Origin of the sequence: Streptomyces sp. AJS327, from assembly GCF_013450295.1 — a bacterium.
Taxonomy (GTDB): Bacteria; Actinomycetota; Actinomycetes; order Streptomycetales; family Streptomycetaceae; genus Streptomyces.
Genome location: NZ_SKBR01000001.1, coordinates 2,295,001 through 2,525,686, shown reverse-complemented (window position 1 = coordinate 2,525,686; position 230,686 = coordinate 2,295,001). Strand labels below are relative to the sequence as shown.

General features: G+C 74.3%; 191 protein-coding genes, 2 rRNA genes, 2 pseudogenes and 2 riboswitches (2 of these 197 running past the window's edge). Of the genes and pseudogenes, 86 read left to right on the top strand and 109 right to left on the bottom strand.

Translation table 11 applies throughout. From position 1 onward, the window contains the following. Positions 1–334 carry the 5' end (the start) of an AMP-binding protein gene (locus tag E0L36_RS10075; protein ID WP_180928469.1) on the bottom strand. It extends 752 nt beyond the left edge of the window, so only the first 334 of its 1,086 coding nucleotides appear in the window; it begins with the start codon at positions 332–334; the stop codon falls past the left edge of the window. Between the two features lie 1,004 nt (positions 335–1,338). Here E0L36_RS10075 and E0L36_RS10070 point away from each other — a divergent pair. Next, positions 1,339–2,055: a class I SAM-dependent methyltransferase gene (locus E0L36_RS10070; protein ID WP_219636149.1), complete on the top strand. Its 717-nt coding sequence runs from the start codon at positions 1,339–1,341 to the stop codon at positions 2,053–2,055. A 110-nt stretch (positions 2,056–2,165) separates the two neighbouring features. Here the strand turns inward: E0L36_RS10070 and E0L36_RS10065 are convergent, their stop codons facing one another. After that, complete coding sequence (locus E0L36_RS10065; RefSeq protein ID WP_180928467.1) at positions 2,166–3,314, bottom strand: FAD-dependent monooxygenase; 1,149 nt, start codon at positions 3,312–3,314, stop codon at positions 2,166–2,168. Positions 3,315–3,799: 485 nt separating this feature from the next. On the opposite strand from E0L36_RS10065, the gene E0L36_RS10060 reads away from it, so the two are divergent. Continuing rightward, the gene (locus E0L36_RS10060; RefSeq protein ID WP_180928466.1) at positions 3,800–5,707 is read left to right on the top strand and encodes a helix-turn-helix domain-containing protein; all 1,908 of its coding nucleotides are present in this window, start codon (positions 3,800–3,802) and stop codon (positions 5,705–5,707) included. Between the two features lie 12 nt (positions 5,708–5,719). On the opposite strand, the gene E0L36_RS10055 is transcribed toward E0L36_RS10060, so the two are convergent. Further along, a complete protein-coding gene (locus E0L36_RS10055) occupies positions 5,720–6,871 on the bottom strand; it encodes a transposase (RefSeq protein WP_308416688.1) in 1,152 nt (383 codons plus the stop codon). Between the two features lie 561 nt (positions 6,872–7,432). Between E0L36_RS10055 and E0L36_RS10050 the strand changes: the two genes are divergently transcribed. Continuing rightward, complete coding sequence (locus tag E0L36_RS10050) at positions 7,433–8,299, top strand: alpha/beta fold hydrolase (protein WP_180928464.1); 867 nt, start codon at positions 7,433–7,435, stop codon at positions 8,297–8,299. Positions 8,300–8,342: 43 nt separating this feature from the next. On the opposite strand, the gene E0L36_RS10045 is transcribed toward E0L36_RS10050, so the two are convergent. The 3 genes from E0L36_RS10045 to E0L36_RS10035 form a co-directional block, all read right to left on the bottom strand. Continuing rightward, entirely contained in the window at positions 8,343–8,915 is a 573-nt protein-coding gene (locus E0L36_RS10045) for a transcriptional regulator (RefSeq protein WP_180928463.1), read from the bottom strand. Further along, on the bottom strand, positions 8,916–10,412 hold the full coding sequence (locus E0L36_RS10040) for a helix-turn-helix transcriptional regulator (RefSeq protein ID WP_180928462.1): 1,497 nt from the start codon (positions 10,410–10,412) through the stop codon (positions 8,916–8,918). A 213-nt stretch (positions 10,413–10,625) separates the two neighbouring features. Further along, positions 10,626–11,312, bottom strand: coding sequence for a GntR family transcriptional regulator (locus E0L36_RS10035; protein ID WP_180928461.1), 687 nt, complete (start codon positions 11,310–11,312; stop codon positions 10,626–10,628). Between the two features lie 146 nt (positions 11,313–11,458). Here E0L36_RS10035 and E0L36_RS28260 point away from each other — a divergent pair, with 146 nt between their 5' ends. The 5 genes from E0L36_RS28260 (at position 11,459) to E0L36_RS10010 (ending at position 19,790) form a co-directional block, all read left to right on the top strand. Then, the gene (locus E0L36_RS28260; protein WP_308416687.1) at positions 11,459–14,866 is read left to right on the top strand and encodes a molybdopterin-dependent oxidoreductase; all 3,408 of its coding nucleotides are present in this window, start codon (positions 11,459–11,461) and stop codon (positions 14,864–14,866) included. Positions 14,867–14,932: 66 nt separating this feature from the next. After that, the gene (locus E0L36_RS10025) at positions 14,933–15,862 is read left to right on the top strand and encodes an ornithine cyclodeaminase family protein (RefSeq protein WP_180928460.1); all 930 of its coding nucleotides are present in this window, start codon (positions 14,933–14,935) and stop codon (positions 15,860–15,862) included. Positions 15,863–15,881: 19 nt separating this feature from the next. Beyond that, positions 15,882–17,345 (top strand): short-chain fatty acid transporter, encoded by a 1,464-nt coding sequence (locus E0L36_RS10020; protein WP_180928459.1) that lies wholly within the window; start codon positions 15,882–15,884, stop codon positions 17,343–17,345. A gap of 219 nt (positions 17,346–17,564) precedes the next feature. Beyond that, entirely contained in the window at positions 17,565–18,104 is a 540-nt protein-coding gene (locus E0L36_RS10015; protein WP_180928458.1) for a Rid family detoxifying hydrolase, read from the top strand. A 252-nt stretch (positions 18,105–18,356) separates the two neighbouring features. After that, positions 18,357–19,790, top strand: a complete 1,434-nt coding sequence (locus tag E0L36_RS10010; protein WP_180928457.1) for an aminotransferase class V-fold PLP-dependent enzyme — start codon at positions 18,357–18,359, stop codon at positions 19,788–19,790. A 136-nt stretch (positions 19,791–19,926) separates the two neighbouring features. Here the strand turns inward: E0L36_RS10010 and E0L36_RS10005 are convergent, their stop codons facing one another. Genes E0L36_RS10005 through E0L36_RS09995 form a run of 3 tightly spaced genes read right to left on the bottom strand, consistent with a single transcriptional unit; the run spans position 19,927 to position 22,393 of the window. Next, the gene (locus tag E0L36_RS10005) at positions 19,927–20,187 is read right to left on the bottom strand and encodes a hypothetical protein (RefSeq protein ID WP_219636148.1); all 261 of its coding nucleotides are present in this window, start codon (positions 20,185–20,187) and stop codon (positions 19,927–19,929) included. Beyond that, positions 20,184–20,849 carry an RNA polymerase sigma factor gene (locus E0L36_RS10000; protein ID WP_180928456.1) on the bottom strand — a complete coding sequence of 222 codons (666 nt, stop codon included), beginning with the start codon at positions 20,847–20,849 and terminating at the stop codon, positions 20,184–20,186. Before E0L36_RS10000 ends, E0L36_RS10005 begins: the two co-directional genes overlap by 4 nt. Next, positions 20,846–22,393 carry a sodium:solute symporter gene (locus E0L36_RS09995; RefSeq protein ID WP_180928455.1) on the bottom strand — a complete coding sequence of 516 codons (1,548 nt, stop codon included), beginning with the start codon at positions 22,391–22,393 and terminating at the stop codon, positions 20,846–20,848. Before E0L36_RS09995 ends, E0L36_RS10000 begins: the two co-directional genes overlap by 4 nt. A 391-nt stretch (positions 22,394–22,784) precedes the next feature. Between E0L36_RS09995 and E0L36_RS09990 the strand changes: the two genes are divergently transcribed. The 3 genes from E0L36_RS09990 (at position 22,785) to E0L36_RS09980 (ending at position 25,570) form a co-directional block, all read left to right on the top strand. Continuing rightward, positions 22,785–23,033 carry a DUF3311 domain-containing protein gene (locus E0L36_RS09990; RefSeq protein WP_180928454.1) on the top strand — a complete coding sequence of 83 codons (249 nt, stop codon included), beginning with the start codon at positions 22,785–22,787 and terminating at the stop codon, positions 23,031–23,033. A 93-nt stretch (positions 23,034–23,126) separates the two neighbouring features. Then, positions 23,127–25,367 (top strand): carbon starvation CstA family protein, encoded by a 2,241-nt coding sequence (locus E0L36_RS09985; protein ID WP_374705515.1) that lies wholly within the window; start codon positions 23,127–23,129, stop codon positions 25,365–25,367. After that, the gene (locus tag E0L36_RS09980; RefSeq protein ID WP_180928453.1) at positions 25,364–25,570 is read left to right on the top strand and encodes a YbdD/YjiX family protein; all 207 of its coding nucleotides are present in this window, start codon (positions 25,364–25,366) and stop codon (positions 25,568–25,570) included. The genes E0L36_RS09985 and E0L36_RS09980 overlap by 4 nt, the downstream gene beginning before the upstream one ends. Positions 25,571–25,699: 129 nt before the next feature. On the opposite strand, the gene E0L36_RS09975 is transcribed toward E0L36_RS09980, so the two are convergent. The 15 genes from E0L36_RS09975 to E0L36_RS09905 form a co-directional block, all read right to left on the bottom strand. After that, positions 25,700–26,686, bottom strand: coding sequence for an oligopeptide/dipeptide ABC transporter ATP-binding protein (locus E0L36_RS09975; RefSeq protein WP_180928713.1), 987 nt, complete (start codon positions 26,684–26,686; stop codon positions 25,700–25,702). Between the two features lie 62 nt (positions 26,687–26,748). Then, positions 26,749–27,939 carry an ABC transporter ATP-binding protein gene (locus tag E0L36_RS09970; RefSeq protein WP_219636147.1) on the bottom strand — a complete coding sequence of 397 codons (1,191 nt, stop codon included), beginning with the start codon at positions 27,937–27,939 and terminating at the stop codon, positions 26,749–26,751. A 169-nt stretch (positions 27,940–28,108) separates the two neighbouring features. Then, complete coding sequence (locus E0L36_RS09965) at positions 28,109–29,080, bottom strand: ABC transporter permease (protein ID WP_219636146.1); 972 nt, start codon at positions 29,078–29,080, stop codon at positions 28,109–28,111. Continuing rightward, the gene (locus E0L36_RS09960; RefSeq protein ID WP_180928452.1) at positions 29,077–30,003 is read right to left on the bottom strand and encodes an ABC transporter permease; all 927 of its coding nucleotides are present in this window, start codon (positions 30,001–30,003) and stop codon (positions 29,077–29,079) included. The genes E0L36_RS09965 and E0L36_RS09960 overlap by 4 nt, the downstream gene beginning before the upstream one ends. Continuing rightward, on the bottom strand, positions 30,000–31,058 hold the full coding sequence (locus E0L36_RS09955) for a LacI family DNA-binding transcriptional regulator (RefSeq protein WP_180928451.1): 1,059 nt from the start codon (positions 31,056–31,058) through the stop codon (positions 30,000–30,002). The genes E0L36_RS09960 and E0L36_RS09955 overlap by 4 nt, the downstream gene beginning before the upstream one ends. A 72-nt stretch (positions 31,059–31,130) precedes the next feature. Next, positions 31,131–32,672 carry an ABC transporter substrate-binding protein gene (locus E0L36_RS09950; RefSeq protein WP_180928450.1) on the bottom strand — a complete coding sequence of 514 codons (1,542 nt, stop codon included), beginning with the start codon at positions 32,670–32,672 and terminating at the stop codon, positions 31,131–31,133. A gap of 16 nt (positions 32,673–32,688) precedes the next feature. Then, complete coding sequence (locus E0L36_RS09945) at positions 32,689–33,054, bottom strand: hypothetical protein (RefSeq protein ID WP_180928449.1); 366 nt, start codon at positions 33,052–33,054, stop codon at positions 32,689–32,691. 5 nt (positions 33,055–33,059) lie between these two features. After that, a complete protein-coding gene (locus tag E0L36_RS09940) occupies positions 33,060–34,001 on the bottom strand; it encodes a DUF6772 family protein (protein WP_180928448.1) in 942 nt (313 codons plus the stop codon). Beyond that, a complete protein-coding gene (locus E0L36_RS09935; RefSeq protein WP_180928447.1) occupies positions 33,998–35,101 on the bottom strand; it encodes an endonuclease/exonuclease/phosphatase family protein in 1,104 nt (367 codons plus the stop codon). Before E0L36_RS09935 ends, E0L36_RS09940 begins: the two co-directional genes overlap by 4 nt. 702 nt (positions 35,102–35,803) lie before the next feature. Then, the gene (locus tag E0L36_RS09930; RefSeq protein WP_180928446.1) at positions 35,804–36,733 is read right to left on the bottom strand and encodes an aminoglycoside phosphotransferase family protein; all 930 of its coding nucleotides are present in this window, start codon (positions 36,731–36,733) and stop codon (positions 35,804–35,806) included. A 182-nt stretch (positions 36,734–36,915) separates the two neighbouring features. Then, positions 36,916–38,202, bottom strand: coding sequence for an MFS transporter (locus E0L36_RS09925; RefSeq protein WP_258015945.1), 1,287 nt, complete (start codon positions 38,200–38,202; stop codon positions 36,916–36,918). An 80-nt stretch (positions 38,203–38,282) separates the two neighbouring features. Further along, positions 38,283–39,647 (bottom strand): hypothetical protein, encoded by a 1,365-nt coding sequence (locus E0L36_RS09920; RefSeq protein ID WP_180928444.1) that lies wholly within the window; start codon positions 39,645–39,647, stop codon positions 38,283–38,285. Between the two features lie 407 nt (positions 39,648–40,054). Beyond that, positions 40,055–42,790, bottom strand: coding sequence for an amino acid adenylation domain-containing protein (locus E0L36_RS28255; protein ID WP_180928443.1), 2,736 nt, complete (start codon positions 42,788–42,790; stop codon positions 40,055–40,057). After that, the gene (locus E0L36_RS09910) at positions 42,787–43,200 is read right to left on the bottom strand and encodes a phosphopantetheine-binding protein (protein WP_219636145.1); all 414 of its coding nucleotides are present in this window, start codon (positions 43,198–43,200) and stop codon (positions 42,787–42,789) included. The genes E0L36_RS28255 and E0L36_RS09910 overlap by 4 nt, the downstream gene beginning before the upstream one ends. A gap of 239 nt (positions 43,201–43,439) precedes the next feature. Beyond that, positions 43,440–44,348: a class I SAM-dependent methyltransferase gene (locus tag E0L36_RS09905; RefSeq protein ID WP_180928442.1), complete on the bottom strand. Its 909-nt coding sequence runs from the start codon at positions 44,346–44,348 to the stop codon at positions 43,440–43,442. Positions 44,349–44,772: 424 nt separating this feature from the next. Here E0L36_RS09905 and E0L36_RS09900 point away from each other — a divergent pair, with 424 nt between their 5' ends. Genes E0L36_RS09900 through E0L36_RS09865 form a run of 8 tightly spaced genes read left to right on the top strand, consistent with a single transcriptional unit; the run spans position 44,773 to position 59,270 of the window. After that, positions 44,773–46,671, top strand: coding sequence for a prolyl oligopeptidase family serine peptidase (locus E0L36_RS09900; protein WP_258015944.1), 1,899 nt, complete (start codon positions 44,773–44,775; stop codon positions 46,669–46,671). A gap of 49 nt (positions 46,672–46,720) precedes the next feature. Beyond that, the gene (locus tag E0L36_RS09895; RefSeq protein ID WP_180928441.1) at positions 46,721–48,322 is read left to right on the top strand and encodes an MBL fold metallo-hydrolase; all 1,602 of its coding nucleotides are present in this window, start codon (positions 46,721–46,723) and stop codon (positions 48,320–48,322) included. Beyond that, the gene (locus E0L36_RS09890) at positions 48,319–49,602 is read left to right on the top strand and encodes an acetyl-CoA carboxylase biotin carboxylase subunit family protein (protein ID WP_180928440.1); all 1,284 of its coding nucleotides are present in this window, start codon (positions 48,319–48,321) and stop codon (positions 49,600–49,602) included. The genes E0L36_RS09895 and E0L36_RS09890 overlap by 4 nt, the downstream gene beginning before the upstream one ends. A 5-nt stretch (positions 49,603–49,607) precedes the next feature. Continuing rightward, positions 49,608–52,808 carry a non-ribosomal peptide synthetase gene (locus E0L36_RS09885; RefSeq protein WP_180928439.1) on the top strand — a complete coding sequence of 1,067 codons (3,201 nt, stop codon included), beginning with the start codon at positions 49,608–49,610 and terminating at the stop codon, positions 52,806–52,808. Further along, positions 52,805–55,792, top strand: a complete 2,988-nt coding sequence (locus E0L36_RS09880; RefSeq protein WP_180928438.1) for a type I polyketide synthase — start codon at positions 52,805–52,807, stop codon at positions 55,790–55,792. Before E0L36_RS09885 ends, E0L36_RS09880 begins: the two co-directional genes overlap by 4 nt. Beyond that, a complete protein-coding gene (locus E0L36_RS09875; RefSeq protein WP_180928437.1) occupies positions 55,789–57,591 on the top strand; it encodes a non-ribosomal peptide synthetase in 1,803 nt (600 codons plus the stop codon). The genes E0L36_RS09880 and E0L36_RS09875 overlap by 4 nt, the downstream gene beginning before the upstream one ends. After that, a complete protein-coding gene (locus E0L36_RS09870) occupies positions 57,591–58,346 on the top strand; it encodes a thioesterase II family protein (RefSeq protein ID WP_180928436.1) in 756 nt (251 codons plus the stop codon). Before E0L36_RS09875 ends, E0L36_RS09870 begins: the two co-directional genes overlap by 1 nt. Before the next feature lie 21 nt (positions 58,347–58,367). Further along, entirely contained in the window at positions 58,368–59,270 is a 903-nt protein-coding gene (locus E0L36_RS09865; protein ID WP_180928435.1) for an aminoglycoside phosphotransferase family protein, read from the top strand. A 64-nt stretch (positions 59,271–59,334) separates the two neighbouring features. On the opposite strand, the gene E0L36_RS09860 is transcribed toward E0L36_RS09865, so the two are convergent. After that, the gene (locus tag E0L36_RS09860; protein ID WP_180928434.1) at positions 59,335–60,468 is read right to left on the bottom strand and encodes a MalY/PatB family protein; all 1,134 of its coding nucleotides are present in this window, start codon (positions 60,466–60,468) and stop codon (positions 59,335–59,337) included. A 401-nt stretch (positions 60,469–60,869) separates the two neighbouring features. Next, on the bottom strand, positions 60,870–62,213 hold the full coding sequence (locus E0L36_RS09855; RefSeq protein WP_258015943.1) for a condensation domain-containing protein: 1,344 nt from the start codon (positions 62,211–62,213) through the stop codon (positions 60,870–60,872). A gap of 769 nt (positions 62,214–62,982) precedes the next feature. Between E0L36_RS09855 and E0L36_RS09850 the strand changes: the two genes are divergently transcribed. Genes E0L36_RS09850 through E0L36_RS09840 form a run of 3 tightly spaced genes read left to right on the top strand, consistent with a single transcriptional unit; the run spans position 62,983 to position 66,578 of the window. Then, complete coding sequence (locus E0L36_RS09850; protein ID WP_180928433.1) at positions 62,983–64,287, top strand: aspartate aminotransferase family protein; 1,305 nt, start codon at positions 62,983–62,985, stop codon at positions 64,285–64,287. 1 nt (position 64,288) lies between these two features. After that, a complete protein-coding gene (locus E0L36_RS09845; protein ID WP_180928432.1) occupies positions 64,289–65,656 on the top strand; it encodes a thymidine phosphorylase in 1,368 nt (455 codons plus the stop codon). Between the two features lie 31 nt (positions 65,657–65,687). Next, positions 65,688–66,578, top strand: coding sequence for a TauD/TfdA family dioxygenase (locus tag E0L36_RS09840; RefSeq protein WP_180928431.1), 891 nt, complete (start codon positions 65,688–65,690; stop codon positions 66,576–66,578). 118 nt (positions 66,579–66,696) lie between these two features. Here E0L36_RS09840 and E0L36_RS09835 read toward each other — a convergent pair whose 3' ends face one another. Then, positions 66,697–67,503, bottom strand: coding sequence for an inositol monophosphatase family protein (locus E0L36_RS09835; RefSeq protein ID WP_219636144.1), 807 nt, complete (start codon positions 67,501–67,503; stop codon positions 66,697–66,699). A 177-nt stretch (positions 67,504–67,680) separates the two neighbouring features. Here E0L36_RS09835 and E0L36_RS09830 point away from each other — a divergent pair, with 177 nt between their 5' ends. Together E0L36_RS09830 and E0L36_RS09825 are read left to right on the top strand one after the other, a co-directional pair. After that, positions 67,681–68,430 (top strand): VWA domain-containing protein, encoded by a 750-nt coding sequence (locus E0L36_RS09830; RefSeq protein ID WP_180928430.1) that lies wholly within the window; start codon positions 67,681–67,683, stop codon positions 68,428–68,430. Between the two features lie 177 nt (positions 68,431–68,607). Next, positions 68,608–69,438, top strand: coding sequence for a M55 family metallopeptidase (locus E0L36_RS09825; RefSeq protein ID WP_180928707.1), 831 nt, complete (start codon positions 68,608–68,610; stop codon positions 69,436–69,438). Positions 69,439–69,471: 33 nt separating this feature from the next. Here the strand turns inward: E0L36_RS09825 and E0L36_RS09820 are convergent, their stop codons facing one another. From E0L36_RS09820 to E0L36_RS09805, 4 genes are all read right to left on the bottom strand, one after another. Further along, complete coding sequence (locus E0L36_RS09820) at positions 69,472–70,374, bottom strand: aminoglycoside phosphotransferase family protein (protein WP_180928429.1); 903 nt, start codon at positions 70,372–70,374, stop codon at positions 69,472–69,474. 105 nt (positions 70,375–70,479) lie between these two features. After that, positions 70,480–71,136 (bottom strand): PaaI family thioesterase, encoded by a 657-nt coding sequence (locus E0L36_RS09815; RefSeq protein ID WP_180928428.1) that lies wholly within the window; start codon positions 71,134–71,136, stop codon positions 70,480–70,482. Between the two features lie 161 nt (positions 71,137–71,297). Continuing rightward, a complete protein-coding gene (locus E0L36_RS09810; RefSeq protein ID WP_180928427.1) occupies positions 71,298–72,104 on the bottom strand; it encodes an SGNH/GDSL hydrolase family protein in 807 nt (268 codons plus the stop codon). Beyond that, positions 72,094–72,660, bottom strand: coding sequence for a PadR family transcriptional regulator (locus E0L36_RS09805; RefSeq protein WP_180928426.1), 567 nt, complete (start codon positions 72,658–72,660; stop codon positions 72,094–72,096). The genes E0L36_RS09810 and E0L36_RS09805 overlap by 11 nt, the downstream gene beginning before the upstream one ends. A gap of 83 nt (positions 72,661–72,743) precedes the next feature. On the opposite strand from E0L36_RS09805, the gene E0L36_RS09800 reads away from it, so the two are divergent. Then, on the top strand, positions 72,744–73,214 hold the full coding sequence (locus tag E0L36_RS09800) for a nuclear transport factor 2 family protein (RefSeq protein ID WP_180928425.1): 471 nt from the start codon (positions 72,744–72,746) through the stop codon (positions 73,212–73,214). Between the two features lie 63 nt (positions 73,215–73,277). Here E0L36_RS09800 and E0L36_RS09795 read toward each other — a convergent pair whose 3' ends face one another. Continuing rightward, positions 73,278–73,748, bottom strand: coding sequence for a VOC family protein (locus E0L36_RS09795; protein ID WP_180928424.1), 471 nt, complete (start codon positions 73,746–73,748; stop codon positions 73,278–73,280). A 277-nt stretch (positions 73,749–74,025) separates the two neighbouring features. On the opposite strand from E0L36_RS09795, the gene E0L36_RS09790 reads away from it, so the two are divergent. Beyond that, on the top strand, positions 74,026–74,265 hold the full coding sequence (locus E0L36_RS09790; RefSeq protein ID WP_180928423.1) for a hypothetical protein: 240 nt from the start codon (positions 74,026–74,028) through the stop codon (positions 74,263–74,265). A 318-nt stretch (positions 74,266–74,583) separates the two neighbouring features. Here the strand turns inward: E0L36_RS09790 and E0L36_RS09785 are convergent, their stop codons facing one another. Next, positions 74,584–74,964 carry an RNA-binding S4 domain-containing protein gene (locus E0L36_RS09785; protein ID WP_180928422.1) on the bottom strand — a complete coding sequence of 127 codons (381 nt, stop codon included), beginning with the start codon at positions 74,962–74,964 and terminating at the stop codon, positions 74,584–74,586. A gap of 218 nt (positions 74,965–75,182) precedes the next feature. Between E0L36_RS09785 and E0L36_RS09780 the strand changes: the two genes are divergently transcribed. Beyond that, entirely contained in the window at positions 75,183–75,392 is a 210-nt protein-coding gene (locus E0L36_RS09780; RefSeq protein ID WP_180928421.1) for a hypothetical protein, read from the top strand. A gap of 81 nt (positions 75,393–75,473) precedes the next feature. Here E0L36_RS09780 and E0L36_RS09775 read toward each other — a convergent pair whose 3' ends face one another. Continuing rightward, positions 75,474–76,706 (bottom strand): acyl-CoA dehydrogenase family protein, encoded by a 1,233-nt coding sequence (locus E0L36_RS09775; RefSeq protein ID WP_180928420.1) that lies wholly within the window; start codon positions 76,704–76,706, stop codon positions 75,474–75,476. Positions 76,707–76,877: 171 nt separating this feature from the next. Between E0L36_RS09775 and E0L36_RS09770 the strand changes: the two genes are divergently transcribed. After that, on the top strand, positions 76,878–77,519 hold the full coding sequence (locus tag E0L36_RS09770) for a TetR family transcriptional regulator (RefSeq protein ID WP_180928419.1): 642 nt from the start codon (positions 76,878–76,880) through the stop codon (positions 77,517–77,519). A 93-nt stretch (positions 77,520–77,612) separates the two neighbouring features. Here the strand turns inward: E0L36_RS09770 and def are convergent, their stop codons facing one another. Continuing rightward, the gene (def, locus tag E0L36_RS09765) at positions 77,613–78,164 is read right to left on the bottom strand and encodes a peptide deformylase (RefSeq protein WP_180928418.1); all 552 of its coding nucleotides are present in this window, start codon (positions 78,162–78,164) and stop codon (positions 77,613–77,615) included. 107 nt (positions 78,165–78,271) lie between these two features. On the opposite strand from def, the gene E0L36_RS09760 reads away from it, so the two are divergent. From E0L36_RS09760 to E0L36_RS09730, 7 genes are all read left to right on the top strand, one after another. Then, the gene (locus E0L36_RS09760) at positions 78,272–79,510 is read left to right on the top strand and encodes a MurT ligase domain-containing protein (protein ID WP_180928417.1); all 1,239 of its coding nucleotides are present in this window, start codon (positions 78,272–78,274) and stop codon (positions 79,508–79,510) included. 30 nt (positions 79,511–79,540) lie between these two features. Continuing rightward, on the top strand, positions 79,541–80,269 hold the full coding sequence (locus tag E0L36_RS09755) for a type 1 glutamine amidotransferase (RefSeq protein WP_180928416.1): 729 nt from the start codon (positions 79,541–79,543) through the stop codon (positions 80,267–80,269). A gap of 136 nt (positions 80,270–80,405) precedes the next feature. Continuing rightward, positions 80,406–81,362 carry a cytochrome c oxidase assembly protein gene (locus tag E0L36_RS09750; RefSeq protein ID WP_180928706.1) on the top strand — a complete coding sequence of 319 codons (957 nt, stop codon included), beginning with the start codon at positions 80,406–80,408 and terminating at the stop codon, positions 81,360–81,362. Between the two features lie 238 nt (positions 81,363–81,600). Further along, positions 81,601–81,759 carry a hypothetical protein gene (locus E0L36_RS09745; RefSeq protein WP_180928415.1) on the top strand — a complete coding sequence of 53 codons (159 nt, stop codon included), beginning with the start codon at positions 81,601–81,603 and terminating at the stop codon, positions 81,757–81,759. A gap of 118 nt (positions 81,760–81,877) precedes the next feature. Next, a complete protein-coding gene (locus tag E0L36_RS09740) occupies positions 81,878–82,576 on the top strand; it encodes a 1-acyl-sn-glycerol-3-phosphate acyltransferase (protein WP_180928414.1) in 699 nt (232 codons plus the stop codon). Positions 82,577–82,816: 240 nt separating this feature from the next. Next, entirely contained in the window at positions 82,817–83,872 is a 1,056-nt protein-coding gene (locus E0L36_RS09735; RefSeq protein ID WP_180928413.1) for an NAD(P)-dependent oxidoreductase, read from the top strand. 416 nt (positions 83,873–84,288) lie between these two features. Further along, positions 84,289–85,245, top strand: a complete 957-nt coding sequence (locus tag E0L36_RS09730) for a M28 family metallopeptidase (RefSeq protein ID WP_308416684.1) — start codon at positions 84,289–84,291, stop codon at positions 85,243–85,245. Positions 85,246–85,341: 96 nt separating this feature from the next. Here the strand turns inward: E0L36_RS09730 and E0L36_RS09725 are convergent, their stop codons facing one another. Next, entirely contained in the window at positions 85,342–85,644 is a 303-nt protein-coding gene (locus E0L36_RS09725) for a type II toxin-antitoxin system Phd/YefM family antitoxin (RefSeq protein ID WP_180928412.1), read from the bottom strand. 94 nt (positions 85,645–85,738) lie between these two features. Between E0L36_RS09725 and E0L36_RS09720 the strand changes: the two genes are divergently transcribed. Next, the gene (locus E0L36_RS09720; RefSeq protein WP_180928411.1) at positions 85,739–86,377 is read left to right on the top strand and encodes an ATP-dependent Clp protease proteolytic subunit; all 639 of its coding nucleotides are present in this window, start codon (positions 85,739–85,741) and stop codon (positions 86,375–86,377) included. Positions 86,378–86,383: 6 nt separating this feature from the next. Then, a complete protein-coding gene (locus E0L36_RS09715; RefSeq protein WP_180928410.1) occupies positions 86,384–86,692 on the top strand; it encodes a hypothetical protein in 309 nt (102 codons plus the stop codon). Positions 86,693–86,741: 49 nt separating this feature from the next. On the opposite strand, the gene E0L36_RS09710 is transcribed toward E0L36_RS09715, so the two are convergent. Together E0L36_RS09710 and E0L36_RS09705 are read right to left on the bottom strand one after the other, a co-directional pair. Next, positions 86,742–87,641: a universal stress protein gene (locus E0L36_RS09710; RefSeq protein ID WP_180928409.1), complete on the bottom strand. Its 900-nt coding sequence runs from the start codon at positions 87,639–87,641 to the stop codon at positions 86,742–86,744. Between the two features lie 212 nt (positions 87,642–87,853). Next, a complete protein-coding gene (locus E0L36_RS09705; RefSeq protein ID WP_180928408.1) occupies positions 87,854–89,002 on the bottom strand; it encodes an 8-amino-7-oxononanoate synthase in 1,149 nt (382 codons plus the stop codon). Between the two features lie 208 nt (positions 89,003–89,210). Here E0L36_RS09705 and bioB point away from each other — a divergent pair, with 208 nt between their 5' ends. The 4 genes from bioB (at position 89,211) to E0L36_RS09685 (ending at position 93,495) form a co-directional block, all read left to right on the top strand. Further along, on the top strand, positions 89,211–90,374 hold the full coding sequence (gene bioB / locus E0L36_RS09700; protein ID WP_180928407.1) for a biotin synthase BioB: 1,164 nt from the start codon (positions 89,211–89,213) through the stop codon (positions 90,372–90,374). After that, entirely contained in the window at positions 90,367–91,749 is a 1,383-nt protein-coding gene (locus E0L36_RS09695; protein WP_180928406.1) for an adenosylmethionine--8-amino-7-oxononanoate transaminase, read from the top strand. The genes bioB and E0L36_RS09695 overlap by 8 nt, the downstream gene beginning before the upstream one ends. Positions 91,750–91,761: 12 nt before the next feature. Beyond that, positions 91,762–92,499 carry a dethiobiotin synthase gene (gene bioD / locus E0L36_RS09690; protein ID WP_180928704.1) on the top strand — a complete coding sequence of 246 codons (738 nt, stop codon included), beginning with the start codon at positions 91,762–91,764 and terminating at the stop codon, positions 92,497–92,499. 327 nt (positions 92,500–92,826) lie between these two features. Beyond that, the gene (locus tag E0L36_RS09685) at positions 92,827–93,495 is read left to right on the top strand and encodes a class I SAM-dependent methyltransferase (RefSeq protein WP_180928405.1); all 669 of its coding nucleotides are present in this window, start codon (positions 92,827–92,829) and stop codon (positions 93,493–93,495) included. Between the two features lie 27 nt (positions 93,496–93,522). Here E0L36_RS09685 and E0L36_RS09680 read toward each other — a convergent pair whose 3' ends face one another. Continuing rightward, complete coding sequence (locus E0L36_RS09680) at positions 93,523–93,894, bottom strand: fic family toxin-antitoxin system, toxin component (protein ID WP_180928404.1); 372 nt, start codon at positions 93,892–93,894, stop codon at positions 93,523–93,525. Continuing rightward, positions 93,891–94,124: an antitoxin gene (locus E0L36_RS09675; protein ID WP_180928403.1), complete on the bottom strand. Its 234-nt coding sequence runs from the start codon at positions 94,122–94,124 to the stop codon at positions 93,891–93,893. The genes E0L36_RS09680 and E0L36_RS09675 overlap by 4 nt, the downstream gene beginning before the upstream one ends. A 470-nt stretch (positions 94,125–94,594) precedes the next feature. Here E0L36_RS09675 and E0L36_RS09670 point away from each other — a divergent pair, with 470 nt between their 5' ends. The 6 genes from E0L36_RS09670 (at position 94,595) to E0L36_RS09645 (ending at position 101,154) form a co-directional block, all read left to right on the top strand. Further along, positions 94,595–95,941 (top strand): hemolysin family protein, encoded by a 1,347-nt coding sequence (locus E0L36_RS09670; protein WP_180928402.1) that lies wholly within the window; start codon positions 94,595–94,597, stop codon positions 95,939–95,941. Beyond that, positions 95,938–96,957 carry a hemolysin family protein gene (locus E0L36_RS09665; protein ID WP_180928703.1) on the top strand — a complete coding sequence of 340 codons (1,020 nt, stop codon included), beginning with the start codon at positions 95,938–95,940 and terminating at the stop codon, positions 96,955–96,957. Before E0L36_RS09670 ends, E0L36_RS09665 begins: the two co-directional genes overlap by 4 nt. Before the next feature lie 101 nt (positions 96,958–97,058). After that, a complete protein-coding gene (locus E0L36_RS09660; RefSeq protein ID WP_308416712.1) occupies positions 97,059–97,823 on the top strand; it encodes an SGNH/GDSL hydrolase family protein in 765 nt (254 codons plus the stop codon). Positions 97,824–97,834: 11 nt separating this feature from the next. After that, positions 97,835–99,265: an adenylosuccinate lyase gene (gene purB / locus E0L36_RS09655; protein ID WP_180928401.1), complete on the top strand. Its 1,431-nt coding sequence runs from the start codon at positions 97,835–97,837 to the stop codon at positions 99,263–99,265. A 56-nt stretch (positions 99,266–99,321) separates the two neighbouring features. Then, positions 99,322–99,813: a G/U mismatch-specific DNA glycosylase gene (mug, locus tag E0L36_RS09650; protein ID WP_308416683.1), complete on the top strand. Its 492-nt coding sequence runs from the start codon at positions 99,322–99,324 to the stop codon at positions 99,811–99,813. Positions 99,814–99,993: 180 nt separating this feature from the next. After that, positions 99,994–101,154 carry an ROK family protein gene (locus E0L36_RS09645; protein WP_180928700.1) on the top strand — a complete coding sequence of 387 codons (1,161 nt, stop codon included), beginning with the start codon at positions 99,994–99,996 and terminating at the stop codon, positions 101,152–101,154. Positions 101,155–101,172: 18 nt separating this feature from the next. Here the strand turns inward: E0L36_RS09645 and E0L36_RS09640 are convergent, their stop codons facing one another. After that, on the bottom strand, positions 101,173–101,922 hold the full coding sequence (locus E0L36_RS09640; RefSeq protein WP_180928400.1) for a GntR family transcriptional regulator: 750 nt from the start codon (positions 101,920–101,922) through the stop codon (positions 101,173–101,175). A gap of 226 nt (positions 101,923–102,148) precedes the next feature. Between E0L36_RS09640 and E0L36_RS09635 the strand changes: the two genes are divergently transcribed. Further along, positions 102,149–102,949 (top strand): SDR family oxidoreductase, encoded by an 801-nt coding sequence (locus E0L36_RS09635; RefSeq protein WP_180928399.1) that lies wholly within the window; start codon positions 102,149–102,151, stop codon positions 102,947–102,949. Between the two features lie 50 nt (positions 102,950–102,999). Here E0L36_RS09635 and E0L36_RS09630 read toward each other — a convergent pair whose 3' ends face one another. Further along, complete coding sequence (locus E0L36_RS09630) at positions 103,000–104,016, bottom strand: RNA polymerase sigma-70 factor (RefSeq protein WP_180928398.1); 1,017 nt, start codon at positions 104,014–104,016, stop codon at positions 103,000–103,002. A 118-nt stretch (positions 104,017–104,134) separates the two neighbouring features. On the opposite strand from E0L36_RS09630, the gene E0L36_RS09625 reads away from it, so the two are divergent. The 4 genes from E0L36_RS09625 (at position 104,135) to E0L36_RS09610 (ending at position 109,344) form a co-directional block, all read left to right on the top strand. Further along, positions 104,135–105,007 carry an alpha/beta fold hydrolase gene (locus tag E0L36_RS09625; RefSeq protein ID WP_374705514.1) on the top strand — a complete coding sequence of 291 codons (873 nt, stop codon included), beginning with the start codon at positions 104,135–104,137 and terminating at the stop codon, positions 105,005–105,007. Positions 105,008–105,289: 282 nt separating this feature from the next. After that, positions 105,290–106,873, top strand: a complete 1,584-nt coding sequence (locus E0L36_RS09620) for an alkaline phosphatase (protein WP_180928396.1) — start codon at positions 105,290–105,292, stop codon at positions 106,871–106,873. Between the two features lie 24 nt (positions 106,874–106,897). Continuing rightward, complete coding sequence (locus E0L36_RS09615) at positions 106,898–107,467, top strand: DUF1990 family protein (RefSeq protein ID WP_180928395.1); 570 nt, start codon at positions 106,898–106,900, stop codon at positions 107,465–107,467. 167 nt (positions 107,468–107,634) lie between these two features. Then, on the top strand, positions 107,635–109,344 hold the full coding sequence (locus tag E0L36_RS09610) for a DUF885 domain-containing protein (protein ID WP_180928394.1): 1,710 nt from the start codon (positions 107,635–107,637) through the stop codon (positions 109,342–109,344). Between the two features lie 73 nt (positions 109,345–109,417). Here the strand turns inward: E0L36_RS09610 and E0L36_RS09605 are convergent, their stop codons facing one another. The 3 genes from E0L36_RS09605 to E0L36_RS09595 form a co-directional block, all read right to left on the bottom strand. After that, positions 109,418–112,579: an AAA family ATPase gene (locus tag E0L36_RS09605; protein WP_180928393.1), complete on the bottom strand. Its 3,162-nt coding sequence runs from the start codon at positions 112,577–112,579 to the stop codon at positions 109,418–109,420. Then, positions 112,576–113,754 (bottom strand): exonuclease SbcCD subunit D, encoded by a 1,179-nt coding sequence (locus E0L36_RS09600; protein WP_180928392.1) that lies wholly within the window; start codon positions 113,752–113,754, stop codon positions 112,576–112,578. The genes E0L36_RS09605 and E0L36_RS09600 overlap by 4 nt, the downstream gene beginning before the upstream one ends. 180 nt (positions 113,755–113,934) lie before the next feature. Next, the gene (locus E0L36_RS09595; protein ID WP_180928391.1) at positions 113,935–114,570 is read right to left on the bottom strand and encodes a YigZ family protein; all 636 of its coding nucleotides are present in this window, start codon (positions 114,568–114,570) and stop codon (positions 113,935–113,937) included. Between the two features lie 285 nt (positions 114,571–114,855). Between E0L36_RS09595 and E0L36_RS09590 the strand changes: the two genes are divergently transcribed. Both E0L36_RS09590 and E0L36_RS09585 read left to right on the top strand, forming a co-directional pair. Next, positions 114,856–115,323 carry a YbaK/EbsC family protein gene (locus E0L36_RS09590; RefSeq protein WP_374705497.1) on the top strand — a complete coding sequence of 156 codons (468 nt, stop codon included), beginning with the start codon at positions 114,856–114,858 and terminating at the stop codon, positions 115,321–115,323. Positions 115,324–115,378: 55 nt separating this feature from the next. Then, on the top strand, positions 115,379–115,855 hold the full coding sequence (locus E0L36_RS09585) for a CoA-binding protein (protein WP_180928390.1): 477 nt from the start codon (positions 115,379–115,381) through the stop codon (positions 115,853–115,855). A 48-nt stretch (positions 115,856–115,903) separates the two neighbouring features. On the opposite strand, the gene E0L36_RS09580 is transcribed toward E0L36_RS09585, so the two are convergent. Next, entirely contained in the window at positions 115,904–116,476 is a 573-nt protein-coding gene (locus E0L36_RS09580) for a helix-turn-helix domain-containing protein (protein WP_180928698.1), read from the bottom strand. Positions 116,477–116,587: 111 nt separating this feature from the next. Between E0L36_RS09580 and E0L36_RS09575 the strand changes: the two genes are divergently transcribed. Continuing rightward, positions 116,588–117,460, top strand: a complete 873-nt coding sequence (locus E0L36_RS09575) for a DMT family transporter (RefSeq protein ID WP_180928389.1) — start codon at positions 116,588–116,590, stop codon at positions 117,458–117,460. Between the two features lie 84 nt (positions 117,461–117,544). On the opposite strand, the gene E0L36_RS09570 is transcribed toward E0L36_RS09575, so the two are convergent. Continuing rightward, positions 117,545–118,342 carry an acyltransferase gene (locus tag E0L36_RS09570; protein ID WP_180928388.1) on the bottom strand — a complete coding sequence of 266 codons (798 nt, stop codon included), beginning with the start codon at positions 118,340–118,342 and terminating at the stop codon, positions 117,545–117,547. Between the two features lie 45 nt (positions 118,343–118,387). Here E0L36_RS09570 and E0L36_RS09565 point away from each other — a divergent pair, with 45 nt between their 5' ends. After that, positions 118,388–118,987 (top strand): gamma carbonic anhydrase family protein, encoded by a 600-nt coding sequence (locus E0L36_RS09565; protein ID WP_180928387.1) that lies wholly within the window; start codon positions 118,388–118,390, stop codon positions 118,985–118,987. An 85-nt stretch (positions 118,988–119,072) separates the two neighbouring features. On the opposite strand, the gene E0L36_RS09560 is transcribed toward E0L36_RS09565, so the two are convergent. Then, the gene (locus E0L36_RS09560; RefSeq protein WP_180928386.1) at positions 119,073–119,528 is read right to left on the bottom strand and encodes a DUF4442 domain-containing protein; all 456 of its coding nucleotides are present in this window, start codon (positions 119,526–119,528) and stop codon (positions 119,073–119,075) included. A 159-nt stretch (positions 119,529–119,687) separates the two neighbouring features. Between E0L36_RS09560 and E0L36_RS09555 the strand changes: the two genes are divergently transcribed. Continuing rightward, positions 119,688–120,728 carry a hypothetical protein gene (locus tag E0L36_RS09555; RefSeq protein WP_180928385.1) on the top strand — a complete coding sequence of 347 codons (1,041 nt, stop codon included), beginning with the start codon at positions 119,688–119,690 and terminating at the stop codon, positions 120,726–120,728. Positions 120,729–120,848: 120 nt separating this feature from the next. Here E0L36_RS09555 and E0L36_RS09550 read toward each other — a convergent pair whose 3' ends face one another. Beyond that, complete coding sequence (locus E0L36_RS09550; RefSeq protein WP_180928384.1) at positions 120,849–121,697, bottom strand: spermidine synthase; 849 nt, start codon at positions 121,695–121,697, stop codon at positions 120,849–120,851. 230 nt (positions 121,698–121,927) lie between these two features. On the opposite strand from E0L36_RS09550, the gene E0L36_RS09545 reads away from it, so the two are divergent. After that, the gene (locus E0L36_RS09545; protein ID WP_180928383.1) at positions 121,928–122,761 is read left to right on the top strand and encodes a TVP38/TMEM64 family protein; all 834 of its coding nucleotides are present in this window, start codon (positions 121,928–121,930) and stop codon (positions 122,759–122,761) included. A 41-nt stretch (positions 122,762–122,802) separates the two neighbouring features. Beyond that, a complete protein-coding gene (locus E0L36_RS09540) occupies positions 122,803–123,705 on the top strand; it encodes an undecaprenyl-diphosphate phosphatase (RefSeq protein ID WP_180928382.1) in 903 nt (300 codons plus the stop codon). An 84-nt stretch (positions 123,706–123,789) separates the two neighbouring features. Here the strand turns inward: E0L36_RS09540 and E0L36_RS09535 are convergent, their stop codons facing one another. Then, positions 123,790–124,818: a M23 family metallopeptidase gene (locus E0L36_RS09535; protein ID WP_180928381.1), complete on the bottom strand. Its 1,029-nt coding sequence runs from the start codon at positions 124,816–124,818 to the stop codon at positions 123,790–123,792. A 452-nt stretch (positions 124,819–125,270) separates the two neighbouring features. On the opposite strand from E0L36_RS09535, the gene E0L36_RS09530 reads away from it, so the two are divergent. Beyond that, positions 125,271–126,368 (top strand): DMT family transporter, encoded by a 1,098-nt coding sequence (locus tag E0L36_RS09530; protein ID WP_180928380.1) that lies wholly within the window; start codon positions 125,271–125,273, stop codon positions 126,366–126,368. An 87-nt stretch (positions 126,369–126,455) separates the two neighbouring features. Here E0L36_RS09530 and E0L36_RS09525 read toward each other — a convergent pair whose 3' ends face one another. The 3 genes from E0L36_RS09525 to E0L36_RS09515 all read right to left on the bottom strand — a co-directional run bounded on the left by E0L36_RS09525 (position 126,456) and on the right by E0L36_RS09515 (position 128,584). Beyond that, positions 126,456–127,076, bottom strand: a complete 621-nt coding sequence (locus tag E0L36_RS09525) for a flavin reductase family protein (protein ID WP_180928379.1) — start codon at positions 127,074–127,076, stop codon at positions 126,456–126,458. A gap of 123 nt (positions 127,077–127,199) precedes the next feature. Further along, on the bottom strand, positions 127,200–127,361 hold the full coding sequence (locus E0L36_RS09520) for a hypothetical protein (protein ID WP_180928378.1): 162 nt from the start codon (positions 127,359–127,361) through the stop codon (positions 127,200–127,202). Further along, positions 127,358–128,584: an MFS transporter gene (locus E0L36_RS09515; RefSeq protein WP_180928377.1), complete on the bottom strand. Its 1,227-nt coding sequence runs from the start codon at positions 128,582–128,584 to the stop codon at positions 127,358–127,360. The genes E0L36_RS09520 and E0L36_RS09515 overlap by 4 nt, the downstream gene beginning before the upstream one ends. Positions 128,585–128,708: 124 nt before the next feature. Here E0L36_RS09515 and E0L36_RS09510 point away from each other — a divergent pair, with 124 nt between their 5' ends. Then, positions 128,709–129,296 (top strand): TetR family transcriptional regulator, encoded by a 588-nt coding sequence (locus tag E0L36_RS09510; protein WP_180928376.1) that lies wholly within the window; start codon positions 128,709–128,711, stop codon positions 129,294–129,296. Positions 129,297–129,995: 699 nt separating this feature from the next. Here the strand turns inward: E0L36_RS09510 and E0L36_RS09505 are convergent. Together E0L36_RS09505 and E0L36_RS09500 are read right to left on the bottom strand one after the other, a co-directional pair. Next, positions 129,996–130,949, bottom strand: a complete 954-nt coding sequence (locus tag E0L36_RS09505; protein ID WP_180928697.1) for a sigma-70 family RNA polymerase sigma factor — start codon at positions 130,947–130,949, stop codon at positions 129,996–129,998. Positions 130,950–130,959: 10 nt separating this feature from the next. Then, positions 130,960–132,159, bottom strand: a complete 1,200-nt coding sequence (locus E0L36_RS09500) for an NAD(P)/FAD-dependent oxidoreductase (RefSeq protein WP_180928375.1) — start codon at positions 132,157–132,159, stop codon at positions 130,960–130,962. A 270-nt stretch (positions 132,160–132,429) separates the two neighbouring features. Here E0L36_RS09500 and E0L36_RS09495 point away from each other — a divergent pair, with 270 nt between their 5' ends. The 6 genes from E0L36_RS09495 (at position 132,430) to E0L36_RS09470 (ending at position 138,996) form a co-directional block, all read left to right on the top strand. Further along, positions 132,430–132,831, top strand: coding sequence for a hypothetical protein (locus tag E0L36_RS09495; protein ID WP_180928374.1), 402 nt, complete (start codon positions 132,430–132,432; stop codon positions 132,829–132,831). Between the two features lie 423 nt (positions 132,832–133,254). Continuing rightward, positions 133,255–134,286, top strand: coding sequence for a hypothetical protein (locus tag E0L36_RS09490; protein WP_180928696.1), 1,032 nt, complete (start codon positions 133,255–133,257; stop codon positions 134,284–134,286). Between the two features lie 79 nt (positions 134,287–134,365). Next, the gene (locus E0L36_RS09485; protein ID WP_180928373.1) at positions 134,366–135,637 is read left to right on the top strand and encodes an FAD-dependent monooxygenase; all 1,272 of its coding nucleotides are present in this window, start codon (positions 134,366–134,368) and stop codon (positions 135,635–135,637) included. Between the two features lie 135 nt (positions 135,638–135,772). Beyond that, a complete protein-coding gene (locus tag E0L36_RS28250) occupies positions 135,773–137,173 on the top strand; it encodes an alpha/beta fold hydrolase (protein ID WP_308416681.1) in 1,401 nt (466 codons plus the stop codon). Between the two features lie 96 nt (positions 137,174–137,269). Further along, on the top strand, positions 137,270–138,355 hold the full coding sequence (locus E0L36_RS09475; RefSeq protein WP_180928372.1) for an S-(hydroxymethyl)mycothiol dehydrogenase: 1,086 nt from the start codon (positions 137,270–137,272) through the stop codon (positions 138,353–138,355). Then, on the top strand, positions 138,352–138,996 hold the full coding sequence (locus E0L36_RS09470; protein WP_180928371.1) for an MBL fold metallo-hydrolase: 645 nt from the start codon (positions 138,352–138,354) through the stop codon (positions 138,994–138,996). Before E0L36_RS09475 ends, E0L36_RS09470 begins: the two co-directional genes overlap by 4 nt. 177 nt (positions 138,997–139,173) lie before the next feature. Here the strand turns inward: E0L36_RS09470 and rocD are convergent, their stop codons facing one another. Beyond that, positions 139,174–140,406: an ornithine--oxo-acid transaminase gene (gene rocD / locus E0L36_RS09465; protein WP_180928370.1), complete on the bottom strand. Its 1,233-nt coding sequence runs from the start codon at positions 140,404–140,406 to the stop codon at positions 139,174–139,176. Between the two features lie 314 nt (positions 140,407–140,720). Between rocD and E0L36_RS09460 the strand changes: the two genes are divergently transcribed. Next, positions 140,721–141,578 carry a MurR/RpiR family transcriptional regulator gene (locus E0L36_RS09460; protein ID WP_180928369.1) on the top strand — a complete coding sequence of 286 codons (858 nt, stop codon included), beginning with the start codon at positions 140,721–140,723 and terminating at the stop codon, positions 141,576–141,578. Positions 141,579–141,625: 47 nt separating this feature from the next. Here E0L36_RS09460 and E0L36_RS09455 read toward each other — a convergent pair whose 3' ends face one another. From E0L36_RS09455 to mftD, 3 genes are all read right to left on the bottom strand, one after another. Then, positions 141,626–142,930, bottom strand: a complete 1,305-nt coding sequence (locus E0L36_RS09455) for an aspartate aminotransferase family protein (RefSeq protein ID WP_180928368.1) — start codon at positions 142,928–142,930, stop codon at positions 141,626–141,628. 31 nt (positions 142,931–142,961) lie between these two features. Next, positions 142,962–144,452 (bottom strand): GMC family oxidoreductase, encoded by a 1,491-nt coding sequence (locus E0L36_RS09450; protein WP_180928367.1) that lies wholly within the window; start codon positions 144,450–144,452, stop codon positions 142,962–142,964. Positions 144,453–144,514: 62 nt separating this feature from the next. Further along, positions 144,515–145,696 carry a pre-mycofactocin synthase MftD gene (gene mftD, locus E0L36_RS09445; protein WP_180928366.1) on the bottom strand — a complete coding sequence of 394 codons (1,182 nt, stop codon included), beginning with the start codon at positions 145,694–145,696 and terminating at the stop codon, positions 144,515–144,517. 344 nt (positions 145,697–146,040) lie between these two features. Between mftD and E0L36_RS09440 the strand changes: the two genes are divergently transcribed. The 5 genes from E0L36_RS09440 to E0L36_RS09420 all read left to right on the top strand — a co-directional run bounded on the left by E0L36_RS09440 (position 146,041) and on the right by E0L36_RS09420 (position 152,612). Next, positions 146,041–147,336, top strand: coding sequence for a glutamine synthetase family protein (locus tag E0L36_RS09440; protein WP_180928365.1), 1,296 nt, complete (start codon positions 146,041–146,043; stop codon positions 147,334–147,336). Beyond that, positions 147,326–148,468 (top strand): amidohydrolase family protein, encoded by a 1,143-nt coding sequence (locus E0L36_RS09435; protein WP_180928364.1) that lies wholly within the window; start codon positions 147,326–147,328, stop codon positions 148,466–148,468. Before E0L36_RS09440 ends, E0L36_RS09435 begins: the two co-directional genes overlap by 11 nt. Beyond that, complete coding sequence (locus E0L36_RS09430; protein ID WP_308416680.1) at positions 148,461–149,639, top strand: M20 family metallopeptidase; 1,179 nt, start codon at positions 148,461–148,463, stop codon at positions 149,637–149,639. The genes E0L36_RS09435 and E0L36_RS09430 overlap by 8 nt, the downstream gene beginning before the upstream one ends. Before the next feature lie 207 nt (positions 149,640–149,846). Next, on the top strand, positions 149,847–150,977 hold the full coding sequence (locus E0L36_RS09425) for a Glu/Leu/Phe/Val dehydrogenase (protein WP_258016119.1): 1,131 nt from the start codon (positions 149,847–149,849) through the stop codon (positions 150,975–150,977). Between the two features lie 222 nt (positions 150,978–151,199). Then, the gene (locus E0L36_RS09420; RefSeq protein WP_180928362.1) at positions 151,200–152,612 is read left to right on the top strand and encodes a 2-oxoadipate dioxygenase/decarboxylase family protein; all 1,413 of its coding nucleotides are present in this window, start codon (positions 151,200–151,202) and stop codon (positions 152,610–152,612) included. A gap of 16 nt (positions 152,613–152,628) precedes the next feature. Here the strand turns inward: E0L36_RS09420 and E0L36_RS09415 are convergent, their stop codons facing one another. Continuing rightward, positions 152,629–153,552, bottom strand: a complete 924-nt coding sequence (locus E0L36_RS09415; RefSeq protein WP_180928361.1) for a LysR family transcriptional regulator — start codon at positions 153,550–153,552, stop codon at positions 152,629–152,631. Between the two features lie 278 nt (positions 153,553–153,830). On the opposite strand from E0L36_RS09415, the gene E0L36_RS09410 reads away from it, so the two are divergent. Then, positions 153,831–156,662, top strand: coding sequence for an FAD-binding and (Fe-S)-binding domain-containing protein (locus E0L36_RS09410; protein WP_180928360.1), 2,832 nt, complete (start codon positions 153,831–153,833; stop codon positions 156,660–156,662). A gap of 321 nt (positions 156,663–156,983) precedes the next feature. On the opposite strand, the gene cpt is transcribed toward E0L36_RS09410, so the two are convergent. The 3 genes from cpt to E0L36_RS09395 all read right to left on the bottom strand — a co-directional run bounded on the left by cpt (position 156,984) and on the right by E0L36_RS09395 (position 159,881). After that, positions 156,984–157,517: a chloramphenicol phosphotransferase CPT gene (cpt, locus tag E0L36_RS09405; RefSeq protein ID WP_180928359.1), complete on the bottom strand. Its 534-nt coding sequence runs from the start codon at positions 157,515–157,517 to the stop codon at positions 156,984–156,986. Positions 157,518–157,713: 196 nt separating this feature from the next. Continuing rightward, a complete protein-coding gene (locus E0L36_RS09400; protein WP_180928358.1) occupies positions 157,714–159,069 on the bottom strand; it encodes an MFS transporter in 1,356 nt (451 codons plus the stop codon). Between the two features lie 170 nt (positions 159,070–159,239). Continuing rightward, positions 159,240–159,881 carry a GntR family transcriptional regulator gene (locus E0L36_RS09395; protein WP_180928357.1) on the bottom strand — a complete coding sequence of 214 codons (642 nt, stop codon included), beginning with the start codon at positions 159,879–159,881 and terminating at the stop codon, positions 159,240–159,242. Between the two features lie 187 nt (positions 159,882–160,068). Between E0L36_RS09395 and E0L36_RS09390 the strand changes: the two genes are divergently transcribed. Both E0L36_RS09390 and E0L36_RS09385 read left to right on the top strand, forming a co-directional pair. After that, positions 160,069–162,165 (top strand): hydantoinase/oxoprolinase family protein, encoded by a 2,097-nt coding sequence (locus E0L36_RS09390; protein WP_180928356.1) that lies wholly within the window; start codon positions 160,069–160,071, stop codon positions 162,163–162,165. Continuing rightward, a complete protein-coding gene (locus tag E0L36_RS09385) occupies positions 162,162–163,922 on the top strand; it encodes a hydantoinase B/oxoprolinase family protein (protein WP_180928355.1) in 1,761 nt (586 codons plus the stop codon). Before E0L36_RS09390 ends, E0L36_RS09385 begins: the two co-directional genes overlap by 4 nt. A gap of 55 nt (positions 163,923–163,977) precedes the next feature. On the opposite strand, the gene E0L36_RS09380 is transcribed toward E0L36_RS09385, so the two are convergent. From E0L36_RS09380 to E0L36_RS09370, 3 genes are all read right to left on the bottom strand, one after another. Then, positions 163,978–166,041 carry an ATP-binding protein gene (locus E0L36_RS09380; RefSeq protein ID WP_180928354.1) on the bottom strand — a complete coding sequence of 688 codons (2,064 nt, stop codon included), beginning with the start codon at positions 166,039–166,041 and terminating at the stop codon, positions 163,978–163,980. Next, a complete protein-coding gene (locus E0L36_RS09375) occupies positions 166,038–166,739 on the bottom strand; it encodes a DUF4255 domain-containing protein (RefSeq protein ID WP_180928353.1) in 702 nt (233 codons plus the stop codon). Before E0L36_RS09375 ends, E0L36_RS09380 begins: the two co-directional genes overlap by 4 nt. A gap of 151 nt (positions 166,740–166,890) precedes the next feature. Next, entirely contained in the window at positions 166,891–167,529 is a 639-nt protein-coding gene (locus tag E0L36_RS09370) for a response regulator transcription factor (RefSeq protein ID WP_180928352.1), read from the bottom strand. A gap of 195 nt (positions 167,530–167,724) precedes the next feature. Between E0L36_RS09370 and E0L36_RS09365 the strand changes: the two are divergent. Next, positions 167,725–170,493 (top strand): annotated as a pseudogene (locus tag E0L36_RS09365) (LuxR C-terminal-related transcriptional regulator); the annotation flags it as partial. Between the two features lie 60 nt (positions 170,494–170,553). On the opposite strand, the gene E0L36_RS28245 reads toward E0L36_RS09365, so the two are convergent. The 12 genes from E0L36_RS28245 to E0L36_RS09310 form a co-directional block, all read right to left on the bottom strand. Then, entirely contained in the window at positions 170,554–171,918 is a 1,365-nt protein-coding gene (locus tag E0L36_RS28245) for a zinc ribbon domain-containing protein (RefSeq protein WP_308416679.1), read from the bottom strand. Beyond that, positions 171,915–172,433, bottom strand: a complete 519-nt coding sequence (locus E0L36_RS09360) for a phage tail protein (protein WP_180928694.1) — start codon at positions 172,431–172,433, stop codon at positions 171,915–171,917. Before E0L36_RS09360 ends, E0L36_RS28245 begins: the two co-directional genes overlap by 4 nt. Before the next feature lie 53 nt (positions 172,434–172,486). After that, positions 172,487–174,454 (bottom strand): putative baseplate assembly protein, encoded by a 1,968-nt coding sequence (locus tag E0L36_RS09355; protein WP_180928350.1) that lies wholly within the window; start codon positions 174,452–174,454, stop codon positions 172,487–172,489. Further along, the gene (locus E0L36_RS09350) at positions 174,454–174,930 is read right to left on the bottom strand and encodes a GPW/gp25 family protein (RefSeq protein ID WP_180928349.1); all 477 of its coding nucleotides are present in this window, start codon (positions 174,928–174,930) and stop codon (positions 174,454–174,456) included. Before E0L36_RS09350 ends, E0L36_RS09355 begins: the two co-directional genes overlap by 1 nt. Then, positions 174,930–176,819, bottom strand: a complete 1,890-nt coding sequence (locus E0L36_RS09345) for a VgrG-related protein (protein WP_180928348.1) — start codon at positions 176,817–176,819, stop codon at positions 174,930–174,932. Before E0L36_RS09345 ends, E0L36_RS09350 begins: the two co-directional genes overlap by 1 nt. Then, positions 176,816–177,544, bottom strand: coding sequence for a LysM peptidoglycan-binding domain-containing protein (locus E0L36_RS09340; RefSeq protein ID WP_180928347.1), 729 nt, complete (start codon positions 177,542–177,544; stop codon positions 176,816–176,818). The genes E0L36_RS09345 and E0L36_RS09340 overlap by 4 nt, the downstream gene beginning before the upstream one ends. Next, complete coding sequence (locus tag E0L36_RS09335; RefSeq protein WP_180928346.1) at positions 177,545–177,982, bottom strand: phage tail protein; 438 nt, start codon at positions 177,980–177,982, stop codon at positions 177,545–177,547. Between the two features lie 109 nt (positions 177,983–178,091). Then, positions 178,092–178,466 carry a hypothetical protein gene (locus tag E0L36_RS09330; RefSeq protein WP_180928345.1) on the bottom strand — a complete coding sequence of 125 codons (375 nt, stop codon included), beginning with the start codon at positions 178,464–178,466 and terminating at the stop codon, positions 178,092–178,094. Positions 178,467–181,495: 3,029 nt separating this feature from the next. Continuing rightward, positions 181,496–181,654, bottom strand: coding sequence for a DUF6760 family protein (locus E0L36_RS09325; RefSeq protein WP_180928344.1), 159 nt, complete (start codon positions 181,652–181,654; stop codon positions 181,496–181,498). Then, on the bottom strand, positions 181,651–182,136 hold the full coding sequence (locus tag E0L36_RS09320; protein WP_180928343.1) for a hypothetical protein: 486 nt from the start codon (positions 182,134–182,136) through the stop codon (positions 181,651–181,653). Before E0L36_RS09320 ends, E0L36_RS09325 begins: the two co-directional genes overlap by 4 nt. Then, positions 182,136–182,579 carry a phage tail protein gene (locus tag E0L36_RS09315; protein ID WP_180928342.1) on the bottom strand — a complete coding sequence of 148 codons (444 nt, stop codon included), beginning with the start codon at positions 182,577–182,579 and terminating at the stop codon, positions 182,136–182,138. The genes E0L36_RS09320 and E0L36_RS09315 overlap by 1 nt, the downstream gene beginning before the upstream one ends. Before the next feature lie 97 nt (positions 182,580–182,676). Further along, positions 182,677–184,266: a phage tail sheath family protein gene (locus E0L36_RS09310; protein WP_180928341.1), complete on the bottom strand. Its 1,590-nt coding sequence runs from the start codon at positions 184,264–184,266 to the stop codon at positions 182,677–182,679. Between the two features lie 375 nt (positions 184,267–184,641). Here E0L36_RS09310 and E0L36_RS09305 point away from each other — a divergent pair, with 375 nt between their 5' ends. After that, the gene (locus E0L36_RS09305) at positions 184,642–186,048 is read left to right on the top strand and encodes an RICIN domain-containing protein (protein WP_180928340.1); all 1,407 of its coding nucleotides are present in this window, start codon (positions 184,642–184,644) and stop codon (positions 186,046–186,048) included. 257 nt (positions 186,049–186,305) lie between these two features. Beyond that, a complete protein-coding gene (gene lnt / locus E0L36_RS09300) occupies positions 186,306–187,856 on the top strand; it encodes an apolipoprotein N-acyltransferase (RefSeq protein ID WP_180928339.1) in 1,551 nt (516 codons plus the stop codon). A gap of 146 nt (positions 187,857–188,002) precedes the next feature. On the opposite strand, the gene E0L36_RS09295 is transcribed toward lnt, so the two are convergent. The 8 genes from E0L36_RS09295 to E0L36_RS09260 form a co-directional block, all read right to left on the bottom strand. Then, the gene (locus E0L36_RS09295) at positions 188,003–188,536 is read right to left on the bottom strand and encodes a hypothetical protein (protein WP_308416678.1); all 534 of its coding nucleotides are present in this window, start codon (positions 188,534–188,536) and stop codon (positions 188,003–188,005) included. A 129-nt stretch (positions 188,537–188,665) separates the two neighbouring features. Further along, entirely contained in the window at positions 188,666–189,334 is a 669-nt protein-coding gene (ung, locus tag E0L36_RS09290) for a uracil-DNA glycosylase (RefSeq protein WP_180928338.1), read from the bottom strand. A gap of 120 nt (positions 189,335–189,454) precedes the next feature. Then, positions 189,455–191,041, bottom strand: coding sequence for an ABC transporter substrate-binding protein (locus E0L36_RS09285; RefSeq protein WP_180928337.1), 1,587 nt, complete (start codon positions 191,039–191,041; stop codon positions 189,455–189,457). A gap of 436 nt (positions 191,042–191,477) precedes the next feature. Continuing rightward, complete coding sequence (locus E0L36_RS09280) at positions 191,478–192,236, bottom strand: SDR family oxidoreductase (protein ID WP_180928336.1); 759 nt, start codon at positions 192,234–192,236, stop codon at positions 191,478–191,480. 17 nt (positions 192,237–192,253) lie between these two features. Further along, entirely contained in the window at positions 192,254–193,015 is a 762-nt protein-coding gene (fabG, locus tag E0L36_RS09275) for a 3-oxoacyl-ACP reductase FabG (protein ID WP_180928335.1), read from the bottom strand. 144 nt (positions 193,016–193,159) lie between these two features. Then, on the bottom strand, positions 193,160–193,549 hold the full coding sequence (locus E0L36_RS09270; RefSeq protein ID WP_180928334.1) for a DUF3037 domain-containing protein: 390 nt from the start codon (positions 193,547–193,549) through the stop codon (positions 193,160–193,162). Next, positions 193,546–194,376, bottom strand: a complete 831-nt coding sequence (locus E0L36_RS09265; protein ID WP_180928333.1) for a HipA family kinase — start codon at positions 194,374–194,376, stop codon at positions 193,546–193,548. The genes E0L36_RS09270 and E0L36_RS09265 overlap by 4 nt, the downstream gene beginning before the upstream one ends. A 133-nt stretch (positions 194,377–194,509) precedes the next feature. Beyond that, on the bottom strand, positions 194,510–194,872 hold the full coding sequence (locus tag E0L36_RS09260) for an SH3 domain-containing protein (RefSeq protein ID WP_180928332.1): 363 nt from the start codon (positions 194,870–194,872) through the stop codon (positions 194,510–194,512). A gap of 334 nt (positions 194,873–195,206) precedes the next feature. Next, a riboswitch (cobalamin riboswitch) is annotated at positions 195,207–195,415 on the top strand. A 157-nt stretch (positions 195,416–195,572) separates the two neighbouring features. Here E0L36_RS09260 and metE point away from each other — a divergent pair. Both metE and E0L36_RS09250 read left to right on the top strand, forming a co-directional pair. Continuing rightward, positions 195,573–197,897: a 5-methyltetrahydropteroyltriglutamate--homocysteine S-methyltransferase gene (gene metE / locus E0L36_RS09255; RefSeq protein ID WP_180928331.1), complete on the top strand. Its 2,325-nt coding sequence runs from the start codon at positions 195,573–195,575 to the stop codon at positions 197,895–197,897. Positions 197,898–198,013: 116 nt separating this feature from the next. Then, positions 198,014–198,565, top strand: a complete 552-nt coding sequence (locus tag E0L36_RS09250; protein ID WP_180928330.1) for a GNAT family N-acetyltransferase — start codon at positions 198,014–198,016, stop codon at positions 198,563–198,565. Between the two features lie 36 nt (positions 198,566–198,601). Here E0L36_RS09250 and E0L36_RS09245 read toward each other — a convergent pair whose 3' ends face one another. From E0L36_RS09245 to E0L36_RS09215, 8 genes are all read right to left on the bottom strand, one after another. Continuing rightward, positions 198,602–199,516 carry a LysR family transcriptional regulator gene (locus tag E0L36_RS09245; protein ID WP_180928329.1) on the bottom strand — a complete coding sequence of 305 codons (915 nt, stop codon included), beginning with the start codon at positions 199,514–199,516 and terminating at the stop codon, positions 198,602–198,604. Positions 199,517–199,682: 166 nt separating this feature from the next. Further along, a complete protein-coding gene (locus E0L36_RS27530) occupies positions 199,683–199,808 on the bottom strand; it encodes a hypothetical protein (protein WP_258015942.1) in 126 nt (41 codons plus the stop codon). Between the two features lie 47 nt (positions 199,809–199,855). Further along, a complete protein-coding gene (locus E0L36_RS09240) occupies positions 199,856–200,995 on the bottom strand; it encodes a hybrid-cluster NAD(P)-dependent oxidoreductase (protein WP_180928328.1) in 1,140 nt (379 codons plus the stop codon). Next, entirely contained in the window at positions 200,992–202,254 is a 1,263-nt protein-coding gene (locus E0L36_RS09235) for an aromatic ring-hydroxylating dioxygenase subunit alpha (RefSeq protein WP_180928327.1), read from the bottom strand. Before E0L36_RS09235 ends, E0L36_RS09240 begins: the two co-directional genes overlap by 4 nt. 263 nt (positions 202,255–202,517) lie before the next feature. Further along, the gene (locus E0L36_RS09230) at positions 202,518–204,557 is read right to left on the bottom strand and encodes an NADH:flavin oxidoreductase (protein ID WP_180928326.1); all 2,040 of its coding nucleotides are present in this window, start codon (positions 204,555–204,557) and stop codon (positions 202,518–202,520) included. 633 nt (positions 204,558–205,190) lie between these two features. Continuing rightward, positions 205,191–206,606 (bottom strand): APC family permease, encoded by a 1,416-nt coding sequence (locus E0L36_RS09225; protein ID WP_180928325.1) that lies wholly within the window; start codon positions 206,604–206,606, stop codon positions 205,191–205,193. A 571-nt stretch (positions 206,607–207,177) separates the two neighbouring features. Further along, complete coding sequence (locus E0L36_RS09220; RefSeq protein ID WP_180928324.1) at positions 207,178–208,242, bottom strand: DMT family transporter; 1,065 nt, start codon at positions 208,240–208,242, stop codon at positions 207,178–207,180. Positions 208,243–208,254: 12 nt separating this feature from the next. After that, a complete protein-coding gene (locus tag E0L36_RS09215) occupies positions 208,255–208,725 on the bottom strand; it encodes a Clp protease N-terminal domain-containing protein (RefSeq protein WP_180928692.1) in 471 nt (156 codons plus the stop codon). Between the two features lie 467 nt (positions 208,726–209,192). Between E0L36_RS09215 and E0L36_RS09210 the strand changes: the two genes are divergently transcribed. Then, complete coding sequence (locus E0L36_RS09210; protein ID WP_180928691.1) at positions 209,193–209,405, top strand: hypothetical protein; 213 nt, start codon at positions 209,193–209,195, stop codon at positions 209,403–209,405. A gap of 28 nt (positions 209,406–209,433) precedes the next feature. On the opposite strand, the gene E0L36_RS09205 is transcribed toward E0L36_RS09210, so the two are convergent. Next, the gene (locus E0L36_RS09205; protein WP_180928690.1) at positions 209,434–210,210 is read right to left on the bottom strand and encodes a CPBP family intramembrane glutamic endopeptidase; all 777 of its coding nucleotides are present in this window, start codon (positions 210,208–210,210) and stop codon (positions 209,434–209,436) included. A gap of 294 nt (positions 210,211–210,504) precedes the next feature. Between E0L36_RS09205 and E0L36_RS09200 the strand changes: the two are divergent. Further along, a pseudogene (locus E0L36_RS09200) lies at positions 210,505–212,310 on the top strand (substrate-binding domain-containing protein). A gap of 30 nt (positions 212,311–212,340) precedes the next feature. Here the strand turns inward: E0L36_RS09200 and E0L36_RS09195 are convergent. Beyond that, complete coding sequence (locus E0L36_RS09195) at positions 212,341–213,828, bottom strand: glutamate--cysteine ligase (protein WP_180928323.1); 1,488 nt, start codon at positions 213,826–213,828, stop codon at positions 212,341–212,343. Positions 213,829–214,326: 498 nt separating this feature from the next. On the opposite strand from E0L36_RS09195, the gene E0L36_RS09190 reads away from it, so the two are divergent. Both E0L36_RS09190 and E0L36_RS09185 read left to right on the top strand, forming a co-directional pair. Beyond that, entirely contained in the window at positions 214,327–214,938 is a 612-nt protein-coding gene (locus tag E0L36_RS09190) for a hypothetical protein (RefSeq protein ID WP_180928322.1), read from the top strand. Positions 214,939–215,181: 243 nt separating this feature from the next. Further along, complete coding sequence (locus E0L36_RS09185; protein ID WP_180928689.1) at positions 215,182–215,373, top strand: DUF5999 family protein; 192 nt, start codon at positions 215,182–215,184, stop codon at positions 215,371–215,373. A gap of 105 nt (positions 215,374–215,478) precedes the next feature. Here the strand turns inward: E0L36_RS09185 and gcvP are convergent, their stop codons facing one another. Continuing rightward, on the bottom strand, positions 215,479–218,373 hold the full coding sequence (gene gcvP / locus E0L36_RS09180; protein WP_180928321.1) for an aminomethyl-transferring glycine dehydrogenase: 2,895 nt from the start codon (positions 218,371–218,373) through the stop codon (positions 215,479–215,481). Positions 218,374–218,551: 178 nt separating this feature from the next. Next, a riboswitch (glycine riboswitch) is annotated at positions 218,552–218,652 on the bottom strand. Between the two features lie 180 nt (positions 218,653–218,832). Between gcvP and E0L36_RS09175 the strand changes: the two genes are divergently transcribed. Next, a complete protein-coding gene (locus E0L36_RS09175) occupies positions 218,833–219,165 on the top strand; it encodes a PRC-barrel domain-containing protein (protein ID WP_219636490.1) in 333 nt (110 codons plus the stop codon). Here E0L36_RS09175 and E0L36_RS09170 read toward each other — a convergent pair. The 12 genes from E0L36_RS09170 to E0L36_RS09115 all read right to left on the bottom strand — a co-directional run. Beyond that, complete coding sequence (locus E0L36_RS09170) at positions 219,129–220,529, bottom strand: DNA polymerase IV (protein ID WP_180928319.1); 1,401 nt, start codon at positions 220,527–220,529, stop codon at positions 219,129–219,131. The genes E0L36_RS09175 and E0L36_RS09170 overlap by 37 nt on opposite strands. Before the next feature lie 105 nt (positions 220,530–220,634). Then, positions 220,635–221,237, bottom strand: a complete 603-nt coding sequence (locus E0L36_RS09165; protein ID WP_180928318.1) for a MerR family transcriptional regulator — start codon at positions 221,235–221,237, stop codon at positions 220,635–220,637. Positions 221,238–221,448: 211 nt separating this feature from the next. Continuing rightward, positions 221,449–221,922: a bifunctional nuclease family protein gene (locus E0L36_RS09160; protein WP_180928317.1), complete on the bottom strand. Its 474-nt coding sequence runs from the start codon at positions 221,920–221,922 to the stop codon at positions 221,449–221,451. A 9-nt stretch (positions 221,923–221,931) separates the two neighbouring features. Continuing rightward, the gene (locus tag E0L36_RS09155) at positions 221,932–222,735 is read right to left on the bottom strand and encodes a MerR family transcriptional regulator (protein WP_258015940.1); all 804 of its coding nucleotides are present in this window, start codon (positions 222,733–222,735) and stop codon (positions 221,932–221,934) included. Positions 222,736–222,759: 24 nt separating this feature from the next. Further along, positions 222,760–223,281 (bottom strand): FHA domain-containing protein, encoded by a 522-nt coding sequence (locus E0L36_RS28240; protein WP_308416676.1) that lies wholly within the window; start codon positions 223,279–223,281, stop codon positions 222,760–222,762. Between the two features lie 432 nt (positions 223,282–223,713). Further along, positions 223,714–224,601: a DUF881 domain-containing protein gene (locus E0L36_RS09145; protein ID WP_180928315.1), complete on the bottom strand. Its 888-nt coding sequence runs from the start codon at positions 224,599–224,601 to the stop codon at positions 223,714–223,716. 5 nt (positions 224,602–224,606) lie between these two features. Beyond that, entirely contained in the window at positions 224,607–224,939 is a 333-nt protein-coding gene (locus E0L36_RS09140) for a small basic family protein (protein WP_180928314.1), read from the bottom strand. Next, a complete protein-coding gene (locus E0L36_RS09135; protein ID WP_180928313.1) occupies positions 224,936–225,844 on the bottom strand; it encodes a DUF881 domain-containing protein in 909 nt (302 codons plus the stop codon). The genes E0L36_RS09140 and E0L36_RS09135 overlap by 4 nt, the downstream gene beginning before the upstream one ends. A 93-nt stretch (positions 225,845–225,937) precedes the next feature. Next, complete coding sequence (locus E0L36_RS09130) at positions 225,938–228,433, bottom strand: mannose-1-phosphate guanyltransferase (RefSeq protein WP_180928312.1); 2,496 nt, start codon at positions 228,431–228,433, stop codon at positions 225,938–225,940. A gap of 110 nt (positions 228,434–228,543) precedes the next feature. Then, positions 228,544–229,152, bottom strand: coding sequence for a CDP-alcohol phosphatidyltransferase family protein (locus E0L36_RS09125; protein ID WP_180928311.1), 609 nt, complete (start codon positions 229,150–229,152; stop codon positions 228,544–228,546). Positions 229,153–229,389: 237 nt separating this feature from the next. Then, positions 229,390–229,506 (bottom strand): 5S ribosomal RNA (gene rrf, locus E0L36_RS09120). Positions 229,507–229,645: 139 nt separating this feature from the next. Then, a 23S ribosomal RNA gene (locus tag E0L36_RS09115) occupies positions 229,646–230,686 on the bottom strand; it runs 2,086 nt beyond the window's last position.

Here is a 230,686-nt window from a genome sequence, read left to right as displayed (position 1 = left end):
CGTTCCGGGTGCGCGCGGAGCTGTCGATCACCCGCTTGGGAGCGCCGACCGTGCCGCCCGACTCGAAGACGTCGAAGCTGCCGCCCGCGCCGCCCCGCGGGATCAGGTCCTCGACGGGGACGGTGCGCAGCTCGTCGCTGATGTCGGGGAACCGGCGCAGGTCCTCGACGCCGGAGACGGCGGTGAGCGGATCGAAGCCCAGGTCCGGGGCCTTCCGCAGCCAGAACGGGGAACCGGTGTCGGGGTCGAAGTGCCAGCGCAGGATGGCGCGCAGGTGCTCTGGCTCCGTCATCGGGGGGTCGGCGGGCGCGGTGTGGTTCGCCACGTCAGTCATGGGTGTCCTGTCCGTTCGGTGTCACCGGGCACGGGAATGCGGAACCCGGGACGGAACGGCACCGGGTTCGGAAGGCTGAGCGGTCCGCGGATGGTTCGTCCGGCGCACCGGCGGCACGTGCCGCGGGAACGGGGCCGGGGGCGTGGTTCCGCACTCACTCTGGGTCGTGCGTCTGCGTCATCCGCGCCACGGCCGTACGAACGGCCGGGGGCGTGGCGGGCCCGCCGGATACGGGTCGAGGCCAGGCCGGGCGCGGGGAGGAGCACGCGCCGGGCGGACGACGTCCGCGTGCCGGGGCGCGCTGGAGACAGCTCGGGAACCGCTCCCCCATGGCCTGGAGGCTGGCGCCCGTGCCTCTTGCTCAGGCGGCGGTCACGACTCGCCCCGCTCCCGCGGGACATGGCCGTGTACCACCGACAGGCACGGTGACAGTGGACCTGACACCGCCCTGAGGGTTCACCGACGCCGGATGGCGTGTAAAGCCCGGTGCGGAGAATATGTCAGGTCCGGCCATCACCACCCGCCGCCCGTCACCCCGGGTCGCGCGGGGCGAGCGTGGTCACCGCTCCTCCCGCTCGCACGGGACGCGGCCATGTACCACTGGCTGGCGCGGTGGCAGTGGGCCTGGCACCACTGCGAGCTTCACCGACACCGCCGAGGGTGTAAAGCCCGGCGCGGAGAATATGTCAGGTCCGGCCGTCACCACCGCCCCGCCCGGCCCGCGCGGGGCGGGGTGTCCGGCGCCCGGTCGGTCTCGGGGTCGGAGTCGACGGGTGGGCGATCCGAACTCCGCGGCGCGGGGGTCCGGTGGGAAACGCGGCCGAACCGCCGGGGGAAAAGGCGGCGACATGACACATTCCCACGGTTCCGCTTTACACATCGACCGGCGCTGGCGAACGATCCAACCGTAATCCCGTCATCCGCATCGGCACCGTGCGGAATTCCGGTGGCCGCGCACCGTGACGGCGAAGAACACCAGCACCACCGACGAGAGGGATGTGTGCATGAGCCGATTCGAGGCAATGTGGGACCGTTTCTGGACCGACCTCAGCGATACCCCGGGAACATCTCCGTGGGACGTGGATCCCACCTATGTGGCCCAGGCCCACCTGCACTTGTTCGGCAGCGTCCTCGACCCGTCCCTGCCGGTGGTCGACGTGGGTTGCGGCGACGGCGCCCAGACCGCGGCGATCGCCCAGCGCTTCGACCGGGTGCTGGGGGTCGACGTCTCCCCGCAGGCGCTGGAACGCGCCCGTGAGCAGCACTCCGGCCCCGGCGTCCAGTACGAGCGACTCGATCTGCTGCACCCCGAGCAGGCCGCCGCGCTGCACGATCGCATCGGGGACGCGGGGCTGTACGTGCGCACCGTGCTGCACGCCTTCACTCCTGACGAACTGAAGCTCGCGGTGGCCTCGCTCGCGCATCTCGCGGGCGACACCGGTGGCGCTTTCTTCTACGAACTCGCCCCGGAAAGCGGGGATTTCATCCGTGGTCAGCTGGAAAACAACGGGGTGCCGGCGGAGAAGTTCGGTTTCGTCTTCGAGCGCGTTCCCCTTCCCCAGTCCCGGCCGGAGGGAACCCTTCAGCGGGAACTCGCCGCCGCCGGATTCGACATTGTCTCGACGGCCCCCATCGACTATCAGGGAACCGTGTCGGACGGCGGCCGTGCGGTGAATGTCCCCGCGTTCTTCGTCGTCGCGCGTGCCAAGGGGGCCAGCTGATCGGCGGCGGGACACGGTGGGTCGGCGGCCCGTGACGAGCGGGCGCGTGGGGCGCGGCCGCCGTCCGCCCTCCGGCCCGGTGTGGGGCGCGCCCACCGGCCGAACGCCCCTCAGTAGCGGGCCGCGCGGAGGCGGGGACCGTAGGGCGCCGTGTCCAGCCACTTTCCGGCGTACGGCCAGAGGAGGGAGGCGCCGGCCGCCGACCACTGGAGGCAGCGCCGCCCCCACCGGGCCGCCAGCAGGTGGTCGAGGGCCTGGCCCGCGGCCCGCGCGTTGACCTCGGCGGCTGCCCGCCGTGTCCGGGCGTACTCCGCGACGGTGTCCTCCCGGACGGCGTGGGCGGCCGCCACGGCGTCCTGGATACCGGAGTTCATCCCGCGCGCGCCGAAGGGCGGTAGCAGGTGGGCCGCCTCTCCGGCGAGGAGGACGCGCCGGTGGGTGTCGGTGAAGCTGCTGGCGAGACGCCGCTGGAAGCGGTAGACGGAGGACCAGCTGATCCGTGCGTCCGGGTCGTGGGGGAACACGGCGGGCAGCCACCGGGACGCGCTCGCGCGCAGGTCGGCCGCGTCGTCTCCGGGGCGGCACTGGACGTCGACGCGCCAGCCTCCACGGAAGGGGACGAGCAGCACGTTGCGGCCGTCCGCGCCCGGGTGACGGTAGTGGAAGACGCGCTCGGGCCGGGCGGGCCGGGGACCGTCGGCGACGTCGACGACCACGAACTCGTTGTCCGAGGCGGCGCCTTCCAGGTGGATGCCGGACCGGTCCCGCACCCGGGAGCGCGCTCCGTCGGCCGCGATGACGTGTCCGGCAGGGTGCTCCCGGCCGCTCTCGGTGACGAGCCGCACGCCACCGGGGTCACCGCGCAGCTCGCTCACGGCGTCGCCCCAGACCGACGTGATGCCCGCCGCGTCGCAGGCCCGCCGCAGCTCGTCCTCGACGGCGGTCTGCGGCAGGCTGACGAAGGGGGCGGGCCGTCCCGGCCGGACGTCGTAGGTCCGGGAGTGGACCTGACGGCCGGCCCACAGCGTGCGTTTGGTGTCCCACACCAGCCCCTGCCCGGCGATTCTCCCGCCGAGGCCGGGACTGATCCCGTCGAGGAGGGCGAGCGTGGCACGGTGCACGAAGATGGCGCGGCTGCCCGCTCGGGGAGAGGTACGCGGCCGCGCCTCCAGGAGCGTCGTGTCCAGGCCGAGGGAGTGGGCCGCGAGCGCGGCGGCCAGGCCCACCGGTCCGGCCCCCACCACGGCGACGGCGCTCACGAGGCCCGCCCGGCGGGCCGGTTCGGGGAGCGGACGGGGAGTCGCTGCTGTCCGGACATGGAAGGGACCTCTCCGGCCGGGACGCGCGAGGGCCGCGCCGTACCCGCCTCTCAGACGGTCGTCGGGTGCCTCGCGGCCGTTATACCCGCGCCGGGCGTTCCGGTCGCCCCGGACGGGGACGGTATGTCATGTCGTTCCTCAACCCGACGGTTCCGGGGGCGGGTTGGGGCGTGGGGAGGCACGGCCCCGCACGCGGCGATCTCCTCCGGCGCCGGCTGTCCCCCGCCGGACGCCCGCCGCGGCGCGTCCCGAACGGCGCGGGCGGACGGCGGTGAGAACCGTTCCGAATTCCCGCATATCCGCCTCTGAAACGCCTCTGAACTGCCTGCTCACAATTCTTCACCGATACGTAGCGGCGGGATACACGCCATGCGATCATGTGGCAACCCAAGCTGATCACGTCTATGGCGAGACGAGGGGGAAGCATGACCGGAGCCTCAGCGAGTGATCACGTCCTCGACATTCTGGAACTGCTCGCCGCGGAGGCACCACCGAGCGCCGTGGACAATCTGGTGGAGACGGCGCGCGGCGCTGAAATGTCGTCCGGCGACGTGAAACGGCTGGAGCGGGCCAGGGAACTCGCTCTCGCCCTGCACACCCGGAACAGCAGACAGCAGCAGCGTGAGGCGGGGATGGTCCGACTCGTCGACGCGCTCCGGGATTTAGCCGCGGCACCGGACCTCGACGAACTCACCCAGGACATCGTCCGGCAGGCGCGTCTGCTCCTCAACCTCGACACCGCGTACCTCGGCTTCCGGGATTCCTCGACAGGCCGCTTACACATCCGGGTTGTCGACGGGCATGTCACCAGGACGCCGATGGGACTGGAAATACCCGCCACCGAGGCGGGACCGCCGCCGAACGCGGCGGGCGCCCCGTTCTGGACACCCGACTATCTCGCGGACCAGCGCGTCGGGCACGTGGAGAACCTGGACCGGATGGTCCGCGCGGAGGGCTTGCGCGCCCTGATCAGCGTGGCGCTGCGCGACGGCAGCGAGATGATCGGGGCGCTGTTCCTGGGGGCCCGGACGGTGCGGTACTTCACGCACGACGAGGTGTCCCTGGCGAGTTCCTTCGCGACGTTGGCGGCCGTCTCCATCCGCAGGACGCGGCTCTCCGGTCACGCCCGCACGCGGATCGCCGGTCTCAAGGCGGGGTTGAGAGAGGCGGAGAACCACGTCACCCTGCTGCGCCGGAGCAACGACGCCCAGAGCAAGCTCATGGAACTCGCCTTACACGGCAGTGGTGTGCGGGCCGTGCTCGCCGAGGCCGCCGACGCGCTCGGCGGCCCGCTCCTGTTGCGCGGCACCGACGGTGAAGTGATCGCGTCCACGGGTGAGATGCCGGTGACGGGTGACCGGGAACTGACGCGAGTGATCTTCGAGGCGCACGCCGCGCGGTCCGCGCTCACCCTCGGCAACGGCTTCTGGATCGCTCCGGTCATCGCGGGCCGGGAGGGGCTCGGCACGCTGATACTGCACTCCACGGAGACCGTGGACGAGTGCTGCGTCCGGCTCCTGCGGCTCACGGCCCAGCTCTGCGCCCTGCTGCTGCTCATGCCACGGAGCCTGGCCGTCACGGAGGTCCAGCTCCGGGACGAGTTCTTCGACGACCTGCTCATCGCGCCACCCTGGTCGTTACGGCAGCTGACGGAGCGGTCGCACCGGCTGGCCGTCGATCTGTCCGCCCCCCACGTCCTGGTGACGGCGCGCGTTGACGACGGGCTGCTGAGCCGGGCGGGCGTCTGGGCCACCTCGTACGCCAACCGGCTGAACGGGCTGAAGAGCGTGCGCGACGACTGCCTCGTCTTCCTGCTGCCGGGCACGGACGCCAGCCAGGCCGCGCGGTCCGTCCACGCGGAACTGTCCGCGCTGCTCGACCGTCCCGTGACGGTGAGCGCCGCCGGACCGGGCTCCGACCCCGCGGCGGTCGCCGATCTCCACCAGGAGGCCCGGCACTGCCTGGAGGCACTGACCGCGCTCGGCGGTACCGGCAGCAGTGCCTCCGCGCAGGACCTCGGCTTCCTGGGCGTGCTGTTGTCCAGGGACTACGACATCGGCGGGTTCATCTCCACCACGCTCGGACCGGTCCTGGAGTACGACCGGGAGCGCCGCACCGACCTGACACGGACGCTGTACGCCTACTTCGACGCCGGTCAACGGCCGAAGTACGCCGCCGAACTGCTGCACGTCCACGTCAACACCGTCTCCCGCCGTCTGGAGCGCCTCACCGAACTCCTCGGAGCCGACTGGCAGGAGCCGGGCCGGGCCCTGGAGATCCAGCTGGCCGCACGGGTGCATCGCATCCAGCACACCCTGACCGCCCGCCAGTGACCTGAGGTCCGCTCAGACGGGACCGGCGGGCGACGGCCCGCCCCGCGCGCCGAGGCAGTCACCCCGCAGGGACGCGTAGGCCACGGACGCCAGGGTCATATGCCGGTGCCATCCGGGAAACGACCGTCCCTCGAAGTCGTACAGCCCCACCCGGTTCCCCTTGTCCACGAGGTCCCGCGCGGCCCGGCGGCCGAACTTGGACAGCGCCAGCAGGGCCTCCGGGGCGGCCTCCGTCATGTCCGTGAGCCACATCCGCACCGGCGGCCTTCCGGGGTCGCTCCACTCCCCCACCAGCAACAGCGCGCCGGGCCCGCCCGCCACCTGCGGGGAGGAGACGGTGCCGGGCGGCTGGACCCGAACGGCGGCCACCAGCGAGGTCCTTGAGACACCTCCCGCGGCCGGGTCCGCCCACACGGCGGTGCGGCGGAGCCCCCGGACGGAGGCGAGGATCCGCTGGGCCGGGAGCCGCCCGCCGCCGAACCCGGGCATCGCGGGGTCGGCCACCTCCAGGCGCGCCGTGTCGCCGACCCGGCTGATGAGCGGGACGTTGGCCGACCTGACCCGGCGGAAGACGGACCCGAGGTCGTGCAGTTCGGTGTCCAGCAGGATCGGCCGGGGGGTGAGCCCCCACCGCCGGGCGGTGTCGAGGGCGACAGCGGTGGCGCACTCCTCCGCGCGCTCCTCCACCACGTCCGCGGGGATCGCCGCCCGGCGGCGCCGTACGGGGTCGCGCGCCCAGGAAGGGGGCAGGCACAGGCGCCAGTTGACGGGGGCGCTGACGCTCGCGCCGGTCATCCACACCCCGTAGGCCGACTGCCCGCTCATCGTCTGCCCGGCGCCCGGCCCGACGTGCTGCTCGACACCGACCGAATGGCGGCCGGTTTTCGGTATGAATAAGGACCTCACCACCCAGACCGTGGAGGGGCAGCACTCCTCCAGACCGCACGCCAGCTTCCGGCGTATGGGAGTCCAGTCCCAGGTGGAATCGCTGATGAAATGGTGCATGCTCTGCTCGGCGGCCGGTGTGCCAACTCGGGCCGCTATGTTGCGCATTGATTTGCGGCCCGAGGCATGGAGTAAGCCGTCGAGGTATTGCCTGGCCTTCAACCGCTGGTCGGTTCTGCGTAAGGAAGTGAACAGCGCGGAACTCAGTTCAGCGGCCACGTCCGTGACGGCTTGACACCGCGCATCTGCTCGGTTAACAGATTCACAGTCCTTGCGCAAGGAGATGAGCGTCCCGTTCACGTTTCTCCTCCAGGTGCTTCGGCCCACAGTTCCCGCTCGACGGTAAACCGCCACGAAATACGGGAGGAGGTGGGCCGATCACCCGCTTCGCCAGACCCCGGGTTTTCCTTTCATCTCGCCACGTCCCCGGACGTCACCCCTCGTGCCACGAGAGGCCCCTTCGTCACTGCGCGTTGCGGCAACGCCGTTACCCCCGACGGGAAGGTGTATCGATCACCTGTCAGGGCGGGAACACGATTGCCCGCCCACCTCGCACCGCGAAATGTGACGGCGGAGCCCGGCGGGAGCGAACACCACGTCCCCGGAGACACCACCTCTCCGGAACAGCGCGGGCTCAGCTGAGCCTGCCGCCTCCCGATCGGGCCCGGCACCGCACCTCGCGTAGCGGCGCCCCGCCGGTACGCGGAGAACACCGCCACCGAAGAACAACGGAGAACATTCGTTCAAGCCGCCGGGTCGCACGCCAAGGAGGATGGGTCCATGACTCCACGCGACAGCGATCCACGGCCGAACGACGACACCCGCGTCACCGGGGAGGCGGTCCGCCTCCCCCTGGAGCGCGGCGACCTCCACGTCCGCCAGGACGGCCCGCGCGACGCCCCGGCACTGCTGCTCATCCACGGGTCGGCCACCTCAGGTCGCTCGTGGGACGCGCTGGTTCCGCTGCTGACCGACGCCCACCGCGTCATCCGGGTCGACCTGCCCGGGCACGGCCACTCGGCCGAACCCGCCGACGGCGACTACGACATCACCGAGCAGGCGCGCACCCTCGCGGCCGCCCTGGACCGGCTCGACGTCCCCCGTGTCGTGGCCGTCGGCCACTCCAGCGGCGGCTACACCGTCACCGCGCTCGCGGAGGAACGGCCCGACCTGGTGAGCGCGCTCGCGCTCGTCAACTCCGGCCCGTCCATGGACGCCTTCATCGCGACGGGGACCCTCGAACTCGACCCCGCCCGGTGGCCACCGGGTGACGAGCGGATCCGCGAGTTCGCCAGCGTCGGATTCCGCCAGGGTTACCAGGTACCGCAGGAACTCGTCGACGAACTGCGCGGGATGACGTACCACGCGGTGACCGCGGCCGCGGGGGCGGCGGTCGCCTACCTGAACCAGCGGGCGCTCCCGGACCGGCTGCGATCCGTCGGCAGGCCGCTACAGGTGATCTTCGGCGACCAGGACCGGCGGTGGCGCCCCTCCTCCGCGGCCGACTACCGCGCCGTTCCGGGCGCGCGCGTCACGATGCTGCCCGGCGCCGGGCACACGCCCATCCTGGAGGAGCCCGCACGAACCGCCCAACTCCTCCTGGACTTCGTCGAGTCGCGGTCCGCGGAGGCCACCGGAGCCAGCTGACCGGCCCCGTCCCCTCCCCACCCGGACCCGGGTGGGGACCGGGTCAGGCGGCGAAGCCGACGGAGGTGACCCACTCGTACTTGCCCCAGTCGCTTCCCAGGTCCTGGAGTTCGGTGTCCCAGGCGTCGGCCAGCGCCTCCTCGTCCTCGGCCTGCCAGGCGCTGACGATGTCGTCCCAGCGACGGATCCGCAGACGGCGGAAGGGCAGGGAGCGGCGGCGCGGGTCGGGGACGGTGGTCTGGTCGAGGGGGTGGATCTCCACGCGGGTACCGCCACGCGCGTTGAGGCGGGTGAGGAGGTGGCGGGCGACGTTGCGGCGCCGGTGGGCGCGGTACGCGGCGTCCAGACGCTGGAGGTTGGCCGGGTTGGGGCGCTGCTCGCCGCGCGTCCATCGGGCGAGGGTGCGGGGGGTGACGGTGATGCCCGCCTCGCGCATGGCCTGCCGCCCGGGGGCGGAGTCGAGATAGCGCAGCCGAGCGCGGAGGCCCCGCCGCTGGGTGACCGGGGTGATGATGCCGCCCTCCAGGGCGAGACGGTCCAGCACCCGGGCGGCGGCCTGGGAACCCTTCTCGCCCCGCGCGCCGTAGAGCCCGAACTGGCGTGTGCGGTCCGGCACTTACCCCTCCCCTGCCGCGACGCCGACGGTGTAGGCGTCCTTGACCTTGACCTGGTGGACGTCCCGTCCCTCGGTGAAGACGGACCGCCAGTCCCCGGTGAGGTGGAGTTCGTCGGTGCCCATGACGCGCAGGACGCGCAGCCCGGCGCGGTGGGCCCGCTCGGCCTTGTGCCACAGGTTGGCGAACGCCTGGGAGCGGATGGCGTGCACCCAGTCGGGGCGGTAGATCTCCCGGTTGTAGTTCGACTCCCCGGCCGTGGAGACGAACTTGCTGTACATCGCCTTGAGGTACTCGACCGTCACCTCGTCGCCCGCCTCCAGCGCGGCACGGCGCGCGTGGACCATGCCGTCCCGCATCTTCTCCAGCAGACCCTCGCTGGCACCCGAGGTGAAGGACTCGTGGATCAGCGGCGGGGCGCACCAGCCCTTGTCCGCCGCCCGCAGGAGGAGGCGGAGGGTGGGTTCGGTGATCCAGAGGGGTCCGGGCTCCTCCCGGTTGCCCAGCGGGCTGGGCATGTGCGGGTGCGGCCAGGTGGGCGGGGTGACACGGTGGATGCCGGAGCGGCGCCTGTCCCAGGCGGGGCCGCCCTCGTCCGGGCCGAGGTGGTGTTCGAGGGCGCCGATGGGCAGGTGTGTCTTGAGAGCCGAGAGATAGGCGCCGTTCATGTCGAGGGCGGTCACCGCGTACTCCCCGGGCGGGAGAACGGCCGCGTCGACCGACCACTTCGGGCGGGCTTCCCAGACGTCGTCCGCGTCGCGGCCGGGGCGCCGGTGGAGCAGGTCGGGCAGGGCGGGATGGCAGCTGAAGTCGTACCGCCCGCCCGCGCGGCAGATCTCCAGCAACTCCATGACGTCGGGGATGGCCTTGCGGACCAGGGCCGCGGTCGCCGCCTCGGTGTCGCCGCCGTGCTCGGCGAGCGCTGCCCGCACACGGCCGGTGATGAACTCCACCGCCTCCGGGGTCTTCTGCTGGGACGGCAGTTGCCGACGCGCGCCGTGGTGTCCACGGGACGCCGAACGGGCCCGGGTGGAGGGCGGGTTGGCTGGCGGCCGGGCCGGGCCGGGCGGGTTCGCCGAGTGGGGGGCGGCGGCTGACGCACGGTCCACGGGTGGCTGTTGGGGCGCCGCCGGGGCGGCCGCGCTGACGGAGTTGGCCGGGCTGGCCACACCGGCTGGGGAGTGCTCGCCGTTCGCCCCGGCACCGGCCGCGTCCCCGGGGACCATGGGAGCGGCGGGCGGGGGGAAGCGTTCGGCCAGCGCCTGGAGCAGTTGGAGGTAGGCCGTGCGGCGCGGCGGGCGGGGTTCGCGTTCGCCGTTCTCCCACTCGGCGACGGTCTCGCGCCGCTTCAGCCCCAGTTCCCTGGCGATCTGAGCCTGGGTCAGTCCGGCCGCCCTGCGCAGCCGGGCCCGTTCGGCGGGGGGTGGGAGTTCGGCCCCCGCGGCCTGCGCCAGCAGGGCCTCCACCCCGGCGAACACGTCATGCTCCTTGTCGCACATGGCCCTGGACCCTAACAGCTCACGCGGTGCGGGAACGTACGTGAAACGTACGGAGCGGCCCGTCAGCGTCCGCCGGGCGGACCCACGACTCCGGCCCCACGCGCCGCGATCCCGGTGGCGCCACCGGGAGGTGAACGCCCGCGCGCGGAGCCGAGGTTCGGGCGGCGGCGGGGCGGGCCCCGGGGTGGGCCAGTGGGTGGTGGCGGCCGCGACTCAGGCGGGGCCGGCGGGCTCCTGTCGCGCGGGGGTGGCGTCGGGGGGTTCGGCCGCCCACTCGCCCCGGACGTGTTCCAGGTGCCGGGCCATGACCCGCTCGACCCTGCTGGCGTCCCGGGCGAGCAGGGCGTCCAGCACCTCGAAGTGCTCGGGCGCGGTCTGTTGCAGGGTGCCCTGCTCGGCGAGGGCGCTGACGCCGTACAGCCTGGTCTGGTCGCGGAGTTGGGCGATCGTCTCCACCAGCCGGGTGTTCCCGCCGAGTTCGAGCAGGCCGAGGTGGAAGCGGCGGTCCGCCTCCAGGAAGACGGGGATGTCGCCGGAGCTGGCGGCCGTCTCGATCTCGGCGGCTATGGGGCGGAGGGACTCGATGTCCTGGTCGCTGGCGCGCTCGATCAGGGCGAGGACCCCGGGGATCTCCAGCATCCGGCGCATCTCCCCGATCTCGTCGAGATCATGCTCGCTGATGGGCACGATGCGGAAGCCACGGTTGCGGACGGGCTCCAGGATGCCCTGGTTGACGAGGGTGAGCATGGCCTCGCGGACGGGGCTGTTCGACACTCCCAGCCGGGTGGCGAGGGCGGAGGCCGAGTAGATCTCGTTCGGTCCGATCTCCCCCGAGACGATGGCCTGCCGCACGATCACCAGCGCCTGTTCCCGCAGGCTGACGCGCTTCAGTCGTTCCACCGACGCCTCCCTCTCGCTTCCCCCGCGCACCTTGACACCAGGATTCGGCGGTTCGCATACTACAGCGCATCGCTTGTCGGTAATCGATTACCGTCCACATCGGTTCCGGTCCGGGCACCGCCGCCCCCGCACGTGAGGATCCGCTCGTGTCAGCAGCAGAGAAGAAGCGTGGGTACTGCACGCTGTGCCGGTCCCGCTGCGGCGCGGTCTACACCGTCGAGGGCGGCCGGATGACGCGGGCGGAACCGGACCCGGCCCATCCCACGGGCACCGCCCTGTGCCCCAAGGGCCGCGCGGCCCCGGAGATCGCGCACAGCACCCGCAGGCTGACGAGCCCCCTGCGCCGCACCCGGCCCAAGGGCGCGGCGGACCCCGGCTGGGAGGAGATCAGCTGGGAGGAGGCGCTGGACACCGTCGCGGGGCGGCTCGACGCGATCCGCGCGGAGAGCGGGGCGGAGTCGATCGCCTTCGCCGTCACCTCCCCGAGCGGGACGCCCATGTCGGACTCGATCGACTGGGTAGAGCGCCTCATCCGGCTGCTCGGCGCCTCCAACACCTGCTACGCCACCGAGATCTGCAACTGGCACAAGGACGTCGCGCACACCTTCACCTTCGGTAGCGGACTGCCCACGGCGGACTACGCCTCGACCGATCTGGCGGTGCTGTGGGGCCACAACCCCGCCAAGACCTGGCTGGCCCAGGCGGTCGCGGTGCGGGAGGGGCGCGACCGGGGTGCCCGGCTCGCGGTGGTCGACCCCCGGCGCTCCACCAGCGCCCGGGACGCGGACCACTGGCTGCGGATCCGGCCGGGCGCGGACGCCGCCCTCGCGCTGGGCGTCGCCCGGTACCTGCTGCGCGGCGAACGGTACGACGCGGACTTCGTCCGCTCGTGGACCAACGGCCCGCTGCTGATCCGTGACGACACCGGGCAGCCGCTCCGCGCCACCGCCCTCGACCCGGAGGCGGGAGACGCCTTCGTCGTCTGGGATCTCGCGGCGGGCGGCCCCCGTCCCTACGACACCCGCGGCCCGGCCGAGCGGCCGGAGGACTTCGCGCTGCGCGGGGAGTACACCGTCACTCCGCCCGGCTCGGACCCGGTGGTGGTCCGCCCGGCCCTCGACCGGTACGCGGCGGCCTGCGAACCGTGGACCCCGGCGCGGACCGCCCGGCACACCTGGATCCCGGAGGCGGAGATCCGCGCCTTCGCCGAGGAGTTCGCCGCGGCCCGGAGCGTGGCGTACCACTCCTGGACGGGGGTGGGCCAGCACGGCAACGCCACCCAGACCGAGCGGGCCATCGCCACGCTCTACGCCCTCAAGGGCTGCTACGACGCGCCGGGCGGCAACGTCGTCCTGCCCCGGGTGCCGGTCAACGCGGTCACCGCGACCGACCAGATGGCGCCGGAACAGCGGGCCAAGACACTCGGGCTGCGGGAACGCCCGCTGGGGCCCCCGGCCACCGGCTGGGTCACCAGCGGCGACCTGTACGACGCCATGCTGGACCACGTCCCGTACCGGGTGCGGGCGCTCCTGGGGTTCGGCGCCAACCTGCTGGTCTCGCAGCCGGAGCCGGAGCGCGGCCGGGAGGCCCTGCGCGCGCTGGACTTCCACGTGCACTGCGATCTGTTCATGAACCCCACCGCCGAGCAGGCGGACATCGTGCTCCCGGTGAACAGCCCCTGGGAGCGGGAGGCCCTGAAGATCGGCTTCGAGATCAGCGAGAGCGCCCAGGAGCTGGTGCAGCTGCGCCAGCGCATGGTCGAGCCGGTCGGCGCCTCCCGCTCGGACACGGAGATCGTCTTCGAGCTGGCCCAACGACTCGGCCTGGGCGCCGAGTTCTTCGACGGGGACATCGAGGCGGCCTGGAACCACGTGCTGCGCCCGAGCGGCCTGACCACCGGGGAGCTGCGCGCGGCGCCCGGCGGCGTCCGGTTCCCGCTGCGGACGCGCTACCGGAAGTACGCGGAGCGGGACGCCGGGGGCCGCGTGACCGGGTTCGCCACCCCGAGCCGCCGGGTGGAGCTGTACTCGGCGCGGCTGGCCGGGGCGGGACAGCCGGGGGTGCCCGAGGCCGGGGAACCCGAGGCGGGGGCGGAGGCCGCGCCCGGGTCCGGGGCGCGGGCCCGGGATCCGCTGCCGTACACGCTGACCAGCGCGAAGAACGGCTACTACTGCCACAGCCAGCACCGCTCCCTGGCCTCGCTGCGGCGCCGCCACCCGGAGCCCACCGTCGACGTGGCCCCGGAGCTGGCGCGGCGGCGCGGCTTCGGGGACGGGGACCTGGTGCGGGTGACGACTGGGCGGGGCGCGTTCCGGATGCGGGCGGTGCTGGCCCCGGACCTCGACCCCCGGGTGGTGGTGGCGGAGTACGGCTGGTGGGAGGAGTCGCCCGAGCTGGGACTGCCCGGGGCGGATCCGGTGCGGGGCGGGGCCAACTTCAACGCGGCCGTCTCGGGCAGGCCCGCCGACCCGGTGAGCGGTTCCCTCCAACTGCGCGGGGTCCCCTGCGACGTGCGGGCGGACGGCGCGGCGCCCGGCCGGGATCCGGGCCGTCCACGGGCGTTCACCGTGCGGGAGATGACCCCGCGGGGGCGGGAGGTGACCGAGCTGCGCCTGCGTCCGGCCGACGGCGGCCCGGTGCTCAGCCACCGGCCCGGGCAGTACGTCGAGGTGACGCTCACCGGGACGCCGGAGGCCGGGCGGGTGGTCCGGCCGTACTCGCTGACCAGCGCGCCGGGCGAGGACCATCGGGTGGCCGTGCGGCTGCTGCCGGGTGGTGCCGCGTCCACGCACGTCCACACCGGCCTGCGCGAGGGGGACACCGTCTTCCTCGGTCCGCCGACGGGCGGGTTCACCCTGCCCGTGGACCCCCCGTTCCCGCTGGTGGTCCTGGCGGCCGGGGTGGGGATCACCCCGTTCGTCGGGCAGCTCGCGGAGATCGCGCGGCGGAGCCCCCGGGGGCGCCGCGTCACCGTCCACCAGGGCGACCGGAACGGCGGCGACGCCTGTTTCCGTGACCGGCTGGCGCGCCTCGCGGAGGAGGTACCGCGGCTGCGTCTCGTCCGGCATCTGAGCCGTCCGGAGCCGGGGGACCTGGACACCGGCGGCGATGTGCGCGAGGGGCGGGTGTCCGCCGGGGCCGTGTCGCAGCGGGACGTGGACGAGCGGGCCCGCTTCTACCTCTGCGGCCCGGACGCCATGATCCGGGAGGTGACGGAGGGGCTGGTGGCCCGCGGGGTACCGCGCTTCGAGATCTTCTCGGAGCGTTTCGCGCCGCCACCGCTGGCGCTTCCCGAGGGCGACGCGCGGCACACCGTCACCTTCCGCACCTCGGGCACCACGCTCACCTGGCGTCCCCAGGACGGTCCACTGCTGGACCTCGCGCAGCGCAACGGGCTGCGGCTGCCCAGCGGTTGCCGCGTCGGCCAGTGCGAGAGCTGCGCGGTGCGGGTGCTGTCCGGTTCCGTCACCCACCTCACCGATCCGCCCGACGCGCAGGACGCCTGTCTCACCTGTCAGGCGGTCCCCACCACGGACGTCGTCCTCGACGCCTGATCCACCGCTGTCTCACTCCCGCCCCACCGGCGGTCCCGTCCGACGAGCCCCAGGAGAACCCGACCCGTGCACTACTTCGACGCCGCCCAGACCGCCGGCCGGCTGGACTACGCGACCCTCATACCCGCGCTCCGGGCCGGCCTGGCCACCGAGGCCACCGTGCCGCCGCGGCAGCACTACTCCCTGGACGCCGAGGGGCAGTCGACCCTGCTGGTCATGCCCGCCTGGAACCGGGAGTTCCTCGGCGTCAAGCTGGTGGACGTCTTCCCGCGCAACGCGGAGCGGGGGCAGCCCGCGCTGTCCTCGGCCTACGTGCTGGCGGACGGCGAGACCGGGCGACACCTCGCGCTCGTCGACGGGGGTGAGCTCACCCGCCGGCGTACCGTCGGGACGGCCGCCCTGGGAGCGTCCCTGCTCGCGCCCCGGGACGCCCGCGTCCACCTGATCGTCGGCACCGGGCACATCGGCAGCGCGGTGTACGACGCCTACGCCACCGTCCGGGAGGGGATCACGACCACCCTGGTCGCCGACCCCCACAACCCGGCGGCCGCGCGGGCGCTCGCGGAGGACCTGAACCAGCGTGGGGCGCACGCCGTTCCGGTCGAGGACCTGCCGACGGCCGTCGGGCAGGCCGACATCATCACCACGGCCACCCTCGCCCGGGAGCCCGTCATCCGTGACGCGTGGGTCACCCCGGGCACGCACCTGGACCTGATCGGCAGTTTCCGCCCGGAGATGCACGAGGTGGAGTCGTCCCTGCTGGGCCGCTCCACGGTCTTCGTCGACTCCGACGTCGCGCGCACCGAGTCCGGGGAGATCGCCACCGCCCTCGCCACGGGCGTCCTGTCCGGTGACGACATCGCCGCGACCCTCCCCGAGCTGTGCGCGCGCCCGGCCGACCGCGTCCGTCAGGACGGGGAGATCACCGTGTTCAAGACGGTCGGCACCGGCCTGACCGATCTCATCGCCGCCGTGACCGTCTACGCGGGCACATGAACCCACCCAGGAGTGACTGATGCAGGCAGACCGAGCCACCCGGGGCTCCCCAGAGGACCGGGACACGGCGCCGGAGGAGTCCGGGGCGCTGTCCCGGCTGGCCGTCCGGATGGCCACGTTCTCCGAGAAGTGGTTTCCCGAGGCGTTCATCTTCGCCCTGATAGCACTGATCGTGGTGGCGGGGAGCGCGCTGGCCATCGGCGCCTCCCCCGCCTCGGTGACCCGCGAGTTCGGCAACGGGTTCTGGGATCTGATCCCCTTCACCATGCAGATGGCCTTCGTGGCCATCGGCGGGTACGTGGTCGCCACCGCTCCGGTGGCGCGGCGGCTGATCGTCCGGATCGCCTCGATTCCGACCAGCGGGCCCCGGGCGGTCGCGCTGATCACCATCGTCAGCACGGTGAGCGCGCTGTTCAACTGGGGCTTCAGCCTGATCTTCGCGGGGCTGCTGGCCCGGGAGGTGGCCCGCAGGGAAGAGCTGCGGGTCGACTACCGGGCGGCGGGGGCCGCGGCGTTCATGGGGATGGGCAGCGTCTGGGCGCTGGGCATCAGCTCCTCCGCGGCCCAGTTGCAGGCGAACGCCGACAGCATCCCCAGCAACCTGATGCCGATCACCGGGGTCATCCCGTTCCGGGACACCATCTTCCTCTGGCAGTCCCTGCTCGTCGCCGCGGTACTGATCGTCGTCGTGGTCAGCGTCGCGTACTTCTCCGCTCCGCGGGGGAAACAGGTGCGCAGCGCGGCGGACCTCGGTGTCGACCTCGACTCGGACGAGGACGAGAAGCTGCCGCCCCGCTCGCGTCCCGGGGAGTGGCTGGAGTACAGCCCGCTGCTCACCGTGCTGGTCGTGGCGCTGGGCGTGGGCTGGGCGATCCAGACGTTCGCGGGTGAGGATCCGCTGGTGGCCATCTCCGGCCTCAACACCTACAACCTGCTGTTCCTGCTGCTCGGCATGTTGCTGCACTGGCGGCCGCGCAGCTTCCTCACCGCCGTGGCGAAGGGGGTGCCCGCCACCAGCGGTGTGCTGATCCAGTTCCCGATCTACGCGGCGATCGCGGCCGTGCTGACCCGTCCGACGAACGGCGCCGGGAACTCGGTGGCCGACTACGTGACGCAGGCGTTCACCTCTCTCTCCTCGGCCGCGCCCTTCCCGCTGGTCGTGGCCGTCTACTCGGCCGTGCTCGGCTTCTTCATCCCGTCCGGAGGTGGCAAGTGGCTGATCGAGGCGCCGTACGTGATGGACGCGGCGAACGAGCTGGAGGCCAACCTCGGCTGGACGGTGCAGGTGTACAACGTCGCCGAGACGCTGCCCAACCTGATCAACCCGTTCTGGATGCTGCCGCTGCTCGGCATCCTCCAGCTACGGGCGCGGCACGTGGTGGGCTTCACCTTCCTCCAGCTGCTGTTCCTCGCGCCGGTCGCGCTGACGCTGCTCACGGTGCTCTCCTACTCCCTCGGTTACGCTCCACCCGCTATCCCCTGAGGCCGCGACGGCCCCTGGTGACACGGCACTTCGGGCCGGGCCCGCCCGCGGGGTGGGCCCGGCCCGAGCGCGTCCGCGACCCCACTCCGCGGGCCACCGCGATCCCGGCGGAAGAATTCGGCCACGGGGTAAACCTCCGGCCGTCCTCGCGCAACCAACCAGCATGCGACGCCCGAACGTCTGGGCGTATTCACGCGACCGTGTGCGGGAGGACAGCGAATGCAGTTCCTGAAGAGACCATCCCGGATGACGAACCGGCGCGGCCGGACCCTCGGAGCGCTCACCGCGGCCGCCGTGCTGGCGGCCGGACTGGGCGGGGCGTCCGCCGTCGCCCACCAGGGGGGCGACGACGAGGGCGGGAAGCCGCACAGCGGCAAACACCGGCCCATCACCACACCCGACGCCCCCGAGGCCATCGGCCCCTACTCGCAGGGCATCTCCGCGGGGAACATGACGTTCGTCTCGGGGCAGTTGCCCATCGACCCGAAGACGGGTGAGATCCCGGCCGACTCGTCCATCGAGGAGCAGACGCGGCTGGCCCTGCGCAACGTCAGGGCCATCCTCCGCGCCGACGGCCTGTCCCTGAAGCACGTCGTCTCCACCACCGTCTACGTCGCCGACCTCGACGACTTCGACCGTTTCAACACGGCCTACGCGAAGTTCTTCGGCTCCTCCGCGCCACCCTCGCGCTCCACCGTCGAGGCCGCGCGAGTGCCCAAGGACGCCAAGGTCGAGGTCGCCGCCATCGCCGTGCGCTGAGCGGCCATCACCGCGCGGCCCGTCGGTGGCTCCGACCGCTGACCGGCCTTCTCTCCCCCCATCTCCCCCATCCCCGACCGGCCGTACACCGGCCGTACCTCCCCTTCCGCTGCCCGCGCGCAGCGATTCCTCCCTGTTCGTCAACATTCATCAAGGTTCGTTCAGATTCATCGAGTTCGCTCGGGTTGATCCGGACTCACTGGTTCTCACTCATCCATGTCACCTCGCGGTGACGCCGAAGGAGCACACGACATGGCAGTAACGAGATCGCAGACCGCCCCCACCCGCTCCGGCTTCTCCCGCCGAGGTTTCGTCGGGATGCTCGGGGCCGGGGCCGCCACCGCCGGGGTCGGCTCCCTCGCCGGGGCGCCGTTCGCCAGCGCGGCCTCCGGGCAGGGCGCCGGGCCGACGGCGGCCGCGCTGCCCTCGCCCACCTCCTCGGGGTACTGGGAGGCGGTGCGGCGTCTGTTCAGCATCGACAAGGACCTGCTGTTCATGAACGTCGGCACGGTCGGCGCCCCGCCGCGTGAGGTCGTCGCGGCGGTGGACCGGGCGCACCGCGAGCTGGCGGCCGAACCGGAGGCCGCCTACAGCGACTTCGCGGACGTACGGGCGGTCGCCGCGCGCGGCTACGGATGCGACACCGACGAGATGGTGATCACCCACAACACGAGTGACGGAATGTCGAAGATCCTCGCCGGCCTCAACCTGAAGAAGGGCGACGAGATCCTCACGACCAACCACGAGCACTCCGGTGGCAACGTGCCGATGGCGCTCGCGCGCGACCGGTACGGCGTGGTGATCAAACGGGTGGAGCTGCCGGTCGGCAACGACCAGCGGGCCGAGGACTACGTGCGGCTCTTCCGGAAGGCCATCACCTCACGCACCAAGGTGCTGCTCTTCTCCGCCCCGCTCTACAAGACCGGCACCATGCTGCCGATCCGCATGCTGGCGGAACTCGCCCAGCGGCACGGGCTGATCAGCGTGGTGGACGGGGCGCACATACCCGGGATGATGGCCTACGACTTCCACCAGCTCGGCGTGGACTTCCTGGCCGGGGCGGGCGCCAAGTGGCAGTGCGGCCCGGGCGGTACCGGGGTCCTGTACATCCGCAACAAGGTGCTCTCCCAGCACAACCCCAACCCGCTGCCCGAGTTCTGGCCGGTCGTCTCCAGCGGCTACCCGGACGAGGGCGGGGTGCCGCCCCGCGCGGACGGGTCGAAGGAGAGCTACGACATCGGCGCGTACCTCCAGGAGGTCGGGAACAGCAGCATGGCGGTCATGGAGGGGGTGCGCCGGGCCTGCCAGGTCTGGGACCGCATCGGCCGGGAGCGCGTCCAGGACCGCGTGCTGGACCTCTCGGCCCACCTCAAGGAACTGATCGCCGAGCGGTGGGGGGTCAAGGCGCTGTACTCGCCGAAGGACGACCCCCGGCTGGTCTGCGCGCTGACCTCCTTCGCGCCGTTCCGGGACGCGGGGGACGTCTTCGACGCGGAGAAGACGGCCAAGCTGGTGGACCGGCTCAAGGCGGAGCACGGGATCGTCATCCGCACGAGCGACTTCCCGGTGATCGGCTCCGCCAAGCCGCATCACGTGGTCCGGGTCTCGACGCACCTCTTCCACCAGAAGAAGGACGTGGAGCGGGCCGTCAAGGCCCTGTGGAAGATCTCCCGCCAGCTGAGCTGAGCCGGTGCGCCGCCACCGGGGTGGGGACGGTGGAGGCGCGCACGGCGGAACATCCGAGGGCTCCGTCCCGGTGATCGTCACTGGGACGGAGCCCTCGCACGAGCGCCGCGCGACGGTCTCCCGCCGCGCGGCGCGCTCAGGGCTGGACGATCACGTCCACCCGCTGGTCGCCGGGCGGGCTGTCGGACTCCGAGAGGGAGTGCAGCGCCCAGAGTCCCACCAGGTCGGCGACCGCGATGATCACCACAGCGAGCACCAGCATCAGCAGCCGCCGGCGCCGGTCGCGCCGCCGCCACTCCGAGGACGCCCTGGCGTAGGCGTCGGGCGCGGGGGTCACGTTCTGCGCCAGCGAGTCGAGCGTCTCGCGGAGCCGCGCCTCGGGGTCGTCCACACTCATCGATGGGTCTCCAGGGCACGGGAGAGCGCGTCCATCCCCCGGAAGATGTGCGACTTCACGGTGCCCGTACTGATCCCCATCGCCTCGGCTATCTCCCTCTCCTTGAGATCCATCCAGTAGCGCAGCACCAGCGCCTCGCGCTGCCGGTCGGGCAGGTTCTTGAGCGCGTCGACGACCTGCCGCTGGTCCTCGTGCAGCAGCGCGGTGGACTCGGCGGAGTCGATGTCGTCGACCTCGACGCTCGCGTGGCGCCGCGAGACCTGGATACTCCGGATGCGCATCCGCACCAGGTTGCAGACGACGGACCGCAGGTAGGCGGGCGCGGCCTCCGGCGAACGGAGCCGGTACCAACGGTGGTGCAGCACGCAGAACGCCTCGGCGACCACATCCTCCGCGTCCTGTTCCGCGCCCAACAGTACGGCCAGGCGGACGAGTTGGGCATGGTATCCGTCGAACAGGCTGATCATGGCGGTCTCCCGCTCCACGTCCCGCAGCTCGGCGCCCGCCTCGGCCTCCGGCGGGCCGGACACCTTCGCGGCGGGGTCCTCGGGGGCCGGGGGCGCGACGGGGGTCTCGTACGGGCCGGGGGCCCCGGACGCGCCAGTGCCGCCGCCGGCCACCGTTCCGGGGGCCAGGTGCCAGGGCTTCTGATGGCCTCTCAACGGAGCGTCCCCTCCTCACGGCGCGCGGAGGCCGGACGGAGCACCCCGGTGAGGCCACGGGGGACGCCCCATCTGTCCAGCAGGGGGCTGGCCAGCGCGACGACCGCGAGGTTCACGGCGAGACCGACCAACCCGGCGTAGACGTACAGGTCGAACGGGCCGAACTGGAGGCGGACGAGGGAGGAGAAGCCGCTGGCGTTCACTAGGCCGGTGCCCACCACCATGCCGACCAGCCACCCCCCGAGCAGTGAGCCGCGGTGGGGCGTGCGGCGCAGCAGCCCGAGCACGATGACCGGCAGGATCTGCAACACCCACACGGCGCCGAGCAGATGGAGGTTGATGGCCGCCTGGTCGCGCAGCGCCAGCGCGAAGACGAGCGCGCCGACCTTGACGATCAGGGACATCAGCCGGGCCACCCGGGTGACCTGGGCGGCGGTGGCCCGCGGGTTGACGACGTCGAGGTAGACGTTCCGGGCGAAGAGCGTCGCGGCGCCGATGGACATCACCGCCGCGGGGACGAGCGCCGCCACCGCCAGCGCGCCCAGCAGCACCCCCGCGGCCCAGCCCGGGGCGAGGTCGAGGACCAGCAGGGGGATCGCCAACTCGGAGCGGCCTGGTGGTGGTTGGACTCCCGCCGCGAGCGCCCCGACGCCGAACAGGGCGAACCCGCCCAGCATCGCCGTCCAGCCGAGCAGGGTCACCGACGAGCGGCGCAGCACGCCGCCGTCGCGGGCGGAGAAGGCGACCATCAGCACGTGGGGGAAGGCGAACAGCGCGAGCGCCGAGCCCAGCGCGAGGGAGGTGTAGGCGAGGGCGAGGGACGGTTCGGGCACCAGTGCCGGACCGCCGTCCCGGCCGGTGAGCACCGCGCCCGCGCGGTCGAAGAGTTCGGCGGGGGTGCCCAGGCGCCCCAGGACGAGGGCGGCGAGGGCCACCGTCGAGCCGGTGACGAGCATGGCCTTGACGACCGAGACGACGCTCGGGGCGCGCAGCCCGAAGCGGTAGGTCGACAGGGCCAGCACCCCGAACACCGCCGTCAGTGCCACGTCGGAGGCGAGTCCGTCCGCGTCCAGTCCCAGCACGTTCAGCACGGCTCGCAGACCGAGCAGTTGGAGGGCGAGATAGGGCATGGTCGCGAAGATCCCGGTGAGGCAGACGGCGAGGGTGAGCAGCGGCGACCCGTAGCGCTCCCGGACGAAGTCGGCGACGGTGACGTGCCCGTGGGCCCGCGCCGTCGCGGCGAGTTTGGGCAGCAGGACGAAGGCGAGCGCGCAGATGATGACGGTGTAGGGCAGGGCGTAGAAGCCGATGCCTCCGGAGCTGAAGACCGCGCCGGGGACGGCGGTGAAGGTGTAGGCGGTGTAGATGGTGCCGCCGAGCAGGCACCAGACCAGGACGCCGCCCTGCCGCCGGTCGGCGAGGGCCCAGTCCTCCAGGTCCTGCCGGACCCCGGTCGCCGGGGCCAGCCGGTCGCCCCTCAGCGCGACGGCGGAGGCCGCGAGAACGACGACGGCGCAGGTCACCGTGGGGACGAGGTGGTTCATGGCTCCTCCAGGCTCATCGTGGACGGTGCCCGGCAGCGGGCACCGTCCGCCGCGGCCCGGGGGGTGTGGCCGCCGCGGCCGGTGGAAAACCGGCGACGTGGCGGTAAACCCTCCGGGGCCGACGCGCAACTACCGGACGAAGCACCCTGTCCGGCGGGCCGTCACGAGGCCCGCGGATCACTCGCGCGGAAGGAGAAAGCCCTGACAGCCCAGGAGTGAACCACTGGATTCAGCCAAAGAACAGACCTTTGTCATGTGGTGAGAGCACGCGAAGTGTGCTGCGCTCACCTCGTCCGACAGTGCCCGCCGTACCGGCGGAGAGAGGCGTCGCCGGATGTCCGGAGGACGTATTCGGCCATCGGGAACCGCATCGCGGACCGGGGCCGTCCGGTTGCCCGCCGCCCGTACGGGCTCGCGGATCTGCCTGCTGGTCGCGTTCGTCGGGCCGCTGCTCGCCCCGGTGAGCCTGCGGGCCGAACCCCGGCTCCTGGGCTGGCCGTTCTTCTACTGGTACCAGCTACTGTGGGTGCCGCTGGCCGCCGGGCTGCTGATCTGCGCGGGGCTGCTGCGCAGGCGGGCGCGGGGCGGCCGGGCACCGGACACCCCGACGACCCGGCGGCCGACCGCGCGGACCGGCTGAGCCGTCGAGCGGCCCCGCGCCACCCCACCCGCGTGCCGTGGTCCCGCGTCCGGTGTCCCGTGGACGCGTCCCGGCCGCCCGCGTCACCGCCCCATCCCACCACCCGCCCCACCCGCCGAGTCGATCGCGCGGGCGGGACGAACCACTGGAGCAACCTTGACTGACACCGGTGCCCGGAGAGCGGGACTCACACCGAAGTCGATCGTGATCTGGACATGCGTCGCCCTGGTCGGCGGCGTCTCCTGGGGCATGGTCGCACTCTCCCGCGGTGAGGAGATATCGGCGATCTGGCTGGTCACGGCCGCACTCGGCTCGTACGCGATCGCCTACCGCTTCTACTCGCGCTTCATCTCCCGTCGGGTCCTGAAACCGGACGACAGCCGCGCCACCCCGGCCGAACGGCTGGACGACGGCGTGGACTTCCAACCCACCGACCGGCGCGTGCTGTTCGGCCACCACTTCGCCGCGATCGCCGGTGCCGGGCCGCTCGTCGGGCCGGTCATGGCGGCCCAGATGGGGTACCTGCCGGGCACCATCTGGATCGTCGTCGGCGTGATCTTCGCCGGGGCGGTGCAGGACATGGTGGTGCTGTTCCTGTCCATGCGCAGGGACGGCAAGAGCCTCGGCCAGATGGCCCGGGACGAGCTGGGCAGGATCGGTGGTGTCGCGGCGCTCATCGCCGTGCTCGCCATCATGGTCATCCTGCTGGCCGTGCTGGCGCTCGTGGTCGTCAACGCCCTGGCGGAGTCGCCCTGGGGCACCTTCTCGGTGGCGATGACCATTCCGATCGCCCTCTTCATGGGGCTCTACCTGCGCTTCCTGCGGCCCGGCCGGGTGCTGGAGACCAGCGTCATCGGGGTCGCGCTGTTGTTGCTCGCGATCGTCGGCGGCGGCTGGGTCGAGAACTCCTCGCTGGCGGAGACCTTCACCTGGTCGCCCGAGACCCTGGTGTTCTGCCTCATCGGGTACGGCTTCGTGGCCTCGGTGCTGCCGGTGTGGCTGCTGCTGGCACCGCGCGACTATCTGTCGACGTTCATGAAGGTCGGCACGATCGTGCTGCTGGCCGCCGGTGTCATCATCACCGCGCCGACGCTGAAGAACGAGCCGGTGACGTCGTTCGCCTCGTCCGGTGACGGGCCGGTGTTCTCCGGCGCGCTGTTCCCGTTCCTCTTCATCACGATCGCCTGTGGCGCGCTCTCGGGCTTCCACGCCCTGGTCTCCTCCGGCACCACGCCGAAGCTGATCCAGAAGGAGTCGCAGGTCCGGATGATCGGCTACGGCGCGATGCTGATGGAGTCGTTCGTCGCCGTGATGGCGCTGATCGCGGCCTCCGTGCTGGACCCGGGCCTCTACTACGCCATGAACTCCCCGGCGGGGATGCTCGGTTCGACCGTGGAGAGCGCCTCGGAGGCGGTGGCCAACCTGGGCTTCACCATCACTCCGGAGGACCTGGCGGCGGCGGCGAAGTCCGTCGAGGAGGAGAGTCTCATCGCCCGGACGGGCGGTGCGCCGACTCTGGCCTTCGGGATGGCGGAGATCTTCTCCGGGGTCTTCGGCGGCGCCGGGATGAAGGCGTTCTGGTACCACTTCGCCATCATGTTCGAGGCCCTGTTCATCCTCACCACGGTGGACGCGGGGACCCGGGTCGGCCGGTTCATGCTCCAGGACATGCTTGGCAACGTCTGGAAGCCGATCGGCCGCGTCACCTGGAAGCCGGGAATCTGGATCACCAGCGGCATCATCGTCGGCCTGTGGGGCTACTTCCTCTACACGGGGGCGACCGATCCGCTGGGCGGAATCAACCAGCTCTTCCCGCTGTTCGGCATCGCCAACCAGCTGCTCGCCGCCCTCGCCCTGACCGTCGCGACGACCCTGCTCATCAAGGCCGGACGGCTGCGCTGGGCCTGGGTGACGGGTGTTCCGCTGGCGTTCGACGTGGCGGTCACCTTCTACGCGGGCTGGCAGAAGATCTTCCACAGCGACCCGAAGATCGGCTTCTTCGCGCAGCGCCGTCAGTACGCGGACGCGCTCGACGAGGAGAAGGTGCTGGCGCCCGCGACCTCGCTGGACGACATGCGGACCGTGGTGCTCAACTCCACGGTGGACGGCGTGCTGATGGCGATCTTCCTCATCCTGGTCACCCTGGTGATCGGGCACGCGGCGGTGGTCTGCGTGAAGGCGGTACGCTCCCCCGAGCCGCTGCCGACGACCGAGGTGCCCTACGTGAAGTCGACGATCACCGTCCCCGACTCCCGCTCCGCGGAACCCGCCGCGGCCACCTCCGGCGCGTCCTCCGGCGCCAACTCGACCTCGGGGCCCGGAGATTCCCGGTGAGGGCGGCGCTCCGCGCGGCGCCCTCCCGCGCCCTGCGGACGGTCCGCTGGTACCTGCGGGAGATCTCCGGCACGGCCGACTACGAGCGGTTCCGCCAGCGCCACGCGGAGCGGCACCCGGGCGAACCGGTGCCGAGCCGGAAGGAGTACGAGCGCTACCGCACCCGGCACCGGGAGGAGAACCCGCAGAGCCGCTGCTGCTGAGCGCCTGAGCGCGGAGCCCGGCCCGCCCGTACGCGTCCGCGTACGGGCGGGCCGCTCGCGTGCGGCGCCCAGGACGCCGCGAACCGCCCCCGGAGTCAGGGCTGTTGGCGGGGGCGGCCCGGGTCCGGGTCAGCCCGCCGCGTGGTGGTGTGCGGGGGCGTCCGGGTCGTGGTGGCAGGCCACCGGGTGCTCCGCGCCGGGGCGTGGCTCCAGCGACGGCGACTCGGTGGCGCACCGTCCGGTCGCCATCCAGCAGCGGGTGCGGAAGCGGCAGCCGGAGGGCGGGTCGGACGGTGAGGGGACCTCGCCGCGCAGCACCACCTCGCGTCCCGGCTGGTCGGGGCGGTCGTCCAGGGAGGGCGCCGCGGAGAGCAGCGCCCGGGTGTAGGGGTGCCGGGGGTTGGCGAACACCTCGGCCGCCGGGCCCCGTTCGACGATCGTGCCCAGGTACATCACCAGCACCTCGTGCGCGATGTGCCGTACCACGTCCAGGTCGTGCGAGATGAAGAGGTAGGCGACGCCCAGTTCCTCCTGGAGGTCGGCGAGCAGGTTCAGGATCTGCGCCCGCACGGAGACGTCCAGCGCGGAGACCGCCTCGTCACAGACGATCAGCCGGGGCCGCAGCGCCAGCGCCCGCGCGATCGCCACCCGCTGGCACTGGCCACCGGACAGTTCGCGGGGGTAGCGCGCCGCGTACTGCTCACGCAGCCCGACCAGGTCGAGGAGGCGGGCGACCTCGGTGGCTCGCTCGGCGGGCGGGACCAGGCCGCGGTGGACCCGCCAGCCCTCCGCGACCAGTTCCCCGACCGTCATCCGGGGGTTCAGCGCGGTGAAGGGGTCCTGGAAGACCATCTGAAGGTCGCGGGAGAGTTCCCGGCGTTCGCGCCGGGAGGCGGTCGCCAGGTCGTGTCCGGCGAAGACGACGCTGCCGGAGAAGGAGCGCCGCAGGCCGACGATGGTGCGCGCGAGGGTGGACTTGCCGCAGCCGGACTCCCCGACCACGCCCACCGTGCGCCCGGGCGGCACGGCCAGGTCGACGCCCGCCACCGCGGAGACGCGGCGGCGGGTCAGTCCGGAGCGGTTCTCGTATCCCGCCCACAGGCCGGAGACGCGCAGGACGTCCCCGTCCGGCTCGGGCGGCCGGGGCGCGCTCGGTGTGGTGGTGCGCTGCTGGGTACTCACCCGTCGGTCCTCCCGTGCCGGTGTGCTGGGTCGTCCGGGCCCGCGCCGGTGCCGGGCGGGCCGCTGGCCGGGGCGGGCCCGGTGGCCGCGCCCTCCCCGGCCGGGTCGTGGGGCCGGTCACCGGTCCCATCCGGGCGTGGGTCCCGGTCCGGCCGCGCCGGTGCGAGGCTGAGCACCGACTCGGCGTGGTGGCAGGCCACTTCGCGTCCGTCGGGCAGCTCCCGGACGGCGGGGTCCTCGCCCGCGCAGCGGTCGGTGGCCAGTGGGCAGCGGGGGTGGAAGGCGCAGCCGCCGGGCATCCGGCGTGGGTCCGGCGGCTGGCCCGGGATGGAGCGCAGCCGCCCGCCGGGGCCCGCGGCCTCGGGGACGGCCTCCATCAGGCCGCGGGTGTAGGGGTGGGCGGGCCGTTCGTAGACGGTGGCCAGCGGGCCCTGTTCGACGACGCGTCCCGCGTACATGACGGCCACGTCCTGCGCGACCTTGGCGACCACGCCCAGGTCGTGCGAGACCAGCAGCATCGCCAGTCCGGCCTCGCGCTGCCGCGCCGCGAGCAGCCGCAGGATCTGCGCCTGGACGGTGACGTCCAGTGCGGTGGTCGGCTCGTCGGCGAGGAGGACGTCCGGGTCGAGGGCGAGCGCCATGGCGATGACGACGCGCTGGCGCATGCCCCCGGAGAACTCATGCGGGTAGGCGCCGTAGCGGCGCTCGGCGTCGGGGATGCCGACCTGTTCCATCAGCGCGACCGCCCTGGCCCGGGCGGCACGCCCACGGAGCCCGAGGTGGCGGCGGAGGGGCTCGGCGATCTGCCAGCCGATGGTGAAGGCGGGGTTCAGCGCGGAGCTGGGGTCCTGGAAGACCATCGCGACGCGGGGGCCGCGCAGTTGGCGCCACCGCGCGGGCGTCAGGTCCCGGGTGTCGGTGTCGCCGATGGCGGCGGCGCTCGTCGTCGCGCGCAGTCCGGGGGGCAGCAGCCCCATGAACGCGAGCGAGGTGAGGCTCTTGCCGCTGCCGGACTCCCCCACCAGGGCCAGCACCCGGCCCCGGGTCAGCCGCAGGCTGACGCCACGGACGATGTCGACGCGCCGGTCCTCCCGGCCCGTGCTGACGCGCAGGTTGGTGAGGTGGGCGGCGGTCTCGGGCGAGGGCTCGCGCGGGGTGCGGGAGGGGGTGCTCGTCGGGGTGCTCATCGGTGCCCTTTCGCCGGGGGGCTCACGGTGGTGCGGGACGGGCCCGGGCGCCGGGGCGGTGGGGCGGTCCGGCACGGCGGGCGGTGTGGGGCGCCCGCGCGGGGACGGGGGCCGGTGGGGTGCGGCGGTCGGCGGTGGGGGGCCGCGGCGGGGCCGCGGAGCGGGGGGCTCACAGGTCGGGCCGGGTGTCGGAGGAGTCGCGGAAGGCGTCCCCGATGACGCCGACGCAGACGACGACGGCGGCCAGCGCGAGCGCGGGCATGGTGGCGATCCACCAGGAGGAGCCGAGGTAGTCGCGTCCAAGGGCGACGGTGGCCCCCCAGGACGCCTGGTCCACGGGGACGCCGAGGCCGAGGAAGGACAGGGACGCCTCGGCGACCATGGTCAGCCCGATCTGGACGGTCGCGGCCACGAGGAGCGGCTGCCAGCAGGACGGCAGGATGTGCCGGGTGAGAATGCGCAGGTGCCCGGCGCCCAGCAGGCGGGCGGAGTTGACGAACTCCAGCTCCCGCGTGGAGAGGGCGGAGGCGCGCACCACCCGGGCGAAGATCACCCACCGGGTGACGGCGAGGGTGATGACGATGTTGGTCAGGCTCGGCCCCAGCACCCCGGCGAGCAGGATGGCCAGCAGGATGGAGGGGAAGGCGAGCTGGATGTCCCCGACGCGGGACAGCAGGGTGTCGGGCCAGCCGCCGAAGTAGCCGGAGACCAGCCCGGCCAGCAGGCCCACCGCGCCGCCGATCACCACGGTGGCGAGTCCGACGACCAGCGAGACGCGGCTCCCGGCCAGCAGGTTGGCGAGCAGGTCCCGGCCGAGCTGGTCGGTGCCGAGCCAGGCGATCGAGCCGTCGGCGGTCCGCTCCCCCGGGGCGAGCAGACGGCTGGGCAGATCGGTCGCCACCGCGTCGTAGGGGCGGATGAGCGGGCCGAGGAGCGCGGCGAGGACGAAGAGGGCCAGCACTCCGAGCGCGATCCAGGCGCGTACGGGCAGCCCCCGGAGCGCGGCGGGCAGGAGACGGCGGCCCGGGGCCCGCGCGCTGTCCGGTCCGCCGGGCGCGGCCGCGCCGCCCGCCGGGGCGGGGGCGGTCGCGGAGGGGGTGGTGGAGGGCGTGGTGGGCGGTATGCCGCCGGTGGCACTCATGCGTTCTCCGGTGTCAGTCGCGGGTCCAGAGCGAAGTAGAGCGCGTCGACCACCAGGTTGAGCAGGATGTACGTGATCGTGATGGTCACGATGGCGGCTTCGACGACGGCGTAGTCCCGGTTGGTGATGGCGTCGACCATCAGCGAGCCGATGCCGGGCCAGGAGAAGACGACCTCCACGATGACGGCGTTGGCGACGAAGTTGCCGAGCAGCAGTCCGAGGACGGTCACCACGGGCACCGCGATGTTGCGGCCGACGTGGACGTAGCTGATGACACCCTCACCGGTGCCCTTGGCACGGGCGGTGCGCACGTACCCCTTGGCGCCCTCCTCCAGCGCGCTGTTGCGCACCAGCCGGGCGAGCCAGCCGACGAAGGGCAGCGCGAGGGTGACCGAGGGCAGCACGGCGGAGGCCAGTCCGCTTCCGGCGGTGGAGGGCAGCCACTCCAGCTGCCGGGCGAAGATCAGGATCAGGACGATGCCGAGCCAGAAGGAGGGCAGCGCCTGGCCGATGAGCGAGCTGGTGGAGATGGCGCTGTCCAGCGGTCCGCCCGCCCGCCGCGCGCACAGCATGCCGAGCGGGAAGCCGAGGAACAGGGTGACCAGCAGCGCGAGGAAGGCCAGGGTGAGGGTGGCCGGATAGCGGTCGAGGGTGTTGGCCATGGCGCTGCCGCCCAGCCGCCACGACTCCCCGAAGTCGCCTCGGAGCACGTCCGCGAGGTGGGTGAGGTACTGCCGCCACAGCGGCTGGTCGAGCCCGAAGTCGGCGCGTACCGAGGCGACCTGGTCGGCGCTGGCGTCCGGGCCGAGGATCAGCCGGGCCGGGTCGCCGGGCACGACGCGGACGATCACGAACACCAGGCTGATCGCGCCCCAGGCCACGACGACGGCCTGGCCGATGCGTTTGAGCAGGAAACTGGTCATAGGTCCTCCCGTGCGCGGGTGGAGGAGCGCACGATCAACTCGGCCGCGAACAGCTCGTGTACGGGCTCCTTGTCCGTCTCCTGGCCGGACATCCGGGACAGCAGCCGGTCGACGGCGGTCGTCCCGATCTGCTCGGCGGGCAGCCGCACGGTGGTCAGCGGTGGATTGAGGTAGGCGGAGAAGGGGTGGTCGCCGTTGCCGACCACCGCCACCTCCTCCGGTATGGACAGTCCGCGTTCGGCGAGGGCTCGGTACACGCCGAGCGCGAAGTAGTCGTTCCCGGCGAGCACGGCGGTGCCGGGCACGATCCGCTCGGCGATCTCCCGCCCGATCTCGTAGGAGTCGGCGGGGTCCCAGGGCAGCGAACTCGACTCCCGGCGGCGGGTGGGGACCCGGGCGACGGTGTACGAGTCGACGCTGTCCGCGTGCTCGCGCAGCGTGTGGTGGAAGCCGCGGACGCGCTCGGCGACCGGGGAGATCTCCAGGTCCTCCTCGATGAGGAAGAGCCTGCGGGCTCCGGCCGCCAGGACGTGTTCGGTGGCCCGCCGGGAGCTGGCGAAGTAGTCCACGCCGACCAGGTCCGCCGCGAGGTCGTCCAGGTCGCGGTTGAGCAGGACCACCGGGGTGCCGGACTCCTGGAGACGGGCCCAGTGGTCGGCGCCGTGCTGGACGGGCACCGCCAGCACCCCGTCCACGCCCCAGCGCAGCAACTCCTCGGCCACACGCCGCTCGTTGGCGACGCTGTCCTCGGTGACCATCAGCATCAGCGAGTAGCCGCGCACCCGCCCGCGCTCCTCGATCGCGCTGATCAGCCGCGCGTAGAACGGGTTGGACGGGTTGGTGATGACCAGGCCGAGCGTCATCGCGTTCCGTGTGACGAGCGACCGGGCCATGGTGTTGGGCACGTAGCCCAGCCGCCGGGCCTCCTGCTCGACGCGTTCCCGGGTGACGGGCGAGACGGCGTCCTTGCCCGCCAGCGCGCGCGAGACGGTGTTGACCGACAGGTCGAGGGAGGCGGCGATGTCGCGGAGGGTCGCGCGGTGTCGGGGTGTCATACGGGAATCGGATCCTTCGGTTCGGTCGGGTGCTGCTGCGTCGCCGACGGTGTGCCGCGCCACCGGGACCGCCTAGCGCCTGCCGACGCGGGCGAGGTCGGGCTGGTTGTTCGCGGCGGGGGTGAAGCCGCTCAGCCCGGCCCGCCGTCCGTAGGCGGTGACGAGGGTGGCGGGGAAGACGCCCACGGCGTCCTCCCACAGCGTCTGGCAGGCCGAACCATAGAGGCGGGCGCGCTCCTCCTGGTCACCGGTCCGGTCGGCGCGGGCGAGGACCTTGTCCAGCTCCGGGTTGCGGTAGCCGAGCCGGTTCGCCTGCGAGGTGTAGAGGCGGCCCACGGTGAAGGCGGCGTCTCCGGTGGTGACCGTGTTGGTCTGCAGGTTCATGTCCCAGTCCAGGGAGTTGAGGCGCTCCAGCCACTGGGCCTTCTCAATGCTCTGCGCCTCCACCTCGACGCCGATCTCCCGCCAGCCGGAGATCATCGCCTGGGCGAGTTCCCGCGCCAGCGGACCCGTCGCGTCGAACCACATCATCGAGGTACGGAAGCCGTCTCCCAGCCCGGCCTCGCGCAGCGCGCGGCGGGCCGCGGCCGGATCGTGGCGGTAGGGCCGCTGACGGCGGTGACCGAAGACGGTCGAGGGGATCGGCGCGTCCATCCGCTGGGCGCCCTCGCCGAACAGGTGCCGGATGATGGCGGGCAGGTCGAGCGCCTGGCACAGCGCCCGCCGCACTCGCGGATCGTCGAAGGGCTTGCGGGAGCAGTTGAACCAGTTCAGGTAGTAGGTCCAGCTCGGCACGGTCTCCACGCGCACCGCGTCCGCGCCGGTGACCTCCGCGAGCTGGTCGGGCGGCACCGGCCACAGCAGGTCGATGTCGCCGTTGCGCAGCGCGGTGATCGCGCTGGAGGTCTCGGCGATGAACGGCAGGGAGACCGCGGGCAGTTCGGCCCGGCCGCCCCAGTAGTCCTCGTGGCGGACCAGCTCGACCCCGGAGGACGGGGTGAACTCGGTGACGCGGAACGGTCCCGAGCCGACGGGCGCGCGCGACTGCGAGGACGCGGCCACCAGCTTCTCCGGGACGATGAACAGCAGGGTCAGGCTGACGGGCAGGGAGCCGAGCGGCCCGTCGGTGACGAAGGTGATGGTGTGGTCGTCGTCCGCCCGGACCCGCTTGACCCGTTCCCACAGGGGGGTCTGCGCCGAGGGGACCGCCTGGGTGCGCTTCAGGCAGGCGACGACGTCCCGCGCCGTCAGACGGCCGCCGTCGTGGAAGCGCACGCCGCGCCGCAGCCGGAAGACCCAGGTGGTGGGCGAGGTCTGGGTCCAGGAGGTGGCCAGCCCGGGCTTGAGCTCCTCCCCCACCCGGCGGACCAGGGTGTCGAAGACGAGGCGCTTGACGATCAGGGTGGCCTCGTCGACGGCGGTACCCGCCTTGTAGGGGTCCAGGTCGGTGATCGGCTGTCCGAACGCGGCCCGCAGCGCGCCCCGGGGGGCCGCGCCGGCGGGACCGTCCAGACCGCAGCCGCCGAGCAGGACGCTGGAGGCGCCGAGCCCGGCCAGCGCGAGGAACTCGCGCCGGCCGAACGCGGACACCCGGCGTCGCGGTGTGTACGCCATCGGGTTCGCCCTCCGGTCAGCTCTTGAGCGCCAGGTAGATGAGCACCTTGGCGCTGGGGCCTGGCGCACCGTCGGCCGGGGCCGCGCCGTCGGCGGACTCGACGGTGCCCTTCAGCCGGAGCCAGCCGGCGAAGTCCCGGGAGGGCCAGCTCTCCAGGTCGCCCGCGGCGTCCCGGGGCTCCTCCAGATCGCACCAGTGCAGCCCGTCGGGCGACACCTGGGCGCGGACCCGCAAGCGGACGCCCTCGGCGGAGCGTTGGAGGGTGCGGATGAACCACCGGGCCTCGGCGGCCCACGCGACCTCGTAGGGCTCGGTGGTGAAGGTGCCGGAGAGCGTGGCGTTGCGCTCCAGGACGACGGTCAGCGATTGACGCATGGTCATGTTTCTCACCAATCCACCGAGATCAGCACGGAGTCCAGGTACAGGAAGTTCCGCACGTCGCTGTGGGTGCGCACGGACACGTAGAAGTTGAGGAGGTTCTCCAGCGACCCGTACTCCTCGTCATAGGGGGGCACGGGGACGTCCCGCATGTCGTGGACGACGTCGTTGAGCTGGAGCTCCACGTTGGTGCGGGTGCTGGTGTCGATCACCCAGCGCAGGTAGTGCCAGTTGACCTTGGTGGGCACCTCGTTGTAGCAGAACTCCTGCTCGGGGGTGAACGGTTGCCAGTCCTCCGGGTTGGGCGCGGTGAAGTCGGCCGTTCGCGGCAGCTTGAGCTTGCCCTCGAAGTGCTCGCGCGGCGTGGGCTCCGGGACGGTCGGGTAGACCCAGCGCCGTACCGGGTTGTTGTCCAGGTCGGTGTTGAGGTAGCGGGCCACGCAGTGGTAGCGCACTCCGTCACAGATGTCGGTCGCGACGGTGAGGGCGCCGAACTGGTTCTCCGAGGGGTGGAAGTTGGCGTCCCACTTGCCCCCGCCCGCCGCGTGGGCGGCCTGGTTCTCCTCGGAGGCGGCCTCCGCCTTGTAGGTGAAGTAGGTCTCGAACTGCACCCGGCCGCGCCCGGCCATGGTCAGCCGGCGGATGGCGACCCCGGTGTGGCCGGTCAGCGGCCGGGTGGCCACCTTCAGCGCGTAGGTACCGGTCATCGCCCCGTGCGTGCCCACGTCGAAGAAGTTGCACGAACTCAGCTGCGGCGGGCGGAAGTCGCGCATGTGGTCGTCGACGGTGTCCAGGTCGCCGTGCTCGTCGTGGTTGCCGATGAGTTCGACCCAGCCGTGGGTGCCGGAGTTGAAGTCGTCGTGCACCAGGACGCGGGACAGCGGGTTGAAGCGGGCCAGCGCGGGATTCGCGCGGTGGGTCTCGTGCTGGGGGGAGGGAGAGGCGTTCATCGGGTCACCACCGGGAGACGGACGGTCGCGTTGATCTGGTTGTGGTCGGAGCGCAGCAGGTCGCGGGGTTCGCCGGCCGGCGCGTCGGTCTGCGGTGTCAGCGTCCAGTCGCGTACGGCGGTGCCGTTCTTGACGAAGACGTAGTCGATCTTGCTCTCACCCCGGGGCAGCGGTATCCCGCCGCCGTTGAACGAGCGGTACTCCGCTCCCGAGCGGCGCTTGGCCGTGTCGAAGGCGTCGGCGTACCCGGCGTCGGTGAAGGCGGCGTGTGGGCTGGCGCCCGCCTCCCTGCTGTCGGAGTTCATGTCGCCGGCGAAGACGACCGGCAGCTTCCGGGTGGCCGGGTTGTCCCGCGTCAGGTGCTGGATGGTGCGCCGCGCGTCGTCGTAGCGGACCCTGTCCCAGTCCCTGGTCCAGCCGTTGGGGTCGGTCGCGCCCTTCTTGCGGTACTCCAGGTGCATGTTGACCACGACGAAGCGCGCGCCCGTGGCACGTTCGCGCAACGTGTTCCACGTCATCGTCTTGCCGTAGATCTCGGTGGAGTCCGGCAGCCACAGCAGGTCGTGCGGCAGCTCCCGGCCCCGGGCGTCGAGGTGGCTGAAGCGCTGGGCGTCGTAGTAGGTGAACCGCCCCGCACCGGACTTGAGCGGATACCCCTCGCTGGGGTGGCGGGTTCCGGCGTAGTCGGCCGGGGCCTGCGCGTACCCGCGCTCGGTCATCGCCGCCGTCAGCGGCGCACGGAACGACTCCACGTCCACCCCCGGCTGGGTGGGGGTGGCGTTGTTCCCGATCTCCTGGGTGGAGACCACGTCCGCCCGCGAGGCCGAGACGTCGGCGGCCACCCTCGCGGCGCGGCCCTCGGCCCAGGGCTCCAGCTTCGTGGCGCAGTCCCGGCCGATCACCGCCTCACACTCGGCGAGGGTCGGCAGACATCCGTGCCCGCAGGTGTTGTAGGTCTCCACCCGCACGTCGAGCGTGCGCTGGGGTGCGGGCCGCGGGGCGGCCTGGGCGGGAACCGTGAGCGCGGGGACGAGCACGGAGGCCGCCAGCACGGCCCCCAGGGGACTCAGCCCGCGCAGCACGGATCTGGAAAACGGCATACCACGTTGCCCTTCGTTCGGCGATTTTCAGACACGGCGGAGCGGCCTGGAAACCGTTGACGATGGAATGTGAACGTTCACGTGAACGCTTCGACGCATCGTTGCCCCGGACATGAACCAGCGTCAATACCCCTGCGTGAACCTTTCCGGAATGTTCGGTCCGCCCCGGGCCGCCATTCCGCCCCCCACGAGCGGTCCCCGGAGCGCCCGCCACCCGGCCTCCCACCGTCACCGACCCACGCTCCCCCACCTCCGACGGGCGGAATAGAACAGCAGGTCAGAGGAGATCTACGCGCGGTGCGGAAGAACTCGCGGCCCCGGCGCCGCCGGATCCGCCACCCCCGCGCGCGGGCAGCCGCCAGCACGGTGTGAACTCCGGCCGCCCCTACCGGAATCGGATCCGCTCCCCGGGAGACCGGGCGCCAGCCGTCACCGTTCAGTCCGCGGCTCCGACGGCTCGAAACAGCCGCCGCCACCCCTCATACGCCGCACACCGCCGCACACCACACCACCGCGGCGACGCTGGTCCGCCCCACGCCCCGGCCGTCCCGCGTGCCCCCGCCGGGACGCCTCCCGGTCCCGCCCGGTCCCGTCCGGGCGGGACCGGACACCGGCGCCCCGGTCGTGCGTGCCCAACGCCCCCACACGGCACGGGCGTTCGGCGCCACGGGGCCGCGGCTGACCGGGCTCGTGATCGGGAGTTCAGGACCGGCCGCTGGCCACGTACTCGGAGAGGATCCCGTCGAGCACGCGCCGGGCGCCGGCGGCCTCCTCCTCCTCGTCGTCGTCCAGCGCGCTGGCGTAGACGACCAGGGTCTTCCAGAGCGCCCAGCCACGTCCGCGCGCCCATTCCGCCGCGCTGACGGGAAGCAGCTCCCGGAACGCCCTCCGGCCCTCGGCGGTCAGCAGCGTCCAGGCGATCGCGAGATCGCAGGCCGGATCGCCGACGCCACAGGTGCCGAAGTCGATGACCGCCGCCAGCCGCCCGTCGTCGAGCAGGAGGTTGCCCTCGGCCAGGTCGCCGTGGAACCAGCGCTCCACACCGTCCCAGCGGGCGTCGAGGGCGTGGCCCCAGATCTCCCGCGCGAGGTCGGCGTCGAGGTGGGATCCCAGGTCCGCGAGCGCCGCGTGGGCCTGTCCGGCGTAGGTGCGCAGCGTGCCGCCGCGATACCAGTTGTGGACCCCCGGGCGGGGGCCGTCGGTGGGGTCGACACCGCGCAGGGCCGCCACGAACCCGGCCAGGTCCCGCGCGAACCGGACGGGGTCGGCGACGCGTTCCGTCCGCGCGGGCTCACCGCCGAGCCAGCGGTAGACCGACCACGCGTACGGGTAGCCCGCGCCGGGCTCGCCCTTCGCCAGCGGCACCGGGATCGGTAACGGGAGCCGCGGCGCGAGCGCCGGAAGCCAGCGGTGCTCCTTGTCGACCGCCAGGGCGTACTCGGCGGCGCTGGGCAGGCGCACCAGCATGTCGCTGCCGAGGTGGAAGGTCCAGTTGTCCCAGCCGCCGTTGGCGACGGGCCGCACCGGCAGGGCGGCCCACCGGGGGAACTGCTGTTCCAGCAGCGCGCGCACCTGCCGTGTCTCGACGGGGATGCGCCGCGGTACGGGGCCGAGATCCGGTGTCCTGCTCAACGAGTCATCCTGTCAGGGAGGGAACCGCACGGGGAGTCTGCTGGCACGCCCGCACCATCCGTACCGGCGCGGTGGCGCCCGGTCAAGGCCGGGGTGGGGCGCGGGTCCGCGCCGGCCAGCGCGGACCGGCGGGGCCGGGACGGGAGGGTCGGGGCGTCACCGCCGCCCCCCCCCGGGCCGGGTCACTCACCTCCGGCCCGCCCCCGCGCGCGCCCGAAGCGGCGCCGCGCGGAGCGCGCCGCCGGTACCGCCGCGGCGAACTCCCCGTCCTCGCGATCAGTGCGCTCCGCCCAGACGACCAGGGGGCGGGCGGCCACGGCGGCGGCCACGAACACCCCCGCCAGGACGAGCCATCCGGCCGCGCCACCGGACATCACCAGGAACGAGAGGGCGGCCGGACCGGCGATCCAGCTCAGCTGCCCGCCGAGCCCGAACACGGCGGTGTACTCCCCGCGACGACTCTCGGGCGCCAGGCCGTAGCGGATGGCCCAGGTACCCGCCGAGGTGAGCAGTTCCCCGGCGGTGAGGGCGGCGAGTCCGACGGCCAGCGCGACGAGGGTGGCCACCCCGTGCGTCGTACCGGACGCGGCGAAACCGACGCTGGAGACGACCAGGGCGACCCCGGCCCACATCCAGGCGCGCGCCCCGTTGCCGGGGCTCTCCACACCGCGGCTGGCGGGGATCTGGAAGACGATGCACAGCGCCATGTTCATCAGCATCGTCCCGGCGACGAGCCAGGACGGCGCGTCGGTCCGCGACAGGATCCACAGTGGCAGGAGGACCGACAGCATCGGGCCGTTGAGGTTGAACACGCCGTTCAGCACGGCGAGCGCGACGAACGACCGGTCCCGTATGGCGACTGGCTTGCGGCGGGCCTCCCCCTCGACCCGCTGGTGCGGGCGGTCGACGTGCGGCACCGCCCAGGCGATGAGGATCGCGTCGAGCGCCGTGACACCGGCGGCGATGAGGACGATGGCCAGGTAGCCGGGGCGGGAGTCGAGGGAGATGGCCACACCGGCGATGGCCGCGCCCACGGCCATGCCGATGTTCGAGGTGACGCGGAGGTAGGCGCGTCCACGCGCCCGGTGGCCCTCGGGGAACAGGTCACCGAAGTAACGTCCGGAGCCCGCGCTTCCGAGGCCGCTGACCAGCAGTTCCAGGGCGATGATCAGCTGGAACTGCCAGTAGGCGTGCGCCAGCGGGTACAGGCAGAAGACCAGTGCGCTGGCCGAGGTGCCGATCAGCCAGATCCGCCGCCCGCCGAACCGGTCGGCCAGCATGCCGAACGGCATCATCGTCGCGGTGCTGATGAGCCAGGCGATCGAGATACCGAGGCCGACCAGCCGTGGCGAGAGGCCGATGTACTCGGTGAAGAACACCGCGCTGCCGGTCAGGTACAGGCCGGTGGAGACCCCGCTGAAGGTGGAACGCAGGAGGACGACGGGCGACATGCCCGGTGGCAGGTTCATCATGATCCTCTCGGAGGACCGGAGCGCGGGTCGGCCGGGCACCGGACCGTGAGCGGTGGCTGGTTCACGAGGGCGGCGGCTCAGTGGACGAAGGCACACCCGGTGCGGGTGACGTCGTTGCCGCCCACGGCACCCGGCTGCGACCGGGGGCGGCCCCGCACGGAGGAGCCGCCGTATCCGGCGGGGCCGAAGAAGACCTGCCACAGCACGGTCCAGTCCTCCGGCTCGGCCGTCTTGGGGTCGATCACCGCCTCCGCGCGCGGGCGCACGCGCTCCTGCACCACGTAGTCGGGGCGCGGCGGCGTGGCGAGCAGGGCCCGCCACTCGGCGTCGCCGACCTCGTCGCCGAAGACGACGCCCTGGCTGGCGTACAGGTTCGCCGGTTTGAGCACGAGGTCCGTCCGCCGGGCGCGGCACTCCTCCAGCAACTCGGCTCGGGCGGCGGGTTCGACGGTGGGGAACCCCGGGCCGACCAGCCGGGTCCACGGGATGATCCGGTCGACGCGGGCGATCTCGGCCGCGGCCAGTCGCGCGCGCACCTCCGGCTCGAAGAGCAGGCCGAGCGCGGCCTTGCCGCCGTGGATCTCCGGGTCGAACGGGGTGAACAGCGCGGTGCGGCCGGCCCGGTGCGCCTCGGTCAGCGCCCGCAGCGTGTCCATGCCGCCCGGCTCGTGCGGGATGTGGCGTACGAAGAAGAAGCGCAGCACGATATCGACGGGCTCTCCCCGGAGCCTGCCCTTGCCGCCGACGACGTCGAGTTCGCCGAACTCGCCGTGGAGGGCGTTCACCCCGCGGGCGCGGAGTTCCGGCATCAGCCGCACGCAGCTGTCGTCGGTGCCCGACTCGTCGACGATGGCGACCACCGGCGCGTCCGTCCCGATCGTGGTGCGGCCGACGGCCAGCAGGTCGTCCACGAGGACCCGGACCGGGTCGATCCAGCTGAGCCCGAACTCCTCCGCGAACCCGCGGAAGACGGGCGACCTCAGCAGGGCGCTGTTCAGCGTCGTCGTCAGACGGCCGCCGAGCGCGCTGCCCATGTTGAGTTCCAGCACGCGACAGCCGTCCGGGCCGCGGAACACGTCGGCGCGGCCGTGGCCGATGTCGGCGGCGGAGTTCCACGGTCCGGCGGGAGTTCCCGACCCCACGATTCCGGCGAGCATCGCCGAAAGGAGTTCGTCGTCATAGCCCTGGGCGCTCAGGTAGCTCTCCAGACTTCCACCGAAACAGCGGTTCGGCAGGTCGTCCATGACCGCGATGGTCGCCCTGATGTCGTCGGTGAGGTTCCGGATCTCACGCAGTGGCGCGAACATCGGCCGCGCGATACCGGCGTCCGCGTAGTAGGCGGCGGATTCGGTCATGTCGAGATCCCGTACACAGCCGCGCAGTTGGGGGTCGGTTCCGGCACGCCGGTTGTACTCGTCCGTCACATCGCCGTGCGAAGTCATCGTGAATACCTCAGGTATGGGAAATTCCACTGGCTGCCCCGGCGCGTACCGCGTCCCGGGCCCCGCTTCGGGTGAACTCCTCGGGGCACGGAGCACACTCTCCAACACGGCCGCCACCACGGCGATTCGGGCGGCGGACGGGCTGGAGAACGGTCCCGCCCGGGACACGGGGAAGCCATGATGCACCACGCCGCCGAATTACGTCGGGAAGTTGGTGATCCCCGGAGGGAAAAACCGTGCGACGGCTACTTCGACGAGTACGCGTCAGCTCACTCGGTGATCCGGCGAATACCACGGAAAGGCGGGGAGCCGCGCGGGAAATGCCTATTCCGGCAACGTCTCCCGCCCCTCCTCTTCCGGCAGGTCCGTGAGAGGGCGCGGCGGGAGCGCGCCTCCCGGGCCGGGCGTCAGTCCCCGGCGGGTACCACGTAGGCCACCAGCCGGCGGTTGCCCGCCCCGTCGTCCCGCACGACCACCACGGCGTCCCGCACCCGGGGGTGGCGGCGCAGCAGGGTCGCGATCTCGTCGACCTCGATCCGGTGGCCCCGGATCTTGGTCTGGGTGTCGGTACGGCCGACGAAGTCGAAGACGCCGTCGGGGCGCATCCGGACCAGGTCTCCCGTGCGGTAGAGGCGTTCGCCGCCGGTCTCCGGAGGGCCGGTCACGAAGCGCTGGCCGGTGAGGTCGGGACGGCCGTGGTAGTCCAGCGCCAGGCCGGCGCCGCCGAGGTACAGCTCCCCGACGACTCCGGGGGGCTGGGGCCGGAGGCCCGCGTCGAGCACCCAGGCCGAGGTGTTGTCGACGGGGCGTCCGACGGGGACGGCCGGGTCCTCCTCCTCCGGGCGCACGGGGGCGATCAGCGAGTAGACGGTGGTCTCGGTGGTGCCGTACATGTTCCAGACCTCGTCCGCTCTCTCGCGGATCCCGTCGGCCAGTTGGCGGGTGAGCGCCTCTCCGGCGCAGGTCGCCAGGCGGAGGCGGAGAGTGTCCGGAGCGAGGGCGAGGAACGCGCCCCAGGTCACCGGCGTCGCCTGCATCACGGTGACGCCCTCTGCCAGGACCAGGTCGAGCAGGCGCCGCGGATCGCGGGCGTCCACGGTCGAGGCGACGACCATCCGCGCGCCGGTGGTGAAGGGCAGCAGCAGCTCCGGCACGGACATGTCGAAGGAGGGGCTGGTCAGTCCGAGGATGACGTCCCCGCTGGTCACACCGGGCCGCCGCGCCATGGAGAGCAGGAGGTTCGCCAGCGCGCGGTGCGGCACGCGGGCGCCCTTGGGTTCGCCGGTGGAGCCGGACGTGTAGAGGACGTACGCCGGATCCTCCCCGCCGCCCTCGTCCCGGGCGGTCAGCCGCGGGCTCTCCGCCGGGTCGCCGTCGGCTCTCTCGCCGACGGCCGGGTCGACCACGACCACGGGCACCCCGAGGGCCGCGAAGGCCTCGTCGGGGGCGGCCGATCCGGTGACGACCGCCTGTGCCCGGGCGTCGTGCAGCACGAACTCGACCCTGCGGCGCGGGTACGCCGGATCGACCGGCACGTACGCGGCGCCGAGCTGCCAGCTCGCCAGCATCGCGATCGGCAGCTCGATCGAGCGGTCCAGGTGGAGGGCGACGACGCCGCCGGCGGTCACCCCGTGGCGCGCCAGCCGCTCGGCCAGCCGGGCGGCCCGCGCGCCGACCTGCGCGAAGGTGAGTTCGCGCCGGCCGGCGCGCAGGGCGGGCGCGTCGGGACGCCGGGCGATCGTCTCGATCACCAGCTCCAGCACGCTCCGCACCTCCGGCAGCGGGGTGGGCGGGGGCGCGCACCGCGTGACCAGCTCCCGGCGCCGCTCCTCGGTGATCAGGCTGAGCTGACCGGCCGGTGTGGTGGGCGCGGCCAGTGCGTGCCGGAGCAGGGTGACGGTGTGGTCGAGGAGGAGCGTGGTGGTCTCCTCCAGGTGGCTGTCCGCTCCGGCCGCCAGGGTCAGCTCGACCGGGTGGTCCGTCCCGGCCCCGGTGACGGCCAGTTCGAGGTCGGCGCGGGGGGCGGCGGTGGTCGCCGGCAGGCGCTGGCAGCGCACTCCGGGGACGCGGGCGAACGCCGGTGGCGGTGAGTCGCCGCAGTCGAAGAGCAGTTGGTGGGGCGAGGAGGGGGCGGTCCCGTCGGCGGCGAGGTCCGCGGTGACCGCGGCGGACGGAGGACGGCGGTGGGCGAGCGCGGCCAGCCGCTCGTCCTCCACGTGGGCGACCAGCTCGCCGAAGGTCATCTCCGGCCGCGGCCGTGTCCGGAGTACCACCACGTCCGCGAACGGGCCGATCACGCCCGCGTGTTCGGGGCTGTCCCGGCCCGGGACGGGGACGGCGACCAGGATGTCCCGCGCACCACCGTACCGGCTGAGCGTCGCCACCCACGCGGCGAGGGGGACCGCCGCCGGGGCCACCCGGTGCCGGTGGGCGATGGCGCGCAGCGCCTCCGCCTCCTCGGAGGTGAGCGCCGCCCGCGCGGGGCGCGGGGTCCGGGGCGGTGCTCCCGGGCGCGGGCCGCCGCCGGGCAGGTCGCACGTCTCCGGGGCGTCGCGCAGGTGGTTCCGCCAGTAGGCGAGGTCCTCCTCCCAGGAGCCGTCGGCCGCGGCCGCCCGCTCCCGTTCGACGTGCCGCCGGTAGGGGGTGGGCGGCTCGGGGCGCCGCCAGTCGTCACCGTCGCGCAGGGCGAGGTAGGCGTCCGCGAGCTCGTCGAGCAGGACGTCCAGGGCCGCCTCGTCGGCGACGAGGCGGTGCAGCACGACAGTGAGCACGTGGTGGCCGGCGTTGACGGCGCACAGGGTCAGGCGCGCCAACGGCGGTGTGGCCAGGTCGAACCGGGCGCGTGCCTCGGCCTCGGCCAGCTCCGCGCACTCCTCGGCGGACGCCACCGGGACCACCCGCAGCAGGGGTGGCGCCGTCTCGTGCGCTGTTCCGTGCGGCTGGCCGTCGCCGTCGTGGAAGGCGGTGCGCAGGAGTTCGTGCCGGGCGGCGACGGCGCGGGCGGCGCGGGCGAGGACCGCCGGTTCGAGGGGTCCCGTCAACTCGTAGGACGCGGTGAGGTGGTGGGCGGCCGGGTCCCGCCGCCGGGTCTCCTCCCGCCAGATCCGCCGCTGCTCGTACGAGAGTTCCGTGGGTGCCGTCACGCGCCACCGTCCTCCGCGTCCATCGCCTCGCGCAGCCGCGCGGCGAGCAGCGCCACCGTCGGGTACTCGAAGACGTCCTCGGCGGGGAGCGCGGTGCCGTACGCCGTCCGCACGTGGGCGACCAGCCGCATCACGTGCATCGAGTTGGCGTCCAGGTCGAAGACGTCCTCGTGGACGCCGACCTCGTCGCGGTTGAGCAACCTCGCCCAGAGGTCCGCCAGTTCGCGTTCCAGGCCGTCGCGCGGCGCGCCGTGCCGCGGGCCGGGCCGCTGCTCGGCGGCGGGCAGCGCGTTGAGGTCCACCTTGTGGTTGGGCGTCTGCGGCAGGGCGTCGAGCGGGACGATCGCGGAGGGAACCATGTACGCGGGCAGCCGCTGGCGCAGGTAGCTCATCAGCTCCGTTTCGAGCACGAACCGTTCCTTCCGGTACGGGGTCGGCAGATGCCGGGAGGCGCGGACGACGGGCGCGCGCACGACGGACGGCGCGGCCGCGCGGGCGGTCTCCGGGACCGGTCCCGGTCCTCGTCCCGGTGCGGGGAATCGCGGCGCGTGGCGCGGACGAAGCGGGGGACGGGCGGTCACGGACCGGAGTCACGGGCGGCCGGTCCCGGTGGCGGTCCGGCGCCACCGGCAGCCGCGCGCCGGGGGATTCAGGCCATCGTCGCCCGGATGACGGCCAGCGGAGGGGCGTAGACCGTGAACATCGAGAAGCCCCAGTACGCGGTGTCGATCGAGGCGGCACCGGCGGCGCTGAGGAGTTCCCCCCACTCGTCCGCCGACCGGTAGGACATCGGGTAGGCGACCTTCTCGTACTTCATCAGGCAGGACGACACGTCGAACAGGGACAGCGCGGCGATCTTGTCGGCCTCGTCGAGCGCGCGGAACCGCATGGTCAGCGCGTTGTCCGTGAAACCCGGGGTGTCCGCCCAGGAGTCCTCCACGAGGAGGATCTCCCCACCGGGCCGCACCACGCGCGCGGCCTCGGTGAGCAGCGCCTCCTGGACGGGCTTGGTCATGTGGTGCAGCGCCACCCGGAAGGCCACGACGTCGGCGCTCGCGTCCGCGAGCGGGATCCGGCTGGGGTCGTTCTGGTGGGCGAAGTGCAGCCGGTCACCGAGGAGTACGTCGGGATCGGTCCGGTGGTCGACTCCGGTGACGTGCCGGACCCCGGGGTTGCGACGCAGCAGGCAACCGCCGAATCCGTTGTTCGGGTTGCCGACGTCGACGACGTGTCCGGTCGCGGAGTCCAGTCCGCTGATGACCTGGGTCCGGCGCCAGGTGCCTTCCTTGTCCGCGGACAGTTTCGCGCCGTGACCAGCCGCTTCCCATTCTTCGCGGGATTCCGCGAAGACCGCGTCGACTTCCCCGGTCGTGGAGCATTCGCGAAGTCGCGCGAGTCCTTTGGACATCAACTGCCCGGCGGCCGGGCCAGCGTGCAACTCATAGGTGAGTGGGATGACTTCCCGCGCCAGGTCAAAGGCGGCGGTGTGGTCGCGGAGATCGAGGAATACGCGCTGTGCTTCGACGCCGATGAGCGGACGGTCAGCGGTGGCGGACAAGCCTGGCTCCCTTCCGGAAAATCGGAACGATGTCCCCGGTGACACGGGCGCGCGGCCATCAAGGATGGCAGAACCGCGAATCTATCCAGCGCCGTTGGAGGCGTCAAGGCGGAGACAGTGGCCTCAATAGGCAGAACTCACGGGAATATCCAGTGAGTTGACTGGGCATCACCAGTACCGCTCCCTTTCATCGATCACAGCTGACCACCGCCGATCTTCTTGACATGTACTTGTGACACTCGGCGGCGGTGTGGGAAAGTGCGAGTTGATCGGTGTGACGTGGAGTGAGTGCGGGGCACGCGCCACACGGCACGTTTTTCCCGGCTCACGGGGGCAGCTCGACCGGAAACGAATGCGCTCCTGCCCGCGGTCGAAGCCTTCAGCCCGTTTCCTTTGCGTATCACGGGAGTTCCGGAGGTCGCACATGAAGAAGCGGCGTATTGCTCCGTACGGCACGTGGCCCTCGGTGGTCGGAGTGGATGATCTGGTCAACGGCCTCCGGGAACTCGGCTTTCCCGGCCGCGACGGTGGACGCACGTTCTGGGTGGAGACGGATCACACCGATCCGGGCGCCCCGCGGCTGATGGCCCTCGCCGACGAGGAGCGGGAGCCGGTCGTCGTACGGTCCGGGGTGCGCTCGGAGGTCGGTGGCTACGGGGCCGCCCCGTACACCGCGCGCGGCGGGACGGTGTACTACGTGGACGCCGCGGACCAGGGGCTTCACCGCCTCGACCCGTTCGGTCCGCGGAACGCGCCGGTGGCGCTCACGGAGGCGGACGGCGAGCCGGTCCGCTACGGCGCGCCACGGCTGGCGCACGACGGCCGCCTGGTCTTCGCGGTGCGCGAGCGTGGGGCGGGACGGGACGCGGCACACGAGGTCGTGGCGGTGCCCGCCGACGGCTCCGGGCCGCCCCGGGTGCTCGCCGCCGCGCACGACTTCCACGGTGCCCCGGCCGTCCACCCGTCGGAGCGGCGGATCGCGTTCACCGCCTGGAACCACCCGCACATGCCGTGGGACGAGTCGGTCCTGCTGGAGCTGCGGCTCGACGGCGCCGGGGCCGTCACCTCCCGGCGCGTGGTGGCGGCGGCGCCCGGGGTGTCGGTGACCCAGCCGTGTTACGCGCCCGACGGACGGCTGTACTTCGTGGACGACCGCTCCGGCTGGTGGAACCTGCGCGCGGACGGCGCGGACACCTCCCCGGCGCCGATGGCGGCCGAGTTCGGCAGGCCGGACTGGTGCTGTGGGCTGACCACCTACGGCTTCCTGGACGACGGTGGGATCGTGGCCGCGTACCGGGCGCGCGGCGAGGACGCGGTCGCCGTGATCGGGCGGGACGGCGCGTTCCGGCGACTTCCGCTCGGCCGCGACGTCGTGGACGCGCTCGCCACCGGCGGCGGCGAGGCGGTCGCGGTGGCCGCCTCGGGCCGCCGCGCGGCGGCGGTCGTCCGGCTGCCCGCCGACGGCGCGCCCCCCGTGGAGTTACGGTCCGGTCAGCCGGACCCGCCCGGCCCGGAGTGGATCAGCGAGGCGCGGCGGTTCGCGTTCGAATCGGACGGGCAGCGCGTCCTCGGTCTCTACTACCCGCCACGCAACCCGGAGTGCGGCGGCCCGGAGGGGGTGCCGCCGCCGCTGCTCCTGTCCTGCCACGGCGGTCCGACCGTGGTGGCCGTGGCCGCGCTCACCCCGCACGTCCAGTACTGGACGAGCCGGGGGTACGCGGTGGCCGAGGTCAACTACGGGGGCAGCGCCGGGCACGGGCGGGCCTACCGCGAGCGGCTCCGGGGCCGGTGGGGGATCCTCGACGCGGCGGACTGCGTGAACGCCGCCCGGCACCTGGTGGCCGAGGGCCTCGCCGACCCGCGCCGGCTGGCCGTCCGGGGACGCAGCTCGGGTGGGCTCACGGCGCTGAACGCGGCGGCGGCCGGCGGCGGGTTCGCCGCGGTGGTCAGCTACGCCGGGGTCACCGACCCCGCGGCGATCCCGGACCGCACCCACCGGATGGAGTCCCGCTATCTCGACGGCCTCATCGGACCCTGGCCCGCCGAACGGGAGGAGTACGCGGCGCGCTCCCCGCTGCGCGGCCTCGGCTCCTGGACGGCGGCGACGCTCGTGTTCCACGGCGCCCGCGACCCGGTCGTGCCGCTTGAGCAGGCCGAGCGGCTCCGCGACGGCCTGCGCGACCACGGTGTGCCCGTCGATCTGGTGGTCTACCCCGAGGAGGGGCACGCGCTGCGGCGGCCGGACACCGTCCGGCACCTCGTCGCGACCGAGGCGGCGTTCCTCACCGGCGCGCTCCGGCTCGCGGAGAACGGCACACCCTGACCCGTCACCGAACCCCGTACCGCACGTTCGACTAGACCGAGGTTCCTGGATGCGTGGATATCTCTCGCCGACGACGGTGGTTCAGCCACTGATCCACCGCTGGTACGCCGTCCCCTTCGTGGCCGCCCCACACACCGGTGGGCTGAACCTGGTGAAGCGCCACCTGCCCGCGCTGCGCAGCTACGTCGAGGCGCCGGAGAAGCACGCCCGCGCGCTGGCCCACCCGCGGATGTTCGGCGCCCCGTACGTGGACCCCGGCGCCGCGGGGCCGGAGGCCGTGGCGGAGCTGCTCGACCGCACGCTGCGCGAGGCGGAGCCGCGCGTCCGCCTGGCCGAGGACATCGAGACGACGCGGCGCACCCTCGCCGAGCACGCGGACGGCCGCGCGCTCAGCCCGCTCTACGAGAAGCTGCCCCCTTCGCTGCGCGGCGTCAGCGAACTGGTCTACGACACGGGGAACCACGCCTCCCTCCGGTTCTTCGAGAGCCTGCTGTACCGGACGCCCGCGGCGCAGCCGGAGGCCGAGACCGTCTCCCTGCTCGAACGGCACGACCCGGCACAGCCGTTCGTCTACAGCTCGCCGGTACTGCCCGGGCCCGGCCGCGTCGACCTGGCGGTTCCGTTCGCCTCCGAACTGCTCGACGAGCTGTTCGCCGCGCGCCTGACCCCGGTCGACGTGGACGACCTGGCCGGGCGCCTCGGCGTGGCCGAGGACCAGCGGGCGGGCTTCCGCCGCATGTTCACCGAACGGCCCCCTCGGCGTTACGAGCCGAACCTCACCGGCGAGGTGCGCGTGCGCTACTTCGGCCACGCCTCGGTGCTGCTCGACTTCGGCGGCTTCACCGTCCTGACGGACCCGACCCTCGGATACGACGGCGACGGCTTCGAGGCGCACTACTCCATCGCCGACCTGCCCGAGACGGTCGACGTCGTGGTGCTCAGCCACGGCCACTCCGACCACTTCTCCCTGGAGACTCTGCTGCAACTCCGCCGCCGCGTCGGCGTGTTCGTGGTGCCGCAGTCCTCCGGAGGCAGCCTGGCCGACATCGGCCTGCGCGCGCTGCTGGAGCACCACGGCTTCGAGAACGTGGTGGAGCTGGCCGACCTGCGGTCGATCGAGCTGGGCCCGGCCCGCGTCACGGCCCTGCCCTTCCTCGGCGAGCACGGCGAGCTGGACATCCGGGCGAAGATGGTGCCGCTGGTGCGCCTGGGCGGGCGCGGCTTCCTGTTCGCCACCGACACCTCGCCCGTGGATCCGACGCTCTACGACCTGGTGGCCGCCGACATCGGCCGGGTCGACGCGCTGTTCATCGGGCTGGAGTGCGTCGGCGCCCCGATGAGCTGGCTGTACGGCCCGCTGCTCGACGAACCCCTCGCCCGGGAGCACAGCGTGGAGCGGGGGCTCAGGGGCTCCTTCGCCGGTCCGGCCGACCGGCTCGCCGGACGGCTGGGCGCGCGCCGGATCTTCGTCTACGCGCTGGGCATCGAGCCCTGGCTCAAGCACCTCACCGGCTGCTGGTACGACCCGGAGGCCGAGCAGCTGCGGCAGGAGGCGCTGCTCCGGGAACTGGCCGCCGAGCGGGGGGTGCCCTCCGAACTGCTCCACATCACCGCGGAGCGCTTCTGGTCCGTGCGGGACGAGCCGCGGTGAGGGACGGCGCAGCGCGCGCGGCCGGTGCGCGCCAAGCCGTCGGCGTCGTCTACGACCTGGGGGCGGCTGGCCCGGCGGAGCTGGCGGCCGCCGCGCGGACCTGCGGGGCCGAGCTGTTCCTCGTCGTCGACGCGGCCTCGGAGCACGTCCGGCGGCTGCTGCCGGTGCTGCGGAAGCGGTTCGCCCTGTGCGAGGTGACCGGTCTCGGCGAGGACCGGGCCGCGGCCGCCGTCGCCGCGTTCGCGCCCGGCGGGCTGCTGACGTTCAGCGAGCACCGGATGGAGGCCACGGCGGCGCTCGCCGCCACGCTCGGCCTCCGGCACTGGCACTCCCCTGAGGTGACCCGGAGGCTCGTCGACAAACTGGAGCAGCGCCGGTCGCTGGCGGCCGCCGGTCTGGACGGCCCGCCCTTCGCGGTGGCGCGGACGCCCGGCGAACTGCCCGGGGCGCTCGGCGCGGTGGGCCTGCCCGCCGTGCTCAAGCCGCGCCGCGGCACGGGGAGCCGCCTCGTGCGCCGGGTCGACGGCGCAGCCGAGGCGCGCGCGGCCGCCGCGGAGTTCTTCGCGGCGGCGCCCGGGACGGACCTGCTGGTGGAGGGGTTCCTCGCGGGAGACGCGGCGGGGGCGGGGCGGGAGTGGGGGGACTACGTCTCGGTCGAGACCGCCGTCCACGAGGGGGTGTGCCATCCGCTCTGTGTGGCGGGGAAGTTCCCGCTCGTCCGGCCGTTCCGGGAGCGCGGCTCGTTCGTCCCGCACACGCTGGACCCGGCGCTGGCCGCCCGCGCGCGGGCGCTGGCCGAGGCGGCGATCGCGGCGCTGGGCGTCCGCGACGGGGTCGTCCACACGGAGCTGAAGCTCACCCGGGACGGGCCCCGCCTGATCGAGGTCAACGGCCGCCTGGGCGGCCTGATCGGCGCCATCGTGCGCCGCGGCTCCGGCGTGGACCTCGTGGCGGCGGCCGTGCGGCTGGCGCTGGGGCTGCCGGTGCGCGACACCCCCCGGTTCGACGGGGTGGCGTACCAGTACGCGCTGCTGCCACGGGCCGGACCGTCCGGTGGCGCCGACGGGCGGGTGGGGGCGGCGGAGCTGGAGCGGCTGCGCGCGCTGCCGGGGGTCGACCTCGTCGACCCGCGTCCCGGTGCCGGGAGCGCGGCCTCCTGGCGGGAGGGCGCGGGCGCGCGCCTGGGTCATCTGCACGGGTGGACGGCGGACCACGCGGATCTCGCGCGGCTGACGCGGGCGATCGACGACATCTGCCGTCCGGTCTTCGGGGAGATGTGAGGGACATGGCAGCTGAGACACAGGCGGACCCGGACCGGAGCGGCGCGCCAGCGCTCTCCGCGGCGCAACGGCGGCTGTGGCTGGCCTACCGGCTCCAGCCAGGCAGCGCGGAGTTCACCGCTCCGTGGGCCGGACGGCTGGTCGGTGACCTCGACCCCGAACGGCTGCGGCGCGCCTGGCACCGGGTGCTGGAGCGGCACGCGGAGCTGCGGCTGCGGCTGGAGGCGGTGGACGGTGAACCGCGCCGCGCGGAGTGGGACTCCCGGGACTTCCCGCTCCCGGTGCGGGAGGTCGATCCGGCGGCCGTACCCCGGGAGCTGGAGCGCGCGGTCACTCGCCCGTTCCCGCTCGTCGGGCACCGTCTGGTCGACGCCGAGCTGCTCCGCCTCGGACCGGAGGAGCACCTCCTGGTCGTCGGGGCGCATCACGCGGTGGTCGACGGCCGGTCGTTCGCGCTCATCACGCGGGACCTGTTCGGCGCGTACGCGGGGGCGGAACCGCACCCGGTGGGCCGCCCGTACACCGCGTACGTCGCGCGGACGGCCGTGCCGTCCGGCCCCCGGGTCGACTCCTGGATCGAGGAGCTGCGGCCGCCGGAGACGGGCGACCCACTGGGGTTCGCCCCGGCCGTCCGGGACGCCGACCGCGCCGGGGCCCTCGTCCGGCAGCCGATCCCGGCGGAGGTGTGGGAGGGCGTGCGCGGACTCGGACGCCGGTTGCGCACCACCCCGCAGGTGATCGGCCTGAGCGCGTACGCGCTGACGCTGAGCCGCTACACCGACCGGACCAGGCTGGTCGTCGGGGGCACGATGGACACCCGGTCCGGCGAGTTCGCCGACACCGTCGGGATGTTCGTCAACCCTGTGCCACTGGCCTTACACGCCGAGCCGGACGCCACGGTCGCGGACTACTGCCGGTCGGTGCACGCCGCGCTCATGCGGGCCTTCTCGCTCCGGGAGCTGCCGTTCGAGGAGGTCGTCCGCCGTCTCCACGTGGTGCCGGACGCCGCCCGGACACCCGTCTTCGGCAGCCTGTTCAACGTCGAGGCGGACGCGCCGGTGCTGGAGGCGGCGGGCCTCCGGGTCAGCGAGGTGGAACTGCCGGTCCGGGTCGCCAAGTACGACCTGACGATGGTGCTGCGCGACCGGGGCGACACGGCCGAACTCCTCGCCACCTACCGCGCGTCGCGGTACTCCGCGGACCGGATCCGACGGTTCACCGCGCACACGGCCGCGGTCCTGGCGGGGCTGTGCGAGGGGTCCGGCACGGTCGGGGAGGTCCCGATGCTCTCCGGCGCCGACCGCGCGGAGCTGGCGGCGCTCGGCGGGGGCCCCGCCGTGGGGGGCGGGCTCCGGCCGGTGCCCGACGCGGTCGCCGAGATCGCGGCCAGCGATCCGGAGCGCCCCGCCGTGGAGGACGCCGGAACCCGGCTCAGCTACCGCGCGCTGCTGGACCAGGCGGACGCCGTGGCCGGCGCGCTGCACGCCCGCGGCCTGGGGCGGGAGTCGCGGATCGGCGTCCTCGCCGAGCCCTCCGCCACGGCGGTCGCGGCGGTGCTCGGCGTGCTGCGCGCGGGCGCCACCTACGTCCCGCTGAACCCGGCCTTCCCGGCCGCGCGGCTCGCGGCGATGCTCCGCGACGCCGGGTGCGGTCTCGTCCTGGGCGACGCCGCCTGGTCGGGTCGGCTGCCCGGGGTCGAGGTGCGCTCCCCCGCCGAACTGGCGCACGCCAGCGGGACGCCGCCGCCCGCGCGGGCACCGGACCCCGGCGACGCCGCGTACGTCGTCTACACCTCGGGCACCTCCGGCGAGCCGAAGGGCGTCGTCGTGGAACACCGGTCGCTCGCCGCGTCGACGGCCGGACGGCTGGCCACCTACGGCCGCCCGGAGGTCTTCCTGCTGCTGTCCCCGCTCTCCTTCGACTCGTCCATGGCCGGGCTGTGGTCCACGCTGACCTCCGGCGGCCGTCTCGTGGTGGCCTCGGCCGGGGACGTCCGCGATCCGGAGCGTCTGCTCGGGCTCGTGGCACGGCGGCGCGTGACCGCGCTGCTGGCGGTGCCCGCCCTGTACGCCGGGCTGCTCGACCGGGCCGAGCGCGCCGGCGCCGCCGCGCTGGCCTCGCTGCGGCTGGTCGTCACGGCGGGCGAGGAGCTGCCACGGGAGCTGGTGGACCGGCACTTCGGCCTGCTGCACGGGACCGTGCTCGCCAACGAGTACGGCCCCACCGAAGCGACCGTCTGGAGCACCGTCCGCGTCTTCGGCGAGCCCGCGCCGGTCGACATCGGTGGTCCGGCGCCCGGAGCGGTGCTGTCGGTGCGCGACCGGGCCGGGGAGCCGCTGCCGCGCGGTGTTCCCGGCGAGCTGTACGTCGGCGGGACGGGGGTGGCCCGCGGCTATCTCGGGCGTCCGGAGGCCACCGCCGAGCGGTTCGCCGACGGGCCGGGCGGGCGAACGTACCGCACGGGCGACATCGTGTGCTGGAACGAGCGGGACGGGCTCGACTTCCTGGGGCGGAGCGACGGCCTGGTCAAGGTCCGCGGGCACCGGGTCGAGCTGGGGGCGGTGGAGACCGCGCTGCGGGCCGAGAGGGACGTCACGGACGCGGCGGTGCTGGCAGCCCCGGGCGGCGCGGGCCTCGACGCGTTCCTCGCGGTCCGGCCGGACTTCGACGAGCGGCGGACGCGGGAGCGGCTCGCGCGGCGGCTGCCGCCCGTCATGGTCCCCACCTCGTTCACGGTGCTGGCGGAACTCCCGCGGACCGCGCACGGCAAGGTCGACCGTGCCGCGCTGCGGGAACCACCCGCCCCGGGCGCGCCCACCGGTGGCCGCGCCACCGGCGCCCGGGGGACGGCGCCCCCCAGCCCCGGCGACGCCCGCGATTCAGGCGGTTCCGGGGACACCGTGCGGGCGGCGGTGCTCACCGCGTGGTGCCGGACGCTCGGGGTGGACTCGGTCGGCGCCGACGTCAACTTCTTCGACGCGGGTGGCCACTCACTGCTGGTGCCCGCCCTCCAACTGGCCCTGGAGGAACGCCTGGGGGTGGAGATCGACATTCTCGACCTCTTCACCTCCACGACCGTCGACGAGCAGGTGCGGCTGCTCACCGGCGGGCTCCCCGCCCCGGACGCGGCCGAGCCGGAGCCGGACCCACGGCGGGCCCGGCTGGCCGCCAGCCGGCGCCGCTCGGCGACCACGGGGGACGTATGAGGGATCGCGCGCTGGACGTCGCGATCACCGGGGTGCACGCCCGGCTGCCCGGCCCCACCGATCCGGGCGCCTGGTGGGCTGCGGTCCGCACGGGCACGGTGCTCACCACCCGGTTCGACGCGGACGCGCTCGCGGAGGCGGGGGTGCCAGCCCACCTGGTCCGGGACCCGTCCTACGTACCGGTGCGCGGCCGCGTCGCGGACGGGGAGCGCTTCGACGCCGAGCTGTTCGGCGTCAGCCCCCGGGAGGCCGAACTGATCGACCCGCAGCACCGCATGATGCTGGAGGCGACCTGGGCGGCGCTGGAGGACGCGGGCCGCGATCCCCTGACCGACACGCTGCGCACCGCCGTCTTCGCCTCGGCGAGCGAGAGTTCCCTCGCCCGGCTCCTCGCCGGTGACGACCTCGACCCGGAGACCAGGGAGGCCCTGGAGGCCGGGGTCAGCCGCGACTTCATGGCGACACGTATCGCCTACCGCCTCGGCCTGCGTGGCCCCGCGATGAGCGTCTCGACGGCCTGCTCGTCCTCGCTGGTCGCGGTGCACCTGGCGGCGCAGTCGCTGAACAGCGGGGACTGCGACCAGGCGGTGGTGGTCGCCGCCTCGGCCAGGTTCCCGCAGGCCGGATCGGTGTACGCGCGCGGGGGCATCGTCTCGCCGGACGGCGTCTGCCGCCCGTTCGACGCCGGCGCCAACGGCACGATCGGCGGCTCCGGGGTGGTCGCGATGGTGCTGCGCCGGTTCGGCGAAGCCCCCGCGGACGCCGCGCCGCACGGCGTCATCCTGGGGTCCGCCGTCAACAACGACGGCCCGGACAAGGCTGGTTACAGCGCCCCGTCGCCCCGCGGGCAGGCCGCCGTCCTGCGGGCGGCGCTGCGGGCGGCCGCGGTGGAGGCCGGTTCCCTCGGCTACCTCGAAGCACACGGCACCGGCACCTACGTCGGTGACCCGATCGAGTGGTCCGCGACCTCGGGGGTGCTGCGCGAGGCCGGGGTGCGCCCGGCACAGATCGCGGTCGGCTCGGTGAAGGCCAACATCGGCCACCTCGACGCCGCCGCGGGACTCGCCGGACTGCACCGGACGCTGATGGTGCTGCGCCACGGCGAGGTTCCGGCGATGGCGGGGTTCAGCCAGCTCAACCCGCTGCTGCCCGCGGACGGTTCGCCGCTGCGCGTGCCGGAGGCCCCGGGCGGCTGGGAGGGGCCGGAGCCGCGCCGCGCCGGGGTCAGCTCCTTCGGGATCGGCGGCACCAACGCCCATGTGATCGTCGAGGCGCCCCCGCCCCCGGTGGGCGACGCCCCACCGCCGCCCCGGCGTTCACCCGTGATCATCACGCTCTCGGCGGTCCGTCCCGCCGCCCTGGACTCCGCCGCCGGGCGCCTCGCGGAAGCCCTGGCGGACGGCTCCGTAGACGCCCGCGACGCGGCGTTCTCGCTGCGGGTGGGGCGCGCCGTCCTGCCCGAGCGGCTGGCCGTCGCCGCGGCGACCGGCGAGGAGGCCGCGGCGGCGCTGCGCGGCGGCCCGCGCCGCGCCCGGGGCCGGGCGCCAGCGGGCGGCGACCGGCCGGTGGTCTTCCTGCTTCCGGGGCAGGGCGCGCAACGGCCCGGTATGGCCGCGCCGTTGGCGGCGCGGCTCCAGGGGTTCGGCAAACTCCTGGAGGACGTTCTCGACGCGTTCCCGGAGGACCGGGCCGCGCGGGTGCGGGAGGCGCTGTACGACACGGCGTTCCCCGCGGCGGAGCTGCGCGGCACGCTGCTGGCCCAGCCCGCGCTGTTCGCGGTCGGCTTCGCCGCCGCGGGGGCGCTCGCGGAGGCGGGCGTGCGGCCGATCGCGCTGGCGGGGCACAGCCTTGGAGAGATCACCGCGGCCACGCTCGCCGGGGTGCTGGACCCGGCGGCCGCGGCCGGGCTGGTCGCCCTGCGGGCGGAGGTGATGTCGCGCTGCCCTCCGGGGGCGATGCTCGCCGTCACCGGCGAGGTGGCGGAGGCCGGGCGGTGGACCTCCGCCGATCCCCGCCTGGAGCTGGCCGCGGTCAACTCCCCGGACGGCTATGTGCTGAGCGGGCCGGAAGCCGCCGTCGAGGAACTCCGCCGCCGGCTGGAGGGGACGGTTCCCGTCCGGGTGTTGCGGACCGGCCACGCCTTCCACTCGGCCGCCATGGAGCCCGCGGCCGAGGCCCTCCGCGCCCACCTGGCCGACCGCGCGCCCGGCCGGGTACGCGTCCCCTTCGTCACGAACGTGGACGGAGCCGTCGTGGAGGCGGGCGCCCGGGTGCCGCTGACCGTGTTCGCCGAGGCGGCCCGCCACACCGTCCGCTTCGGCGACGGGCTGCGGGCCCTGCGGGAGCGGTACCCCGACGCGGTCGCACTGGAGGTGGGGCCCGGCGGGGCGCTGTCGGCCGCCGCGACCCGCGTCGGCGTGGACGCCGTGCGCCTGCTGCCGGGGACGGGCGCGCACGAGCCGCTGCCCGCCCTCGCCCAGCTGTGGACCACCGGCGTTCCGGTGGACCGTGCCGCCTTCGCCCCCGCCGGGAGCCGGATCCGCCTGCCGGGCACGGTCTTCGGCGGCGGCCACTTCCCCGTGTCCGCGGTACGGCTACGGGCGAGCGGAGCGGGCACACCGGCCGCCCCCGCCGCGCGGACCGTACCCCCCGGACCCACCGAGTCCGCCGGGTCGGCGGAGCCCGCCGACCCGGCCACGGAGGAGCGCCCGGCGGCGTGGGAGGAGCTCCTGGCCGCCTGGCGCGACGTGCTCGGTCACCCGGCGGTCGAGCCGGACGACGACTTCTACGCCCTGGGCGGCGACTCGCTCACGGCCATCCGCGTCGTCCGTCGTCTGGAGGGACGGCTCGGGATCGACCTGCCGCTGCGGGAGTTCATGCTCGCCCGGACCCTCGGCCAGCAGGCGCGTCTGCTCGCCCGGCTGGCCGCCGACCGCGAACTGGAGGACCAGCCCCTGACGTCGCGCCGGAAGGAGCCGCGATGAGCGACGGCACCTTCGTCCGCGTGGAGGAGGCGTTCGCCCGGCGGGTCACCGCGCGCGCGGACGCGACCGCCGTCTGGGACGCGACCGGGACCGCCACCTACGGCGAGCTGTGGGAGGCGTCGGCGCGGCTGGCCCGGGCGCTGCGCGCGGGGGGCGTGGAGTCCGGCGACGCGGTCTGCCTGCGGGGGGTTGGCGACCGCGACACGATCACCGGGATGCTCGGGATCCTGCGCGCCGGCGGCCACGTTGTGCCGGTGGACCCCGACTGTCCGGCGGAGCGCGTCGGGCGGATGGCCGGTCTCGTCCGGGCGCGTCTGCTGCTCGCCACCGGGGACCACCCGGTTCCCCCCGGCGTCCCGGTCGGCGTCCGGCACGTCCGGGAGCTGCTGGAGTTCGCCCCCGCCGGGGGCCCGGTCGCCGAACCGGCCGGCACCGCCCACGACCTCGCCTACACCATGTTCACCTCGGGGTCGACCGGCGCCCCGAAGCCGGTGGGGGTCCCGCACGGCGCCCTGACCGCGCTCTGCCTCCGGGACAGCCCCGTCCGGCGCGCGCCCGGCGACGTCGTCCTGGCGCACACCATCCTCACCTTCGACCCGTCCATGCTGGAGATCTGGTCGGCCCTCCTGGCCGGTGCCGCGCTGCTGTGCGCCCCCGGTCACTCCCGCTCGGTGCACGAGACGGCCGCTCTGCTCACCGATCCCCGGGTCACCACCGCCGTCCTCACCCCGGCGGTGTTCGCGCTGGTCGTCGAGCGCCGTCCGGAGGCGCTGCGCTCGCTGCGGCAGCTGATCGTCGGCGGCGACGTGCTGCCGTACGAACAGGCGCTGCTGGCCCGGCGGGAGTGCCCGGGCCTGGAGATCGTCAACTGCTACGGACCGACCGAGAACACCGTCGTGAGCACGGCGTTCCCGCTGTCACGGTGGGACGGGTCCGGGCCGTCGGTCCCCATCGGGACGCCGGTCGCCGGAACCACCTGCCTGGTGCTGGACGCGGACCGCCTCCCCGTGCCGGACGGTGAGGTCGGCGACCTCTATCTGGGTGGCGACCGGCTCGCCACCGGGTACGTCGGCGATCCGGGAGGGACCCGGGAGCGCTTCCTGCCCGACCCCTCCGTGCCCGGCGGGCGGATCTACCGGACCGGCGACCGGGCCGCGCGGCTGCCCGGAGGTGACCTCGCCTTCCACGGCCGGGAGGACGACGAGTGCAAGGTCCGCGGGTTCCGCGTCCACCTGGCCGAGGTGGAGTCGCTGACCGCGGCGGACGAGCGGGTGCGCGCGGCTGCGGCGGTCCCGGTCGGGGAGGGGCACGACCGGCGCGTCGTGGTGTTCGTCCGGACCACGACGCCGGACGCCGATCCCCGGGCCGTCAGGGCGCGGACGGCCGAACGGGCGCCGGGGCACCTGGTACCGGCCGAGGTGGTCCCCGTCGACGGGTTCCCGCTCACGGAGTCGGGAAAGGTGGACCGCGCCGCGCTGGCCGCCCGCTACCGCGACCGGCGCCCCACCTGGTCACCCGGACCGGCACCAGGACCGGGCTCGGAAGCGGACACGGATCCCGGGGAACCGGAGGCGGACGACCGCGCGGTGCTCGCGGAGCTGTGGCGGCGGCACACCGGCGCGCCGGCGGACGCCGGACACGACTTCTTCTCCGCCGGGGGAACCTCGCTCGACCTCATCCGGCTCGTCGACGACGTCGGTCACCGCTTCGGCGTCCTCCTCGACTTCGTCGACGTGTACGGGCTCGCCTCCTTCGACGAACTGGTCGGCCTGGTGGCGGCCGCGAGGGCGGCCGGCTGATGGCGGCGCACCGCCCTCTCCCGGTCGTCCGGGTGCCGCTGCCGCGCCCGGCGGCCGTCCGCCGCCTGATCTGCTTCCCGCACGCCGGGGGGTCGGCGAACTTCTTCCGCGGCTGGGCCACCGACCGCCCGGAGGTCGAGGTCGCGGCCGTCCAGTACCCGGGGCGGGCGGACCGGCTCGACGAGCCCTGCCATGGGGACCTCGCCGGGGCGGCGGACGAGGCCCTCGCAGCGCTCGGCCCCCTCCTCGACCGTCCCGTCGTCCTGCTCGGGCACAGCCTGGGCGCCATCGTGGCGTACGAGACCGCCCGGCGTCTGGAGCACGTCGGACGCCGGGCCGAACGGCTCGTCGTCTCCTCGGCGCGGGCGCCGCACGACCCCGGCCACGCGGGGGGCCGCGTGTGGGACGAGGAGGCCGCGGCGCGGTCCCTGATCGCCCTGGGACACACCGACGCGGCGCTGCTGGCCGACCAAGAGGCCCGGGAGCTGGTACTGCCGTACCTGCGCGCGGACTTCGAGATGCTCCAGCGCTACCGCCACCCGCCGGGCACCCCGCTGCGCTGCGACATCCTCGCCGTGCGCGGCGACGAGGACGGCCATGTGACCGCGCGCGCGGCCGAACGCTGGGGAGAGCTGACCACCGGCGCCTTCCACCACACCGTGCGGCCCGGCGGGCACTTCTACCTGGTGCCGGAGCCACCGATCGAGCTGTTCCTGGACGCGCTCCCCGCGGACGGCGGGTGGGGCGGTCCGTGACCCCCGGAAGGACGGCCGAGAGTGCCCGATGAGCTGCGGATCGAGCCTGGCGCGGACCACGTGCGCCAACTGCTGGCGGCCCAGACGCCACAGTGGGCGGGCCTCCCGCTGGAGCGGGTCGCCTCGGCTGGCGTGAACAACACCATCTACCGGCTCGGCGCGGACCTCGCGGTGCGGCTGCCGCAGACGGCATGGGCCGCGGACCACATCCGCAAGGAGCGGCGCTGGCTGCCACGGCACGCGCCCCGGCTGCCGCTGGAGGTCCCCGAACCGGTCCACCACGGCGCCCCGGGCGAGGGGTTTCCCTGGCCCTGGCTGGTGTGCCGATGGCTGGAGGGCGAGAACGCGGTTGCGGCCCCGGTGGCGGACGAGCCCGCCGTGGGGCGGGCGCTGGCCGGGTTCGTCGGGGCGCTGCGGGCGCTGCCGACCGCCGGCGGGCCCCGCGCCGGGCCGCACAGCGGAATGCGGGGCACGCCGCTTCCGGTCCGCGACGGGGTGGTGCGGGAGGCGCTCGCCCGGCTCGACGGCGTCCTCGACGTGACGGCGGCCACCGCGCTGTGGGAGTCGGCCCTCCGGGTGCCTCCGTGGCGGCGGGCGCCGGTGTGGGTGCACAGCGACATCCATCCGGGCAACGTCCTGGTACGCGGCGGGCTGCCGAGCGCGGTCATCGACTGGGAACTGCTCAGCGTCGGCGATCCGGCGCTCGACGTCATGGCGGCCTGGACGTTCCTGTCGCCGGTGGGGCGGGCGGAGTTCCGGACCTCACTGCCGGTGGACGAGCACACCTGGGCCCGGGCCCGTGGCTGGGCCCTGTGCGTCGGCGCGCTGGCCACGGCCCACTACCGGGAGCGCAACCCGGTGCTGGCCGGGTTCAGTCGGCGGGCGGCGGAGGAGGCCGTCGCGGACTTCACCCACGGCCGCTGACCATCCCGTCATCCGGGCCGCACCGCCGGACGGCGGGGCCCGGATGACGCGACGGGCCCCGCGCTCAGCCGACCGCGCGGGCCATCCGGGCCACCGCCTCGCGGATCCGCTCCGGGGAGGTGCCGAGGTTGAACCGGACGAAGCCACGTCCCGGCTCGCCGAACAACGGGCCCGGGCTCAGGGCGACATGGCCCCGGTCCAGGAACACGGCCGCCGGGTCGTCACCGAGTCCCAGCTCCTGGCAGTCCAGCCAGGCCAGGTACGTCGCGTCCGGCGGCTGGTACCCGATCCGCGGCAGCTCCCGGTCCAGCTCGACGGCGAGCAGCTTCCGGTTCTCGTCCAGCGCGGCCAGCAGCCCGTCCAGCCAGGGTTCGCCCTCGCTGAACGCCGCGGCGCCGGCGATCACCCCGAGGATGCCGACCGACACCCACAGTTCGGGGGGCAGCCGGCGCAGGTCGGCGACCGCTTCCGGCCCGGCGACCAGCAGCGCGGCCTTCAGCCCGGCCAGGTTCCACGCCTTCGACGCGGACACCGCGACGAACGCCCGGCCGGCCGCCTCGGCGTCGAGCGTGGCGAACGGCACGTGCACGACCCCCGGATAAGTGACCGGGGCGTGGATCTCGTCCACCACCAGCCGGACCCCGTACCGGTCGGCCAACTCGGCGATGGTGTGGAGGGTTTCGAGGTCGGCGACGGTGCCGGTCGGGTTGTGCGGGTTGCAGAGCAGGTAGGCCCGGGCCCCGCCCGCGAAGGCCCGCTCCAGCCCAGCCAGGTCGATCCGGCCGTTCGCCATCGGGTTCCCGACGACGCGGCGGCCGATCGCGGGCAGGTGGCTGAGGAAGGCCGGGTACGCCGGGGTGTCCAGCACCACCCCGTCACCGACCCCGGTGACCAGCTGGATCGCCTCGCTGATGGCCTGGAGCACATCGGGCACCTGGACCATGTGGGCGGCGTCGGGCCGCCATCCGTACCGGCGCGCGGCGAACCCGGCGAACGCGTCGGCCAGGTCCGCGTGGTACGCGTAGCCGGTGTCGCCGCGGTCCAGGGCGGCGACCAGCGCGGCCCGGATCGGTGGGGCGAGCGGGGTGTCGGTCTCGGCCACCCACATCGGCAGTACGTCCGGCGGGTACTCCCGCCATTTCATACTGCGCCGGGCGGCTAACTCCGCGGCGGAGTACACCTGCAAGGGGTTCGCCATACTGACATCCGATCACGTGGAGAGGACTGGGCGGTCAACGAACCGTGTGACGCGTGATCCTGGGGCGGCCGACCGGATCACTCCGGCCCTCGCGCGAGAACCCGGTATTCATCGTTCCGGCGTTCCGCTCCCAACCGTTCGGCAGGGATCATTCCGGGGCTGGCGCGGGTTTCCGGCCGCCGTCCGCCCGAAATCCGGACAGCGTCGTGAGTGCTCCGTACACCGAACTCCCTACTCCCGCGTGGTGGAACCTCCTGTTCTCCCCGCCACCCGCGGTATCCCCTCCCGGCCTCTCCGGATATTCCGGGGACCGGGAGGCGGTTCCGCGTTTTCGGGTCACCGGCGATGGGAGCTGACGGGGGCGGGGCGTCGGTCGCGTCACGGCGGGGCGGGAGGCGTCCTCATTCCGGCCCCTTGCCGACGCAGGTCCGCGCGAAGTCCCGGGTGATCTCCTCGACGAACTCACGGGTGTACATGCCCCGCGCGCACGTCGCGTTGACGACCGCCGGGCCGTCGCCGTACAGGAAGAGGGCCAGGGCCAGGCCCGGTTGGTGGTAGTCCTGGCGGAAGGGGGGCGGGGACTCGCGGGTGAGCGGCAGTCCGTCGAGTCGCGGAGCGGGGTCGTAGACGGCCGTGTTGACGTACCCGTAGCCCGCCGGGTAGCGGTCGTAGGCCTCCGGATGCCGGGCCCGGACGTACTCCTCGTGGCTGAACAGGCTGTGGTCCAGGGCGTCCAGGACCCGCGTGCGCACCGTCGGCGCCAGCGAGGGGACGGTGTCCCCGGCGGTCACCGGCAGCCGCAGCATCATGCGGTTCGAGAAGTACCCCACCAGCCTCTCCGTGCCGGGCCACACCCGCCGGGACGTGGCGAAGAGGAAGCGCACGTCGCCGGAGTGGCCGTGGGCGCGGAGGGTCACCGCGGTCGCGGCGAACGCGAGCATGGTGGTCGAGATCCGCAACCGCCGTGCGTAGCGCCGCAGTTGGGCCGTCTCCTCGGCGGAGAGCGGCACGTCGTGGGAGACGATGGGCGCGAAGGGGTCGAACCGCCCCAGCTCGGGGAGGTCCAGTCCGGGGTAGGCGCCGAGCCCCTCGTTGCGCTCGTCCCACCAGGCGAGCGCCTCGGCCGCGGCGTCGGTCGCGAACCAGGCGCGCTCGTCGTGGGCGAAGCGCGTGGCGTCGGTGACCAATTCGTCGAAGGCGGAGGCCGGCCGGCCGGCCAGCCCGTCGTACACCTCGGTGAGGTCGTCGAACAGGGCCATCGCACCCGCGTGGTCGAGGATGCTCTGCTCGACGGACACCCCGAACAGGTCGTCCTCCGGGCGGTGCAGCACGGCGGCGCGGAGCAGCGGCCGTTCGTACGGCGAGAACTCCCGTTGCAGCCAGGCGTACGCCTCGGCCTGGGCGGACGCCGGATCGGAGCCGGCGGTCATCTCGCGCAGTGGCCAGCTCGCCTCCCCGGGAGGCAGGCAGCCGACGGTGTCGGCCGGGGCGTCCGGGAGGAAGTGGAGCCGCAGGCCGCTGTGGCGCCGGGCGACCAGGCGCAGGGCCCGCTCCAGGCGCGGCACGTCGAGGCGGCCCGGGAAGGAGTAGGCCCAGACGTACGGGTTCTTCCACCAGCGGTCGGGGCCGCGCAGCAGCGCGAGGCGCTTGGTCTGGGTGGTGACCGCGGGGATCGGCCGCCCGTCCGCTCCGGGCTCGGGGCTCTCCATGTTCTCCGGGCTCTCCGGCCGGGGCAGGGCGTCCATACGCAACTCCTCGGGCTGAGGCATCGGCAACGGGACGGCGCCACTCCTCGGATGACCGCGGACCCCGGCCAGTCCGGGCCGGGGCCGGGCTCGCGTTCGGGACCCGGGCGTTCCGGGCGGGGGCGAGCGGGGACGGTCACCTCCTCCGCGACGCGCTGGCGACGAGATCGGGGGACGCCGAACTCCTCGCTCCGCTCCGGTTTTTGGGAGGAATCCGTGAACGCCACCATACGAGCTTCCCGGAGATCCCCGGAACCCGTCCTCACGAAAACCCGTACGCCGCGCGGGCAATTGACACGAACGTCCGCTCTTCCAGTTCCCTAACCACTCCCGCCCTGGCGGCATTTCCGCTGCACAACGGCTTCCGGCACCACTCCCGTCACGATCTCCCCTAAGCTTTCCGGCAGTACGCGCCCCGTTCCCTGCCGTTTCCGGCAACGCGATGAGCGTCGGCCGGGAATGTGTCTCCGACCGTGACCAGGTGAACTGCGAAGGTCACGGGGAACTCGCTTTTCGCGCCACTCTCCGACGGTGGGATCGGCGGAAGTCGGCGGCGGCAGGGGCCTTTGCAGAGGGGTCGGCTCCGACCTACGATCACCACTACGGCGCAATCGGGGGCTCTGAATGCATAACTCGCCCTGACGCGGGGCGCACTGACGCGCGGAGCCGAAAGAGATCACGCCGCGGACGGTTCTGGAAGCAGCGCGGCGCCCGGAACGACGTACGCCGCCTCCACGACACATCCCACCCGCACCCTCAGGACGGACAGATGGCGATCCAGCACACCGCGCGCGGCGCCGAGCGGGCCCAGCGCCGCGACGAGCAGTACGTCTGGCATCCGTGGTCCCCGATCGACGCGGCGGGCCAGCGGGTCATGGCCGACCGCGCGCGCGGCCACCGCCTGTGGGATGCCGACGGCACCGAGTACCTCGACGCCTCCTCGCTCAACTCCACGTGTGGCTACGCGCATCCGGCGATCGTGGAAGCGGCCGCGCGGCAGCTCGGGCGGCTCCACGGTGTGGACCTCTCCGCGCAGAGCCACGAACCGTCCGGGCTGCTCGCGGAGCGCCTGGCCGGGCACTTACCCGGCGGGCTGTCCCGCACCCTGTTCACGAACAGCGGGAGCGAGGGGGTCGAGGCGGCCTGCCTCATCGCGGCCTCCCACTGGGCCCATCGCGGGCGGCCCCGTACGCGTGTGGTGACCTTCGCGCGCGGCTACCACGGATCCACCACCCTCGCCCGCAGCCTGTCCGGGCTGCCCCCCACCTCCCACGCCTTCCGTGATCCGCTCCGGGTGACGCCGGTGGACCTGCCCGCCGACCACCGGGCGCTGCGGGCGCCGGAGTTCGCGCCGCGCCTGCTCGCCGACTTCGCCACGGCCGTCGGCGGCGACCCGTCCGACCCGCCGATGGCGGTCGTCGTCGAACCACTCCTCAACGTGGGCGGGGGCGCGGTCCTCCCCCCGGGATTCCTGCGCGGGCTGCGGGAGCTGTGCGACACCCACGGAACGCTGCTGGTCATCGACGAGGTGTTCACCGGCGTCGGGCGGACGGGGCGGATGTTCGGCTTCGAGCACGACGGCGTCGAGCCGGACGTCGTCGTCAGCAGCAAGGGGCTGAGCGGCGGCTACGCCCCGCTCGCGGCCGTCTCCGTCCAGCAGCGCGTCTACCGGACCTTCTCCGAGGACCCCGTCCTCGGCGGGCTCCGGTACGGGCACACCACCAGCGGCCACGCCGTGTCCTGCGCCGTCGGGCTCGCCACCCTCGACGTCGTCGAGCGGGAGGGTCTGGTCGAGAACTCCCGCGCGATGGGGGCACGGCTCCTGGACGGCCTCGCCCCGCTCGCGGGCGCCTCCGGGGTGGTGGACGTGCGGGGGCTGGGCCTGGTGGCGGTCCTCGAACTGGCCTCGCCGGAGGCGGCCGCCGCCCTGGCCGGGTCGGCCCGGCACCACCGCCTGCTGGTGCGCCAGCAGGGCACCGCGGTGATGGCGGTACCACCGCTGACGATCGACACCGACGCTGTGGACGAGGTGGTGGCCCGCCTCTCCGCGGCGGCCCGCGAGGGGGGCGGCTGACGTGCCCGCCGCCGCGACGACCGGCGCCCCGGAGCCGGACGGCGGGGCCTCGGCGCGGATCCTCGACGCCGTCGCGCGCAAGCGGGACGGGCTGCCGCTGTCCGCGGCCGACATCCACACCACGGTCAGCGACTACGTCAACGGCCGGGTGGCCGACTACCAGATGGCGGCCTGGCTCGCGACCGTGGCGTGCGCGGGGCTGGACGCGGACGAGACACGGGCGCTGACCACCTCCTACGTCGCGGGCGGGGAGCGGCTGGACCTGGAGCGGATCGGCGGCACGGTGCTGGACAAGCACAGCACCGGCGGCGTCGGGGACAAGCTCAGCCTGGTCGTGGTCCCGCTCGTGGCGGCCTGTGGGGTCACGGTGGTCAAGATGAGCGGGCGCGGGCTGGGGCACGCGGGCGGGACCGTCGACAAGCTGGAGTCCGTGCCGGGGCTACGGCTGGATCTGGCCCCGGACGCGATCTACCGGACGGCGCGGAGGGCCGGGATGGCGATCGTGAGCCAGAGCGCGTCGCTCGCCCCCGGGGACGAGGCGACCTACGCCCTGCGGGACGCCACCGGCACGGTGGAGAGCGTCCCGCTGATCGCCGCCAGCATCATCGGCAAGAAGGTCGCGGTCGGCGCCCACGGCCTCGTACTGGACGTGAAGACCGGATCCGGGGCGCTGATCCCCGACCGGGGCAGGGCCACGGAGCTGGCGGAGGCGATGCTCGGGCTCGCCACCGGGTTCGGGCTCTCCTGCCGCGCCGTGCTCAGTGACATGAGTCAGCCGCTCGGCCACGCGGTGGGGAACGCGCTGGAGCTGAGGGAGGTACTGGCCGTGCTCCGGGGCGAGTGGGTGCCCGGCGTCTCGGAAGCCTGCGCCACGCTGGCCCGGCTGATGCTCCAGAGCGCCGACCCCGCGCTGTGCGGCCGGGCGGCCGACGCCCGTGTGGCGCGGGCGCTGGCCGGTGGTGACGCCTACGACCGCCTCCTGACCTGGGTCGCCGCCCAGGGCGGGGACCCACGGGTGCTGGAGCGGCCCGCGCTCCTGCCGGCGGCGCGGAAGGTCACGCCCGTCACGGCCGACCGGAGCGGCTGGGTGACGGCCGTCGATCCGCGAGCCGTCGGCATGGCGGCGGTCCACGTGCGGGCTGGCCGTCTCTCCCACCACGCGCCGCTCGACCACGGCGCGGGCGTCCGAGTCGTCCGCCGGGTCGGGGACCGCGTCGAGGCGGGCGAGCCACTGGCCGAGCTGCACGCGGACGGTGGCGCGACGGAACGGGCGGCGCGCCTGCTCGCCGGGGCCTTCACCGTCGGCGGGGAGCGCCCCGCGCCACCACCCGTGATCCACCGGGTGTTCGCCCCACCGCAAGGCCAGTAGAACCGCCGAGCCCTCAGGGGGAGAAGCGACGATGCCCGCGTCCGTCAGTCCGCACGAACTGGTCACCGCGGCCGGGAGGTCCACCACGACCTTCGCGACGATCCCGGATCGCCCGGTGACCGTCCGCGACCCCGCGGGCCTCGACCGTCCCACCGCGGCCGAGATCGTCCGGCGCTACGAGCGGAACGGCTTCTGCGTCGTCGGCCTGTCCCCGGACCCGCCCGCGCCCGAGGCGCTGATCGCGCTCGCCGCCTCGCTCCGGCTCGGCGCGCCGTTCACCCCACCCCTCTACACCATGGGCGGGCACGCGGCGCCGCCCGTCTCCCGCATCTCCGCCGCCCGCAACGCGGACACCCCCGACGCCGACCACCCGTCGTTCGGCCGCACCGACCGGCAGCGGCTGCACAGCGACGGAACCCTCCAGGACATCGGGGTCGTCAAGGCGTCGGTGCTGGTCTGCGAGACCCCGGCGGCGGAGGGGGGAGACACGATCCTCTTCAACACCGCGGCGGCGTTCGCCGAGTTGGTCGCCTCCGACGAGGCGGCCGCCCTCGCGCTCGCCACCCCGGGCACCCTGGTGCGCCGGGCCAACATCAACGGATGCACCGACGCCAACCACGGCCCCGCGGTCTCCGTGCGGGACGGGGCGCTGGTCTGCCGGTACAGCGTGACCGCCACGGACTTCTGGGCCGCACCGCCCGGGGTCGACGAGGACGCGCTGCGCCGCGGGATCGACTTCCTGGCCGGTGCCGCGAGGCCCGGCTCGCCGCACTTCGCCCTGCTCGGCCTGGCGGCCGGGGAGGCCATCGTCCTCGACAACACCCGTGTCGCGCACGGCCGTACGGCCTACCTGGACTCCGGGCTCCGGCGCCGCTGCCTGTACCGCGGGCTGTACCTGCGCCATCCGCGCCCCGGCGGGTGACCCCGGCCCGCCCCGGACGGCCCGGCCCCGCGACGTCCGGGAGGCACGGGGTGGTTCGGGAGGTCTGGGAGGTTCGGGAGGTCCGGTCCGGGACGGGGGTCCGGGGCGTCGAGACCGTCTACGGGGCGCCGGCGGGGGTCTCCAGCAGCGCGCGGAGTTCGCGGTGCGCCGCCGCCCCGGCTGCGAGGATCCCGCCGCCCAGGGCGGAGGTGACGCCTCCGGCCTCCCGCACGATCAGTGCTCCGGCCGCCCAGTCCCAGCGCTCCAGTTCGTCCTCGTAGTAGCCGTCGAAGCGGCCCGCCGCCGTCCAGCACAGGTCCAGCGCGGAGCTGCCGGTGCTCCGGATGTCCCGGGCCGCCGGAAGGATCCGGGACACGGCCCGGGCCTGCCGCGCGCGGGAGTCGGCCCGGTAGGAGAACTCCGTGGCGACGAGCGCGCGAGGCAGCGGCACCGGGTCGCTGACCCGCAGCCGGTCTCCGCCCCGGAACGCCCCCGCGCCGCGGGCCGCCGAGAACGTCTCGCGGCGGACGGGGTCGTGCACCACTCCGACGACGGGGGTCCAGTCCCGGCCACGGCGCTCCTCCACCGCGACGCTCACCGCGAAGTGGGAGATGCCGTACAGGTAGTTCACGCTGCCGTCGAGGGCGTCAACGACCCATCGCAGCCCGCTCGCCGAGGGCCGTTCGGGCGCCTCCTCGGACAGCACGCCGTCCTCCGGCCGCTCGGCGGAGAGCAGCGCGGCGATCCGCGCGTCGCTGTCCCGGTCGGCCCGCGTCACCGGATCGGTGGGCGAGGACTTCCACTCCACGGCGCCGGAACGGCCAGCGGGCCCGGTGACGCTCCGGCCCCCCGCGTGGGCAGCGCGCAGGGCGAGGTCCCACAGCTCCCGCATCTCGTCGGGCCGGTCGACGGCGGTGGACTCCACACCCTCCCCCTCACCTCAACAAGCCACTTCCCAGGGGCAGTTACCCCACACTCTCCGCGCCGAACCGGAGCGGCCCGGGGCGCCCCCGCCGGTGTGGGGACCCCGTGACCGGCCGCCTAGACTCGTCCCGTCCGGGGGCGGGCGCGGGGCGCGGGAGCGGTGGGAGCGGGAGGGCGGATGGGATCGGCGATCGGACTGCCCGCGCTGGAGAGCGCGGCACCGGGCCTGGTCAGCCTGTACAAACGGGCCGGGAACAGTCTGCGCGAGCACGCGCTGGAGGGTGAACGTGCCGCCGTCTACCTGGTGCTGGACCGCTCCGGGTCGATGCGCCCGTACTACCGGGACGGCACCGTGCAGCACCTCGCCGAGCGGGTGCTGGGCCTCGCGGCGCACCTGGACGACGACGGAACGGTGCCGCTGGTCTTCTTCTCCACGGACGTGGACGGCACCGCCGAGTTCGGCCTCTCCGGGTACCAGGGGCGTATCGGCCAACTCCACCGGGAGCTGGGCCACATGGGGCGGACGAACTACCACTGGGCGATGGACGCCGTCCTCGACCACTACCTGGCGAGCGAGCCCGACTCCCCCGCACTGGTGGTCTTCCAGACCGACGGCGGCCCCACCAGCAAGTTCGCCGCCGAACGCTTCCTGTGCCGGGCGGCGGGACTGCCGTTGTTCTGGCAGTTCGTCGGCTTCGGCGACCCCGGCGACACCGAGTTCGCCTTCCTGCGTAAGCTCGACGAACTCGCCGTTCCGGGCAGGCGGATCGTGGACAACGCCGGTTTCTTCCCCGCCGGGGCCGATCCCCGCCGGATGAGCGACGCGGAGCTGTACGACCGGCTCCTCGCGGAGTTCCCGCGCTGGCTGTCGGCCGCCCGGGAGCTGGGCATCCGTCCCGCTCGCTCCACGTCCGGTCAGGCCCGCTGAACTCCCCGCAGTATCCCGGCCGTTGACGGATCCGGCGCGGCCTCCGGGGCACCGCCGGGAACGGCCCGGGGCACCCGGGACGTTGTGCGGGGGATGGCCGAAACCGGTGGGAGCGGTCGGCGGAACCGGCGGAGGACGGCGTGCGTCCCTCCGACGATCACGGTGGAGGGCAAACGAGTGCGGATCTACATCAGCGCGGACATGGAGGGCGTCACCGGCCTGGTGGACGCCGCGGACGTCCAGCCGGGCGGCCGGGACTACGAGCGCGGACGGCTGATGATGGCCGAGGACGTCAACGCGGCGGTACGCGGCGCCCTGGCAGCCGGGGCGACCGAGATCGTGGTGAACGACGCGCACGGCCCGATGCGCAACCTGCTGCCGGAGCACCTCCATCCGGCGGCCCGGCTGCTGCGTGGCAGGCCCAAGCCGATGGGCATGCTCGAAGGGCTCGCGCCCGAACACGACGCCATGGTGTGCGTCGGCTACCACTCCCGCGCGGGCACCCTCGGCCTGCTGAGCCACAGCTTCATGGGACACGAGATCGAGGACATCTGGCTGGGCGGCCGCCCGGTGGGCGAGATAGGGCTCGCCCAGGCCACCGCGGCGGCCCTCGGGGTGCCGCTGGCCGCGCTCACCGGCGACGACCACGCCTGCGCGGAGACCATGGCCTGGGACGACGGCGTCACCACCGTCGCGGTGAAGTACGCCCACGACCGTTTCGCGGCGGAGCTGCGGCCACCGGAGGAGGCGCGGCGGAAGATCGAGGAGGCGGTGGGCGCCGCCCTCTCCGCGCCCGCCCGGACCTGCTCGCCGGTGCCCAGCCCGTCGGCGCTCACCGTCCGCTGGCAGTCCGCCTCGGTCGCGGCGATGCTGCTGGGGATACCGCAGGTCACCTCGCTGGACAGCCGGACGGTGCGGGCCGAGGGCGATCTCCCCGCGCTGTACCGGCTCTTCGGCGTCTGGATGCGGGTGGCCGCGTCCCTGACCAACCAGCCGCCGTACTGCTGAGTCCCGCGCGTAGCGGGGCCGGGCCGCCCGGGTTCACCGCTCGCTGAGCACCGCCCGGATCACGTGCCGGGCGTTGTGCGCCATGGCCCGGTTCGTCGTCCGGTAGTGCGGAAGCGCGATCAGCGCCTGCGAGAGCGTGCGCCCGCGGCCCCGTCGCCAGGACGCGTCGTCCGTTCCGAGTTCCCGGTGGAAGACCTCCCGCGCCCCGGCGGGCAGCAGGTTCCACGCCGGAAAGAGGTCGCAGGCCGGATCCCCGAGGCCGGCGCAGCCGAAGTCGATCACCGAGGCCAGCCCGCCGCCGTCCACGAGCAGGTTGCCGGGCATCAGATCGCCGTGCACCCAGACCGGCGGGCCGTCCCACCCCGGGGCCCGGAGGGCGTCCTCCCAGACGGCGAGCGCGGCGTCCCCGTCCACGCCCTCCTCCGGGATCTCCCGCAGCCGCCCGATCGCCCACCGGGTCTCCGCGTCTAACTCCGTGAGCGGGCCGCCGCGATGGGCCTTCGGCCCGTCCGGCAGGGCGACGTTCCGCATCGCGGTGACGAACGCCGCCAGCTCCCGGGCCAGGGCCACGGGTTCACGCACACGGTCCTCGGACGGGTTGCCGCCCGGCAGCCAGCGGTACACCGACCACGGCCACGGGTACCCCTCGGCGGGCTCCCCCTCCCCCAGCACCTCGGGGACGGGGGTGGGCAGCAGCGGCGCGAGACGGGGCAGCCACCAGCGCTCCCGCGCCAGGTCGTCGGCTCCCCCCTCCGCCAGCGGCAGCCGTACGACCATCTCCTGGCCCAGCCGGAACATGGCGTTGACCGTGCCGCCGGACGGGAACCGCTCCACCGGCAGCCCCGCCCACCGGGGGAACCGCCCGGCGAGCAGACGGCGGACGAGCGCGCCGTCCACGGGGTGGGCGGGCGCGGAGGGGACCGGAGTCGCGTTCATGGGCCGCATTCGACCGCCGGGCTCCCCCGCCGTCAAACGCTTTACCCCGCCGACGGCGGGCGCGCGGAGCCGCCGCGCCCACCGCGCGGCACGGCGGGGAGGCGGTCAGCGGGGGCGCGGCAGCCGGTGGGCGACGAAGAGGCCGGTGGCACTGACACAGACCCGGCCGTCCGCGGAGAGCGTCCCCTCCGCCTGGATCCGCCGCCCCGCGACGGACAGCCGCCGCGCCTCCAGGGTCAGGGGGGCGAAGAGGGGGGTGGGTCTGCGGTACCGCAGCGTCAGCTGACCGGTCACCGCGGGCTCGCCCGCCCGGCGGCTGGCGGCACCGAGGGTGTGGTCGAGCAGGAGCGCCGAGATCCCGCCGTGCACACAGCCGGGTGGTCCCTGGTAGGGCAGCCCGAGCGTGGTGACCGCCGTGACGGAGCCGTCGTCCCGCCGGGTGAGGGTCAGCGGCGGTGCCAGCGGGTTCCGCCGCGCGGCGACCGGATCGTGCCGCACGGCGCCGTCGTCGGCCCACATCTCGGCAAGCCGGGCCTCGGTGGCCGGGGCGTGCGCGTCGAGACGGTCGGCGAGGCCGTGCAGGGTGGCCGCGACGTCGCGCAGTTCGGCGCCCGGCCGGTCCCCGGCGTGCAGCAGCGCGGCCACCACCCGGCGGGCGGCGGCCGCCGCCTCCTCGACGTCGGTGGGCTCGGCGCCGTAGCCCTCCCCGGCGCCGGTTCCGGTGGCCACGGGCTCCGGCCCCGCCGCGAGTTCCTCTTCCATCCGTCCCTCTCCTCGGGCGAGTTCGGCTCTCACCCCCGCACGCACCCGCTCTCGCCGGACGCGGGGCCGGGCGCCGGGGAGCGCCACACTCCGCGAGCGCGGACCCGGCCCGACGGGGCGGACGGACCGCCCCGTACCCGGGCGTCATCCGGTCCCACCGCTCAGCCGGGTTCGGGGACCGGCGGCAGCTCGCCTATCGGCAGCAGTTCGGGTCGCTTGGCGGTCCGGCCGTCGCCCGAGGAACGCCCCCGCAGCCGGCGGCCGACCCAGGGGCCGAGGAACGCCGCGGCCCAGCGCGCCTCCCCGGCCACCGCGCGCAGCCCGGTGGGGGCGGGCGTCACGGGCGGGGGCAGCGGGCGGGTCCAGGAGTCGTCGCAGCACGGCAGCCCGAGGGCGTGCCCCATCGCGGCGGCGATCCGCTGGTGGCCGAAGGGGCTGGCGTGCAGCCGGTCCGGCTCCCAGAGGCGCGGGTCGGAGACGACCGCGTGTGGTTCGGTCTCCGCGCACGCGATCCCGTGCCGCGCGCTCAGCTCCCGGATACGCGCGTTCAGGGCGAGGACCCGGGAGCTGACCGGCCGGGCGAGGGGGATGAGCCGGGTGATGTCCGGGAAGGTGAGGGTCGCCACCCGGGCGCCCTGGGCGGTGAGCGCGACGCACATCGCCTCCAGTTCCCCGGCGACCTCGTCGACGTCGCAGCGGGGCCGCAGCAGGTCGTTCACCCCGGCGACGACGGTGGCGAGGTCCGGCCGCAGGGCGAGCGCGGACGGCAGTTGCTCGGCCCGGACCTGTCCGGCCAGCCGGCCGCGCACCGCCAGGTTGGCGTACCGCGCCTCGGGGTTGTGGCGTACCAGCCGCCCGGCGAGCCGGTCGGCCCAGCCGCGGGGGGTGCCTGTGGCGTCCTCGTCGCCCACGCCCTCGGTCTGGCTGTCCCCCAGTGCCACGTAGCGCAGGTATCCGTCAGCGCGCACCGGCCGCCTCCCGTTCACGCAGCACCGCCGCGCTCCGTTCGCACCACGCGCGGTGGTGCTGTTCGAAGGCGAGGCCGCGCAGGCAGGTCAGGTACGGGCCGACGCGCTCGCCGTGGCGCAGGAACTCCTCCTCGTCGCGCTCCCCGCGCAGGGTGCGCAGCACCTTTCCGAACAGCTCGATCCGGGCCTCCGCGTGGGCGGCGCGCTCGGTGAGCCGCTCGGCCAGCTCCCCCGTGTCGACGTGGTCGGCCGCCTGCACCTTGACGAGCAGGTCGTCGCGGATCACCGAGGGGCGGCTGGCGGTGGCCGCGAAGGCCCCCAGCTCGGCCAGCCCGGCCTCGGTGACCCGGAACAGCCGCTTGTTCGGGCGGCTCTCCTGCACCACCTCGCGGCCGGAGACCAGACCCGCCCGCTCCAGCCGCGTCAGTTCGCTGTACACCTGCTGGGGCGCGGCGGACCAGAAGTTGGCCACGCCCAGGTCGAACGACTTCGCCAGGTGATACCCGCTCAGTTCCCCGTCCAGCAGTGCCGCCAGCACGGCGTGCCGTAGCGCCATCGAACCGCCTCCCCCACCTCGCCGGAGATTCCGCGCCGCCGGAGCCGTTGCCCGGCGGGATCCCCCTCACCATACTCATGACGATGAATACTCATGACGATGAGGGTCACCTTCGGGTGGAGGATCCGGCCGCGCGGTTCCGCGCGGCGATCGAGCGCCGTGAACTCGCGGCGCTGGAGGAGCTGTTCACCGAGGACATCCGCTTCCACAGCCCGGTGACCTTCGCCCCCTTCGAGGGCAGGCCGATGGTGCTGGGCCTGTTCGGCGTGCTGCTGCGCACCTTCGAGGACTTCCGCTACGTCGGCGACTTCGAGGGCACGGCGCGCACCGGCTCCGACGGCGACGAGACCCCCTCCGCGGTCCTGATCTTCCGGGCCACCGTACGGGGCAGGGAGATCCACGGCATGGACCTCCTCCACTTCGACCAGCGGGGCCGGATCCGCGAGTTCACCGTGATGGTCCGCCCCCGCTCCGCGGTGGAGGTCCTGGGCCAGGCGGTGCTGGACGGGCTCACCGCCGACGGCCTCGTCCCGGCCCGGCCCGCCACCCCGTGAACCCGCCCGGCGCCGGGCCCCGCCCCCTTCCGCGACGGCGCCGGCCACGCGGGGCGCCCGCGGTCAGCCCGCGTGGGCGTCCCGCAGCGCCTGGACGTCGATCTTCCGCATGCGCAGCATGGCGGCCATGACGCGCTCGACCGCCGCCTGGTCCGGGTCCCGCAGCAGTTCGGTCAGCACACGGGGGACGATCTGCCAGGAGAGTCCGTACCCGTCCTTCAGCCAGCCGCACGGCGCCTCCTCTCCGCCCTCGGTCAGCGCCGCCCACAGCCGGTCCACCTCCGCCTGGTCCTCGCAGTCCACGTAGAGCGACATGGACTCGTTGAAGGAGAACAGCGGACCGCCGTTCAGCGCGATGAACCGCTGGCCCGCGACCTCGAAGGTCACCGTCATGACCGTGCCCGTGGGCCCGGGCGCGGTCTCCGGGTAGTGGGTGACCTCCAGCACCCGCGCGTCCTCGAACAGCGAGGTGTAGAACTCGGCGGCCTCCAACGCCCGGTCGTCGAACCAGAGATGAGTGGTGATCTTCTGCATGGCGGACTCCTCACCGAGGGTGTGCGGACGTGCTCTCCTCCGGTAGACCGGGAGGGGCTCGCGTACTCATCGGCGCACGAACCATCCCGTCACCGGCTCGTCCGCCGGAACGTGCGGATACCGTCACACCCGGGCAACAACCCCGCCCCCGCGCGAGCGCTACGCTCGCGCGGGGCGTCTCCCTCCGGGAGAGCCCGCACGACGGGCGGAGGCGTCCCCGGGGACGCCTCCGCCCGGCCGCCACCGCGGCGACCAGACACCACCAGGAGAGACCACCATGAAACCCTCACACCCCTTAGCCCTCGTTCCGGTTCCGGAGGCCGTCACCCTCTTCAAGTCCCGGCAGCTCCCGCCCCGGGTGCGGAACGCCGTACTCGCCACCGCCAACGCCAAGCGGGCCTTCCAGCTGTGCCGCACCCCCTACACCTGGCAGGCCCGGGAGTACGCCATCGCCGACATCTACGCCGGGCGGAAGGTGCTGGCGACCGTTCCGTCACGGCGGCCGCTCGACTCCTGACCGCCTGACGCGGGCGCGCCGGCCGGTCCGGCGCGCCGAGAGCGGCGGGCCGGTGACGGCGCCGCGTAGCGCCGCCCGGCCCGTTCCACCCCGTCGGGGTACCGGCGGCCGCGCGTGCCCCGGCGTTGCGTGGCGACAGCGGCGCGCTCCAGCGCCCCCGCCGTCACTCCGCGACACCCCCGCGACGGACCGCCTCGGGTCCCGCCGGTCCTCCGCTGTGCGGCGCCGGAGTCCCGGGCCGCGTACGGGCGTTGGGACCCACGCTCGCGGAAGGGCGCGCCGGTGCCGTTCCCCGCTCCGGGCGGCGGGGCGGGACGGTCAGCCGCCGGAGCGCAACCGCGCGAGTTCGCGCAGCTCACGCTGGGTGGGGTGCCGGTTGGCCGCGCGTTCCCGGCCGGTGTCCGGGGCGACGGCGAGCGGCGGGGGTGGCGGCGGTGACTGGTCGACGTAGCACTCGGCGGCGATCGCGGCGCCCACCCGCTTGTGCAGCAGCCGGGTCACCACCGCGACGCGCTCCCGGCCGTCCTGGCGGACCCGGACCTCGTCCCCGCCGCGCAGCGTCTGGGCGGGCTTGGCGCGCTTGCCGTTGACCTTGACGTGCCCCGCCCGGCACGCCTTGGCGGCCAGCGCGCGCGTCTTGACGAGCCGCACCGACCAGATCCAGGTGTCGACCCGCGCCGTCTCCTCGCCTGAAGCCATGGCACGACCCTAAGCGCTGGAGGGCCCTCGCGGCCACGCTCCGCTCCCTCCCACCCCCGCCCGGTGGCCCCGGGGGCCTGGGACGTCCGCGCCGGGCGGTTTCCGCGGCGGGGAGGGAGTGGATGGCGCGGCCGGGGATACCCGGAACGGAACCTCGGCCGGGGATGGCCCGGCGCGGAGACCGGCGGCACGCGAGACGCGCTGCGAGGGAGCGAACCATGGATGCCGAACCCGAGAAGAGATCCGAACCGGCGGCGGACGGCGGCCCGACCCCGGACGCGCTGCTGCACACCGGCGCCGAGGGGGACGTCAGCGCCGAGGACCTGGTCCTGGCCTCCGGTCGCGAGCTGACCGAGGAGAACCTCCGGTGGGCGCGAGAGCGGCTGGCGACAGAGGGTCGGGCGGCCATCGAACGCGAACTGCCCTGACCCGGGGCGGCCCCGGCCCGGCGAGGGGCGGCCGCCGGAGTGCCGTCTACTCCGGCGGCCGCCCGGTTCGGGGGGCGGCGGTCAGCGGATGGGCATGCCCGACAGGCTGCGGGCGATCACCAGACGCTGGATCTCGCTGGTTCCCTCGAAGATCGAGTAGATCGCCGCGTCCCGGTGCATGCGCTCCACCGGGTACTCCCGGGTGTAGCCGTTGCCGCCGAGGATCTGCATCGCCTGCGCGGTGACGGCCTTGGCGGTCTCGCCCGCGTACAGCTTGGACATCGAGCCCTCCGCGGACTCGAAGGGGCGGCCCGCGGCGGCCATCCAGGAGGCTCGCCACACCAGGAGGCGGGCCGCGTCGACGCGGGTGCGCATGTCGGCGAGCTGGAAGGCGACGCCCTGGTTGTCGATGATCGGGCGGCCGAACTGGACCCGGGTCTTGGCGTACTCCAGCGCGACCTCGTACGCGGCGCGGGCGATGCCCACCGCCTGCGCGCCGACCGCCGGGCGGGACGCCTCGAAGGTGGCCATGGCCGCGTTCTTGACGCGCTCGCCCCCCGTCTTCGCCCGCTCCCTGGCCCGCGCCAGCCGCTCGTCCAGCTTGTCCTTGCCGCCGAGCAGGCAGTGCCCGGGCACGCGGACCTCCTCCAGGACGACCTCGGCGGTGTGCGAGGCGCGGATGCCGTGCTTCTTGAACTTCTGGCCCTGCGACAGCCCGGGGGTGTCCGGCGGGATGATGAAGGAGGCGTGCCCCTTGGAGCCCAGCTCCGGGTCGACGACGGCGACCACCACGTGGACGTTGGCGATACCGCCGTTGGTCGCCCAGGTCTTGGTGCCGTTGAGCACCCACTCGTCGGTGGCCTCGTGGTAGACGGCGCGGGTGCGCATCGCCGCGACGTCCGATCCGGCGTCGGGTTCGGAGGAGCAGAAGGCGGCCACCTTCACGTCGCTGGCGTCCCCGTACATCTGCGGGACCCAGGTGCCGATCTGCTCCTCGGTGCCGTTCGCGAGCACGCCGACCGCCGCCAGCCCGGTGCCGACGATGGACAGGGCGATCCCCGCGTCACCCCAGAACAGCTCCTCCATGGTCATCGCGATGCCGAGACCGGTGGGGTCGAAGAACTGCTGGGCGTAGAAGTCGAGCGAGTAGAGCCCGATCTTGGCGGCCTCCTGGATGATCGGCCAGGGGGTCTCCTCGCGCTCGTCCCATTCCGCCGCCGCGGGCCGGATCACGTCGGCGGCGAAACCGTGGATCCAGCTCCGGACCTCCTTCTGGTCCTCGTTGAGGTCGATCGCAAACGCGGAATCGGCCATCGCCGTCCCTCCACCGTGTCTCGCGGTTTGTTACCTTCGGTAATCGACTGCGCGCCAGTATGTTACTGGCTGGTAAGCATGTCAACCGCCCCGCTCCCCCGATCAACCCCGGCGACCGGTGTTACGTTGCGGCGGGGGCGACGTGATCGACGGGGCGGGGAGGCACTTCGAATGGGAACGCGACGAGACGCCCAGCACGATGCCACGCGGCAACGCCGCTCGGAGCTGCTGGAGGCGGCGGACCGGGTGGTCCTCAGGGACGGCCCGGGCGCCTCGATGAACGCCATCGCCGCGGAGGCGGGCATCACCAAGCCGATCCTGTACCGGCACTTCGGGGACAAGGGCGGGCTCTACCGCGCGCTCGCCGTCCGGCACACCGACGGGCTCCTCGACGCGCTCCGCGCCGCGCTGGACGCCCCCACCGACCGGCGGGAGCGGGTGGAGGCGACCCTCGACACCTACCTCGCGGCGATCGAGACCCGGCCCCAGGTCTACCGCTTCCTGATGCACCCGTCCGAGGAAGGCCCCGCGGGAGAGCGGGAGTTCGAGACCGGACAGCACACCACCCCGCTGCTCCGGCGGCTCGGCGAGGAGCTGGCCACCGTGATCGGCGAACGCGTCGACCTCGGCCCGGCCGGCGCCGAGGTGGCCCGGGTGTGGGGACACGGCGTCGTCGGCATGATGTACGCCGCCGGGGACTGGTGGCTCCGCGAACGCCCCTGCCCCCGCGAGCAGTTGGTGCGCCACCTCGCGGACCTGCTGTGGGGCGGGCTCGCGGTGGCCGGGGACCGCGACGGCGTCCCCGTCTTCTGAGGGTCCTCGGGTCCTCCGCCACCAGGCACCGCCCGGCGCGCCCGCCGGGCGCCCGGCCGCGTCCGCCGTGCCGCGCCCGCCGGGCAGCACCCGTCAGCCGGGCGGCGGCTCGGCCCAGGCGGCCCGGCGAGCGGCGCGCAGCGCCCGGCGGCGGTGGAACGGGGTGAGCCGGTCGAGATACAGCCCGCCCCCGAGATGGTCGTACTCGTGCTGGAGACAGCGGGCGAAGTAGCCGCTCCCGGCGACCCGGAGCGGGTTCCCCGCGATGTCCTCACCGGCCAGTTCGACCTCGTCGGCGCGCGGTGTCGGCGACTCCAGACCGGGCAGCGAGAGGCAGCCCTCCGGCCCGCGCACGGTGACGCCCCCGGAGGTCACCAGCCGGGGGTTGGCGAGGTGACCGCGGTGCCGCCGGTCCTCGTCGTCCGGGCAGTCGTAGACGAACAGCCGCAGCGGGACCCCGATCTGGCAGGCCGCGAGCCCCACCCCACGGGCCGCGTACATCGTGGCGTACATGTCCTCGACCAGCTGGGCGAGTTCCGGGTGACCGGGGGTGACGGGGGCGGACGGGGCGCGCAGCGCCGGGTCGCCGTGGAGCCGGATCGAACGGGGGGTTCCGGTGCCGCCCGGGATGGCGCCGCGTCGCATGGGCGGAGCCTACCCGGGGGCCGCCGGGGGGCGGGTGGCGCGGTTCGGACCACCGTGGGATCTCGATAGGCTGCTCTTCTACCGAGGGGCAAGGAGGATCCAGGACGATGGCAGGCAACACGGAGCCGCTGTCGCCGCGCGCGCGGCTCGCCGTGACGGCGGGGAGAGCCGCGGCCGCGGTGTCGCGGGCCGCGGGCCGCGGCAGCGGATCGGTGATCGGCGGCCGGGTGGCGCTGAGGCTCGACCCCGACCTGCTGGCTCGGCTGGCGCAGCACCTGGACGTGGTGCTGGTGTCGGCGACCAACGGGAAGACCACCACCACCCGCCTGATCGCCGAGGCGCTGCGCGCCGGTGGCGAGGTGGTGTCCAACGCGCTGGGCGCGAACATGCCCGCGGGCATCACCTCCGCGCTCGCCGGCGGTTCGGAGGCCCGCTTCGGCGTGATCGAGGTCGACGAGAAGTACCTGGCCACGGTCGCGCGCGACGTCACGCCCAAGGCCATAGCGCTGCTGAACCTCTCCCGCGACCAGCTGGACCGGGCGGGCGAGACGCGGATGCTGGCCGAGCGGTGGCGGGAGGGGCTGACCGGCCAGAAGGCCGTGATCATCGCCAACGCGGACGACCCGCTGGTCGTCTGGGCGGCCTCCTCCTCACCTCAGGTGGTCTGGGTCGCGGCCGGTCAGGAGTGGCGGGACGACGCCTGGTCCTGCCCGGCCTGCGGCGGGGTGCTCCAGTGGCCGGGCGAGGAGTGGATGTGCGGCGAGTGCGGGTTCCGCCGCCCGACCCCGAGCTGGGCGCTGTCCGGGGAGTACGTCCTCGACCCGCACGGATCGGCCTGGCCGATCCGGCTCCAGCTCCCCGGCCGCGCCAACCGTGCCAACGCGGCGACCTCGACGGCCGTGGCGGCGGCCTTCGGCGTGCCCCCGCAGGTGGCGCTGGAGCGGATGTACGGCGTCACGGCGGTCGCCGGCCGGTACGACGTGGTGCGGCATCAGGGGCGTGAGCTGCGGCTGCTGCTGGCGAAGAACCCGGCGGGGTGGCTGGAGACCTTCTCGCTGATCGACGCGCCGCCCGCCCCGGTGATCCTCTCGGTGAACGCGCGCGGCGCGGACGGCACCGACACCTCCTGGCTGTGGGACGTGGACTACTCGCGGCTGGCCGGGCACCCGATCCGGGTGATCGGGGACCGCAAGCTCGACCTGGCGGTTCGGCTGGAGGTCGCCGGTGTCGACTTCCAGGTCTGCGCGGACGCCAACGAGGCGGTGGCCAGCTGCCCGCCGGGGCGGATCGAGTCGATCTCGAACTACACCGCGTTCCAGGACCTGCGCCGCGTCGTCGGCAACTGAACCCGCGAAGCACTGTGAGGAGCTGGGGGCATGAGTAACGCGAGTCTGCGGGTGGTGTGGATCTACCCGGACCTGCTCAGCACGTACGGCGACCAGGGCAACGTCCTGGTGGTGGAGCGGCGGGCGCGGCAGCGGGGCCTGGAGGTGCAGCGCACCGACGTCCGCTCCGACCAGCCGGTGCCGACCTCGGGCGACATCTACCTGATCGGCGGCGGTGAGGATCGTCCGCAGCGGCTGGCCGCCGAGCGGCTGCTGCGCGACGGCGGGCTGACCCGCGCGGTGAACAACGGGGCGATCGTCTTCTCGGTCTGCGCGGGGTACCAGATCCTGGGGCACCAGTTCGTGAACGACCTCGAACAGGTCTCCCCCGGGCTGGGCCTGCTGGACGTGCACAGCACCCGTGGGGAGAGCGACCGCTGCGTGGGCGACGTCCTGGGCGACATCGACGAGCAGCTGCGCCTCCCGCAGCTGACCGGGTTCGAGAACCACCAGGGCGTCACGCACCTCGGGCCGACGGCCCGCCCGCTGGCCCGGGTCCGGCTCGGCCAGGGCAACGGCACCGGCGACGGCACCGAGGGCGCCTGGAACGGCACCGTCTTCGGGACGTACATGCACGGACCGGTGCTGGCCAGGAACCCGCACATCGCGGACCTGCTGATCAAGCTGGCGCTGGACGTCAACGCGCTGCCGCCGGTGGACGACCGGTGGTACGAGGCGCTGCGCCAGGAGCGCATCATGGCGGCGACGCAGCCCGCCTGAGCGGGACCCGCCAGGTGGGCGGCGCCGGGGGCCGGTGGACGGCCCCCGGCGCCGTTCGCCGTTTCGGCCGCTTCTATCCTGGTGCGGGCGGATCCGGTATCCCGGACCGGTGGTACGGCAGAAGCGGGTAGAGCGCATGGGGCACGGCGAGCACGGTGGACACGGCACGGACGATCTCCCGCCGTTCACCCTGGGGCGCGGGCTGGAGTTCACCGGGGAGCCCTTCTTCCTGGCGGGCTGTGTGCTCGCGCTGCTGCTGTACGGCTGGGGGGTGCTCCGGCTGCGGAGCCGGGGGGACACCTGGCCGGTGGGCAGGACCATCGCCTGGGTCCTCGGGGTGCTCACCGTCGCGCTGGTGATGTGCACGGCGCTGAACGAGTACGGAATGGTGCTCTTCAGCGTGCACATGGTGCAGCACATGGTGATCAGCATGCTCTCGCCGATCCTCCTGCTGCTGGGTGCCCCGGTGACGCTGCTGCTGCGGGCGCTGCCCTCGGCCGGGCGGGGCCGCACCGGACCGCGGGAACTGCTGGTGGCGCTGCTGCACAGCCGCTACATCCGGGTCGTCACCCACCCGGGGTTCACCCTCCCACTGTTCATCGCCAGCCTCTACGCGCTGTACTTCACCCCGCTGTTCGACTTCCTGATGGGCTCGCGGGCCGGGCACCTGGGGATGATGGCGCACTTCCTCGCGGTGGGCCTGGTGTTCTTCTGGCCGATCATGGGCGTCGACCCGGGTCCGAACCGCCCCGGCTACGTGATGCGGATGCTGGAGCTGTTCGCGGGGATGCCCTTCCACGCCTTCTTCGGTATCGCGCTGATGATGGCCTCCGAGCCGATGGTGTCGGTCTACTCCGACCCGCCCGCCTCGCTGGGTGTCAGCGCGCTCTCGGACCAGACCGCCGCGGGCGGTATCGCCTGGGCGTTCAGCGAGATCCCGTCGGTCGTGGTGCTGGTGGCGCTGCTGTACCAGTGGTACGGCTCCGAACAGCGGCGCGCGCGGCGTGACGACCGGGCCGCCGACCGGAACGGCGACCGGGAGCTGGCGGAGTACAACGCCTATCTCGCCTCGCTCAGCGCCCGGGACCGCTGAGACACCGGCCCCGGCTCCTCTCCCTTCCCCCTCCGGGCGCGCGACCACCCCCGGGCGCCTCCCCGACCCCGCGTCCTCCGCCCCTCCTGGTCACGCTCAGCCGTCCCCCGGCCCTCCCGGCGGGGACGGGCGCGCGGTAGCGCCCCGGTGGTGGCCGGGGGGACGATGGGAGCCGACCTCGGCCCGGGCACGCGCGGGCGCGCGTGCGCGGCCCCGGGCCGCCCGAAGGAGGGTCTGGATGCCTGGTACCGCGAAGATGATGACGGTGTGCACGGTGGCCGGACTGGTGATGGTCTCGGCCTACTCGGCCGCGATGGGCGGCAGTCCGCTGCTGTGGTTCGTCTGGATCGTGCTCGCGCTGGTCACCCTCGGTGTCGTGGTGACCAGGAAGGGGTGACGGCGCCGTGGATGGCGCCCGCCGGGAGGAGGCGAGCGGCGACCCGCCCTCCCCCCGCGCTCCACCCGGGTACTACTCTTCGGCCGCACCAGCCCAAGGGACCGGGGGAAGGCGTGGAGTGTTCTACCTGCTGTTGAAGTACGTCGTGATCGGACCGCTGCTGCGGCTGCTGTTCCGGCCCCGGATCGAGGGGCTGGAGCGCGTTCCGGAGGAGGGCGCCGCGATCATCGCGGGGAACCACCTCTCGTTCTCCGACCACTTCCTGATGCCCGCCATCCTGCGCCGGCGGATCACGTTCCTGGCGAAGGCGGAGTACTTCACCGGCCCCGGTCTGAAGGGGCGTCTGACGGCGGCGTTCTTCCGCAGCATCGGCCAGATACCGGTGGATCGCGCCGGGAGGGGCGCGGGGCGGGCGGCGGTCGAGGAGGGTGTGGGCGTCCTGCGGAAGGGCGAGTTGCTGGGGATCTACCCGGAGGGCACCCGCTCGCACGACGGACGGCTCTACAAGGGGCGGGTCGGGGTGGCCTCGATGGCGCTGCGCGCCGGGGTGCCGGTGATCCCCTGCGCGATGGTGGGCACCTTCGAGATCCAGCCGCCGGGCAGGCGGCTGCCCCGGCTGGGGCGGGTGACGATCCGGTTCGGCGAACCGCTCGACTTCTCACGCCACGCGGGGCTGGAGGACGAACGGGCCGTTCTCCGGGCCGTCACCGACGAGATCATGCACGAGATACTCCAGCTCTCCGGGCAGGAGTACGTGGACCAGTACGCCCCGGACGCGAAGGCCGCCTCCTCCGGCCGGTCCGGCGGCGGTGTCTGAGCGGTCCGCGAACGCCCCGTCGTCCACCGGCGGTTGGCCGGGAACCGCGCGGCTGGCGCCAGCGGTGGGTGGACCCCGGATACCCGTGGACGGTCATCCGTGGCGGGTGCGGGGTCCACGTGACAACGTGGACCCCGCACGACCCGGTCCGCACACGGCCGGTCCGTACGGGGCCGGTTCGCCCCGGCCGCCCACCGGCCGCCCCTCCCGCCCACCGGACGCGGCGAAAGGCTTCCAGCGATGACCAGCGACCACGCCCTCGTACTCGGCGCCACGGGACAGTTGGGGCGCGCCGTCGTGAGCGCGCTGCACGCGGACGGCTGGCGGGTCACCGCCGCCTCGCGCGGCGGCGGGCGGGATCCCCACTGGCCGGAGGAGGTTGGCGAGCTGGTGCTCGACCGGGACGCGCCGGGCGCGTTGGCCGCCGCCGTCGGTTCCGGCCGGGAGCTGCTGTTCGACTGCACCGCGCAGACCCCGGCGCACGCCCGGCAAGTGGCTGGCCTGACCGGGCGGTTGGGCTCGGCGGTGGTGGTGTCCAGCGCCGCCGTCTACGCGGACGGCGCGGGGCGGAGTCTGGGCGGGGAGACCGGTTTCCCCACGCTGCCCGTGCCGGTGACGGAGCGCCAGCGCACCGTCCCTCCGGGGGACGGGAGTTACGAGGCCCGAAAGGCACTGCTGGAGCGGGAGTTGCTCGCCCTGGGTGAGCGGCTCCCGGTCACGCTGCTGCGGGCGGCCGCGCTCCACGGGCCGTACTGCCGCACCCCGCGCGAGCTGTACTTCGTCCAGCGGTGGCTGGACGGGCGGCGCGCTCGGGTGCTGGCCTTCGGCGGCCGGAGCCGTTTCCACACCGCCCACGTGGCCAACGTGGCCGAGCTGGTGCGACTGGCGGCGCGGACGCCGGGCTCGCGGGTCCTGAACGCCGCGGATCCGGAGGCGCTGACGGTCCGGGAGATCGCGGAGGCCATCGACGCCGTCCTGAGCTGGGAGTGTGAGACGGTCCCGCTGGACGGCCCACCCCCGCCCGGGGAGCCGACGGTCGGGCGCACCCCGTGGAGCCTGCCCGAGCCGCTGGTACTCGATATGACGGCCGCGGAACGGGAGTTGGGGTACCGCCCGGTGTCCGGCTACGCCGCGTCGCTGCCGGCCACGGTGGAGTGGCTGGCGGATCACGTGCGCGGCCGCGACTGGCGCGCGGTCCTCCCGGAGATGGCGGCGGCCTACGATCCGATGGGCGACCTCTTCGACTACGCCGCCGAGGACCGCTGGTCGCGGAGCACGGGCCGGGCCCCCGGGTGACGCTCCGGGGTGGCCGGCCGACGCTGGGTCCCGCCGCCCGGGCCGACGCCGCGGTGGGGCCCCCAGAGCCGAGCCCGAGGGCCCCGAACGGTCCACCGCGCCCCTCGGAGGTCCGTCCCGGTGGCCGACGGTGACCGTTCCCATACGCCGGTGCTCCCGGGCTCGCGCCGGGCACGGCGCGGAGCCGTCGGCACGGTGCGCGTCCGGCCCTGAGCGGTGACGGTCCGTTGTGGCGGGATGCCACTCCGCCCTGGTACACCGCCGGATCTCCAGGGTGGGAGAGCGAACTCACCGCTGCGCGTGACATACTGTCCGTTATGCGCTCTTGACGGCGGCCGTCTCTCCAACGATTCTCATGTCCGCGTCAATAGAGTCGCCAGCTCCGCGCGACCCCCCACAGAGCATCGGAGCCTCACGTGATACGCAAACAGCACCGCCGCATCCTGATCGTCGGCACGGCGAGCGCCGCGCTGACCGCCTCCCTGCTCGGCGCCGCCGCGGCACAGGCCACCGGAGGTCAGGGAGCGGAGAGGGCCGCGGCGCCGGACATCCCGGTCGCCAACGTCCAGGAGCACCTCAAGCAGTTCCAGACGATCGCCGAGGAGAACGGCGGCGACCGCTCGCACGGTTCAGCCGGCTACAAGGCCTCCATCGACTACATCAAGGGCAAGCTGGACGAGGCCGGGTACGAGACCACGGTGCAGGAGTTCGACCTCGGCGGCAGCACCGGCTACAACCTGGTCGCCGACTGGCCCAAGGGCGGCGGCGACGAGACGGTGATGGCCGGGGCACACCTGGACTCCGTCGGCAGCGGCCCGGGCATCAACGACAACGCCTCGGGCTCCGCGGGAATCCTCGAAGTCGCCCTCACCGTCGCCTCCGAGAACCTGGAGCCCGGCAAGAAGCTCCGCTTCGCCTGGTGGGGCGCCGAGGAGCAGGGCCTGGTGGGCTCGAAGCACTACGTGAGCGAGTTGCCCGAGGACGAGCTCAACAAGATCAGCGCCTACGTGAACTTCGACATGATCGGTTCCCCGAACGCGGGGCACTTCGTCTACGACGACGACGCGGGCATCGAGACCGTCTTCAAGGAGTACTTCGACGGCAAGGGTGTCGAGTCCGAGCCGGCGACCGAGACGGCGGGCCGCAGCGACCACGCCTCCTTCAAGGACGCGGGCGTGACCGTCGGCGGCACCTTCACCGGCGCGGGCGCCACCATGAGCCAGGAGCAGGCCGACAAGTGGGGCGGCACCGCGGGCGAGCCGTTCGACGGCTGCTACCACTCGTCCTGTGACGACGTGTCGAACATCAACGAGTCCGCGCTGGACCTGCACAGCGACGGCATCGCGCACGCGGTCTGGGAGCTCAGCTCCTGACACCCCACCCCGCCCCGGTGACCGACCGGGGCGGGCCGGGCGGGGGCGCGGCTCACCGAGCCGTCGTCGCGCTCGCCCCGCGCCCCAGGTGGCGCCTCAGCTCTCCCGGCCCGGCCGCCGATCACCGGTGGCCGGGCCGCCGTGTTCCGCGGCGATACCGAAGCGCCGCCGCTCCCCGACAACTGACGGCGCCTGCCCGACCGTTGAGACGGTGCTGATCACCTCGTCCCCGGCCGGGCCCTCCGCGTTCTCCAGCCGTTCCAGGTCGCCCGCCGACACCAGCGCGACCAGGGGCCGTCCGTGACGGGTCACCACCACCCGCTCCCCGGCGTAGACCACCCGGTTGATCAACTCGGCGAGTTCGGCGCGGGCTTGCGTCACAGGAATCTCGTAGGCCATGCTCCCAGCATAACGGCATGTACATCCTGTACATTTTTACCGGACGTACGGAGAGTGGCGCGCCCGTCGCGAGGCGTGCCGGGGAGGTGGAGGCATGCTGCCGGAACCGATGGCCCGCTACGTGCTGCCGGAGTTCACCGAGCGCACCAGTTCCGGGACGCGCACCCTGGATCCGTACTCCAAGCTGCTGGGCGAACGCGTCGTCTTCCTCGGCGCCCCGCTCGACGACACCGTGGCCAACGACGTGATGGCCCAGCTGATCCACCTGGAGCACGCCGCTCCGGACCAGGACATCTCGCTCTACATCAACTCACCCGGCGGCTCGTTCACCGCGATGACCGCCGTCTACGACACGATGCGCTTCGTGAGCTGCGACATCGAGACGGTCTGCCTGGGACAGGCGGCCTCCGCCGCCTCCGTCCTGCTCACCGCGGGGACCCCGGGCAAGCGGCTGGCGCTCCCCGGGGCGCGGGTGATGATCCACCAGCCCGCGCTCGCGGAGCCGGTGCACGGTCAGGCGGACGACCTGGAGATCCACGCGCGGGAACTGCTCCGCGTCCGGGAGCTGCTGGAGGAGCTGTACGTCCACCACACCGGCCAGCCCCGTGAGCGGATCCACGCCGACCTGGAGCGGGACACCATCCTCAGCGCGGCGGACGCCGTCACGTACGGGCTGATCGACCGTCTCACCGTCAGCCGTAAGCGCCCCGCCGGGCGGAACGGCCGGGGGTGAGCGCCGATGTGGCCGCCCCCGCCGCCTCCGCTGCCCGCCCTCACCCGCGCCGAGGCCGAGGTCGTCGACGCGTACCTGGACGTGCTGGACCAGCTCGGCCGGATCAACCCCGCCCGCGGTGACGACACCTACCGGGGACTGCGCGCGGCGCAGGCGCTGGTGCCGCTGGCCACGCGCCTCCGGGACGCGCTGACGGTCATGCACACGCGCGGCGAACACCTGCTGCACGCGGGGACGTTGGAGCGCGCGATCCGGGTGCTCGACGGGGAGCGGCGGGCGACGCGGGTGGCCCCTCCGCGCTCCCCGCGCGGCTGAGCGCTCCGCGCCAGGCTGACGCCCCGTCGTCCGGGCCCGCCGCCCGGGGTCACTCGTCGTCGTCCGCGGTGTCGGAGATCCTGCGCACCACGGCCACCGGGCAGTGCGCGTGATGCAGCACGGCCTGGCTGACCGACCCCAGCAGCAGGCCGGTGAAGCCACCCCGGCCACGGGCACCGACCACCAGCAGCTGGGCGTTCTCGCTCGCCTTGATCAGCGCCTGGCGGGTCCGGGCGTTCTCCAGCCGGGGGCGGACCGTGACCTCCGGGTAGCGCTCCTGGTAGCCGGAGACGGCCTGGGAGAGGACGCGCTCCTCCTCGTCCCGGAGCATGTCCACGTCGTAGACGAGGGGGGCGAGTTCGCCGGGGGTGGTGGTGACCGGGCCGGTCCAGTTGTTCCAGGTGTGCACGGCCTCAAGGTCCGCGCCGCGCATCGACGCCTCGGCGAAGGCGAACCGCACGGCGGCGTCGCCGTCCCGCGAGCCGTCGGCGCCGAGGACGACCGGGCCGCCCGGCGTGGCCTGCCCGCGGATCACCAGCACCGGGCAGGCGGCGTGCGAGGAGAGGTGCACGGCGACCGAGCCGAGCAGCAGCCCGGTGAAGCCGCCCAGGCCCCGGCTGCCCACCACCACCAGCGAGGCGGTGCGGGACTCGGCCTCCAGCACGGCCAGCGCCTCCCCGGTGACCACGTCCTCCGTCACCTCCAGGCCCGGCTCGGCCCGCCGGGCCCGCTCCACCGCCTCGGTGATGGTGCGGTTCGCCAGTTGCGCGATCTCGCCCTCGGGAAGGGTCAGGGAGGAGGCGCTGAACGGGACGTTCATCGCGGGCCAGGTGGCCGCGTGCACCACGCGGAGGCTCCGCCCCCACCGCCGGGCCTCCTGGGCCGCGGCGTCGACCGCCTCCAGGCTGGCCGGCGAACCGTCGACCCCCACCAGCACGGGTCCACTCACGGTGCCACCTCCTCCGCGTGCCGGACGTGCCCGCGGGCCGCCCGGCGGGCGTCCGGTGATGAGCGTGGTCCCCGTGGTGCTGGCGGGACCCACGGACTCCATCGAACCGCCGCCGTCACGGGTCGGCAACCGGAACACGGCGGGCGGGGCCGAACGCGGCGCCCGGCGGGACGCGGGGCCCCCGGGGTGGGCCAGGCCGGTGGGGACGCCGGTCAGCGGGGGGCGAGCCGCGCCACGGTCGCGGCGGCCTCGGCGACGCGCGCGCGGGGCAGGTCGGCGCGCGCGGTGAGCCGGAGGCGGGATATCCCGTCCGGGACGGACGGCGGGCGGAAGCAGCCGACGGAGAGTCCGGCGGCCCGGCAGTCCGCGGCCCACCGCACGGCGGCCTCCGGCGTCGGCGCGTGGACCGAGACGACGGCGGCGTCCGGCCGGGCCGCGGTGAGCCCGGCGGCCGTCAGCCGGGCGTGCAGCTCCCGGGCCACCTCCCGGGCGCGGGCGGCGCGTTCCGGCTCCCGGCGCAGCAGGCGGAGGGCGGCGAGCGCCCCGGCCGCCGCGGCGGGGGCCAGCCCGGTGTCGAAGATCAGCGTGCGGGCGGTGCTGACCAGGTGCCGGATCACCGGGGCGGGGCCCAGCACCGCGCCGCCCTGACCGCCCAGTGACTTCGAGAGGGTGACGGTGACGACCGTGCCGGGCCGCCCCGCGAGACCGGCGGCCGCTGGGGCGCCCCGGCCTCCCGGCCCGACGACGCCCAGCCCGTGCGCGTCGTCGACGAGCAGTCCGGCGCCGGTCTCCGCGCAGACGGCGGCCAGTTCGGGCAGCGGCGCCAGGTCCCCGTCGACGGAGAAGACGGCGTCCGTCACGGCGAGGGCGGGCCCGCTCCGCCGGGTGTCCCCCTCCAGCACCTTGCGGACGGCGGCGGGGTCGGCGTGCGGTACGACGCTGGTCCGGGCGCGGGAGAGGCGGCAACCGTCGATGAGCGAGGCGTGGTTGGCCGCGTCCGAGGCGATGAGGCCGCCGCCGGAGGTGAGCGCGGTGACGGCGGCGAGGTTGGCCGCGTAGCCGGAGGAGAGCACCAGCGCGGACTCGAACCCGCAGAACGCGGCCAGCTCCCGCTCCAGTGTGGCGTGCAGCTCGGTCGATCCGGTGACCAGCCGGGAGCCGGTGGCTCCGGCGCCCCAGCGGTGGGCGGCCTCGGCCGCCGCCGAGGTGACCTCTGGGTGCCGGGCGAGCCCGAGGTAGTCGTTGCCCGCGAGGTCGAGCAGCGGGGAGTCGGCCGCGCGGGGGCGCAGTCGGCGCACCAGTCCGGCTCGCTCCCGGGCCGCGTGCGCCTCGGTCAGCCATCCGAAGGGGTCCTGGGTCATCCGGGTCTCCCGCGCTCGGTCCGCCGCCCGTCCGGTGCGTCCGCGCGCGGTGCGCGGGCACGGCGACGGTTGCCGCGGTTTGTATGCAGTGAATAGAAAGTAACCTCCGTGGCAGGGCCACGGAATGTGGTGATCCACACACCTTTCCCAGCTCTCGTTGTTCGGTGCGGCCTTTCGAAAACCCCAGTTGTGAAGCAATATTCCGGCCATGGATCTGTTGACGACGCTGGTGGAGAAGGGGCTTCGGGCCGAGCCGCCGACGCGCGCGGAGGCGCTGGCCGTATTGGAGACCTCCGACGAGGAACTGCTCGATGTGGTGGCGGCGGCCGGGAAGGTGCGCCGCCGGTGGTTCGGCCGCCGGGTCAAGCTCAACTACCTCGTCAACCTCAAGTCGGGCCGGTGCCCTGAGGACTGCTCGTACTGCTCCCAGCGGCTGGGCTCGGAGGCCGGGGTGCTCTCCTACACCTGGCTGAAGCCCGACGAGGCCGCGGACGCGGCGGAGGCCGGGGTACGGGGCGGCGCCAAGCGGGTGTGCCTGGTGGCCAGCGGGCGCGGTCCCACCGACCGGGACGTGACCCGGGTGTCGGAGACGATCGCCGCCGTCCGCGAGCGGAACCCGGGGGTCGAGGTGTGCGCCTGTCTGGGCTTCCTCGGCGACGGGCAGGCGGCCCGGCTGCGGGAGGCCGGGGCCGACGCGTACAACCACAACCTGAACGCCTCGGAGGCGACCTACCAGGACATCTGCACCACGCACGGCTTCCAGGACCGGGTGGACACGGTGCGGGAGGCGCGGGGCGCGGGGCTCTCGGCCTGCTCCGGGCTGATCGCGGGGATGGGCGAGTCGCCCGGGGACCTGGTGGACGTGGTGTTCGCGCTGCGCGCGCTGGACCCGGACTCGGTCCCGGTGAACTTCCTGATCCCGTTCGACGGGACGCCGCTGGAGGGTCAGTGGAACCTGACGCCGCGGCAGGCGCTGCGGATCCTGGCGATGGTCCGGTTCGTCTGCCCGGACGTGGAGGTGCGGCTGGCGGGCGGCCGGGAGGTCCAGCTGCGGTCCCTCCAGCCGCTGGCGCTGCACCTCGCCAACTCGGTCTTCCTGGGCGACTACCTGACCAGCGAGGGACAGGCCGGGCAGGAGGACCTGGACATGATCCGGGACGCGGGCTTCGAGGTGGAGGACGCCGGAACCGCCACGCTCCCCCCGCACCGTGCCGAGGGCGCGGCCCCCGGGCACGCCACCGCGACCACGGCGCCCGCGCCGACCACGTCCGTCGCGGCGCCCGAGTCGGGTGCGGCGCCCGGCGCGCACCGCGAGGACCTGGTGCGGGTGCGGCGCCGGGGCGCGGGCACGGAGTTGCCGCCCAATGCCTGAGCCGACCGCTGCCGCTCCGGCGTCCCCGTCCGCCCGGCCCGGGCCGGACCCCGTGGCCGGTGCCCCGGCTCCGGACCCGCCGTTGACCGTGGCCGAACTGCGGGAGCTGGACCGGCGGCACGTCTGGCACCCCTACGGCCCGATGCCGGGCACGGCGGACCCGCTGGTCGTCGAGTCGGCGTCCGGGGTGCGTTTGCGGCTGGCGGAGGAGACGTACGGCCAGCGGGAGGTGGTGGACGGGATGTCGTCCTGGTGGTCGGCGATCCACGGCTACCGCCACCCGGCGCTGGACGAGGCGGCCCGGGACCAGCTCGGGCGGATGAGTCACGTGATGTTCGGCGGCCTGACCCACGAGCCCGCCGTGCGGCTGGCGCGGAGGCTGGCCGGGATCGCGCCGGGCGACCTGGAGCACGTCTTCCTCAGCGACTCCGGTTCGGTGGCGGTGGAGGTGGCCGTCAAGATGTGCCTCCAGTACTGGCGTTCCACCGGGCGGCCCGCCAAGCGGCGGCTGCTGACCTGGCGGGGCGGCTACCACGGCGACACCTGGCACCCGATGTCGGTGTGCGATCCGGAGGGCGGGATGCACCACCTGTGGTCGGGCACACTGCCCCGGCAGGTGTTCGCGGACGCGCCGCCGGAGGGCTTCGACGCGCCGCCGGACGCCGCCTACCTGCGCGGGCTGCGGGAGACGGTGGCGCGGCACGCGGACGAACTCGCCGCCGTCATCGTCGAACCGGTGGTCCAGGGGGCGGGCGGGATGCGCTTCCACTCCCCCGCGTACGTCCGGGCGCTGCGTGAACTGTGCGACGAGTACGGGGTGTTGCTGATCCTGGACGAGATCGCCACCGGCTTCGGCCGCACGGGGACGCTGTTCGCCGCCGAGCACGCCGGGGTCGTCCCCGACGTGCTCTGCCTGGGCAAGGCGCTGACGGGCGGCTACCTGAGCATGGCGGCGACGCTGTGCTCCCCGCGCGTGGCGGAGGGGATCGCGCGCGGCTCGGTGCCGGTGCTGGCGCACGGTCCGACGTTCATGGGGAACCCGCTGGCCGCCGCCCTCGCGAACGCCTCCCTCGACCTGCTGCTCTCCCGGGACTGGGCGGCCGGGGTGCGGCGGATCGAGGCGGGCCTGCGCTCCGGGCTCGCCCCGGCCGCCGCGCTGCCGGGGGTGCGGGAGGTGCGGGTGCTCGGCGCGATCGGCGTGGTGCGCCTGGACCACGACGTCGATCTGGCCGCCGCGACCCGTGCGGCCGTGCGCGAGGGCGTCTGGCTGCGGCCGTTCCGGGACGCGGTGTACACGATGCCGCCGTACGTCACCGGGGACGCCGACGTGGCGCGGATCTGCGCGGCGGTGTGCGCCGCCGCGCGGGAGGGCTGAGCGGTGCGCGGGATCGTGGTGGTGACGGGCACCGGCACCGGCGTCGGGAAGACCGTGGTCACCGCGGCGCTCGCCGCCGCCGCGGGCCGCGCCGGGCGCTCGGCCGCCGTGCTCAAGCCCGCGCAGACCGGGGTGGCGGCCGGGGAGCCGGGCGACGTGGCCGAGGTGCGGCGGCTCGCGGGCGCGGAGGTCGCGGGGGTGGAACTCGCCCGCTATCCGGACCCGTTGGCCCCGGACACGGCGGCGCGGCGGGCCGGGCTGCCCGGGGTCGCGCCGCGGCGGGCCGCGGCGGCGGCGCGGGAGCTCGCCGCCCGCCACGACCTGGTGCTCGTGGAGGGGGCGGGCGGGCTGCTGGTGCGCTGTGACGAGGTGGGCGGAACGCTCGCAGACACCGCGCGGCTGCTGGACGCCCCGGTCCTGGTGGTGGCGGCCGCCGGGCTCGGCACACTGAACGCGGTGGCCCTGACGGCGGAGGCGCTGCGGGCCCGGTCCCTGGCCAACCTCGGGACGGTGGTGGGCAGTTGGCCCGCCACCGCCGGACTGGCGGAGTGGTGCAACCTGCGGGACCTGCCACGGGTGACGGGGGCGCCGTTGCGGGGCGCGCTGCCCGCGGGCGCCGCGGAGCTGCCGCCCGCGCGGTTCCGCGCGTCGGCGGGGTCCTGGCTGGCGCCCGCCCTCGGCGGATCCTGGCGGATCCCGGCCACGCCCCGGGAGTTCGCCTCCGGCCGGGAGGCGTCCCGGGCCGGGTAGCGCCACACTCCGGGTGCGGCGCCCTGGCGCCTCCGGCGCCCGCGCGCTCCCGGCGCCCGCCGGGAGAAGGGGGCGGGAGCGGGGGGCCCATCCGCCGTCGCGGTCCCCCGGCCCGCGGGCCGCTCTCCCAACACCCCGCTCACCAGGGTCCGTTGGCGAGGTTAAATCCGTTTATCCCAGGGATCGATGACATATGCCAATATGCGGTGGCCGCCACCCCGCGCGCCTCGGGGGACGTACCGTCACCACGGGCCAGGGGGAGCCGCGGTGACTCCGTCACCAGGGAGTACCAAGGCGCACCAGGGAGTACCAGGGAGGGAGCCGTCGATGGCGAAACCACAGGGCCGACCGGCGCGGGACGGGGTGCACCACCCCTGGTTCGCCTGGTTCTACGCCCGGATCAGCCGGTTCAGCGACCTTCGGGCCGGGGTCGCGGAGCACCGCGAGGAGCTGCTCGCCGGCCTGTCCGGCCAGGTGGTGGAGATCGGCGCGGGCAACGGGCGGAACTTCGCCCGGTACCCGGAGACGGTCACCCGGGTGATCGCGGTCGAACCCGAGCCCCATATGCGGGCGTTGGCCCGCGAGGCGGCCCGGAACGCGCCGGTGCCGGTCGAGGTGGTGCCGGGCACCGCCGACGCGCTGCCGCTGGCGGACTCCTCGGTCGACGCGGCCGTCGTCTGCCTGGTGCTCTGCACGATCCCGGACGGCCGGGGCGCCCTGCGGGAGCTGCGCCGGGCGCTGCGCCCCGAGGGCGAGCTGCGGTTCTACGAGCACGGGCGGGCCGAGGGGCGCCCGGGCATGCTGCGGACCCAGCGGGCGCTGGACCGCGGCCTGTGGCCCGCGCTGTTCGGCGGCTGCCACACGGGGCGTGACCCGGTGGGTCTGGTCCGGTCCGCCGGGTTCACCGACCTCAGCTTCCGCCGGACGCTGGTGACCGGCGGCGGACCGGCGCTGCCCAGCTCCTTCCACTACCTGGGCAGCGCCCGGCGCCCCTGAGACCGGGCCCGGGCGCCGCCCGGGGTCTCAGAGGGTCCAGGTGCGCAGCTCGTCCGCTATCCGCCGGACGGTCACGCCCCCGTCCTTGACGAGCCGGGCCAGGTCGCGGATCTGCTCGGGCGAGGTGGTCACCTTCTGCCCGCTGGCGACCAGGTAGGCGTAGGCGACAGCGGAGGCGAACAGCGCGTTGGAGTGCTCCAGCGCGTGGACGTGCAGCAGCAGCTGGAGCAGCGCCGCCGCCCGGTCGTGCGGGTCGGCGTAGACGGGGCGGTCGAAGAGGGCCGCCTCGTGCCGGCTGACGGCGGCGATCAGCGCGCCGTAGTCGGTGACCCGGGGGTCCCGGGGGGTCTTCTCCTCCGCGACGATGAGGAGCCAGGCGAGGTCGATACGGAGCGTCACGTCCTCGGCCGGCCCTCGCTCTCCTTGCCGAACTCCTCCTCGAAGAGCGACGCGTAGCTCTTCATGAAGTCGGCCGCGGCATCGACGAAGGTGTGTCCCACTTCGCCCGCGTCTCGCTGGACCAGCTCCTCGATATAGCGGTTCACGCTCACTCCGCGCTGGAGTGCGCGCTCCCGGGCGGCCTGGGCTGTCGCCTCATCCACCCGGACGTTCATCTGAGTCTTCGCCACATTCCTACGCTAGCACTCAAACGCTAGCATCGGCCAGGGGTGCGCCCCTCGACCCCGGCCCCGCGAAGCGCCATCGCGGGCCCCTGGCGGCGGGACGGCGCCCCGGCGAGGGCGCGGGGGCGCCCGAAACAGGCGGTTGGACCGCATACGGCACCCGGTCCCGGAACGGATCCGCCGTCGTCAGGAACCTGCCCTCGCTGGCCTGCGTTTACGATGAAACCAGTTCCCGTCCCACACCGCGTGACAGCCGTATCCCCGGCGGCGCGGCCGGCTGAAAGGAGTGAGCGTCCGCCCATGGGCGAGCCCCCTAGTCGCTCTCGTCGCTCCAGTATGTCGGGCCGGAGCACCGCTCTCCGGCCCGGAATCCCGCCCCGCCCCCCTGGAGACCACCAGGTCTCCCCGGGCTCCGGGCCCCGCCGGTCCCCCCGGCCCCACGATCCCGCGCCCCCCGCCCACCGGAGGGTGGCCCGGTGACGGAGATCCTGCTCCTCCTGGTCGCGCTGCTGCTGGCCGTCGCGTGCGGCGCCTTCGTCGCGGCCGAGTTCTCCCTGACGACTGTCGAGCGCAGTGACCTCGAACTCGCCGTCAAGAACGGCGAGCGGGGCGCGCGCAGCGCCCACCAGGCCGTGCGTTCCCTGACCTTCCAGCTCTCCGGCGCCCAGCTCGGCATCACCGTCACCAACCTGGTGGTGGGCATGCTGGCGGAGCCCTCGATCGCCCGCCTCATCGCGGGCCCGCTCCGCGCGCTCGGGGTTCCGGAGTCCGCCGTCTCGACCTCGGCGCTGGTGATCGGCACCGCGCTGTCCACCGTCGTCCTGATGGTCATCGGCGAGCTGGTGCCGAAGAACTGGGCGATCTCCCAGCCGCTGCCGGTCGCGAAGAGCATCGCGACCCCGCAGCGGATGTTCACCGCGGCGTTCAGCCCCCTGATCAAGCACCTCAACAACACCGCCAACCGGATGCTGCGCCGGATGGGGCTCCAGCCGACCGAGGAGCTGGCCTCGGCCCGCTCCCCGCAGGAGCTGGTGGCGCTCGCCCGGCACTCCGCGAAGGAGGGTTCCCTGGAGGAGGACACGGCCGAGCTGTTCGTGCGGACCCTGCACCTCGCGGAGCTGACCGCGCAGAACGTGATGACGCCCCGCGTCCAGGTCACCTCGCTCGACGCGCACGCCACCGCCGAGGACGTGGCGGACGCGACGCGGGAGACCGGCCTGTCCCGCTTCCCCGTCCACCGGGGCAGCCTGGACACCGTCATCGGCATCGTGCGGATCAAGGACGTGCTGGCGGTCCCGGCCGACCAGCGGTCCCGCCGCCCGGTGACCAAGCTGATGCGGGAGCCCCTGCTGGTGCCGGAGTCGCTGACCGTCGACCGGCTGCTCGACCAGCTACCCGGCGGGGACCGCAGCATCGCCGTGGTCGTCGACGAGTACGGCGGCACCGCCGGGGTCGTCACCCTGGAGGACATCATCGAGGAGGTCGTCGGCGAGGTCCGGGACGAGCACGACCCGCAGGAGACCCCGGACCTGGCCCCGGCGGGCGAGGACCCGGAGGGACGGCGGATCTACGACGCCGACGGCGCCGCGCGCACCGACCAGCTGGAGCTGATCGGCCTGCGGGTGCCGGAGGGGCCGTACGAGACGCTGGCCGGGCTGATCGCCACCGAGCTGGGCCGGATCCCGGTCGCCGGTGACGCCCTCACCGTCGCGGGCTGGCGGCTGGACGTGGTGGACGCGAGCGGCCGGCGGGCGGCGCAGATGCGCCTGACCGCCCCGCTGGACTCGGAGGCGGGCGCCTCCGGTGAGGAGGCGTGGCAGTGACCGCGGCGCAGATCGTCATCGGGCTGCTGACGCTCGTCGTCAACGCCTTCTTCGTCGGCGCCGAGTTCGCGCTGATCTCGGTACGGCGCAGCCAGATCGAGCCACGCGCCGAGCAGGGTGACCGGCGGGCGCGTAGCGTCCTGTGGGGGCTGGAGCACGTCTCCCAGCTGCTGGCCGCCGCGCAGCTGGGCATCACGCTGTGCACCCTGGTGCTCGGCGTGGTCGCCGAGCCGGCGATAGCGCACCTGCTGGAGCCGGTGTTCCACGCGGTGGGCGTGCCGGAGGGCGCCATCCACCCGGTCTCCTTCGTGATCGCGCTGGCGGTGGCCACCTATCTGCACATGCTGCTGGGCGAGATGGTGCCGAAGAACATCGCGCTGGCCGAACCGGAGCGGGCCGCGCTCTGGCTGGGCCCGCCGCTGGTGACGCTCTCCCGGGCGCTGCGGCCGGTGATCTTCACGATCAACGCCTTCGCCAACGGGCTGCTGAAGCTGATCCGGGTGGAGCCGAAGAACGAGGTCGAGTCGGCGTTCTCGGACGACGAGCTGGCCCAGATGGTCGCGGACTCCAGCGAGGCCGGGCTGCTGGACGACCGGTCGACCGAGCGGCTGCGGGACGCCCTGGAGCTGGGCAGCCGCCCCGTCAGCGGGGTGGCGCGGCCGTCGGACCGCATCGTCTCGGCGCAGCTGGGGATCACCCCGGAGGGGCTGGAGGCGCTGTCCGCGCGCTCCGGCTTCTCCCGCTTCCCGGTGGTGGACGGCCAGGGCAGGGCCCTGGGTTATCTGCACGTCAAGGACGCGCTGGACGCCTCGCCCCGCGAGGAGCCGTTCCCGGTCACGACGCTGCGGCCGATCGCGCTGGTGAAGGCGGCGATGCCGCTGGACGACGTGCTCGGCGCGATGCGCTCCAGCGGCACCCACCTCGCCGCCGTGCTGGCCGAGGACGGGCGCGCGGCCGGGGTCGTCACCATGGAGGACGTGCTGCGGGAGCTGGTCGGCGGCCAAGCGACCGCTTAGCCAGAGGGGGCGGGAGGCCGATACGATGGCCCACCGTGGACAGCGAAACACCTCCTCCCGCTCCCCCTCCCGCCCCGGGCGGGCCCGGCTCCCCCGGCGCGATCTGCAGCTTCGTCGCCGTGGGGGACTCCTTCACCGAGGGCATGTCCGACGCCCTGCCCGGCGGCGGCTACCGGGGCTGGGCGGATCTCCTCGCGGTTCGGCTGGCCGCCCGGCACCCGGACTTCCGGTACGCCAACCTCGCGGTGCGCGGCAAGCTGATCGGGCAGATCGCGGACGAGCAGGTGGGGCGCGCGGCCGGGATGGGCGCCGACCTGGTGACCCTCGTCGGCGGGCTCAACGACGTCCTGCGGCCCTCGTGTGACGTCGCGCGGGTGTGCGCGCTGCTGGAGGAGTCCGCCGCGAAGCTGGCCTCCGGCGGTTCCCAGCTGGTGCTGATGCGCAGCCCGGGCCGCCGGGGCCCGGTGCTGGAGCGCTACCGCGGCCGGATGGAGCAGCTGTTCGCGTTCATCGACGAACTGGCCGCGCGGCACGGGGCGCTCGTCGTCGACCTGTTCGGCGCCGAGGTGCTGAGCGATCCGCGGCTGTGGGCGGACGACCGGCTGCACCTGACGGCCGAGGGACACCGCAGGGTGGCCGAGGCGGTGTGGCAGCGGCTGGGGCTGCCGCCGGAGTCGGACTGGCGGGCGACGCTGCCCCCGGCCGAACCGCTCCCCTGGCAGCGGCGGCGCCGCGCGGATCTGCGGTTCGCGCGGCAGCACCTCGTCCCGTGGGTCGGCCGGCGGCTCACCGGCCGCTCCTCGGGGGACGGCCGGTCCCCGAAGCGGCCCGACCTGGCCCCGCTGGCCTGCGAGGACACCCCGTAGAATCGCCGGGTGTGACAGACAAGCCGCGTATCCCGAACGTCCTGGCCGCCCGCTACGCCTCCCCCTCCCTCGCCCGTCTGTGGTCGCCCGAGCACAAGGTGGTGCTGGAGCGGCGGCTGTGGCTCGCCGTGCTGGCGGCCCAGCGTGATCTGGGCGTCGAGGTGCCCGATGGGGCGATCGCCGACTACGAACGCGTCGTCGAGCGGGTCGACCTCGCGTCGATCGCGGAGCGCGAGCGGGCCTCGCGGCACGACGTCAAGGCGCGGATCGAGGAGTTCAACGCGCTGGCCGGGCACGAGCAGATCCACAAGGGCATGACCTCGCGGGACCTGACGGAGAACGTCGAGCAGCTCCAGCTGCGGCTCTCGCTGGAGCTGGTGCGGGACCGGACCGTCGCGGTGCTGGCCCGGCTGGCGGGGCTCGCGACCGAGCACGGCGGCACGGTACTGACCGGCCGCTCGCACAACGTCCCCGCGCAGGCCACCACGCTGGGCAAGCGCTTCGCGACGGCCGCCGACGAACTGCTCGCCGCGTTCGGGCGGTTGGAGGAGCTGCTGGCCCGCTACCCGCTGCGCGGCGTCAAGGGGCCGGTCGGCACCGGGCAGGACATGCTCGACCTGCTCGGCGGCGATCCGGGCAAGCTGGCCGAGCTGGAGCGGCGGATCGCCGGTCATCTGGGCTTCGAGCGGACGCTGACCTCGGTGGGCCAGGTCTACCCCCGGTCACTGGACTACGAGGTGGTGACCGCGCTCGTGCAGCTGGCCGCCGCCCCCTCCTCGCTGGCCCGGACGATCCGGCTGATGGCCGGCCAGGAGCTGGTCACCGAGGGGTTCAAGGAGGGGCAGGTCGGCTCCTCCGCGATGCCGCACAAGATGAACACCCGCTCCTGCGAGCGCGTCAACGGGCTGATGGTGGTGCTGCGCGGCTACGCCTCGATGGCCGGGGAACTCGCGGGCGACCAGTGGAACGAGGGTGACGTCTCCTGCTCGGTGGTGCGCCGGGTGGCGCTCCCGGACGCCTTCTTCGCCCTCGACGGGATGCTGGAGACCTTCCTGACGGTGCTCGACGAGTTCGGCGCCTTCCCCGCCGTGATCGACCGGGAGCTGGAGCGCTACCTCCCGTTCCTCGCCACCACCAAGGTGCTGATGGCGGCGGTGCGGGCGGGCGTGGGCCGGGAGTCCGCGCACGAGGTCATCAAGGAGCACGCGGTGGCGGCGGCGCTGGCCCTGCGCGAGGGAGCGGAGCGGAACGAGCTGCTCGACTGTCTCGCCGCCGATCCGCGCATCCCCCTCGACCGTCCCGCGCTGGAGGCGCTGACCGCCGACCGGCTCTCCTTCACCGGAGCGGCGGGCGCCCAGGCCGAGGCGGTCGCCACCCAGGTCGGCGAGCTGGCGCGGCGCCACCCGCGGGCGGCGGCGTACACCCCGGGGGAACTGCTCTGACCAGGCGTCCCACCCCGGAGGAGCTGGCGGCGGCGCGCGACCGCACCGTCCCTGACGTGCTCACCGACGGCCTCTCCGTACTGTTCTGCGGAATCAACCCGGGGCTGACGTCCGCCGCCACCAGACACCACTTCGCCCGGCCCGGCAACCGCTTCTGGCCCGCGCTGCACCACTCCGGGTTCACGCCCCGCCAGCTGCGCCCGGACGAGGAGCGGGAGCTGCTGTCGTACGGGCTGGGCATCACCAACGTCGTGGAGCGGGCCACCGCCCGCGCGGGCGAGCTGGGCGGGGCGGAGCTGCGCGCGGGCGGGCGGGCGCTGGAGGAGAAGGTGCGCGGGGCGCGGCCCCGCTGGCTGGCGGTGCTCGGCGTGACCGCCTACCGCACGGCGTTCGGGGAGCGCGGGGCGGTGGTGGGCCGTCAGGAGCGGACCATCGGCGGGTGCGGGGTGTGGGTGCTGCCCAACCCGAGCGGGCTGAACGCGCACTGGCGTCCGCCGGAGCTGGCCGAGGAGTTCGGGCGGCTGCGCGCCGCCGCCCGCGTCCGGTGACCCGCCGGGCGGCCGCCGTCCCCGGGGGTGGCGCGGTGACGGTTCGGATGCTGGTTGCACGGGCCGGTCGGAGCCCTCGCCGTGCCGTGGGCCAGCGACTACGATCCGGCACACGTGGCCGGTCAGCGGGCGGGGGCGCCGAGCGGGCGAGCGCGGATGGCCGAGGAGCGGGAGGACACGTTGGGGAGGCTGACCGGCGGGGATCCGTCGCTGTTGCGGCGGATCAACTCCACCGTCGTACTGCGGGCACTGCGCGGTACCGACGCCCCCGGCGCGCTGACGCTGACCGAGCTGGTGCGGGTCACCGAGCTGTCCAGGCCGACCGTCGAGGGGGTCCTGGAGGGCCTCACCGAGGCGGGGCTGGTGGCGGAGGCCGGGGAGGGGGAGGGCGGCGCGGCCCGCCGGGGCCGTCCGGCCCGCCGCTTCCGGTTCCGGGCGGAGGCCGGGCACCTGCTGGGCATCGAGATCGAACCGCACCGGGTCTCCGTGCTGCTCTCCGACCTGACGGGCCGCACGCGCGGCACCGTGGCGCACGAGCTGGCCGAGACGACCGGCGCCGAGGAGCGTCTGGAGCGCATCCGGGGCGCGGTCGCCGAGTTGCTGCGCAAGACCGAGGTGCCGCGCGGCACGCTGCGGGCGGTGGGGGCGGGGACGCCGGGCATCGTCGAGGCGGACGGCACCGTGCGGCTCTCCACGGCGCTCCCGGGGTGGACGGGGCTCGCGCTGGGCGAGCGGCTGCGCCGCTCGTTCCGCTGCCCGGTCCTGGTGGAGAACGACGCGAACGCGGGGGTGCTCGCCGAGCGGTGGAAGGGCGCGGCGCGGGGCTGCGCGGACGTGGTGATGGTGCTGGCGGGGCTGAGCCCGGGCGCGGGAGCGCTGATCGGCGGCAGGCTGCACCGTGGGTTCGGTGGGGCGGCGGGCGAGATCGGCGCGCTCCATCTGCTGGGCCGGGAGGCCACCCCGGAGCGGCTGCTGTCCACGACGGGCACTCCCCTGCATCCGCTGGACGAGGCGGCGGTGGCGCGGGTGTTCGCGCTGGCCCGCGAGGGCGACGAGGGGGCGCGTCAGGCGGTCGACCGGTTCATGCGGCGGCTGGTGCACGACACGGCGGCGCTGGTGCTGGCGCTGGACCCGGAGCTGGTGGTGGTCGGCGGCTGGGCCTCGGGGCTGGACGACGTGCTGGAGCCGCTGCGCCGCGAGCTGGAGCGCTACTGCCTGCGGCCGCCGCGGGTCGCGCTGTCCTCACTGGGTGAGGCGGCGGTCGCCACGGGCGCGCTGCGGCTGGCGCTGGACCGCGTCGAGCGGGAGCTGTTCACGGTCGAGGGCGCCAGCGGGGACTGACCCGCCGGCGCCGGGGCGTCAGTTGGCGAGGGGGACGGGCTGGCCGTCGGTGAAGGTGAGACGGCAGGTGTCGGCCCGGTAGGTGGCGGAGGAGACCGCGGCGACGCGGCCGGAGACCAGGTACCGGGTGGTGACCACGAGCATGGGGGCGCCCGGCAGCCGGTCGAGCTGGCGGGCGTCCTCGGCGCGAGCCGAGCCCAGTTCGACCGCGCGGTCCTGTCCCTCCAGCCGGAGGCGGCGCAGTTCACGCAGCACCTCGCGGGCGCGGGCCGCCGGATCGTCGGCCGGGTCGGGCGGTGCCGAGGAGACCGTGGGCACCGACGGGACCGGGACGTAGAGGAGTTCGGCGGCCACCGGCTGGCCGTGGGTGACACGGGTGCGGCGCACGGTGTGCAGCGGGTCGGCTCCCCCGGTGTCCAGCACTCGCGCCACGCTGGCGGGCGGTGCCTCCAGGGCGTACCCCTCGGTCTGCCAGTCGTCGCCCATGAAGCCGGGCCAGGAGTGCTCGGTCGGGCCGACGTCCACCCCGATGCGCGGCGGCGCGACGGTGGTGCCGACGCCCCTGCGGCGCTGGAGGCGGCCCTCCAGCTCCAGCTGTTCCAGGGCCTGCCGGAGCGTGGCACGCGCGACGCCGAACCGGGCCGCCAGCGCGCGCTCGTTCGGCAGGACCTCCCCGACGGCGAACTCCGAGTCCAGCGCGTCGGACAGGACGGTCTTCAGGTGCCAGTACTTGGTCTCCGGGACGCCCTCCACCTGCGTGGTCCCCACCCTTGCCTCCGCGATGCCGTGTGCCTGCCGGGTTTCCGATTGCTTGTTTCTTAAAGGTTGTTGCGTATGGCTGGACCATAGGACGGCGCCTCTCCTTGGTCAAGACCAATCGGGGAGGGGCGGCTTGCGCCGTCCCATGTCACCAGCGAAGATCGTCGTTTCGCACGGACCGTCACCGGCGGGGCACCTGGGCCCGTCCGGCGACGCGGGGAGAGGGCGGGGCACCATGGACACGTCGGACGCGGCGCGCACGGACCAGGCGCGGCGGGCGGACCGGGACGCCGCCCCCGTCACCGTGGTGACCGGCGCCAGCCGGGGGATCGGCGCGGCCACCGCGGTGCGGCTGGCCCGGGCGGGACACGACCTCGCCATCGGCTACCAGCGGGCCCGGGCCGCCGCCGAGGAGACCGCAGAGGCGGTGCGGGCGGCTGGCTCCCGCGCCCTGGTCTGCCAGGTCGACACCGCCGACGAGCGGGCGGTCGACACCCTCTTCGACTGGGCGCGGGCCGAACTGGGCCCGGTCACCGGGCTGGTGAACAACGCGGGGATCACCGGGCCGCTGGGACCGTTCACCGAGACCGCGCCGGAGGTGATGCGCCGGGTCGTCGAGGTGAACGTGGTGGGGGCGCTGCTCTGCGCCCGGCGGGCGCTGCGCGAGATGTCCACCCGTCACGGGGGCGAGGGCGGTTCCGTCGTCAACGTCTCCTCCGGCGCGGCCACGCTGGGCGCCCCGGAGGAGTACGTGCACTACGCGGCGAGCAAGGCCGCCGTGGACGCGATGACCGTGGGGCTGGCGAAGGAGTTCGGCCCGCGGGGTGTGCGGGTCAACTCCGTGCAGCCGGGGGTGGTGCGCACCGGGATCCACCGCGAGATGGGCGACCCCACCAGGCCGTGGAAGAAGGCCGAGGTGACGCCGTTGCGGCGGCCGGGAGAGCCGGAGGAGATCGCGAACGCGGTGGCCTGGCTGCTCTCCGACGAGGCGTCGTTCACCACCGGCGCGGTGCTGCGGGTCTCCGGCGGGCTCTGAGCGGGCGGGCCCGCCACGGCGGGCCGACGGTCACCGGCCAGGCGGTGGCGTCACTTTGGGGCCGGGGCGAGGTGGCCGAGCTTGTCCGGGTTGAGCAGCAGGTAGACGTGGCTGACGCGGTCGTCCCGCACCCCGAGGACCATGACGTGCGTGGGTACCCCGTCCCGCGCGGCGAGGACCGCGACCGCGCCGTTGACCTCGGTCAGGGCGAACGTGGCCTGGGCGGCGGCGGTCCCGCCGACCGCGGCGAGGAAGCGGCCGATCTTGTCGGCGGAGACGATCTCCCGGAGCGGGGCCTTGGAGCGGCCGCCGCCGTCGCCCGCCAGCCGGGCGTCGTCGGCGAGCAGGTCGAGGAGCCCGCGCAGGTCACCGCCGGTGGCCGCCGCCAGGAACCGTTCGGTCAGGTCGCGCTGGCGCGCGGGGTCGACGTCGAACCGGGGGGCGCGCTCGTCCACGTGCCGCCGGGCGCGGCCCGCGAGCTGGCGCACCGCCGCCTCGGAGCGTTCCAGCACGGTGGCGATCTCGGCGTGCGGGAAGCCGAACGCCTCGCGCAGCACGAACACCGCGCGCTCCAGCGGGGAGAGCGACTCCAGGACGACCAGCACGGCGAGCGAGACGGACTCGGCCAGCTCCACGCGCCGCGCGCCGTCCGGCACCGGGGCGTTCCAGACGTCGGTCGGCAGCGGCTCGGGCAGCCAGGGGCCGACGTAGGACTCGCGGCGGGCGTTCAGCTGGCGGAGCCGGTCGACGGCGAGCCGGGTCGTGATCCGCACGAGGTAGGCGCGGGGTTCGCGGACGTCCTGACGCTCCGCCCCCGCCCAGCGCAGCCAGGTCTCCTGCACGACGTCCTCGGCGTCGGCGACCCGGCCGAGCATCCGGTAGGCGACGCCGAACAGCAGGCCGCGCTGGTCCTCGAACAGCCGCGCCGCCGCCTCCCCACCCGGTCCGGCCGCCGCGTCCGCCGCCCAGCCCGGGCCAGGCTGGGCGGCGTGGGGTGCGGGGGTGGCCGCGCCGGGCCCGGGGCCCGGGCGGACGGCGTCGTCGTGCCCGGTGGACGTGTCAGCCATGGCGCCATGATGGCAGCCGGGAGCGGGGCGCGGTCGGTGGGGTTCCCTGGCCGGGGCGGTGCTGACATCGTGTCGACGAGCAGGCGTGCACCGACCCCGGGAGCTGACCGTGTCCGCGATAGCCGTGCCCCAAGTCCCCGTCCGTGAGACCGCGTCCAGGGTGCGGGTGACCTCCTCCGACGCCCCGGACGCCCCCGCCTTCGAGGTCCGCTACGAACGCCGGGGCGAGGGGGAGCCGGTGGTGCTGCTGCACGGGATCGGGCACCACTGGCAGGCGTGGGAGCCGGTGCTGAGCGTGCTGTCCGCCTCGCACGAGGTGATCGCGGTGGATCTGCCGGGGTTCGGCACGTCCCCCGCGCTGCCGGACGGGGTCCCGTACGCGCTGGACAGCGTGGTGCCGCTGCTGGCGCGGACGCTCGCGGCGCTGGAGGTCGAACGGCCGCACCTGGTGGGCAACTCGCTCGGTGGGCTGCTCGCGCTGGAGCTGGCCGGGCTCGGGCACGCGCGGTCGGTGACGGCCCTCTCCCCCGCCGGGTTCTGGACGGAGCCGGAGCGCCGCTACGCCTTCGGGGTGCTGCGGGGCATGCGGGCGGGCGCGCGGGCGCTGCCCGATCCACTGCTGCGGCTGCTGGCAAGGAGCGCCGCCGGGCGTACCGCGCTCACCAGCACCATCTACGCGCGGCCCGGGCGCCGTTCGCCGGACGCCGTGGTCGCCGAGACCCGGGCGCTGCGGGCGGCGGAGGGGTTCGCGCCGGTGCTGGCCGAGGGGCGTCTGCCCCGGTCGCTCTTCCGCCGCGACCTCCCGGACGTCCCGGTGACCGTCGCCTGGGGCGACCGGGACCGGCTGCTGCTCCGCCGTCAGGGCGCGCGGGCGAAGCGGGTGATCCCCGGCGCGCGGCTGGTGCGGCTGCGCGACTGCGGTCACGTGCCGATGAACGACGATCCCGCCTCGGTCGCGCGGGTGGTGCTCGACACCGTCCGCGCGGGCTGACCGCCCGTCAGGCGCGGGGCGTCCGGGTGGGGCGGCGCGGGACACCGGAGCGACGGCCCGCGTTCACCTCGTCCTGGCCCGCCCGTCGCGCGGGCCGTGATCAATGGGAGGCGACCGGCACCGTCCGGACGGGTGCGCGATCGCCGCGATCTCCGTACGCTACGCGCGTCCCCCCTCCGGGGTGGCGCTCGCGGGTGCCGCTCCGCCCGGCGGGACACGGCGGAGCGCCACGCGCGGCCCGCCGTGCCCGAGCCCGTTCCACCGCCACCGAGGAGGCCGTACATGACGCGAGGCGCCACCCCCAGCAGACCCCCTGGCCGCCGGGCACTGCTCCGCGGCACGGTCGCCGCCTCGGCGGTGCTCTCCGCCCCGCTGCTCACCGCGGCCGCCCCGGCGCAGCTGCTGCGCGGCCGTCCGCGTGCCCGGTGGGGCGTCCAGACGGGCGATGTCACCACCTCCTCCGGGCTGGTGTGGGTCCGGTCGGACCGGCCCGCGCGGATGGTGGTGGAGACCTCGGCCACCGAGTCGTTCCGCCACCCGCGCCGCTGGGAGGGCCCGTTGGTGGGCCCGGAGACCGACTTCACCGGACGCGCGGCGCTGCGCGGGCTGCCCGCCGGGGAGCGGGTCCACTACCGCGTCACGCTGTCCGACCCGGACGACCCGCGGCGCACCGGGGAGCCGGTGTACGGCAGCTTCCGCACGGCGCCCGCGCGGCGCCGGGACGGTGTGCGGTTCCTGTGGTCGGGCGATCTGGCGGGGCAGGGCTGGGGCATCAACCCGGACCGGGGCGGCTTCCCGATCTTCCGGGAGATGCTCCGTCTCGACCCCGACTTCTTCCTCAACAGCGGGGACACCATCTACGCCGACGGGCCGATCGAGCCCGAGGTGCCGCTGCCGGACGGCTCGGTGTGGCGGAACGTCACCACGGAGGAGAAGGCGCGGGTGGCGCAGACGCTGGACCAGTTCCGCGGCAACCACCGGTACAACCTGCTGGACGAGCAGCTGCGGAGGTTCAACGCGCGGGTGCCGGTGGTGGCCCAGTGGGACGACCACGAGGTGGTCAACAACTGGTATCCGGGCGAGATCCTGGACGACGAGCGGTACACCGTGAAGGACGTGGACACCCTGGCGGCCCGCTCCCGCCGTGCCTTCGGGGAGTACTTCCCGATCAGCACCCTCCCCCCGGGCGACGAGGACGGGCGGGTCTACCGGGTGGTGCGCCACGGCCCGCTGCTGGACGTCTTCGTGCTGGACATGCGGACCTATCGGAACGCCAACTCGCCCGGGCGGCAGACCCCGGACCCCCAGGGCATTCTCGGGGAACGGCAACTGAGGTGGCTCAAGCGGGAGTTGTCCCGCTCCCGCGCGGTGTGGAAGGTGATCGCCGCCGACATGCCGCTCGGGCTGGTGGTGCCGGACGGCGACACGGACGTCGAGGCCGTCGCGCAGGGCGACCCCGGGGCTCCGCTGGGCCGCGAACTCCAGGTGGCCGAGGTGCTGCGGCACATCAAGCACCGGCGGATCACCGGCACCCTCTGGCTGACCACGGACGTGCACTACACCAGCGCGCAGCACTACGACCCGTCCCGGGCCGGGTTCACCGACTTCGCGCCGTTCTGGGAGTTCGTCTCCGGGCCGCTGAACGCGGGCGGTTTCCCCGCGCTGGAGCTGGACGGCACCTTCGGCCCTGAGACCCGGTTCATCCGGGCTCCGGGGGAGGCCAACACCCCGCCGGGGCCGGACAGTTCGTACTTCGGCCAGGTGGACGTCGACGGGGCGAGCGGCGAGCTGACGGTGCGGCTGCGCACCGAGGGCGGCGACGTCCTGTTCCGTCAGACCCTCCAGCCCGGCCGAGTGGGCCAGTGACCCGGTGAGCCATACTCGGCCGGTGTGAACGACGACGTCCTCCGCGAGCACCGCGCCGCCGACCCGGCGGAGCCCGCCCTCACCTACCCGGCGGACTCCGTCGGGGCCACCGCCCCCGGCAGCGACCGGCGGCCGCCCCGGGGCTACTCCACCCTGTGGGTGCGCACCCGGCTCGGCACGGGGGAGGCCGTCTTCCGCGCGGCCTCCCGGGCGCTGCGGGAGTGGCGGATGCACCGCGCGATGGGCGTCGCGGTGGACGCGGAGGCGCCGCGCGCGGCCACCGGCACCCGGGTCACGGTCGGGCTGGGCGTGGCCCGTCTGCGGGTGCGCGGCCCGTGCCGGGTGGTGTGGACGCTGGACGGCGAACGGCGGGCGGGCTGGGCCTACGGCACGCTGCCCGGGCACCCGGAGCGCGGCGAGGAGGGCTTCCTCGTCACCCACCGGGCGGACGGCACGGTCTGGCTGGAGGTGCGCGCGTTCAGCGTGCCCGGCGTCTGGTGGACGCGCGCCGCCGGTCCGCTGGTACGGCTCTTCCAGCGGCTGTACGCCCGCCGCTGCGGCCAGGTGCTGCGGCGCCTCGCCCGGCGGCCGTGAGCGCGTGGTGACGGCCCGGCCGCCCCGTCCCCGCCGCGCGCCAGCCCACCGGCGCCGCCGTCCGGCACGGTTCAACTCCCCAGCGGGCACCGGTCGTTCGGGTCCCGGCCCAGCCACGTGCGGCAGCCTGGTGACGCCGGGCTACCTCGCGTACCAGGATGGACCGCATGTCCGAAGCCATGAATGCCGCGCGACTGCCGCGCCAGGTCGCTGACGCCTACGTCGACGCCGTCGTCGAACTCGACCCCATCACCGGAACCTACCTCGGCGTGCCCGAGAGCAACGGGCTGCTGCCCGACTACTCCCCCGCCGGGCAGGAGGCGACGGCGGAGCTGGTCCGGGAGACCCTGACGCGGCTGACCGCCGCCGAGGCGCTGCCCGGAGCCGACCGCGACGAGGAGCGGCGCTGCGCCCGGCTGCTCCGCGAGCGGCTGACGGCGGAACTCGCCGTGCACGAGGCGGGCGAGGGCCTGCGCTCGGTCAACAACCTCGGCTGCCCCGTGCACGCGGTGCGCGGGGTGTTCCCGATGATGCCGTCCGAGACGGAGGAGGACTGGGCGGTGATCGCGCGGCGGATGCGCGCGGTGCCCGCGACGCTGGAGGGCTACCGGGCCGCGCTCGCCGAGGGGCTGGAGCGCGGGCTGCCCGCCGGGCCGCGCCAGGTCGCCACCCTGCTGGAACAGCTCGGCGAGTGGATCGGCGAGGGCACCGGAGGCGAGACGGCCGCGGACGGCTGGTTCGCCGCCTTCGCCGCGGACGGCCCGGACACGCTCCTCGCCGAGCTGGACGCGGCGGCGGCGGAGGCCACCGGCGCGGTCCGCGCGCTCCGCGACTGGCTGCGGGACGTGTACGCGCCCGGCGTCGAGGGCGCCCCCGAGACGGTGGGGCGGGAGCGCTACGCGCGGTGGGCACGCTACTGGAACGGCGCCGACCTCGACCTGGAGGAGGCGTACGGCTACGGCTGGGCGGAGTTCCACCGGATCCTCGGCGAGATGCGCACCGAGGCGGCGAAGATCATGCCGGGGGTGGAGAACCCCTGGGAGGTGCTGCGGCGGCTGGACACCGAGGGCCAGACCGTCGAGGGCGTGGACGCGGTCCGCGAGTGGCTCCAGAGCCTGATGGACGAGGCCATCACGGAACTCGACGGCACCCACTTCGAACTGGCCGAGCCCGTCCGGCGGGTGGAGTCGCGCATCGCCCCGCCCGGCAGCGCCGCCGCCCCCTACTACACCCAGCCCTCGCTGGACTTCTCCCGGCCGGGCCGCACCTGGCTACCCGTCCAGGGCGAGACCAGCTTCCCCGTCTACGACCTGGTCACGACCTGGTACCACGAGGGGGTGCCGGGCCACCACCTCCAGCTGGCGCAGTGGACGTACGTCGCCGAGCGGCTCTCCCGCTACCAGACGACGATCGGCATGGTCAGCGCCAACGCGGAGGGCTGGGCACTGTACGCGGAGCGGCTCATGGACGAGCTGGGCTACCTCACCGACCCCGAACGGCGCCTGGGGTACCTGGACGCGCAGATGATGCGCTCGACCCGGATCATCGTCGACATCGGCATGCACCTCGGGCTGGAGATCCCGGAGCACTCGCCCTTCCACCCGGGCGAGCGGTGGACGCCGGAGCTGGCGCAGGAGTTCTTCGGCCAGCACAGCGGGCGGCCCGCCAGCTTCGTGGAGAGCGAACTCGTCCGCTACCTGGGCCTCCCCGGCCAGGCGATCGGCTACAAGCTCGGCGAACGGGCCTGGCTGCGCGGGCGCGAGGCCGCCCGCGCGGCACACGGTGACGCCTTCGACGCGAAGTCCTGGCACATGGCGGCCCTCTCCCAGGGCTCCCTCGGCCTGGACGACCTGGAGGCCGAACTGTCCGCTCTCTGAGCGGCCTCGCCCGGGCCGTGCGCGTCCCACCCCCGTGGGGACGCGCACGGCCGGGGCCGCCCCCGACGGGCGCTCAGCTCCCGTCGGGGGCGGTTCGGTGGCGCAGCCCGGAGCCCCGGCGGGCCTTGGTGACCTCCAGCCGGGCGGGGATCCGCTGGCGCAGCTCGGGCACGTGGCTCACGATGCCGACACAGCGGTCCCGCTCGCGCAGGGCGTCCAGCACGTCGAGGACCTCGTCCAGCGTCTCGGCGTCCAGGCTGCCGAAGCCCTCGTCCACGAAGAGGGTGTCCAGCCGGGTGCCGCCCGCCTCGTCGGCCACGACGTCCGCGAGCCCGAGGGCGAGGGCGAGCGAGGCGAAGAAGGTCTCGCCACCGGAGAGCGTCGCGGTGTCCCGCTCCGCGCCCGTCCAGGCGTCGATGACGTGCAGGCCCAGCCCGGAACGCGCCCGCCCGCTGATGCGGTCGGAGTGGACGAGGGAGTACCGGCCGGTGGACATCCGCGCCAGCCGCTCCGACGCGGCCGCCGCCACCTGCTCCAGCCGGGCGGCCAGCACGTACGACTCCAGCCGCATCTTCCGCTCGTTCTCCGCCGAGGTGCCCGCCGCCAGACCGGAGAGCCGCGACACGCGGTCGCTGGCGACGCGCAGCGGGGCGAGCCGCCGGGCGTCGCCCGTCGACTGACGGCTGAGCCGGTCCAGTTCGGCGCAGCGGGTGCGGGCCGCCTCTCCGGCGGCCGAGGCGGCCCGCAGCCGGGCCGTCGCCGCCTCCAGCGCGTCCCGCGCCTCCGCCAGCCGGGCCGGGGGGACGGCCGCCGCCCCCGCCAGGTCCGGATCCGCCAACTCGGCGGCGACCGCGGCCTCCTCGGCGCGCCGCCGGTCCAGCCGCTCCGCCAGGTCCCGCTGCTCCGGCTCGCCGAGCACGGCGGCCTCCGCCTCCGCCGCCGAGCCGAACCCGGCCCGCGTCACGGCTCCGGCGAGCTGCTCCGCCGCGTCGTCCCGGCGCCGCTCCGCGGCGTGGGCGAGGCGCACCGCCTCCGCCACGGCCGCGCACCGCTCCGCGCGGCGCTCCAGCGCGGCGGCGCGCTCGGCCACGCTGGCCGCCCCGCCGCGCGCCTGCCGCAACTCACCCTCCAGGGCGAGCTGTTCACGCTGGAGGGTCTCCCGCCGGGAGGCGCGGGCCGCGGTGCGGCGCTCGGCCGCGCCCTGCTGGGCGAGCCGTTCGGCGTGCTCCCGCTCGGCGGACTCCAGGGCCTCCCGGGCGGCGTGCGCCCCGGACGCCTCGGCGTGCGCGGCGGCGTGGGCCGACTCCAACTCGGCGACGTCCGCGGCGAGTTCGGCCAGCGGGGCGTCACCGGCCGCGGCGCGCGCCCCGGACAGCGTCTCCCGCAGCTCGGCGTGGCGCCGCTCGGCCTCCTCGCGCAGCTTCTCCGCGCGCTGGTACGCGGCCAGCGCCTCGTCCTCGGTGGCGCGGTCGACGTGGTCGGCCGAGGCGCGCGCCGGGTCGGGGTGCCGGGTGGAGCCGCAGACCGCGCAGGCCGACCCGGGCTCCAGCCCCGCGGCCAGCTCGGCGGCGACGCCGCGCAGCCGCCGCTCCCGGAGGTCCAGCCAGTGCTCCCGCGCGGCGGCGGACTCCTCCCGGGCGCCGGGCAGTTCCCGCTCGGCCTCCTCGGTGGCGGCCCGGGCGGCGTCCCGCCGTTCCCCGGCGGCGAGCCGGTCGCGGGCCGGGGCGAGGCGGCCCGCCAGGTGCTCGGCCCGGGTGGCCGCCTCCTGCGCTCCGTCGACCCGGCGGAGCAGGGCGTGCCGTCGGGCCTCCCAGCCCTCCAGCCACTCCCCCGCCTCCCGCAGCAGGCTCTCGTCCTCGCGGCCCTCCCGCTCCAGGCGTGCCGACTCCTCCGCTGTCTCGGCGCACCGCCGCTCGGCCCGGCGCGCCCCGGCGAGGGCGCCCAGTTCCTGCCGGGCGGCGCGTTCCCAGGCGGCCAGCGCGTCCGGATCAGGCCGCGGCGGCTCCCCTGACGGCCCGTCGGGCGCGGGCGTGGCGGGGGTGGTCCCGTCGGCACCGCCGTCCGGCACGGTCCCCTCGGCGGTCAGGGACCGCCAGCCGCGCCGGGCCGCCGCCCGGGCGGCGGTGTGCTCCGCCTCGGCGGCGGAGCGCAGGCGGAGCAGCGGGATCACGGTTCCGGCGGCGCGCGCGGACGCCAACCGCCGCTCGGCGCGCTCGCGTTCGGGGGCGGTGTCGCGCAGTTCGGCGGCGCGGCGGGACGCCTCGGCGTACCGCCGCTGGCGGCGGTCGAGTTCGCCGGCCTCGTCCAGGTGGTGGGCGGCGGCGCGGTGCGCGTCCTCGGCGGTGCGCACCGCGACGCCGGTGACCGTGTGCCACTCGCGGGCCTGTTCCCGGGCGCGCGCGGCCCACTCCAGCACCGCTTCCGCCAGGCCGGGGGCTCCCGGGGTGGTGGCGGCGCCCGTCGTGGCCGCCGCCTTCCGGGTGCGGCGCTGGCCGGGCAGCGGGTCGCCGCCGGGCTGGGCCAGCTCGGCGCCGGGCGGGGGGCCGGCGACACTGAGCGGTTCCATCGCCTGCCGCATGCGCTGGGCGAGCGCGAGTAGCGCCTCGTCTCCGCCGCGCACCCGCTGCTGGGCCTCCCGGCGCATGTCGTGCAGCCGCTCCTCGACGGCGCTGAAGCGCCCGGTGTCGAACAGCCGCCCCAGGAGCTTGCCGCGCTCCTCGGCGCCCGCGCGCAGGAACCGCGCGAAGTCCCCCTGCGGCAACAGGACGACCTGGCAGAACTGTTCGCGGTTCATACCGAGGAGCTGCTCGATCTCCCCGCCGATCTCCTGGTGGGAGCGGCTGAGCGGCTGCCACTCACCGGTGCGCGGGTCGAGTTCGCGCAGCTGGGAGACGGCCTTCTCCCGGGTCGTGCCGCCGCCGCGCTTTCTGGGGCGGGGCTGGTCGGGGGCGCGGGTGAGTTCCAGCCGGCGTCCGGCGACGGAGAACTCCAGCACCACCCGGGTCGGGACGTGCGGGTCGGCGTGGTCGCTGCGGAGGCTGCCGCCGGGCTGCTGGCGGGCTCCGGGGACGCCGCCGTACAGGGCGTAGCAGACCGCGTCGAGCACGGAGGTCTTGCCCGCGCCGGTGGCGCCGTGCAGCAGGAACAGCCCGGCGGCGGAGAGGGCGTCGAAGTCCACCCGCTGCCGCCCGCCGAACGGCCCGAACGCGGTGAGTTCGAGGTGGTGCAGCCTCACCGCCCCGCCCCCTCGGTCTCGGCGGCCGCCACCCGGACGGCGTCCAGCGCCTCGCCGAGCAGGGCGCGTTCGGCGTCGTCGGCGTCCCGGCCGGTGCGGACGTGGGCCACGAAGTCCTCGGCGATCTGCTGGTCGGTGCGGCCGCGCAGCCGCCGCGCGTAGGAGCCCGGGCCGCCCTCGGTGTCCTCCGCGGGGTCGAAGACGATGCTCACCACGTGCGGGAAGCGCTTCTCCAGCCGGGCCATCGGCTCGTACGGCCGGGCGGTGTCGGTGAGCGTCGCCTCCACCCAGCTCTCGGTGTACGGGGCGAAGCGCGGGTCCTCCAGCAGTTCCTCCAGGGTTCCGCTGAGCCGGGCCAGCCGCCGCGGCACCGGGCAGTCGACCCGCTCGGCGGTGACGGCCCCCCGCGCGTCGAGGTCGACCAGCCAGTGCGACTTGCGGTGGCGGCTCTCCGAGAAGGAGTACGCGAGGGGGGAGCCGGAGTACCGCACCCGCTCGGTGAGCGCCTGCGCGCCGTGCAGGTGACCGAGGGCGGCGTAGTCGACGCCGTCGAACACCGAGACCGGGACGGAGGCGACGCCGCCCGCGGTGATGTCCCGTTCGCTGGCGGAGCTCTCGCCGCCGGTGACGAAGGCGTGCGCGAGGACGACCGAGCGGGTGCCCTCCGGGCGGGCGGCGAGGTCGGCCCGCACCCGGCGCATCGCGGCGGTCAGCACCGCCTGGTGGCCGCCGCGCGGGGCCCCGAGCGCGGCGCGGGCCAACGCGGGCTCCAGGTAGGGCAGTCCGTAGCAGGCGACGTCGCCGCCCCCGCCGGAGCGGTCGGGGAGCAGGACGGGGGTGCCGCAGCTCTCCGGGGTGGTGCGCAGGTGGATGCCCGCCTTGCCGAGCGGGCCGGAGCCGACTCCGAGCCGCCGGGGGGAGTCGTGGTTCCCGGAGATGATCACCACCGGGACCTCCAGCTCGGCCAGCCGGTGCAGCGCCTCGTCGAACAGGTCGACGGCGGAGAGCGGGGGGACGGCGCGGTCGTAGACGTCGCCGGCGACGAGGACGGCGTCGACCTGGCGTTCCACGACCGTGGTCACCAGGTGGTCCAGGACCGCGCGCTGGGCCTCCAGCAGACTCATCCGGTGGAAGCTCCGCCCCAGATGCCAGTCCGAGGTGTGCAGCAATCTCAACGCGCCACTCCTGCCCGCGGGTTCGTCGGTGTCCGGTGTGTCTGTGTGTCTGGTGTGTCGAGTGGGCGACGCGGTTCCGCCGGGGACGCGTCCCACCGGCAGCGAGGATCTCAGCGACCACTGACAACCCGGCCGCCCCGCCCCACGCCCCGTCCGCGCGCCCGCCGTCGGGGGACCGGATCAGGCGGGGTGGTACAGCTCACCGCCGACGTCGACGCGGGCGCTGCCCGCCGTGGCGTCGGCCACCCGGGCCCGGAAGGCGTCCAGTTCGGCCTCCGGAACGCCGACCTCCAGCGCCACCTCGGCGCCGTACCGCACGTCGAGCACCGGGTAGGCGCCGCCGCGCAGCTCGTTCTCCAGGCGCCCGGCCCGCTGGTGGTCGGTGACGACGGTGAGGCGCCGGTAGCGGCGCCGGGCGACGGTGCCGAGCGCGTCGAGCGCCTCGCCCACCACGCCGCCGTAGGCGCGGATCAGTCCGCCCGCGCCCAGCTTGGTGCCGCCGAAGTACCGCGTGACGACGGCCACCACGCCGGTGACCCCACGGCGGGTGAGCATGTGCAGCATCGGCACCCCGGCCGTGCCGCCCGGCTCGCCGTCGTCACTCGCCTTCCGCGTCGAGCTGTCGGCACCCAGGACGTAGGCGTAGCAGTGGTGGCTGGCCGTGGGGTGCTCGGCCCGGATCCGGGCGACGAACGCCAGCGCCTCGTCCTCGTCGCCCGCCGGGGCGAGGGAGCACAGGAAACGGGAGCGGCTGATCTCCGTCTCGTGCGCGCCCTCGCGTTCGACGGTCAGGTACTGGTCCCGGTCTTCCCGCATCCGCCCAGCCTACGGTGTGCTCCCCACACCCCGGGGCCGGGCGGGGCACCGGCGGGCGGGCCGCTGACCAGAGGTGACACGGGTAGGGTGCGGTTCCGGGGCCGAACTGGACGCCTTCCGGGCCGGGGTGGCCGACGGCACGGCGGGCGGCTGGTGAGGCGCCGGTGCCCCTGGCCCCGGCGATCCCGCCGCGCACGCGCGGTCCGGAACCCGCATCCCGCCCGCCGGGCCCGGCGCGTGAGGGCGAGCCTCGCGCGTGAGGCCCCCGTCAACCCTGGAGCCGCCGTGCAGTCCGCGATGGAACGCGTCCGCACCGCCCTGACCGCGCTCGGTCACCCCGGTGACCTCGTCGAACTGCCCAGCCCGGCGCGGACGGCGGCGTCCGCCGCCGAGCAGCTGTCCTGCCCGGTCGGCGCGATCGCCAACAGCCTGGTGTTCGAGGCGGAGGCACGGCCGGTGCTGATCGTGGCGAGCGGAGCGCACCGGGTGGACACGGCGACGGCGGCGCGGCGGCTGGGCGTCGGCGAACTGCGGCGCGCCACACCCGAGTTCGTGCTGGACGCGACGGGGCAGCGGGTCGGCGGCGTCGCCCCGCTCGGCCACCCCGCCCCGCTGCCCACCCTGGTGGACACCGCACTGTCCGGGCACCCGGAGGTGTGGGCCGGGGCGGGCGTCCCGCACGCGCTGTTCCGTACCACCTTCGACGATCTGCTCCGCCTCACCGGCGGTGCGGCCGCCACGGTGGGCGGCTGAGGGTCGGTCGCGGCGGCGCCGGGAATCCGGAACGCCGGACAGGCGTTGTCCCGGCATGAACGGAACGAGTGGAACACACGGCACGCCCGGCCCGGACGCCCCGGGCGGCGGCTCCGGGCGCGACGCGGACAGCGTCGACGCGACCGTCCGCCGGATCCTGACCGAGACCGGGAACACCTGGGCGGTCGTCGGCCTGTCCGCCAACCAGGAGCGCCCGGCCTACGGGGTAGCGCGCGTGCTGCGGGAGGCCGGGAAGCGGGTGGTGCCGGTGCACCCCCGGGCCGAACCGGTCTTCGGGGAGCCGGGGTACCGGTCGCTGGCGGAGGTGCCCTTCCCGGTGGACGTGGTGGACGTCTTCGTCCATCCCGCGTGGGCCGGGGAGGTGGCGGACGAGGCGGTGCGCGCGGGGGCCTCCGCCGTCTGGTTCCAGCTGGACGTGGTGGACGAGGCCGCCTACGCGCGCACCACCGCCGCCGGACTCGACATGGTGATGGACCGCTGTCCCGCGATCGAACTCCCCCGCCTGGGCTGAGCCCCGGCGCCGGGCCGCCGGCGGGGGCCCGGCCACGCGGGGTGTGTCTCAGCGGGGCGCGGGGACGTTGACCGCCATCGTCACCTCGACGGCGGCGGCGCCGTCGTTGCGGTAGCCGTGCGGTACGTCGGCCTCCAGGTAGGCCGACGTACCGGCCGCGAGCAGATGGTCCCCACCGTGCGCCGAGAGGGTCAACTCACCCTCGGTGACGTACAGCAGCTCCACGGTGCCCGGGGGGTGCGGGTCGGAGGTGCTGGACTCCCCCGGCTCCAGGCGCCACCGCCACAGCTCCAGCGGCCCGGGGGCCTCGGCCCCCACCAGCAGGGTGCTGTGGCTGCCGGACTCGGTAGACCAGAGCCGCACCGCCTCCCGTGCGGGGACGAGCCGCACCGGGGGCTCGCGCTCGTGGTCGAGCAGCGTGGTGACGCTCACCCCGAGCGCGTCACCGACCTTGACGACCGTGCCCACGCTGGGGTTCGTCCGGGCCTGCTCGATCTGGATGAGCATGCCCCGGCTGACGCCGGAGCGCGCGGCGAGGGCGTCCAGGCTGTACCCGCGCTCGGTCCGCAGGCGTTTGAGGTTGCGCGCGAGGGACTGCGAGAACTGGTCGAGGTCCGTCACGGTCTGCCGCACCGTCCAATATCTTTGATGACACCGTTCACTTCACTGCACTATTGTGCACTGTCGTGCGCCCGTCCGGGCCCACGCACTGTACTGCCGGGGAGCCCGTCCATGACCGCTGCGTTCGCGTTGGCCACCAGTCTGCTGTGGGGCCTCTCCGACTTCGGGGGCGGCCTGCTGAGCAAGCGGATGCGCGAACTGACCGTGGTGGTCGTCTCGCAGGCCGCCGCGCTGCTGGTGCTCGCGGTGATCGTGCTCGCCACCGGCGCCTGGTCGGAGGCGACGCCCCAACTGGTGTGGTGCGCGGTGGCCGCCGGGGCCGTCGGCCCGGTGGCGATGCTCTGCTTCTACCGGGCGCTGGCGCTCGGCCCGATGGGCGTCGTGTCGCCGCTGGCCACGCTGGGCACCGTCGCGGTGCCACTGGGCGTCGGCATGGCGCTGCACGGCGAACGGCCGGGCTGGGTCCAGGTGGTGGGCACCCTGGTGGCGGTGGTGGGGGTCGTGCTGGCCGGGGGCGCCCAGCTGCGCGGGGCCCCGGTCCAGCGCCAGACCGTCGCGCTGACCCTCGTCGCCGCCTTCGGCTTCGGCGCGACGATCACCCTGATCGCCGAGGCGTCCACCACCGTGCTGGGGCTGTTCCTGGCGCTCTTCCTCCAGCGCGCGGTCAACGTGCTGGTGGGTGGTGGGGCGCTGCTGGCCTCCTTGGGGCGGGGGACGCCCGCCCTTCCGGAGGGCGGATGGCGCGCGGTCTGGGTGGCGATGCCCACGCTCACCTTCGTCGGCCTGGCGGACGTCGCCGCGAACGGCACGTACGCGGTGGCCGCGCAACACGGCCCGGTCACGGTCGCCGCGGTGCTCGCCTCCCTCTACCCGATAGTCACCGCGCTCGCCGCCCGCGGGGTGCTGAGCGAACGGATGCGGCCACCGCAGACGACGGGGGCGGCGCTGGCGCTGGTCGGCAGCGTGCTGCTGGCCTCGGGCTGAACGGCGGGCACCCGGCCCGCCGTTCGCGCCCACGGATCGTCGACCCCGGCTGCCCCGGTCGACCGCGAGGGGCCGCGGCCGGTCTCAGGCGCCGGAGCGTTCCCCGGGCGGGGTGAGGTCGCGCAGCTGCCGGGCGGTGACCCCGTCCGGCACGGGCGCCGGTGGCGGTGTGCGCAGCGGTGGCCGCCAGCCCTCCGCCGGGTCCCAGCGGCGCACGATCCGGGCGGGCGCCCCGGCGACCACCGCGTGGTCCGGGACCTCGCCGCGCACCACCGACCCCGCCGCCACCACCACGTTCCGCCCCAGCCGTGCTCCGGGCAGCACCACCGCCCCGGCGCCCAGCCAGCCGCCCGGGCCGATCTCCACGGGCGCGCTGCGCGGCCACTGCTTGCCGACCGGCTGCTCCGGGTCGTCGTACGAGTGGTTGGTGGAGGTCACGTAGCAGTAGGGCCCGAAGTAGGTGTCGTCGCCCACGGTCACCCGGGCGTCGGCGACCAGGTGGCTGCCCCGGCCGAGCACCACACCGTTGCCCAGCCGCAGCACGGTGTCGGCGCCGAGGTCGAGGTCCGGCATCATCCCGGCGGTCAGCGTCACGTCCTGCCCTATGACGCAGTGGTCGCCCAGCTCTATCCAGGGCGCCCCGAAGATCGTCCCCTGCGGGAAGGCGATCCGGGTGCCGTGCCCGATCCGCCGGAACGCGTGCGACCCCGGGCGCGCGGCGGTGAGGGCGCCGTGGCGCTGGGCCTGACGCCAGGCGCCGTGCACCGCGCGCGAGGCCAGCGCGGACAGGAGGTCGCGGATCGGGGACACCGAGCCACCGTACTGCGCCACCCCGGGCCGAACGGCCCCCGGGCACTGTGATCTTCGGCGTCCGCATCGCATACGGTTTCCGGGAAGTGGCATCCACCAGAGAGATGAGGCGGCGCTATGTCCGGGCAGCAAGCGGTGGTCGCGGCGGTCGGTGACCGGAAGCCGCGAATCGAGCACGGGGTCTTCACCGCGCCGACGTCCGTGGTGGTGGGCGACGTGACGCTACGGGCCGGGTCGAGCGTCTGGTACGGCGCGGTCCTGCGCGGCGACTGCGACAGCATCACCCTGGGAGCGGACTCCAACATCCAGGACAACTGCACCGTCCACGCCGACCCGGGGTTCCCCGCGACGGTCGGCGAGCGGGTGTCCGTCGGGCACAACGCCGTGCTGCACGGCTGCGCGGTGGAGGACGACGTACTGGTCGGCATGGGCGCCACGGTGCTCAACGGGGCGACGATCGGGGCGGGTTCGCTGATCGCCGCGCAGGCCCTCGTCCCGCAGGGCATGCGCGTGCCACCCGGTTCGCTGGTCGCCGGGGTTCCGGCGAAGGTGAAGCGGGAGCTGACGGAGGAGGAGCGGGAGGGCATCCGGGCGAACGCGGCGATGTACCGCGAACTCGCCCGGGGCCACCGGGAGACGCTGACCCCCGTGCCGGTACCCGCGTCCGCGCCGGACGCCCCGGAGAGCGCTCCCGGCGAGGACGCGACGGAGGGCTGAGCCCGCTCCCCGGGGCGCCGCCCCTCGGGGCGGCGCCCCGGGAGGGGGCCGCCGGGGCGGACGTCGCGGTGGACTCCGGGGGCGGTCAGTCGTTGGGGCGCAGCGTCCAGATGACGGTCATCTCGCCGGTGGTGTCGCCGTCCTCGCGGGTGATCGCGACCCGCACCGGGAACTCGGGCCGCGCCCCGGAGTCGAGTTCGGCCACCACCTCGGCCACCGGGCGGCCGAGTTCGGCGGTGGCGGTGAGCGAGCCGCGTGCCAGCTTCAGGAAGTCGATCTCCGCGTGGGTGGGCAACGGCACGGCGCGTGCGAGCTGGTCCCCGAAGGCGGTGAGCACGATGGCGCCGCTGGCTGACTCGGCGAGGGTGAACATGGCACCGGCGTGCGGTCCACCGACGTGGTTGCGGTAGGCGGGCTGGTCCGGGAGGGCCACGACCACGCGCTCCGCCGAGGTCTCCAGGAACTCCAGGTTGAGCGTGCTGACCATGGGCACCATGGCCGCCATCATCTCGCCGACCGAGGGCTGCGACTCTGCTGACATACCCGAATGTTACCACCGAGTAATACGTCCGGACGGCCACCCCCGCCCGCTGGAACCGCGGCTTCCACCACACCGCCGTGTCGCGGCCGTGTACCGGGACGGTACCGAAGCACGGGCGGAGGTGACCGACTCCCGGCGCGCCCCATACAGTTAGGCGCCATGTGGCCAGGACAGCAGCAGCCCGGTGGCGAGCAGAACCCGCAGCAGCCGAACCCCTACCAGCAGCCCGGGTACCAGCAGCCCAACCCGTATCAGCAGCCCGGATACCAGCAGCCGGGGCCGGACCAGAACCCCTACCAGCAGCCCGGAGGGTGGGGGGCGCCCACCGTGCCCGGGCAGCCGCAGGGCCCTCAGGGCGGCGGCGGGAAGTCGAAGAAGACGACGACCATCATCGCGATAGCCGCGGCCGTCGTCGTGATCGCCGGGTCGGTCGTCACCGGCGCCGTCCTGATGTCGGACGACGACGGCGAGAAGGACAAGGCCGACGACAAGCAGTCCAACGAACCGCAGGGCGGGGACGGCGGGAAGAAGCCCTCCGGCGGTGACGGCGGGAAGGGCGGGGAGGACCCCTCCCCCGAGCCCTCGGAGTCCAAGGACCCGAAGGAACCGACCATCAAGGGCTGGCAGGCGGTCACCAACCCCAAGCACTACAGCACCTTCGACGTGCCGGGGGACTGGAAGGTCGCGACCTCCGGCACCTACGTGGGCTGGGGGGAGAAGAAGCCGAAGAACGGCGGCTTCCCGACCGCCCAGGTCACCATGAGCGCCCCCGCCTTCAACAAGGAGGACTGGTGCGGTGAGAACTCCTCGATGGCGGCCGTCGGCACCAAGGGCGCACAGGGGGCCAAGAACACCAAGGAGGCCACCGAACCGCAGGCCGACTCCTTCGCCTACTTCGCGTACGGCGAGGAGAAGGACACCATCAAGCGGGCCAAGGCCAAGCCGTTCAAGAACAAGCACGGCATCAAGGGGCACATCGCGGTGGCCAAGGCGGTGGGCGTCAAGAAGAAGGACAAGTGCGACACCGACGGCCAGGTCGTGGCGGTCTCGTGGCTGAACGCCAACGACGACCTGGCGACCTTCCTGATGGTCGCCAACACCGGCGTCAAGGGCGCGGTCTCGAACGACACGATCATGAAGATCATCTCGACCCTCCGCTCCTCCGGTACGCCCGGCGAGGACGACAACCCGCGCGGCTGAGGCGGCACCGCCCGCCGCGCGCACCCGCGGAACGCCCGGCGGAGGGGTCACGCCGGGCGGACGCGGACCCCTCCTGGGCCGCTGGAAGCTCCGATCGGCCGTCATCGCGCCCCGCTCTGGTCACCCGACGCTGAAGGCGCCCTCCGGCGGCTCCGGCGAGGGCACCCCGGCACCGTCGGGCGGCGGATCGGCTGGCGCGTGCAGCCGCGCCAGCCCGGCGCCCCGTACGACCCGCGCGGGGAAGGGGTCGGCCGCCGCCCGCCGGGCGAGCGCCTCGACCGGCAGCGGCCGCCGGGACGCGGCGAGCACGATGTTGCCGAACCGGCGTCCCCGGAGCACGGCGGGCTCCGCCAGCAGGCACAGTTCCTCCCCGAACACCGCGCGCGCCGCGGCGATCTGAGTACCGAGGAATCCGAACGGGGCACTGTCGGCGAGGTTCGCCACATAGACGCCGCCGGGCCGCAGGGCCCGCGCCGCCGCGTGCGCGAAGCCGAGGGTGGTCAGGTGCGCGGGGACGCGGGTGGCGCCGTAGACGTCCACCACCAGCGCGTCGGCCGACTCCGCGGGAGCGGCCTCCAGCACGGCCCGGGCGTCCGCCGTCTCGACCCGGACGTCCGCCTCCGGCGGCAGCGGCAACCGCTCGGCCACCAGCGCGGACAGCGCCCCGTCCGCCTCGGCGACCCGCTGCCGCGAGCCCGGCCGGGTGGCGGCGAGGTAGCGCGGCAGCGTGCAGGCCCCGCCGCCCAGGTGCAGCACGTCGAGGGGCTCCCCCGGCCCGGCCGCGGTGTCGAGGAGGTGCGCGATCCGGCGCAGGTACTCGAACTCCAGATGGCGGGGGTCGGCGAGGTCCACGTAGGACTGCGGGGCGCCGTCCAGGGTGAGCAGCCAGGCGTCCGGCCGGTCGAGGTCGGGCAGCAGGCGGGCGGTGCCGCCGTCCACGGCGCGGCTGACGGGCGTCGGCTGGTCCATGCCCCCATTGTGCGCGGCCCCGCCCCCACGGCCTCACCCGCGTGCGGCGTCCCGGTCGGCCGCCACGCGACCCCCGGGAGTCACCCGGGGAGAGGCCCGGGAGACCGCCGTCCACCGCGCGGGCGGGCGCCCGCGCCACCGCCCCGGGGGTGAACCGGCGGAAACGGGGTGGCAGGAAGCTGCACGGCTCAACTCGGCGGAAGCACATATTCGTCGGTTACGCTCCCCTCGTGTCCGTCCCCGCACCGCAGTCCGGCGGAGCCTCCTCTCGTCTCACCCAGACGCTGCGCTCCCCCTGGTCCCGATTCGGGCTGCTGCTCGTCCTGCTCTCCGCCGCCGCCACCGCGATACTCGTGTACGAGCCGCAGCGGCTGCTCCAGCACGGCTGGCCGCCCGCTCTCTCCGGCGGGACCGCCCTCGCGCTCTTCGCCGCGGCCTACGGCGCCTGCACGGCGGCGCTGCTGCCCCGCCCGGTGCTGAACCTCGCGGCGGGCGCCCTGTTCGGGGCCCAGGCGGGCACGGCCGCGGCCGTGACCGGGACGGTCATCGGCGCCGGGCTCTCCTTCGGCCTCGGCCGCGCGCTCGGCCAGGACGCGCTGCGCCCCCTGCTGCGGGCCCGCTGGCTGACCGCCGCCGACCGGCAGTTGAGCCAGCACGGCTTCCGCTCGATGCTGGTGCTGCGGCTGCTGCCCGGCATTCCGTTCGCCGCCTCGAACTACGGCGCGGCCGTCTCCCGGATGGGCTGGCCCGGCTTCCTGGCGGCCACCGCGCTGGGCTGTGTGCCGAACACCGCCGCGTACGCGGTGGCCGGAAGCCAGGCGACCACCCCCACCTCCCCCGTCTTCCTCGGCGCGCTCGCCGTCATCGCACTGCCCGCCATAGCGGGCGCGGCGGTCGCCTGGCGCCGGCGGCGGGCGGCGCGGCGGGTCCTCGCGGGGGCCGCGGCCACCCCGGCCCCGCCAGCCACGGTCCTCGCGACCACCGCGCTCCCGGCCGCCGGGGAACCCGCCATGCCCGGAGCCCCGGACGACGACCTCCCGCGGGCGCGAAACCATACGCTCTGACGCGAACCGTCCGATGACGATCCAGGGACGTGCGCATCGCAATGAGTTGGTTCGAAAGCCTCGTCCTGGGCCTGGTCCAGGGGCTGACCGAGTTCCTGCCGATCTCGTCCAGCGCGCATCTCCGCCTAACCGCCGCGTTCGCCGGATGGGAGGACCCGGGGGCGGCGTTCACCGCCGTCACCCAGATCGGCACCGAGACGGCGGTCCTGATCTACTTCCGGCGGGACATCGCCCGCATCCTCTCCGCCTGGGCCCGCTCCCTCGTCCGTCCCGAGGCGCGGCGGGAGCACGACGCGTGGCTGGGCTGGCTGGTCCTCATCGGCTCGCTGCCGATCGGCGTGCTGGGGCTGACGCTGAAGGACCAGATCGAGGGCCCGTTCCGGGACCTGCGTCTCATCGCGGTCTCCCTGATCGTGCTGGGGCTCGTGCTGGGCGCCGCCGACCGGTTCGCCGCCGGCCAGGGCACCGCCCCCACGCCGTCCGCCACCCGCCGGTCCCGGACGGCCCCGGAGCCCCGCGGCTCGGGCAAGACCGTCGAGCAGCTGACGGTGCGGGACGGACTGCTCTACGGCTGCGCCCAGGCACTCGCCCTGATCCCCGGGGTGTCCCGGTCCGGCGCCACCATCAGCGCGGGCCTGTTCATGGGCTACACCCGGGAGGCGGCGGCGCGGTACTCGTTCCTGCTGGCCATCCCGGCGGTCCTGGCCTCGGGCCTGTTCGAGCTGCGGCACGTCGGCGAGGGGCACGTCTCCTGGGGGCCGACCGTCCTCGCCACGCTCCTGGCCTTCCTGGTGGGATACGCGGTCATCGCCTGGTTCATGCGGTTCATCACCACACGCGGCTTCATGCCCTTCGTGGTGTACCGGATCCTGCTCGGCCTCGTCATCCTGGCCCTGGTCGGGGTGGGAGCGCTCACCCCGCACCAGGGCCCGTCCGTGGGCTGACCGCCACCCCGCCCGGTACCGGCGGGGACGGCGGCCACCCGGCCGGGCTGGCGTCGGACAGCCGCTACGGGTGCCGGACGGCCGCTACGGCGAGACGCCGCGCCGGGCCATCCAGGCCACCGGGTCGACGGCGGAGCCCATCTCCGGCCCGAGCCGCGCCTCGAAGTGCAGGTGCGGACCCGAGGAGTTGCCCGTCGACCCGGCGAGCCCGACGAGCTGACCGGTCCGCACCCGCTGTCCCGGCTCCGCCAGGATCAGCGAGAGGTGCGCGTACTGGGTGTAGGTGCCGTCGGGATGCCGGAGGACGATCTGGTTGCCGAACCCGTCGGAGCAGTCGACCCGCTCCACCACCCCGTCGCCCACCGCGTAGATCGGCGTCCCCTGGTCCACCGCGAAGTCCTGGCCGGAGTGGCGGCTGGCCCAGCGTCCCCCGACCCCGCCGTATCCGGCCGACAGGACGTAGTCCTCGGTCGGGAGGGTCCAGCGGCGGCCCGGAGCGGGGCGCGAGTCCGCGGGGAGGGGGACCACCGGGCACCCGGGCTTCACCCGGCCCCGCCTCAGCAGTTCGTCCCGCAGACCCCACAGCCGCCCGCGCACCGTCTCGCGCAGCCGCTTCTGCCGGTCCTCCGCCGCCCGTGCCTCACGCAGCCGCCGTTCGGCCGCGTCGCGGGCCCGGCGCAGCCGCTCGCCGGTCCCCTCGTGGGCACGGAGCACCCGCGCCGCCGCCCGCTCCCCCTGACGCAGCGTGCCCAGCCGTCGGAGCAGCGACTGCGGGTCCCGCTCGGCGGCGAGCCCGCCGAGGTCGGCCAGGGGACCGGCGCGGTACTGCGCCCGGGCCAGGGCTCCGAGACGCGCGCTGAGCAGGCCCAGCCGGGCACGGTGTACCCGCGCGGTGCGGCGGCGCCCCTCGGTCACCCGGTACTGGGCCGCCGTCACGGCCCGGGCCCGCTGGTAGGCGGCCCCGGCCCGGGCGGCGTCGGCGAAGGCGCGCTGGAGCCCCTGGCCCGCGCTGGGCCGTCCCGGGTTCCCCGGGCCGCCCTCGGCGCGCGCGTGCCCGGCGGGGCCCAGTCCGCCGAGGCAGACGGCGAGCAGCGGGAGCAGGAGCAGCGCCACCAGCCCGCCGCGCGGCCCGCGGGGGGTTCCGGCGCCCGCCCCGCGGCCGGGGGCGGGTATCGGGTCGGGAGGTGGCGGACCGGAGGGGGCGGAGGACGGCGCCGGGTGGGGAGCGAGTTCGGTGGAGGGTCGGGGGTCCCGGTGGGACGGCGGTTCCGGGCGGCGAGCCGTGCGATGCGGAATCACCTTCCGATCATCGGTTCATTGGCCCGGTCGGATCCGGATGGTGGCCGCCGCACACGCCGCAGCGTCGTTCCAACGGGGGCAACCGCTCCCGGCCAGGGTGCCGGGCCGACTGGCCAGAAGCGCATCCCCTGCCAGACGTAGCCGGGCGGCCACGGCGTACTCCGTGCGCGGTACGCGAGAACGCCACCGGCAGATGACGACATCCGCGCCGCCGAGGAGCATGGTGGAGGTATGCAGGCGATAACGGCCCACCCACGGAGCACGCCGTGAGCCCTCTGGTGGCGGCGGTGCTGCTCTCCGTCCTGTCCGCCGTCTGCTACGCCTCGGCCGCGATCGTTCAGGAGCGGATCGCCGCGACGACGGCGCCCAGCCGGTACGGGCTGCTGCGCAGCGGACGCTGGTGGGGCGCGGTGGTGCTCCAGGGGTCCGGCGCCCTGCTGCACGTGCTCGCCCTCTGGCTGGGGCCGCTGCTCATCGTGCAGCCCCTCGGGGTGCTGACCCTGGTGCTCGCGGCACCCATGGCCGCGCTACTGGTCAAGCGGCCGGTGTCGGCGGCGGGCAAGCGCGGTATCGCGCTGGTCTCGGCCGGACTGGCCGTCCTGCTGCTCCTCACCGGCGGTGGCGGCTCCAACGCGCTGGGGCACGGCGAGCAACTGGCCCTCGCCGCCGTCGTCCTGGGGTCACTCGCGGGACTCACCACGGCCGCCGTGGCACTGCGGCGGCGGGCGCCCCGGGTGCGGAGTGTCGCGCTCGCGACGGCCGCGGGCATCGCCTACGGCGCGGCCTCCGTCTTCCTCAAGGCGGTCTCCGAGGAGTGGGAGGGCTGGGCGCTCTCCTCGGCTACGGCGCTGCCCGTCCTGCTGCTGATCGCGGTGCTCGCGACGACGGGCCTCGCGACCTCCCAGGCGTCGTACCGGGGCACCGGGCTGGCGGCGCCGCTGGCGACCACGACGGTGGTGAACCCGGTGGTGGCGGCGGCCGCCGGACTGCTCCTGCTGAACGAGGGCTTCCGGTACGGCCTGCCGGGGGCGCTGGCCGCGCTGCTCGCCTCGGCCGTTGCCGCCTGGGGGCTGTTCGCGCTGGCGGCGGAGGGCGCTGGGCGGCGCGACGGCCCTGGCGGAGGCGGCCGGGGAGGCTCCTCCGGCCCGCCCGCCGAGCACCCCGGCCGGGGCGGAGAGGACCGGGACGAGGAGGCGGAGACCTCCGGCCCGGTGCGGCCGCTGCTGATCCCGCGTCCGGCGGCTCCGCCCGGCGGGCCCCCGGCCAGTTGCCCGGCTCCGGCCCAGCCCGCCCCGCGCGTCGTCTGCGGCCTGCTGCGGCATCCGTCCGTCGCCCTGGACTCTGACCGCCCTGGGCCCCTCTGACCAGCTTCCCCGCCCGGCCGTCCCGGCCAGTCCGTCCCCGCGGACGGGGAGGGCGGCGACCGGGGGCGGAGGTCGGGTGCGGCGGGGTCAGCCGCCGTTCCGCTCCGCCTGCCAGGTGGCGTAGGGGACGCGGGCCAGGGAGCTGACCTCGCCGAGGGCGGCCCACTCGTTCTTGCCCATCCGCGTCATCGGGCGCATCCGGGTGGCCTCCGGGTGGCCCTCGCTGAGCACGTCCCCGGCGACGGCGGCGTGGACGACGCGGCCGAAGACCACCGTGGAGTCGCCGAGCCCGAGGGTGCTGTGCAGTTCGCACTCCAGCACCGCCGGGGACCCCGCCACCCGCGGCGGCCGGACCCGGTGGCTCGGCTCCCGCTCCAGCCCGACGGCGTCGAACTCGCTAATCCCGTGCGGGAAGTCCGTCGCGGTGGCGTTGATCTCCCCGAACAGCGGCTCGGGCGCCAGGTTGACCACGAACTCGCCGGTCGCCTCGATGTTGCGCAGCGAGTCCTTCCGGCCGACCGAGGAGAACTGGACGATCGGAGGCGCGACGCAGGCCACGTTGAAGAAGGAGTGCGGGGCGAGGTTGTCCGTCGTACCGTCCTGACTCACCGTCGACACCCAGGCGATGGGCCGCGGCACCACCGTGGCCGTCAGCAGCCGGTAGAAGTCGTTGCGGGGCATGGTCTGAGGATCGAAGTCGACACGCATGGTCCGCAGTATCTCCCGCGCCACAACCGCGCGGGCGACCGGCTCCGCACGGCTCCCTCCCCCTGACGTGCGACCGGAGGCGCCCCGGGACGGCGGGCGAACCGACATCCGGAGCCGGCGCCGTCACACCCGCGGCGCTCGCGCCCGCCGGGGCGCGGTCGGCCCCTGCGTCCGCGAGCGCCGGGCCGCGCGCGGGCTGGCGTCGGCCTCGGCGGCGGTGGGGAGTTCGGTCTTCCTGGCGGTGACGGAGCGGCCGGTCGCGCCGGGGGCGGGCGGGCGCCTCATGCCGACAGCCCGTCGCGGTCGCTGAGGTGCGCGAAGACGGTGAGGCTGAGGGCCGCGCCCACCGCGAGTCCGGCCAGGCTGAGCAGCAGCACCGGGAAGGCCAGGCCGAGTCCGGCGGTGAGGGGGCCGACGCTGGCACCGACGAAGAGCACGCATCCGTTCAGGGCCATGCCCCCGGCGCGGTTCGGAGCGGCGGTCTCGCCGAACAGGGTGATCATCGCCGGGATCGCGAACGCCACCCCGGTCACGTACACCAGGCTCGTCACGGCGACTCCGGCGAGCGAGGCCGAGAACAGCGCCTCCGCGGCGAGCCCGAGAGCGGCGACGGCGAAGCCGAGGCGCGCGACCCCGGCCATGCCCAGTCTGTGCGCGAGCCGTCCGGCGAGGAGGGAGGCGAACATGCCGGGCAACCCGGCCAGCCGCAGCCAGGTCACCCCCGACGCCCCCAGCCCGAGGGTCTCCAGGTGCGGGCCGAGACCGGTGTACATCGCGACGAACCCGAGCAGCAGCGTGACGTGCGCGAGGGCGAGCAGCAGGACCCGCGGCATCACCGCGACGCGGCCCATCGCGGCGAACCGGTGCCCGAGACCGCCCGGTCCCTCCGCGCGCCGCCGCTCGACCACGAGGACGGCGACGCAGCCGAGGCAGACGGCGAGCACGCCGCCGCACAGGCCGAACACCCAGGCCCAGCCGAGCGTGAGCGAGACGGCGGAGGCGAGCACCTGTCCGGCGATCCCGGCGACGAGGAACGCCGTCGACATCGCTCCGATCGCCACCGGGCGGCGCCGTGGCGGCGCCGCCTCGGCGAGGTAGGCGAGGGCGACCGGCGCGAAGCTGGCCGCCGCGAACCCCTGCGCCGCCCGCAGCACCCCGAGGCCCGGGACGTTCGACGCCAGGGCGGTGCCGAGCGTCATGGCGGTCAGCAGGGCGAGACCGATCACCAGAACGCGCTTGCGCCCGTACTGGTCGGCCAGCGGCCCCCACACGAGGAAGCCGACCGCGTAGCAGAGGCTGAACGCCGTCGACAGCGCGAACGTCACATCCCCGCCGAGGTCGCGGCCGACCGGTGTGACCAGCGGGATCGCGGCGTACATCTGGGTGAGCACGAACAGCGCCGTGCCGGCGAGCACGACGATCGCCGCGGTCGAGGCCGGATACGCGGACTCCGGTGGCGTGGTCCGTCCGGCTGCCGGATCACGCGTGGTGGGCGTGGGCGAGGACATACTCTCTCCGTTTCCAACGGTAGCGTTGGTGATGACCGTAGTACCGTGCCCCCCAAGTAGCAACGCGAGCGTTGGAGATGGCCGCCGCCCGGGCGCCCGCACCACGCCGCGGATGGGGAGCGCGATGGCGTGGGACGTCGAGGGCACCAAGCGGGCCATCCTGGAGGCCGCGGTCGCGGAGTTCGCCGCGCACGGCCCGAACGGGACAACGGTCGAGCGGATCGCGAAGGCCGCCGGGGTGAACAAGGAACGGGTCTACAACTACTTCGGTGGCAAGCAGTCGCTGTTCGCGACCGTGCTCCGCGACGAACTCGCCAAGGTCGCCCGGGACGTGCCGGTGGAGTCGTTCGCGACCGAGGACATCGGCGACTACGCGGGCCGGGTCTACGACTACCACCTCGCCCACCCCGCGCTGGGCAGACTGCTGCGCTGGGAAGGTCTCGCCTTCACCGCCGAGGTTCCCGACGAGCGGCAGCGGCGGCGGTACTACGGGTACAAGACCGCCGCCGTGCGAGACGCCCAGGACCGGGGTGTGGTCACCAGCGAGTTCGACGCGGATCATCTCATCTTTCTCGTGCTCTCGCTGGCTGGCTGGTGGTCCGCGGTACCGCAGGTCGCGCGCATGCTGACCGGCGAGGCGGGCGATGACGCCGAACACGCCCGCCGGCGCGCGTCCGTCGTCGCGGCCGCGCGGAGACTCGGACGTCCGTAGCGTCGGCGCCCGCGACCCACCCGAGCGTGGTGACGCCAGGGAGCCCCGGCCCTCGAACACCCCGGCCCCCGGCGCCCACCTCCCCGTGCTCCCGCCGGGGACGGCCCCGCCGTCAACACCCGGCGGCGGCGCCGTCCGCCCGCACGCCGGATCGGCCGCGCCATCCCGGCCCCCACGAGGACCGACGCCGTTCCGGGACCGCTTCCCCGGCCAGCCCCACCCCGAGTCGGGGGCCGCCGGATCGCCGCGCTCCCCCACCGAGGGCCACCCCCGACGGGGACCGTCCCGGCGCGGGAGACGCGCCGCTCCTCACCACCGGGCGATGACGCCGAACACGCCCGCCGGCGCGCGTCCGTCGTCGCGGCCGCGCGGAGACTCGGACGTCCGTAGCGTCGGCGCCCGCGACCCACCCGAGCGTGGTGACGCCAGGGAGCCCCGGCCCTCGAACACCCCGGCCCCCGGCGCCCACCTCCCCGTGCTCCCGCCGGGGACGGCCCCGCCGTCAACACCCGGCGGCGGCGCCGTCCGCCCGCACGCCGGATCGGCCGCGCCATCCCGGCCCCCACGAGGACCGACGCCGTTCCGGGACCGCTTCCCCGGCCAGCCCCACCCCGAGTCGGGGGCCGCCGGATCGCCGCGCTCCCCCACCGAGGGCCACCCCCGACGGGGACCGTCCCGGCGCGGGAGACGCGCCGCTCCTCACCACCGGGCGATGAGCGGCGGCGCGTCCGGCCCGTACCGCCGCCAGGCTTCGGCGAGGCGGGTCAGACGGGCCGGGGCGGCGATGCCGCGCACCGTCGCGATCCGGCCGTGGGCCAGGTCGAACGTCACGGCGCCGACGACCTGGTCGGCCCGCGTGAAGAGGATCGCGGGGGCGCCGTTGACGTGCGCGGAGTGGACGGTGAGCGGGCCACCGGCGAAGCGCCGTTTCGCGGCCGTGGAACGGAAGCCGGACCGCGCGATGGCGGCGACGTCCCGTGGGGTGTCGTACCGCAGCAGTCCGCTGGTCAGACCGGCGCCGTCGGTGACCGCGGTCGCGTCGTCGGTGAGCAGTTCCACCAGCCGTTCGGTGTGCCCCGAGGAGGCGGCGGCGAAGAACTCCTCGGCGACCCTGCGGGCGGAGGCCGGGTCGACCTCGCCGCCGCGGCGGGCGGCGGTGACGCGGCGCCGGGCCCGGTGGAGGTGCTGCTGGCTGGCGGAGTCGGTGATGCCGAGGATCTCGGCGATCTCGGCGTGCCGGTACGAGAAGGCCTCGCGCAGGACGTAGACGGCGCGCTCGGGCGGTGACAGCCGTTCCATCAGCGTGAGTACGGCCAGCGAGACCGACTCCCGCTGCTCGGCCGTCTCCGCCGGTCCGAGCATCGGGTCGCCGTCCAGGAGCGGTTCGGGCAGCCAGGCCCCGGCGGTGCGTTCGCGGCGGACGCGTGCCGAACGGAGCCGGTCCAGGCAGAGGTTGGTGACGACCTTGGTCAGCCACGCTTCCGGCACCCTGATCCGCCGCCGGTCGGCGGACTGCCAGTGCAGGAACGCGTCCTGCACGGCGTCCTCGGCGTCGGTGGCGGAGCCCAGCAGCCGGTACGCCAGCGAGGCCAGCCGGTCCCGGCTGGCCTCGAACCGGCTGGTGTCGAAGCGATCGGCGGCGGCGCCGTCCACACCGGCCACCCTATGCGGAGACACGACCACCGTCCCCGGCCGGTGCGCCCGGAGCGGTCGCCAGGCGGCGCCTGCGACGGGGCAGGCCCATGGTCGGGTGCCGCGTCCCCCACAGGGCGCCCCCGATGACGCCCGACTTGAACCGCGCCGCCTTCCGGCCGCCCACGCACCACGGTTTCGCCGCACCGTCGCCGTCGACCCACTGGAGGATCCCGTCCCGCCGTCCGAGGCTGATGGCGTTGTACAGGTAGGTCAGCTTGGCGTTGGCGACCTCGCGGCCGGTGAGGCGCCCGATGATCGCGTTGACCGCCTGCCGGCCGGTGCAGCCCGCCGAAGCGCAGGACATCGGCAGTGGGTGGCCGTTGTCGCCGAGGACGTGAACACTGTCGCCGACGGCGTGGACCCGCGGATGGGAGACCGACCGCATGGTGCGGTCGACGACGATCCGGCCGTTCTCCGTGACCTCCAGACCGCCCGCGGCGGCGAGGGGGCTCGCCGTGAACCCGGCCGTCCACACGGTCACGTCGGCCGGGAGGACGGTGCCGTCGGCGCACACCGCCCCGGCAGCCTCGACGGCCGTGACGGTGGCGTGCTCCTGGACGGTGACCCCCAACCGCTCGCAGGCTCGGCGCAGATGGGCCCGGGCCCGGACGGAGAGCCGGGCGCCCAGCTCGCCATCGGCGGCCAGCGTCACCGACAGGCCGGGCCGGGATTCGGCGATCTCGGTGGCGGTCTCGATGCCGGTCAGCCCGTCGCCGACGACCAGCACCCGCCCGCCGTCGTCCAGGCGCTCCAGGCGCCCCCGCAGGCGCAGTGCCGAGGGCCGTCCGGCGACACCGAAGGCGTGCTCGGGTACGCCGGGGACACCGTGGTCGGCGGCCTGGCTGCCGAGCGCGTAGACGAGGGTGTCGTAGCCGAGTTCGCCGCCGCCGTCGGCGTCGGCCACGGCGACGGCCCGCCGTTCGGGGTCGACGGCGGTGACCCGGGCCACGCGCAGCCGTACGCCCGTGCCCGCGAAGACGTCGGTGAGCGGCGGCGCCGCGACCTCCTGGCCGGACGCGAGCTGGTGCAGCCGCATACGCTGGACGAAGTCCGGCTCGGCGTTGACCACGGTGATCTCGGTGTCCGCCGGGGACAGCCCGCGGGCCAGGTTCCCGGCCGTGAAGGACCCGGCGTATCCGGCGCCGAGGACGACGATGCGGTGTTTCATGTGCCGCTCCTGTCAGGTCGCTTGCTCTCGGAGGCTGAGCGCGACAGCGACCCGGTTCCTGACGGGGACCGCGTGTGACATGGGCCACAGGGCGCGGTGCCGCGGTCCGTCCCACGCTGGCGTGGGGTGTCACGGTCGTGGACCGAGCACCGTGGGCGGTGTGCGAACGGATGGTCACCGTGCGTACGGTGACGAGTGTCCCGGGCCGGGGCCCTCAGCGGCCATCCGGGGCCAGGGGGTTCAACACGACACGTACGGGGGTGCGTTCACATGTCCATCCACAGCGGCTTCCCGCTGCCACCGCACGAGAAGGCCGCGCTGCTGCGGGAGTTGAGGGCCTCCCCGGAGACCCACTCCGCACGCCGCCGACGGCTCGGGGTGGTGACGATCATGCTGGCGCTGCTGGCGGCGCTCCTCCTGTTCCTGCCGAGCACCCACACCGGCCAGGCCAACAGCGACGAGGAAGCCCCGGCGTACGCCTGCGGTTCGGTCATCCTGCCGAAGGACGTGGTCAACGGGCACTACTCGCGCGGGACGCACGGCTGCGTCGCGAAGCGCGCCCGGTACGCCGGCTGGGCCGGACTGGCCCTGGTGAGCGCCGCGCTGAACGCCGGGGTGGCCATCGTGCTCCGGGAGCGGGCCCGGGGGCGGGACGCGGGGCCACGGGACTGAGCCGCGCGGCCGACGGGACGATCCGGGGACGTACCAGTGGCGGACACCCCGGCCCGGCCCGTCCCGCCGGGTGGGGACCGTTCCCCGGGCCGCCCGACGAGCGCGGGCGAACCCCTCCACCTGCGGCGACACGGCGCAAGTCGCCGGGCGGCGGCGGACCTTGGCGACGCACCTCTTGCGTCACCGCATCGTACGTGCTCGGATGACATGGGCGGGCCAATCCCCGGATGCACCGCTCACCCACCCGCGCCACGCGGGCTGACCACTCGACGTCCCCTGCCCGTACACCCGTTGACCGAGTTTCGGAGTTCCGGAGTTCCGGGAGATCCCCGAGCCCCGCGCGGGCCCGTACCACCGCGTCCGTGTTCCACCCCCGCCAAAACCGGGACCGTGGTGGCGACCACCGAGCACCTGGAGGGACCCGTGTTCGACCTCTCGTCCGCCGATCTGCTCGACGCCTTCACCCGTGAACTGGGGCTCTGCAAACTGCGCGCGGGCGAGCACGCCGTCGTGCTCTCCGAGCCGGGTAGCCGTGGTGACCACGTCGCCGCCGCCTTCGGGGCGGCGCGGGCGCACGGCGCGCACGTCATCGCCGCGACCGTCCCCGGCGGCCGTCCGGCGGCGCCGTCGGGAGCCGGGAGGGGCACCGCGCCGGAACCGGCCGCGATGCTCGACGACGCCGCGGCGCGCGCCCTGCTGACCGCCGCCGACCTGGTCGTCGACCTCACCCGCGAGGGGGTGCTGCACTCCCCGGCGCAGCGGGAGATCCTCCACTCGGGCACCCGGATCCTCTACGTCCACGAGCCGCCCGGCGTCCTCCTGCGGAACCTTCCGGAGGAGGCGGACAAGGCGCGGGCCCAGGAGGGGGCGCGACTGCTGGCCCGCTCCTCGGTGATGCGCGTGGCCTCGGCGGCGGGCACCGACCTCACCGTGTCCCTCGCCCGGTCGCACCCGGGCTTCCAGTGCGGCTTCACCGACGACCCCGGCCGCTGGGACCACTGGCCGAGCACCATGGTGCTGTGCTGGCCGGAGGTGTCCGAGGGGCGGATCGTGCTGGCGGAGGGCGACATCGTGCTGCCCTTCCAGACCTACGTACGCCAGCCGGTGACCCTGGAGATCGCCGACGGGCACATCCGGGAGGTCACCGGCGGCGCTGGGGCCGCGCTGCTCAGCGCCTTCTTCGACGAGTCGGGCGACCGGTGGGCGCGGAGCCTCTCGCACATGGGCTGGGGCCTGATGCGGGGCGCCGACTGGTTCGCCAGCGCGACGTACGGCCGGGGCGACCTCATGGGGATGGACGCCCGCGCCTTCGCCGGGAACTTCCTGTGGTCCACCGGCCCGCACCCCTACCTCCACCGGGAGACCGACGCCCACCTCGACATCGCGATGCGCGGCTGCACGGTCACCGTCGACGGCGTCCGGGTCGTCACCGACGGCCAGCTCGCCGGAGGCTGACGCCCCCTCGCGTCCGGCTCGTAGCCCCTCGCACCCGGCTCGCCCGTCCCGTCGGAACCGCCTCGCCTCAGGAGGAACCGTGGCTCTCAGCCAGTCGTACGAAGTCACCGTCGTCGGCGGAGGTCTGGGGGGACTGACCGCCGCTCTCGCCCTGCGTCAGCGGGGGTTGCGCGTCCAGGTCCTCGAACAGGCCCCGGAGCTGGGCGAGGTGGGGGCCGGCATCCAGACCGCGCCGAACGCCAGCCGGGTCCTGCTGGCGCTGGGGCTGCGGCACCGGCTGGAGGCCATCCGCACCGAACCGCAGGACCAGGTGCGCCGCCGCTGGCGGGACGGCCACATCATCGGCCTGACCCCGCTCGGACGCCGGGTGCGCGAGGAGTTCAACGCGCCCTACTGGCACTACCACCGCGCCGACCTGCACCGTGTGCTGCTCGGCGCCTGCGTCGACCCGCTCGGTCCCGGACCCGCCGTGCGCGTGCGCACCAGCAGCCGCGTGGTCGCGCTGGACCGCGCGCGGCCCGACCGTCCCACCGCGATCACCGACGACGGCGTCCGGCACGGGGCCGACGTCCTCATCGGGGCCGACGGGGTCCGCTCCGCGGTGCGCGAACTGCTCGGTGCCGAGGACACCCTGGTCTTCTCCGGGGACATGGCCTTCCGCACCCTCATCCCGGGCGCGCCGCTCCGCGCGGACCCGGCCACCCGCTTCCTCTTCGACCGCTACCAGAGCACCATCTGGTACGGCCCCGGACGGCATCTGGTCCACTACCTGATCCGGGAGGGCGAGTGGTTGAACGTCGTCGGATGCGTCCCGTGCGGCGAGGAGCCGCCCGGGGAGTGGGCGGTGGACGGAACCACCGAGGAACTCGTCGACGCCTTCGCGGGCTGGGACGACCGGGTCGCCGCGATGCTCTCGCGGGCCACGGGCCACATCACCCGCTTCGCCCTCCACTACCGCCGCCGCGACCCGGTGTGGGTCGACGGGCGGGTGGCGCTGCTCGGTGACGCCTGCCACGCCATGCTCCCCTACCAGGCCCAGGGCGCCTCACAGGCGATGGAGGACGCTGCGGTGCTGGCCGAGGAGCTGGGCGCGGTGACGGCTGGCGGCGTGGAGGAGGCGCTGCACCGGTACGTCGCGCGCCGCGCCCAGCACGCGGGCATGGTGCAGGAGGCGTCGCTGCGCAACCGCACCTTCTACCGCTACCCCGACGGGCCCGCGCAGCGGGACCGGGACGCCAAGCTGGCCGAGCGCTTCGACGGCGAGTCGGACGTCTCCTATGACTGGCTGTGGCGCGGCAGTCCGCTCGACACCGCCGACGAGGAGGCGTTCGGCTACCGCCACCGCCGCTGACGCCGCAGCGCCAGCGGCGGGGCGGCCGGACCGGCGGGGAGGGTGAAGTACCGGCGCTCCCCGGTCACTTGGGGCTTGAGAGACTGAGGCGCCCCGCCGCCCGCCCCCGCACCGCCGTGTGCACGAAAGGCCGTCATGCCAGCGCGACCACCCCGGCACCCGTCCCGTTTCCTTACCCAGGCGGCCCTCGCCGACCTCGCGGACCTCCCGGCGAGCAGCCGCTGGGTGCGGCGGGACGGTCTGCGGCTGCACGTCCTGGACTACGGCGGGGAGGGCGTGCCGCTGCTCGTCCTGCCGGGCCTCGCCAGCCCCGCCGTCACGCTGGACGGTGTCGCCCGCGAACTCACCGACCTGGTCCGCCCGGTGGTGCTCGACCCGCGCGGCCACGGGCTGAGCGACGACGGCGCGGACCACTCCCCCGACGCCCTCGCCGCCGACGCCGAGGCCGTGGTGAACGGGCTGGGACTGCCGGAACCGCTGCTGCTCGGGCATGGTCTGGGCGCCCGGATCGCCGCGGCCACCGCCGTCCGCGCCCGCGTCCCGCTGCGCGGCACGCTGCTCGTCGACCCGCCGCTGGGCGGGCCCGGGGCCGCCCGGAGCCCGGCCGCCCCGGCCTCGCTCGACGAGGAGGTGCGCCGGGCGCGGGAGGGCGCGGACCCCCACGGGGCGGCGGACCTGTGGCCCCGATGGTCGCGCCGCGACCGGGAGTTGCGCGCCCGCTGGCTGCCCAGTTGCGGCGAGGAGGCGGTCGCGGCGGCCCACTGCGCCGTCACGGAGGAGGGCTTCCCCAGCTGGTGGCGCGCGGTGCCCGCGCCGGTCACCCTGGTGTACGGCGCGGAGAGTCCCGTCGTCACGGCGCTGAAGGCCGCCGAGGCGGCGACCGCTCACCCCGGCGCCCGGCTGGTACGCGTCCCGGACGCGGGGCACATGGTCTTCTGGGACGCCCCACGGCCCGCCCTGCGGGTGCTCCGCGCCGCCCTGACCAGGACGCTCACCGAGCCGGGCGGTGGCCGCGCCCTCCCCCGGCCGCGCGCCGCCGGTGTCCCGGCGGAGCCGTCCACCGCACCCCCGGCCGCCCCCACGGGGGAGGTCGAGGTCCCCGAGGAGCTGACCGCCGCGCCCGGCTACCTCGCCCGCCGCCTCTACCAGGCCTATCTCGCCGCCTGGCTGCGCCATGTGGACGGGACACTCACCGGCCCGCAGTTCGCCGTCCTCCAGATCACCGGCGCGTACCCGGGCACGGACCAGAAGACGGTGGCCGGCGTCGCCGCCCTCGACACCTCGACGATGGCCGACGTAGCCCGCCGTCTGGAGGCGCGGGGACTCCTCGCCCGCGCCCCCTCGCCCTCCGACGCCCGGCGCAAGCTGCTGCGGCTGACCGAGGAGGGGCACGCCGCCCTGGACGACGCGAACCGGCGCGCCCGCGCGCTCGATGAGCGCCTGCTCCAGGCGTTCCCGGCGAGCCAGCGGGGCGAGGTCCCCCAGCGGCTGTCGTCGCTGGCGGAGCGCTGGGAGCGACTGTCCGGAGAGTGCTGAGCACCGATGACTCCCGCGGGACCCGGGAGCAGTGATCGAATGGGGCGAGTACGGAAAGCCGATTCCGTCGACCACCGCTTCGAGAGGAAGTCACAGATGGCACAGGAGGTACGCGGCGTCGTCTCACTCAGCGTGAACGAGCCGGTGCGGGTGGAGACGATCGTGATCCCGGACCCCGGTCCGGGCGAGGCGGTCGTGCGGGTGCGGGCGTGCGGCGTGTGTCACACCGATCTGCACTACCGCGAGGGCGGGATCAACGACGAGTTCCCCTTCCTGCTCGGGCACGAGGCAGCGGGCGTCGTCGAGACGGTGGGCGAGGGGGTCACCGAGGTCGAGCCGGGTGACTTCGTCGTCCTCAACTGGCGTGCGGTGTGCGGGCAGTGCCGCGCCTGCCGCCGTGGACGGCCGTGGTACTGCTTCGCCACGCACAACGCGTCCCAGCCGATGACGCTGACCGACGGCACCGCGCTCTCCCCCGCGCTGGGCATCGGCGCGTTCGCGGAGAAGACGCTGGTCGCCGCGGGGCAGTGCACGAAGGTCGATCCGGCGGCGTCCCCGGCGGCGGCCGGGCTGCTGGGCTGCGGGGTGATGGCCGGGCTCGGCGCGGCGATCAACACCGGGAACGTCTCCCGGGGCGACAGCGTGGCGGTGATCGGCTGCGGCGGGGTCGGCGGCGCGGCGATCGCCGGGGCGCGGCTCGCCGGGGCCTCGCGGATCATCGCGGTGGACCTGGACGAGCGGAAGCTGGAGCAGGCGCGGTCCCTGGGCGCCACGCACACCGTGCACGCCCGCGGGGCGGACGTGGTCGAGAGCGTCCGGGAGCTGACCGGCGGGTTCGGCGCGGACGTGGTGATCGACGCGGTGGGGCGGCCGGAGACGTACGCCCAGGCGTTCTACGCCCGTGACCTGGCGGGCACCGTCGTACTGGTCGGGGTGCCCACCCCGGAGATGGAGCTGAAGCTCCCGCTGCTGGACGTCTTCGGGCGGGGCGGGGCGCTCAAGTCCTCCTGGTACGGCGACTGTCTGCCGGAACGGGACTTCCCGATGCTGATCGACCTCTACCTCCAGGGGCGGCTGGACCTGGACGCCTTCGTCTCCGAGACCATCTCGCTGGACGGGGTGGAGGAGGCGTTCGCGCGGATGCACCGCGGCGAGGTGCTGCGCTCGGTGGTGGTCCTGTGACCTCCTCAGCCTCCGGGGCGCGCGTGGAGCACCTGACGACCTCCGGCCTCTTCTCCCTGGACGGGGGCGACTGGGAGGTCGAGAACAACGTCTGGCTGGTGGGCGACGACCACGAGGTGATCGTGATCGACGCCGCGCACGACGCGGACGCCGTGGCCGCCCGGATCGGGGACCGCGCGCTGCGGGCCATCGTGTGCACCCACGCCCACAACGACCACGTCAACGCCGCCCCGGCGCTGGCCGAACGGACCGGCGCCCCCATCCTCTGCCACCCGGACGACCTCCCACTGTGGCGGATGACCCACCCGGACCGGCTGCCGGACGCGGAGCTGGCCGACGGTCAGGAACTCACCGTGGCCGGAACCCCGCTGCGGGTGCTGCACACCCCCGGGCACGCGCCCGGCGCGGTCTGCCTGTACGCGCCGGAACTGGGGGTGCTCTTCTCCGGGGACACCCTCTTCCAGGGGGGACCGGGGGCGACGGGCCGCTCGTTCTCCGACTTCCCCACCATCGTCGCCTCGATCCGTGACCGGCTGCTCGACCTGCCGGGAGACACCACCGTGCACACCGGGCACGGGCCTGACACCGCGATCGGCAGCGAGGCGCCACACCTCCAGGAGTGGATCGACCGCGGCCACTGAACACCCAGCGGTCCGCCGGGGCCGCGCCCCCTCGTCGAGCGGAGCGCGGCCCCTAACGCCCCCGTCCCCGGACCGCCGGGTGCGGGGGCGTCGGTCACTCGCGGCGCGTCGCGGCGGGCTAGGTTCCGCGCCCGGCGCGTTCGGTCCCGGCGCGTTCGGTCCCGGGGCGCCGCTGTCTCACGCCGCCTCGTCGAGCACGGTGGTGAGCCTGTCGACCAGCAGGTCGACCTCGTCCTCGCTGATCGTGAGCGGGGGTGCGAAGCGGACCGTCGAGCCGTGCGTGTCCTTGGCCAGCACGCCCAGCGCGAGGAGCGCCTCACTGGCCGCACGGCCGGTCATCAGGCGGGGGTCGATATCGGCTCCGGCCCACAGTCCCCGCACCCGCACGGCGTCGAGGCCCCGCCCGACGAGCCGGGTGAGCCCGCGCTCCAGCCGCTCCCCCAGCCGGCGGGCGCGCTCCTGGTACTCCCCGGTGCGCAGCATGGCGACGACCTCGTGGCCGATCGCCGCGGCCAGGGGGTTGCCGCCGAAGGTGGAGCCGTGGCTCCCCGGGGTCACGAGGCCCAGTACGTCGGTGTCCGCCGCGATGGCCGAGACCGGGTAGAGGCCGCCGCCGAGCGCCTTGCCGAGCACGTAGACGTCCGGGACCACGCCCTCGTGGTCGCAGGCGAAGGTACGGCCGGTGCGGCCCAGGCCCGACTGGATCTCGTCGGCGACCATCAGCACTCGGCGCTCGGTGCACAGCTCGCGCAGGCCGCGGAGGAAGCCGTCGGGCGGGAGCACCACGCCGCCCTCCCCCTGCACCGGCTCGAAGAGCACCGCTACCACGGAGTCGTCGAAGGCGGCGGCCGCCGCCGCGAGGTCGCCGTAGGGCACCGAGCGGAACCCGGGGGTGAAGGGGCCGTAGTCGGCCGTCGCCACCTCGTCGTCCGAGAAGCTCACGATGGTCGTGGTGCGGCCGTGGAAGTTACCCCGCATGGTCACGATGGTGGCCTCGCCGGGCGCGACGCCCTTGGCCCGGTACCCCCACTTACGGCTGACCTTGAGCGCCGTCTCCACCGCCTCGGCCCCCGTGTTCATCGGGAGGACCATCTCCTTGCCGGTGAGGTCGGCGAGGGCGTGGGCGAACGGGCCCAGCTGGTCGTTGTGGAAGGCCCGGCTGGTCAGCGTCAGCCGGTCGAGCTGCTCCCGCGCGCGCTGGACGAGGCGCGGTGGGCGGTGCCCGAAGTTCAGGGCCGAGTAGCCCGCCAGGCAGTCCAGGTAGCGACGGCCCTCGACGTCCGTCACCCAGGCGCCCTCGCCGTCGGTGAGCACCACGGGAAGGGGGTGGTAGTTGTGCGCGGCGTAGCGCTCGGTGAGGGCGATGTGCTCGGCGGAGCGGGCGGTCTGACCGGCGTCGACGGAGGTCATGGAGCTGCCTTCCTGGGTGGGCTGGTCGCCCGGGACGGGCTGGGTGGCCGGGGGGTCGGAACCGTGCGGGCCGTCCGGGACCGCCCGGCGCCGTCGGGGCTGTCCGGGGCGGAGGGGCGGCGCACCATGCGGGGAGAACGAGAATTTTCTTTCTACGCCATAGACGAGTATCATGTAACTCTCGTTACGGTCAACGGGAGCCGTTGCTCGGCCCGTGCGCAGCCCCTGTGCGGTGCTGACTCAGCCCCCGGTTCCCGTCTGGCCACCCGTCACGAACACGTCAGGCTGGTGTCGTTGCTTGCTAAAGTCAGACCATGAGTGAAGTCCCGGACGATCTCACCTCCGTGCGCAAACTGCTGATGACCACGATGGACACCCTCAGCAACAGTGAACGGAAGGTCGCCCGCGCGCTCCTCGCCCAGTACCCCACGGCCGGCCTGACGACGGTGGTGGACCTCGCGGGCACCGCGGGGGTCAGCCCGCCCACCGTCGTGCGCTTCGTGACCCGGCTGGGGTTCAGCGGCTTCGCCGTCTTCCAGCGGGCCCTGGTACACGAGTTGAACAGCGAACTCGGCTCCCCGCTCAAGCAGTACCCGCAGAAGGGGCGCCCCTCCAGGTCGGGCGTGCTGCACGAGACCCAGTCGGCCTTCGCGGAGATGCTGTCCACCTCCTACGACGAGCTGCCGGAGTCCGAGTTCCGGAAGCTGGTGCGGTTCCTCCGCGATCCCGGACGCGAGATCCGGGTGACCGGCGGCAGGTTCAGCCGTCTGGTCGCGGAGTACCTCGTCATCCACCTCCGGCTGCTGCGGCCGGGGGTACACGGGGTGGGACCCGAGGAGCTGGACCGGCGCACCACCATCGCGGACGCGGGACCGCAGACCACCGTGCTGGTCTACGACTACCGGCGGTACACCGAGCGCAGCCAGCACTTCGCGGAGGAGATGGCGGGCCGTGGCGCGACCGTCTGCCTGATGACCGACAACTGGCTGTCACCGATCGCCAAGGTGGCCAAGGTGGTGTTGCCGGTCCGGGTGGACTCCACCTCCCCGTTCGACTCGCTGGTCGCCGCGATGGCCGTCACCGAGAGCCTCGTGGCCGCCGTCGCCTCGCAGTTGGGAACGGCCGGTATGGAGCGGCTGGAGCTGCTGGAGTCCGCACTCCAGGAGGAGTGACCCCGGGGCCGCGCCCGCGCGCCGGGCCCCGGGGCTCCGGAGGGAGTTCAGCCCTCGGCCGCCGCGGTCAGCGCGACGTGGACCGCGGCGAGGGTGGCGTCGACGTCGTCCTCGGTCGTGGCCGCGTTCAGCCTGCGGTCCCCGGTGGGGAAGGCCGGTTCGAGGATGCCCTGGGAGAGCAGCGAGGCGTGGTAGCGCTGGTACATCCCGGCGTCGGACTCCTGGGCCTCGCGGAAGTTGGCCGGTGCGGTGTCGCGGAAGTACACGCACCACTCGGAGCCGAGCCCGGTGACGGTGGCCCGGACCCCGGTGTCCGCGATGGCCCGCTCGATACCCGCGCGCAGCCGCTCGCCCAGTGCGTAGAGCCGGGTGAAGACGTCCTCCTCCACCATCAGGTCGAGCGTCCGGTTCGCGGCGGCCACGGCGTACGGCGAGCCGTTGTAGGTGCCGTCGATCGTCGCCTCGTTCTTGCTGTAGGCGCCGAGGTGCCCCATGAGGGTGTCCCGGCCCGCTAGGCCCGCCAGCGAGTAGCCGTTCGCGACGGCCTTGCCGAAGGCGGTGAGGTCGGGCGTCACCCCGCAGACCGACTGGTAGCCGCCGAGCGCGGCCCGGAAACCGGTCTTGACCTCGTCGAAGACGAGCACCACACCGTGCTGGTCACACAGCGCCCGGAGAAGTTCCAGGAAGCCGGGGGCGGCGGCCACGCAGCCGAAGCTGTGGACATACCCCTCGGCGAAGGCGACCGCGAGGTCGCTGCCGTGCCGCTCGAAGGCGGCGCGCAGCCCCGCGGCGTCGTTCCACTCGACCACGACCACGTCGTCCACCAGCGCGGGGTGCAGCCCGTTGCTGTTCGGGGTGTTCAGGGGCGAGTCGGCGGTGAGGTCGGCCCGGGAGCTGCCGACGGCCACGTGGTCGCTCCAGCCGTGGTACGAGCCGTGGAACTTCAGGACCTTCAGACGGCCGGTGGCGGCCCGCGCGACGTGCACGGCGTGCATGGTCGCGTCCGTGCCCGAGGTGCAGAACGCGACCTTCTCGGCCGAGGGCATGGCCTCGCAGATGCGTTCCGCGAGTTCGTACTCGCCGGGCTGCGGGCCGACGCCGGTCAGGTCGCAGGTGCTGACGGCGCGGAACACCGCCTCGTTGACGCGCGCGTCGCAGTGCCCCAGCACGATCGGGCCCCAGGCGTTGAGGTAGTCGGTGTAGCGGTTGCCGTCCTCGTCCCAGACGTAGGCGCCGGAGGACCGGACGAAGACCTGCCGCCACCCGACCCGGTGCCCGGAGGAGACACCACGGGGCACGACGGCGCGTGCCCGGTCCCAGGTGGTCGGCTGCTGACTGGAGGGTGCGGTCATGGCCACTCTTCTCTCGTCGTTCCGTGGGTGTTCACTGGCGCGGAGCACCGCGCCCGGGCGCGTGGGGGCCGGGTGGTCCAGGCAGCCCCGCCAACTCGGCCACCAGGACCGCGCTCATCCGCTCGGCGACCATGACCGCGGGCAGGTGGGTGTTGGCGGCGGGCACCTCGGGCATCACCGAGCAGTCCATGACGCGGACGTGCCGCCAGCCGTGGATCCGGCCCCACTGGTCCACCACGGCGCCCGGGTCGTCGGCCAGCCCCATCCGGGCGGTGCCGACGGCGTGGAAGTAGTCGCCGACCGAGGCGGCCAGCCAGTCCGCGTAGGCGTCGTCGTCCCGCAGGGCGGACAGCGGTGTGCCGGTGGCGTCGAGGAAGGCGGACTCGACGATGTCCTCGAACGGCCCGGTCCGCAGGACGCGTTCGACCTGGCCGACGGCCTCCCGCATCACTGCGCGGTCACGCTCCGTCGTCAGCATGCGCTGTTCGATCACGGGCGGGCCCGTGGGGTCCCGCGGGTCGAGCCGCACCTCTCCGGTAGAGGTCACCGTCATCACGGCGGCCATCAGCACCGCGTGGTGCGCGGGCGTGCTCTCGCTCAGCGCCCCGTGCATGGGAAGGATGTGGATGTCGCCGCTCTCCATGCTGGAGGAGAGGCGCAGCACCGCGCCGATGCACGGCGCCGCCGGGTCCGTTCGGTCGTGGGGCGGCTTCAGCCGCAGCAGGACCGAGGCGGCCGGGTGGTCCTGGAGGCCCTTGCCGACGCCCGGCCGCGGACAGCCACTGCGCAGCAGGATCGCGGGCGTCTCGATGGCTCCGGCGCACAGCACGACCTGGTCGGCGGTGTGGACCGTACCGTCGGTGAGGACGACGCCGGTGACCGTGTCGTCCTCCACGAGCAGCCGGTCGGTCCTGCCGCCCGTCCGCACGGTCAGGTTGGGCCGGGAGCGGGCTGGCTCCAGGTACGACTCCAGGCTGGAGTGCCGCGCGGTGGCTCCCGCGGTACGCCAGAGGGGGCCACCGCCGTCCGGCGAGGTGAAGGTGTCCACGTCGTCCGGGAGGCCGAGGGCGGCCGCCGCGTCGGCCAGCGCCCGGTCCACCGGCGTGTACTCCTCGCGCGTGGAGGCCACCAGGTCCGGCTTGAGCCGGTCGAACCAGCTCCGGAGCGCCGGCCAGGCCCACTGATCGAGGCCGTACTCCGCGGCCCAGCGGTCGTAGTCGCGGGGCAGTCCGGGAAGGGCCAGCATGGCGTTGACGGAGCCTGAGCCGCCGAGCCCGCGCCCCCGGTGGTAGAAGCGCGGTTCGCCTCCGGCCAGCCGGGTCGCCCGCAGGTTCTGGTCGAACGCCTCCGGGGAGCGCATCGCGTCGATCCAGTTGACGGAGGCCAGCTGCCGGGCGGTGGCGCTGCCACTCCGGTCGGGGCCCGCCTCCAGCAACAGGACCTCGTTGTCAGGGTGTTCGCTCAGCCGCGCGGCGACGACACAGCCGCTGCTGCCGGCGCCCACGACGATGATCTGGGGCATGGTTCATCTCCACGCGGTGGCCGAGGGCGGGAAGGGGGTCCGATGCTGCGGTGTCACGGGGGTCACCGGGCCAGCGGGACGAAGAAGTCCCGGTTGAGCACCAGCAGGTCGTCCTGGCTCACCTGGTCTATCCGGCTGTGGCCGATGCCGTAGAGGGTCTCCCTGATGCCGTCCCGCAGGATCCGCAGCACCTCGTGGACCCCGTCCTCACCACCGACCGCGAGGCCGTAGAGGTAGGCCCGGCCCACGAACACGGCCTTGGCGCCGAGGGCGACCGCCTTGACGACGTCGGACCCACGGCGGATACCGCCGTCCACCATGACGTCCACCTGGTCGCCGACCGCCTCGACCACGGACGGCAGGTAGCGCAGCGGGGACGGGGAGCCGTCGATGTTGTTCCCGCCGTGGTTGGACAGGGAGATCGCGTCGGCCCCGAGGTCGACCGCCAGCTTGGCGTCCGTGATGGTGTTGATGCCCTTGACCATGAGCGGTCCGCCCCACAGTTCCCGTAGCCACTTCACGTCCTCCCAGGTGGGCGGTGGCGTCGCCTCGAACTCCCCCCACGCCTTCCCGAAGTACGGCACGGCGCCGCTCCGTTCGAAGAGGTTCGGCACCTTGAGCGCGGGGATGCGGCCCCGGGAGAGGTAGCTCGCGAACCAGGCGGGCCGGGAGAGCGCCTCGGGTGCCAGCTCCGCCATCGTGCGCAGCGACATGTCGCGGGGCGGTGCGGGCGGAACGCCCCAGTCCCGGCGCGGGGTGTGCGACCAGTCCAGGGTGACGATCAGCGCCCTGGCGCCCGCCTCGCGCGCGGCCTCGACCCGGGCCTCCACCTGGTCCCGCTCGCCCACCCAGTAGAGCTGGAAGAAGGTCTTGGCGTTGGCCCGCACGACCTCGGCCACGGAGTCCGCCGACCAGGAGCTCAGCCCGATGGCCGTCCCCGCGCGGGCCGCCGCCCGGGCGGCGCCGGCCTCGCCGTCCGGATGGATGGCCTGCGCGCCGACGGGCGAGACGATGACGGGGAAGTCCACATCGGTACCCAGGACGCTGGTACGCGTGTCGAAGCTGGTCGGGCGGTCGAAGACGCGTGGCGCGAAGCCGAGTTCGTTGAAGACCCGGATGTTCTCGTCGAGCGTCCAGCCCTGCTCGTTCCCCGCTTTGATCGCCAGCCAGACGGCACGGGGGAGCCTGCGCTGCGCGAGCCGTTCCGCCTCGGCCAGATTCTTGAAGCGAATCCGCTTACTCATGGGCTTCCTTCCGGTTGGTCGAGGCGTGCGGCGGGAGCGCACCGCGCCTTCGCACGTCGGAGCCGTCGGAGCCACGCCTCGGTGGCGAGTGCGGCCACGCTAGAGTGAAATTTCTCTTACGGCAATAGGTTCCCTCCTCCCGCGTGTAACGGTGATGCCGGGCAGAGCGCGCACCACCACGACCCACCCCGACTGAAATAGGTATTACAGAAGGAGGGTGTTGACCACTCTCTGAAACCTCATGTATCAATCAGCTCAGCGTGCGTCACACACCGCCGGGAGATCAGGGCAACGTCGCCGGGCGGGCGAGCGCGCACCCCTCACCAAGACCGGAGAAGGTGAACATGAGCACCGACCCCGCACTGTTCGTCGCCACGAACGACCTCGCCGGGCAGACCCGTGGCCGCGCCGTCCCCCACGCCGGAGCCGACGCGGCCCTGCGCCGGGGCGTCGGGTGGGTGCCCGCCAACCTGGCGCTCACCGCCTTCGGGCAGATCGCGCCGAACGTCTTCGGTTCCGTGGGCGACCTCCGGCTGCTGCCCGACGCGGCCTCGGCGCTCGACCTGCCCGCCTCGGCCACCCACCCCGGAGTCCGTCTCGTGCTGGCGGACCAGGTACTGCCGGACGGCTCCCCGTGGCACTGCTGCCCGCGGACCTTCGCGCGCACCGCCCTCGCGGACTTCCGCGCCGCGACCGGCTACGAGATCGTCGCCTCCTTCGAGCACGAGTTCACCCTCGACGGCCCGCCCGACACCGCGCCCTTCTCCTTCGGGCGCTACCGCGGCGCCGAACCCTTCGGCGACGAACTCGTCGCGCTGCTCACCGACGCCGGGCTAGAGCCGGAGACCTGGCTGCCCGAGTACGGCGCCGACCAGTTCGAGATCACGCTGCGCCCGGTCACCGCGCTCGCGGCGGCGGACCGCGCCGTACTCCTCCGGGAGGTGGTGCGCGATCTCGCCCGCCGCCACCAGCGCCGGGTCTCCTTCGCGCCGCTGCTCGATCCGGACGGCAGCGGAAACGGCGTTCACGTGCACCTGTCGCTGCGGGACGCCACCACCGGGGATCCCGTGCTGTACGACCCGGCGCGCCCCGGGCGGCTCTCCACCCCGGGCGCGCGGTTCGCGGCCGGGGTCCTCGCGCACGCCCGCGCCCTGCTCGGCGTCACCGCGCCCAGCCCTGTCTCCTACCTGCGTCTCACACCCCACCGCTGGAGCACCGGCGGAGTGTTCCTGGCCGAACGCAACCGCGAGGCGCTGCTGCGGATCTGCCCGACCAGCACCCTCGGCGGCGGCGACCCCGCGGAACAGTTCAACCTGGAGTTCCGCCCCACCGACGCCACCGCCAACCCCTGGCTCACGCTCGGCGTGCTCGTCCGGGCCGGGCTGCGGGGTATCACCGAGGAGTACGCGCCCCCCGTGGTGTGGCCGGAGGACACCGCGGAGGAGGACCTCGCCGGAGTCCCGTCGCTGCCCTCCGGGCTGGAGGAGGCGCTTCAGGAGCTGGAGAAGGACCGGGTGGTCGCGGACTGGTTCCACCCGGACCTGCTCGACACCCATCTCGCGGTCAAACGCGCCGAGTTGGCCGAGGTCGCCGAGCTGGACCCGCGGGAGCGGTGCGCGAGGATCGCCGATGTCCACTGACCTCACCGCGGAGCTGGCCGAACTCCGCCTGACCGACCATCACGTCCACTCGGCGCTGCGTGCCCACCCGGACTCCGCGGCCGACCTCGCGGGGTTCCTCACCGAGTCCGACCGGCCACCGCCGGAACACGTCACCCCCTTCGACTCACAGCTCGGTTTCGCCGTCCGGCGCCACTGCGCTCCGCTGCTCGGCCTCCCGGCGCACGCCTCGCCGGAGGAGTACTGGGCGGCCCGGTCGGCGCTCACCCCCGGGGAGCTGACGGAGCGGATGCTCCGCGCCGCCGGTGTCGACCACTGGCTCGTGGACACCGGGTTCGGCACCGACCGCCTGCTGTCGCTGGCCGAGCTGGAGGACCGCTCCGGCGGCCGCGCGCACGAGATCGTCCGGCTGGAGTCGGTGCTGGAGGGCGTGGCGGCGGGGACTGAGGCGGGGGACCTGCGCGCCCGCTTCACCGAGGCGCTCGGCGAGGCGGTACGCCACGCCCGTGGCCTCAAGTCGATCATCGCCTACCGGCACGGCTTCGGCTTCGACCCGAAGCGCCCCACGGACGGGGAGGTCACGGCGGCCGCCGGCCGGTGGCTCGGCGAGCTGGACGCCGGAGCGCCCGCCCGGGTCACCGATCCGGTGCTGCTGCGCATGGCGCTGTGGGCGGGGGTGGACACCGGGCTCCCCCTCCAACTGCACGTCGGGTTCGGCGATCCGGACCTCGCGCTGGAGCGGTGCGATCCACTGCTGCTGTCCGGCTGGCTCCGGGCGGTCGAGGGCTCCGGCTCCGACGTCCTGCTGCTGCACTGCTATCCGTTCCAGCGCAGCGCCGGTTTCCTGGCGCACGCCTTCCCGCACGTCTATTTCGACGTCGGCCTGGCGGTGAACTACACCGGCGCGGCGTCCCCGGCCGTACTCGCCGAGTCGCTCGAACTCGCCCCGTTCGGGAAGATCCTCTATTCCTCGGACGCCTGGGGCCCACCGGAACTGCACTATCTGGGCGCCCGGTTGTGGCGCCGCGGCATGGCCCGGGCGCTGACCCGCTGGGTGGACGAGGGCGAGTGGGCGGCCGCCGACGCGCTGCGCGTCGCGCGTCTGGTCGGCCGGGAGAACGCCGCGCGTGTCTACGGAGTCGATCGTGACTGAGGACCAGCGGATCTGGGCGGCGCTCGAACACCACCTGGACGGTGCCCGCGCGCTGCGGCGGCGGCTGCACGCCGAACCGGACCTGTCCGGTGCGGAGTCGCTGACGCGGGACCTCGTCCTGGAGGCGCTTCCGGCGGCGTCCGCACCCGTCAAGGTGGCCGAGACCGGGGCGGTGCTCCGGCTGGGCCCGCCCGGGCCCTGCGTCGGCATCCGGGGCGAGCTGGACGCGCTGCCGGTCACCGAGGACACCGGGGTGGCCTGGGCCTCTCAGCGCCCGGGCGTGATGCACGCCTGCGGACACGACGTCCACCTGGCCGCGCTGGTGGCCGTGGCCCGGGCGCTCGCGGACACGGGCCTCCCGGTGCCGCTGCTGGTCGTGCTCCAGCCCCGGGAGGAGACCTACCCCTCGGGCGCCCGGGACATCGTCGCGCACGGGGTGCTGGAGGCGGAGCGGTGTGCGGCGATGATCGGCGCGCACCTACAGCCCGCGCTGGCGGCCGGGACGGTCGCCTGCGTGCCGGGCGTCGTCAACGCCTCCTCCGACGAGTTCGAGATCCGCGTCCACGGGGCGTCCGGGCACGCCGCCTACCCACACCTCACCAGCGATCCGCTGCTGGCCCTGGCCGAGATCGTCGTCGCGCTCCAGAGCGTCGTCAGCCGGGACGTGGACCCGATGGCGCCCGCCGTGGTGGGCGTCTCCTCGTTCGCCTCGGGCGCCGCCGCGAACGTGGTGCCGGGTCTGGCCCGCGCCACCGGCACGCTGCGCGCGCTCACCACCGGGACCCGGCTGCTGCTGCACGAGCGGGTCGCGCAGGTCGCCGAGCACGTGGCGCGTGCCCACGGCTGTAGCGCGGACGTCGAACTCGTCCACGGGGAACCGGTGCTGGAGAACCATCCCGCGCTGGCCGAGGCGATCGCCGGGCACCTCACCGGGCAGGGCCTGACCCGCTGCTCGACGCTGCGCTCCCTCGGCGCGGACGACTTCTCGTTCTTCTCCGAGCGAATACCGGCCACCATGCTGTTCGTGGGCAGCGGTTCGGACGAGCCGCTCCACTCCCCCACGTTCCTGCCGGGCGACGACGACCTCCGCGACACGGCGCGCGCCATGCTCGCCGGATATCTGGGAGCCGCCCGGACCCTGGTTCACCCCGATCCATACGACAGACCGTGATGCCGTCCGGCGAGGGCGGCACCGCTCTCCACCGGAAGCTCCCTCCCACGCGATCCGTCTGCGGCGGCGGTTCACGTTAGTGGATCTGATGCTCAGGCCTCCGAGCCTGACCCCTCAGGCCCTTGGGCGCGGGCCGCGTCTCGGCGACGGTGGATGGCGACATCCACTGGACGGAGGGCTGACGTGGCCGAGGGACTGCTGGCGCGGATGGACGACTGGGGCCCGGAGAAGATCGTGTGCGTCTCCGACTCCCGTACCGGAATGCGCGGAGTGCTCGTGCTGGACAACACCGCCCGCGGCAGCGGCAAGGGGGGCACGCGCATGAGCCCCACCCTGGACGTGGACGAGGTGGCGCGGCTGGCCCGCACGATGACCTGGAAGTGGGCCGCCACCGACCTGTTCCACGGCGGAGCCAAGGCCGGGATACTCGGCGATCCGGCCGGGCCGGACAAGGAGGCGGTCCTGCGCGCCTTCGCCCGCGCCCTGTCGAACGAGGTGCCCCGGGAGTACGTCCTCGGGCTCGACATGGGTCTCACCGAGAGGGACGCGGCCATCCTCCGCGACGAACTCGGCGACCGGGGCGCGGCGGTCGGGCTGCCCAGCGCGCTGGGCGGAGTGCCCTACGACGAGCTGGGTGTGACCGGCTTCGGTCTCGCGGAGTCGGCCGAGGCGGCGATGGAGAGCCAGGGCCGCAGGCTGCGCGGGGTCCGGGTCACCCTCCAGGGCTTCGGTGCCGTGGGGGTCGCCGCGGCGAACCGGCTGACCGAACTCGGCGCGGTCGTCGTGGCCGTCTCCACCGGCGAGGGCGCGGTGCACGATCCGGACGGCCTGGACGTCCGGGCCCTGACCGAGCTGCGGCGCGAGGTGGGCGACGCCTGTGTGCTGCGCTACGGCGCCCGGCGGCTGCCCCTCGGGGCCGAACTCACCGTGGACACCGACGTGCTGGTGCCCGCCGCCCGGCAGGACGCGATCGACGAGGAGGTCGCGCGGCGGACCACGGCCACGCTCGTCGTCGAGGGCGCGAACCTGCCGACCACCCCGGCCGCCAGGGCGATCCTCGCGGAGCGGGACGTCCTGGTCGTCCCCGACTTCATCGCCAACGCGGGCGGGGTCGTGGCCGCCGCGTTCGCGATGGACGCGCGCTACTCCGCCTTCCGCCCGGATCCCGAGCGGATACTCGGCTCGGTCTCCGAGAAGCTGCGGGCCAACACGGTCCGGGTGCTGGAGGAGGCGCTCCAGCGGGGCACCACCCCGCACGAGGCCGCGCTCGCGCTCGCCCAGGACCGGGTGCGCGAGGCCATGCGGCTCCGCGGCCGGCTGCCACGGCACGCCGCCTGACCACCGGAGCACCTCGGCTCCCGCACCGGCGCCACTCCGCCGCGCCCCACCACGGCACCGGACCAGCCCGGCACCGGACCGTCCGGGTGGGCGCGCCCGGGCCGCCGCACCGCGCCACGCGGAGCCCGGCCCGCGCCCCCCATCCCAACTCCCTCCCCCGGAACCCGCGTTCCGCGTCGGGAACCCCGTCCCACGTCCCCTTCCCACTCTCCGGAGCACAGCATGCCCGCGATCCCCGCCAGCGAACTGCGCGCCCGCTTCGCGCGCGGCCTGTCCGACCTCTACGGACGTGAGGTCCCCGCCTACCAGACCCTGGTGGAGGTGGCGCAGGAGGTGAACACCGAGGTGCTCGCCGAACAGGGCGGCGCCGCCGAGCGCCTGGGCGACATCGACCGGGTCACCGCCGAGCGGCACGGCGCGATCCGGGTCGGCACCCCGGAGGAGATGCGCCAGGTGGCCCGGGTGTTCGGCGCCGTGGGGATGTACCCCACGGGCTTCTACGACCTGCGGGACGCCCGGCCGCGCCCGGTGCCCGTCGTCTCGACCGCCTTCCGGCCCGTCGACCGGGGCGAGCTGGCGCGCAACCCGTTCCGGGTCTTCACCTCCCTGCTGACGATCGAGGACCGCCGGTTCTTCGACGCGGACCTGGAGCGGCGTCTCCGTGCGTTCCTCGGTGAGCGTCGGCTGTTCGGCGACGAACTGCTCGCGCTGGCGGACCGGTCCGTGGCGGACGGCGGGCTGTCCGCCGCCGACGCCGAACGCTTCCTCGAACTGGCAATCTCCTCCTTCGCGTTGTCCACCGCCCCGGTCGACCGGGCCTGGTACGCCGAGCTGGAGGCCGTCTCCAGCGTGGCCGCCGACATCGGCGGCGTCGCGGCCACCCACATCAACCACCTGACGCCGCGTGTGCTGGACATCGACCGGCTCTACCGCCGGATGCGGGACCGCGGCGTCGAGATGATCGACCAGATCCAGGGTCCGCCGCGCTGGGACGGCCCCGACGTGCTGCTGCGCCAGACCTCCTTCCGCGCGCTGGCCGAGCGGCGGCGCTTCCGCGAGGCCGACGGCTCCGTCGGGGAGGGCTCGCTGCGCGTGCGGTTCGGGGAGGTCGAGGCCCGGGGCGTGGCGCTCACCCCCGCCGGACGCGACCTGTACGACGCGATGGTCGCGGAGGTGGACCGGGAGAGCGCCGCCCGGGAGGTGTCCCGGCAGCGGGTCGCCGAGGCCGTCTGGTCCCGTCGGCTGCCCGGCACGGAGACCGAACTCGCCGCGCGGGACCTGGCGTTCTTCACGTTCACGCCGGTCCGCGACCGGCCGTCGGACGGCACCGCGCCGCCCCGCGAACTGGCGGCGCTGCTGGAGGGCGGCTGGGTCACCGCCGAGCCGATCGTCTACGAGGACTTCCTCCCCCGCTCGGCGGCCGGGATCTTCTCCTCCAACCTGACCGGGGAGGGCCGCGTCGACGCGGAACGGGACGCGGTCACCCGGGACGCCTCCTGGCTCGCGGGCGTCCTCGACCGGACCCTGCACGACCCCGCGGAGCTGTACGCGGGGGAGCGGGACGCCTCGCTCCGTGCCGTGGCGGACGCGTTCGGCCTGCCGGAGGTCCGCCTCCCGGCCGGGCGAGCGGCCTGAGCGACGGAAGCGGAGGTCACCCGCCGTGTACCGGACGCCCTCGGCGCCGCGCCGCCGCCGCGCGGACCAGCGCGTCGTCGAGCGGGGCCAGCAGCGGGTTGGGGTTCGCGGTCCGGCGGACGGCCAGGACGCGCCGGCCCGCCGGGGCGCCGCTCAGCGCGTGGGCGGCCGGGCGGGCCGCGTCGGTGACGGCCAGCTCGGGAACGAGCGCCACCCCCAGCCCGGCCTGGACGAGTTCGCGTACCACGTCGTAGTCGTTGGTGCGGAAGGCGATGCGGGGTTCGAAGGAGGCCGCCGCGCAGAGCCGGGACAGCGCCAGAGCCCCGGCGGAGGTCTCGCGGCTGGCGATCCAGGTCTCCTCGGCGAGGTCCGCCAGGGCGATCTCCGCGTCCCGCCGCGCCGGATGCGCGGGCGGCAGCAGGACCCGCGGCTCCTCCCGGACCAGTTCGGAGACGGTCACCTGCGCTGGCCAGCGGCGCGGCACCAGGGCGTACTCGTAGACGAGCGCCACGTCGAGCGCGTCGCTGAGCACCAGCGGGAGCAGTTCCTCCGGCTCCCCCTCCTCCAGGGAGACCTCGGCCTCCGGCTGCTGCTGGACGAAGCGGGCGAGGGCCCAGGGGACGAGGGAGGCCGCCGCGGTGGCGAAGCTTCCCACCCGGATCAGGCCACGCTGTCCCGCGGCGAGCGCCCTGGCCTGCTCCTCCAGTGCGGTCAGCTCGTTGAGCACGCCCTCGCACCGCTCGCCCAGGACCCGCGCCGCCCGGGTGGGGTGGACATGGCGGGCGCCACGCTCGAACAGGGTCAGTCCGGTGGCCCTCTCCAGCGCGCTGATCTGCTGGGAGACGGCGGAGGCGGTGTAGCCCAGCCGGGTCGCCGCCTCGGCGAAGGAGCCGGTGGCCAGTACGGCGCCCAGGGTGCGGACGTGCGTGGGGTTGAGCACAGCGCGATCCTAGCCCGGGCCCTCCCGGGCCCGGGGAGTCGCGTCCTCCGCCCCCGCCAGGCCCCACCTCCGACCCCGGGCCCGCCATGCCACAGGCGCGCCGCACCGCTCCTACTCCCGTCCTCCCGGCGGCCCTCGTCGGACTCCCGTCGGCCCCCGGCGGCCTCCAGCCAGGCCGGCTCCCGGCGTCCCGGTCCGGCTCCCGGCTTCCGATTCCGGGCGGTTCTCTCCCGAACCCTCCCGAACAACGCCCCGAACCACGTAAGGACTGAGCACAGGTGACCAGCACCCCCACACCGTCCGAGGTGGCCGCGGCGCTGCGGCGGGCGGGCGTCGAGGCCGACGCCTCGGCCCGGCGCCGCGCCGAGTACTCCAGCGACGCCTCGCTCTACCGGGTGCCCCCGGCCGCGGTCGCGTTCCCCCGGTCCGCCGACGACATCGAGGCCACCCTCGACGTCTGCCGTACCACCGGGGTGCCGCTCACCGCGCGCGGGGCGGGCACCTCGATCGCGGGAAACGCCGTGGGCCCGGGGGTGGTGCTGGACTTCTCCCGCCATCTGCGCCGGGTGCGCCACCTCGACCCGGAGGCCGGGACCGCGGTCGTCGAGCCCGGTGTGGTCCTGGACCAGCTCCAACGGGCCGCCGCGCCCCACGGCCTGCGCTTCGGACCGGACCCCTCGACCCACAGCCGGTGCACCCTCGGCGGCATGATCGGCAACAACGCCTGTGGCTCGCGGGCGCTCGGGTACGGGCGCACCGCGGACAACGTCGTCGCGCTGGACCTGCTGACCGGCACCGGTGAGTGGGTGTCGACCGGCGGTCCGGTGGCGGACTCGCCGACCCTGACCGCCCTCCAGCGGGTGGTGCGGGAGCGGCTGGGCGTCATCCGCACCGAACTGGGCCGGTTCGGGCGGCAGGTGTCCGGCTACTCCCTCGAACACCTGCTTCCGGAGCGGAGGTTCGACGTGGCCGCGGCGCTCGTCGGCTCGGAGGGCAGCCTCGGCGTGCTCAGCGCCGCCACCGTGCGTCTGGTGCGGGCCCCCGCGCACACCGTGCTGACCGTGCTCGGCTATCCCGACATGGCCTCCGCCGCCGACGCGGTGCCCGGCCTGCTGCCCTGCTCCCCCATCGCGGTCGAGGGGCTGGACGCGCGCATCGCGGACGTGGTCCGGAGGCTGCGCGGTTCCGCCGCCGTGCCCGAACTGCCTCGCGGCGGCGGCTGGTTGTTCGTGGAGACCGGTGGGGAGACGCGCGCCGAGGCGGAGTCGGGCGCCGCCGCGGTGGCGGCGGCCTCCGGCACCCGCGCGGTGCGCACGGTCACACGTCCGTCGGAGGTGGCGGAGTTGTGGCGGATCAGGGAGGAGGGCGCGGGGCTGGCGAGCCGGGACCGGGTCACGCACGCCGGCTGGGAGGACGCGGCGGTGCCGCCGGAGCGACTCGGCGGCTACCTGCGGGAGTTCGAGGAGCTGTTGTCCGCGCACGAGCTGAGCGGCATCCCCTACGGGCACTTCGGGGACGGCTGTGTGCACATCCGTATCGACTTCCCGCTGGGCAGCCCGGCCGGTACCGCCCGGTTCCGGGGCTTCCTGGAGGAGGCGGCCCGGCTGGTCGCCCGGCACGGCGGCTCGATGTCCGGGGAACACGGGGACGGCCGGGCCCGGGGTGAGCTGCTGCCGCTGATGTACTCGCTGGAGGCGCTGGAGGCGTTCGCCGCCGTCAAGGACGTCTTCGACCCGGACGATCTACTCAACCCGGGGGTGATCGTCCGGCCGGCGCCGCTCGACGCTGACCTGCGGCTCTCCGGGGTCCGCCCCGTCCGTGCCCGGCTGGCGCTCGCCCACGAGCGGGACGACGGCGACTTCGCCCGCGCCGTGCACCGCTGCACGGGGGTCGGCAAGTGCCGTGCGGAGGAGCCCTCCGGCGCGGTGATGTGCCCGTCCTACCGGGCGACGCGGGACGAGCGGGACTCCACGCGCGGCCGGGCGCGCGTCCTCCAGGAGATGGTCAGCGGTTCGCTTCCCGGGGGCTGGCGGGCCCCCGAGGTGGCGGAGGCGCTGGACCTCTGTCTGGCCTGCAAGGGCTGTTCCTCCGACTGCCCGAGCGGAGTCGACATGGCGACATACAAGTCGGAGGCGCTGTACCAGCGGTACCGCGGCCGTCCCCGTCCGCTCGCGCACTACTCGCTGGGCATGCTGCCGCGCTGGGCCCGGCTGGCCGCGCGCGCCCCCGGGCTGGTCAACGGAGTGCTCTCCGGGCCGCTCGCGGGGCCGCTGAAGCGCCTCGCGGGGGTGGACCGGCGGCGTGCGCTGCCCGCCTTCGCGCCCCGTACCTTCCGTCAGTGGTTCGCGGAGCGCCCGCCGTCCACGGGTGAGCCGGTGGTGCTCTGGGTGGACACCTTCACCGAGCACTTCACCCCGCGGGTGGGAGCCGCGGCCGTCCGCGTGCTGGAGGACGCCGGGTTCGCGGTGCGGCTGCCCGAACGGGGCCTGTGCTGTGGGCTCACCTGGATCTCCACCGGACAGCTCGGCGCGGCCCGGCGGATTCTGGGACGTGGCGTCGCCGCCCTGGCTCCGTACGCGGCGGAGGGGATACCGATCGTGGGTCTGGAGCCCTCGTGTACCGCGGTGTTCCGGGGGGACGCGGGCGAACTGCTCGGCGGCTCCGGGGACGCCGCGCTGGTGGCGGAGGCCACCCGCACGCTCGCGGAGCTCCTCACGGAGACCGGGGGCTGGAGCCCGCCGGACCTCTCGGGGCGTACGGTCCTGGCGCAGCCGCACTGCCACCACGGTTCCGTGCTGGGCTGGTCGCCGGACCGCGCGCTGCTGGAGGGCGCGGGTGCCGAGGTCCAGGCGATCGAGGGCTGCTGTGGGCTGGCCGGCAACTTCGGCGCCGAGCGGGGGCACTACGAGACCAGCGTGGCCGTGGCCGAGACGGCGCTGCTGCCCGCCCTGCGCGCGGCGGAGGAGGACACCGTGCTGCTGGCCGACGGCTTCTCCTGCCGTACCCAGGTGGAGCAGCTCACCACGAGCGGAGGGCGGCACCTCGCCGAACTGCTCGCGGACCCGGGCTCCACCGGGGGTGGCTCGCCGGGCGGGAGCTCCGGGCGCTGAGCCCCACACCACCCCGCCCCGGCCCCCGCTCCCGCCCGGAGCCCCCGGCACCCCACACCCCGCACGCCCCGTGTCTCGCGCGCGCTGGCCGCACCGCGCCGCTGGGCGTGGCGGCCCGACGTGCGGTGCCGTCCGCTCCAGCCGCCGGACGGCGGGGACCCGTTGTTCGTGTCCGCGTGCCGCCCCGTCAGCCGGGGCGGCGGTGGATCGCCCCGACGGGGCGGCGGTGGGTCACGTACCGGGGCGGCGGGCGTGCGGTGCGCCACCGTCGCGCGCCGCCGCTCGCGGCGCCGGTGGGCGGAGTCGGGTCCCGGGCCGCCGTCAGGTGACGTACGCGGCGATGGTCCGTGCGCACTCCATCGCCTCGACACGGGTGGTGTCCACCTCCAGGTCGTAGGCCACGCCCCGGTGGACCAGGTCCGCCTGCGAGGCGGCCATGCCGGGGGTCCGGTCGCCCCGGGCGGCCTCACGGTCCGCGGCGACCGCGCCGTCACACCGGACACCGACCCACAGGACGCGCAGTTCGCCGAGGGAGTCCCGCCATCGCCGCTGGGAGTACGCCCCGCCGAGAAAGACCTCGTCGACGAGGACACGGGCACCGGCACGGGCCATCGCGGCGACCCCCTCGATCCACGCCGCTTCCAGCGTCCGGAACTCCGGACCGACGGCCACCTCCCCGTCCGCGCCGAAAGCGATCCCGTCACCGGACGTCCGCAGGGACACGGGCATCGCCCCGACGAGCGTGTCCGTCCCGAGGGCCAGCCACGGATCCGGCAGCACCCCTTGCAGGCACCGGATGATTCCGGACTTCCCCGAGCTGGACCCGCCGTTGAGAACGATCACCTGAGTTGGCATCGCGCCACGGTAGAGGCGCCGACGTGACACGGGAAGCGGATTTCCGCGGCCCCTGGACCGCCGGCCACGACCGGCGCGCCCTCCCGCGCGGATCACGAACCCCGGCCCCCCGGCCCCCCGGCCCCCCGGAAGAACACACCACGACGCGGCCGCCGCACCGGAGCCCCGGTGCGGCGGCCGGGTGAGGCGGCCGGGGTCAGTCCGCGCCGGGTCGGGCCCCGTCCCTCTTGCGGGGCGCCGTCTCCTGGGTCGTGGCCACCACCAGCAGCGTGATCAGCGCCGCGGCCATGACGTACAGGCCGGGTGAGGCGGAGTTGCCGGTCCGCGCCACGAGGAAGGTGACGAAGAAGGGCGCGGTACCGCCGAAGGCGGAGACCGAGAAGTTGTACCCGAGCGAGAATCCGCCGTAGCGGACCCTGGTGCTGAACAGTTCGTTCATCGCGGCCAGGGTCGGCCCGAGGAAGACCGCGAGGATCATGCCGAGGGCGCAGTGCGCGGCCACGGCGAGCGCCGCGTTCCCGGAGTCCATCAGCATGAACAGCGGGTACGAGAAGAGCAGGGCGAGGACGCACGAAGCGGCGAGCACCGGCCGTCTGCCCACCGTGTCGGAGAGCGCGCCCATCGCGGGGATCATCACGCAGACCACCGTCATGGTGACCACGGCCGAGACGGAGGCGAGGGTGGCCGTGTAGCCGAGTTCCCCCTCCTGGTGGCTCGGGACGAACGTGAGGATCACGTACAGCGCGGCGTTCTGGAACAGCGCGTACCCGGCGGTGCTCAGAATGGCCCGCCAGTGCTGGGTGATCGACTCCAGCAGCGGGTTCTTCGCGACCTTCCCCTCCCGTCGCAGCGCAGCGAACTCGGGGGTCTCCTCCAGCTTGTTGCGGATATAGAGCCCGATGAACCCCAGGGGGGCGGTGAGCAGGAAGGGCAGCCGCCAGCCCCAGTCGTGTATCTGGTCGGAGGTCAGCGTCAGGTTGAGCAGCAGGACGACGAGCGAGCCGAGCAGGAAGCCCAGGATGCAGCCCATCTCGACCAGGCTGACCAGGTAGCCGCGCCGTTTGGCGGGCGCGTACTCGGCGACGAAGGCCGAGGCTCCCCCCATCTCGCCGCCCGCCGAGAAGCCCTGTGTCAGCCGCAGCACCACCAGCAGCACCGGCGCGAGGACGCCGATGGTCTCGTAGGACGGCAGCAGGCCGATGCCGAGGGTGGCGAGCGAGACGGAGATGATCACCCAGGCCAGGGTCTTCTGCCGTCCGATGCGGTCCCCGAGGGCGCCGAAGAAGACGCCACCGAGCGGCCGTACCACGAAGGCGACGCCGAACACCGCGAAGGAGCTGAGCAGCTGGGTGGTCGAGTCACCGCCGGGGAAGAACACCTTCCCGAGCACCGCGGCGAGGTAGCCGTAGACGGCCACGTCGAACCACTCGACGACACTGCCGATGGTGGCACCGGCGGTCGCCCTGCGGAGCGTCGCCCTGCTGGGGGCCGCCGGGGTTTCGGGGGGTGGTCTCCCCTCCTCGGAGAGGGTGGTTTTCGAGTCGACGCTCACAGGGGCTCCTGATCATGAGGGGCGAGGGAGAGGGGCCACGGTCGGCGCACTGCTGGCGCCGACGGCGCCTCAACGGTGCGCCGACTGTAAAAAATCGTCCGACGATCTGCAATGGATGTGACGGGGAAAATTCCCCGCGCCCGGTCGCCCCCTCCCTCGCCCGCCCACCGTCAGGCGGTGTACTGCTCAAGCAGCGCGGCCCGCGCGTCGGCCAGGTACGTCTCCAGCAGCGTCGCCGCCCCGGCCACGTCGCCGGAGCGCAGGGCGTCGGCGATCTCGACGTTCCGCTCCAGGTAGGCCGCGTGGAACACCCGGGTGTCGCCCATGTGCGCGTAGGCGAGCCGGAACTCCGCCAGCACCCCGCTCATCATGGCGGTCAGCCGCTCGCTCCCGGCGAGCGCGACCAGCGCCTCGTGGAAGCGGATGCTCGCCGCGGCCACCGCGTCCCAGTCCTCCCGCTCCCGGGCGGTGAGGCCGTCGGACAGCGCGGCCGACAGCGCGCGCAGACCCGCCGGGGTCAGGACGCTGATGCCGCGGACGGCCGCGCACTCGACGAGGCGCCGGACCTCGTAGAGGTCGGCCAGGTCCGCGCGGGACAGCTGCCGGACGAAGACCCCCCTGCTCAGCTCGTGCACCAGCAGCCGCTCCCGGACCAGGTGCTGGTAGGCCTCGCGCAGGGTGCTGCGGGACACACCGTGCGCCTCCCGCACCCGCTCCTCCGACAGCCGGGTACCCGGCTTGAGTTCACCCGAGACGATCTGGGCGCGCAGCGCGTCCGCCACCCGGCTCGCGGTGCCCGCTGAGTCCGACATTCTGCTCCGTTCCTGGCCACGCACGAGCGCGGCCACCTGAGGAAAACCCGCTGGCCTGACCGTTGGGGAAGTCTATCCGCCGCCGTCCGGCGCCTTGCAGGATCGTCAGACGATCTGTAGCGTCCGCCGGGCGTGACGCCCACGGCAGAGTGGCGCGGCGCTCCCCCAGAACGCCCGGAGGACTGTTATGACCCACTCCCGCGCGCTGCGGGTCGGTGTAGACATCGGTGGCACCTTCACGGACATGGCGATCCTCGACGACTCCGGGATCGTGGCCGTCGGGAAGACCCTCACCACCCACGGCGAGCCCGCCGCGGCGGTCGAGGACGTGCTGCGGCGGACACTGGCCCAGCACCGGCTCGACGCCGGGGACATCACCACCGTCGTCCACGGCACCACCCTGGTCACCAACGCGCTCATCGAACGGCGGGGCGCCCGGACCGCGTTGATCACGACGGAGGGCTTCCGCGACGTGGTCGAGATGGGCCGCGAACACCGCTACGAGCTGTACGACCTCGGTCTGGAGCTGCCGCGCCCGCTGGTGCCCCGGCACCTGCGGTTCGGGGTCCGCGAGCGAATCCTCGCCGACGGCGGCGTGGACACCCCGCTGGACACCGCGGCCGTACGGCAGCTGGCCACCGAGCTGTCGGCGGCCGGGGTGGGGGCGGTGGCGGTCTGCTTCCTGCACAGCCACACCAACGACGCGCACGAGCGGGAGGCCAGGGACGTGCTGCGGGCCGCCGCGCCGGAGTTGCGGGTCGCGCTCTCCAGCGAGGTCAACCCCGAGATCCGCGAGTACGAGCGGTGCTCGACGACGCTCGCCAACGTCTACGTGCAGCAGCTCGTCGAGACCTACCTGGCGGACCTGCGGGACCGGCTGACCCGGCTCGGCCTGCGCAACGACCCCCTGATCATGCTCTCCAACGGGGGGCTCGCCGCGATCGACGTGGCCCGCCGGTTCCCCATCCGGATGCTGGAGTCCGGGCCCGCTGGTGGCGCGCTGGGCGCCATCGCCTTCGGGCGCACCGCCGGCCGGCCGGACCAGATGGCCTTCGACATGGGCGGCACCACCGCCAAGCTGTGCATCATCGAGGCCAACCGCCCGCTGGTCACCCACACCTTCGAGGTCGACCGGGTGTACCGGCTGCGGGCCGGGTCGGGTCTGCCGGTGCGCGCCCCCGTCATCGACATGATCGAGATCGGCACCGGGGGCGGCTCGATCGCCCGGGTTGACTCCCTCGGCCTGATCACGGTGGGCCCGGACTCCGCCGGTTCGGAGCCCGGCCCGGTGAGCTACGCCCGGGGTGGTGAGCACTGCACCGTCACCGACGCGGACGTGGTCCTCGGCTACCTGGACCCCGACGGCTTCCTCGGGGGCGACATGACGCTGGACGCGGAGGCGGCGCGCGCCGCCATCGAGGAGCGGGTCGCCACCCGGCTCGGCGTCGGGGTGGCCGAGGCCGCCTGGGGAATCCACGCCACGGCCAACGAGAACATGGCCAACGCGGCCCGGGTGCACGCCATCGAGCGGGGCCAGGACCCCACCCGGCTGCCGCTGTTCGTCTCCGGCGGCAACGGCCCGCTGCACGGGCCCGGGGTGGCGGCGGCGCTCGGCTCCCCCGCGGTCGTGGTGCCGCCCGCGGCCGGGGTGCTGAGCGCGCTGGGCTTCCTGTCCGCGCCGATGTCGATCGACCTGGTCCGCTCGCGCCACGCGGAACTGGGCACCGTCGAACTGACGGCGGCGCGCGAGCTGTTCGCGCAGTTGGAGGAGGAGGGCGAGCGGGTGCTCTCCGCGTCGGGCGTACCGGCCGGGGAGGTCACCCACGAACGCACCCTCGACATGCGGTTCGTCGGCCAGGGCAGCGAGATCGAGGTGCCGGTGCCGGAGTGGGGCGACGGCTGGCGGAAGCAGCTCGGGGAGAGCTTCGCCGACCAGTACCAGCAGCGCTTCGGCACGGTCGCCCCGCAGGGGGTGGAGGTCGAGATCCTCACCTGGCGGGTCTCCTCACGCGGCCCGGACCCCCGCGCCCGGCTGCGGCCCGAGCACCCGGCGGACGCCGGGGACGCCCTCGTCGGCCACCGGGACGCCTACTTCCCGGCGGCGGGCGGCTACGTCCCCACCGCCGTCTACGACCGGTACCGGCTGGCCCCGGGAACCGAGCTCCAGGGGCCCGCGCTCGTGCGGGAGCGCGAGTCCACCCTGGTCGTGCCGCCGTCCGCGCGCTGCACCGTCACCGAGGACAGCAGCATCCTCGTCCACCTCGCCCCCGGAGGAAACCGATGACCAGCCTCCCCACGCCGGGCCGCCCCGTCGACCCGGTCCTCATCGGCCTGGTGAGTAACCGGCTCCACTCGCTGCTGGACGAGCAGCAGACGGCGCTGGTCAACACCGCCTTCAGCCCCGTCGTCCGGGAGTGCCTGGACCTGGCGTGCGCCGTGTTCGACAGCCGGGGGCGCATGGTCGGGCAGTCCTCGGGCGGCACCCCGGGGCACATCAACGCGATGGCGACCGGGATGTCGCACATCGTCGCGAAGTACGAGCCCGGGGCGCTCGCCGAGGGCGACGTGCTGATCACCAACGACCCCTGGATGACCGCGGGGCAGATCAACGACATCACCGTCGCCACCCCCGTCTTCCGGGCGGGCAGGCTGGTGGCCTGGTTCGCCAGCTGCTGTCACTCGCCGGACATCGGCGGGCGGATCCTCTCGGCCGCGGCCGCGGAGGTGTTCGAGGAGGGGCTGCGGCTCCCGATCCTGAAGCTGCGCACCGCCGCCGGTCCCGACCGGGCGCTGGAGGAGCTGATCCGGGCCAACGTCCGCACGCCCGACGAGACGATGGGCGACATCTACGCCCAGGTCGCCGCCAACCAGGTCGGCGCCCGCAGCCTCGACCGGATGATGGGCGAGTTCGGCCTGGACGACATCGACGCGGTGGCGGGCGAGATCATGCTCCGCTCGGAGACCGCGCTCCGGGACGCGCTGCGGGGGCTGCGCGACGGACGGTACGAGGCGCGGATGACCTCCGACGGCTTCGACGGACGGGCCCTGGACCTCGCGGTCGCCATCACCGTCAGCGGCGACAGCGTCGAGGTGGACTACACCGGCTCGTCCCCGCAGTCCGCGCACGGCGTGAACGTGGTCCTCAACTACACCCGCGCCTACACCTCGTTCGCGATCAAAGCGGCGCTCGCCCCCGAGGTCCCGCACAACGCCGGGTCGTTCCGGCCCGTCCACGTCACCGCGCCCCGGGGCTCGGTGCTGAACTGCATCGACCCCGCGCCGGTGGCCTCCCGCCACCTCGTCGGGCACTTCCTGCCCAGCCTGCTGTTCGACGCGCTGCGCCCGGCCGTGCCGGAGGGGCTGCCCGCGCCCAGCTCCGACGCGCTGTGGATGACGGTCTGGCGGGGCGGCGAGATGGACGAGACGCAGCCCTTCACCCTGACCCTGTTCGGGGCGGGGGGCGTGGGCGGCCGCCCGGACAAGGACGGGCTGAACACCACCGGGTTCCCGACCGGGGTGCGGGCCGCGCCCACCGAGGTCCTGGAGACCCTGACCCCGCTCGTCCAGCGGCGCCGGGAGCTGCGCACCGACTCCGGCGGACCCGGCGCGCACCGTGGCGGGCTGGGCCAGGTGATGCGCGTGAGCCGCCGCGGCGAGCACGGCTGGACGGTGAACGCCAACGTCGACCGGGTGGAGCACCCGGCGCCGGGCGCGGCGGGCGGACACCGGGGGGCGACCGGCGAGGTCACCGACGACGCCACCGGCGAGCGGCTGCCGCGTAAGCAACTGGTGCGGCTCGCCCCGGACTCGGTGGTGCACCTGAGCTTCCCGGGCGGCGGCGGGTACGGCGACCCGTGGCGGCGCCCGGTCGCCCGCGTGCTGGAGGACGTGGCGGGCGGTTACGTGTCGCCCGAGGCGGCCCGGGAGCACTACGGCGTGGAGGTCACCTACACCGGCGACCCCGGGGCGCTGGTGCGGCCCCCGGAGTCCTACACCGCGGTCCCGCTCCCCGGGCGCGCGGCGGACGGCACCGCGGGCTGACGCCGGCGGGCCCCGGCCGTGACGGCCGGGGCCCGCGGGCGCGCTCGGGCGGCGTTCACCAGGGGCTGTCCTCGTCCAGCACCAGACGGCCCGCCTTGCGGTACTCCCGCCGCGCGCCCTCCAGCAGGTCCTCATCCCGCACCGGGCCGCCCCGCTCGGCGGCGGCGTAGGCGGCGGTGACGACGGCGCTGCGGATGGACCCGCCCGCCAGCTCGAACTCCCGGGCGCAGCGCCCCGGGTCGATGCCGTCGGCGCGCGGGACGTGCGCGAGGCTGTGCCGCCACAGCGCGAGGCGCTGCGCCGCGTCGGGGAAGGGGAAGTCGACGACTAGGTCGAGCCGCCGGGTGAACGCCTCGTCGATGTTGGCGCGCAAGTTGGTGGTCAGCAGGGCGATGCCGTCGAAGGACTCCAGGCGCTGGAGCAGGTAGGCGCTCTCCATGTTGGCGTAGCGGTCCCCGGCCTCCCTGACCTCGGAGCGCTTGCCGAAGACGGAGTCGGCCTCGTCGAAGAGCAGCACCGCGTCGGTGCGGTCGGCCTCGGCGAAGATCCGCTCCAGGTTCTTCTCGGTCTCCCCGACGTACTTGTCGACCACCGAGGAGAGCTGCACGACGTACAGGTCCAGGCCCAGGTCGGCGGCGACCACCTCGGCGGAGAGCGTCTTGCCGGTGCCGGACTCGCCCGCGAACAGCGCGAGGACGCCCCGTCCGCGCCCGCCTCCGGCGCTCAGCCGCCACTGTCCCAGGACGAGGTCGCGGTGGCGGGAGCGCCGGGACAACTCCCGCAGGTGGCCGAGGGGTTCGGGGGGCAGCACCAGGTCGTCCCAGCTGACGTCGGGCCGGATGCGCCGGGCGTGCCGCTCCAGACCGGAGGCCGTCTGCTGCCGTGCGGCGAGCCGGAGGTGGGCCGCGGTCAGCGGGACCCCGTCGAAGGAGGCCAGCTCCACGGCGGCGCGGGCGGCCCGGTGGATGGCCTCGCCGCCGAGCCGGTAGGCGGCGACGGCGGCGCCCAGGTCGAGCCCGGGGTCCAGCGTGGGACCGGCCGTCGCCTCCGGGGCGGCGGCGTCCAGGGCGCTCTTCCAGACCGTCAGGTCCCCGGCCCGCTGCCGTCCGGTGTCCAGCACCAGGGGCTGCGGTCCGCCCTCGTCCCAGCGGGGGTCCCAGGGGCGCGGATCGGCGAGCAGGACGGTGAGGTCCGTGCCGGCCAGCGCGCGCAGCAGCGGTCCGGGCTCCTCCGGCAGCGGCGTCACCACCAGCGCGCGTCCCGAGAGCCGGGCCTCGCGCAGCACCTCGGCGTAGGGGGTCGCCTCGCCGGGGGCGAGCCGGAGCGCCGCGGCCCCGGCGGCGCGCAGGGCGGTCGCGGCGCAGGCCAGCCCGTCGCCCGCGCGGTGCTCCCGCAGGTACGCGGTGAACGGTCCGGCGGCCAGCCGGGCGGCGAGCCGCGCGGGAACCGAGCCGGGCTCCGGCGGGGCGGGCGTGGTGGCGGGCAGTTCCCGGACGTGCCCGCCCAGCACCGCGTCCGGGGTGTCGTCGCCCAGCAGGTGGGCCTGGACCCGGTCCGGGACGCGCAACGACCGGCTGAGGAAGGGGCGTTCCGGTTCCTCGACGTTGAGCAGCCCGAGGACGGGCAGCGGCGCGGACGGGTGGAGACGGGCCCGGGCCGCCGCGGAGTGCGCGGCGATTCCGCACAGCTCCAGCGCGAGGCCGGTGGTGGCCCGGCGGCGGCTCACGTCGTCGTTGAGGTAGCCGTAGAGCGGTTCGAAGGTCCGGTCGAGGTCGGGGGCGCAGGCGATCAGCAGCAGCCGCTGGTCGAGCGCGGTGAGGCCCAGCCGGGCGGCGAGCCGCCCGAGCCGGTCCCCGGCCGTCCCGGGTTCCGGCGCCGTACGGTCCGGGCCGGAGCGAGGGCCGCCCTCGGTACCGGGCCCGGGGTCGAGGTCGGTGCCGGGGTCGGGGGGTTCGCCCGCCGGGGGGTGGAGCAGCCGCCGGACGGCGTCCTCCGAGAGGTAGAGGCCGCGCAGCGGGTCGGCGGCGGTGGGGTCGTTCGCGGAGCGGCGCTCCACCAGCGCGGCCACCCGCTCCCGGAGCAGCGCGAGGTGGTGGAGCAGCGGGCCGGTGTCGCTCACCGCGGCTCAGCCCGCCCCTCCCCGGCGCGGGGGCGGATCCCGGCGGCGGCCGGTCCGCCCTCGCCGGGTGCGCCGCGCAGGTGGCGGGGGTGGTGGTAGCGCTCGGGGCTGTCGCCCGGGTCGCCCTCGATGCTCCGGATCCGCACGCCCGCGCCCTCGGTGACCGGCGGCCCCGCCGGGTAGTCGGGGTGGGCGGGGAAGGGGACGGTGAGCGCCACGTCGACGCACGGCTTGAGTTCCCCGCCGAGCGCGGACCAGATGTCGGCGAAGGAGCGGGCCTCGGTGTGCGGGCTGGCCACGGTCACCGGGACCGAGAGGCCCAACTCGGCCAGTGAGCCGCTGAGTTCGGAGGGCGGGAGGAGTTCGCGGGTGAGCAGGGTGGCCAGGACGGCGGAGAGCAGCCGGTGTTCGTCCTCCGGGCGCTTGGTCCAGGCGGTGACCAGGTAGGCCAGCCGGAACCAGCGGGGCGGGCGCCGCCTGCGCGTCACCACGCCCCGCTCGTCCCGGACGGCGGTGGCCCCGCGTTCGCGGCGGTGCACGTCCTCGCGGATGTCGTAGAGGTAGGCGTCGATGGTGGGCGCGTTGCGGCGGGCGGCCCAGTCGCGGGTGGGGGCGTCGAGCACCACCTCGATCCCGGATCCGGCCAGGGCGCCGCCGCTCAGCAGTTTCTTCAGTACGTCGTCCACCTCGTGGATCACGTTCGCGCTCCCCGTCCCCGCGTCGTTCGGGCGCCGCCCGGTACGGCGCGGGTCCATGGTGCGGGGCGCGCGGGGACGGGATCATGCACCCCGGTGCCGGACCCGGGGCAGCCAACCCTGCCCCGGGGGTCCTTGACGAGCGGACGCTCCGTCAGATGTAGCCTTCACGGAGGGCGAAGGCCACGGCGTGCGCCCGGTTGCGCAGGTGCAACCGTGTGGTCAGGCCGTGCATCACGTTCTTTACCGTGCGTTCGGAGTACGAGAGTTTGCTGGCGATCTCGCCGGTGCCGAGTCCCTCGGCCACGAGACGCAGCACGTCGACCTCGCGCGGCGTGAGCCCGGAGACCGGGGAGTCGGGGGAGGTCGTGGTGTTGCGCTGCATGACGCCGATGTGCGCGATGAGTCGTCCGAGCAGATCGGGGGGAAGATCCCCATCGCCCCGGGATGCGGCGAGAATGGCTTGGAGAAGCCGTCGCGCGGTGGCCTCCCGGCGCCACACGATGGCGCCTATCCCGCATTCGATCACCTGGAGCAGCTCCGCCTCCCGGACGGCCCCGGTGACCAGCACGGCGCGGGTGCCCTCGGAGCGGATCAGTCTCCGGAGTCTGCCCAGGGTGGTCTCGTCCAGCGTCTCGGCGAGCAGTACGGCTACCGTCCCGGGGCGCGCGGCCCCCTCCTCGACCAGCTCGACCTCCGGCTGGGGGCGGAGCTGGCTCACCGCCCCGGCGTGCGAGAGCGGGTCCGACGCGTGGACGGTGACCGGAATCCTGGTCCGGACGTGCACAACCATGCCCTTGTGTACCTGCCTTCGGGAGTCGGATGGGTGCCCCGCCGGCGCCGCCGCCACGCCACGGGGGCACGGCGTCGCCCGCCGCCCGGGCACCACCCAGCCTCGGGTGGCCGCACGGGAGACGGCAATCGTGGTTGACCACGAGATGGGTGGAACCGGCCACGGGAGCGGCCCCGCGACGCGACACCGGGCCTTATGACCGCGCTCCTCGAACGGGAGACGGCGCTGGGCCTGCTGGCCCAGGAGGCCGCGCGGGCGAGGTCGGGCGCCGGGCGGCTGCTGCTGTTCCGTGGGCCGACCGGGATCGGCCGCAGCGCGCTGCTGGACGCCGCCGCGCGGCACGGGGCGGAGCGGGGGATGCGGGTACTGCGGGCCACCTGCTCGCGGGACGTCCGCTCCCCGCTGGCTCCCGTGCTCCAACTGCTCGACCCCGCTTGGGGGTTCAGCCTGGACGAGGAGGGGGTACCGGGCGCCCGTGGCGAGCGCGCCGCGACCGCCGCCCGGCTGTGGCGGCGGCTGTGCGGGTACGCGGCGGCGGGCCCGGTGCTGCTCACCGTGGACGACGTCCACCTCGCGGACCGCTGCTCGCGCGGCTGGCTGGCCGAGGCCGCCCGGCGGCTGGCGGGCCTGCCGGTGCTGCTGGTCGCCGGGGAGCGGGCGCAGTACGACGTCGCCGCTCCCGCGCCCGGCCTCGCGCACGCCCTCGCCCCCTCGGTTTTCCGCGCCCACAGCCCGGCGCCGCTGAGCCGGGCGGCCGCCGGGACGCTGGTGCGCGGGGCGCTCGGGACGGACGTGGCCGGGAGCTGGGTGGAGCACTGCCTGCGGGCGGGAGCGGGCAGTCCGCTGCTGCTGCGGGCGCTGCTGGAGGACCTGCGTGCCACGGCCCCCGAGGGGCGGGCTCCGGCGGCGTTCCCGGGCAGCGGCGCCGAGCTGTATCCGGGCGCCTTCGCGGCGGCGGTGGCCTGGTGGCTGGACTCCGCCGGGCCGGAGACCGCCGGCGTGGCCCGGACGCTGGCCGAGCTGGAGTGCTCCGGCGGCGAGGGGGAGCACGTCGGCGCCGGGCTGCTCGCGGGCGCGAGCGGCGCGGACGCGGCGCGGGTCGCCGGATGGCTCACCGCGATGACCCGGCTCGGGCCCCTGTGTGGCGAACCCGGCGGGGACGGGGCGCTGTTCGCCCACCCGCTGCTGCGCGAGACGGTGCTGGACGGCTGGCCCCGGCAGGCCCGGCGCGCCGCGCACCGCCGGGCCGCGGTGCTGCGCCACCGGCGGGGCGAGCCCGCGCCGCTGGTGGCCCGGCACGTGCTGCGCTGTCAGCCGGTCGGCTCCGGCTGGGCGGCCGACACCCTGCTGGACGCGGCGGCCCAGGCGGCCGAGGCCGAGCGGGAGGAGGAGGCCGTCGCGTACCTGCGGGGCGCGCTGGACGAGCCGATGCCGCGCGAGCGGCGGGCCATGGCGCTCACCCGGCTGGGCGCGCTGGAGTACGGGACCGCGCGGTCGGCGGGCGTGCCCCGGCTGACCGAGGCGCTGCGGCTGCAACGGGCCCCGGAGCAGCGGGTGCTGACGGCGGTCACCCTGGGGGCCGCGCTGGTGCGGCGGGGCGAGAAGCGGGCGGCGTTCGACGTGCTGCGCGACGCGGAGGAGACGCAGGACGATCCGGTGCTGGCGCGGACGGTGCGGACGGCCGCCGCGCTGCTGTCCGACCACGACCGGGAGATCCGGCGGGAGGTGTACCAGCGGCTGCGGGACACCACCGACCGCTCCCCCACCCTGCTCAGCCCCGCGGTGCGCGGTCTGCTGGTGCGCTACGAGGCGGCGGCGGGACTCCTCTCGGCCGAGCGGGCGGTGCGCCGCGTACGGGAGTTGCTGGCGGCGCCCGAGGACCGGCCGCTGTTGCCGTACCTGCTGGGAACGGCGGCGGCCGTCACCCAGTGGGCGGACCTTCCGGAGGAGACCGAGCGGATGGTCCGCCGCGGTCTGGCCGAGCGGCTGTCGCCCCCGCATCCGGCGCACCACGCGCTGCTGAACGTGCGGGCCGACGCCCTGGCCACGCTCGGCCGCCATCCACTCCCCCCACCGCAGCCGCCCGGCCCGGGCGGGGACGCGGGCGCCGGGGCGGGTGGCCGGGCCAGCAACCCGCTGGCGCACACGGTGGTGGCGCTGACCCACGCCGGGCGGCTGGCCGAGGCGGAGCGGCTGGTGGCGGGCGTACCGGTGCGGGACGGCGACGACGGCTGGGAGCTGAACCGCTTCCTGTACGCCCGCGGGGTGCTGCGCGCGGCGCGCGGGGATCACCGGGCGGCGCTGGCCGACTTCCTGGACTGCGGGCGGCGGCAGAACGCCCGGGACATCCTCAACCCGGCGGTGACCGCGTGGCGTTCGGCCGCCGCGGAGTGCGAGCTGGCGCTCGGCGACACCCCGGCGGCGCTCGCCCTGGCGGAGGAGGAGCACCGGCTGGCCCTGGTGTGGAACACGCCCCGGGTGCTGGGCCGGGCGCTGCGGGTGCTCGGCGAGGGCACCGGGGGGCGGCGTGGGCTGGAACTCACCGGACGGGCGGTCGGGGTGCTGTGTCCCGAGGTCGCCGGGCGGTCCGGGCCGGAGACCGGGGTGACGGGGCCGTCCGGTGAGCTGGCCGCCGCGCGGCTCGCGCACGGCCGTGGTCTGACGGCGGCGGGGCACCAGCGTCAGGCGCGGGCCCTGCTGCGGGAGGCGGCCTCGGCGGCGGAACGGCTGGGCGCCCCACTGCTGCTGGCCGCGGCGGAACGGGCGCTGGCGGAGAGCGGCGCCCGTTCCGGCGCGGCCCGGTACACCGGCGCCGGGGCGCTGACCGGGAGCGAGCGCCGGGTGGCGGCGCTCGCCGCGAACGGCCGCAGCAACGCGGAGATCGCCGCCACGCTGCATCTGGCCCGCCGGACCGTGGAGACCCATCTGACGCACACCTACCGGAAGTTGGGTATCCGCCGCCGGACCGCGCTGGCGGCGGCGCTGGCGGCGGTACCCGGTCCGGGAGGCCCGGCGGCCGGTCCCTCAGGTGCTGCCGGCACGGGAGCGGCCGAAGAACTCGATCTCCGCGATGGAGACCGACTTGTCGTTCCTGGCACCGTAGACCGACCGGATGATGAACCGGACGGAACTGACCTCACCGACCCGGAACTTCAGCCGCTGGGCGCCGCTGGCCTGGTCGAGAGTGAGCGTGCGGGTGAGCTTCTCCCCCTTGGGCGTGGTGATGCGGGCCTCCAGCCGCTGCGGGAGCACGGCCTTGCTGAGGTCGTCCGGGCGGGCGGAGATGCCGGGGGTGATCAGCAGGTCGAGCATCCGGACGGGCCGGTCGAAGCGGGCCTCGATCCACGCGCCCTTCCCTGAGCCGCTGATGCCGGGACTCCACCAGGTGTCGTTGAGCCGGTCGTTGACCAGGTCGGCGTCGTGCTTCCCGTGGGTGTCGGAGGCCCGCACGCTGGTGGGGGCGGTGGGGGCGCGCTTGGCGAAGTGGTCCCGTACCGCGTTGTAGGCGTTGCCGACGTTGAACGCCGCGTACACCACGAGGGAGAGCACGAGCACCCCGACGGTCCAGCTGAGCAGCCGGTCCAGGTTCCGGCGGAGCCGTGGCCGGTCCCCGGCCCAGGGCGCGGGCCGGTCGCGCGCGGTGAGGCGGCGCCACCAGGGCAGGCGGCCGGGTTCGGCGGGGCGCGGGGCCAGCGACATGGCGCAGCGGTGGCAGAAGTGCCGGTCCTCCCGGTTGCCGGTCTCGCACCAGGGACAGACGAGGCCGCCGTCCTCGGTTCCGGCGCCGGGGGCCCGGACGCGCGGACGGGCGGGCTCGGGCCGTCCGGGCAGTACCGGCGCCGCCTCGGGCGAGTGTGCGGCCGGGCGCTGTTCGGGGTCGCTGACCGGGATGAGCAGGGCGCGCGCCCGCTCCTCCTCCTCGTCGGTCCGCGCGGCCGGGGCGGTCTCGGTGGTGCTGTCGGGTCCGCCCGGGGCGGGCGGGGGCGGGGACGGCGGCCCGGGGGCCGCGACGGGGGGCGTGACCGGTGGTGCGGCCGGACCTCCGGGGGCCGTGCTGCCGGCGGACTCCGCGGTCCCGGTGTTCCCGTCCGCGTCGGCGCTTCCGCCGGACCCGGCGCTCGGGGGGTCCGGCGGCCCGGCGCTACCGGAGGCGGACGCTCCGGGAGCGCCGGCGCCGGTCTCGGGAGTGGGGGTGGGGGGCGTGGCCGGGGCGGAGGGGCGGTGGCCGCCACCCGGACCCGCCGGATCCGGCGTCCAGCTCAGGACGTTGCCACAGCCGTCGCAGAAGGACTGCCCGGGTGCCGGGCGGGTGCCGCACTCGGGGCAGACCTCGGCACGGCGGTCGTCGCCGCCGGGGCGGTTGCCGTGTGGGGAGGAGGGGTCGGTCACCTGTCGGTCGTCCTTTCAGCGGTGGTCACCTGGACCGTGTAGGGAATGTGCGCGGGGCGGTTGACCGCGACGAGGCGTTCCAGCCGGTACTGGTCGAGCGGGGTCGGGCTGGGCAGCGGGAGGGTGACGTGCAGCCGGGGCCGCCGCTCGCCGGGGACGGGCCCGAGAGGGCGGGCGTTCCAGCTGGCGGCGCCGCTCTCGGTGATCCGCGGCTCCGCGCCGAAGACCAGCCGGATCGCCTCGGCCAGGCCGCCGGGGGTGCCGCGCATCCGGTGCAGGCGGACCGCGGCGGCCACCGCGGCGCGCAGCTGCTCCGGGTCCTCGGGCAGGCCCGGCCCGTCGGTGGCGGCGCCGACCCACTCACCGAGCCAGCGCACGAAGTCCTCGGGCGCGAGGGTGGGTGAGAAGTAGGCGTCCAGGCAGTCGAGGACGTTGTGCAGCGGCGCGAGCACCTCGTCCAGCCCGGCCAGGAAGCGCAGCGCCAGGTCGTCGTCGGCGAACACCGCGGGCAGCATGTCCGTCAGCGGGGCGGAGGAGCGCAGCCCGTCGATCGAGCCCCGCTCGCCCGTCACGCCGCTCCCCCGGTGTCGCCGATGACCCGCACGCGGTGGTCGTAGGAGAAGACGAGGGCGGGGGCCTCCAGGTCGATGCGCTCGGTGGCGTCGCCGCGCTTTCCGGTGAGCGGGTCGGCGGGGTGCAGCAGTACCTGGTCGACGAGTTCGACGCCCGGCACCCGCTGGAGCACCGCGAAGACCTCCCCGGCCTGCACCGGCCGGCCGAACGGCCAGCCGGTGCCGTCCACTCCGCCGGTGAGCGGGTCGAGGTGGCGGTAGAGCGCGTCGTGGGCCTCGCGCCGGACCCGGTCGGTGTCGGTCCCCCGGAAGGCGTGCACCGTGGCGACGACGGTGACGCCCTGGTAGTAGGGCGGTCCGACCGCGAGCCGGGTCCCGATCAGCCGCCGCTCGTCGAGGTAGCGGGTGATCCGGTCCAGCAGGGCGTCGCCGGGCACCAGTTGCTCGAAGCGCAGCCGCCCGCCGGGGTCGGGGACGGCCTGCGGGATGACCAGCACCCGCACCGCCTGCGCGCCGTACTCGTCCGGGTCGGCGGCCAGGCAGGTGATGCGCGCGGTCTCCGGCGCCGCCCGCCGGGCCAGCTCCTCGTAGTCGCGGAGAGTGACGGCGCGGTCCTGGGCGCTGAGCGCGACGGGCGCGCGCACCTTGGCCTCCTCCACCGTCTCGCCGTCCACGCCGCCGCCCGCCGCCTCGCGGTTGGTGACCTCGGCGACGTACGGCACCGAGTCGCGCAGCACCTGGATGGCGCCCCGGGCGACGTTGCCGGAGCGGCCGCCGCCCGTGCGGTAGCGGCGGGCCCGGATGACGGCGCCCTTGGGTGGCACCGCGCCGAACTGGCGCAGGCCGCCGTCGGGTTCGCGCACGGCGGGGCCGAAGACGACCTCTCCGGTGGTGGCGTCAAGGGTCACGTGCCGGTCGTGGGGGCCGGAGCCGGCGAAGTGGCCGACGGTCTCCCAGTCCACCCAGCCGTCCCGCTCGGCGACCTGGAGGTGGAGCGGGGGCGTGTCCCCGATCACCGGCGCGTGGGCCAGGCGCAGCCGGTGGCCGGGGAGGCCCGGGGACTCGCCCAGTGGCTCGTCGCGCACGGTCTCGGCGTGCACGGACCGGGTGGTGCCGCCGATGGTGAACGCCTCGGCGGCGCGGACGGTGGGGCTGGTGGTGTAGAAGGGCTGGTCGTTCGCCGGTTCGGTGACCCGGCAGCGCAGCCAGCCCGCCTCCCGGCGGGCCGTGCGGGAGAGGGTGTGGCCGCCGGGGACGTGCAGCACCACCTCGCCGGGCCGGTTGAGGCCGCCGGTGGTGTCCCGTTCGACCTCGCAGGGCGCCCAGCCGTCGGCGGTCCACGCCTCCCAGACGAGCGGCGGCTGCCGGGGGTCGACGCCCACACCGTCGACGCGGCTCTCCAGGGTCAGCGCGACGGCGCAGTGCGGCACGGCCGCGGTGAGGCCGAACAGCAGCCGGTCGCCGGGCCGGGGCGACTCGGCGAAGCAGTGGACGTCCCGGCCCTCGCCGAGGTCGGAGGTCCGTTCGGTCACCTCCCCACCGCCGGGCTGGACCGCCAGGTACGCCAGTTCGCAGGGGAGGATGGTCAGTTCGTGCTCGGTGGCGAAGACGACCGCCTCCTCCGACTCGGTGCGCGCGGTCGCGGTCTCGGTGCCCATCGGCAGCCGCACCGGCTGCTCCTGGGGCGCGGAGAGCCAGAAGGTGATGTCGGCGCGGGCCGCGGACGGCGGGAAGAGGCTGATGCCCAGCAGGTCGAGGAAGGCCAGGTGGTTCTTCTCCGGCACCCGGTTGAGCCGGTAGACGATCTGGTCGGCCATGTGCGCGACCGTCTCGACGAGGGTGACGCCGGGGTCGGAGACGTTGTGGTCGGTCCACTCCGGCGCCCGCTGCTGGATGTAGCGCTTGGCGTCGTCGACGAACTGCTGGAAGCGGCGGTCGTCGAGGTTCGGGGAGGGCAGTGCCATCAGTGGTCGCTTCCGGAGGGGTGGTCGGGCGCGCCGGGGGCGGCCGGGGCGGAGGGGTGCTGCGGGCCCGGGCTGTCCGGGCCGTCGTGGGAGGGGATGACGTAGAACGGGAAGACCAGGCTGCGCGGGTTGTTGGTGCCGCGGATCGAGTAGCGGACGTCGATGAACAGGACGCCCTCCCCGTCGCCGGAGGTGACCGTGACGTCGTCGACCTCGATCCGGGGCTCCCAGCGGTCCAGGCTGGCGTAGACCTCGTGCTGGATGCGGCCAGCGGTGGCCTCGTTGATCGGCGCGAAGACCAACTCGTGGATGGCGCAGCCGAACTCGGGCCGCATCGGGCGCTCGCCCGGCGCGGTGGCCAGCACCAGCCGGATCGCCTCCTCGACCTCGCGCTCCCCGCTGACCAGCGCCACGCCGCCGGTCGGCCCGATACGCATCGGGAAGGCCCAGCCGGAGCCGACGAACTGCTCGGACATCAGATCACCGGCTTCCCGTTGGCGCGGACTATCCCGAGCAGGTTGACGTTGACGCCGGTGAGCGAGGCGTTCGCGATCGCGTTGATCGCCACCGCGCCCCCGGCGGAGAGCTGCGCGGCTCCTCCGGCCTTCATGCTCAGCGCCCCGACCACGGCGTCCACGGAGACCGCCCCGCTCAGCGACTTGATGTTGAGGATGGACCGGGCCTGGATGTTGAGGGTGCCGCCCTCGATGCTCAGCCGCCGCCCGGCCTTGAGGGTCAGGTCGCGTCCGGCCTCCACCGAGACCGAACGGCTGCCCGTGATGGTGACCTTGCCCCGGCTGTTGATGGTGATCTCGGTGCCGGTGCGGTCCAGGTTGACCGTCAGTTTGTCGTCGCCGCTGCTCAGCCGGACTCCGCGCTTGCCACCGACGCGCTGCTCCAGCAGGTCGACGCGGTTGCCCGCCCGGTCGGAGAGGGTGCGGCGGGTGGCGTTGCCCCGGGTGCCGTCGACCAGGGGCACGTCGCTCTGGCGCGGCTTGTCCTTGCCGTTGTACAGACCGCCGATGACGTACGGGTGGTCCAGAGCCCCCCGGTCGAAGCCGACCAGCACCTCGTCGCCCACGTCCGGCGCGATCACCGAGCCGCCCTTGACACCGCCGAACTGGACGGTGCGGGCCCAGTCGCTGACGTACATGTCGTCCAGCCAGGGGAAGCGCAGTTTGACGCGACCCTGCTTGAGCGGGTCCCGGACGTCGGTGACCAGCGCGTTGGCGACGCTGGGGAGCCGGGGCTGGGTGCCGCCACCGCCCGAGGTGAGGGCGTAGAGCGAGCGCCACTGGCGGCCGCTGACGGTCAGCAGCGTCTCGTAGTGGCGGCCGTCGCCGAAGGTGTGCCGGGCGGCGGTGATCGTGTACTTGCCCTCGAAGGGCTCACCGACGTCCGCCAGCGCGACGGGCGTTCCGGGCCGCAGCTTCGGGTTGCCCCGCACGGTGACCTCCACCTCCGCGAAGGAGCCGGTCACCTCGTCGGCGAGTGCCTCGGCGGCGTACCGGGCCTGGGCCTGGGTGTCCAGCGGCAGGTCGGTCTCGACCAGGGTGGCCCGGCCGAACTTGCGGACAGCCTCGGCCGGGGTGGTGCCGATGCTGATCCCCGGGTTGCTCTTCCCGGGCGCGCGCCCGACCAGGTCGCGCTTGGTGGTGACGTCCCAGCCGCGCGCCTCGACGGAGGTGACCTGGTCGGCGGAGGTGATCGCGGCCCGGCAGCGCAGGATGTCCACCCCGGCCTCCAGGACCTTGGGGCTCTTCTCCCGCGGGGTGCTCACCGGGGGCGCGCCGGAGGCCGGGTCGGGTTTGACGAAGTCCAGCCTCCCCTGGGGGTTGAGGGAGAGCACCCGCTCGTTCTCGTCGGCCAGCCGGCAGAGGAAGTCCCAGTCGGTGACGTTGGCCTGGGTGATGAACTCGTACTTGGCGGCGGTGGCGTCGATCTTGCCGGTGGGTACCTTGTCCTGACCGGCGAGCTTCCGCACGATGTCGGAGGCGGTCATGCCCCGGTAGCCGACCACCCGGCGCTGCCGCAGCATGCGGTGCCCGAGGTCGTAGCCGCGCACCACGGTGAAGGTGCCGGTGCCGTCGTAGTCCGTCTCCAGCCCGGTGACCTCGCCGGTCAGCAGGGGCGATCCGGCGCCCTGACCGTTGGCGACCGGCGCCAGCACCACCTCCCGGCCCATCCGGAAGCCCGCCTTCGCCAGCACCCGGCGGCGCGGGTCGCGGAAGGTCAGCTGGAAGGCGCCGGGCACCCCAGCCCCGAAGTCGACCCAGCCCGCGACGAGTTGCCGCGCGATGGTGGAGGGCAGCGGGGTGGTGCCGACCGTCACGTGGAAGACGTTGGAGAAACCTATCTGGGTCATCGGGCGCCGACCTCTTCAGCCGCCGGAAGCATCAGTTCCGTACCGGGCCGCAGGCGGCCGGGGTCGTCGATCGCGTTGGCCTCGGCGATCGCCCGCCACACCGAGGCGTCGCCGTACTCCCGCCAGGCCAGCAGCTGGAGGGAGTCGCCCGCCACCACCCGGTGCACCCGGCGGGCGGTGAGCGCGCCGGAGGTGGGGTTCTGGCCCGCGGTCCGGCTGGGGATCTCGTGCAGCTGCACCTGGCAGGTCGCGCGGATGGGCGCCCCGGTGGTGCCGAACAGCGTGTAGGAGGCGTCCACCGAGCTGATGTACGAGGTGAACCGGGCGGTGGAGAACGAACCCCACTCGAAGATCACCCACGGGGTGGAGGGCTGCTTCGCGGCGATGCTGGCCGGGGTCACCTCACAGCAGGCGAAGAGCGCCTCGACGTTCTTGCGCACCTCGTTGCTGTCCGGCTTGTCGGAGCGGTCCAGGAAGACCTCCACCGTCATCTCCCGTGGCTCGGCCCCCATGAACTCCGGTACGGCACCGTCCCGCACCGCCGCGGTGTGGCTGGCCTTCCAGCCCGCCCGGCGGCTGAGCGCCAGCTGGGACGGGTTGAAGTCGAAGTCGAAGGTGCGCATCAGCCCACCGGGTTTGGTGCTGTCGCCGGTCGGCGGCTCGTGGATGGCGAGCGTGGCCCGCACCAGGCTCTTGCCCGCGCCGCCCTTCCCCCGCCCGGCCATCTACGCCGCCCCCGCGTCGGTGAAGCCGTGGTGCGCGATCTCCAGCGTCTCGGTGGCCACCGCGGGGCTCTCGGGATCGAGCGAGGGGCCACGCCAGCTCACCGGCAGCACGTCCAGCAGCCCCCACCGGGCGACGATCGATCCGTCGGCCCGCAGCGCGGCGATCTGCGCGGTGGGCCGCACCGCCCCGTCGGCGATCGACGAGATCCAGGCGGCGACCTTCGCGGTGTCCGGGGTCAGCGGCCGGGTCAGGGTGATGTTGGAGTGGCTGACGCGGGAGGGCAGTTGCCAGACGAAGCCGTTGTTGCCGCCCTCCTGCCGCTGCTCGATCTCCACCTGCGAGGAGAGGCCCTCGCAGCCGTTGAAGTCGCCCAGGCTCTGCCCGTCGATGGTCAGGTTGAAGAAGATCGTGGAACCGGGGTCTCGGTCCTGCGGCATCGGGTGCGGCCTTCCTGCTTCCGTGCTGTTGTTCCCGTGGAGGTCAGCGGTCTCCCGCTGGTCGGGCGTGGGTGGGGCCCGCCCGGGTGCGGCCCCGGGCGCCGGGTGGTCAGCGTCTGGGGTCGCGGAGCTTGCCGACCCGCTCGCGGTCCAGCCGCAACTCCGTGCGCAGCAGCCGGGTCAGCGGGCCCACGAGCCGGTGCGTCAACTCGTCGAGCTGGCCGTCGGACAGCTTCTTCGCGTCGAAGGCGTCGCTCGGCGGGCCACCGTCCGGCTTCCGGCGCTTCCCCAGGGCCGGTGGGGACGGCCCGGGCGAGCCGGAGCCGGCCCGGTGGGAGGCGCCCTTCCTGGGCCCCCCGCCACCACCGCGCCGCTGGATCACGCCGGTGCCCGGGCTGGGTGGTGACTCCGGTGGCCGCGCTGGCTCCGGGGACGGCCGGGGCGCGGCGGCGGGCACCGGCGGCGGGCCCGGGACGGCGGACACCTGGCTCCGCGCCGCCCCACCCACCGGGGTGGCGGCCGCCGAGGACCGCGGGGCCACGGGCCGGACCGGGGGCGCCGCCGGAGCGGATCCCGGCCCGGCGGGGGGCGGGCCCCCCAGCGCGACCACGGGCCGCGCGGTACCGCTCCGGCGCTGCACCGGGGTACCGGGCGGGGCGGTGGACGGGGAACTCGCCGGGGACCCCAACGGCCCGGCGGACGCGCCGGTTTGGCCACCCGACCGGCCCGCCACCGAGCGGAGGGTCTCCCCCGGCTCCTCCGCTGACGGGACGGGCCACCGCGGTCGGACCGGCGCGGGTCCGGCTTCCGAGGGCGGTGGGGCGGACGGTGCGGCGGCACCCGGCGGGGCCGGGGACGCCACGGGCCCGCTCCCCCTCCCCGGCACCGGCGGTGCGGGCGGAGCGGAGGGCGGGGAGGGGAGGGGCACCGGGGGTGCGGCGGCCCGCTGCACGGACGGGACCGGGGAGCCGCCGGCCACACCGCCGTCGGCCACCGGCGCGAGGCGGCGGGGACGGACCGGTCGCGGGGTCCCGCCCGCCGAAGCCCCGGGAGCCGGAGCCATGGACCCACCGGACCCACCGGGCGCACCGGAGACGCGGGAGACGCCCGGCGCACCGGAGGTCACCGGGTCGCCGGGAGCGGCCGCGCCGGCGGGACGCGGCCGGAGCAGCGCCGGGTGGTCCGGGCCCAGCAGCGGGACGTCGGCACGCGCCGAGGACGCGTCAGCCACGGACCGTCCGGTGGCGCCCCCCGTCCGGTGCTGAGCGGCCCACCGGGCGGCGGACGGCGGCACCGGCGTGGCGGCGGCCCGCTGGACGCTCCGCGCGCGCGGAGCGGAGGGGGTGTTCGGAACCGTCCCGGCGGCCGGAGCGGGCCGCGGCGGCGCGGCTCCCCCGGAGCCGGAGGGCGCGGACGGCCCGGCCGAACTCCCGGACTGGCGGTGGGAGTTCGGCGTCGGCGGCGGAGACGCGGGAGCGGGGCGGGACGCCGGGACGGGGCGGGACGCGGGGGCGGACGGCGGCTGGACGGCCGGGTCCGGGGAGGCCGGAACGCCGGTGGGGCTCGTGGGGAGGCTCCCTCCCCCGCCGGACGGCGGCTCCGGCCCGCTGACCAGCGTGCCGCTGACCGGAACAGCCTCGGCCGAGGGGGCACCGGACGAGGCGCCACCGGAGGGAGGGCCGCTGGCCGGAGCGGGTCCGGACACCGGGGCGCCCAGCGCCGAACCGGCGCGGAGGGGCGTGCCGCCGCTCCCGGCTCCGGGCCGGGCGGACGCTCCGGGCGGCGCCCCGGGGGGTGACGTGGGGCCGGTGGAGGGGCGGCCGCGCGGCGCCGTTCCGGACGCTCCGGGCGGGGACTCCGGTCCCCCGGTGGGGGCGGTGGGAGGGGCACCCGGCGACGGCGCCGTGGGGCGGACGGGGCGCGGCGCCGTCGCACCGCCGGTCGCGCGCTGGACGGCCGGGCGGGCGGCGGGAGTTGGCCGCGCGGCGGAGGGTGCGGGACCGGACCCGCTCGGCGCGGGGGGCGCCGCCGCCGGACCCCGCCCGGAGGGGGCACCGGAGAGCGGCGACGGGGTGGGCGCGAGCGCGCCCGAGGGCCCGCTCGCCGGGCCGGGGGTCGCGGGGCCGGTGGCGGACGCGGTCCCCCCGGGAGGTGTGGCGTCCGGGGGGAAGTCGGCCCGCCGGGGCACGGGAGCGCCGGTGGCGGAGCGGGACCCGGTGGTCGCGCCGGGGCTCAGCGGTCGGGCGTTCGCGGGCGCGGCGGGCAGCGGGGCGCCAAGTCCGGTACGCCCGGGGGACTTTCGGGACACCGGACGGACGGCGGACGCCCCGGCCTGCTGGCCGGGGGCGGAGGGGGCGGGGCTAGCCGGGGGCGTGCGCGCGGGGCGGGACGGGGCGAGCGGAACCGTCCCGCGCACGCCCGTACCGAGTTCGGGGGCCGTACCGGGTTCGGGGGCCGGGCCGGGCCCGGGGGTCCGTGGCCGTGGGGCGGTCCCCGCCGGAGACGGGTCCGCGCCGTCGGTGGCGGGCGGGTGGCCGGGCACGGAGGGTGCGGAGGGGCTGGACGGGACGGGTGGCGCGGCGGTGGTTCCGCCGGATGACCGTGCCGGGCCTCCCCCCTCCCGTACCGGCTTGGGCGGAGGCGCGTCCGGCCCGGCGGTTCCGGAGCGCTGGAGCGCGAGGGGCCCCGGCGTCCCGGCGGGCGGGGCGGAACGGGCGGCGGGCGCGGGGCTGTTCGCGGTCGCCGGGGTCGCGGGGGCCGGGACGTGGGCGCTCCCCGGCGCCACGGCCGGGGCGGGCCCGGGAGCGGTCTCCCGGGCTGGTCCGTACGCGGGAGACGCGACCGGTTCCGTGGGGGTGGCCGCCGGTCGCGCCGGGGTGGGCCGGGCGGTGGCCGCCGCCGTGCCGGGCTCCGCTGTCCGTGGCGGGGCCAGGGCGGCCAGCGCGCGCCGGGGCGCGCCCGGGGGCACCGGGGCCCGGGTCAGTCCCGGCCGCGCGCCCGTGGCCGGGGCGGCCGGGGTGACCCGGGTGCCCCGGGCGCGCTGTACGGGGAGCGTGCCGGGCGCGGCGTCCGCGCCCTCCGCCGGGTCCGGCGGCACCGGGCCCGGGAGGTCGCCCTCGCTCGCCGGGGCCGCCACCGGCAGGGCGAGCGAGGGGCCGCCGAGCGCGCCGGGCACCGAGGGGCGCGCGGGCGTCAGGGTCCCCCGGATCATCCCGGTGGGCGCGTCGTCGAGGACGGCGTGCGACAGCCGCCCGGTGGAGAAGGACGGGTTCTGCTGGGAGGCCAGCGCGCCGGGGAAGTCCGCGGCGGCGACGGTCCGCCGCGCCGGGCCGTCGAGCACGCGCCGGATCGCGGGCAGCCCGGCGGGCCCCCGGACACCGGTGGCCACGGCGTCCGGGGACGCGGCGGCCGGGCCGGGAGCGGGGTCCGCGGCGGGTGCGGGGGCCGGCCCGGTTCCGGAGTCGCCCGGTCGCCGGGCTGCCCCGCGCCGCCGGAAACGGTCGAGGGCACCCATCAGCGCTCCGCCCCCGCGCGCGTCACCAGGTCGGCGATCCGCTCGACGTACTGGCGGCGCTCGCGGTGTTCGAGGTCCAGGATCTCCTCCAGGCTCCAGTGGAAGTGGTAGGCGACGTACGCGACCTCCTCGTGGATCCGGTCGACCGCGTACGTCACGATTCCCCCAGGCGGCTCCCGCCGAGTTCGACCTCGAACGGCTGCTCGCAGTGCGGGCAGGAGACCTCGGCCCGGGTGTGGCCCTCGGCGTTGACCTGGCGGTAGAAGTCCTGGAGGAAGGCGAGGTCGGAGGCGAACATGTTCTCCACGACGCCGTCGTGCACCTGGGGCAGCGTGCCGAGCCGGGTGATGACCCGGCCCAGCAGCACCACCGACAGGTAGGCCGGGTTCTCCTGGACGCGCAGGTCCCGCAGGGGGACCAGCTCGTCGCGCGCGGTGGCCAGCCGCATCACTCCCTCGCGGTGCACGGTGCCCGACTCGTCCACGTAGCCGCGCGGCAGCTCGAAGGCGAACTCCGTGCTGAGCTGCGGCTGTTGGACCGGCGGCGGGGCCGCGGCCGGTGCCGGGGCCACCGGCGCGGCGGGCTCCGGTTCGGTTTCGGGCGCCGCCTCCGTGGGCGGCCGGGAAGCCGTGCGCCGCATTACTCGATGACCAGTTCTTCGAAGGTGATGGTCACCGTCTCGGTGAGCGCCGCGGCCTCTCCGGCCTTCACGGTGCTGGTGTCGATCTTGCTGCACCAGGCGTTGCGCATGTTGTAGCGCTTGACCGGGTTGTTCTCGTAGTCCATCACCATGATCGTGGCGTTCTTCCGCGCCGTGGACATGGAGCCGGAGACCGACTCACTGATCCACTGGTTGAAGGCCGCGGACTGCGTCATGCCCCGCACCACCGTGCAGGTGCCGGCCTTCTTCACGCCCGGCATCTTCTTCGTCACCGGCTTGCCCTGCGCGGAGACCTGCTGGTACTCGATGACGTCCTGTTCCATGCTCAGGCCGCTGACCTCCTGGAGGTACTCGACCATGACGCCGTCGATCTGGAGGCCGAAGTTGTGTGAGGTGAGCGCGTCACCCGGCTGGAGACTCACGGTCCGCTGTCCGTCCTTGTCTGAGGGCTGATCCGACTGATCCGGCTGTACCGGCTGGTCCGGTTACGGGAGGGAGCGCGCCCGGAGGCGCGGGCGGTCACTCCTCCAACTCGCCGCTGCCGCTGGAGAACTGGGCCAGCCGGAAGATGACGAACTCGGCGGGCTTGACGGGCGCGATGCCGATCTCGCAGATGACCCGGCCCAGGTCGACGGACTCCTGCGGGTTGGTCTCGTCGTCACACTTGACGTAGAACGCCTCCTCGGGCTTGGCGCCGAAGAGGGCGCCCCCGCGCCACTCGGTGACCAGGAAGGCGGAGATGTTGCGCCGGATCCGGGCCCACAGCGCGTGGTCGTTCGGCTCGAAGACCACCCACTGGGTGCCGATCAGGATCGACTCCTCCAGGTAGTTGAAGTAGCGCCGGATGTTGAGGTAACGCCAGGCCGGGTCGGAGGAGAGGGTCCGCGCGCCCCACACCCGGATACCGCGGCCCGGGAAGGCGCGGACGCAGTTCACCCCGATCGGGTTGAGCAGGTCCTGCTCGCCCCGGGTGATCTGGGTCTCCAGGTCGACGGCGCCGCGCACGACCTCGTTGGCGGGGGCCTTGTGCACGCCGCGCTCCGAGTCGTTGCGCGCCCAGATGCCCGCGACGTGACCGCTCGGCGGCACCATCCGGGACTGCCCGGTGGCCGGGTCGAAGACCTTGACCCACGGGTAGTACAGCGCCGCGTACTTGGAGTCGTAGCCCGCCGTCTCCTGCCGCCAGACGCGCACGCCCCGGGCGTTGAGGCCGGGCGGCGGATCGATGACCGCCACGCGGTCGCCCATCAGCTCACAGTGCGCGATCATGCCGAGCTGTACGGCCTTGACCGCCTCCAGGTCGATCGCGCCCCGCTGGTAGGCGGCCATCAGGTCGGGCACGCACACCATCGAGATCTCGTCGACCGCCTCCAGGCCACCGAAGCCGGTGCGGTCCGCGGAGTCCCCCAGGTACTCGGCGGGACCGGGGTGGGCGCTGCCCGCGCTCTCCGCGGCGGGGGCGGGCGGCGGCGCGGGCAGCGCGACCGTCTGGTTCTCCGGGCGGGCCAACTGTCCCGCCGGGGCACCCTCGGTGACGGTGATGAGCTTCGAGCGCTCCTTGACCTGGGTGACGACGTAGGAGCGGCCGCCCTTCTTGCTGGCGGTCACGTCGAAGGTCTCCGCGACCCGCGAACCGTCCTTCACCAGAAGCCGGAAGCGCTCCGCCGCGCCCTCGCCCTCGGCGTCCGTCACCTCCACGCTCAGCCCCTCGGCGGCGCTGCCCGGCGCGAGGGCGGCCACCTTGAACGTGCCGAGCGGCCGCTCCTCCCCGGGCGGCAGCGCGGCGGCGCCGGAGCCCGCGGCGACCGCCGTCGCCTGGCTCGCGCCCCGGGCGGCCTCGTCCGGCGATCCGCCGACGCGCACCACGTACGCCGCCGTGCCGCCGTTGTTGAAGAAGCCGTACACCGAGTGCGCGAGGTAGTAGCCGTCCGTGAACTCACCGAACTCCGCGACGTACTGGGTCCAGTTGGTGACCAGCGTGGGGGTGTTCAGCGGCCCGCTCGGGGCGAGCCCCACGAAGGCCGCCACCGAGGTGCCCACCCCCTCGATCGGGCGTGAGCCGCCGGCCACCTCCTCCACGTAGACGCCCGGCGACAGGTACGACGGCATGCTGTGCTCTCCTCGCGGTGCGGAATGAAAGGCCAGGTCCCAGCCTTCCGCCGGCCCCCGAACGGGAGAACGGCCGCCGGTACCTACCTCGGGGCACCCTCACTGCCCAGGAGGGCAAGCCGCTCACGTGCCCGTACCGCCCGCTCCGTGCCCGCCTTCCGCCCGGACCGGCGGGTATCGTGCCCGGACCGGATCGCGGGGCCCGCGCGGAGCCCTCCGCGACGACGATCCGGGCCGTGCGGGCGGGCCCCGCGCGGTCACGCGCCCAACGGGGCAGGCGGTCACGGGTGTTCGGGCAGCACGTCTGCCCCTCGGGCGGCAGCTCTGCCCCGCAGCCTCCTGACCGGCCCGGCCGCCGCGCCTAGCGTGGTGCGGGTGAGCATCTGGACCTCCCTCGAACCCGCGTCCACGACGGTGGACCCCGGCGGCGAAACGACCGTGCGGCTACGGCTGCGCAACACCGGCGACGTCGTCGACGAGTACCGGCTCCTCCCGGTCGGGGACATCGCACCGTACGTGACCGTCGATCCCCCCAGCGTCCGGCTGTACCCGGGGACGACGGAGACCGTGCGGCTGACCTTCGCGCCGCCGCGCACCCCGGACGCCACGGCGGGGCCCAACCCCTTCGGCGTGCACGTGGTGCCCACCGAGCAGCCGGAGGCCACGACCGTCGTCGAGGGCAACCTCACCATCACGCCGTTCACCGAGGTCCGCACCGAGCTGGTCCCGCACACCGTCAAGGGCAGGTTCCGGGGACGGCCCAAGCTGGCGGTAGACAACCTCGGCAACACCAAACTCACCGCCTCGATCTCGGGCAGCGACCAGAGCGACGAGCTGTCCTACGAGATCGCCCCCGCCAACGTGCAGATCGAGCCGGGGCGCGCGGCCTTCGTCGACACCACGCTCAAACCACGGCAGATCACCTGGGCCGGGCAGAAACAGCAGCGCCCCTACACCCTGGCGCTGCGCCGCTCCGGCGGCGAACCGGTGTCGACCGAGGGCGTGTACGTCCAGCGCAGCGTGCTGCCGCCATGGCTGATGACGGTGCTGGGCCTCACGGTCGCCCTGCTCGTCACCGGGGTCATTCTCTGGTTCTCCTACAAACCCGCCGTGAACACCCGGGCGACCAGCGGTTCGGAGAACGCCGCCGCGACGAAGCTCCCCGAGGAGAAGGACTCCCCGGAGCCGGAGAAGACGGAGAAGGACGAGGAGAAGGAACCGGAGGAGGAGAAGCAGAAGCCGAAGCCACCACCGCAGAACGGCGGCGGAGGCGGGGGCGGCGACGAGAAGAAGGGCGACGGGCTGCCGGGGCCCGACCGGGTGCTCATCCGGAACGTGACCAACGAGACCTGCGTCGACATCCCCAACCCCGAGGGCCAGAAGGACGCGCCGGTCATCCACACCCAGTGCGACGGTCAGCAGGCGCCGGACAAGCAGCTGTGGAACCTGGACGTCAAGCACAAGAACGGCGGCCCCCGCAACTCCCCCCTGTTCGTCATCCGGAACGTCAAGACCAACCTGTGCCTGGACCTGCCCGACAAGGGCCCCGCCGGGATCGCCGCGCCGGTCACCCAGTACGACTGCCGCGGGGGGACGGACGACAACCAGCTGTGGTGGCTGGAGAAGCGCGGCCAGACCAGCTACTGGATCCGGAACTTCGCCAGCAACCACCAGTGCCTGGACTCCCAGACGCGGGACAACCAGGACCGCAAGCTGCTGATTTACCCCTGCAAGAAGGAGAGCGTCAACAACCACGAGTGGTGGATCGCGCAGAAGAAGTGACCGGCGGCCCGGCCCGGGGCCACGCCAGCGCCCCAGGGCCGTCCACCGCGTCCGCCCCCGGCTGCCCGTCCGGACCCGTCCCCCGGGGCCCGGGGTCCCCGGCGGCTGCCCTCCGGTCCCGGACGTCTCGTGCCCCCGTCCACCGCACCTCCCGTCCCCGCTGGCGCCCTCGCCGGGGACGGCGCGCTCCCGCACACTGGTGACCTGCCGCCGCACCGGCGGCCCCATCCGGCGGGGACGGACGAGGGAGACGGCTCATGGCGACGGCCTCCTGGCCGACAGGGCGCCGGGGCGCGCTCGCGCTCCCGGCGGGAGCGCTCCCCGCCCTCGCCTTCCCGGAACCCGGCCTCTGGTGGCTCGCCTGGGTGGCCCTCGTCCCCTGGCTGTTCCTCCTCCGCACCGCGCGCGGCCCCCGGGAGGCGGCCCTGACGGGATGGCTGGGCGGCACCGGCCTCATCCTCGCCGTCCACCACTGGCTGCTGCCGAGCCTCCACGTCTTCCTCCTGCTGCTGGCCCCGCTGATGGGCGCCCTCTGGGCGCCCTGGGGGGTGCTGGTCCGGCGGCTGCTGGGCGGCCGCCCGGGGACCGGCCGGCTGCTGGCGGCAGCCGGACTGATCCCCGCGGGATGGCTGCTGATCGAACTGGTCCGCTCCTGGGAGTACCTGGGTGGCCCCTGGGGCCTGCTCGGCGCGAGCCAGTGGCAGGTCGAACCGGCGCTGCGCGCCGCCTCGCTGGGCGGGGTCTGGCTGGTGAGCGTGGCGGTGGTGGCCGTCAACACCGGCGTGACCGCGCTGCTGACGGTGGCGGGCGCCCGGCTCCCGGCGACCGGGGTGCTGCTGGCACTCTCGCTCCTCACCGGCGCGGTCTGGGTGGGCGCGCCGGACCCCGAACCGGCGGGCACGGCGCGGGTCGCGGTGGTCCAGCCCGGACTCTCGAAGGCGCCCAGCGCGCGCTTCCGGGAGAGTGAGCGGCTGACCCGGGAGCTGGCGGGCCGCCAGCCCGACCTGGTGGTGTGGGGGGAGAGCAGCGTCGGCGTGGACCTCGGCGGCCGCCCGGCGGACCGGGCCCGGCTCACCGCGCTCTCCTCGGAGGTCGGGGCCGGGGTGCTGGTGAACGTCGACGCGCGGCGGGTGGGCGGCCCCGGCATCTACAAGACCTCGGTCCTGGCGCGGCCGGGGGGACTGGCCCGCGAGCGCTACGACAAGACGCGGCTGGTCCCCTTCGGGGAGTACATACCGGCCCGGTCGCTGCTGGGCTGGGCCACCTCCGTGGGAAAGGCGGCCGGAGAGGACCGGCGGCGGGGCACCGGCCCGGTGCTGATGCGAAGCGACGGAGTCGTCTTCGGGCCGCTGATCTGTTTCGAGAGCGCCTTCCCCGACATGAGTGCCCGGCTCACCCGGGACGGCGCCCGGCTGCTGGTCGCGCAGTCGTCCACCTCCAGCTTCCAGGGGAGCTGGGCGCCCGAGCAGCACGCGTCGCTGGGCGCGCTGCGGGCCGCCGAGACCGGCCGTCCGATGGTGCACGCGACGCTCACCGGGCAGAGCGCGGTGTACGGACCGGGGGGTGAGTCGCTGGGGCGGCTCGGCACCGACCAGCGCGGGACACTGGTGCGCGAGGTCCCGCTCGCCTCCGGCACCACGCCCTACGTCCGGTACGGGGACTGGGTGCCGGGACTCGCGCTGCTCGCGGTCGCCGGGTTCTGCGCCCTGGAGGGGGTGCGGGCGCTCCGGGCACGGCGTGGCCGGAGCGCCCGCACCCCGGACACCGGCCCGCCCGGACCGACGGTGTCCACGCCCGCGCCCCGCTGAGCCCCCACCCGCGCCCCAGCACAGCCCACGGCACGCGGCACGCGAAGCGGGGTGCGCGCGGGACGAGACGGGACACCCACGCGGGAACGCGGAGGGGGAACGGGCGGGACGCGGGGGGGGGGGGTGCCGCCCGGGAAGGCGGCTCGCTATCCGCTCCGGCCGCCCTGCGGGGGCGGGCCCGGAGGTGGCCCCGGCGCGGGCCCCTCCCCCACCGGGCCGAGGCGTTCCGCCAGCCGCAGCACGGCGGCCCGGACGCCGGTGCCGTAGGCGTCGTGCGGGAGGCCGCCGAGGAGCGCGCGGGCCCGCGCCAGCTCCCGGTGGGCGGCGGTCACCTCACCGAGCGCCCAGTGGTCGGCGGCGAGGCGCAGGTGGAGCGAGGGGTACAGGGTGCGGAGTTCCCCGGCCCGGCCGCCCTGGGCGGCGCGTTCGGCGCTCAGGGCCTCGGCGGCGGCCAGCGCCCGCCGGTCCCACTCCAGCTCGGCCCGTGGGTCGTCCTGGGTTCCGGCCAGGTAGTGCGCGATCGTGCAGCGGTGCAGGAGCGCGCCGCTCCCGGTCTCCCGCCACAGCTGGACGAGGCGGTTGCGGGCCTCCTCGCGGTCGCCCGCCCGGTGCAGCATGACCGCCTGGCCGATCCGGACCATCGTCGCGTCGTGGGACGCCTCCCGGGGTGGCTCCGCCACGGTCCCTCCTTCGCCGCCGGTGCCGCGCCGGGCCTCCGGCGCGTTGCCCCAGGCTGCCCGCTGGCCGCCGCGACACCGGGGTGACGCGCGCGAGTCGCGGGGACCGCGGCGTCACCCCGGCCGCGGGGCTCAGCCGAGGTCGGGGAGGCGCCAGTCGACGGGCTCGTGCCCGTACTCGGCGAGCGCGGCGTCGATCTGGGAGAACGGCCGCGAGCCGAGGAAGCGCCTGGCCGACAGCGGGGAGGGGTGGGCGCCCTCCACCACGGTGTGCCGCGCCGTGTCGATCAGTCGCTTCTTCTTCTTGGCGTAGTTGCCCCACAGCACGAACACCACGGGCTCCTCGCGCGCGTTCACCGCCGTGATGACGGCGTCGGTGAACTTCTCCCAGCCGACGCCCTGATGGGAGTTGGCCTGGCCCGCGCGCACCGTCAGCACCGCGTTGAGCAGCAGTACGCCCTGCCGGGCCCAGGGCATCAGGTACCCGTTGTCCGGCACGGGGTGGCCGAGGTCGTCACGCAGCTCCCGGAAGATGTTGCGGAGCGAGGGGGGCGTCCTGACGCCCGGCCGCACGGAGAAGCACAGGCCGTGTCCCTGGCCCTCGCCGTGGTACGGGTCCTGGCCGAGCACCAGCACCTTGACCCGGTCGTACGGGGTGGCGTCCAGCGCGGCGAAGACCTCCTCGCGGGGCGGGTAGACGGGTCCGTTCCGCCGTTCCTCCTCGACGAAGTCCGCCAGCTCCTTGAAGTAGGGCTGCTCGGTCTCGTCGCCCAGCGCCTCCTGCCACGATGCGGGCAGCATGCCGTCCACTCGGGTTCCCTCCGCCGTACGCTCTCGGGGCCGTTCCGGCTTCCCGCCGGGCGGCCTCCCCAACTGCCCCAGAACCTACCGGCAGCCGCTGACAGCGCCCCAACTCCCCGATCACCAGCTGGACTTCTTGTACAGCTCCCACATCTGCATCAGCACCGACGGGTCGAGGCTCCACTCCACCCCGGCGACGTCCCGGTCGGCCGCGATGTACGTCTTGCCCTGCCACAGGGGCAGCAGCCGGGCGTCGTCCGCCATCACCTTCTGCATCTTCTTGAAGGCGCGGCTGGCGGTGGCCCGGTCGCTCTGGCGGCGGGAGCGCGGCAGCAGCTCGTCGGTCAGCTCCTGGTTCTCGTAGGGCGTGTTGAGCGCGTTCTCCTTGCCGACGAACGGCGCCACGTAGTTGTCGGCGTCCGGGAAGTCCCCGAACCAGCCGCGCCCGAAGACCGGGTAGTCGCCCTTCCCGTACCCCTTCTGGAACTCGCTCCAGGGGCGGCCCCGGACGGTGATGTCGAAGAGCCCGGACGCCTCCAGCTGCCGCTTCAGCTCCTTGAACTCGCGGCGGGTCGCCTCGCCGTACCGGTCGGTGGTGTACCAGAGGGTGAGCGAGACCTTCCCGTCGATCCCGGCCTCGGTGAGCGTCTTCTTCGCCTTGGCCGTGCTGGGCTCGCCGTAGGCGTCGTAGAACGCGCTGGTGTGCCCGGTGATCCCGCTGGGCACGACCGAGTACAGCGGGTCGACGGTCCGGTCGTAGACCCTGCGCACCAGTGCCTTGCGGTCGATCACCCGCGCGACGGCCCTGCGCACCGCGGGCTTGGCGGCGTTCTCGTCCTTCGGGTTGAAGACGAGGTAGCGGGTCTCCGTCGCCGGGACCTCGGTGAGGTCGATATCGGCGCCGCCCTCGGCCTCGCGCTCCCGGAAGTCGGTGATCTGCCGGGGGGTGAGCCCGCGGTAGGTGAGGTCGATCGTGCCGCCCTTGAGCGCCTTGACCAGCGCCGCCGAGCCCGTGAAGTACCGGATGGTCACCGAGTCGTTCTTCAGCTCGGCCGGGCCGGTGTACTCGGAGTTCCTGACCAGCTCGGCCTCCTTCCCCGCCTCGTAGCTCTCCAGGACGTAGGGACCGGAGCCGACCAGCTTCCGGCCGGTGCGCAGCCGGTCGGCCGGGTAGGACTCCGGGTCGACGAGCGCGGTGGCCGGGGTGGCCAGGATGAACGGGAAGGTCGCGTCGGACTTCTTGAGGTGGAAGACCACGGTGCGGGCGTCCGGGGCCTCGACCCGGTCGAGTACGTCGAGCAGGGGGGCGGGGCCGGAGCTGGCCCGGATCGTGCGGACGCGGTCGATGGAGTGCTTGACCGCCGCCGCGTCCAGGGTGTTGCCGTTGGAGAAGGTCACGCCCTTGCGGAGGGTGCAGCGGTAGACCCGGCTGTCCGCGTCGGTGAAGGCGCAGTGCCTGGCGGCGTCCGGCTCGGGAGCGCTGGTCGAGCCAGGCAGGCTGAGCAGGGTCTGGAAGGTGTTGCGGTACAGCTCCCAGGAGCCGTCCCAGGCGGCGGCCGGGTCCAGGACGCTGGGCACACTGGTGGTGCCGACCACGATGGAGCGGTCCTTCTCGCCGCTGTCCCCCGACAGCGAACTACAGCCGGCTAACAGGGATATGAGGAGAACGATCGACCCCGTCCTCCTGCGTCCGTTCCGGTCTAACACGTAGGCGCTCCTCGGTCTGTGAGACTCGGGTGCGAAACATGACTGGTGCAAGGGGGAAGGCGCCCCGGCAGGCACCACGTCGCTCGGCGCGTGCCGATACCTCGCGCACACCTCGCGCACGGCTCCTGGACCAGAGGCGAGAGCGACCCTACCCCAGGCGATGCCCGGCGGAACATGCACTGATCACCTGGTCCCCGGACCCCGCCGACACCTGTTGACACGGGTTCAACAGCAGGTCAGCGCGGTGCGCGGGGCGCTCCACCCGCGGTGCTCCGCCGTCCCCACCAGCCGCCGACGCTGGTCGGAGAGGGTTCTGGCCACGGCGGCGGAGGGGCGGCCGGGGCCCCCGCCACCCACGCGGCGAGGTCCCCGGCGGACGCGCGGGCCGCCAACTGCGGGCGGGCCCGCGGTCGCAGTCGGCCGCCCGCGCGGCCGGTCAGTCCACCCCGGCGTTGAGGAACAGGCCCCCGTCGAGCACCAGGGTCTGGCCGGTGATCCAGCCGGCCTCCTCGGAGGTGAGGAATGCCGCGGCGCCCCCCACGTCCTCCGGGGCGCCGAGCCGCGCCATGGGGTAGCGGGCCGCGGCCTCCGCCTCCCGGCCCTCGTACAGCGCCGCGGCGAAGCGTGTCTTGACCAGGGCGGGCGCGAGCGCGTTGACGCGTGCGGTGGGCGCGAACTCGTGCGCGAGCTGGAGGGTGAGGTTGACCATCGCCGCCTTGCTCATGCCGTAGGCCCCGATGAACGGGGAGGCCGAGACGCCCGCGATGGAGGCGATGTTGAGGATGCTGCCCCCGTTCTCCCGCTGCCAGGCGGCCCAGGCGTGCTGTGCGAAGCCGAGCGCCGAGAGGACGTTCATCTCGAAGGTCTTGCGCACCGCTCCGATGTCGAGGTCGGCCAGCGCCCCGAACACCGGGTTGGTTCCCGCGTTGTTGACCAGGTGGTCCAGCCGCCCGTACTGCTCCATGACCCGCTCGACCACGTGGGCCTGGTGCTCGGGGTCGTGCGCCTTGCCGGGCACGCCCATCGCGCGCTCCGGGCTGAGCTGTTCGACGGCCGCCTTGAGCGACTCCTCGTTCCGGCCCGTGACGCACACCCGGTCACCCCGGGCGACCAGGGCCTCCGCGATGGCGAAGCCGATCCCCCGGCTGCCGCCCGTGATGAGGGCGACCTTTCCGCTGTCCTCCAGCGCTGCCATCTCGCCTTCCTCCCGCTTCAGTTGAGGGGGCCACCGGCCACGTACAGCACCTGGCCGGAGACGAAGCCCGCCTGGTCACCCGCGAAGAAGGCGATGGCGTTGGCGATGTCCTCGGGGCGCCCCACCCGGCGCACCGGGATCTGGGAGGCCGCGGCGGCCTGGAAGTCCTCGAAGCCCATGCCCACCCGCTCGGCCGTCGCCGCGGTCATGTCGGTGGCGATGAATCCGGGCGCCACGGCGTTGGCGGTGATGCCGAACTTGCCCAGCTCCTTGGCGAGCGTCTTGGTGAAGCCCTGGAGACCCGCCTTGGCCGCCGCGTAGTTGACCTGGCCACGGTTGCCCAGCGCGGAGGACGAGGACAGGTTGACGATCCGGCCGAAGCCCGCGTCGACCATGTGCTTCTGGCAGGCCCGGGACATCAGGAAGCTACCGCGCAGGTGGATGCTGAGCACGGTGTCCCAGTCGTCGTCGCTCATCTTGAAGAGCAGGTTGTCGCGGAGCACCCCGGCGTTGTTCACCAGGATGGTCGGGGCGCCCAGCTCCTCGGCGACCCGGGCGACCGCGGCCTCGACGGCCGCCGAGTCGGCGACGTCGCAGCCCACCGCGAGGGCCTTCCCGCCCGCGGCGGTGATCTGCTCCACCGTGTCCTGACACGCCGCCTCGTCGAGGTCGAGTACCGCGACGGCGCGGCCCTCCTCGGCCAGCCGGACGGCGCTCGCGGCACCGATGCCCCGGGCGGCACCCGTCACGACGGCGACGCGCTGCTCGGTAGTGGACATGCTGTTCTCCTCGGCCTGAGATGAGTGAGCAACCGCTTAGTACCCACGGCTGTCGTGACGCTATGAGGCCGAACACGCCCTGTCAACGGTGTCGGTGGCCCGGCGGGGCGGCGCACCGCCGGTCAGGGCGGCGTCCCGCGCGGCTCAGCGCACCAGCAGCGCGAGCAGCCGCTCGGCCTCCGCCTCCGGGTCCCGGGTGAGCCCGGTGTGCACCGGCCCCGGTTGCACCACGGTGCTGCGGGGCGCGACCAGCCAGCGGAAGCGCCGGCCGGGGTCGTCCCCCGCCGCCTGCCCCGCGGCGCCGCCCCCACGGCAGACGCCCTCGACGGCGCCCAGCGCGGCCCGCACCCCCGCCAGGTCCACATCGGCGTCCAGCGCGCGCAACCGCGCCTCGTCCAGCGCGGTGCGCGCGGTGACGTAGGAGTGGGCCCGGCAGTAGAGCACCACCCCGGCGTTGATCAGTTCCCCGCGTTCCACCCGGGGGACGACGCGCAGCAGCGCGTACTCGAAGAGGTCGAGGCCGTCGGACGTCACGCGGCGTCACCGGCCCACGGCGTGGAGCGCCCGGTGAGCCAGCCCGGGGCGCGCGAGGGCCCGTCGACGCTGGGCTCGCCGAGCGTGATCCGCTCGTGCAGCGAGCGGGCGCGGGCCGCGAGCACCTCCGCGTAGGCCGCGCGGACCTCCTGGGGACTGGCGAACCCGGGCTCCTCGGCCAGCCACTCGTCCGGCACCTCGGCGGCGCACCACGCGAGCAGCTCCTCCGTCACCCGGGGGGCCAACTCGGCCGCCGCGCCCGCCACATCGGGCCCGAAGGAGGCGAGCGCGTGGTCGGAGGCGTCGTAGACCCTGGCCGCGGACCCCGCGGCGGACGGCCAGTTGTGGTGCCAGATGAGCGTGGCCCCGTGGTCGATCAGCCACAACTCCTCATGCCACACCAGCAGGTTGGGGTTACGCCAGGAGCGGTCCACGTTGTTGACCAGCGCGTCGAACCACACCACCCGGCCCGCCTCCACGGGGTCGACGGCGAAGGCGAGCGGGTCGAAGCCCAGCGAGCCGGGCAGGAAGTCCATGCCGAGGTTGAGCCCGCCACTGGACTTCAGCAGGTCCTGCACCTCCTCGTCCGGCTCGGCCAGGCCGATCGCCGGATCCACCCGTACACCCACGAGTTCGGGTACGCGCAGTCCGAGCGCGCGAGCCAGCCGCCCGGCGAGGAACTCGGCCACGAGCGTCTTACGGCCCTGGCCCGCGCCGGTGAACTTGACCACGTAGGTGCCGAGATCGTCCGCCTCGACGAGTCCGGGCAGCGAACCGCCCTCCCGCAGGGGCGTGACGTAGCGGGTCGCGGTGACGTCGGTGAGCATCCCGCCAGGCTATACGCGCCGTCCTCGGGCGGTCCCCACGCCGGACGCGACCGAGCACCGGGACCGCCGAAGCCCCGCTCCGGGGGTCGGCGTGGCCCGCTCGGCGCGAGCGGGCCAGCGCCACGGCGCCGGATCAGTACTCCGGGCAGTGGTCGCCCGGCGCGAGCCCCCCGCGCTCGTCACCCTTCAGGTAGACGGCGCTGACGAAGAACGACTTCCGTCCGCCCTGCCGCTGCCCCGTGGACACCCAGATGTCGTTGGTGACGCCGTTGTCCCTGACGGTTTCCCCGCGGACCCAGCAGAGGCCCAGCGTGGGCCGGTTGGGCGCCAGCGTTCCCAGGACCGCGCTGTTGGTGGTCGCGTAGTCGCGAATCCGGACGGTCTCGTACGCCTCGATCATGGCCGACCGCGGCTCCGCGGACGCCGCCACGGAGGGTCCGGCCAGAGTGCCCACCGACGCCATCGCCGCACCGGCCGCGATCAGTAACGTCCCCATGCGATTCACTTCTTGTCCCCCGAAATCCCTTGTTGCCTGACAACTTCCCATCCATCAGAGCACATCCCGGCCGCTGGATGAAGCCCTCCTCGGGCGGTCCCCGCGCCCGTCCGCCGCGGCGCGGGGGTGGCGCGGTTCGCGTCCCGCGCGTTCGCCCGCGCGTCGGACCGTGGTCGTGACGCCCTCCCCTCCGGCTCTCGTGAACGGCCCCGCCCCGAACGTGGGGTGGTCCGAACCGGGCGTGGGCGCAGGGGGGTTGGGGTGGGGCGGGGTGGCGGCGGACGGGGTGCCCTACCCGGATCCGCCGGACGCCGTCTACGCTGGCGGCGCAGCTGGTTCGCCCCACCCGCCAGGTGGGCGCGTCGCAAGAGGGAACCCGGTGAGAGTCCGGGACTGCCCCGCAGCGGTGAGTGGGAACGACCGCCGTCAACGGCACTGGGCGCAGGGCGCCCGGGAAGCGACGGCCAGTAGGAGTCCGCCGGACCCGGTGTCCGGCGGGAACGCCCGCGAGTCCGAAGACCTGCCCGTTGCCCGCGCACGCTCCCGCGTGTGCGGTCCTCCCGGTGACCTCGAGGGCGGGTCGGCGAACAGTGTCCAGCCGGACGGGCGCGCACCGCGCGCGGCGTCCGTGGTCTCCGTCCCCTTCGCGTCCCCGTGCCCGTCCCGGGAGCACGACAGATATCTCGCGAAGGAGATCTCCGTGACAGCCACGTCCGCGACCACGGCGGCACGGGCCACCGTGTACGGCTACCCGCGCCAGGGCCCGAACCGGGAGCTGAAGAAGGCCGTCGAGGGCTACTGGAGGGGTCGCGTCACCCTCGGGGCCCTGCGGCAGACCGCGATCGACCTGCGCGCCGCCACCTGGCGGCGGCTCGCCGGGGCCGGTGTCCACGAGGTGCCGACCGGCGACTTCTCGTACTACGACCACGTGCTGGACACCAGCGTCATGGTCGGCGCCGTCCCGGAACGCCACCGGGCCGCCGTCGAAGCCGATCCGCTGGACGGGTACTTCGCCATGGCACGCGGCACCCAGGAGGTCGCGCCGCTGGAGATGACCAAGTGGTTCGACACCAACTACCACTATCTGGTGCCCGAGTTGGGCCCGGACACGGTCTTCACCGCCGACTCGTCCCGGCAGGTCGCGCACCTCGGGGAGGCCCTGGCCCTCGGCCTCACACCCCGGCCGGTCCTCGTCGGGCCGGTGACGTACCTGCTGCTAGCCAAACCCGCGCCGGGCGTCCCCGCGGACTTCGAGCCGCTCAGCCTGCTGGAGCGGCTGCTGCCGGTGTACGGCGAGATCCTGGCCGATCTGCGGGCCGCCGGGGCCGAGTGGGCGCAGCTCGACGAACCGGCCCTCGTCCAGGACCGCTCCGCCGCGGAGCTGGACGCCGCGGCGCGCGCCTACCGGGAGCTGGGCGGGCTCGCCGACCGGCCCCGGCTGCTGGTCGCCTCGTACTTCGACCGTCTCGGGGACGCCCTGCCGGTGCTGGCGAAGAGCCCCGTCGAGGGGCTGGCCCTGGACTTCACGGGGCGGGCCGCGGTCAACGTGGACGCGCTCGCCGCCGTCGGCGGGCTGCCCGGAAAGCGCCTGGTCGCGGGCGTCGTAGACGGACGGAACGTCTGGATCAACGACCTGGGCGCCTCCCTCACCACGCTCGGGACCCTGCTGGGCCTGGCCGGCCGGGTCGACGTGGCGCCCTCCTGCTCCCTGCTGCACGTGCCGCTGGACGCCCGGGCCGAGCGCGACCTCGACGGGGAGGTGTCGCGCTGGCTGGCGTTCGCGCGGCAGAAGACGGACGAGGTCGTCACCCTCGCCCGGGGCCTCTCGGAGGGCACGGCCGCGATCGCCGGGACGCTGTCCGCCAACCGCGCCGACCTGGCCTCGCGCGCCGCGTCCTCGCTCACCCACGACGCGGCGGTGCGGGCCCGCGCCACAGCGGTGACCGAGGCGGACTCCCGCAGGTCGCAGCCGTACGCCGAGCGCGCCGCCGCCCAACGGGCGCGTCTGGGGCTGCCGTTGCTGCCGACCACCACCGTCGGCTCCTTCCCGCAGACCCCGGCGCTGCGCGCGGCCCGTGCCGAGCTGCGCGCCGGGCGGCTCGACACGGAGGGCTACGAGGAGCGCGTCCGCACCGAGATCCGCGACGTGCTCGCCTTCCAGGAGCGGGCGGGCATCGACGTCCTGGTCCACGGCGAACCCGAACGCAACGACATGGTGCAGTACTTCGCGGAGCGGCTCACCGGCTACCTGGCCACCCAGCACGGCTGGGTCCAGTCCTACGGCACCCGCTACGTGCGCCCGCCGATCCTCGCGGGCGACGTCTCGCGCCCGGCTCCGCTGACGGTGCGCTGGACGACCTACGCCCAGTCGCTGGCCCGGCGGCCCGTCAAGGGGATGCTGACCGGGCCGGTCACCATGCTCGCCTGGTCCTTCGTCCGGGACGACCAGCCGCTCGGCGACACCGCGCGGCAGGTCGCCCTCGCCCTGCGCGACGAGGTCAACGAGCTGGAGGCGGCGGGGACTTCGGTGATCCAGGTGGACGAGCCGGCGCTGCGCGAGACCCTGCCGCTGCGCGCCGCCGACCACGGGGCGTACCTGGCGTGGGCCACCGAGGCGTTCCGGCTGTCCACCAGCGGCGTGCTCCCGGACACGCAGATCCACACACACATGTGCTACGCCGAGTTCGGCGACGTCATCCAGGCGATCGACGACCTCGACGCGGACGTCATCAGTCTGGAGGCGGCCCGCTCGCACATGCGGGTCGCGCACGAGCTGGCCGCCCACGGCTATCCACGCGAGGCGGGTCCCGGGGTGTACGACATCCACTCCCCGCGCGTCCCGAGCGTGGAGGAGGCGGCGGCGCTGCTGCGGGAGGGGCTCGGGGCGATCCCGCCCGAGCGCCTGTGGGTGAACCCCGACTGCGGGCTGAAGACCCGGGGCTGGCCGGAGACCCGGGCCTCGCTGGAGAACCTGGTGGCGGCGGCGCGTACGGTCCGCCGCGAACTCCCCGGCTCCCAGGGCTGACGCGCGGGACGCGGCCCGGGACGGTGTGTGGCTTTCCCTCACCGTCCCGGGCCGCGCCCTAGGCTGGCGCGCGGGGACGCCGCCGCTGGCGTTCCCCGGACGACGAGGGGGGCGCGGTGCTCACATGGCGACGGGTGACGGAGGCCGACCTCGGTCTGCTGCGTGAGTGGCTCGCGCGGCCACACGTGGCCCGCTGGTGGAACCACGACACCTCCGCCGAGGGCGTCGAGCGGGACTTCGGCCCGGCGATCCGGGGCGAGGAGCCGTCCGAGGACCTGCTGGTCCTGCTGGAGGGCGTTCCGGTCGGGCTGGTCCAGCGCTGCCGGTTCGCGGACTACCCCGACTACCAGGCCGAGCTGGCGGGCCAGCTCGACCTGCCCGGTACGGCGGTCACCCTCGACTACCTGGTGGGCGACCCGGACCGGGTGGGCGGAGGGCTCGGCCCCCGGATCATCCGGGCGGTCGTGGCGGCCACCTGGGCCGACCATCCGGACGCGGCCGCCGTCGTGGTGCCCGTCCAGGCCGCCAACCGCCGTTCCTGGCGCGCCCTGGAGAAGGCGGGGCTGGTCCACGTCGGCGAGGTCGACCTGACGCCGGACAACCCCGCCGACAGCCAGGCCCACCGCGTCTACCGCGCCAGCCGGCCGGAGCGCGACCACCCACGGTGACCGTCGCCCGCGCCGGGAGGCCGGTGGGCCGGAGGATCACTGGGCCGGGAGGAGCCGCGCGGCGGCCTCGGTGATGGTCCGCACGGCGTGGGTGAGCGTGGGGTTCTCCCGGGCTCCCAGCCGGGTGACCGCCATGACCCGGCGGGCCGGGGCGGGTTCGCCACGCAGCGGGACGCGGGCGACGGGCGGGTCGTCGCGCAGCCGGGCGAGGCGCGGGACGAGGATCACCCCGAAGCCGTGCGCGACGAGCGCGGTGCCGGTGTCCCACTCGTCCGCGTAGTGGGCGATGTGCGGGGTGAAGCCCGCGCTCATGCAGGCCGCGAGCACCAGTTGGTGGTAGGTGGTGCCGGGGTTGCCGACGATCCAGGACTCGCGGGCCGCGTCCGCCAGCGTGACGCGCTCCCGCCCGGCCAGCGGGTGGCCGCGCGGCACGACCAGGTCGAGCGGGTCGTCCAGCAGCGGCCGCTGGTCGAAGCGGTCGTCCGTCATGGGCGGTGAGTCCGCCGTGACGACCAGCAGCGCGAGGTCGGCCTCCTCGGAGAGCAGCAGGTCGAAGCAGCGGTCCGGCTCGGCCTCGATGATGCGTACCGTCAACTGCGGGTAGGCGTCGCGCAGTCCGGCGGCGGCCGGGGGCAGCAGACGGCTGGCGGCGGTGGAGAAGCCACAGAGCGTGACCCGGCCGGTGGGCTCGCTGCCGAGTGCCGCCAGTTCGGTCCGGGCGCGCTCCCACTGTTCCTGGAGCCGCTCGGCGTGCTGGAGGAGCACCCGGGCCGCGTTGGTGAGGCGGATGCCCCGGCCGTGGTGGACGACCAGCTCCACGCCGACCGCGGCGGCGAGCTGACGCAGCTGGTACGAGACGGCGGACGGGGTGTAGTGCAGCACCTGGGCCGCGGCGGTCACCGTGCCGTGCTCGGCGACCATCTGGAGGATCCGGAGCCGGGCGTCAATCATGCGAACAGTTTGCACGGTCAGCCGGAAAATCGTTCGTTTCCCCTTGGCTTTCGGTGCTGGCCGGGGCGGGACACGGGCTGGCCTTCAGCGGGGCCGCCCGGGCGGTGGACGCGCGGACTCCGGACGGCCACCGGGCCGGGGTCGGGGCCATGCTCTACCTCCTGTTCTACCTGGGGTCGGGGGTGCCCGCCGTCGCCGTGGGGCCGCTGACCACCTGGCCGCCGCTGACCCGCGCGGTGACGGTGCCGGGCTGGGCCGGTGTGGCGGCGGGGGTGGCCGCCCCGCTGGTCACCCGCTCCCCCGGCGCCGCGCGCGGGCGGGGCCTCGCGCCGCGCCTGGTCAGGCGTCAACGACCAGGTTCTCCAGCGGTGTTGAGCAGCACAGCAGGATCCGGCCGGCGGCCTCGTCCCGGGGGCCGAGGCCGCCGGAGTGCCGCGTCTCGACCGAGCCCCGGAGGAGGGTGGTCGCGCAGGAGCCGCACACACCCTGCCCGCAGGAGGACGGGAGCGTGATCCCGGCACGCGCGGCGGCCTCCAGTACGGGGGTTCCGGCGGCGCACGGGAGGGTGGTTCCGCTGCGGGACAGCTCCACCGTGTACGTGACGGCGTCCCCCTCCCCCGACCCGGCCCCGGGCGGGGCCTCGTTGCCGGGCGGGGTGGAGGGTGCGCCGGGCGGGGCCGGGGCGCCGAAGCCCTCCTGGTGGTAGCGGTCCGCCGGAAGGCCGTCCGCCGCGAGCATCCGCCGGACCGCGCGCAGGTAGCCGGGCGGCCCGCAGGCGAACACCGTCCGGTCCCGGAGGTCGGGGACGATCCGGCGCAGCAGGGCGGGTGTGAGACGCCCCCGGTGACCCGGCCAGCGGGGCTCCCCGGGGCCGTCGTACTCGCAGACGTGGGCGACGCGGATGGCCGGCGAGGTCTCCGCGATCAGGTCCAGTTCCCGGCGGAAGGGGATGTCCGCGGGGGTGCGCGCGCTGTGCAGGAAGACCACGTCCGTGGGGGCGGCGAGGTCGTGGAGCGTCCTGGTCATGGACATCAGGGGGGTGATCCCGCTGCCGCCGGAGAGGAAGAGGTAGGCGGGCGCCGGGTGCCGGGCCGTGGAGAAGCGGCCGAGTGGCCCCCGCGCGCGCACCGTGGTCCCCGGGGTCAGGTGGGTGTGCAGCCAGTTCGAGACCCGGCCGCCGGGGACCCGCCTCACGGTGATCGCGACGAGGTGCGGACGTGTCGGCGGGGAGGAGAGGGTGTAGTTGCGGCCCGTCCGCACGCCGTCGACCTCGAAGGTGAAGGCGAGGTGCTGGCCGGGTTGGTACCGGAAGAGGCCTGGTACGACCGGTTCGAACACGAAGGTCCTGGTGTCGTGGGTGACGTCGAGGACCCGCCGGCAGCGCAGCGTCCACTCCCCGGGGGCGGCCGGGGCGGACCCGGGCGCGGCGGCCTCCGCTGGGCCCGCGCCGTCCGCCGGGGTCGTCAGGAGGTCCGTCATCCCAGGACCTCCCGGAGGCGGGCGATGTACCAGGCGCAGAACGCCTCGACCTGGTACTCGGTCGGGGCGTACGGGCCGGGGGTGTAGGCCGGGCTGGAGACGCCGCGCTGGGCGCGGGCGACGAACCGGGCGTCCTGCTCGTTGGTGGCGGTCCACACGGCCCGGAGCGTGTCGAGGTCGTAGTCCACGCCCTCGACCGCCTCCGGGTGGACGAGCCAGGTGGTGCGCAGCAGCGTGCGGTCGGGGGCGAGGGGGCGGACGCTGAAGGTGATCGCGTGGTCGGCGACCACGTGGAACCAGGAGCTGGGCTGGAGGTGCAGCGCCAGGTGCCCGAGCCGCCGGGTGGGCAGGTCGCCCAGCGTGCGGCGGCTGGCGGCCCTGCCGTCCGGGGTGAAGGACTCCCCGGCGAGGTCGAGCGCGTCACGCTGGATCCGGAACCCCACGGGGCGGGCCTCCAGTTCCTCGATGAGCGCGTACGGCAGGCCGAGCCGTTCGTACGTCGCGCGCAGTTCCGCGTCGGCCCGCAGGTACCGCTCGTGCGCCGGGCGGAGGTGCGGGGGCAGCGTCTCCTCGGTGTGGCCGTAGGTGGGGAAGAAGGTGCGGAGCAGTTCGGGGTGGCCGTCGCAGTGGTAGCACTCCCGGTTGTTCTCCATGACGAGCTTCCAGTTGCCGTGTTCGACCAGGTCGGCGCGGGCCGCCACCCTGGCGTGCCGCAGGTCGTGGGGCAGCAGGTACGGCTCGACGCGCGCGGCGATCTCGTCGAAGCCGGGGGCCGGTTCGTCGGCGAGGCAGACGAAGAGCAGCCCGCCGACCGCCCGGACGTGCACCGGCCGGAGGCCGAGGCGGCCGGGGTCGGCGTCGGCGGGCTGGGACGGGGCGTGCCGGAGGCGGCCGTCCGTCCCGTAGGTCCACCGGTGGTAGGCGCAGACGAGGTTGCGGGCGGAGCCGCGCTCCGCGTCCAGCAGGCGGGAGCCGCGGTGACGGCAGACGTTGTGGAACGCCCGGAGGGTGGAGTCGGCGTCGCGGAGGACGATCAGGGGGTACGGCCCGATCTCCAGGGTGAGGTAGTCACCGGGCTCGGGGATCTCCGCCTCGGGCGCCACGAACAGCCACTGGCGGGCGAAGATCGCCGCGATGTCGAGGGCGTGGAACTCGGGGTCGGTGTAGAAGGGCCGCTCCAGGGCGCGGCCCGGGACCCGTCGTTCCACCGCGGCCCGGAGCCGGTCCGTCCCCGGACGGACGTCTTCCGCTGCTGTCACGCCGTGCTCCTCTCGTTGCTGGTGTCCGTGGTTCGGGGCGCGCTCGCCGGAGTCGCCGTGGGGCTCGCGCCAGAGCGCGGTGGCTCGGTGCGGTCGGCCGGAGCGCGCTCGGCCGGTGCTGTCGGTGCGCCGCCTCGGCGGTGCGGCTGTCACCGCCCGGGATGTCCCGGGTACCTGGTGTCCGGGGCCCCGGCTCCCGCCGGAGACCCGGGCGGCAAGGCCCGGTGGGCGCTACGGCGGGCGTTTCCGCGTTGGGGGTGGGGTCACAGGGCCATACAGAGGCGCAGCGCGTCGAGCACCGCGGCGTGGATGGTGCGGCTGGTCACCGCGTCGCCCACGCGGAACAGCTGGTAGCGGCCCGCCGGGTTGGCGACCTCGCGCTGGGGCGTGCCCGCCAGCAGGTCGGTGTGGTTGACCCGGCCCAGGTTGCTCGACTCGGGGAGCAGCTCCCAGTAGAGCGGCGCGTGGGGCAGCGTGCCGTGCTCCACCACCACGTGCCGCACGGTCCGTTCCGTCGCGCGCTCCGCGTAGGCGCTGCGCAGTGTCGCGGTGAGCCGCCCGTCCGCGCGGCGCACGGCCGTCAGGTGGTGGGCCAGCGTCGTCGTCACCCCGTGTTCGGCGAACGCCCGGAGGTACGCGGGGGAGTTCATACCGCCGACCTCCGGCGCGAGGGTCCGCTCCGGGGTCACGTACTCGACCGGGACCCCGTACCGGACGAGCACCTCGACGGCGTCCGGGCCCGGGTGGGCGCCGTTGTCGTCGTAGAGCAGCACCGGACCGCGGGGGCGCAGGCCGCCGCCGAGCACGTCCCAGGTGTCGGCCACCAGGTCGGCGCCCTCCTCCAGGAACGAGGTGTTCGGCAGCCCCCCGGTGGCGACGAGGACCACGTCCGGGTGGTGCGCGCGCACGTCCGCCGCCTCGGCCAGGGTGCCGAACCGCAGGTCGACGCCGAGCAGTCGGCACTCGCTCACCCGCCAGTCGACGATGCCCAGCAGCTCGCGCCGCCGGGGGTTGGCGGCGGCGACGCGGAGCTGTCCGCCAGGGAGTTCACCGGCCTCGTAGAGCACGACCTCGTGTCCGCGCTCGCCCAGCACCCGGGCCGCCTCCAGGCCCGCGGGACCGCCCCCGACGACCACCGCCCTGCGCCGCCGGGACGCGGGCGGAACCGTGTGCGGCAGCCGCGCCTCGCGGCCGGTCGCCGGGTTGTGGACGCACTTGGTGTCACCGGACGCGTAGATCGCGTCCAGGCAGTAACTCGCGCCCACGCAGGGCCGGATGCGGTCCTCCGCCCCGTCGGCCACCTTCCGCGTCAGATGCGGGTCCGCGATCTGCGGCCGGGTCATGCCGACGAGGTCGAGCAGGCCCTCGCGTACGGCGTACCGCGCGGTGGCGACGTCCGTGATCCGGCCCGCGTGCATCACGGGCACCCCGAGGCGGCGCCGGATCTCCGCGCTGAACTCCAGGAACGGCGCCGAGGGCGTTCCCATCGACGGGATCGTCCGGGCCAGCGCGGCGTCGCTCTCGATCGAGCCCCGGATGGTGCTGAGGAAGTCGACGCCGTCCGCGAGGTACCGCCGGGCCGCCTCCAGGCCCTCGTCCAGAGTCAGCCCGTCCGGCCGGTCCTCGTCGAGGGTCATCCGGATACCGACGGCGAACTCCGGCCCGACCGCCTCCCGGACCGCTCGGATCACCCGGCGGGGGAAGGCCGTCCGGCGGTCCAGGCTCCCGCCGAGTTCGTCGCTCCGGTGGTTGGTCGCGGGCGAGAGGAAGCTGTCCAGGAGGTGGCCGTACGACTGGATCTCGACGCCGTCCAGCCCGGCGTCCCGGCAGCGTGCCGCGGCGTCGGCGTAGTCCCGCACGACGCGGTCCAGGTCCCACGGTTCGGCCTCCTTGGGGAAGGCGCGGTGGGCGGGTTCCCGCAGTGGTGAGGCGGACAGCACCGGAAGCCAGTCGCCGGTGTCGTTCCTGGTCCGCCGCCCCAGGTGGGTGATCTGGCACATGACGGCGGCTCCCTCGGCGTGGACGTCGTCGGCCAGCCGCCGGAGCCAGGGCACCACCTCGTCGCGGTAGAGCAGGAGGTTCCCGAAGGCGGGTGGGCTGTCCGGGGAGACGACGGCGGAGCCGCCGATCATCGTCAGCCCCACCCCGCCCCGCGCCTTCTCCAGGTGGTACCTGCGATAGCGGTCACCGGGCACTCCGCCCTCGCCGTACGCCGGTTCGTGCGAGGTGCTGACCACCCTGTTGCGCAGGGTGAGGTTCTTCAGTGTGAAGGGTCGCAGCAGGGGGTCCGTCGCTCTGGGCATGGCGCTCCTTGTGAACCCGTCCGAAGGGGACCGGAGGGGGTGCCGCGTCGCCGCGCGCCGCGGCGGCCCGGCGCTCCGGGCTGACCGGGGGAACTCGCTGAGCCGGAGAACTGGTAACGGGGAGACTGGTTGAACCGGGAGACCGCGGCGACGCCTAACCGCCCCGACCAGCCGCGCGGCCGGGGGTGTTGACCACTCTCGCGGTACACCCCCAGCGTGGGGCCGGGACCGCGCGCGGACAATCAAACGCTCCCGCAGGACACCGTGCGAACGCGCTGCACGATCGACACCTACCGGGCACCTTCCGCCCGAACTCCGCCCGTGCTACCGGAGCGTCACCCGACTCCCCGTCATGACACCTCGGTCTTCCGGGAGTTGGGCGCGAAGATGGTGCCCGGGGCGCCGTCGTGACGGCGACGGGCCGAGCCGGGCCCGGACGCCTCCCCGCCAACAACCGCCGCTGGCACCGGAGATGCCCATGCCCCCGCGTGGGCGGGCCCGTTGGGCACGGTCCCCGCGCACCGGGGTGCTGCCCCGCCGGGCCTGGCCACCGGGGGGCTGTACGCCAACACGCCCTCGGATGACGCGAGTCGGGGTTCCGGCACGCGGGCGGAGGAGTCGCCGGGCCCGGGCTCAGCGCGTGCGCGCGGCCCCCCGGGTGGCGGCGATCAGCCGTGCCTCGGCGTCGGCGCCCGGGCTGATCCGGGGCAGCCGCCACAGGAAGACCGCCCCGGCGAGCCACCAGGCTCCGACGATGACCCACTCGGACGGCCAGCTCAGCGCCGCGGGCATGCCGGGGAGGTACAGCACCGCCAGCCCCAGGCTGAGCAGCAGTCCGGTGACGCCCACGGCCGGGCCCGCCGGGGTGCGGAACGGCCGTTCCATCCCCGGCTCCCGGCGGCGCAGGGTGAGGAAGGACAGCACCACCACCACGTAGCTGACGACGATGTTGATGCCACCGGCGTTGACCAGCCACTCCAGCATGGGGCTGCCGAACAGCGGCGCCACCATGGACAGTCCGCCGACGAACAGCACGGCGTTGGACGGGGTGCGGAACCGCGGGTGCAGCCGGCCGAACCAGCGCGGCACCATGCCGGAGACCGCCATCGCGTACAGCAGCCTGCTGCCACCGATGAGGAAGGCGTTCCAGCTCGTGAGGATGCCCGCGATCCCGCCGAGGATCAGGACGTCTCCCATCGCCTGGCTGTTCCACAGCGCCGCCATCGCGTCGGCGGAGGCCAGTTCGGAGTCGGCGAGCCCGGCGGCGTCCAGCCCGGACCCCACGGTGAGCATGATGAGGACGTACCAGGCGCAGGCGCAGAGCACCGAGATGACCAGCAGCCTGCCCACCTGCCGGTGCGGCAGCCGTATCTCGGAGGCGGACTGCGGGATGACGTCGAAGCCGACGAACAGGAAGGGCACCGCGACGAGGACCAGGACGACCCCGTTCGCGCCGTCGCGGAACAGCGGCTCCATCGTCCGTGCCGAACCGCCGCTCAGGGAGCCGAGCAGCAGGGCCGCGCCCGCACAGAGCAGGAAGAGCACGGCGATGGTCTGGAAGACACCGGCCGCGCGGATCCCCACGTAGTTCAGCGCGGTGATGACCGCGGCCGCCACCACCCCGACGGCCACCCACGTGAGGTGCACGTCGAAGCCGGTGATGGTCCACAACCGCCCGGCGAGCATGTCGGGGAACAGGTAGAGCACCGTCTGGGGCAGGGCCACCGCCTCGAACGCGGCCACCGACACGTAGCCCAGCACCATCGCCCAGGAGGCGACGAAGGCGGCGCGTCCGCCCAACGCCCGGAGCGCGTAGTGGTGTTCACCTCCGGCGTGCGGCAGGGCCGCGACGAGTTCGGCGTAGGCCAGTCCGACCAGCGCCACCACGAAGCCACCGATGACGAACGCGAGCGCCGCTCCTCCGGGGCCCGCGTCGTTGATGAAGTCCGAGGTGAGCACGACCCAGCCGAAGCCGATCATCGCGCCGAAGGCGAGGGCCAGGACGTCCCCCCTGCCCAGGACCCGCAGAAAACCGCTCTCTTCCGTCATCCGTGAGCCTTTCTCGCGCGCGTGCCGAGCGGGCCGGACAGCCGGAGACCCCGAGCCCGGCACCGAGCCGCGCCCAACAGGCCCCGGTCCAGGGCTGGTTCGGGCCCCGAGTCCCGTGCCACCACTCCGGAGCGTGCGGGCACACTCGGCGGCGGTGGACGGACCCGCGCCGCTCCCACCCCGGGGGGCGATCAGCATCACCCGGCGGCCCCCGTCGATCAAGGTGTGTGACGGGACCGCGTGCGGGTTCCGCCAGCCGTACCGGACACCGGCCAACCGGCCCCCACGGAACGGGAGGTCACCCCGGAACCCGCCGGTATCCGGACACTCCGACCGGCCAACACCCCCCGCCCGTCCACCTCGTGGCCCCGCGGGCACATCACGGGACGCCGGGCGGGGCACCGGCCCGAACCGCCCGCGGGTACCGGCCAGCCCCGGCGAGGGCGACCTCCCACTCGGTCAACAGGCCCCAACGGCAGGGCACTTGGCGAGACGAGCCGGGCAACGGCGCGCGTGCGGCGCCGCCGCGTTCCCCACCCTGGTGCGCGGCGGCCCGCGGTCCGGTGCGCGCTCAGCGGGTGACGGAGCCGCTGTCCGCCGCCGTGTCCCCGGCCGTCTCGGGGCCCGCCCCGTCCCCGGCCGCCCCGGGATCCGCCGCTCCGCCGCCGGACGGGTCGCCCCGGCGGACGGCTCGGCGGCCGCCGGAGGCCCCGGACGCCGAACGCTGCGCGACGGCGGCCCCGAGCAGCACGACCGCGCCCCCGGCGACCTGCGCCGCCGAGAGGTGCTCCCCGAGCAGCACCCAGGCCAGCACCGTCGCGACCACCGCTTCGAGACAGGCGATCACCCCGGCCACCTGCGGGGACAGCTTCCGCACCGCCACCACTCCGGTGAGGTACGCCAGGACCGTGGCGAGCACGATCAGCCATCCGGCCAGGAGGACGGCGGGCAGCGCCGTACCGTCCATCTCGGCCTCACCCGCCAGCACCGACCACTCCATCGACCAGGGACGGGCGATGACGGTGAGGACCAGCGCTCCCACGAGCATCCCGTAGGCGATCACCCCCGCCGGGTCGGGGGCGGGCCGGTCCTGGCGCCCGCCGTGCCCACTGCCGTGGTCCGCGAGGACGAAGTACCCCACCTGGCAGCAGGCGGCGCCCAGCGCCAGCAGCAGCCCGACCAGGTCGAAGCGGAGCCCGGCCCACACCTCGACCACACAGCTCAGCCCGCCGACCGCCAGCACCACGCCGACCGCCGCCGACCGGCTCACCGGGCGCCGCTGGACCACCCGCACCCAGCCGAGGACCAGCGCGGGCGCGAGGTACTCGATCAGCAGCGCCACACCGACCGGGATCCGCGAGATCGCGGCGAAGTAGCACGCCTGGACACCGGCCACGGCGAGCAGCCCGAACCCGGCGAGCAGCCCGGGCCGTTCCCGCAGCAGCGCCCGGTGCCGCCAGGCGAGGGGGAGCAGGAGCAGCGCGGCGCCCGCGGCGCGCAGCCAGGTCACGTGGAGGGGGTCGAGTCCGGCCTCGATCAGGGGTTTGGCCGCGGGCCCCGAGCCGCCGAAGGCGAGGGCGGACAGGATCGCGAGCGGCAGCCCCACGGGGCGTGCCGGGCGAGTGGCGTTACGCATGAGGGCATCATGTCAAGCACCGTCAGGAGTGTCACCGCTCGTACCCCTGACACGGAGGCGGGTGGCCAGCCGCTCGGTGTCCACCCCGGCGTGCCGCAGCACCTCCGCGCCCCGGCAGTCCGGGTCCGAGAGCAGACCGACGAACAGGTCGGCGCCCTCGGCCGCGTCAGCGCCCCGCCGCCGCGCGCACTGCCGAGCCACCGCCAGGGCGGCCGCCGCGCTGGGCGACAGTCCGGGCACCCCGCCCGGCTGGTCGGCCACCTCCGGGACGGCGCCGGAGTCCTCGACGGTGCCCTGCCAGCGCAGCCCGTAGCCGACGCTGCGCTGGACCAGGTAGCCGAGCAGCCGCCCCACCTGGGGACTTCCGCCCTCCAGCAGGTCCCAGACCGCGCGGTCGGACTCGAAGAGGCTGTGCAGCAGGTGCGCGGTGTCGATCTGCCGGTCCCCGTCGCGGGCCGCGCGCCTGCGCGCCGCGGAGACCATGAACGTCACCTGCTCGCTGAGCTGGTCGTCAGCGCCGTCACCGGCGGGCCGACTGAAAGGTGAACGCTTCTGCACACGACCACCACACCACACGCCAGGGTTCCGAACATCGCCACCCCGTGGCATATGCGCCTCCAACCAGGGTCGTGGACCCCCGCTTTCCGCCTCCTCCCTGAGAAGGAGGCACCGCCCGGGGCGGGACGGGCGGCCCACCCCGGACGCGGCCGGGGTGACGAGGATGGCTCCGGGCAGGCGGCTCCGGACGCCCGTACGCCCGGCGAGAACCGGATACGTGGTCCCGCCATCGGGACTGCCGTGGTCCTGGTACCGGGAGGGAACAGGGTGGCCCGGGAAGGCAACCGTAAGCCGCCGTTCCGCGTCTCCCCCCGGGGGGAGCACTACCCATCCCGCGTCCGCCCGCGAGGAGCGAGGAGCCGATGGCCGCCCGCACCGCGCACGACTGCTGGATGGTGGCCCTGCTGGGCATCGACGGCCGGCAGTACGTGTACCGGGTGTACGCGCCGGGCGACGCCCTCCCCGGCGATCTGTTCTGGGCCGCCTTCCACTGCCACGACGAACTGCCGTTACCCCGCGCCCTCGACTCCTTCGACGCCGCCGAGATCTGGCGGCTGTCCGCGCTCGACCGGAGGCCCGGCCCCGGCCGCCCGTGCGGGGAGTGAGACCGCCGCCCGGCCGTCGCGACGGCGCTCACCCGGTGGGCAGCCAGCCCACCTTCCCCGCGAGCAGGGCGTACCCGGCGAAGGCCACGACGTCGATCAGCGCGTGCGCCACCACCAGCGGGGCGACGCGTCCCCACCGCCGGTACAGCCAGACGAACACCACCCCCATCGCGATGTTCCCGACGAAGCCGCCGATCCCCTGGTAGAGGTGGTACAACCCGCGCAGCAGCGAGCTGGCCGCGAGCGCGGCCATCGGCCCCCAGCCCAACTGGTCGAGCCTGCGCAGCAGATAGCCCACCACGATGACCTCCTCGACCACCGAGTTCTGCACAGCGGAGGCCACCAGCACCGGGAACTTCCACCACACCTCGGGCAACGACTCCGGCACCACCGTCAGGTTGAACCCGGCGGCCTGCGCCCCGAGGTAGAAGGCGAGTCCGCTGCCGCCGATCGCCGCCGCGAGCAGCGCCCCGAACCCCAGGTCGCCCCGGGGCCGCAGCCGGTCGAGGCCGAGCACCCGCAACCCGCCCGCCCCCTCGCGCAGCAGCAGATGCGCCACGAGGGCCACCGGCACCAGGGCGGTGCCGATACCGAACAGCTGCCAGGCGAGGTCCAGCCAGGGGCGGTCCGGGGCGCGTGAGCTGTTGAGGTTCGCCGACTGCCCGGCCAGTCCGCCGGGCGCGGTCAGCGCGCCCGTGAAACTGATCAGCGCCGAGATCGCGCTGGCGCCCAGCGAGAGCGCGAGCACCAGCAGCAGCTCCCCCCGGAGGACCGTCCGCGTGTGCCGGGGCTCGGCCAGCGCCAGTTCGGGGGCGGCGGGGGGCGCCGCGCTGGCCCGCTCCGGCGCGCTGTTCGCGGCACCACTCTCGACGTCCGGTCGCTCGGCCAGCCCCACGGTCCCTCCTCTGGGAGTCGTTGACTTCGGTGCGACAACGATCCTGTGTCATCGCCACCACCCCACGCTAAGGTCTCGCAGGACACCGGGGAGATCACGTGCGACGTTCCGAGGGGAGGGCCGCGCACGCCGGACGCCGCGTCTCGCTCTTCCACGCCCCGCCAGCCCAGGCAGACCCGGCAGCAAGGAGAGGCGCTACACACCATGGCACGCCGGAGTCCGCCCCGGCTCCCCGGCCCACCCGATGCCCCCACCGCCCGCTCCCCCAGGGCCCCACGCCGCCGCCGGATCGTCCTCGCCGTGACGCTCGTCGCGGCGCTCGGCCCCGGGGCCCTCGTCGCGGAGCGCACCGGGCTGCCGCCCTTCGGCGACGACTGCGCGGGCGGCACCGTCACCCTGCGCGTCGCCGCGTCCCCGGACGTGGCTCCCGCCGTCCGCGCCGTGGCCGACCGCGCCGAGCGGGACGGCGCCGTCTCGGACGGCCGCTGCCTCCGGGCCCGGGTCAGCGAGCGGACGGGATCCGAGGTCGCGGACTCACGGGCACACGGCGGGCGGCGGAGCGGCCGGAACGGCACGGCCCCCTACGAGGTGTGAATACCGGACTCCAGCCTCTGGGTGGACCGCGCCGAGGGCTCCGGCCAGGCACCGGAGCTGGAGAACCTGGGCACCATCGCCAGCACCCCGCTGACCCTCGCCGCCGTGCCCTCGGCCACGAGGGCCCTGAGCTGGCCCCGGAAACGGCTGAGCTGGGCGGAGATCGCCGCCGCCACCACGACCGACGGCGAACCGCGGCTCGGTGGCGCCGACCCGGCCCGCAGCGCGACCGGCCTGCTGGCGCTCACCCGCATCCAGCGCTCGGTGGACGCGGCGGGCGGCGCGGACTCCGGCACGGCGGCCGCCGCGGCCGCGCAGCGGCTCGCCGAACGCACCGCGCCCGGCGACTCCCAGGTGCTGGCCACGCTGCCGCGCGACACCTCCGGCGCCGAGCTGGGCAACCCGCAGCGGAACCAGGCCGCTGCTCCTGTCCGAGCGGGCGGCCCACGAGCACAACCGGAAGCCCGGGGGCGTGCCCCGCCTGCGGCTGCTCTACCCGCGGGACGGCGTGGCCCAGCTCGACCACCCCTTCACGCTCGTCGACGACGCCCGGCTCAGCACCGCGGAGGCGCGCGCCGCGGTGCGTCTCCAGACCCTGCTGGGCGGCGCGGACGGCCGCCGTACGCTCGCCGGACACGGCTTCCGGTCCGGTGGGGGCGAGGCGGACCCGGCCGTCACGCGGCGGGCCGGGGGCCGCGACCCGCAGCCGCACGACGTCGACCCCGGCGGCCCGCCCACCGCGCGACAGCTGCGGAGCGCCTTGGGCATGTGGACGGTCACGGACCAGAGCGCCCGGTTCACCATCGCCGTCGACGCCTCCGCGTCCATGGCGGCTCCGGTCGCGGGCCGCCCCGGGCAGAACCGGATGGACGTCACCAAGTCCTCGCTGGTTCAGGGGCTTTCGCGATTCACTCCGGGGGACGAGGTCGGTCTCTGGGAGTTCGCCTCGCGACCGCGGGGCTCCCGGGACCACCGCGAGCTGGTCCCCACCCGGCGGCTCGTCGAGCGGGGCGACGACGGCTCCACCCACCGGGACCGGCTGATCGGCGCCTTCGGCCGGATGGCCCCCATCCCCGGCGGCGCCACCGGCCTCTACGACACGACGCTCGCCGCGTACCGGTCGGCGCGCGAGGGCTACGCGCGCGGCAGGTCCAACGCCCTGGTCCTCGTCACCGACGGTGCCAACGAGGATCCGGGCGGCGTCTCCCGGAAACAGCTCACCGCGAGGCTCGAACGGCTGGCGGATCCGGAGCGCCCCCGCCCCTGATCGCCATCGCCGTCGGGCCCGACGCGGACCGGGACGCCTGCGCCGAGATCGTGAAGGTGACCGGGGGCTCCGCCCACCGGGGCAACGACCCCGCCGACATCCACGAGGTGATCCTCAAGGCCATCATGGCGGCGGGCAGCGGACGCTGAGCGTCCGCCCCCTCCCGGCCCGGCTCCCCGCTAGGGGTCCAGCGGCCAGGTGTGCACCGGCTGCCCGCTGTCGACCAGTTCGCAGTAGCCACGGACGACGGCGGCCAGCGCCTTCTCCCGGTGGAGTCCGGCGTCGACGGCACGATGGTAGGCGGCGGCCTGCCAGGAGGCGCCGTTGGTCCGCCGCCGGCAGCGCCCCTCGATCACGGCCAGATACCGGTCACGGTCGGCGGGTTCGACGCCCCAGGCGTCCAACCCGGCGTACGCGAGCGGCAGCAGCTCCTCGGTCACCAACCGCACCGCGGGCAACCGGGCCAGTCCACCCTTGCGCGGCCAGCACAGCTCGGCGTCGATGCCGTGGCGGCAGGCCGCGTCGAAGTTGGCCGAGGCCTCGGCGAAGGACAGCCGGGTCCACACCGGCCGCTCCTGGTCGGCCAGCGCCCGCACCAGCCCGTAGTAGAAGGCGGTGTTGGCCAGTACGTCGGTGACCGTGGGCCCGGCGGGCAACACCCGGTTCTCCACCCTGAGGTGCGGCACCCCGCGCGCCACGTCGTACACCGGCCGGTTCCACCGGTACACCGTGCCGTTGTGCAGGGCGAGTTCGGAGAGCGCGGGGACGCCCCCGCGGTCGAGCACCTCCAGCGGGTCCTCCTCGCCACAGATGGGCATGAGGGCCGGGAAGTAGCGCAGGTTCTCCGCGAACAGGTCGTGCGCGGAGTCGATCCAGCGCTCCCCGAACCAGGTGCGCGGCCGCACGCCCTGGGCGCGGAGTTCGGGTGGGCGGGTGTCGGTGGCCTGGAGGAACAGCGGGGGTCTGGACTCCCGCCACAGCTCCTTGCCGAACAGGAAGGGCGAGTTGGCGCCCAGCGCGATCTGCGGGCCGGTCACCGCCTGGGCGGCGTTCCACACGTCCGCGAAACGGCCCGGGGTGACCTGAAGGTGCAACTGCACGGACGTGCAGGCGGCTTCGGGGGCTATCGACTCCGAGGTGCACGTCAGCCGCTCCACCCCGGCGATGTCGAGCTGGATCTCCTCTCCACGCGTGGCCATGATCTGCCCGTTCAGCAGGGCGTACCGGTCGGCGACGGTCAGGTTGTCCAGCACCAGGTCGCGCGCGGTGAGCGTCGGCAGAATCCCGATCATGACGATACGCGCGGCGACTTCGCGCGCCTGCCGGTCCGCGTACCCCAGTCCGGTGCGCAGCTCCTCGGCCAGCTGGTCGAACACCCGCCCGGTGAGCCGGTGCGGAACGATGTTGACCTCCAGGTTGAACTGGCCGAGCTCGGTCTGGAAATCACGGCTCGCGATACGGTCGAGAACCTCCGCGTTCATCATCCGGGGCTGTCCCGCGGAGTCCGCGAGATTCAACTCGATCTCCAGGCCCATCAGATCCCGCGGGGTGTCGAACCGTCCCTCGGCCAGCAGCCGTTCCAGACCCGTCAGACACCTCCTCAACTTCCGCCGGTACCGCTGGCGATCGGATATGTCGAACCGGTCAGCCACGACCTTCTGACCCATCGGGGCTCCTTTCTCAGCGGTGCCGGCCGTGCACGCATGATGCCCTGAGCGGTCGTCCGTAACGCCTGCGGTGACTGTTCCTGGAGCCCGTTCGCCATTAACCTGACCGGTGTATGCGGCCCGGCACGTTCCCCCGGCATACGCGGTCGGGCCCCCTCCGGCGCCTGCCGCACACCCGGCCGCTCCCGGAAACCGGCGTTTTCCGGCTGACCGTCATCCGCGCCGGAGACGGGCCGAGCGGAGCAACTCCCGTGCGAATGTGGAGAAATGCCGCAGAAATCAGGTCCGGATCCCGACTTGTGAAGAATCGGGGGAGAAGCTAGCGGAAACCTGACTCGAACAGAGTTCGTATAAACTCCGCTGAGAGGCAGAGACCTGGGCAGACTGGCCGCCAACCGTCGACGCCCGCCGCATTCTTCGCGGCCTTTCCCCACGCCGACAGCGCCGTCCGCGCCCCGCCGAGCATCACCCTGTCTCCGGAGTGAGAGGCGACCCGCCATGCCGCTGCACGTTCCCCAGCCCCCCGCCGCCGCCCTGCACGCCGTCCGCGCCGCGCTCGCCACGGGCGCCGGGAGGGGCGGAGGTCCCGCCACCACCGACCCGCCACGGGTCGGATCCGCCCTGGCCGTCCACGAGTTGACGGGCATCGCGCGGCAGGCGGGACCGCCGAGCACCACGCTGACCGGCTGGCGGTTCCTGCTCCACGAGCCCGGGGCGCCGGACGGGACCGGCGCGGGCAGCGCCGAGGCCGTGCCGGCCGCCGACGGCTGGATCTGCGCGGGGTTCTCCGGCGGCCCGTACACCGCCTCCGCCCTCCGGGCGCTGCGTCAGGCCGAAGCCCTCGCCTCGGCGGCTCCGGCGGGTGGACGTTGTGAGCCCCGACTGCTCTCCGTGCCCGAGCTGTACATGGTGACGCTCTGGCTGCGCGGCGGCGAGCAGAGCCCCGAGCCACCGGCCGAGCGGACCGGTCCGGCCCCCTCTGACCTGCTGATACCGCTCGCCCCCACGCCACCGGGCCTCGTCGCCCACCAGCCGCAGCGGGCCTCGGCCCTGCTGCCCCGGCTCAGCCGCAGACTGACCGCGGCCCGGCTGCAGAGCACCCCCGCCTGACGCCGGGCGGGCCGTCGGCCGCTCCGGCGGCCCGCTCATCCGTTCCCCCGACGGGCACCCCCCGGCTGGCAACCGTCCGCAAGGGTGACGCGTCTTGCCAGAAGAGAACAGCTGACGCGAAATCCCTGCGGAATTCCGTCCGCGGGGGAAGACTGGGGACACCATCGAGGGAATCGGGGGGCGGCCATGGAACCCGGAACCAGCCGCGACAAGGACAACACCACACGACGGAAGACCACTGCGATGTGCCAGCACCAGCCCACCTGCCCGAGCGCCGAGTCCGCGGACCGCGAGGCGGCCCGCCCCGTGGCGCACCACCCCGAGCAGGGCTGGAGCCTGCTGTGCAACGGCGTCCTGCTCTTCGAGGACACGGGCGAGCTGCTGCCTGACGGCCAGATCATCGCTCCGCACCGGCCGCTCACCATCGCGGCCTGATCCGGCACCTCCACCGGCACCGTCCGGTGGGCTCCAGCGCGACCACACCAGGGCCGGCCCGGCGTCCGCCGCACCGGCCCTGATCCGTGTTCGCTCCCGTGAGGCTCAGCCCTCGTACTCCTCGACCGGCGGGCAGGAGCAGACGAGGTTCCGGTCGCCGTAGGCCCCGTCGATCCGCCGCACCGGCGCCCAGTACTTGTCCCGCGCCTGCTCCCCACCCGGGAAGACCGCCTCCTCGCGGCCGTAAGGGTGCGGCCACTCCCGCGTCAGCTGGGCCACCACATGCGGCGCGTTGCGCAGCGGGTTGTCCTCCGGGCCCCACTCCCCCGATCCGACCTTGTCGATCTCCGCCCGGATCGCGATCATCGCCGCGCAGAAGCGGTCCAGCTCCGCCAGGTCCTCGCTCTCCGTGGGCTCGATCATCAGCGTCCCGGCCACCGGGAAGGACATCGTCGGCGCGTGGAAGCCATAGTCGATCAGCCGCTTGGCGACGTCGTCGATGCTCACCCCGGTCCGCTTCGTCAGGGGCCGCACGTCGATGATGCACTCGTGGGCGACCAGGCCGTTCGGGCCCGTGTACAGCACCGGGTAGTGCGGCTCCAGCCGCTTGGCGACGTAGTTGGCGCCGAGCACCGCGACCTGCGTCGCCTCCCGCAGCCCGGCGCCGCCCATCAGCCGGACGTACGCCCAGGAGATCGGCAGGATGCCCGCGGACCCCCAGGGCGCCCCGGACACCGGCCCGATACCGGTCTCGGGGCCCGCCTCCGGCTGGAGCGGGTGGTTGGGCAGGTACGGCGCCAGGTGCTCCCGCACCCCGATCGGCCCCACGCCCGGCCCGCCGCCGCCGTGCGGGATGCAGAAGGTCTTGTGCAGGTTGAGGTGCGAGACGTCCGCCCCGAACCGGCCGGGCCTGGCGAGCCCCAGCAGCGCGTTGAGGTTCGCGCCGTCCACGTAGACCTGGCCCCCCGCGTCGTGCACCGCCGCGCAGACCTCGGTGATGCCCTCCTCGAACACCCCGTGCGTCGAGGGGTAGGTGACCATCAGGACGGAGAGCGCCTCCCGGTGCTGCTCGATCTTGGCGCGCAGGTCCGCCAGATCGACGTCCCCGTTCTCCCCCGTCCTGACGATGACGACCCGCATGCCCGCCATGACCGCGCTGGCCGCGTTCGTCCCGTGCGCGGAGGACGGGATCAGGCAGACGTTCCGCCGCTCGTCACCGTTGGCCCGGTGGTACGCGCGGACCGCCAGCAGCCCCGCCAGCTCCCCCTGGGAGCCCGCGTTGGGCTGGAGCGAGACCCGGTCGTAGCCGGTGACCTCGGCCAGCCCCTCCTCCAGCTCCCGGATGAGCGTCAGGTACCCCTCCGCCTGGTCCAGCGGCGCGAAGGGGTGCATCGCGCCGAACTCGGGCCAGGTGACGGCCTCCATCTCGGCGGCGGCGTTCAGCTTCATGGTGCACGAGCCGAGCGGGATCATGCCGCGGTCCAGCGCGTAGTCCCGGTCGGCGAGACGGCGCAGGTAGCGGAGCATCGCCGTCTCCGACCGGTACGCGTGGAAGACGGGGTGGGTGAGGTACTCGTCGGCGCGCAGCAGTTCGGCGGGGAGCGCGTCCGGCGTCTCCGCGTCCAGCCGCGCGATGTCGATCTCCTCGGCCCGCAGCCCGAAGGCGCCCCAGACCACGGCCAGTTGCTCCCGGCCGGTGGTCTCGTCACAGGAGATCCCGACGTGGTCGGCGTCCGTCTCGCGCAGGTTGACCCCCGCCTCCCGCGCCGCGCGCACCACCTCGGCGGCCCGGCCCGGCACCCGGGCGGTCAGCGTGTCGAAGTACGCGCCGTGCACCACCTCGACGCCGCCGCCGCGCAGCCCCTCGGCGAGCAGCGCCGCGTAGCGGTGGGTGCGGCGGGCGATCGCCGCCAGGCCCTCCGGGCCGTGGTAGGCCGCGTACATCCCGGCCATCACCGCCAGCAGCACCTGGGCGGTACAGATGTTGCTGGTCGCCTTCTCCCGGCGGATGTGCTGCTCCCGGGTCTGGAGCGCGAGCCGGTAGGCCGGGACGCCGTCGGCGTCCTTCGAGACCCCGACCAGCCGCCCGGGGAGGTTGCGCGCGTAGCTCTCGCGCACCGCCATGTACCCGGCGTGCGGGCCGCCGAAGCCCATCGGGACACCGAAGCGCTGGCTGGAGCCCACCGCGATGTCGGCGCCCAGCTCACCCGGGGAGACGAGCAGGGTCAGGGCCAGCAGATCGGCCGCCACCGTGACCACCGCGCCCAGTTCGTGGGCCCGTTCGACGACCGCGCGGTGGTCACGGACCACACCGGAGGTGCCCGGGTACTGGAGCAGCACCCCGAACACCCCGCGTTCCGCGACCTCGTCCGGCAGCCCCTCGGACAGGTCGGCCACCACGACCTCCACCCCGGTCGGCTCCGCGCGGGTGCGCAGCACCGCGACGGTCTGCGGCAGACAGTCCGCGTCGACCAGGTACACGCCCTCCTTGACCTTGCCGACCCGGCGGGACAGCGCCATCGCCTCGGCCGCCGCGGTCGGTTCGTCCAGCAGGGAGGCGCCCGCGGTGGGCAGCCCGGTCAGATCCGACACCATGGTCTGGAAGTTGAGCAGCGCCTCCAGCCGCCCCTGGGAGATCTCCGGCTGGTACGGGGTGTAGGCGGTGTACCAGGAGGGGTTCTCCATGATGTTGCGGAGGATCACCGGCGGGGTGACGGTGCCGTGATACCCCAGGCCGATCATGGGGTGGAGCACCTGGTTCCGGCGGGCCAGCGCGCGGAGTTCGGCCAGCACCCCGGCCTCGGTCCGGGCCGTGGGAAGCCGCAGGGGCTCGTCGCTCTGGATCGTGCCCGGGACGGCGGCGGAGGTGAGTTCGTCCAGCGAGCCGTATCCGACCTGGGCGAGCATCTTCGCGCGCGCCGCCGGGTCCGGTCCGATGTGACGCTGCTCGAAGGGGGTGCCGCGCTCCAGTTCGGTGAGGGGCATGCGAGGGGCGGTCATCGTCGGGGCCTCCTGGTCCTGTGACCTTCGAGGGCACCGGTGGGTGCCAGGACGGCCTCCCCCTCTGTCATCTCAACCTGAGAGCTTCGCCAGACCGCGACGTACAGCCGGTCAGCTTGCACCGTCGGTGAGGAGGGCGTCAGCCGCAGCCTCAGCCCTGCCTGCTTTCCAGAGTGACCTCACCCGCGCGGTACGTGAGCCTGAGAGATTCCGGGGAGGATTTGCTCCTTCGGCGTCCCCGGCCACATACGCGCCAGGGCACTCTCCCGCACGGGGTCGACAGCCGTTCCTGAGACTACCAGCGAGAACGCCAGGTGGGACCAGGCCGTTCGCCCGAGTGGCCAGCCACGGCAAAGTGCCGTTTCGTTGAGGGAGAACCGGTGTAGCACCCAGCGCAGTGGAGGACCCGTGCGGACAGACATCGATCCCCGCAGCCTGATCGGCAGAAGAGCACTGGACATGCACGGCGCCAAGATCGGCACCGTGGACGAGGTGTACCTGGACGACGCGACGGGTGACCCGGAGTGGGCGGCCGTGCGCACCGGGCTGTTCAGCCGCGACGCCTTCGTGCCCCTGGAGCCCAGCGAACTGGTGGACGACGCGCTCCACGTCCCCTTCGAGCGCTCCCTCATCAAGGAGGCCCCGGACTTCGGGGTGGGCACCCATCTCTCGCCCCAGCAGGAGCTACAGCTCTACTACCACTACGGCCTGGACGTGCCCGCCTCCGAGGAGGAGGGCGAAACCTACCCGCCCGATCAGGACTTCGGGCGCATAGCCGGCTCGGAGGACTGACCCTCCGCGCCGCGCCCGTCACCGGCGGCCACCGGCATCAGCGGTTCCGCCACCTCCAACTCCGGGTCGTCGACCCGGAAGGTACGGACCCGGCCGGGCGGCGATCCCGGGTGCTCGAATCGGACGGTCACCCGCCCGAGGCCGCTGCCCTGCACCCACCCCGGGCCGTGCAGGGCGTGCCACACGTCGTGCCCGGGAATCCACCGCCGCTCCGCCCGGGGCTCGGCACGCTCCCGCTCCCCGGCCGGTTCCGCCTCGCCGGAACCGGCCTCGGGGGCGGCCTCCCGCTCCGCCGTGGCCTGCGCGAAGAGGTCCTCCTGGGTGAAGTCGGCGAGCCCGCTCACCCCCACCCCCAGCAGCCGCACCCCGGCCGTGGTGTCCACCCCGTCGATCAGGCGGGCCGCTGACTCCCGGATCACCGCGGGCTCGTCGGTGGGGCCGCGCAGCGTCTCCGAGCGGGTCAGCGTGGAGAAGTCGTAGCTGCGTACCTTCACCACCACCGTCCGCCCCGAACGGCCCGCCTCCCGGAGACGCTGGGCACAGCGACCGGCCAGCCGCGCCACCTCCAGCTGGACCTGCTGCCGGTCAGTGAGGTCCACGTCGTAGGTGTCCTCCACGGAGACCGACTTGGCGTCCCGCTCCGCCACCACCGGCCGGTCGTCCCGGCCGTGCGCCATCGCGTACAGCGAGGTGCCGTGCGCCTTGCCGAGCAGTCGCAGCAGTTCCGCCTCCCCCGCCGCCGCGGTCTCACCGACCGTGGCGATGCCCGCGCGCCGCAGGGTCTCCGCCGTCGCCGGTCCCACACCGGGCAACGTCCGCACCGGGAGCGGCGCCAGGAGTTCCCGCTCGGTACCCGGTTCGATCAGCACCAGACCGTCCGGCTTCGCACGCTCCGAGGCGATCTTGGCGAGCATCTTGGAGCCAGCCAGCCCGACCGATCCGCTGAGCCCGGTCGCCGCACGGATCGCCGCCCGCAGCCGCTCGCCTACCTCCCGCGGCCCCCGCCCGTCCGACAGTTCCGTCCCGGCCTCCAGGTCGACGAAGGCCTCGTCCAGACTGAGCGGCTCGACCAGTGGGGAGAGCGCGGCCAGCAGCTCCATCACCACATCGCTCAGCCGCCGGTACAGCGCGAAGCGCGGGGAGAGGTAGGCGGCGTTCGGGCACAGCCGCCGCGCCTGCGCCATCGGAAGGGCCGAGCGGACGCCGAAGGGCCGGGCCTCGTACGAGGCGGTGGATACCACCCCGCGCGGCCCCAGCCCGCCCACGATGACCGGTTTCCCCCGCAGGCTGGGCTTGGTCGCCTGCTCCACCGCGGCGAAGAAGGCATCCATGTCCAGATGCAGGATGGTCGGGGCACCTCTCACACCTGCCGATGGTGCCGTATGCCACTGACAGTGGCACCCCCGGCCGCGCCCACGCCCGCCGTTCCGGCGGAGGGGTGATCGCCCGGAACCAGCCCGGAGCGGCGCTCAGCCCGCCCGGTTGCGGCGTCTGGCGAGTTCGTCCCCGGGGTGGAACTCGCCGGGCAGCGCCTCGCCGGTGTCCACACGCTCACCGTGCAACTGCGCGAGAGCCCCGGCCACGTCGCGCCAGACGACGCCCACCGCGATGCCGAAGACCCCCTGGCCGCCCTGGAGCAGGTCGACGACCTCGTCCGGCGAGGAGCACTCGTAGACGGTGGCCCCGTCACTCATCAACGTCATCTGCGCGAGGTCGGTGACGCCCCGGGACCGCAGATGCCGCACGGCGGTCCGGATGTTCTGAAGGGAGACCCCGGTGTCGAGCAACCGCTTGACGATCTTGAGTACGACGATGTCGCGGAAGCTGTAGAGACGCTGGCTCCCCGAGCCGTGCGCCGGGCGGATGCTGGGCTCGACCAGTCCGGTCCTGGCCCAGTAGTCCAGCTGTCGGTAGGTGATACCGGCCGCCGTGCAGGCCGTGGGGCCGCGGTAGCCAACCTCCTCCGACGCGTCCGCCGGCGCCTCCACGCTCCGCACGGGGGTCTGCGCTGCGGGCTCGGGAAGCGGGGAGGAGTCGCCCGCCACCAGGCCATCGCCGCCGGTGCCTGTCACGCCGACCTCCGTCCCTTCACGTTCCGGGCAGCCCCCGGAACCTGCCCAACCGAAGGTAGGCAGTCCCCCGGGGCGCGTCAACGATCGCCGCCTTCGGCACGCCGAGTGATAATCACCCAAGGTGTGGTTTGACTCGGACCCAGCCGGGAACGGCTGCCAGGTTGTCCGCGAGCGGCCACCGGACGGCGCCGAAACGCGTCAGCGAGCCGGCTCACTGACTGCTGGTACCGAAGTCCTCGGGCGAGATCTGGTCCAGGAACTCACGGAACTTCTCCACCTCGTCCTCCTGCTCGTCGGGAATGGCGATCCCCGCGTCGTCCAGGACTCCGTCACTGCCGTAGATCGGCGTCCCGGTACGCAGCGCCAGCGCTATGGCGTCGGACGGACGGGCGCTCACCTCTACCCCGCTGGCGAAGACCAGCTCCGCGTAGAAGACGCCCTCGCGCAGATCCACGATGCGGACGGCGGTCAGCTCCTGCCCCACTGCTTCCAGAACGTCCTTGAACAGATCGTGAGTCAGTGGACGCGCGGGCGTCATGCCCTGCTGGGCGAAGGCGATCGCCGTCGCCTCCCCCGGGCCGATCCAAATGGGGAGGTATCGATCGCCTCCCACCTCCCGCAGGAGCACGATCGGTTGGTTGGAGGGCATTTCAACCCGGACACCCACAACGTCGAGCTCATTCACACAGCAACCCTAGGCGCTGCCCGGCCTGTTTGGGTAGTCGGGCACTCTTTCGGCGTCGGCATCCGTGTACCGACCGCGCTCCGTCAGCCCCAGCTCTCGATGGAGGAACGTCGTGTACAGCCGTGCGGAGAGCGCCGCCAGCTCCCTCGCCGCCGCCGCGCCGGGCTCGCCCTCGCGGCGGGCCCCACCGCGCCTCAGCGGCGCCGTGACCTGCTCGACCAGCCCGGCCATCCGCTCCGCCGCGGCCTTCGTGGAGCGCAGGTGCCGCGGTTCCAGGCCGTACCGCCCCAGCTCGGCGCAGAGCCGCGCCACCGCCAGATCCTCCGCCGCGTACTCGTCCGATTCCGGCTCCTCCTCGGGGCCGGTGAGCGCGCCTCGGGGGCCGAGCAGACCGTACGCCTCCCATCTGGTGAGCGTGGGCTCGTCCGCCCCGGTGACGGCCAGCAGCTCGGCGCGGCTCACCGGAGGCGGCGCGGCCTCCACGCCGCCGCCCTCAGCCGGGGTGGGAGAGGGGAGTACCGGCACGCCGCCCCCGTCATCGAGGCGAGCCCGGATGGCCGCCAGCGGCAGCGCCTGATCCCGGCGGAGCCGCAGCACCTCGCGGATCCGCCCCACGGCCGCCGGGCTGAGCTTCCAGGGGGCGTCCCGCGCCCGCTCGGCCCCCAGCAGCCCCTCCGCCTCCAGGAAGCGCACGACGGTGACCGACAGCTCGGGGAACTCCTCGCGCAGCGCCTCGACGGCGGCCCCCACACTGACCGAAGCGGCCGGTCCGGTGTCGGTTTCCGTGATCGAGTCGACACCGTCCGGCCGCATGTGCGCCGCCCTTTCTCAGAAGCGTCAGGCCGCCCGAGAGCTCGCGTAGAACACCAGGCGGTACTTGCCGATCTGCACCTCGTCCCCGTTGCCCAGCGGAACGCCGGACTCGATGCGCTCGCGGTTGACGTAGGTGCCGTTCAGACTCCCGACGTCCGAGACCGAGAAGCCCTCGGCGGTCCGCCGGAACTCCACGTGCCGCCGGGAGACCGTCACATCGTCCAGGAAGATGTCGCTCTCCGGGTGACGCCCCGCCGTGGTCACCTCACCGTCCAGCAGGAACCTGCTGCCCGAGTTGGGGCCCCGGCGCACCACGAGCAGCGCGGAACCCATCGGCAGCGCGTCCACAGCGGCCTGGGCCTCCGGGGCGAGGACGGGCGACTGGTGCTGGCCGGTCACCTCTGCCTCGTAGGCCTCCAGCCCGGAGATGGAGATGGTGGAGGTGGTCTCCGAGGACCTCTCGGGGGCGGCGGCACGGAGTGGCGCACCGCAGTTGGAGCAGAACCGGCTGGCCTCCGCGACGCGGGTCCCGCACCTGTTACACACCGGCAAGGAAGGTCCTCCGCCCGATCGCGCCTGTGCTGACTGGTCGGAACCTATGCTTCCTGACGCTCCGGGGTCAACTGAGCCCGCTGCGTAACCATCGGTGGCGCCGGGGCCGGACGGACCGACCTCGTCCCGGAACAACGGCCGCTCCGGGTTCTCCCCCATACCGTTCCCCTGGGCGTCAGCGTGCCGGGGAGCGCGATGCCGTGCGGCACCGCCGCCGCTCTCCTGGCGGCCCTTGCGGAACAACTTCGCAAAAAAACTCACGGGCGATTCCCCTCGCACGAAACAGACCCGCCCGTGGGGCAGGACAGACCCTCGATACTCTCATTGGCCGATACGGACGCCCAGACAACGTCCGTGGCCTGTGGACAGTTTCCACGATGCGGTGCCCCACGGACCCGCCGACCCCCTGCGTTCCCTGCCGTCTGGTCACGACGATGACGACCGAGCGTAGTCAGGCCGCTTCGCGGACCGCAAGGCGTCAACCGTGATCTTCCCCGAGCGTGCCACATCCACCGTGGCCTGCTCCTTCTTGAGCGTCTGCACCACCCCGCCGGGGATGTTCAGCGCGGGCTCAAGATCCTGCGGCTTGCCGATGACCTGGAAACGGTACGGCTGCCCGACCTTCCGGCCGTCCACCCGCACGCCACCCCCGCTGTCCGAGAAGTACGTGCTCGCCACCACCCGCACGCCGTTGACCTCGATGGCCTCCGCGCCCGCGGCACGCAGCTCCTGCACGGTGTCAAGCAGCATGTCAGCCTCGACGGCCCCGCCCTCGTCACGGATGGTGAGCTGGATACCCGGCCCCTCCGCCGCGACCGTACCGGCCAGCACGCCGAGTTGCTGCTCCTTCTTGCGCGTCTGCTTGCGCGCCTCCTCGGCCTGGTCCGAGCTGTTCTCCAACTCGGTGCGCTGGCCCTGGAGTTCCTGCTTCTCGTCCTCCAGCCGCTTGGTGCGGTCGTCCAGCTCGTCCAGGATGCGCACCAGGTCCTCGTGCCGGGCGCCACGCAGCGCGCTGTTCTCACTCGTCGACCGCACCTGGATGGCCAGACCCAGACCGAGGACGAACAGCAGCAGCGCCACGATCAGCTGCGCCCGGCTCGCCCGGGGCGGCCACAGCGCCTTCCGCAGCCGCTGGCGTCCCGTCAGGCCGTCCCCACCCGCGGTGTCGCCCGCCGCGCCCTCCCCGGGCTCGGTGACGGACTCGGTGCCAGGCTCCGTGCCGGGCTCGTCAGGCGCGCCGTCCGCGCCCCGCTCCGCGCCCTTCGAGGGGCGCTCGGGGGGCAGCTCTCCCGGCAGCCGGTTCTCGTCGCTCACCGGCCTCACGCCCGGAAGACGTGCCGCCGGATGGCGGCGGCGTTGGAGAAGATGCGGATGCCGAGGACCACGACGACGCCGGTGGACAGCTGCGCGCCCACCCCGAGCTTGTCGCCCAGGAAGACGATCAGCGCCGCCACCACCACGTTGGAGAGGAACGAGACGACGAACACCTTGTCGTCGAAGATCCCGTCAAGCATGGCCCGCAGTCCCCCGAAGACCGCGTCCAGGGCGGCGACGACGGCGATCGGCAGGTAGGGCTCGACCACCGTCGGCACCACGGGCCGGACGACGAGTCCGGCCACCACTCCCACCACCAGACCCAGTACCGCGATCACGATGTGCTGCCCTCTCCTGTCTGTGCGGGCTTGGCGCTGCGCACGATGAGGCGTGGCGCGGCAGGCAACCTCACCTCGTCCTGCACGGAAATACTGGCGCCGATCCCGAAGTTCTCCCGCAGCGCGTGCAGGTACCGTCCGTCGGCGCTGTCCTGGAAAGCGGTACTCAGCCGCTGTCCCGGCCCCACGGCGAGCATCGTGTAGGGCGGCACAAGGGGCTTATTGTCAACCAGTATGGCGTCGCCCGCCGCCCGAATCGCCGAAAGGGACGTGAGCCGCTGGCCGTTGACGGACAGCGCCTCCGCGCCCGAGGCCCAGAGCCCGTTGACGACACGCTGGAGGTCGCGGTCCCGGACCCGCCCCGTGTCCGAGAAGCCGCTGCTCTCCCGGGGACCACCGGTGTCGCTGTCCTTGGTGTCCTTCGCGTCGTCCACCACCAGCTTGATGCCGGGGCCCTTCACCGGGAGCGCCCCGGAGAGCATGCCCGTCACCTCGGCTCGTCCGCTGCCGTGCTTCTCCAGCGCCTCGCGCTGCCGCGCGTCCACCGTCGACCGCAGGCTGTCCACCCGCTTCTGTAGGGCGTCCGCGTCGGCGTTGCCGTCCTCGATCCGCTTGATCAGCTCTTCGTTCTCCCGCGCGATGGTGGGGGCGGCGATCCGCGCCTGGGCCGCGCCCACGGTGACCACGAGAGCCGCCAGGATGAGCCCGGCCGCCAGCCAGAGCCGCCCGCGCAGCGTACGCGGAAGGCCGGCGCGGCCCTCCGCCTCCCGCTTGGCCGCCGCCTGCGCGTAGCCCTCGTCGAGGCTGTGGTCCATGACGTTGTTCAGCAGCGACATGGAGGCGTCAGGGCGCGGAGGACGCCCAGGGGAACTCCGGTCCGGGGGCTGCTGCGGCATGCCGCACATCGTCGCACGGGCCCGTCGCGTCCGCCGAACGGGCCCAGCGGTGTGCCGGGGCGCGGGAGTTGCGCGCACGGTCCCCCGGACCGGGGGCCGCCGTCACTTCCCCGCGCCGTCGACCACCGCCGACCACTCGTCCAGCAGGGCCTGCGCGGAGGCGTCGTCCGGCCCCTCCGCCCACAGGTGCGTCACGGCCTCGGCGGGGTCGGGCAGCACCATCACCCAGCGTCCGTCCGACTCCACCACCCGCACCCCGTCGGTGGTGTCCACCCAGCGGTCCCCGGCCGCCTCGACCACACTGCGCATCACAAGTCCCTTGACAGCCCAGGGAGTTGCCACGTCCCGGAGGAGCACGTGCGCCCGCGGGATCCGCGCGTCGATCTGGCTCACCGTCAGCTGCGTACGCGCCACCAGTCCGAGGAGGCGGACGAAGGCGGCGGTGCTGTCGAAGACCGAGCTGAACTCCGGGACGATGAAGCCGCCCCGGCCGTCACCCCCGAAGACCGTCGTCTCGTCACGGCTCACCCGCGTCAGGTCGTCGGGCGAGGTCGTCGTCCACTCCACCTGGGTGCCGTGGTAGGCGGCCACCTGCTCGGCGATCCGGGTCGTGGTCACCGGGAGCGCCACCCGGCCGCTCCGCCGCTCCGCCGCGACCAGGTCGAGCAGCACCAGCAGCACCCGGTGGTCCTCCACGATCCGGCCACGCTCGTCGACCAGCGACAGTCGCTCTCCCACCGGGTCGAACCGGATACCGAAGGCCGCCCGGGCCGAGGCGACGATCTCGCCCAGCCGCACCAGACCGGACCGCCTGCTCTCCACGGTCTCCGTCGGCCGGGACTCGTCCAGCCCGGGATTGATCGTCAGGGAGTCCACCCCGAGCCGTCCGAGCAGGCTCGGCAGCACCAGCCCGGCGCTGCCGTTCGAGGCGTCGACGACCACCTTGAGCCCGGACTCCGCGACCCCCGTGGTGTCCACGGCCCGCAGCAACGTCCCCGTGTACGAGTCGAACACGCTGGCCGGAAAGCGCAGATCGCCGATCTCGCCGGGGAACGCCCGGCGGTACTCCTGCCGCGCGTACACCCGGTCCAGCTTGCGCTGCGCGGCCTGGGAGAGGTCGGCTCCCCGCTCGTCGAAGAACATGATGTCCACGGAGTCGGGGGTGCCGGTGGTGGTGCGGATCATGATGCCGCCCGCACTGCCCCGGGCGGTCTGCTGACGGGCCACCGGCAGGGGCACGTTCTCCAGGTCCCGGACGTCGATGGCGCTGGCCTGGAGCGCGGAGATCATCGCGCGCTTGAGCGCCCGGGCACCCCGTGAGTGGTCACGGGCCGTGGTGACGGTCGAGCCCTTCTTCAGGGTCGTGGCGTAGGCACCGGCCAGCCGAACGGCCAGTTCCGGGGTGATCTCGACGTTCAGGATCCCGCTGACGCCCCGCGCGCCGAACAGGCGCGCCTGCCCCCGCGACTCCCAGATGACCGAGGTGTTGACGAACGCCCCCGCCTCGATGGTCTTGAACGGGTAGACCCGCACGTTCCCCTGGACGATCGACTCCTCGCCGATCAGACACTCGTCCCCGATGACCGCGCCGTCCTCGATACGGGACGCCCGCATGATGTCGGTGTTCTTGCCCACCACGCAGCCACGCAGGTTGGACTGCTGACCGATGTACACGTTGTCGTCCACCACGGCGCGGTGCAGGAAAGCGCCGCTCTTGACCACGACGTTCGACCCGATGACGGAGTGCTCCCGCAACTCCGTGTCCGCCTCGACCTTGGCGTAGTCCCCGATGTACAGCGGACCGCGCAGGACGGCGTCCGGGTGCACCTCCGCCCCCTCGGCGACCCACACACCGGGCGAGATCTCGAACCCGTCGATCTCGACGTCGACCTTGCCTTCCAGAACATCGGCCTGGGCCTTCACATAGCTCTCGTGGGTGCCGACGTCTTCCCAGTACCCCTCGGCGACGTACCCGTAGATCGTCTTCCCTTCCTTCATCAGCTGCGGGAAGACGTCGCCGGACCAGTCGACGGGAACATCCGGCTCGACGTAGTCGAATACCTCGGGCTCCATGACGTAGATACCGGTGTTCACCGTGTCCGAGAACACCTGGCCCCAGGTCGGCTTCTCCAGGAAACGCTCGACCCGGCCCTCCTCGTCGAGAATCGTGATGCCGAATTCCAGGGGATTGGGAACGCGGGTGAGGCAGACCGTCACCATCGCCTCGCGTTCCTTGTGGAATCGGATGAGATCGGTCAGGTCGAAATCCGTGAGCGCGTCGCCGGAAATCACGAGGAAGGAGTCGTCCTTCAGCGCCTCCTCGGCGTTCTTGACGCTTCCCGCGGTGCCGAGCGGCTTCTCCTCGTTGGCGTACGCGAGGTCCATGCCGAGTTCTTCGCCGTCACCGAAGTAGTTCTTGACCAGAGAGGCCAGGAACTGCACCGTCACCACGGTCTCGGTCAGCCCGTGGCGCTTCAGCAAGCGCAGCACGTGCTCCATGATCGGGCGGTTTACCACGGGCAGCAGGGGCTTGGGCATACTCGCGGTCATGGGGCGCAACCGAGTGCCCTCTCCCCCAGCCATCACGACGGCCTTCATGTCGGAAGCGTCCTCCTTGCGAGACGACGGTGATACCGACTCCACTCATCCGGCTGGCCCACGGCTCTCCCGCGGGGGCAACCAACCTCTACGACGCTGGAAAGGCGAGCTCAGTCGGCCTCTGCGTCCGCCCGGACGAGGCGGCGGACCTGGACCACGTAGAGGATCCCTGCCCACCAGTACAGCGTGGTACCCCAGCCAGCGAACGCCCATCCGAAAATAGCAGCAAGTGACGCAATCCACCCGCTCCCGTCGCTGAGCAAGAGCAGCGGGAAGGCGTACATGAGGTTGAAGGTGGCGGCTTTTCCGAGGAAGTTCACCTGCGGGGGCGCGTATCCGTGCCGGTCCAGCACCCACACCATGACCAGCAGGAGCAGTTCCCGCGCCAGCAGCACCGCGGTCAGCCATACGGGCAGGATGTCGCGCCAGGTGAGGCCCACCAGGGTGGAGAGTATGTAGAGCCGGTCGGCCGCGGGGTCCAGGATCCGGCCGAGGTTGCTGACCTGGTTCCAGCGGCGGGCGAGCTTTCCGTCGAGGTAGTCGCTCACTCCGCTGAGCGCCAGAACGAGCAGGGCCCAGCCATCGCAGTTCGGCCCGTTGAATTCCGGCCAGAGAATCAGCCAGAGGAAAAGGGGAACACCGGCGAGACGAGCCATACTCAGGATGTTCGGAATGGTGAAAACCCGGTCCGTCTGGACCTCTGCCTCCTGGACCTCCACCCGGGAGCCTCCCCGTTGAGTAGCGCGCCGACGACGATGCCCCATGACTCTACCGGCACCCCGCGGACACCCCACACGAGGGTCGGTCATGCCAGCCGGACACGAACGAGGTCCGGCCCGGAGGCGAACTCACCGCCGAGACGGCGCAGTTCCGCGAACAGCCGGAGATCCTCCAAACGCGAAGAGGCCCTGGAACCAGTGCTCTCACACCAGCCTCCAGGGCCTCAACCACACAAAGTTCGGCGGTGACCTACTCTCCCACGAGGTCCCCCTCGCAGTACCATCGGCGCTGGCAGGCTTAGCTTCCGGGTTCGGAATGTAACCGGGCGTTCCCCCACCGCTATAACCACCGAAACACACCCACACCAACAACCCACCCCCACAAACAAGGGCATGAGCCACATCGGCATGGAAAACACGCAACACACTCTTCAAAAATAAACAAAGAAGAATAGTCGTTGTCTCAGAAACCACACAGTGAACGCGAGCACCTACGGACAAGCCCTCGGCCTATTAGTACCGGTCAACTCCACCCATTACTAGGCTTCCATATCCGGCCTATCAACCCCGTCATCTCCAGGGAGCCTTAACCCCACAAAGGGGGTGGGAGTCCTCATCTCGAAGCAGGCTTCCCGCTTAGATGCTTTCAGCGGTTATCCCTCCCGAACGTAGCCAACCAGCCATGCCCTTGGCAGAACAACTGGCACACCAGAGGTTCGTCCGTCCCGGTCCTCTCGTACTAGGGACAGCCCTTCTCAAGACTCCTCCGCGCGCAGCGGATAGGGACCGAACTGTCTCACGACGTTCTAAACCCAGCTCGCGTACCGCTTTAATGGGCGAACAGCCCAACCCTTGGGACCGACTCCAGCCCCAGGATGCGACGAGCCGACATCGAGGTGCCAAACCATCCCGTCGATACGGACTCTTGGGGAAGATCAGCCTGTTATCCCCGGGGTACCTTTTATCCGTTGAGCGACGGCGCTTCCACAAGCCACCGCCGGATCACTAGTCCCGACTTTCGTCCCTGCTCGACCCGTCAGTCTCACAGTCAAGCTCCCTTGTGCACTTACACTCACCACCTGATGACCAACCAGGCTGAGGGAACCTTTGGGCGCCTCCGTTACCCTTTAGGAGGCAACCGCCCCAGTTAAACTACCCACCAGACACTGTCCCTGATCCGGATCACGGACCCAGGTTCAGGCATCCAGCACGACCAGAGTGGTATTTCAACAACGACTCCACCAACGCTGGCGCGTCAATATCACAGTCTCCCACCTATCCTACACAAGCCGAACCGAACACCAATATCAAGCTATAGTAAAGGTCCCGGGGTCTTTCCGTCCTGCTGCGCGAAACGAGCATCTTTACTCGTAGTGCAATTTCACCGGGCCTATGGTTGAGACAGCCGAGAAGTCGTTACGCCATTCGTGCAGGTCGGAACTTACCCGACAAGGAATTTCGCTACCTTAGGATGGTTATAGTTACCACCGCCGTTTACTGGCGCTTAAGTTCCCAGCCCCGCCACCCCCAAAAG

Coding starts and splice junctions, on each gene's coding strand:
- E0L36_RS09450 (WP_180928367.1), bottom strand. CDS start 144,452: ATGCCCCAGATCATCGTCGTGGGCGCCGGCAGCAGCGGCTGTGTCGTC.
- E0L36_RS09775 (WP_180928420.1), bottom strand. CDS start 76,706: ATGGCCGATTCCGCGTTTGCGATCGACCTCAACGAGGACCAGAAGGAG.
- E0L36_RS10070 (WP_219636149.1), top strand. CDS start 1,339: ATGAGCCGATTCGAGGCAATGTGGGACCGTTTCTGGACCGACCTCAGC.
- E0L36_RS09850 (WP_180928433.1), top strand. CDS start 62,983: ATGGCGATCCAGCACACCGCGCGCGGCGCCGAGCGGGCCCAGCGCCGC.
- E0L36_RS09565 (WP_180928387.1), top strand. CDS start 118,388: ATGTCCGGGCAGCAAGCGGTGGTCGCGGCGGTCGGTGACCGGAAGCCG.
- E0L36_RS10005 (WP_219636148.1), bottom strand. CDS start 20,187: ATGAGTGTGGACGACCCCGAGGCGCGGCTCCGCGAGACGCTCGACTCG.
- E0L36_RS09745 (WP_180928415.1), top strand. CDS start 81,601: ATGCCTGGTACCGCGAAGATGATGACGGTGTGCACGGTGGCCGGACTG.
- E0L36_RS09870 (WP_180928436.1), top strand. CDS start 57,591: ATGGCGGCGCACCGCCCTCTCCCGGTCGTCCGGGTGCCGCTGCCGCGC.
- E0L36_RS09240 (WP_180928328.1), bottom strand. CDS start 200,995: ATGACGGACCTCCTGACGACCCCGGCGGACGGCGCGGGCCCAGCGGAG.
- E0L36_RS09795 (WP_180928424.1), bottom strand. CDS start 73,748: ATGCAGAAGATCACCACTCATCTCTGGTTCGACGACCGGGCGTTGGAG.
- E0L36_RS09880 (WP_180928438.1), top strand. CDS start 52,805: ATGAGGGATCGCGCGCTGGACGTCGCGATCACCGGGGTGCACGCCCGG.
- E0L36_RS09925 (WP_258015945.1), bottom strand. CDS start 38,202: ATGAACCTGCCACCGGGCATGTCGCCCGTCGTCCTCCTGCGTTCCACC.
- E0L36_RS09620 (WP_180928396.1), top strand. CDS start 105,290: ATGACGCGAGGCGCCACCCCCAGCAGACCCCCTGGCCGCCGGGCACTG.
- E0L36_RS09575 (WP_180928389.1), top strand. CDS start 116,588: ATGACCGCTGCGTTCGCGTTGGCCACCAGTCTGCTGTGGGGCCTCTCC.
- E0L36_RS09920 (WP_180928444.1), bottom strand. CDS start 39,647: ATGACTTCGCACGGCGATGTGACGGACGAGTACAACCGGCGTGCCGGA.
- E0L36_RS10020 (WP_180928459.1), top strand. CDS start 15,882: ATGCAGGCAGACCGAGCCACCCGGGGCTCCCCAGAGGACCGGGACACG.
- E0L36_RS09815 (WP_180928428.1), bottom strand. CDS start 71,136: ATGGAAGAGGAACTCGCGGCGGGGCCGGAGCCCGTGGCCACCGGAACC.
- E0L36_RS09175 (WP_219636490.1), top strand. CDS start 218,833: ATGCACGGCGCCAAGATCGGCACCGTGGACGAGGTGTACCTGGACGAC.
- E0L36_RS09770 (WP_180928419.1), top strand. CDS start 76,878: ATGGGAACGCGACGAGACGCCCAGCACGATGCCACGCGGCAACGCCGC.
- E0L36_RS09370 (WP_180928352.1), bottom strand. CDS start 167,529: ATGGTTGTGCACGTCCGGACCAGGATTCCGGTCACCGTCCACGCGTCG.
- E0L36_RS09855 (WP_258015943.1), bottom strand. CDS start 62,213: ATGGACGCCCTGCCCCGGCCGGAGAGCCCGGAGAACATGGAGAGCCCC.
- E0L36_RS09995 (WP_180928455.1), bottom strand. CDS start 22,393: ATGAACCACCTCGTCCCCACGGTGACCTGCGCCGTCGTCGTTCTCGCG.
- E0L36_RS09355 (WP_180928350.1), bottom strand. CDS start 174,454: ATGGCACTGCCCTCCCCGAACCTCGACGACCGCCGCTTCCAGCAGTTC.
- E0L36_RS09760 (WP_180928417.1), top strand. CDS start 78,272: ATGGCAGGCAACACGGAGCCGCTGTCGCCGCGCGCGCGGCTCGCCGTG.
- mftD (WP_180928366.1), bottom strand. CDS start 145,696: ATGAGTAAGCGGATTCGCTTCAAGAATCTGGCCGAGGCGGAACGGCTC.
- E0L36_RS09630 (WP_180928398.1), bottom strand. CDS start 104,016: ATGGCTGACACGTCCACCGGGCACGACGACGCCGTCCGCCCGGGCCCC.
- E0L36_RS09345 (WP_180928348.1), bottom strand. CDS start 176,819: ATGACCCAGATAGGTTTCTCCAACGTCTTCCACGTGACGGTCGGCACC.
- E0L36_RS09515 (WP_180928377.1), bottom strand. CDS start 128,584: ATGTCCTCGCCCACGCCCACCACGCGTGATCCGGCAGCCGGACGGACC.
- E0L36_RS09595 (WP_180928391.1), bottom strand. CDS start 114,570: ATGCGGGAAGACCGGGACCAGTACCTGACCGTCGAACGCGAGGGCGCG.
- def (WP_180928418.1), bottom strand. CDS start 78,164: ATGCGACGCGGCGCCATCCCGGGCGGCACCGGAACCCCCCGTTCGATC.
- E0L36_RS09340 (WP_180928347.1), bottom strand. CDS start 177,544: ATGGCCGGGCGGGGGAAGGGCGGCGCGGGCAAGAGCCTGGTGCGGGCC.
- E0L36_RS09885 (WP_180928439.1), top strand. CDS start 49,608: ATGGCAGCTGAGACACAGGCGGACCCGGACCGGAGCGGCGCGCCAGCG.
- gcvP (WP_180928321.1), bottom strand. CDS start 218,373: ATGACCGCCCCTCGCATGCCCCTCACCGAACTGGAGCGCGGCACCCCC.
- E0L36_RS09460 (WP_180928369.1), top strand. CDS start 140,721: ATGAGTGAAGTCCCGGACGATCTCACCTCCGTGCGCAAACTGCTGATG.
- E0L36_RS09390 (WP_180928356.1), top strand. CDS start 160,069: ATGACCCACTCCCGCGCGCTGCGGGTCGGTGTAGACATCGGTGGCACC.
- E0L36_RS09965 (WP_219636146.1), bottom strand. CDS start 29,080: ATGAGTGCCACCGGCGGCATACCGCCCACCACGCCCTCCACCACCCCC.
- E0L36_RS09260 (WP_180928332.1), bottom strand. CDS start 194,872: ATGGGGACGTTACTGATCGCGGCCGGTGCGGCGATGGCGTCGGTGGGC.
- E0L36_RS09130 (WP_180928312.1), bottom strand. CDS start 228,433: ATGAAGGCCGTCGTGATGGCTGGGGGAGAGGGCACTCGGTTGCGCCCC.
- E0L36_RS09420 (WP_180928362.1), top strand. CDS start 151,200: ATGCCCGCGATCCCCGCCAGCGAACTGCGCGCCCGCTTCGCGCGCGGC.
- E0L36_RS09785 (WP_180928422.1), bottom strand. CDS start 74,964: ATGGCTTCAGGCGAGGAGACGGCGCGGGTCGACACCTGGATCTGGTCG.
- E0L36_RS09550 (WP_180928384.1), bottom strand. CDS start 121,697: ATGGACCAGCCGACGCCCGTCAGCCGCGCCGTGGACGGCGGCACCGCC.
- E0L36_RS09585 (WP_180928390.1), top strand. CDS start 115,379: ATGAACGGAACGAGTGGAACACACGGCACGCCCGGCCCGGACGCCCCG.
- E0L36_RS09830 (WP_180928430.1), top strand. CDS start 67,681: ATGGGATCGGCGATCGGACTGCCCGCGCTGGAGAGCGCGGCACCGGGC.
- E0L36_RS09435 (WP_180928364.1), top strand. CDS start 147,326: ATGTCCACTGACCTCACCGCGGAGCTGGCCGAACTCCGCCTGACCGAC.
- E0L36_RS09190 (WP_180928322.1), top strand. CDS start 214,327: ATGCCGCTGCACGTTCCCCAGCCCCCCGCCGCCGCCCTGCACGCCGTC.
- E0L36_RS09750 (WP_180928706.1), top strand. CDS start 80,406: ATGGGGCACGGCGAGCACGGTGGACACGGCACGGACGATCTCCCGCCG.
- E0L36_RS09555 (WP_180928385.1), top strand. CDS start 119,688: ATGTGGCCAGGACAGCAGCAGCCCGGTGGCGAGCAGAACCCGCAGCAG.
- E0L36_RS10040 (WP_180928462.1), bottom strand. CDS start 10,412: ATGTGCGACAAGGAGCATGACGTGTTCGCCGGGGTGGAGGCCCTGCTG.
- lnt (WP_180928339.1), top strand. CDS start 186,306: ATGGCGACGGCCTCCTGGCCGACAGGGCGCCGGGGCGCGCTCGCGCTC.
- bioB (WP_180928407.1), top strand. CDS start 89,211: ATGGATCTGTTGACGACGCTGGTGGAGAAGGGGCTTCGGGCCGAGCCG.
- E0L36_RS09360 (WP_180928694.1), bottom strand. CDS start 172,433: ATGCTGCCCGCGGTGTTCGCCGACGACGACCTGGCGCTGCGCTTCCTG.
- E0L36_RS09385 (WP_180928355.1), top strand. CDS start 162,162: ATGACCAGCCTCCCCACGCCGGGCCGCCCCGTCGACCCGGTCCTCATC.
- E0L36_RS09245 (WP_180928329.1), bottom strand. CDS start 199,516: ATGATTGACGCCCGGCTCCGGATCCTCCAGATGGTCGCCGAGCACGGC.
- E0L36_RS09510 (WP_180928376.1), top strand. CDS start 128,709: ATGGCGTGGGACGTCGAGGGCACCAAGCGGGCCATCCTGGAGGCCGCG.
- fabG (WP_180928335.1), bottom strand. CDS start 193,015: ATGTCCACTACCGAGCAGCGCGTCGCCGTCGTGACGGGTGCCGCCCGG.
- E0L36_RS09695 (WP_180928406.1), top strand. CDS start 90,367: ATGCCTGAGCCGACCGCTGCCGCTCCGGCGTCCCCGTCCGCCCGGCCC.
- E0L36_RS09335 (WP_180928346.1), bottom strand. CDS start 177,982: ATGCCGCAGGACCGAGACCCCGGTTCCACGATCTTCTTCAACCTGACC.
- E0L36_RS09800 (WP_180928425.1), top strand. CDS start 72,744: ATGAATACTCATGACGATGAGGGTCACCTTCGGGTGGAGGATCCGGCC.
- E0L36_RS09735 (WP_180928413.1), top strand. CDS start 82,817: ATGACCAGCGACCACGCCCTCGTACTCGGCGCCACGGGACAGTTGGGG.
- E0L36_RS09500 (WP_180928375.1), bottom strand. CDS start 132,159: ATGAAACACCGCATCGTCGTCCTCGGCGCCGGATACGCCGGGTCCTTC.
- E0L36_RS09955 (WP_180928451.1), bottom strand. CDS start 31,058: ATGACACCCCGACACCGCGCGACCCTCCGCGACATCGCCGCCTCCCTC.
- E0L36_RS09280 (WP_180928336.1), bottom strand. CDS start 192,236: ATGGCAGCGCTGGAGGACAGCGGAAAGGTCGCCCTCATCACGGGCGGC.
- E0L36_RS09970 (WP_219636147.1), bottom strand. CDS start 27,939: ATGAGCACCCCGACGAGCACCCCCTCCCGCACCCCGCGCGAGCCCTCG.
- E0L36_RS09495 (WP_180928374.1), top strand. CDS start 132,430: ATGTCCATCCACAGCGGCTTCCCGCTGCCACCGCACGAGAAGGCCGCG.
- E0L36_RS09520 (WP_180928378.1), bottom strand. CDS start 127,361: ATGAGGCGCCCGCCCGCCCCCGGCGCGACCGGCCGCTCCGTCACCGCC.
- E0L36_RS10060 (WP_180928466.1), top strand. CDS start 3,800: ATGACCGGAGCCTCAGCGAGTGATCACGTCCTCGACATTCTGGAACTG.
- cpt (WP_180928359.1), bottom strand. CDS start 157,517: ATGCCAACTCAGGTGATCGTTCTCAACGGCGGGTCCAGCTCGGGGAAG.
- E0L36_RS09820 (WP_180928429.1), bottom strand. CDS start 70,374: ATGAACGCGACTCCGGTCCCCTCCGCGCCCGCCCACCCCGTGGACGGC.
- rocD (WP_180928370.1), bottom strand. CDS start 140,406: ATGACCTCCGTCGACGCCGGTCAGACCGCCCGCTCCGCCGAGCACATC.
- E0L36_RS09440 (WP_180928365.1), top strand. CDS start 146,041: ATGAGCACCGACCCCGCACTGTTCGTCGCCACGAACGACCTCGCCGGG.
- ung (WP_180928338.1), bottom strand. CDS start 189,334: ATGCTGCCCGCATCGTGGCAGGAGGCGCTGGGCGACGAGACCGAGCAG.
- E0L36_RS09310 (WP_180928341.1), bottom strand. CDS start 184,266: ATGCCGTCGTACCTGTCGCCGGGCGTCTACGTGGAGGAGGTGGCCGGC.
- E0L36_RS09935 (WP_180928447.1), bottom strand. CDS start 35,101: ATGCCGTTTTCCAGATCCGTGCTGCGCGGGCTGAGTCCCCTGGGGGCC.
- E0L36_RS09720 (WP_180928411.1), top strand. CDS start 85,739: ATGCTGCCGGAACCGATGGCCCGCTACGTGCTGCCGGAGTTCACCGAG.
- E0L36_RS09210 (WP_180928691.1), top strand. CDS start 209,193: ATGGTGGCCCTGCTGGGCATCGACGGCCGGCAGTACGTGTACCGGGTG.
- E0L36_RS09395 (WP_180928357.1), bottom strand. CDS start 159,881: ATGTCGGACTCAGCGGGCACCGCGAGCCGGGTGGCGGACGCGCTGCGC.
- E0L36_RS09940 (WP_180928448.1), bottom strand. CDS start 34,001: ATGAACGCCTCTCCCTCCCCCCAGCACGAGACCCACCGCGCGAATCCC.
- E0L36_RS28250 (WP_308416681.1), top strand. CDS start 135,773: ATGCCAGCGCGACCACCCCGGCACCCGTCCCGTTTCCTTACCCAGGCG.
- E0L36_RS09425 (WP_258016119.1), top strand. CDS start 149,847: ATGGACGACTGGGGCCCGGAGAAGATCGTGTGCGTCTCCGACTCCCGT.
- E0L36_RS09570 (WP_180928388.1), bottom strand. CDS start 118,342: ATGCGATGCGGACGCCGAAGATCACAGTGCCCGGGGGCCGTTCGGCCC.
- E0L36_RS09320 (WP_180928343.1), bottom strand. CDS start 182,136: ATGCGGCGCACGGCTTCCCGGCCGCCCACGGAGGCGGCGCCCGAAACC.
- E0L36_RS09155 (WP_258015940.1), bottom strand. CDS start 222,735: ATGCGGCCGGACGGTGTCGACTCGATCACGGAAACCGACACCGGACCG.
- E0L36_RS09715 (WP_180928410.1), top strand. CDS start 86,384: ATGTGGCCGCCCCCGCCGCCTCCGCTGCCCGCCCTCACCCGCGCCGAG.
- E0L36_RS09945 (WP_180928449.1), bottom strand. CDS start 33,054: ATGACCATGCGTCAATCGCTGACCGTCGTCCTGGAGCGCAACGCCACG.
- E0L36_RS09635 (WP_180928399.1), top strand. CDS start 102,149: ATGGACACGTCGGACGCGGCGCGCACGGACCAGGCGCGGCGGGCGGAC.
- E0L36_RS09685 (WP_180928405.1), top strand. CDS start 92,827: ATGGCGAAACCACAGGGCCGACCGGCGCGGGACGGGGTGCACCACCCC.
- E0L36_RS09895 (WP_180928441.1), top strand. CDS start 46,721: ATGCGTGGATATCTCTCGCCGACGACGGTGGTTCAGCCACTGATCCAC.
- E0L36_RS09560 (WP_180928386.1), bottom strand. CDS start 119,528: ATGTCAGCAGAGTCGCAGCCCTCGGTCGGCGAGATGATGGCGGCCATG.
- E0L36_RS09755 (WP_180928416.1), top strand. CDS start 79,541: ATGAGTAACGCGAGTCTGCGGGTGGTGTGGATCTACCCGGACCTGCTC.
- E0L36_RS09805 (WP_180928426.1), bottom strand. CDS start 72,660: ATGGCGCTACGGCACGCCGTGCTGGCGGCACTGCTGGACGGGGAACTG.
- E0L36_RS09540 (WP_180928382.1), top strand. CDS start 122,803: ATGAGTTGGTTCGAAAGCCTCGTCCTGGGCCTGGTCCAGGGGCTGACC.
- E0L36_RS09860 (WP_180928434.1), bottom strand. CDS start 60,468: ATGGCGAACCCCTTGCAGGTGTACTCCGCCGCGGAGTTAGCCGCCCGG.
- E0L36_RS09475 (WP_180928372.1), top strand. CDS start 137,270: ATGGCACAGGAGGTACGCGGCGTCGTCTCACTCAGCGTGAACGAGCCG.
- E0L36_RS10010 (WP_180928457.1), top strand. CDS start 18,357: ATGGCAGTAACGAGATCGCAGACCGCCCCCACCCGCTCCGGCTTCTCC.
- E0L36_RS09780 (WP_180928421.1), top strand. CDS start 75,183: ATGGATGCCGAACCCGAGAAGAGATCCGAACCGGCGGCGGACGGCGGC.
- E0L36_RS09195 (WP_180928323.1), bottom strand. CDS start 213,828: ATGGGTCAGAAGGTCGTGGCTGACCGGTTCGACATATCCGATCGCCAG.
- E0L36_RS09525 (WP_180928379.1), bottom strand. CDS start 127,076: ATGCGTGTCGACTTCGATCCTCAGACCATGCCCCGCAACGACTTCTAC.
- E0L36_RS10015 (WP_180928458.1), top strand. CDS start 17,565: ATGCAGTTCCTGAAGAGACCATCCCGGATGACGAACCGGCGCGGCCGG.
- E0L36_RS09350 (WP_180928349.1), bottom strand. CDS start 174,930: ATGTCCGAGCAGTTCGTCGGCTCCGGCTGGGCCTTCCCGATGCGTATC.
- E0L36_RS09960 (WP_180928452.1), bottom strand. CDS start 30,003: ATGACCAGTTTCCTGCTCAAACGCATCGGCCAGGCCGTCGTCGTGGCC.
- E0L36_RS09900 (WP_258015944.1), top strand. CDS start 44,773: ATGAAGAAGCGGCGTATTGCTCCGTACGGCACGTGGCCCTCGGTGGTC.
- E0L36_RS09135 (WP_180928313.1), bottom strand. CDS start 225,844: ATGTGCGGCATGCCGCAGCAGCCCCCGGACCGGAGTTCCCCTGGGCGT.
- E0L36_RS09265 (WP_180928333.1), bottom strand. CDS start 194,376: ATGCTCACCGACGTCACCGCGACCCGCTACGTCACGCCCCTGCGGGAG.
- E0L36_RS09215 (WP_180928692.1), bottom strand. CDS start 208,725: ATGGTCTCCGCGGCGCGCAGGCGCGCGGCCCGCGACGGGGACCGGCAG.
- E0L36_RS09725 (WP_180928412.1), bottom strand. CDS start 85,644: ATGGCCTACGAGATTCCTGTGACGCAAGCCCGCGCCGAACTCGCCGAG.
- E0L36_RS10050 (WP_180928464.1), top strand. CDS start 7,433: ATGACTCCACGCGACAGCGATCCACGGCCGAACGACGACACCCGCGTC.
- E0L36_RS09840 (WP_180928431.1), top strand. CDS start 65,688: ATGCCCGCGTCCGTCAGTCCGCACGAACTGGTCACCGCGGCCGGGAGG.
- E0L36_RS09230 (WP_180928326.1), bottom strand. CDS start 204,557: ATGCCCAGAGCGACGGACCCCCTGCTGCGACCCTTCACACTGAAGAAC.
- E0L36_RS09455 (WP_180928368.1), bottom strand. CDS start 142,930: ATGACCGCACCCTCCAGTCAGCAGCCGACCACCTGGGACCGGGCACGC.
- E0L36_RS09225 (WP_180928325.1), bottom strand. CDS start 206,606: ATGACGGAAGAGAGCGGTTTTCTGCGGGTCCTGGGCAGGGGGGACGTC.
- E0L36_RS09790 (WP_180928423.1), top strand. CDS start 74,026: ATGAAACCCTCACACCCCTTAGCCCTCGTTCCGGTTCCGGAGGCCGTC.
- E0L36_RS09610 (WP_180928394.1), top strand. CDS start 107,635: ATGTCCGAAGCCATGAATGCCGCGCGACTGCCGCGCCAGGTCGCTGAC.
- E0L36_RS09185 (WP_180928689.1), top strand. CDS start 215,182: ATGTGCCAGCACCAGCCCACCTGCCCGAGCGCCGAGTCCGCGGACCGC.
- E0L36_RS09875 (WP_180928437.1), top strand. CDS start 55,789: ATGAGCGACGGCACCTTCGTCCGCGTGGAGGAGGCGTTCGCCCGGCGG.
- E0L36_RS09950 (WP_180928450.1), bottom strand. CDS start 32,672: ATGGCGTACACACCGCGACGCCGGGTGTCCGCGTTCGGCCGGCGCGAG.
- E0L36_RS09705 (WP_180928408.1), bottom strand. CDS start 89,002: ATGACCCAGGACCCCTTCGGATGGCTGACCGAGGCGCACGCGGCCCGG.
- E0L36_RS09220 (WP_180928324.1), bottom strand. CDS start 208,242: ATGCGTAACGCCACTCGCCCGGCACGCCCCGTGGGGCTGCCGCTCGCG.